193 protein-coding genes, 1 tRNA gene, 1 pseudogene and 1 riboswitch (2 of these 196 cut by a window edge) are annotated in these 230686 nt (G+C 72.8%); of the genes and pseudogenes, 108 read left to right on the top strand and 87 right to left on the bottom strand.

The genetic code is table 11. The features are described 5' to 3' along the window. From ACIRPH_RS19635 to ACIRPH_RS19685, 11 genes are all read left to right on the top strand, one after another. On the top strand, positions 1-461 hold the 3' portion of the coding sequence (locus ACIRPH_RS19635; RefSeq protein ID WP_402916307.1) for a hypothetical protein. The gene continues 364 nt to the left of window position 1, outside the view; 461 of the gene's 825 nt are visible here — the last part of the coding sequence; its start codon lies beyond the left edge, outside the window; it ends in the stop codon at positions 459-461. Beyond that, complete coding sequence (locus ACIRPH_RS19640) at positions 458-1546, top strand: nucleotidyltransferase family protein (RefSeq protein ID WP_402916309.1); 1089 nt, start codon at positions 458-460, stop codon at positions 1544-1546. The genes ACIRPH_RS19635 and ACIRPH_RS19640 overlap by 4 nt, the downstream gene beginning before the upstream one ends. Positions 1547-1702: 156 nt before the next feature. Next, complete coding sequence (locus ACIRPH_RS19645) at positions 1703-2542, top strand: hypothetical protein (RefSeq protein ID WP_402916311.1); 840 nt, start codon at positions 1703-1705, stop codon at positions 2540-2542. Further along, positions 2509-2847 carry a PqqD family protein gene (locus ACIRPH_RS19650; RefSeq protein WP_402916313.1) on the top strand — a complete coding sequence of 113 codons (339 nt, stop codon included), beginning with the start codon at positions 2509-2511 and terminating at the stop codon, positions 2845-2847. The genes ACIRPH_RS19645 and ACIRPH_RS19650 overlap by 34 nt, the downstream gene beginning before the upstream one ends. 5 nt (positions 2848-2852) lie before the next feature. Then, positions 2853-4127, top strand: a complete 1275-nt coding sequence (clpX, locus tag ACIRPH_RS19655) for an ATP-dependent Clp protease ATP-binding subunit ClpX (RefSeq protein ID WP_402916315.1) — start codon at positions 2853-2855, stop codon at positions 4125-4127. Beyond that, the gene (locus tag ACIRPH_RS19660) at positions 4111-5970 is read left to right on the top strand and encodes a DUF4910 domain-containing protein (protein ID WP_402916316.1); all 1860 of its coding nucleotides are present in this window, start codon (positions 4111-4113) and stop codon (positions 5968-5970) included. The genes clpX and ACIRPH_RS19660 overlap by 17 nt, the downstream gene beginning before the upstream one ends. Further along, positions 5967-6527 (top strand): transposase, encoded by a 561-nt coding sequence (locus tag ACIRPH_RS19665; RefSeq protein WP_402916318.1) that lies wholly within the window; start codon positions 5967-5969, stop codon positions 6525-6527. Before ACIRPH_RS19660 ends, ACIRPH_RS19665 begins: the two co-directional genes overlap by 4 nt. Further along, complete coding sequence (locus ACIRPH_RS19670; RefSeq protein ID WP_402916320.1) at positions 6524-7522, top strand: nucleoside-diphosphate kinase; 999 nt, start codon at positions 6524-6526, stop codon at positions 7520-7522. The genes ACIRPH_RS19665 and ACIRPH_RS19670 overlap by 4 nt, the downstream gene beginning before the upstream one ends. Before the next feature lie 392 nt (positions 7523-7914). Beyond that, positions 7915-8556: a hypothetical protein gene (locus tag ACIRPH_RS19675; protein ID WP_402916322.1), complete on the top strand. Its 642-nt coding sequence runs from the start codon at positions 7915-7917 to the stop codon at positions 8554-8556. A gap of 246 nt (positions 8557-8802) precedes the next feature. Further along, positions 8803-10086 carry a phosphopyruvate hydratase gene (gene eno, locus ACIRPH_RS19680; RefSeq protein WP_402916324.1) on the top strand — a complete coding sequence of 428 codons (1284 nt, stop codon included), beginning with the start codon at positions 8803-8805 and terminating at the stop codon, positions 10084-10086. Between the two features lie 71 nt (positions 10087-10157). Next, positions 10158-11264 carry an aminotransferase class I/II-fold pyridoxal phosphate-dependent enzyme gene (locus ACIRPH_RS19685; protein WP_402916326.1) on the top strand — a complete coding sequence of 369 codons (1107 nt, stop codon included), beginning with the start codon at positions 10158-10160 and terminating at the stop codon, positions 11262-11264. Here ACIRPH_RS19685 and ACIRPH_RS19690 read toward each other — a convergent pair. From ACIRPH_RS19690 to ACIRPH_RS19730, 9 genes are all read right to left on the bottom strand, one after another. Further along, positions 11197-12699 carry an amidase gene (locus ACIRPH_RS19690; protein WP_402916328.1) on the bottom strand — a complete coding sequence of 501 codons (1503 nt, stop codon included), beginning with the start codon at positions 12697-12699 and terminating at the stop codon, positions 11197-11199. The two genes, ACIRPH_RS19685 and ACIRPH_RS19690, sit on opposite strands and share 68 nt — an antisense overlap. Beyond that, positions 12686-12901, bottom strand: a complete 216-nt coding sequence (locus ACIRPH_RS19695) for a hypothetical protein (protein ID WP_402916330.1) — start codon at positions 12899-12901, stop codon at positions 12686-12688. Before ACIRPH_RS19695 ends, ACIRPH_RS19690 begins: the two co-directional genes overlap by 14 nt. Further along, the gene (locus ACIRPH_RS19700; protein ID WP_402916332.1) at positions 12898-14244 is read right to left on the bottom strand and encodes an LLM class flavin-dependent oxidoreductase; all 1347 of its coding nucleotides are present in this window, start codon (positions 14242-14244) and stop codon (positions 12898-12900) included. Before ACIRPH_RS19700 ends, ACIRPH_RS19695 begins: the two co-directional genes overlap by 4 nt. A gap of 15 nt (positions 14245-14259) precedes the next feature. Beyond that, the gene (locus ACIRPH_RS19705) at positions 14260-15291 is read right to left on the bottom strand and encodes an alkaline phosphatase family protein (protein WP_402916334.1); all 1032 of its coding nucleotides are present in this window, start codon (positions 15289-15291) and stop codon (positions 14260-14262) included. 44 nt (positions 15292-15335) lie between these two features. Then, on the bottom strand, positions 15336-17330 hold the full coding sequence (locus ACIRPH_RS19710; protein ID WP_402916336.1) for an FAD/NAD(P)-binding protein: 1995 nt from the start codon (positions 17328-17330) through the stop codon (positions 15336-15338). 68 nt (positions 17331-17398) lie between these two features. Then, on the bottom strand, positions 17399-18622 hold the full coding sequence (locus ACIRPH_RS19715; protein ID WP_402916338.1) for a hypothetical protein: 1224 nt from the start codon (positions 18620-18622) through the stop codon (positions 17399-17401). Between the two features lie 87 nt (positions 18623-18709). Then, a complete protein-coding gene (locus ACIRPH_RS19720) occupies positions 18710-18922 on the bottom strand; it encodes a hypothetical protein (protein ID WP_402916340.1) in 213 nt (70 codons plus the stop codon). Positions 18923-19750: 828 nt separating this feature from the next. Next, entirely contained in the window at positions 19751-20659 is a 909-nt protein-coding gene (gene thpD / locus ACIRPH_RS19725) for an ectoine hydroxylase (protein WP_402916342.1), read from the bottom strand. 471 nt (positions 20660-21130) lie between these two features. Further along, on the bottom strand, positions 21131-21658 hold the full coding sequence (locus ACIRPH_RS19730) for a SigE family RNA polymerase sigma factor (protein WP_402916344.1): 528 nt from the start codon (positions 21656-21658) through the stop codon (positions 21131-21133). Between the two features lie 564 nt (positions 21659-22222). Here ACIRPH_RS19730 and ACIRPH_RS19735 point away from each other — a divergent pair. Beyond that, positions 22223-23194, top strand: a complete 972-nt coding sequence (locus tag ACIRPH_RS19735) for a hypothetical protein (RefSeq protein WP_402916346.1) — start codon at positions 22223-22225, stop codon at positions 23192-23194. 2 nt (positions 23195-23196) lie between these two features. Then, positions 23197-24189: a MauE/DoxX family redox-associated membrane protein gene (locus ACIRPH_RS19740; RefSeq protein ID WP_402916890.1), complete on the top strand. Its 993-nt coding sequence runs from the start codon at positions 23197-23199 to the stop codon at positions 24187-24189. Positions 24190-24322: 133 nt separating this feature from the next. On the opposite strand, the gene ACIRPH_RS19745 is transcribed toward ACIRPH_RS19740, so the two are convergent. Then, complete coding sequence (locus ACIRPH_RS19745) at positions 24323-24988, bottom strand: hypothetical protein (protein WP_402916348.1); 666 nt, start codon at positions 24986-24988, stop codon at positions 24323-24325. Positions 24989-25198: 210 nt separating this feature from the next. On the opposite strand from ACIRPH_RS19745, the gene hisC reads away from it, so the two are divergent. Beyond that, a complete protein-coding gene (gene hisC / locus ACIRPH_RS19750; protein ID WP_402916350.1) occupies positions 25199-26281 on the top strand; it encodes a histidinol-phosphate transaminase in 1083 nt (360 codons plus the stop codon). Positions 26282-26547: 266 nt separating this feature from the next. On the opposite strand, the gene ACIRPH_RS19755 is transcribed toward hisC, so the two are convergent. The 10 genes from ACIRPH_RS19755 to fbaA all read right to left on the bottom strand — a co-directional run bounded on the left by ACIRPH_RS19755 (position 26548) and on the right by fbaA (position 38198). Next, a complete protein-coding gene (locus ACIRPH_RS19755; protein ID WP_402916352.1) occupies positions 26548-27177 on the bottom strand; it encodes a hypothetical protein in 630 nt (209 codons plus the stop codon). Next, positions 27174-28583 carry an AAA family ATPase gene (locus tag ACIRPH_RS19760; RefSeq protein ID WP_402916354.1) on the bottom strand — a complete coding sequence of 470 codons (1410 nt, stop codon included), beginning with the start codon at positions 28581-28583 and terminating at the stop codon, positions 27174-27176. The genes ACIRPH_RS19755 and ACIRPH_RS19760 overlap by 4 nt, the downstream gene beginning before the upstream one ends. A 112-nt stretch (positions 28584-28695) precedes the next feature. Beyond that, on the bottom strand, positions 28696-28848 hold the full coding sequence (locus tag ACIRPH_RS19765; protein WP_402916356.1) for a hypothetical protein: 153 nt from the start codon (positions 28846-28848) through the stop codon (positions 28696-28698). A 683-nt stretch (positions 28849-29531) separates the two neighbouring features. After that, on the bottom strand, positions 29532-30797 hold the full coding sequence (locus tag ACIRPH_RS19770) for a transcriptional regulator (protein ID WP_378553683.1): 1266 nt from the start codon (positions 30795-30797) through the stop codon (positions 29532-29534). Between the two features lie 251 nt (positions 30798-31048). Further along, positions 31049-32344 carry a UDP-N-acetylglucosamine 1-carboxyvinyltransferase gene (gene murA, locus ACIRPH_RS19775; protein ID WP_402916892.1) on the bottom strand — a complete coding sequence of 432 codons (1296 nt, stop codon included), beginning with the start codon at positions 32342-32344 and terminating at the stop codon, positions 31049-31051. A 356-nt stretch (positions 32345-32700) separates the two neighbouring features. Further along, positions 32701-33624, bottom strand: coding sequence for a phosphoribosylaminoimidazolesuccinocarboxamide synthase (locus ACIRPH_RS19780; RefSeq protein WP_402916358.1), 924 nt, complete (start codon positions 33622-33624; stop codon positions 32701-32703). 20 nt (positions 33625-33644) lie between these two features. Beyond that, on the bottom strand, positions 33645-34895 hold the full coding sequence (purD, locus tag ACIRPH_RS19785) for a phosphoribosylamine--glycine ligase (RefSeq protein WP_402916359.1): 1251 nt from the start codon (positions 34893-34895) through the stop codon (positions 33645-33647). Positions 34896-34934: 39 nt separating this feature from the next. Next, positions 34935-36218: an adenylosuccinate synthase gene (locus tag ACIRPH_RS19790; RefSeq protein ID WP_402916361.1), complete on the bottom strand. Its 1284-nt coding sequence runs from the start codon at positions 36216-36218 to the stop codon at positions 34935-34937. A gap of 242 nt (positions 36219-36460) precedes the next feature. Then, a complete protein-coding gene (locus ACIRPH_RS19795) occupies positions 36461-36877 on the bottom strand; it encodes a DUF3151 domain-containing protein (protein ID WP_402916363.1) in 417 nt (138 codons plus the stop codon). Between the two features lie 298 nt (positions 36878-37175). Next, positions 37176-38198: a class II fructose-bisphosphate aldolase gene (gene fbaA / locus ACIRPH_RS19800; RefSeq protein ID WP_378553568.1), complete on the bottom strand. Its 1023-nt coding sequence runs from the start codon at positions 38196-38198 to the stop codon at positions 37176-37178. Between the two features lie 409 nt (positions 38199-38607). Here fbaA and ACIRPH_RS19805 point away from each other — a divergent pair, with 409 nt between their 5' ends. Beyond that, complete coding sequence (locus tag ACIRPH_RS19805; protein WP_402916366.1) at positions 38608-38991, top strand: RodZ domain-containing protein; 384 nt, start codon at positions 38608-38610, stop codon at positions 38989-38991. 110 nt (positions 38992-39101) lie between these two features. On the opposite strand, the gene pyrE is transcribed toward ACIRPH_RS19805, so the two are convergent. Beyond that, positions 39102-39635, bottom strand: coding sequence for an orotate phosphoribosyltransferase (gene pyrE / locus ACIRPH_RS19810; protein ID WP_267947161.1), 534 nt, complete (start codon positions 39633-39635; stop codon positions 39102-39104). A 66-nt stretch (positions 39636-39701) separates the two neighbouring features. On the opposite strand from pyrE, the gene cutA reads away from it, so the two are divergent. Both cutA and ACIRPH_RS19820 read left to right on the top strand, forming a co-directional pair. Further along, positions 39702-40037, top strand: coding sequence for a divalent-cation tolerance protein CutA (gene cutA, locus ACIRPH_RS19815; protein ID WP_402916369.1), 336 nt, complete (start codon positions 39702-39704; stop codon positions 40035-40037). After that, positions 40034-40627: a hypothetical protein gene (locus ACIRPH_RS19820; RefSeq protein WP_402916894.1), complete on the top strand. Its 594-nt coding sequence runs from the start codon at positions 40034-40036 to the stop codon at positions 40625-40627. The genes cutA and ACIRPH_RS19820 overlap by 4 nt, the downstream gene beginning before the upstream one ends. 208 nt (positions 40628-40835) lie before the next feature. On the opposite strand, the gene ACIRPH_RS19825 is transcribed toward ACIRPH_RS19820, so the two are convergent. The 3 genes from ACIRPH_RS19825 to ACIRPH_RS19835 form a co-directional block, all read right to left on the bottom strand. Continuing rightward, entirely contained in the window at positions 40836-41387 is a 552-nt protein-coding gene (locus ACIRPH_RS19825) for a hypothetical protein (RefSeq protein WP_402916371.1), read from the bottom strand. A gap of 167 nt (positions 41388-41554) precedes the next feature. After that, a complete protein-coding gene (eccCa, locus tag ACIRPH_RS19830) occupies positions 41555-45553 on the bottom strand; it encodes a type VII secretion protein EccCa (RefSeq protein WP_402916373.1) in 3999 nt (1332 codons plus the stop codon). Between the two features lie 510 nt (positions 45554-46063). Further along, positions 46064-47500, bottom strand: coding sequence for a DUF6177 family protein (locus tag ACIRPH_RS19835; protein ID WP_402916375.1), 1437 nt, complete (start codon positions 47498-47500; stop codon positions 46064-46066). Positions 47501-48339: 839 nt separating this feature from the next. Here ACIRPH_RS19835 and ACIRPH_RS19840 point away from each other — a divergent pair. From ACIRPH_RS19840 to ACIRPH_RS19865, 6 genes are all read left to right on the top strand, one after another. Beyond that, positions 48340-48669: a hypothetical protein gene (locus ACIRPH_RS19840; protein WP_267947156.1), complete on the top strand. Its 330-nt coding sequence runs from the start codon at positions 48340-48342 to the stop codon at positions 48667-48669. A gap of 19 nt (positions 48670-48688) precedes the next feature. Next, a complete protein-coding gene (locus tag ACIRPH_RS19845; RefSeq protein WP_402916377.1) occupies positions 48689-48985 on the top strand; it encodes a pore-forming ESAT-6 family protein in 297 nt (98 codons plus the stop codon). A 49-nt stretch (positions 48986-49034) separates the two neighbouring features. Next, positions 49035-50012: a TNT domain-containing protein gene (locus tag ACIRPH_RS19850; protein ID WP_402916379.1), complete on the top strand. Its 978-nt coding sequence runs from the start codon at positions 49035-49037 to the stop codon at positions 50010-50012. Between the two features lie 88 nt (positions 50013-50100). Then, positions 50101-51426, top strand: a complete 1326-nt coding sequence (gene eccD / locus ACIRPH_RS19855) for a type VII secretion integral membrane protein EccD (RefSeq protein ID WP_402916381.1) — start codon at positions 50101-50103, stop codon at positions 51424-51426. Between the two features lie 10 nt (positions 51427-51436). Beyond that, positions 51437-52375 carry an ATPase gene (locus tag ACIRPH_RS19860; RefSeq protein WP_402916383.1) on the top strand — a complete coding sequence of 313 codons (939 nt, stop codon included), beginning with the start codon at positions 51437-51439 and terminating at the stop codon, positions 52373-52375. A gap of 1215 nt (positions 52376-53590) precedes the next feature. Then, a complete protein-coding gene (locus tag ACIRPH_RS19865) occupies positions 53591-54952 on the top strand; it encodes a hypothetical protein (protein WP_402916384.1) in 1362 nt (453 codons plus the stop codon). A gap of 280 nt (positions 54953-55232) precedes the next feature. Here ACIRPH_RS19865 and ACIRPH_RS19870 read toward each other — a convergent pair whose 3' ends face one another. Continuing rightward, positions 55233-55976, bottom strand: coding sequence for a hypothetical protein (locus ACIRPH_RS19870; protein WP_402916386.1), 744 nt, complete (start codon positions 55974-55976; stop codon positions 55233-55235). A gap of 273 nt (positions 55977-56249) precedes the next feature. On the opposite strand from ACIRPH_RS19870, the gene ACIRPH_RS19875 reads away from it, so the two are divergent. The 5 genes from ACIRPH_RS19875 (at position 56250) to ACIRPH_RS19895 (ending at position 66160) form a co-directional block, all read left to right on the top strand. Beyond that, positions 56250-59108 (top strand): sigma-70 family RNA polymerase sigma factor, encoded by a 2859-nt coding sequence (locus ACIRPH_RS19875; protein ID WP_402916388.1) that lies wholly within the window; start codon positions 56250-56252, stop codon positions 59106-59108. A 198-nt stretch (positions 59109-59306) separates the two neighbouring features. Continuing rightward, positions 59307-60983, top strand: coding sequence for an NYN domain-containing protein (locus ACIRPH_RS19880; protein ID WP_402916389.1), 1677 nt, complete (start codon positions 59307-59309; stop codon positions 60981-60983). A gap of 27 nt (positions 60984-61010) precedes the next feature. Then, positions 61011-61583: a hypothetical protein gene (locus tag ACIRPH_RS19885; protein WP_402916391.1), complete on the top strand. Its 573-nt coding sequence runs from the start codon at positions 61011-61013 to the stop codon at positions 61581-61583. A gap of 473 nt (positions 61584-62056) precedes the next feature. Beyond that, a riboswitch (cobalamin riboswitch) is annotated at positions 62057-62248 on the top strand. 156 nt (positions 62249-62404) lie between these two features. Further along, on the top strand, positions 62405-64942 hold the full coding sequence (locus ACIRPH_RS19890) for a ribonucleoside-diphosphate reductase subunit alpha (RefSeq protein WP_402916393.1): 2538 nt from the start codon (positions 62405-62407) through the stop codon (positions 64940-64942). A gap of 135 nt (positions 64943-65077) precedes the next feature. Then, positions 65078-66160 (top strand): ribonucleotide-diphosphate reductase subunit beta, encoded by a 1083-nt coding sequence (locus ACIRPH_RS19895; protein ID WP_402916395.1) that lies wholly within the window; start codon positions 65078-65080, stop codon positions 66158-66160. Positions 66161-66322: 162 nt separating this feature from the next. Here the strand turns inward: ACIRPH_RS19895 and ACIRPH_RS19900 are convergent, their stop codons facing one another. Beyond that, entirely contained in the window at positions 66323-66643 is a 321-nt protein-coding gene (locus tag ACIRPH_RS19900) for a CU044_2847 family protein (RefSeq protein ID WP_402916895.1), read from the bottom strand. Positions 66644-66786: 143 nt separating this feature from the next. On the opposite strand from ACIRPH_RS19900, the gene ACIRPH_RS19905 reads away from it, so the two are divergent. Next, positions 66787-67002: a DUF397 domain-containing protein gene (locus tag ACIRPH_RS19905; protein ID WP_402916397.1), complete on the top strand. Its 216-nt coding sequence runs from the start codon at positions 66787-66789 to the stop codon at positions 67000-67002. Positions 67003-67056: 54 nt separating this feature from the next. Here ACIRPH_RS19905 and fxsT (ACIRPH_RS19910) read toward each other — a convergent pair whose 3' ends face one another. Together fxsT (ACIRPH_RS19910) and ACIRPH_RS19915 are read right to left on the bottom strand one after the other, a co-directional pair. Continuing rightward, positions 67057-70935, bottom strand: coding sequence for an FxSxx-COOH system tetratricopeptide repeat protein (fxsT, locus tag ACIRPH_RS19910; RefSeq protein WP_402916399.1), 3879 nt, complete (start codon positions 70933-70935; stop codon positions 67057-67059). A gap of 286 nt (positions 70936-71221) precedes the next feature. After that, positions 71222-73162 carry a serine protease gene (locus ACIRPH_RS19915; protein ID WP_402916401.1) on the bottom strand — a complete coding sequence of 647 codons (1941 nt, stop codon included), beginning with the start codon at positions 73160-73162 and terminating at the stop codon, positions 71222-71224. Positions 73163-73409: 247 nt separating this feature from the next. On the opposite strand from ACIRPH_RS19915, the gene ACIRPH_RS19920 reads away from it, so the two are divergent. The 8 genes from ACIRPH_RS19920 (at position 73410) to ACIRPH_RS19955 (ending at position 83213) form a co-directional block, all read left to right on the top strand. Then, positions 73410-74138, top strand: coding sequence for a FadR/GntR family transcriptional regulator (locus ACIRPH_RS19920; RefSeq protein ID WP_402916403.1), 729 nt, complete (start codon positions 73410-73412; stop codon positions 74136-74138). Positions 74139-74435: 297 nt separating this feature from the next. Beyond that, a complete protein-coding gene (putP, locus tag ACIRPH_RS19925) occupies positions 74436-76004 on the top strand; it encodes a sodium/proline symporter PutP (RefSeq protein WP_402916897.1) in 1569 nt (522 codons plus the stop codon). A 125-nt stretch (positions 76005-76129) separates the two neighbouring features. After that, positions 76130-76714, top strand: coding sequence for a putative glycolipid-binding domain-containing protein (locus ACIRPH_RS19930; RefSeq protein WP_402916405.1), 585 nt, complete (start codon positions 76130-76132; stop codon positions 76712-76714). 168 nt (positions 76715-76882) lie between these two features. Further along, positions 76883-77710 (top strand): ammonia-dependent NAD(+) synthetase, encoded by an 828-nt coding sequence (gene nadE, locus ACIRPH_RS19935; RefSeq protein ID WP_402916407.1) that lies wholly within the window; start codon positions 76883-76885, stop codon positions 77708-77710. 514 nt (positions 77711-78224) lie between these two features. After that, positions 78225-79565 (top strand): acyltransferase, encoded by a 1341-nt coding sequence (locus tag ACIRPH_RS19940; protein WP_402916409.1) that lies wholly within the window; start codon positions 78225-78227, stop codon positions 79563-79565. Between the two features lie 173 nt (positions 79566-79738). After that, on the top strand, positions 79739-80587 hold the full coding sequence (locus tag ACIRPH_RS19945) for an alpha/beta fold hydrolase (RefSeq protein ID WP_402916411.1): 849 nt from the start codon (positions 79739-79741) through the stop codon (positions 80585-80587). Between the two features lie 296 nt (positions 80588-80883). After that, entirely contained in the window at positions 80884-82209 is a 1326-nt protein-coding gene (locus tag ACIRPH_RS19950; protein WP_402916413.1) for an AGE family epimerase/isomerase, read from the top strand. Continuing rightward, positions 82206-83213, top strand: coding sequence for a carbohydrate kinase (locus tag ACIRPH_RS19955; protein ID WP_402916415.1), 1008 nt, complete (start codon positions 82206-82208; stop codon positions 83211-83213). Before ACIRPH_RS19950 ends, ACIRPH_RS19955 begins: the two co-directional genes overlap by 4 nt. A gap of 49 nt (positions 83214-83262) precedes the next feature. Here the strand turns inward: ACIRPH_RS19955 and ACIRPH_RS19960 are convergent, their stop codons facing one another. Next, complete coding sequence (locus ACIRPH_RS19960; RefSeq protein ID WP_402916417.1) at positions 83263-84426, bottom strand: glutamate--cysteine ligase; 1164 nt, start codon at positions 84424-84426, stop codon at positions 83263-83265. 418 nt (positions 84427-84844) lie between these two features. Between ACIRPH_RS19960 and ACIRPH_RS19965 the strand changes: the two genes are divergently transcribed. The 6 genes from ACIRPH_RS19965 to ACIRPH_RS19990 all read left to right on the top strand — a co-directional run bounded on the left by ACIRPH_RS19965 (position 84845) and on the right by ACIRPH_RS19990 (position 92598). Next, complete coding sequence (locus ACIRPH_RS19965; RefSeq protein WP_402916419.1) at positions 84845-87664, top strand: AAA family ATPase; 2820 nt, start codon at positions 84845-84847, stop codon at positions 87662-87664. Positions 87665-87757: 93 nt separating this feature from the next. Then, positions 87758-88570 (top strand): ABC transporter ATP-binding protein, encoded by an 813-nt coding sequence (locus ACIRPH_RS19970; protein WP_402916421.1) that lies wholly within the window; start codon positions 87758-87760, stop codon positions 88568-88570. After that, positions 88567-89286 carry an ABC transporter ATP-binding protein gene (locus ACIRPH_RS19975; protein WP_402916422.1) on the top strand — a complete coding sequence of 240 codons (720 nt, stop codon included), beginning with the start codon at positions 88567-88569 and terminating at the stop codon, positions 89284-89286. Before ACIRPH_RS19970 ends, ACIRPH_RS19975 begins: the two co-directional genes overlap by 4 nt. Before the next feature lie 11 nt (positions 89287-89297). After that, the gene (locus ACIRPH_RS19980; protein ID WP_402916424.1) at positions 89298-90149 is read left to right on the top strand and encodes a branched-chain amino acid ABC transporter permease; all 852 of its coding nucleotides are present in this window, start codon (positions 89298-89300) and stop codon (positions 90147-90149) included. Positions 90150-90151: 2 nt separating this feature from the next. After that, positions 90152-91246, top strand: coding sequence for a branched-chain amino acid ABC transporter permease (locus ACIRPH_RS19985; protein ID WP_402916426.1), 1095 nt, complete (start codon positions 90152-90154; stop codon positions 91244-91246). Between the two features lie 32 nt (positions 91247-91278). Beyond that, complete coding sequence (locus tag ACIRPH_RS19990) at positions 91279-92598, top strand: ABC transporter substrate-binding protein (protein WP_402916428.1); 1320 nt, start codon at positions 91279-91281, stop codon at positions 92596-92598. A 440-nt stretch (positions 92599-93038) separates the two neighbouring features. On the opposite strand, the gene ACIRPH_RS19995 is transcribed toward ACIRPH_RS19990, so the two are convergent. After that, a complete protein-coding gene (locus ACIRPH_RS19995; protein WP_402916899.1) occupies positions 93039-93965 on the bottom strand; it encodes an alpha/beta hydrolase family protein in 927 nt (308 codons plus the stop codon). Between the two features lie 394 nt (positions 93966-94359). Here ACIRPH_RS19995 and ACIRPH_RS20000 point away from each other — a divergent pair, with 394 nt between their 5' ends. Continuing rightward, a complete protein-coding gene (locus ACIRPH_RS20000; protein WP_402916901.1) occupies positions 94360-94803 on the top strand; it encodes a ChaB family protein in 444 nt (147 codons plus the stop codon). A 188-nt stretch (positions 94804-94991) separates the two neighbouring features. On the opposite strand, the gene ACIRPH_RS20005 is transcribed toward ACIRPH_RS20000, so the two are convergent. Next, positions 94992-95846, bottom strand: a complete 855-nt coding sequence (locus tag ACIRPH_RS20005) for an SDR family oxidoreductase (protein ID WP_402916430.1) — start codon at positions 95844-95846, stop codon at positions 94992-94994. Between the two features lie 228 nt (positions 95847-96074). Here ACIRPH_RS20005 and ACIRPH_RS20010 point away from each other — a divergent pair, with 228 nt between their 5' ends. Further along, complete coding sequence (locus tag ACIRPH_RS20010) at positions 96075-98162, top strand: catalase (RefSeq protein WP_402916432.1); 2088 nt, start codon at positions 96075-96077, stop codon at positions 98160-98162. A 22-nt stretch (positions 98163-98184) separates the two neighbouring features. Beyond that, positions 98185-99165, top strand: coding sequence for a TIGR03557 family F420-dependent LLM class oxidoreductase (locus ACIRPH_RS20015; protein WP_402916434.1), 981 nt, complete (start codon positions 98185-98187; stop codon positions 99163-99165). A gap of 142 nt (positions 99166-99307) precedes the next feature. Here the strand turns inward: ACIRPH_RS20015 and ACIRPH_RS20020 are convergent, their stop codons facing one another. Next, positions 99308-100726, bottom strand: coding sequence for a cytochrome P450 (locus ACIRPH_RS20020; RefSeq protein WP_402916436.1), 1419 nt, complete (start codon positions 100724-100726; stop codon positions 99308-99310). Positions 100727-101280: 554 nt separating this feature from the next. On the opposite strand from ACIRPH_RS20020, the gene ACIRPH_RS20025 reads away from it, so the two are divergent. From ACIRPH_RS20025 to ACIRPH_RS20075, 11 genes are all read left to right on the top strand, one after another. Continuing rightward, positions 101281-102546 (top strand): SWIM zinc finger family protein, encoded by a 1266-nt coding sequence (locus tag ACIRPH_RS20025; protein ID WP_402916903.1) that lies wholly within the window; start codon positions 101281-101283, stop codon positions 102544-102546. Further along, positions 102543-104060 carry a DUF5691 domain-containing protein gene (locus tag ACIRPH_RS20030; RefSeq protein ID WP_402916438.1) on the top strand — a complete coding sequence of 506 codons (1518 nt, stop codon included), beginning with the start codon at positions 102543-102545 and terminating at the stop codon, positions 104058-104060. The genes ACIRPH_RS20025 and ACIRPH_RS20030 overlap by 4 nt, the downstream gene beginning before the upstream one ends. Next, positions 104061-105170, top strand: a complete 1110-nt coding sequence (locus ACIRPH_RS20035) for an AAA family ATPase (RefSeq protein WP_402916440.1) — start codon at positions 104061-104063, stop codon at positions 105168-105170. Beyond that, positions 105170-107551 carry a DUF5682 family protein gene (locus tag ACIRPH_RS20040; RefSeq protein ID WP_402916442.1) on the top strand — a complete coding sequence of 794 codons (2382 nt, stop codon included), beginning with the start codon at positions 105170-105172 and terminating at the stop codon, positions 107549-107551. The genes ACIRPH_RS20035 and ACIRPH_RS20040 overlap by 1 nt, the downstream gene beginning before the upstream one ends. Beyond that, positions 107548-108711, top strand: a complete 1164-nt coding sequence (locus tag ACIRPH_RS20045; RefSeq protein ID WP_267947118.1) for a VWA domain-containing protein — start codon at positions 107548-107550, stop codon at positions 108709-108711. The genes ACIRPH_RS20040 and ACIRPH_RS20045 overlap by 4 nt, the downstream gene beginning before the upstream one ends. A 168-nt stretch (positions 108712-108879) precedes the next feature. Continuing rightward, positions 108880-109080, top strand: a complete 201-nt coding sequence (locus tag ACIRPH_RS20050) for a hypothetical protein (RefSeq protein ID WP_402916445.1) — start codon at positions 108880-108882, stop codon at positions 109078-109080. Continuing rightward, positions 109064-109609 carry a DUF6879 family protein gene (locus ACIRPH_RS20055; RefSeq protein ID WP_402916447.1) on the top strand — a complete coding sequence of 182 codons (546 nt, stop codon included), beginning with the start codon at positions 109064-109066 and terminating at the stop codon, positions 109607-109609. Before ACIRPH_RS20050 ends, ACIRPH_RS20055 begins: the two co-directional genes overlap by 17 nt. Then, positions 109609-110448 (top strand): helix-turn-helix domain-containing protein, encoded by an 840-nt coding sequence (locus ACIRPH_RS20060; protein ID WP_402916449.1) that lies wholly within the window; start codon positions 109609-109611, stop codon positions 110446-110448. Before ACIRPH_RS20055 ends, ACIRPH_RS20060 begins: the two co-directional genes overlap by 1 nt. 138 nt (positions 110449-110586) lie before the next feature. Continuing rightward, positions 110587-111729, top strand: a complete 1143-nt coding sequence (locus ACIRPH_RS20065) for a methyltransferase domain-containing protein (RefSeq protein WP_402916451.1) — start codon at positions 110587-110589, stop codon at positions 111727-111729. A gap of 14 nt (positions 111730-111743) precedes the next feature. Then, on the top strand, positions 111744-111872 hold the full coding sequence (locus tag ACIRPH_RS20070; protein WP_402916453.1) for a hypothetical protein: 129 nt from the start codon (positions 111744-111746) through the stop codon (positions 111870-111872). Positions 111873-112310: 438 nt separating this feature from the next. Continuing rightward, a complete protein-coding gene (locus ACIRPH_RS20075; protein ID WP_402916454.1) occupies positions 112311-113699 on the top strand; it encodes an MFS transporter in 1389 nt (462 codons plus the stop codon). 70 nt (positions 113700-113769) lie between these two features. Here the strand turns inward: ACIRPH_RS20075 and ACIRPH_RS20080 are convergent, their stop codons facing one another. Together ACIRPH_RS20080 and ACIRPH_RS20085 are read right to left on the bottom strand one after the other, a co-directional pair. Beyond that, positions 113770-114132, bottom strand: coding sequence for a DUF3140 domain-containing protein (locus tag ACIRPH_RS20080; protein WP_402916456.1), 363 nt, complete (start codon positions 114130-114132; stop codon positions 113770-113772). Between the two features lie 98 nt (positions 114133-114230). Further along, positions 114231-115247, bottom strand: a complete 1017-nt coding sequence (locus tag ACIRPH_RS20085; protein ID WP_402916905.1) for an SDR family oxidoreductase — start codon at positions 115245-115247, stop codon at positions 114231-114233. Positions 115248-115403: 156 nt separating this feature from the next. Between ACIRPH_RS20085 and ACIRPH_RS20090 the strand changes: the two genes are divergently transcribed. Together ACIRPH_RS20090 and ACIRPH_RS20095 are read left to right on the top strand one after the other, a co-directional pair. Continuing rightward, entirely contained in the window at positions 115404-117278 is a 1875-nt protein-coding gene (locus ACIRPH_RS20090) for a glycoside hydrolase family 15 protein (protein ID WP_402916458.1), read from the top strand. Beyond that, entirely contained in the window at positions 117271-117804 is a 534-nt protein-coding gene (locus tag ACIRPH_RS20095) for a DUF1360 domain-containing protein (protein ID WP_402916460.1), read from the top strand. Before ACIRPH_RS20090 ends, ACIRPH_RS20095 begins: the two co-directional genes overlap by 8 nt. Before the next feature lie 40 nt (positions 117805-117844). Here ACIRPH_RS20095 and ACIRPH_RS20100 read toward each other — a convergent pair whose 3' ends face one another. Next, positions 117845-118324 (bottom strand): hypothetical protein, encoded by a 480-nt coding sequence (locus ACIRPH_RS20100; protein ID WP_402916907.1) that lies wholly within the window; start codon positions 118322-118324, stop codon positions 117845-117847. Positions 118325-118627: 303 nt separating this feature from the next. On the opposite strand from ACIRPH_RS20100, the gene ACIRPH_RS20105 reads away from it, so the two are divergent. The 4 genes from ACIRPH_RS20105 (at position 118628) to ACIRPH_RS20120 (ending at position 122533) form a co-directional block, all read left to right on the top strand. Next, a complete protein-coding gene (locus ACIRPH_RS20105; RefSeq protein WP_402916462.1) occupies positions 118628-119224 on the top strand; it encodes an O-methyltransferase in 597 nt (198 codons plus the stop codon). A gap of 89 nt (positions 119225-119313) precedes the next feature. Beyond that, positions 119314-120057: a spermidine synthase gene (locus ACIRPH_RS20110; protein ID WP_402916464.1), complete on the top strand. Its 744-nt coding sequence runs from the start codon at positions 119314-119316 to the stop codon at positions 120055-120057. A gap of 166 nt (positions 120058-120223) precedes the next feature. Then, complete coding sequence (locus ACIRPH_RS20115) at positions 120224-121378, top strand: aromatic acid exporter family protein (RefSeq protein ID WP_402916466.1); 1155 nt, start codon at positions 120224-120226, stop codon at positions 121376-121378. Between the two features lie 42 nt (positions 121379-121420). Then, positions 121421-122533 (top strand): PQQ-dependent sugar dehydrogenase, encoded by a 1113-nt coding sequence (locus ACIRPH_RS20120; RefSeq protein WP_402916468.1) that lies wholly within the window; start codon positions 121421-121423, stop codon positions 122531-122533. Positions 122534-122688: 155 nt separating this feature from the next. Here ACIRPH_RS20120 and ACIRPH_RS20125 read toward each other — a convergent pair whose 3' ends face one another. The 10 genes from ACIRPH_RS20125 to ACIRPH_RS20170 all read right to left on the bottom strand — a co-directional run bounded on the left by ACIRPH_RS20125 (position 122689) and on the right by ACIRPH_RS20170 (position 134689). Next, a complete protein-coding gene (locus ACIRPH_RS20125; RefSeq protein ID WP_402916470.1) occupies positions 122689-124947 on the bottom strand; it encodes a glycoside hydrolase family 9 protein in 2259 nt (752 codons plus the stop codon). Positions 124948-125118: 171 nt separating this feature from the next. Beyond that, a complete protein-coding gene (locus tag ACIRPH_RS20130) occupies positions 125119-126096 on the bottom strand; it encodes a hypothetical protein (RefSeq protein ID WP_402916471.1) in 978 nt (325 codons plus the stop codon). A 143-nt stretch (positions 126097-126239) separates the two neighbouring features. Further along, positions 126240-126992, bottom strand: coding sequence for a hypothetical protein (locus ACIRPH_RS20135; RefSeq protein WP_402916473.1), 753 nt, complete (start codon positions 126990-126992; stop codon positions 126240-126242). A gap of 251 nt (positions 126993-127243) precedes the next feature. Then, the gene (locus tag ACIRPH_RS20140) at positions 127244-127984 is read right to left on the bottom strand and encodes an SDR family NAD(P)-dependent oxidoreductase (protein WP_402916474.1); all 741 of its coding nucleotides are present in this window, start codon (positions 127982-127984) and stop codon (positions 127244-127246) included. Between the two features lie 226 nt (positions 127985-128210). Continuing rightward, entirely contained in the window at positions 128211-129920 is a 1710-nt protein-coding gene (locus ACIRPH_RS20145; RefSeq protein ID WP_402916476.1) for a dihydroxyacetone kinase family protein, read from the bottom strand. 98 nt (positions 129921-130018) lie between these two features. After that, positions 130019-130888, bottom strand: coding sequence for a dihydrodipicolinate synthase family protein (locus tag ACIRPH_RS20150; RefSeq protein WP_402916478.1), 870 nt, complete (start codon positions 130886-130888; stop codon positions 130019-130021). A 47-nt stretch (positions 130889-130935) separates the two neighbouring features. Then, positions 130936-132450, bottom strand: coding sequence for a tripartite tricarboxylate transporter permease (locus ACIRPH_RS20155; protein ID WP_402916479.1), 1515 nt, complete (start codon positions 132448-132450; stop codon positions 130936-130938). Further along, positions 132447-132950 (bottom strand): tripartite tricarboxylate transporter TctB family protein, encoded by a 504-nt coding sequence (locus ACIRPH_RS20160; RefSeq protein ID WP_402916481.1) that lies wholly within the window; start codon positions 132948-132950, stop codon positions 132447-132449. The genes ACIRPH_RS20155 and ACIRPH_RS20160 overlap by 4 nt, the downstream gene beginning before the upstream one ends. A gap of 5 nt (positions 132951-132955) precedes the next feature. Continuing rightward, the gene (locus ACIRPH_RS20165) at positions 132956-133927 is read right to left on the bottom strand and encodes a tripartite tricarboxylate transporter substrate binding protein (RefSeq protein ID WP_402916483.1); all 972 of its coding nucleotides are present in this window, start codon (positions 133925-133927) and stop codon (positions 132956-132958) included. Positions 133928-134020: 93 nt separating this feature from the next. Further along, entirely contained in the window at positions 134021-134689 is a 669-nt protein-coding gene (locus tag ACIRPH_RS20170) for a GntR family transcriptional regulator (RefSeq protein WP_402916485.1), read from the bottom strand. Positions 134690-135103: 414 nt separating this feature from the next. Between ACIRPH_RS20170 and ACIRPH_RS20175 the strand changes: the two genes are divergently transcribed. After that, on the top strand, positions 135104-135739 hold the full coding sequence (locus ACIRPH_RS20175; RefSeq protein ID WP_402916487.1) for a DNA-3-methyladenine glycosylase I: 636 nt from the start codon (positions 135104-135106) through the stop codon (positions 135737-135739). 22 nt (positions 135740-135761) lie between these two features. Here the strand turns inward: ACIRPH_RS20175 and ACIRPH_RS20180 are convergent, their stop codons facing one another. From ACIRPH_RS20180 to ACIRPH_RS20205, 6 genes are all read right to left on the bottom strand, one after another. After that, on the bottom strand, positions 135762-136337 hold the full coding sequence (locus tag ACIRPH_RS20180) for a TetR/AcrR family transcriptional regulator (protein ID WP_402916489.1): 576 nt from the start codon (positions 136335-136337) through the stop codon (positions 135762-135764). A 101-nt stretch (positions 136338-136438) separates the two neighbouring features. Beyond that, complete coding sequence (locus tag ACIRPH_RS20185) at positions 136439-137065, bottom strand: hypothetical protein (protein ID WP_402916491.1); 627 nt, start codon at positions 137063-137065, stop codon at positions 136439-136441. Beyond that, the gene (locus ACIRPH_RS20190) at positions 137062-137718 is read right to left on the bottom strand and encodes a hypothetical protein (RefSeq protein WP_402916493.1); all 657 of its coding nucleotides are present in this window, start codon (positions 137716-137718) and stop codon (positions 137062-137064) included. Before ACIRPH_RS20190 ends, ACIRPH_RS20185 begins: the two co-directional genes overlap by 4 nt. 427 nt (positions 137719-138145) lie before the next feature. Then, the gene (lanL, locus tag ACIRPH_RS20195) at positions 138146-140737 is read right to left on the bottom strand and encodes a class IV lanthionine synthetase LanL (RefSeq protein ID WP_402916495.1); all 2592 of its coding nucleotides are present in this window, start codon (positions 140735-140737) and stop codon (positions 138146-138148) included. A gap of 67 nt (positions 140738-140804) precedes the next feature. After that, entirely contained in the window at positions 140805-140969 is a 165-nt protein-coding gene (locus tag ACIRPH_RS20200) for a hypothetical protein (protein WP_402916497.1), read from the bottom strand. A 67-nt stretch (positions 140970-141036) separates the two neighbouring features. Then, on the bottom strand, positions 141037-141198 hold the full coding sequence (locus tag ACIRPH_RS20205) for a cinnamycin family lantibiotic (protein ID WP_267947077.1): 162 nt from the start codon (positions 141196-141198) through the stop codon (positions 141037-141039). A 159-nt stretch (positions 141199-141357) separates the two neighbouring features. Here ACIRPH_RS20205 and ACIRPH_RS20210 point away from each other — a divergent pair, with 159 nt between their 5' ends. After that, a complete protein-coding gene (locus tag ACIRPH_RS20210; protein ID WP_402916500.1) occupies positions 141358-142380 on the top strand; it encodes an ATP-binding cassette domain-containing protein in 1023 nt (340 codons plus the stop codon). After that, positions 142377-143222, top strand: coding sequence for an ABC transporter permease (locus tag ACIRPH_RS20215; protein ID WP_402916502.1), 846 nt, complete (start codon positions 142377-142379; stop codon positions 143220-143222). Before ACIRPH_RS20210 ends, ACIRPH_RS20215 begins: the two co-directional genes overlap by 4 nt. Positions 143223-143318: 96 nt before the next feature. On the opposite strand, the gene ACIRPH_RS20220 is transcribed toward ACIRPH_RS20215, so the two are convergent. Continuing rightward, positions 143319-144140 carry an SAM-dependent methyltransferase gene (locus ACIRPH_RS20220; RefSeq protein WP_402916503.1) on the bottom strand — a complete coding sequence of 274 codons (822 nt, stop codon included), beginning with the start codon at positions 144138-144140 and terminating at the stop codon, positions 143319-143321. Between the two features lie 397 nt (positions 144141-144537). Between ACIRPH_RS20220 and ACIRPH_RS20225 the strand changes: the two genes are divergently transcribed. Next, complete coding sequence (locus tag ACIRPH_RS20225; RefSeq protein WP_402916504.1) at positions 144538-145137, top strand: class I SAM-dependent methyltransferase; 600 nt, start codon at positions 144538-144540, stop codon at positions 145135-145137. Between the two features lie 34 nt (positions 145138-145171). On the opposite strand, the gene ACIRPH_RS20230 is transcribed toward ACIRPH_RS20225, so the two are convergent. The 3 genes from ACIRPH_RS20230 to ACIRPH_RS20240 all read right to left on the bottom strand — a co-directional run bounded on the left by ACIRPH_RS20230 (position 145172) and on the right by ACIRPH_RS20240 (position 146879). Beyond that, positions 145172-145948, bottom strand: coding sequence for a methyltransferase (locus ACIRPH_RS20230; protein WP_402916505.1), 777 nt, complete (start codon positions 145946-145948; stop codon positions 145172-145174). 405 nt (positions 145949-146353) lie between these two features. Next, entirely contained in the window at positions 146354-146578 is a 225-nt protein-coding gene (locus ACIRPH_RS20235; protein WP_402916507.1) for a hypothetical protein, read from the bottom strand. 70 nt (positions 146579-146648) lie between these two features. Continuing rightward, positions 146649-146879: a hypothetical protein gene (locus ACIRPH_RS20240; RefSeq protein ID WP_402916509.1), complete on the bottom strand. Its 231-nt coding sequence runs from the start codon at positions 146877-146879 to the stop codon at positions 146649-146651. A 494-nt stretch (positions 146880-147373) separates the two neighbouring features. On the opposite strand from ACIRPH_RS20240, the gene ACIRPH_RS20245 reads away from it, so the two are divergent. The 5 genes and pseudogenes from ACIRPH_RS20245 to ACIRPH_RS20265 all read left to right on the top strand — a co-directional run bounded on the left by ACIRPH_RS20245 (position 147374) and on the right by ACIRPH_RS20265 (position 150975). Further along, complete coding sequence (locus ACIRPH_RS20245) at positions 147374-147919, top strand: NUDIX hydrolase (protein WP_402916510.1); 546 nt, start codon at positions 147374-147376, stop codon at positions 147917-147919. Between the two features lie 174 nt (positions 147920-148093). After that, a pseudogene (locus ACIRPH_RS20250) lies at positions 148094-148327 on the top strand (adenylate cyclase); the annotation flags it as partial. Between the two features lie 173 nt (positions 148328-148500). After that, entirely contained in the window at positions 148501-148668 is a 168-nt protein-coding gene (locus ACIRPH_RS20255) for a hypothetical protein (RefSeq protein WP_402916512.1), read from the top strand. A 737-nt stretch (positions 148669-149405) separates the two neighbouring features. Then, positions 149406-150320, top strand: coding sequence for a hypothetical protein (locus ACIRPH_RS20260; RefSeq protein WP_402916514.1), 915 nt, complete (start codon positions 149406-149408; stop codon positions 150318-150320). 31 nt (positions 150321-150351) lie between these two features. Further along, positions 150352-150975, top strand: coding sequence for a hypothetical protein (locus ACIRPH_RS20265; protein ID WP_402916516.1), 624 nt, complete (start codon positions 150352-150354; stop codon positions 150973-150975). Between the two features lie 21 nt (positions 150976-150996). On the opposite strand, the gene ACIRPH_RS20270 is transcribed toward ACIRPH_RS20265, so the two are convergent. Continuing rightward, positions 150997-151734 (bottom strand): XRE family transcriptional regulator, encoded by a 738-nt coding sequence (locus tag ACIRPH_RS20270; protein WP_402916518.1) that lies wholly within the window; start codon positions 151732-151734, stop codon positions 150997-150999. Positions 151735-152707: 973 nt separating this feature from the next. Here ACIRPH_RS20270 and ACIRPH_RS20275 point away from each other — a divergent pair. The 3 genes from ACIRPH_RS20275 to ACIRPH_RS20285 all read left to right on the top strand — a co-directional run bounded on the left by ACIRPH_RS20275 (position 152708) and on the right by ACIRPH_RS20285 (position 154204). Beyond that, positions 152708-152905, top strand: coding sequence for a BldC family transcriptional regulator (locus tag ACIRPH_RS20275; RefSeq protein ID WP_402916909.1), 198 nt, complete (start codon positions 152708-152710; stop codon positions 152903-152905). Positions 152906-153156: 251 nt separating this feature from the next. Continuing rightward, the gene (locus ACIRPH_RS20280) at positions 153157-153642 is read left to right on the top strand and encodes a GntR family transcriptional regulator (protein WP_402916520.1); all 486 of its coding nucleotides are present in this window, start codon (positions 153157-153159) and stop codon (positions 153640-153642) included. 79 nt (positions 153643-153721) lie between these two features. Next, complete coding sequence (locus tag ACIRPH_RS20285) at positions 153722-154204, top strand: HD domain-containing protein (RefSeq protein ID WP_402916911.1); 483 nt, start codon at positions 153722-153724, stop codon at positions 154202-154204. Between the two features lie 4 nt (positions 154205-154208). Here ACIRPH_RS20285 and ACIRPH_RS20290 read toward each other — a convergent pair whose 3' ends face one another. Genes ACIRPH_RS20290 through ACIRPH_RS20300 form a run of 3 tightly spaced genes read right to left on the bottom strand, consistent with a single transcriptional unit; the run spans position 154209 to position 155896 of the window. Further along, positions 154209-154682 carry an NUDIX hydrolase gene (locus ACIRPH_RS20290; protein WP_402916522.1) on the bottom strand — a complete coding sequence of 158 codons (474 nt, stop codon included), beginning with the start codon at positions 154680-154682 and terminating at the stop codon, positions 154209-154211. After that, complete coding sequence (locus ACIRPH_RS20295; protein WP_402916524.1) at positions 154666-155166, bottom strand: Clp protease N-terminal domain-containing protein; 501 nt, start codon at positions 155164-155166, stop codon at positions 154666-154668. The genes ACIRPH_RS20290 and ACIRPH_RS20295 overlap by 17 nt, the downstream gene beginning before the upstream one ends. Next, positions 155159-155896, bottom strand: coding sequence for a DUF5919 domain-containing protein (locus ACIRPH_RS20300; protein ID WP_402916526.1), 738 nt, complete (start codon positions 155894-155896; stop codon positions 155159-155161). Before ACIRPH_RS20300 ends, ACIRPH_RS20295 begins: the two co-directional genes overlap by 8 nt. Before the next feature lie 285 nt (positions 155897-156181). Between ACIRPH_RS20300 and ACIRPH_RS20305 the strand changes: the two genes are divergently transcribed. From ACIRPH_RS20305 to ACIRPH_RS20330, 6 genes are all read left to right on the top strand, one after another. Further along, complete coding sequence (locus ACIRPH_RS20305) at positions 156182-156586, top strand: plasmid replication, integration and excision activator (RefSeq protein WP_402916528.1); 405 nt, start codon at positions 156182-156184, stop codon at positions 156584-156586. Between the two features lie 106 nt (positions 156587-156692). Then, positions 156693-156944 carry a hypothetical protein gene (locus tag ACIRPH_RS20310; RefSeq protein ID WP_402916530.1) on the top strand — a complete coding sequence of 84 codons (252 nt, stop codon included), beginning with the start codon at positions 156693-156695 and terminating at the stop codon, positions 156942-156944. Then, on the top strand, positions 156944-158371 hold the full coding sequence (locus ACIRPH_RS20315; RefSeq protein WP_402916532.1) for a cell division protein FtsK: 1428 nt from the start codon (positions 156944-156946) through the stop codon (positions 158369-158371). The genes ACIRPH_RS20310 and ACIRPH_RS20315 overlap by 1 nt, the downstream gene beginning before the upstream one ends. 256 nt (positions 158372-158627) lie before the next feature. Then, positions 158628-160313, top strand: a complete 1686-nt coding sequence (locus ACIRPH_RS20320) for a replication initiator (RefSeq protein WP_402916534.1) — start codon at positions 158628-158630, stop codon at positions 160311-160313. Beyond that, positions 160313-160537 carry a helix-turn-helix domain-containing protein gene (locus ACIRPH_RS20325; RefSeq protein WP_402916536.1) on the top strand — a complete coding sequence of 75 codons (225 nt, stop codon included), beginning with the start codon at positions 160313-160315 and terminating at the stop codon, positions 160535-160537. The genes ACIRPH_RS20320 and ACIRPH_RS20325 overlap by 1 nt, the downstream gene beginning before the upstream one ends. Beyond that, positions 160537-161685 (top strand): site-specific integrase, encoded by a 1149-nt coding sequence (locus tag ACIRPH_RS20330; protein ID WP_352982323.1) that lies wholly within the window; start codon positions 160537-160539, stop codon positions 161683-161685. Before ACIRPH_RS20325 ends, ACIRPH_RS20330 begins: the two co-directional genes overlap by 1 nt. Positions 161686-161781: 96 nt before the next feature. Here the strand turns inward: ACIRPH_RS20330 and ACIRPH_RS20335 are convergent. Next, a tRNA-Gly gene (locus ACIRPH_RS20335) sits at positions 161782-161855 on the bottom strand. Positions 161856-161990: 135 nt separating this feature from the next. On the opposite strand from ACIRPH_RS20335, the gene dcd reads away from it, so the two are divergent. The 4 genes from dcd to ACIRPH_RS20355 all read left to right on the top strand — a co-directional run bounded on the left by dcd (position 161991) and on the right by ACIRPH_RS20355 (position 166225). Then, the gene (dcd, locus tag ACIRPH_RS20340; RefSeq protein WP_402916538.1) at positions 161991-162581 is read left to right on the top strand and encodes a dCTP deaminase; all 591 of its coding nucleotides are present in this window, start codon (positions 161991-161993) and stop codon (positions 162579-162581) included. Between the two features lie 430 nt (positions 162582-163011). Beyond that, positions 163012-164010 (top strand): glycine betaine/L-proline ABC transporter ATP-binding protein, encoded by a 999-nt coding sequence (locus ACIRPH_RS20345; RefSeq protein ID WP_402916913.1) that lies wholly within the window; start codon positions 163012-163014, stop codon positions 164008-164010. Beyond that, positions 164007-165242, top strand: a complete 1236-nt coding sequence (locus ACIRPH_RS20350) for an ABC transporter permease (RefSeq protein ID WP_402916539.1) — start codon at positions 164007-164009, stop codon at positions 165240-165242. The genes ACIRPH_RS20345 and ACIRPH_RS20350 overlap by 4 nt, the downstream gene beginning before the upstream one ends. A 50-nt stretch (positions 165243-165292) precedes the next feature. Then, positions 165293-166225, top strand: coding sequence for a glycine betaine ABC transporter substrate-binding protein (locus tag ACIRPH_RS20355; protein ID WP_402916541.1), 933 nt, complete (start codon positions 165293-165295; stop codon positions 166223-166225). A 100-nt stretch (positions 166226-166325) separates the two neighbouring features. Here ACIRPH_RS20355 and ACIRPH_RS20360 read toward each other — a convergent pair whose 3' ends face one another. Both ACIRPH_RS20360 and ACIRPH_RS20365 read right to left on the bottom strand, forming a co-directional pair. Continuing rightward, on the bottom strand, positions 166326-166940 hold the full coding sequence (locus ACIRPH_RS20360; protein ID WP_402916543.1) for a rhomboid family intramembrane serine protease: 615 nt from the start codon (positions 166938-166940) through the stop codon (positions 166326-166328). Positions 166941-167043: 103 nt separating this feature from the next. Then, the gene (locus ACIRPH_RS20365; protein WP_402916545.1) at positions 167044-167499 is read right to left on the bottom strand and encodes a hypothetical protein; all 456 of its coding nucleotides are present in this window, start codon (positions 167497-167499) and stop codon (positions 167044-167046) included. A 683-nt stretch (positions 167500-168182) separates the two neighbouring features. Here ACIRPH_RS20365 and ACIRPH_RS20370 point away from each other — a divergent pair. The 5 genes from ACIRPH_RS20370 (at position 168183) to dacB (ending at position 176049) form a co-directional block, all read left to right on the top strand. Next, entirely contained in the window at positions 168183-169874 is a 1692-nt protein-coding gene (locus tag ACIRPH_RS20370; RefSeq protein WP_402916547.1) for an ABC transporter family substrate-binding protein, read from the top strand. 178 nt (positions 169875-170052) lie between these two features. After that, entirely contained in the window at positions 170053-171063 is a 1011-nt protein-coding gene (locus ACIRPH_RS20375) for an ABC transporter permease (protein WP_402916549.1), read from the top strand. A 91-nt stretch (positions 171064-171154) separates the two neighbouring features. Next, positions 171155-171994, top strand: a complete 840-nt coding sequence (locus ACIRPH_RS20380; RefSeq protein ID WP_402916915.1) for an ABC transporter permease — start codon at positions 171155-171157, stop codon at positions 171992-171994. Then, complete coding sequence (locus tag ACIRPH_RS20385) at positions 171991-174219, top strand: dipeptide ABC transporter ATP-binding protein (RefSeq protein WP_402916551.1); 2229 nt, start codon at positions 171991-171993, stop codon at positions 174217-174219. The genes ACIRPH_RS20380 and ACIRPH_RS20385 overlap by 4 nt, the downstream gene beginning before the upstream one ends. A 213-nt stretch (positions 174220-174432) precedes the next feature. After that, positions 174433-176049 carry a D-alanyl-D-alanine carboxypeptidase/D-alanyl-D-alanine-endopeptidase gene (gene dacB / locus ACIRPH_RS20390; protein WP_402916553.1) on the top strand — a complete coding sequence of 539 codons (1617 nt, stop codon included), beginning with the start codon at positions 174433-174435 and terminating at the stop codon, positions 176047-176049. A gap of 233 nt (positions 176050-176282) precedes the next feature. Here dacB and ACIRPH_RS20395 read toward each other — a convergent pair whose 3' ends face one another. Then, positions 176283-176834, bottom strand: a complete 552-nt coding sequence (locus ACIRPH_RS20395; RefSeq protein WP_402916555.1) for a TIGR03086 family metal-binding protein — start codon at positions 176832-176834, stop codon at positions 176283-176285. 197 nt (positions 176835-177031) lie between these two features. On the opposite strand from ACIRPH_RS20395, the gene ACIRPH_RS20400 reads away from it, so the two are divergent. Continuing rightward, positions 177032-177835, top strand: coding sequence for a DUF6597 domain-containing transcriptional factor (locus tag ACIRPH_RS20400; RefSeq protein ID WP_402916557.1), 804 nt, complete (start codon positions 177032-177034; stop codon positions 177833-177835). Here the strand turns inward: ACIRPH_RS20400 and ACIRPH_RS20405 are convergent. Both ACIRPH_RS20405 and ACIRPH_RS20410 read right to left on the bottom strand, forming a co-directional pair. Then, complete coding sequence (locus ACIRPH_RS20405; protein ID WP_402916917.1) at positions 177804-178328, bottom strand: TetR/AcrR family transcriptional regulator; 525 nt, start codon at positions 178326-178328, stop codon at positions 177804-177806. The two genes, ACIRPH_RS20400 and ACIRPH_RS20405, sit on opposite strands and share 32 nt — an antisense overlap. A gap of 65 nt (positions 178329-178393) precedes the next feature. Beyond that, positions 178394-178717, bottom strand: coding sequence for a DMT family transporter (locus tag ACIRPH_RS20410; protein WP_402916919.1), 324 nt, complete (start codon positions 178715-178717; stop codon positions 178394-178396). A gap of 309 nt (positions 178718-179026) precedes the next feature. Here ACIRPH_RS20410 and ACIRPH_RS20415 point away from each other — a divergent pair, with 309 nt between their 5' ends. Further along, positions 179027-180328, top strand: coding sequence for an Ig-like domain-containing protein (locus ACIRPH_RS20415; RefSeq protein WP_402916559.1), 1302 nt, complete (start codon positions 179027-179029; stop codon positions 180326-180328). Between the two features lie 81 nt (positions 180329-180409). On the opposite strand, the gene ACIRPH_RS20420 is transcribed toward ACIRPH_RS20415, so the two are convergent. The 3 genes from ACIRPH_RS20420 to ACIRPH_RS20430 all read right to left on the bottom strand — a co-directional run bounded on the left by ACIRPH_RS20420 (position 180410) and on the right by ACIRPH_RS20430 (position 183291). Continuing rightward, positions 180410-181060 (bottom strand): TetR/AcrR family transcriptional regulator, encoded by a 651-nt coding sequence (locus tag ACIRPH_RS20420; protein ID WP_402916561.1) that lies wholly within the window; start codon positions 181058-181060, stop codon positions 180410-180412. Positions 181061-181425: 365 nt separating this feature from the next. Next, positions 181426-182814 carry a hypothetical protein gene (locus ACIRPH_RS20425; protein ID WP_402916563.1) on the bottom strand — a complete coding sequence of 463 codons (1389 nt, stop codon included), beginning with the start codon at positions 182812-182814 and terminating at the stop codon, positions 181426-181428. 234 nt (positions 182815-183048) lie between these two features. Then, a complete protein-coding gene (locus ACIRPH_RS20430) occupies positions 183049-183291 on the bottom strand; it encodes a hypothetical protein (RefSeq protein WP_402916565.1) in 243 nt (80 codons plus the stop codon). A 489-nt stretch (positions 183292-183780) separates the two neighbouring features. On the opposite strand from ACIRPH_RS20430, the gene ACIRPH_RS20435 reads away from it, so the two are divergent. Continuing rightward, positions 183781-185928, top strand: coding sequence for a substrate-binding domain-containing protein (locus ACIRPH_RS20435; RefSeq protein WP_402916567.1), 2148 nt, complete (start codon positions 183781-183783; stop codon positions 185926-185928). A 22-nt stretch (positions 185929-185950) separates the two neighbouring features. On the opposite strand, the gene ACIRPH_RS20440 is transcribed toward ACIRPH_RS20435, so the two are convergent. The 3 genes from ACIRPH_RS20440 to ACIRPH_RS20450 form a co-directional block, all read right to left on the bottom strand. Beyond that, positions 185951-186700, bottom strand: a complete 750-nt coding sequence (locus ACIRPH_RS20440) for an SDR family NAD(P)-dependent oxidoreductase (protein ID WP_402916568.1) — start codon at positions 186698-186700, stop codon at positions 185951-185953. A gap of 131 nt (positions 186701-186831) precedes the next feature. Then, a complete protein-coding gene (locus ACIRPH_RS20445; RefSeq protein ID WP_402916570.1) occupies positions 186832-187398 on the bottom strand; it encodes an NADAR family protein in 567 nt (188 codons plus the stop codon). 192 nt (positions 187399-187590) lie between these two features. Continuing rightward, complete coding sequence (locus ACIRPH_RS20450; protein WP_402916572.1) at positions 187591-188379, bottom strand: dioxygenase; 789 nt, start codon at positions 188377-188379, stop codon at positions 187591-187593. An 80-nt stretch (positions 188380-188459) separates the two neighbouring features. Here ACIRPH_RS20450 and ACIRPH_RS20455 point away from each other — a divergent pair, with 80 nt between their 5' ends. The 6 genes from ACIRPH_RS20455 to fxsT (ACIRPH_RS20480) all read left to right on the top strand — a co-directional run bounded on the left by ACIRPH_RS20455 (position 188460) and on the right by fxsT (ACIRPH_RS20480) (position 197997). After that, complete coding sequence (locus ACIRPH_RS20455; protein ID WP_402916574.1) at positions 188460-188966, top strand: MarR family winged helix-turn-helix transcriptional regulator; 507 nt, start codon at positions 188460-188462, stop codon at positions 188964-188966. 185 nt (positions 188967-189151) lie between these two features. Beyond that, positions 189152-189595 (top strand): DoxX family protein, encoded by a 444-nt coding sequence (locus tag ACIRPH_RS20460; protein ID WP_267947049.1) that lies wholly within the window; start codon positions 189152-189154, stop codon positions 189593-189595. A 247-nt stretch (positions 189596-189842) separates the two neighbouring features. Then, positions 189843-190745, top strand: a complete 903-nt coding sequence (locus ACIRPH_RS20465; RefSeq protein ID WP_402916576.1) for a trypsin-like serine peptidase — start codon at positions 189843-189845, stop codon at positions 190743-190745. Further along, positions 190742-192301: a hypothetical protein gene (locus ACIRPH_RS20470; RefSeq protein ID WP_402916578.1), complete on the top strand. Its 1560-nt coding sequence runs from the start codon at positions 190742-190744 to the stop codon at positions 192299-192301. Before ACIRPH_RS20465 ends, ACIRPH_RS20470 begins: the two co-directional genes overlap by 4 nt. 21 nt (positions 192302-192322) lie before the next feature. Further along, positions 192323-193525, top strand: coding sequence for an AAA family ATPase (locus tag ACIRPH_RS20475; protein WP_402916580.1), 1203 nt, complete (start codon positions 192323-192325; stop codon positions 193523-193525). A gap of 35 nt (positions 193526-193560) precedes the next feature. Continuing rightward, on the top strand, positions 193561-197997 hold the full coding sequence (fxsT, locus tag ACIRPH_RS20480) for an FxSxx-COOH system tetratricopeptide repeat protein (RefSeq protein WP_402916582.1): 4437 nt from the start codon (positions 193561-193563) through the stop codon (positions 197995-197997). A gap of 37 nt (positions 197998-198034) precedes the next feature. Here fxsT (ACIRPH_RS20480) and ACIRPH_RS20485 read toward each other — a convergent pair whose 3' ends face one another. Continuing rightward, complete coding sequence (locus ACIRPH_RS20485; RefSeq protein WP_402916584.1) at positions 198035-198232, bottom strand: DUF397 domain-containing protein; 198 nt, start codon at positions 198230-198232, stop codon at positions 198035-198037. Between the two features lie 678 nt (positions 198233-198910). Here ACIRPH_RS20485 and ACIRPH_RS20490 point away from each other — a divergent pair. The 3 genes from ACIRPH_RS20490 to ACIRPH_RS20500 are packed head-to-tail and all read left to right on the top strand — an operon-like array spanning position 198911 to position 204942. Further along, positions 198911-202819 (top strand): hypothetical protein, encoded by a 3909-nt coding sequence (locus ACIRPH_RS20490; protein WP_402916586.1) that lies wholly within the window; start codon positions 198911-198913, stop codon positions 202817-202819. A gap of 41 nt (positions 202820-202860) precedes the next feature. Further along, positions 202861-203538 carry a response regulator transcription factor gene (locus tag ACIRPH_RS20495; RefSeq protein ID WP_402916588.1) on the top strand — a complete coding sequence of 226 codons (678 nt, stop codon included), beginning with the start codon at positions 202861-202863 and terminating at the stop codon, positions 203536-203538. A 3-nt stretch (positions 203539-203541) separates the two neighbouring features. Continuing rightward, positions 203542-204942 (top strand): ATP-binding protein, encoded by a 1401-nt coding sequence (locus ACIRPH_RS20500; protein WP_402916590.1) that lies wholly within the window; start codon positions 203542-203544, stop codon positions 204940-204942. Between the two features lie 27 nt (positions 204943-204969). On the opposite strand, the gene ACIRPH_RS20505 is transcribed toward ACIRPH_RS20500, so the two are convergent. Beyond that, positions 204970-205923 carry a TAXI family TRAP transporter solute-binding subunit gene (locus ACIRPH_RS20505; RefSeq protein ID WP_402916592.1) on the bottom strand — a complete coding sequence of 318 codons (954 nt, stop codon included), beginning with the start codon at positions 205921-205923 and terminating at the stop codon, positions 204970-204972. Between the two features lie 253 nt (positions 205924-206176). Here ACIRPH_RS20505 and ACIRPH_RS20510 point away from each other — a divergent pair, with 253 nt between their 5' ends. The 3 genes from ACIRPH_RS20510 to atzF all read left to right on the top strand — a co-directional run bounded on the left by ACIRPH_RS20510 (position 206177) and on the right by atzF (position 212294). Beyond that, entirely contained in the window at positions 206177-206923 is a 747-nt protein-coding gene (locus ACIRPH_RS20510) for a GntR family transcriptional regulator (RefSeq protein ID WP_402916594.1), read from the top strand. 68 nt (positions 206924-206991) lie between these two features. Continuing rightward, positions 206992-210597, top strand: a complete 3606-nt coding sequence (uca, locus tag ACIRPH_RS20515; RefSeq protein ID WP_402916596.1) for an urea carboxylase — start codon at positions 206992-206994, stop codon at positions 210595-210597. Further along, a complete protein-coding gene (gene atzF / locus ACIRPH_RS20520) occupies positions 210597-212294 on the top strand; it encodes an allophanate hydrolase (RefSeq protein WP_402916598.1) in 1698 nt (565 codons plus the stop codon). The genes uca and atzF overlap by 1 nt, the downstream gene beginning before the upstream one ends. Before the next feature lie 326 nt (positions 212295-212620). Here the strand turns inward: atzF and ACIRPH_RS20525 are convergent, their stop codons facing one another. The 3 genes from ACIRPH_RS20525 to nhaA all read right to left on the bottom strand — a co-directional run bounded on the left by ACIRPH_RS20525 (position 212621) and on the right by nhaA (position 216099). After that, positions 212621-214057 carry a DEAD/DEAH box helicase gene (locus tag ACIRPH_RS20525; RefSeq protein WP_402916600.1) on the bottom strand — a complete coding sequence of 479 codons (1437 nt, stop codon included), beginning with the start codon at positions 214055-214057 and terminating at the stop codon, positions 212621-212623. Between the two features lie 253 nt (positions 214058-214310). After that, the gene (locus ACIRPH_RS20530) at positions 214311-214514 is read right to left on the bottom strand and encodes a cold-shock protein (RefSeq protein ID WP_267947035.1); all 204 of its coding nucleotides are present in this window, start codon (positions 214512-214514) and stop codon (positions 214311-214313) included. 313 nt (positions 214515-214827) lie between these two features. After that, positions 214828-216099, bottom strand: a complete 1272-nt coding sequence (gene nhaA / locus ACIRPH_RS20535; RefSeq protein WP_402916602.1) for a Na+/H+ antiporter NhaA — start codon at positions 216097-216099, stop codon at positions 214828-214830. 229 nt (positions 216100-216328) lie between these two features. On the opposite strand from nhaA, the gene ACIRPH_RS20540 reads away from it, so the two are divergent. After that, on the top strand, positions 216329-217207 hold the full coding sequence (locus tag ACIRPH_RS20540; RefSeq protein WP_402916604.1) for an alpha/beta fold hydrolase: 879 nt from the start codon (positions 216329-216331) through the stop codon (positions 217205-217207). Positions 217208-217287: 80 nt separating this feature from the next. Here the strand turns inward: ACIRPH_RS20540 and ACIRPH_RS20545 are convergent, their stop codons facing one another. Continuing rightward, positions 217288-218598 carry an MFS transporter gene (locus tag ACIRPH_RS20545; protein ID WP_402916606.1) on the bottom strand — a complete coding sequence of 437 codons (1311 nt, stop codon included), beginning with the start codon at positions 218596-218598 and terminating at the stop codon, positions 217288-217290. A 232-nt stretch (positions 218599-218830) separates the two neighbouring features. Beyond that, positions 218831-220324: a PucR family transcriptional regulator gene (locus tag ACIRPH_RS20550; protein ID WP_402916608.1), complete on the bottom strand. Its 1494-nt coding sequence runs from the start codon at positions 220322-220324 to the stop codon at positions 218831-218833. Positions 220325-220433: 109 nt separating this feature from the next. On the opposite strand from ACIRPH_RS20550, the gene ACIRPH_RS20555 reads away from it, so the two are divergent. Further along, positions 220434-220634: a hypothetical protein gene (locus ACIRPH_RS20555; protein ID WP_402916610.1), complete on the top strand. Its 201-nt coding sequence runs from the start codon at positions 220434-220436 to the stop codon at positions 220632-220634. A 72-nt stretch (positions 220635-220706) separates the two neighbouring features. Here the strand turns inward: ACIRPH_RS20555 and ACIRPH_RS20560 are convergent, their stop codons facing one another. After that, positions 220707-221606, bottom strand: a complete 900-nt coding sequence (locus ACIRPH_RS20560) for an aminoglycoside phosphotransferase family protein (protein WP_402916612.1) — start codon at positions 221604-221606, stop codon at positions 220707-220709. Positions 221607-221890: 284 nt separating this feature from the next. Between ACIRPH_RS20560 and ACIRPH_RS20565 the strand changes: the two genes are divergently transcribed. Next, positions 221891-222841, top strand: a complete 951-nt coding sequence (locus tag ACIRPH_RS20565; protein ID WP_402916921.1) for a fatty acid desaturase family protein — start codon at positions 221891-221893, stop codon at positions 222839-222841. Between the two features lie 4 nt (positions 222842-222845). Here the strand turns inward: ACIRPH_RS20565 and ACIRPH_RS20570 are convergent, their stop codons facing one another. The 8 genes from ACIRPH_RS20570 to ACIRPH_RS20605 form a co-directional block, all read right to left on the bottom strand. Next, entirely contained in the window at positions 222846-223106 is a 261-nt protein-coding gene (locus ACIRPH_RS20570) for a DUF2795 domain-containing protein (protein WP_402916614.1), read from the bottom strand. Between the two features lie 214 nt (positions 223107-223320). After that, positions 223321-224391, bottom strand: a complete 1071-nt coding sequence (locus ACIRPH_RS20575; protein ID WP_402916616.1) for an LLM class flavin-dependent oxidoreductase — start codon at positions 224389-224391, stop codon at positions 223321-223323. Positions 224392-224534: 143 nt separating this feature from the next. Continuing rightward, entirely contained in the window at positions 224535-225653 is a 1119-nt protein-coding gene (locus ACIRPH_RS20580) for an ABC transporter substrate-binding protein (RefSeq protein WP_402916618.1), read from the bottom strand. Positions 225654-225676: 23 nt separating this feature from the next. After that, positions 225677-226510 carry an ABC transporter permease gene (locus ACIRPH_RS20585; protein ID WP_402916620.1) on the bottom strand — a complete coding sequence of 278 codons (834 nt, stop codon included), beginning with the start codon at positions 226508-226510 and terminating at the stop codon, positions 225677-225679. Positions 226511-226536: 26 nt separating this feature from the next. Next, positions 226537-227340: an ABC transporter ATP-binding protein gene (locus tag ACIRPH_RS20590; RefSeq protein WP_402916622.1), complete on the bottom strand. Its 804-nt coding sequence runs from the start codon at positions 227338-227340 to the stop codon at positions 226537-226539. 602 nt (positions 227341-227942) lie between these two features. Then, a complete protein-coding gene (locus tag ACIRPH_RS20595) occupies positions 227943-228350 on the bottom strand; it encodes a hypothetical protein (RefSeq protein ID WP_402916624.1) in 408 nt (135 codons plus the stop codon). 533 nt (positions 228351-228883) lie between these two features. Next, entirely contained in the window at positions 228884-230266 is a 1383-nt protein-coding gene (locus tag ACIRPH_RS20600; protein ID WP_402916626.1) for an amidohydrolase family protein, read from the bottom strand. An 11-nt stretch (positions 230267-230277) separates the two neighbouring features. Beyond that, positions 230278-230686: the 3' portion of a GNAT family N-acetyltransferase gene (locus tag ACIRPH_RS20605; protein ID WP_402916628.1), read on the bottom strand. 170 nt of this gene lie beyond the right edge of the window; only the last 409 of its 579 coding nucleotides appear in the window; the start codon falls outside the window, past its right edge; it ends in the stop codon at positions 230278-230280.

The following is a 230686-nucleotide window of genomic DNA, read 5'->3' on the forward strand; positions in this document are numbered from 1 at the left end:
CCTTGGTGAGGGCATGGCTGGCAGACGCCCTCAGGACCGCCTGCGAACAACAAGGACGGCTGCTCGCGTCCGGGGCCGCCCTGGACACGGCCCAACAGATCCTCGACGCCCCGGACCGCGAGTCCCTCGTCTTCGTGCATGAGGGACGGGCGGTGGGCCACCTCACCCTGAGGACCGACTCCTACGAGGAAGTGCTGGGGCAGGAGCGGGTGGAGATGGTCGACGCGCTCACGGACGACGCCCCCGACCCCAGGCAGGCCCAGCGCCGGCTGGTGAAGGCCGCGGCGCGCCGTGCCCAGGAGCTCGGACGGCCCCTGGTCGCGAACGTGGTGCACACCGCCTCCTCGAACGACGCGGACTCCCACGGGCGGCGCATCATCGGCAAGCTTCGTGACCAGGGATGGTCCGTCATCTACGAGTTCTGGTCCCTCAAGCTCTCTGGCCCTCTGGAAGGCGCATGAAACCGACACCCGTCACCCCCAGCATCTCGACCGACCTGTTCCGGTCCCTTCTCGACGCCGAGTACCTCTCCCCGGCCATGCTCGTCTACGCCGCCAGGAAGGACCACCGCAGGCTCCCCACCCTCCTGCTCTCCGTGATGGAACAGGAAGGCGCGGAGTTGGGCACCGGAGCGCGCGACGAACTGCGCCGCGCCCATGAGCGGGACCGCGACTACCAGGACCTGTACCGAGCCATCGCCGAGGACGCCGAGTGCCGCGTGCTCAAGGGGCCACGGCTGGCCGAGCGCTACCCGGCGGGCCTGCGACGGGCGGTCGGCGACCTCGACCTCGTCGTCCCGGACGAGAAGGCACTGTGGTCCGGCCTGCGGCGTGCGCTGCGGGAGCGAGAGGTGAGCCGGATACTCCTCGCCCTCCACGGAGAGGAGGGGCGGGAGCTCACGGTCGAGATCCACTGGCCGTCCGAGGACGACCTGCTGGACGGGGACGCCTCGGCGGAATTCAACACCGCGCCCCTGCCGGGCAACTTCGGCACGGTCCGTCCTCGCACCTCCTTGCCCGACGACGACTGGGTCGCCAGCCTTCTGGGTCTGGCCGAGGAGCGCTTCCAGAGGTCCTTCGAGGTGCGGGACATCCTGGACGTCCACGTTCTCGCTGCTTCCGCCCCTCCCGTCGACACGGTGGTGGAGGCGATCCGCGGCTACGGACGTGAGCCCGAGGTCCTCGAACTGCTCACCAGGGCCAACGACAGCCTCGGCACCGGCACTCTGACCGATCTGGCCGAGGCGCTCGTCGAGCCCGCCGAGGCCGAGGAGGCCAGGCGGGCGTCCGCGGCACACGGGATCGCCACCGACCCTGACGAGACGGACGTCGACCGGCGCTTCAAGGCCGGGCTCCCGGTCCAGGGCTTCATGCTCCGCCGCGCCGATGACCGACGGACCCTGACCGAGGCGAGAAGGCACGCGTTCTCCCGGGGATGGCTCCTCCTGACCCCGGTCGGTGACTACCTTCTCTGCGGCGGCCCCGTCGTCGCGCAGGACGACTACGAGGCCGCGCTCCGGGAGTTGGAATGCCTGGGAGAGATCTGACCGCGTACGTGGTCGTGTCCCGGCGGCGCCCGTCGCGCACCACGGCGCTGCCGCCGCCCACGGGAGTGCGTGCCGGCGCCGTCCGCCTTCGTGGCCGCGGGGGCGCGGGAACGCCGGTCGGACCGACCGTACGCGGTCTCTGCGAGGAGGGCGCGGTTGAACCCTGACGGCACGATCGCCGTTCCCCGGAACGCGCGGAGCTCTCCGGTAGACGGGTGGAGCCCCGGGTCCCTGCTCCGCGAACTGCGAGGGAGAGCCCTGGTCCCCGAGGACAGCCTGGCCGTGTGCAACGTCGGATCGGTCGCCAGGGGGTGGTCCAACCACGGCAGCGACCTCGACTTCAACGTCGTCTCACGGAACGCGTGGAAGCACGGTGAAGGACACGGTTTCCCCGTGCCACTGGTGCCCGACCGGGTCCCGACCGCCTTCTTCCTGGGACACGGCCACAGATGGGAGATCAAGTACTGGACGGAGGGGCAGGTCTCCCAGATTCTGGCGAAGGTCGCCTGGAGCCGTTTTGAGGAAGGGGGAACGGCTCCCGACAAAGTGCTCTCGGAAGCGGAGGAGCTTTTCATCGAGAGGTGCGTGACAGGCATCCCCATGGAAGGCGATGAGTGGATCGAGGGTCGCAGGAGGGAAATCGATGGGTCTGCCTTCCGGGCCATAGTCGTGACGCGCTCCCTCACCCGTTCCGACGGGTACGTCGAGGATGCCCTCGGCCAACTCTCCGTGGACGACCTGCCCAGTGCCGTTCTCTCCGCCCGCAGCGCTTTCGGCCATGCGGTGGACGCCCTCCTGGAGAGCCACGGATGCTACGGGTCGAGCATCCCCAAATGGAGGGCGCGCAGGTATGGGGAAATCTCCACGGAGGTCCTCTCCTACGACGAGTACTGGGCTCTGGAGACCATGCGGGACTACGATCCCACCGCCCCTGGAAGGTGGGTTCGCGAGGTGATATCGGTATGCAGAAGGATCTCGTCCGCGATCGAGCTGTGAGCGGTGGGGCGCGTGCGGTTTTACCCACCGACGTGCCGGAACTGTCCCTCGACGTCCGCATGAGGAACTACCGGGGTTCTCACTTCATCTCGTGCAGGGGGCGGGTCTTCGAGCTCAACTCCTCGGGATGGTCGATTCTCATGGCGCTGGACGGCACGAAGAATGTATACGAGGTCGCGTGCGTGATGTCGAAGAGCTGCCGGGTTCCTGTGGGCGGGGCGCTCGAAGAAGTGATGGAGTTCATCGGCGTACTGGACTCCTTCGGCGTGGTGACCAACAGGAACTCCATAAGGAAGAAGTGCTAGGCAGGGTGAACGAATTTCCGAGCGGTGGTGTCAAGGCGGAAACGGGCTCCGGGTGCTCGTTCTGCGGTAAGTCCCAGGAGGAGGCGGACAAGATCGTCTCCGGCCCGGGGGTGCGGATATGTGATGGCTGCGTGGATCTGTGTGTGGAGGTGGTCGCCGAAGGGCGTGCGGAGCGCGCCGGCGGCTCCCCGGGATCCGGGTTCCCCAGGCCGCACGAGATCAGCGCTTTCATGGAGCAGTACATCGTCGGCCAGGAATGGGCGAAGAAGTCGCTCGCGGTCGCCCTCTACAACCACCACAAACGCATCGAGGCGCTCTCGGCCCGGCCGGCGCGGAACGGTGTGGAACTGTCCAAGTCGAACATCCTGATGCTCGGTCCCACAGGCTCCGGGAAGACACTCCTCGCGCAGACCCTGGCCCGCATCATCGACGTCCCCCTGGTGATCGCCGACGCCACGGGGTTGACCGAGGCCGGCTACATGGGGGAGAGCGTCGACAGCATCCTCCTGAACCTGATCCAGGCGGCGGACAACGACCTCGAACGCGCTGCGCGCGGCATCGTCTACATCGATGAGATCGACAAGATCGCCTGCCGGTCCTCCGGCGCCGGTCGTGACGTCTCGGGAGAAGGCGTCCAACAGGCTCTCCTCAAGGCTCTGGAGGGCTCCGTCTTCACGATCAGCCCCCAGACGGCGAACGGCACCGCGCCCACGGGCCGGGGCCGCTCCTCCCACCAGGCACTGCGCATAGACACGACGAACATCCTCTTCATCGTCGGCGGCGCCTTCGTGGGGCTGGACGAGGTCGTCCGGACCAGGAAGCGGAGCAACTCCATCGGCTTCCACCGCGGCCCCGAGGGAGATGAGGGAGATGCGGAGGAGGACGGCGCCCTCACGGAGGTGCTGCCCGACGACCTGATCGAGTTCGGCATGATCCCCGAGTTCATCAGCCGGCTCCCCATGATCACCTCGGTGCACCGGCTCCAGGAGTCCGACCTGTTGCGGGTCCTCACCGAGCCGAAGAACGCCCTGGTCAAGCAGTACAAGCTTCTGTTCGAGCTGGACGGCGTGGAGCTGCGGTTCGAGGAGGACGCGCTTCGCGCGATCGCGGCCGAGGCGATCGGCCGGGGCACGGGGGCACGGGGGCTCCGCTCGGTCCTGGACCGCCTTCTCCTCTCGGCGATGTACGAGGTGCCCGCCTTGGACCGGGTCCGCCGGGTCACCGTCACCGAGGGAGCGGTACTGCGCAAGGAAGGCCTGTTCATTGAGCACGACCGGTGACCTCGGGGTGCGCTCCGCGCTCGACGCCGTGCCCCTCGACGACGTCATGTCCCAGCTGAAGCTCATCGTGCGCCATGACCGCTACCAGGCGTCCGACGGCATCATGGCGGCGGCCCACCTGGTGGCGGAATGCGCGGAACAGGCGGGGCTGTCCGATGTCGGGGTCCGTACCCGCACCGCGGACGGCAGGCCCCAGTGGTGGTCGTTCGACGCGCCGGCGTCCTGGACCCCCCTGTCCGCGCGGATGGACGTCACCTCGGAGGGCGCGAGGATCCTGAGCGTCGACCACGGCGAGCACCCGTTCGCGGTCGGCACCCATTCCGCGTCCGTCGGGCCCGGGAACGGGACGATGCGGCTGGCCCGGTTCCCTCCTCGCGGCGCCGAGGGCTTTCCCCCGGGTGCGCTCGCCGTCGTCGACGCCTCGGACTTCCACGGAGGCGCCGTCCTCGCGGCTCTGACCGGGGCCGGGGCCCGAGGACTCGTGACCGACGCGCCGAGCAAGGGCGAGGAGGGGAGGGAGCACAGGGGCAGGATCGAGCTCCCCCCCGACAGCGGGCTCTTCGCCTTCAGCCTCACGCCCGACGCCTATCGGAAGGTCGCCGAAGCCGTGCCCCGCGGCGCCGAGGCCGCGGTCGCGATCGAGGTCGGCCGTACCGCCCCCATGCCCGTGGTGACGGCCTGCCTCCCCGGTACCACCGCCGAGGAGGTATGGGTCACCGCGCATCTGTGCCACCCCCGTCCGGGGGCCAACGACAACGCCTCGGGGGTCGCGGCCTCGCTGGGGGTCGCCTCCGCCCTCGCGAGGAGGAGGCGTGCCGATCCTTCGCCGGGGCCGCGGTCCACGATCCGGTTCGTCTGGGCGCCCGAGTTCGTGGGCACGGCGGCGATGCTGGACGTGTGCCTGAACGAGGCGAGCGGGGTGCGGCTGCCCGAATACGTGATCAACCTGGACATGGTGGGCGAGGACCAGGAACTCTGCCGGTCGCCCTTTGTCGTGGAGCGTCCGCCCGACCTGTACCCGTCCCTGCTGACACCGCTCACCGAGCACGTGGTCTCGGAGGTGTTCCGGGCGACCTCGTCCCATCCAGGGGTGTGGCGCCCGAGCCCCTTCCTCGGTTTCTCCGACCACGCGCTCTTCGCCGATCCCTCGGTCGCCCGACCGGCTGTCCAGTTCTGTCATCCGGAGGACCGGTTCAACCACTCTGCCGGGGACGACGTCGACAAGGTCTCACCCGTGGAGATGCTCCGCTCGACCGGGGCGGCCACGGCCCTGTGCGACCTGCTGGCACGGGAGCGGGCAGAACGCCCCTCCCTCGTCGGGATCGTCGAGGACTGGTGCGAGCGCGAGCTGGTCGACGCGCGGAGGACGGCGCGGCGGTACGGCGCCGCATGGGGACGAGCCCTGTCACGGTACGTGGACCGTCACAACGCAGCCGTGCGGGCCCTGGCCGGGGGCCGGGCGCCGACGCGGGAGGAACCGGACGCCGCAGGCGAGGCCTGGCACCGCTCCTGGGAGGGGCCCCTCAACCTCCGGGCCATGATCGCGGCCCTGCCCCCGTCCCGCCGACAGGCCGTACGGGAACTGGTCGCCCGGGACAAGAACACCCTCTCGGTGCTCTTCAACCTGGCGATCAGAGCGGACGGCACCCGCGACCGTGCCGGCATCATCGACGAAACCTCCTATGCGCTGCGCAGGCCCCTGCCGCGGGCTCCGGAGCTGTTCCAGGTGCTCGAGAGCTCGGGTTGGATCTCCGCGGACCCCGGGGGCGCCTCCGGGGGACACGGGCGGGGGCACCGGAGGCCGGCCGCCCCTCCGGGCGCGGGCGGCGGTGCCGTCTCATGAGCGACGCCGTGGCCGGGAACGGACCGGGCGGCCGTTTCGCCTGGTTGGCGCCGATGGTGCTGTGGCCCTTGGCCGAACCGCTGATCAGCGAACGGTTGTCGTCCCCGTCGCGGGCGGGCCGCCAACCGCGCAACGACGACGAGGCGGTCTTCGCCGCCGTGGTGTTCGTATTGAGCAGCGGAGTCCCTTGGCGCTCGTCGCCGAAACTCTTCGGAATCTCCTGGCAGACGGTCCATCGAAGGTTCAGTACCTGGCATGATGCCGGTCTGTGGGAACAATTGGCGTCCGCGGCAGGGGTCGGACGCATGGACCCCTCGGCGCGCCACTGGGCCGGGGTGCTCGCGGACGCGGCCGGTGCGCGGTCGCGCGCCTCCATGCGCTCCGCTGCGGACGCGGAGCCGTCGACCGTGCCCCGCCTGGCCCCCCGCATCACGGAACACGTTCCGACCGGGCTGCCCGAAAGCCTCTTCAGCCTCGGGAATTATCCTTCGAGTGCGTGGAATTCTCCGTCACGCCCGGATTCGAGGGAACCCCACAGGAAGCGCGCGGAAGGTTGAACGACATCACCTGTATCTCGGACCTCACGAAGATCGAGAAGAAAGCCGATCTCTATCGGCGGGAGACCTACTTCCGTGAAAGCGTCGCCGACGCCCGGGAGGTGTTCGGGGAGGAGTTCCCGGATGTCGTACGGAACTCGGCCCTGCTCATGATGAAGCCGGACGGGCTCGCGGCGGAGAAACTCTCCGCGGTCCACGCGTTCCTCGAGGAAAACGGATTCGACGTCGTCGGGGTCGAACCGGTGAGGCTGGAACGCCTGGTCTGGCGAGAACTCTGGCGCTATCAGCTGACGTCCGCCACCCTCGACCGGCTGGCCGTGAACGAGCACCTGTTCACGTGTGGTGAGGCCCTGGTCCTCCTGCTCAGGAGCGATCCCGGGCACCCGGAGCCCGCGACGGTGCGGCTCAGCGGGTTGAAGGGGTCGGCGACCCTCGCGGCGCAGCGCCCGGGGACCCTGCGGAGCCGGCTGGGACAGCCCAACCGCGTCCTCAGCTTCCTCCACGTGGCCGACGAACCCGCGGACCTGCTGCGGGAGTTGGGCGTCCTCCTCGGCCGGGAGGACCGTCTGCGCGCCATGCGCTCGCTGCGCCGAGGCGCACTGGACGAGCCCGGCGGCCGACTCCTGGAGGAGGCGCTCCGCGGAGCGCCCCGGGGAAGGGTGGAGCTGGTGGTCGCCGACGCTCTCGCGAGGGTGGAGGAAGCCGTAGAGGCGTGTGGTGCGCGAACGGAGTCCGCTGAGGATTTCGAGCAGCTGAGGCGAAGCGTGCGCATCATGCGCGAGGGCGGGCGCATCGACTTCCGGCGGCTGTCCGACGTCCTGCGGCGCCACGAGGTCAAGGTGGACCCGTGGGACCTCGCCGTCGTCGCCACGAGCTTCATCGACTACGACGACCCGGGGGAGCCGAAGGTCATCGAGAACCCGCCGCCCGGAGCGTGGGCGGGGCGCCGGGCGGGCGGGCCGTCGGGAGAAGGGGACCTCCACCGCCACAGGTGAACCGGGGCCCCGCGGTCCCGGACGCATGAAGAACGATATGCTCGGAGGTTTTCGCTTTGCCGGATCATGTGCTGGACACATCGCAGTGGGAGAGGGTCACCCGTTCTCCTCGAAAGAGGGAGCTGTTCGAGGAGGATCTCTACTTTCGTGAGTGCTGGGCGGACGCTTCCGACGCCCTCGGTGATTCATCTCTGGCTTTCCTCGAGCGCACCGCATTGCTGAGTTTCAAGGTCGACGGTGTCGTCGGAAGGCGTATATCGATGACGCTCGACTTTCTTGAGGAAAACGGGTTCCGCGTTTCCGGTGTCGCGCCGATCCGTCAGAACCGCCATTCCATCAGGGAACTCTGGCGGTACAATTGGCATGTCTACACCACGGACCGCCTCGCCTTGATGACCATGATGCACACCGCCGACGAGAGCATGCTGCTCCTGTTGCGCGACACGGCGTACGACGGTGTGGTGCCCGCCGCCGTGCGCATCGCCGACCTCAAGGGCTCGGCGAACCCCGCAGCACGCCTGCCCGGACAGCTCCGCACACGGCTGGAGCCCCCCAACCCGGTGATCAACTTCGTGCACGTGGCGGACGAACCCGCCGACGTCGTCCGCGAGTTGGGGATCCTTCTGGACCGGCCGCAGAGGCGTCGGCTGCTCTCCTCCCTGGCGGAGCGCCCGTGGGACGACCGCCGGGACGAGGCGAACGCGGAGGCCGCCCGTCTGGAGCGGACGGTGGAGGCGCACGGCTTCGTCCTCGCCGAGTCGCTGTCGCGTATCGCGGCTCTTCCGGGGGTCACCCCGGAAGACGCGGGAGCGCTGCGCCGCGCGGCGAGCGGAGGCGAGCGGCTGTCCTGGGAGCGGCTGATCGGGATCGTCCCGCCCCCCGCGCCCGGGGAACCCGGGTTCTGGGATTTCGTGCTGATCGGCAGTGCAGTTCTGGTGCCTGAACGCGCGGGATTTCCTGATCTCCTACCGGCCAGTAGCGCCGAGGAGTGGTCGAAATCCTCAGGGGAGGCGATGGAGGCTTTCCAGGGGTAGGGGCATGTCCATGATAGGGAATCCCTCCCGAAAGCCATGGGGGCCCATGGCATGTCCGGTTTCCCTTCTGTACCCTTGTGCCCGGTCGGGGCCTGGCGGGCGCCGCGTTTGAAAAGTTCGAGTAATCTCCGCGGATTCTCATCCGCTTCGCCCGGAACGGATGCGGCCCGGGTGGGGCGTTGCGCTATGTGCATGATGCGATGGGCGTCCCAGGTTTTTACATTCATTTGCACTATGAGGAGCGACATGACAGCTATCGCCCAGGTGACGGGCCGGGAAGTTCTTGACAGCCGCGGGAACCCCACCGTCGAGGTGGACGTCGTCTTGGAGGACGGTTCCCTGGGGCGGGCGGCTGTGCCCTCCGGGGCCTCGACGGGGGCCAACGAGGCGGTGGAGCTCCGTGACGGGGACGCCTCCCGGTTCCACGGCAAGGGCGTGAGCAAGGCGGTCGCCTCGGTCGAGGGGACCATCGCGGACGCTGTTCGCGGCCTCGACGCCGAGGACCAGGCCCGCGTGGACGCCGCCATGATCGAACTCGACGGCACGCCCAACAAGGGAGTTCTCGGGGCCAACGCGATCCTCGGCGTCTCCCTCGCCGTCGCCAAGGCCGCGGCCGCCGCGCACAGGCTGCCCTTGTACCGGCACGTGGGCGGTACGGGGGCCCGCCTGCTGCCCGTCCCGATGATGAACATCATCAACGGCGGCGCGCACGCGGACAACTCGATCGACTTCCAGGAGTTCATGATCACCCCCGTGGGGGCCGAGAACTTCTTCGACGCCGTGCGCATGGGGTCGGAGGTCTTCCACACCCTGCGCAAGTCCCTCGCCGCGGCCGGGCACAACACCAACGTCGGTGACGAAGGCGGATTCGCCCCGAACCTGACGTCCGCCGACGAGGCCCTGCAGTTCGTCGTCCAGGCGATCGAGGACACCGGGTACACGCCGGGCCGGGACGTGGCCCTGACCCTCGACCCGGCGACCTCGGAGTTCTTCCGCGACGGTGTCTACGACTACGCGGGCGAAGGCAAGAAGCGCTCCGTCGAGGAGCACGTGGCCTATCTCGAGCACCTCGTGTCCACCTACCCGATCGTGTCCATCGAGGACGCGATGGCCGAGGACGACATCGAAGGCTGGAAGCTGGTCACGAAGACCCTCGGCGACCGCTGCCAACTCACCGGTGACGACGTGTTCTGCACCAACGTGCAGCGCCTCAAGGACGGGATCGACGGGGGCTACGCCAATTCGATCCTGGTCAAGGTGAACCAGATCGGGACGCTGACGGAGACCCTGACGACGGTGGAGACCGCGCACAAGGCCGGCTACTCCGTGGTGATGTCCCACCGTTCGGGCGAGACCGAGGACACCACGATCGCGGACCTGGCGGTCGCCACCGGTTGCGGCCAGATCAAGACCGGCTCCCTCTCACGGTCCGACCGCACCGCGAAGTACAACCAGCTCATCAGGATCGAGCAGGAACTGGGCGACCAGGCGATCTACCCCGGACGGGACGTGCTGGGGCGCTACCTCTAGCCCCCTCGGCCACGGGCGCCCGCCGGACCGGCGGGCGCCCGCGGCCACCGGAGACGACGAGAGGACGGCCCATGCCGCTTGCGATCCACTCCTACGACGCCCTGCCCCTGCTCGAGGACGGACCGGACGTCCTCAACCTGGCCTGGACCCAGGACGAGCGCTCTTTGCTGACCGCCGACGTCCACGCGCTCATCTCACGGGCCCTGGAGCGGGAACACAGGGAAGGGCTGCCCCATATCGGCAGCTACATGGTGAAGGATCCTTACGGCGAGGGGGAGCTGGGGGACGCCGTCGCCGCCCACTTCGGGGTCGACCGCGCCGGTATCTCCGTCTCCTGCGGTTCGGGCGTGGGCCCGTTGCTGCACAACCTGACGGTTCTGGCGGCGGGTGCGACCGTGCGCTTCTCCTCCGACGTCTATCCGGACGTCCCGGTGTGGGTCGAGCGCTTCCGGGGGCACAGGAGCGGCTCGGAGGCGCCCGACGGCACGCCAGAAGCGGTCCGGGAGCTCCGGGTGATCGAGAGGGACCGTCCCGCGCTGGTCGTGCTGGAGCGTCCGGCGCTGACACCGTCGCGCCTCTCCGACCTCGGCGAGCTCGCCGCCCTGTGCGAGGTGGGCGCCCGCTACGGGGCCCTCGTCGTCGTCGACGAATCGAACGCGAACTACGAGTCCCCCGACTACAGCGCCGTGGGCCTGGTGCCCGCGGCACGGAACCTGATCGTCGTGAGGGGCCTGTCCAAGGCCTACGGACTGGGCGGCCTGAGACTGGGTTTCTGTGTCTGCCACCCGGAACTGGCGCCCACGGTGCGCCATGTGGTGCCTCCTCTCCAGGCGTCCTCGCTGTCCCTCGGGCTGGCACGGGAGATCCTCGGCCTCGGGGACATCGGCGGGCGCCTGCGCGCCGGTGTGAGCGGCTCCCGGGACCGGACGGTCGGGCTCCTGGGACGCTTCGGCGTGGACGGGGCCGAACCCGCGAACGGCCATCTGCCCTACGTCCTCGTCCGCGAGGACGCGAGGACGTGGTTCGCCCGCCTGCGGCGCCGCGGTGTCCAGGGGAAGATCCATCCGTTCTGGTCGGCGGGAGAGGGCGGGTTCGGTCACCTCCTGCGCCTCAGCGTCCCCCTGTCCCGGGAACGCCGGGACCGCTTCCGCTCCCTGCTGGAGGCACAGTCGCCGTAGCGCCGGCTCCCGGTGCGAACCCCGGCGGCCATCCCATGTCGGGAAGGCACCGCTCCAGCTCCCGGGCGGCTCCGAGCAGCACGGGCTCCCCGAAGTGCCGTCCGGCGAGCTGTACCCCCAGGGGCAGGCCGTTCGCGGCCGGCCCCAACGGCACCGAGACGGCCGGGTGACCGGTGACGTTGAAGGGGATGGTCTGCATGGCCGTGAGCGGGGCCGGGGGAGGCCAGTCCTCGGGGAAGTCCCCGAGCGCGGGCGCGGTGGTCAGACCGCCCGCCGTGACCAGGACGTCGTGGTGCGCGAAGACCTTGCGGTGCAGGTCGTGCGCGAGCTCCGCGCGGAGGCGGTAGGCCTGGAGCAGGTCGGCCGCCGTCAGCCCGACCCCGGGCATGATGCGCTGGTAGGTGTAGCGGCCGTAGGCACCGCCCCGCTCCCGAAGGTCGTCCTCGTGGATCGCGAAGGCTTCGGCGGTCATGATCACCCTGCCGCAGGCATTGAGCAGATCGTAGTCGGGCAGTTCGACCTCGGTGACCTCGGCACCACGCGACGCCAACACCCGGAGCGCTCGCTCCACCGCGGTCACGACCTCCGGGTCGGTCTCCGCGCGCTCCCCGTACCAAGCGGTGGAGAAGGCGACCTTCAGGCCCTCGACACCGAGATCCAGCCCGGACGTGTGGTCCGCCACGGGGTTCCGCACACTGCTGGGGTCCCTCGGATCGAACCCCGCCAGGACGTTCATCGCCAGGGCCGCGTCCTCCACGGACCGGGCGATCGGGCCGCAGTGGTCGAGCGAGTACGACAGCGGATAGGCCCCCCTGCGGGAAACCAGTCCGTAGGTCGGCTTCAGCCCCACGACGCCGCAGTGGTACGCCGGTCCCCGGATGGAGCCACTGGTGTCACTGCCCACGGCCATCCGCACGAAGCCGGCGGCCACGGCGGCGCCCGCCCCTGTGGAGGAAGCCCCGGTGAAGTGCTCGGTGTTCCACGGGTTGCGTGAGGGAGGGAAGGGAAGCTCGTAGGAGGGGCCGCCCAGGGCGAACTCGTGCGTGTTCAATTTCCCGAGGCACACCGCGCCTCCCGCACGCAGCCGGGCCTGGACCTCGCTGTCCTCCTTCGGCATACGGCCGACCGTCAGCTGCGACTGGCAGGTCGTCGGCATCCCCTCCGCGTCGAAGATGTCCTTGAGGGCGTAGGGGATGCCGTGCAGCGGCCCCAGATCCCGGCCGGCGGCCAGGGCCCCGTCGGCCGCGGCGGCGTCGCGCAGCGCCGACTCGCCGTCGACGTGGAGGAACGAACACACCTCGTGGTCGAGCGAGCCGATCCGGTCGAGGGCGGCTCCCACCAGCCGCACGGAGGTGAGGGTGCCGGCCCTCAACCGGGCACCGCACTCGGCGATGTCCAGTGCGAAGAGCTCCCGTGCGTCCTCAGGATCGGTCATCCGTGTTCTCCGATGCCACTCGATAGGCGAACGCGGGCTCGTTGTCCGCAGGACGGGGCGTGTGCAACAGCGCGCACATCCTGCGCAGATCGCGATATCCGGCGAGGACGCCCGGCCGCAGGGAGTCGCGGATCGGCATGCCCGCTCTCGCGGCCATCGCGTCGAGCTCGGCCGCGTCCCGGTCCCGGTCCGAGGGGCTCACGAGGACACCGCGCTCTCGCCGGCGGGGGACCTGAGAAGGCCGAGGTGTTCGCGCAGGGTCCGTCCGCGGTAGGAGCGGCGGAAGACCCCGCGCCGCTGGAGGGACGGGACCACTGTGTCCACGAAGTCTCGCAGACTGCCCGGCAACTGGGCCGGGATGACGATGAAACCGTCCGCGGCGCCTTCCCGGAACCACCGCTCCAGCTCCTCCGCGCACTCCTCCGCGCTGCCGACCGGTTGCCAGTGGCCGCGTGATCCGGCGACTCTGCGCGCGAGCTCCAGAACGCTCAGGCCCTCCGACTCCGCCATCTCCACGAGGAGGGCCTGGCGGCTCCTGCCCGCATTGGACGGGGGCAGCTCGGGCAAGGGGCCGTTCGGGTCGCAGCCGGCCAGGTCCACGCCGCCGAGCTCGCTGCCCAACAGGGAGAGGGCGACGTCGGGGTGGATGAGCTCCTGGAGCCGGTCCGACTTGGCCCGGGCCGCGGCCGCGTCGCTCCCCACGAAGGGCATGACACCGACCAGGACCCTGACGGAGTCGGGGTCGCGCCCGTGGTGCTCGGCCCGGTCCCGGATGTCGGCGCGGAAGGCCTGCGCCCCCTCGAAGTCGAACTGCGCGGTGAAGACGACATCGGCATGGCGGGCGGCGAGGTCACGGCCGGCCTCCGAACTGCCGGACTGGATGGTCACGGGGAGGCCCTGCGGCGGACGCGGGATGTTGAGGGGCCCCCGCACCGCGAAGTGATCACCCCGGTGATCGAGGGTGTGCAGCTTGGCGGGGTCGAAGAACTGTCCCCGTTCCTTGTCCAGGACCAGCCCGTCCTCCTCCCAGGTCTGCCAGAGACCGGTGACCACCTCGGCGAACTCGCGGGCGCGTTCGTAGCGCGCGCCGTGGTCGGGTTGGGACTCCCGACCGAAGTTCAGGGCCTCCTCCGGGTTCTGCGAGGTGACGAGGTTCCATCCGGCACGGCCCGAGCTGATGTGGTCGAGCGAGGCGATCTTGCGCGCCACGTGGTACGGCTCGTTGTAGGAGGAGGAGACCGTGGCGGTCAGACCGATGTTCTCGGTGACCGCGGCCAGCGCGCCCAGGAGCGTGAGGGGCTCGAACTGGGCGACGTACCTGATGGCGGTCCGGCTGAGCGCGGTCCGGTCCTTGCCCCGCATCGCCGCGCTGTCGGGAAGGAAGAGGAAGTCGAAGAGCCCGCGTTCGGCCGTCCGCGCGAGCTCGACGTAGTGCCGGATGTTCACCCCGGCGTCCGAGGGGACCTCCGGGTGGCGCCACGCCCCGACGTGGTAGCCGGTGGGGTAGAAGAACGCACCCAAGCACATGTGGTCTCGGTCTGTCATGGTGCCTTCCCGTCGTCATCGCCAGAGGGAGAGCGGTGTTCTCCGCTCGTCCGGGTGGAGGGATCCGTGGTCGTGGGTGTAGTCGTGCGAGGTCAGGAACGGTTCGCCCCCGGCGATCAGACAGATGTCGCCGACGCGGGAGCGGGCGAGGGAGCCGGGGGCGAAATACGTGTCCGAGCCGGTCACGTCGATCGAGGACGGCAGGCCGCGTTCCAGGTGTGTCAGCAGCGGATCCCTCCGCGCGGGATCCACGTAGAGCCAGCGAACGCGGCCGGCTCCGCCCATGGAGGCCCCATGGGCGTGCAGCGCCCTGGTGAGGAAGCGCTCCAGGACGGGGTCGTGACGCGTGGGGACCAGCCCGTGGTCCGAGTGGGCGAGGACGACGGCCCCGCGTTCGACCAGTTCCACGGCGAGGTCCTGCAGCCCGGCGAGGACCTGCGACACGTGCGCGTCGTAGCCGTGGCGGTGAACGTGCTGGTCCAACTCGACGAAGCACCACACCAGGCTCGGGCGTGAGGGTTCCAGCGCCGTCAGCACCGACTCCCGGAGGAGGGCTCCCACCCGTTCCGGGGGCGGGGCCTGGTAGGAGGGGCCGCCCGCCGTGTAGATCCGGTGTCCCGGGCACGGCTCCGCGTCGCGTGTCAGCGCGTCCCGCCAGGGACCCGGATAGGCGGAGAGGTCACCGAGGACGGCCTTCGGGAGGTAGCCCAGGGAGCGGGCGTCCGTGAAGACCGTGTCGCTCGCGGGGGTCAGGTCCGGTCCGTCGTGTTCGAGGAACGTCGTGAGGCCCGTCCCGGAGCCGGGGCGGCGGAAGAGGAAGCCCGGGACACCGTGGTCGTCCACCTCCCGTCCGGTCAGGGCGCTGAGCCAGCCGGCGGAGGACGTGGTGGGGAAGACCGACTCCATGACGTCGTTCCGTGCCAGGTTCCAGTGGTCGGCGGCCACACGGTGGGCCAGGCCGTCGATCCCGAACACGACGACGGAGCGCGGCGGCCCCTGTGCCGCGCCCCACTCCATGAGTCCTCGGACCTCGGCCCGGAACGACACCGCGCTCAGGGAAGGGCGCGGGGCGGGCGGGGACGCGTCGGCCCTCATCGGAGGGAGGGGGCCGCGGTCATCCGTGCCGTGAGGCACTTCTGGACCACCTCCTCGGCCCAGCGGGCGGATCTGAGCAGGATCTCGTTGGCCGTGCCCGGCCGGGCCGCGGACTCCTGGAAGGTGCGCTGGCCCTCGGCGGGGGTGCCGAGGAAGGTGAGCCGGCCGTCACGGCCTCCGTCGGGCCGGAACGGATGGAAGGCCCCGTCGAGGTCCAGTCCACCGGGACGGTAGTCCCGGCCCGGACGGTCACCCGGTAGGACCCACTGGCGGACCAGGCCGTGACGGAGCAGATTCCGGTAGAGCGGGGAGCGGTCGCGCCGTGGATCGAAACGGTGGACCCTCGCCTCGACCACGGAGGTGACGTTCCGCGTGCGTCCCGTCATGCCGCCGCGTACACGGAGCCCCTCCCCGCCGGGAGCCGGCTCCAGAACCGGGTCCGGACCGATGGAGAAGTCGAGGAGCCCATGCTCCACGAGGGCCAGCAGCTTGCGCATGGGTTCGATCCCCGCGCCGTTGGACCAGCGGTGGTAGTGGCGCATGTGGACGCGGTCGAACTCGCTCCTGGAGTCCGCCCCCAACCCGTCGCCGTCCGCCACGTACGAGAGGACCGACCTCAGGTCCCGCCACACCCCGTCACAGGCGGCCTTGACAGGATCCCGCAGGTTGCCCCGGAGGGAACGGGAGAGGTCGCGGCGGAGGAAGTCCGCGACGCGTGCGTGCCAGTCGTCGTCGGGAGAGGCACTGTCCCTGGGCAGCGGGTCCAGCAGGGCGCGCCAGTCGAACCGGGGGGTGGCCGTACCGCGGGGGTGCGGCTTGTGGAGCAGGTCCGCCACCGGGGCGAGAAGGCGTTCGGTCCCCTGCTCCCCACGGGGTCCGCGGCCTTCCAGATGGTCCTCGTAGACGCTCTTGGCCATCGCCTCGAACTGCGGGGCGGCCAGGCTTCCGTGGACGGTGCGGTGGAAGACGTAGGCCATCTCCAGGACGACGAGCGGGAGCACGTCGAGGCGGAAGTCGAGCGCACGGCCCCCGCGGGCGGCGCGCATGCGGTCCACGGCGCCGGTGGTGAGGAAGATCCCCGAGTGTTCGGCGGAGGGCACGCCGACCTTCTCGTTGAGCGGGCGCCCCGAGACGGGGACCCCCGATGGGCTGGTGCCGACGATGAGCCGGGGTTCGCGACCTGCGGGGAGATAGCGCAGACCGTGCCCGGCCGCGCCGGGATCCGGGGCGAAGACGCCGCCCCGGCCCTCGGTGAGGTGGAGGACCACGTCCAACGCGGTCAGACCCGATCCGCGAAGCGCCACGACGCTTCCGGGAGGGACCGCCTCCTCGGTGACCTGGTGGGCCAGGGGGTAGGGGACCGGTACGTAGCGTGCTCCGTGTCGGTCGGCCAGCGCCGAGGCACGGCTCATCAGCGGGCACAGGCGCGGATCGTTCCAGGCGTGCCCCGTGGCGAACAGGACGTGGTCCGCCCGGAACGAACGGGGGTCGGAACCACCCGTGGTGAGGACGAGCCCCCGGCCCTCCTCCCGGACGTCCTCGATCTCCGCGGGGTGGAGGTCGACCACGGCGCCGGGCACCGAGCGGATGATCTCCGTGTAGCGGGCGAACATGTCGCGCAGGGCCAGGCCGTGCACGTACCGCTTCGGGACGTCGGTGGGAAGGAGGTCGAAGTCGGGGTCGCCGGTCCGGACGAACCTGCGTGCGCTCCACTCGTGCAGTGTCGGGCGCAGCTCCTCCGGGAGACAGGCGGACAGCTCGTCACAGGGCGCGGGGGCGAAGGCGATCTGGGCCGCGACCCGGTTCATGTAACTGGTACGGGCCTGGCGGTCGTCGTGCACCTCTCCCGCGCCGAAGCTCCCACTGCGCTCGAACACCGATATCCGCAGGCCCTCGGGGAGACGGGTCCCGGGCAGGATCGCCGCGAGGTGTGCCAGTGCGTACAGGCACGTGGGTCCGGCTCCCACGATCGCTATGTGCCGTGCCCTCATGTCAACCTTCCTCGGAGCCCGGGTACCCCCGACGCCTCGTGTCCCGCTCCGGTCGTGGGCCGGTCCGCTCAGGAGGCGGAGGAGGCGAGCATCTTCTGGAACTTGCGGAGGAGCGGGAACGGCACGCTGCGCTCGACATGGAAGCCCAGCTGCTCGTTGAAGGTGTACTCGACCGGATCGGCCAGACTGGCCTTGGACATGCCCCTCGCGAACTGCTCGATGAAGCCCGGGAACTGGGATTGCATGCTGTAGACAACGCTGTAGTAGAGGTTGCGGCCCAGCGAGAAACACGGGTAACGAGCGTCGTAGTTCTCCAGGGAGAACTTGGGGAAGCAACCGTCGATGATGCGCTTGGGGCACAGCCAGAGGGGGTAGACGAGCTTGATGTCGCCGATGGCGCGGAGGGGAAAACCAGCCGGCTTCATGCCGGAGGACACCCGGAAGAGGTTCTCGCACACGATGTCCTCGAGGTTCACCCCGGTGCAGATATAAGGGGTGCCGATTTCTCTGGCGACCTTGGACAGGGCGAGGCGGATCAGAAGGGTGCCCATGAACTCGAAGTCGTCGCCCTCGAACTCGCGCTCGAACTGGTCGATGAGGTCCGTGGAACCGCTCTCGATACCGAGGACGGATTTGACTTCATCAGCCTCCACGACCTTCAAGGGCAGTCCGTATTTCTCGCAGAGCTCCATCGCGCGGGGGACCCCCGCGTCCCAGTCGGGAATCCCCTTGAGGATGACGGGGTGCACGCGGAGTCCGTGTCCGGAGAGCTGGCTGAGCCCGTAGAGCAGGGCGTTGCTGTCACCGCCACCGCTGACCCCCACCACCAGGTCGCTGCCCGGTTCGACATGGGCGAGGATCGTGTCCGACACCCGCTCGGCGATGACCGTCTTGCACTCCTGGGAGCTCAGCTTCTTGAGGAAGGACTCGGTTCTTCCGTTCTCGTTGTCCAGGCGCTGGTAGAAGTACTCCGTGCTTCCCGCGTCCTCGGGGCTGCTGTTGATCGAGACGAAGTCGTTCAGCGAGAAGATGAACGGGTTCACATTGCGATTGAAGTAGAGCAGGATCTCGGAGGCATCGTCGAAGTCGCCGAGCTTCCTGTCCAGGGACGACGTGAGTTCGAGGTCGCCGCCGGATGCGCGCTGCACGTAGACGGAGATCGCGGACCACGGGACATTGTTCTTGTTCAGGACGTCGATGAGCCGGTCGTCCCGATCCCCCGACAGCGCCTGCCGCCCGTGGGCGTTGACGACGTAGACCCGGGGCACGTCATTCTCTCGCGTGGTCTGCAATGTGATCCCTCCGTGGACGTACTTCCGACAACCGGGGGCGGGCGACCCGGGCTCGTGCTCTCCGGAGCCGCCCGCTGAAGGCGTTACCTACTGGGCGCCGGTCTCGCAGCTGGCGCCGCAGATGGCCTCGAGGCCGTACTTCGAGGCCGGCACGGTCGCCTGGGAGGTGCGGATGGCCTCCAGGCTCGCGAGGTCGAGCGCGGCGTGGCGGGAGGCCGCACCGGTCGGAATGAGCTCGACGACCTCGTTCTTGAGGTTGAAGTTGCCGCTCGGGGTCGTGGCGAAAACGGTTTTCTGCATGTTTTCATCCTTTCTTTTGAGCAGGGCTTCGGGAAATATTCATTCCCGACTCAAGGAATCTAAAGGAAGCTTTCCGGGCAGGTCAAGGAGGTTGGTCGAATTGATCGTGAGACGCTTTGTCTCCTAGCGTTTTCATTGATTTCCGCAGTTCGGGCGCGTCTGCGCCTGTCTCAACCGGGGTCTTGTCGGGTTCTTTTTCCGGCCGCGGCCCGGGCGGATGTCTCAGGCTTCTCCCGCTGCCGCTTCCCGAGGCGCCCGGACGGCCCCTGAACTGGCGGGACGAGGTGTTCGACGGTGCGGTGCGCCGTGGTGTGTGTCGCGGGAAGTCGGTCGTGCTTCCGGCCCCGGAACCGGTCGGCGCGGCCTGAGCCGAACCCGTCCGCCGGGTGGGGTGGCGCACCGTTCGCGGTCCGTGGCGCGTCGACGGCCGGCCCGGGGGCCTGGCCGGCCGGTGTGCCGGGGGTGTTCGACCATGGCCGGGGGGAGCGGCGCTCGGCCGGTCGCGGGGGCTGCCCGCTCGCGCGCGGGCGAAGGACCGGGGCGGGCCCCGGGCCCACCGCGTGGCCCGCCCCGCCGCTCGCGGGCGCCGGCGCGGCGGCGTCCCGCTCCCGTGTGAACGGCCCCTGGGGGAGAGCCGGTGCGCCGCGGGAGACCGGTGCGCGCGACCACCGGGCCCTGGAGCCGGCCGGCGCACGGGTCGTCGTGACGGATCGGTGGCACCCCCGGGTACCCACCGACCGGTGCAGTGTGAGGGCATACGAACCCGGCCCGCCCTCCGGCGGGCCGGGCGGTCGCGCGCACGGCCGACCGCGGGCGCGACGTCCGCGGTCAGGCCCTCAGCGGCGTGAAGTCGCGTGAGGCGACGAACCCGGGCCGGCGCTCCCGCGCGGCGAACGGCTCGACCAGAGCGTTCTCCACACTGTTGAACACCACGAAGATGTTCGAGCGCGGGTACGGGGTGATGTTGTTCCCTGATCCGTGCATGCTGTTGCAGTCGAACCACAGCGCCGAGCCGCTCGGGCCGGTGAACTGTTCGATCCCGTGGCGCCGGGCCAGCTCGGCGATGTCCTCCTCCTGCGGGACGCCGACCTTCTGGGCCTTCAGCGAGGACCTGTAGTTGTCGTCGGGCGTACGGCCCAGGCACGGGACGAACGTCCGGTGGGCGCCCGGCATGAGCATCAGCCCGCCGTTGAACGGGTGGTTGTCGGTCAACCCGATGGACATGCTGACGGCCGCCATGTCGGCCATGCCGTCCTCGGCGTGCCAGGTCTCGAAGTCCGAGTGCCAGTAGAAGCCGGTGCCCCGGAAGCCGGGCATGAAGTTGACCCGGCTCTGGTGCACGTAGACCTCCGAGCCGAGGATCTGGCGCGCCCTGTCGAGGATCCGGGGTTCCCGGATCAGGCGGGCGATGCGATCGCTCAACAGGTGGGCGTCGAACACCGATCGGACCTCCTCGGAGGTCGGCTCGATGATCGTGCGCTCGTCGGAGCGGATCGCCGGGTCGTCGGTCATCGCCTTGAGCTCGTCCAGGCAGGCGCCGACCTCCTGGTCGGACAGCAGGTCCCGCTGGATGTGGAATCCGTTGCGGGAGTGTTCGGCGAGCTCTTCGGCGGAGGCCGGTCCCTCCTGTGCGCCGGATCGGACGGTCGGTTCGTCGCTGGTGATCCACTTCCGGTCGGAACCGGACTCGACGCGTGTCGGATATCGATCTTGGATGTGGACGTCTACCAGGGTCATGGGACGCCTCTCCTTTCTCGGTGCCCGTCGTTTTCCTCGTCGGCGGACGGTCGCGGTCCGGGTGCCCCGCGGCCGGGCCGCGGCCCCGAGGCCCGGCGGAACAGGATCCCGCCGCGGTCGTCCCGGGGTGCCGTCGGCGCGGCGTCGCGGGGCCGCGCGTGTGCTCTCCGCCGGTCCGCGGTTCCACCCGCCGGACCAGGCCATGCCCGCCGGGAACGCCGATAATCATGCCGGAGGGTGTCGGTGCTTTCTCCCAGGGTGACCGAAAGGTCGGATCACGGTGTCATGCCGTCCCTGCCGTATCGGCCCTGTTCGCGGGCGCTGTCCGGCACGGCCTGCGAATTCTCTTCCCGGCGCGTCCCCCCCCGGGTCGGTGCCCGGGGGCCGGCGCGCCCCGTCGGACCTGTGCCGCCCGGCCTCGGGGGAGGGACGGCGGGGAGGCGCGCCCGTCGTGCGTCCGGCGCCGGCGGGTCAGTTGACGGCGCGCTCGATGACGAGGTCGGCGTCGCGTCGCAGCTTGTCCACGGCCCGGGACAGGGTGCTCTTCACGGTGCCGAGCGTGACGCCCATCCGGGCGGCGATCTGCGCCTCGGTGAGGTCGTCGTAGTAGCGGAGGACGACCGTGGCGCGCTGGCGCTCGGGGAGGCGTTCGATGGCCCGCCCGACCACGTCGGCGAGGTCGCTGCGCCAGGTGGGGTCGTCCACGCGCTGCTCGGGGATGTCGTCGGTGGGGTAGACGTCCAGCCGTTTGCGCCGCCACTCGGAGATCTGCGTGTTGACCATCGCCCGGCGCACGTACCCGTCGCGGGCCCTCGGGTCGGCGATCCGCTCCCAGGAGAGGAAGGTCTTCACGAGGGCGGCCTGGAGCAGGTCCTCGGCGTCGGCGAGGTTGTTCGTGAGGGAGCGGGCCATCCGCAGCAGGGCGGGACCGCGCTCGGCCACGTAGCGGCTGAACTCGTCGTACCTGGGGGTCCGGGTAGTTCCTGTCACGCCGACCACCGACTCTCACAGCTGCTGCGTGCTGCTTTGTCATGCTTTCTTCCCCTCACTGTCACACAGCGAACGCAAATCTCCGGGCACCTGTGCTCCACGTGCCGACCAACGGCACGCCATGGAGGGCCGGACCCCGCAGGACGGCGGTCCCGGGCCGCCCACCGGACGCGCCGGACGCGCCGGGGACTCCGCCGCGCGGCCCCGCCCGACGTCGTCCCGGCCGGTGCGCGGGGAGGGGCTCCCTGTGGCGGGCGCCGCGGGTCCGGCGGACGGCGGGGGCGGCGCGCAGACTCTTGGTCATTTTTGTGGATCTATCGGTGTGTATCGGGTCTATCTGCGACTTTGCCGCCACAAGCTGTACTCAAGCGGCTGCATGCGGTCATCATGGTGGATGGTCCGCACGGGGTCCCGCCCCGGTCGCACCGGCTTCAGGAAGGTCGCCGCGAGCAATGGCCGGGACATGAGGACCACCCGAACGGGTGCGTGTCGGCGTGGGGCCGGTGGCCGGTGGTTCCGACCGGGACAATGGGCAGAGAGTGACGAGTCGGGTGACAAGGGGGCGCAGACGACATGTCAGTGATGACGGACAGCGGAAGGGACCGCAGAAGGTTCACCGCGGCGGTGCTCGGCCCCGAGACCGCGCTCGAACCCACACCGGTGGGCGACCGCGTCGTGCGCGGCGTGGTCGTCGGCGCCACCCCGCACATGCTCTGCCTGGCCACGCCCCGGGGCGAGGAGAGGTTCCTGTACGACCGCGCCACCACGCTGTGGCGCGGGGGCGAGGCCCGGCCCGACGACCTGAGGGACGGCGACGACGCCGTGGTGCTCTGCTCGCGGGACGGCCGCCTCGTCGCCGAACGCGTGTGGGCCCAGGCCGCCCGGGCGACCGGCGTCATCGTCGACCGCGAGGGCGAGACCCTGGAGATCGACCCCGGACACGGCCGTCCCCGCACGACCGTGGTCCTCCCCTACCGCACCTCGGGCCGTATCGCCGTCCGCCACCCGCGCCTGGAACCCGGCTACGTCTTCGACGCCGTCGGGGTCTGGCGAGAGGGGGCCGTGTGGGCCGCCCGACCCGCCACGACGCAGCCGCCCTACCCGCTCAGCGCCACACCGCCGAGACCGCCCACACCCCGTCACTCCACCACTCTCAGCGGCATCGCCGCCTGGTACGACCCCGCCTGGGGGCGCTCGTCCCACCTGGACCCGCGCGCCCGCGTCGACGGCGTCGCCTATCCGGCCCTCGACCCCGTCGGCCACGACGCGGAGTGCGACCGGCGCACCTCCTGCGTGCCGCTTCCGCTGCTGTCCGCCGGCGCGACGCTGAACCTGCGCAACGACTGCACGAGGGACACGGCGGTGCTCCCCGTCGTGGACTGCGCCGCCGCCGACAGCTGGCTGTGCGACCTGTGCCCCGCCTGCGGGGGGCAGGGCGCGGGGCGGATCGCCTCCCTCACCATGACCGCGTTCGTCGCGCTCGGGGGGCTCTTGGAGGACGGCTGCTTCAACGCGACCATGACGGTCCACAACGGGGAGGGATGACCATGCTGCCGGAGATCGTGGAGGCGGTCCGCGAGGTCCAGCTGCCGCTGCTGGCGGTGCTGCTCCTGCTCGGCGCCGCGAGCAAGACCACCAGGCAGGCCGCCGGTTCGGGACTGGCCGTCCTGGTGCCCGAGCGCCTGCGCCGTCCGGCCACCGTCGGGACCGGCCTCCTGGAGGTCGCGCTCGCCGTCGGACTGGTGGCCCTCGCCGGGCTCCCGGGCGACGCCGTGCGCCTGCTCACCGCCGTCGTGTTCGCCGCGTCGGTGGTGGTGCTGGCCCTGGCGCGCAGACGCGACCCGGAGGCGGGCTGCGGCTGCTTCGGCGGGCTGAGCCGCGCCCCCATCGGTTGGCGCACGCTCACCCGGGCCGGGCTCCTGTCCGCCGCCGCCCTGGCCACGCTGGGCCTGGAGCCCGGCGGGTGGCAGGTGGCCCTCGCCCCCACGGCGCTGCACGGCTGGGTCCTGGGCGCGGAACTGCTGCTCCTCGCCGCTCTCAGCCCCGAGCTGCGCGAGGTGGCGGCCCGGACCCTCCACCGGGAGCCGTGCGAGCTGCGCGAGGTCTCGATGCGCCGCACCGCGCGCAGGCTGCGCCGCAGCGACGTGTGGCGCACCAACGAGGGCGTGATGATCAAGACCGAGCCCGACGACGTGTGGAGGCACGGCTGCTGGCGGTTCCTGCGCTACGACGGGATGCGCCACGGGCGGCGTGTGGACGTCGTGTACGCGGTCAGGATCGGCGGGCGCCGACGCGCCGGCGTGCGTGCGGTGCTCGTCGACCGGGGGAGCGGAGCGGTGGTCGCCTCCTTCGGGGCCGTGACCGGCCTCGAACTGCTCGGGCCGCCCCGCAGGCTTCCCCGGCCGCGTCAGGCGGCCAGGCGGGACGCCGAGCGGCACGACGCGGCCCGGGCCGCGGAGACGCTCCGGGCGGCGCGTGAGCACCCGGCCAGGATGATGCCCGACCACTCGCGCGACGCCGACACCGGCCAGCCGGTGTGACGGGGTCCCGCACGGGGCCGGCCTCCGCCGGGCCGGTTCCGTGCGGGACCCCGCGGGGGACCGGCCGTCCGGGCGCCGGGGCAGGGCCGGACGGCGGGGCCCGGGGCGGACCGCCGCGGTGCGGCCGGGGCGCTCAGCCCAACATCCGGTCCTGGCGTTCCACGGCGGCCTCGCTGAACTCGACGAGCATCTCCTCGTAGTCCTCCAGCGCGCCCTGGCCGAGGATCGACGTGGTGCCCACCAGGCCGCCGTTGCGGTACATGATGCTGAACATGCGGCTGTCCTCCTCCGCCGAGCTCACCTCGATGGAGTAGGCGCGGGACTCGTCGCCGATCTCCGGGACCTGCCCCAGGTCGCTCACCCCGTAGTCGGACGTGGTCCCGTCCTCGTAGGTGGCGGTGTACTCGGCGCAGCTCTCCGGCGGCCTCGTGGCGAGCGCCTCGGCGGCGGTGCCCTCGTCCAACTGGACCAGCATGTGCGACACCGAGCCCTCGGACCACTCGTAGGCGGCCACGGAGGCGGGCGCCCCCTGCACCCCGTCCATGTCCCCCCAGCGGTTCGCGGCGTCCAGGCACTCGGGCTTGTCCAGCTCGGTGGTGGCCCGGACCTCGGCGCTGTACCGCACTGTGACAAGCTCGGAGTAGGTGCCGCTCTCACTGCCCTCGGGCACGAGGGTGGCGTCGCGGACGTGCAGCGGGTGCGCGTCGTACAGGGCGGCGGCGGCCTCGGCGTTGGGATCGCCTCCCCCCTCGGCCCCGCCGCCGCACGCACCGAGCATGACCACCACGGGTAGGACCATGGGAAGGGCCAATGGCCGGACGTGTGACCGCCCTCCCCGCGGACGGGGGTACTGACCAGCCGGAATCCGAGCTGAGCCGGCGGGGCAGGGACGCAAACGCATGGTGCTATCTCCTCGTTTGTGCGATATTTCCGCTGGGTGCGGTGATCGGCCCGGGCGCGAGATCGCTGAGCGTGTCGCGGGGTTAGCACAAAGTATTGAGGAAGGACAATGGTGTCGGAGTCGAAATCGCCATATCTGCGGTCGGTGCTGGAGAGCATTCCCCCGTACAAGCCGGGCAGGAAGGTCGTCGGCCCCGAGGGCCGGTCCGTCAAGCTCTCCTCCAACGAGAGCCCCTACGGCCCGCTCCCCTCGGTGCGTGAGGCCGTCGCGCGGGCGGCCGCCGAGCTGAACCGCTACCCGGACCCGGGAGCCGAGGAGCTCACCTCCCTTCTCGCGCGGCGCCTGGACGTCCCCACCGAGCACCTCGCCCTCGGCGCGGGCTCCGTCGGCATGCTCCAGCAGCTCCTGGAGGCGGTCGGCGAACCCGGGGCCGAGGTCGTCTACGCCTGGCGGTCCTTCGAGGCCTATCCGCTGCTCGCCGGGCTCGCCGGGGTGACCCCGGTGCAGGTTCCGCTGAAGGACGAGGCGCACGACCTCGACGCCATGGCGGACGCGGTCACCCCGGCCACCCGCATGGTGATCGTCTGCAACCCCAACAACCCGACCGGCACCGCGGTCCGCGCGGACGAGCTGACCGCCTTCCTGGACCGGATCCCGGACGGTGTGCTGATGATCCTGGACGAGGCGTACCTGGAGTACGTGCGCGACCCCCGCGTGCCCAACGGCGTCGACCTCTACCGGGACCGGCCCAACGTCGCCGTGCTGCGCACGTTCTCCAAGGCCTACGGCCTGGCCGCGGTGCGCCTGGGCTACCTCGTCGGCCACCCGCCGGTGGTCGACGCGGTCCGCAAGACCCTCGTGCCGTTCGCCGTGAACCACCTCGCCCAGGCCGCGGGGATCGCCTCCCTCGCCGCTGAGGACGAGCTCATGGAGCGGGTCGCGGCCACCGTCGCGGAGCGCGACCGCGTCCGCGACGCGCTCGTCGCCTCCGGGTGGACCGTGCCGCCGACCGAGGCCAACTTCGTGTGGCTGCGGCTGGGCGCGGACACGCTCGACTTCGCCGCCGCGTGCGCGGAGGCGGGCGTCTCGGTGCGCCCGTTCGCGGGCGAGGGCGCCCGCGTGAGCCTCGGCACCCCCGAGGAGAACGACGCGTTCCTGGCCGTGGCCGCCTCCTACGCCGAGCGCCGCTAGGGAACCCGCGGGACGCCCGTCCGGCCGGGGCGGCCGTCCGCCCCGAGCGAGCGGGCGCCCGTTCGCGACCTCCCAGGACGCCGGCGCACGGTCCCGGCGCCAGGGGCCGCCTCGTCGTCCGTGCGCGGGGTCCGACAGCGGGGCGCATGATCACCGCCGGATTGTCCACAGCCTGTGGACGGGGATGGCGGGGGAGGGCCGGAGAGGGCTGGCGTCGACGCGGGGGACCCGCGGCCCCCCCGTGGCCGCCGTGCGGCGCCCCCGTGTCAGCAGCCCAGCTGAGCCAGGCCTGCCTCCACATCCCCGACGAACGCCTGCCAGGAGGGGAGACCGGCCACAGGACCGTGGGAGTCGAGGCGCTGGAGGAGCTGTCGGCGGTTCTCGGAGAAGCGCCTGTTGAACCGATCGAGCTTTCGCCCCGTGAGCTCGGACGCCTTGGACAGGACCTGCTTCAGCTCGGCCTTGGGGTCCGGTATCGCCTCGATGCGCTTCAGGGGCGGCAGCCCGAGGGCGCACCGACCGTTCGGGTTTCCGGCCACCCTGCGGATCGCGGTCTCGTCCACCAGGAGCCACGCCTCCGTCATGCGTACCGGGACGATGGGCACGTGGACCACCTGTGGCATGTGCGCACGCACAGCGTTCCCGATCTCGGCCAGGCGGGCGTCACGGCCCATGGAGTCCGCGTCGCGGTGGACGGCGACGAGCTCGTACTCGCCACCGAGGTTCGTGATCGCGGCGAGCTTGTCGGTCAGCGCGTGGCCCACGTGTTCCAACCGGCCCAGCTCCGGATTGGTGACGGTGACCTCCACCCCACGGTCTGCGGCGATGGCCCCGATGTGGTCCGCGATGCCGTCGTCGCTCGACCCCTCTCCGAGAAAGAGAATGCGGAGGGTCATATTCCGTCCAGAGTCAGCTGGGCCCCGGGGGGAGCGGTCAGATAGGGGAGGATGTCCGGTCGCGTGACGGAGACGCTGCCGGGAGACCTGTCGCGCCAGGTTCCGGTCATAGGGCGCAGCCTGAGGGCGTGAGTGGCCTGCCCGTCGGAGCGTTTGCGCCGGACACTGTCGGCGAAGAGCAGGTCGGCGGGGTCGACGACCTGAACGACACCGGGTGAGTGGGTGTTGACGAGCACCTGTCGGAAAGGGTTGTCCTCACCCGGTTCCTGGAAGGGGTCCACCGCGAGGTCGCGGACGAGCTCGACCATGGCGGGCAGGTTGCCGGGATGGATACCGTTCTCCGGTTCCTCCATGCACAGGAGCCCCTGGACCGAGGGGTCCTCCAGGAGGACGCACAGGGCCAGGAAGCGCAGAGTCCCTTCGGAGAGACTGCGGGCGGGGATCCTCAGGCCGTTGGCCTCCTGCAACTCGACGGCGAGCAGTTGGCGCACTTCGTCCTCGACCACGCGCAGCTCGTCGACGGAGACACCGACGAGGTCCGCCAGTCTCCCGGAGACCCGCGCGAAGACGCGGTCAGGATCGGAGCCCGGCTCCTGCTGGGCGATGCGGAAGAGGGTCCCGGGCAGGTGGAGTCCGTTGGCGTCCATCACCTGGGGGTCGGTGTACCGGTCCGCTGTGCGCAGGGCCGTGGGCTCCAGTGCCAGGCGCTTCCAGGACTGCATCTCCCTGCGCGCCGCGAGGATGGTGGGGTCGTCACTGCTCGTCACCGTGCTCACCACGGTCGCCGGTGCTCTGGAAGCGGCCGCGGGTTTGGGCTGGCCGCGGCTTCCCCCGTCCTGGTGGATGCTGATGATCGGCTGGCCGTCCTGGAACGTGGTGGAGATGAAGGCTGCGCCGCTCCGGTTGTTCTTCAGCACCGAGTCACGGAACGCCTTCTTGCTGTGCGGGAAGCGCAGTCGACGAGGCGCCTCGCCGAGGTTGATGTGGTTCAGCCGTTCCCCCAGCAGAGCCAACCTGCCGACCTTGTCCGCACCGGAGGGGGGAAGGAAGCCCAGTTCCAGTTCGTAGCGCAGGTAGGTACTGGTCGCCTTGGCCTCGCGGCCGAAGTCGTCCTCCACGAACTCCGGTACGAGCATCTCCGCCGCGAAGCGCATGCGTTTGTCGTGCGAGCCGAAGCCGTTCCAGAACAGCTCCCGAGGATCACCCGATCGCTCCCGGTCGGTGCCCCTCACCTCGGACGCGGCCTCGATGAGCGAGCGACTCGACAGCAGGCTCAGGAACTGGATCGCGTCGAAGACGTTCGACTTGCCGGTACCGTTCTCTCCGGCGATACAGGTGAACGGGCCGAAGTCCACTTCGAGGCCCAACAGGTTCTTGAACCCGTCGACCTCCAGACGAGTGAGCACTCCATCTCCCGTCGAACGGTTTCACACCCCCACCGCTCGGTGGGCGGGCGCGCCCCGACCGGGGCTGAAGCAAGCTCTATCGAATACGTGACGTGTGAGCAAGCCGGGGCGCTCACGGGTTGCGCCCGGGCCACCAGGCGGTGGCGGCGACGACGCGTGCGGCGACCTCCTCGACGGTGCGGCCGTCGGTGGGGACGGGGGCCGCCTCGTCGTCCGTGCGCGGGGGGCCGACAGCGGGGCGCGTGATCGCCGCCGGATTGTCCACAGCCTGTGGACGGGGATGGCGGGGGAGGGCCGGAGAGGGCTAGCGTTGATGCGGGGGACCCGCGGCCCCCCGTGGCCGCCGTGCGGCGCCCCCCTGTTCCACACTCCCACCGGGCCGTTCTGCGGGCAACGCCCCTCCACGGCCTGTGGAGAAACCGGTCGGCCCGCCTCCGGTGGATCCCGCACACGGTCCGCCACGCCTCCGGAAAACCTGGTCGACCCGCCGGCCGTCACCGCGAACCTGGCCGCCCGGTCGCCCCAGACGCCTTCACGGGCCCCGATCGGCTCGCCCCGGGGCCGGTTCCCCACGGGCCCCGCGGGCACCCCCCAGGGCGGCCCCGGGCCGCTCCACAGCCCCTCACGGCTGGGCCCGGGCCTCACCCGGGAGCCTCCGGGCCCTCGCCCGGTAGCCCTCCGGGGCCTCGACGGGTAGCCCTCCGGGGCCTCGACGGGTAGCCCTCCGGGGCCTCGACGGGTAGCCCTCCGGGGCCTCGACGGGTCGCCCCGCGGCACCGGGGCCCCGGCCGCCCTCCGGGGCCGCGGGCGTTCGCCCGTCCCCGGCCCTCGACGGACCGCCCGTCCCGACCGCCCGCCCCTGCGCCCCGGGTGCGCACACGGGCGGGGGCGGTCCCCCTTGGGGAACCGTCCCCGCCCGCGAACGTGCGGCGTCTGTGCGCCCGCCGCCTACTTGCCCGCCGCGTCCTTGTCCAGCTTCTCCACGATCAGCCTGTAGAGCTGGCGCGGGCGGCCGGGCTGGAGGGTGCGGTTGGGGGGCAGCGGCCATGCCAGCCCCTCCTCGACGAGGGTGCGCAGCAGCCGGCGCGCGGTCCGGGAGGTGACGCCGAGCATGCGCCCGGCGTTCTCGGCGTCGACGACCAGCGGGCCGTCCTCCTCGGCGATCTTCTCCGAGAGCCGGATCAATGTCTCACGGCCCTTGGTGCGCAGCGGTTCGGAGGACTGCCGTGCGGGCGCGCGCTGGGCGGGGACCAGGGAGCGACCCTCGCGGTCCACCGCGAAGCTCTGACGGGACGCCTGGGCGCGGTTCAGGGCGGCCCGGGCGTGCGCCTCGGCGTCCTGGGTGGTGCGTCCCATGCCGATCCCGACCTCGATCGCGATCCCCAGCTCCGCCTTGATGCGCTCCACGAACGGCGGCTGCCGGAACCCCTCGGTCGCGGTCACGAGCGATCCCCGCGTGGCGGTCACCATGAACGAATGGTCGTCCAGGCGGTGGGCCGTGGCGTTGATCCGGTGGGCCTCCTGGAGGAGGAGCCGGTGCAGCGACAGCCGCAGCTCCTCGCGCCAGTACCGGGGGGTCGACCGCCGGGACGAGTCCCGCAGCGTGGGCACGTCCACCACCACGACGCCCAGCTGGGCCTCCTCCAGCCGGTGGTGCGCCCCCAGCAGACCCGCGGTCTGGAGGGCGCTGCGCACGCCGGCGTTGGTGGGCCGCAGCCGGATCACCGGGACGCCGATGGCCTCCAGCCGCTCGGCGACACCGCGCACGCAGGTGATCGCCATGCGGGTGGCCTTGCGCCGCCACAGCCCCTCGTGGAAGGACGTGAGCTGCGCGGTGTTCGTGAGCTCCTCGTGCACGTGGATGCCGTCCACGGGCAGGTCGACCTCGGAGTAGGCCTCGACCACGTCGGCGCGGCTGAGCACGTCGAGGCTGGCTCTGGTCGGGTCGTACCGGTCGTCCAGGGTCGCCCGGAGCAGGGCCTCGTGCAGGCTGGCGCCGCCGAGCGGCACGAAGGTGGCGGGCATCGTGAGAACCCCGGCCTTGCGCGCGAACTCGTACGGGACAGGGCTGGCGAACAGGTAGGCGTCGATCGCCGAACCCAGCCTGACGACCTTGTCCGTCGCCTCTTGCTCATCTCGGTACGCGGCTGCGATGAGTCTGGCGTTGAGGGGCCCGGTGGACCCCGGGCCCATGAGCATGACCCGTTCGACCACCTCATGGGGCCCTATGACGCCGATCGTCAAATCGCCAGTACGCTGGGCACTCACCTCGGGTTGCTCCCCGCTACCATTCCACGCTCTTCACTATGTGCGCCCACTGGTTTCCCGACCCGATCTCTGTCACGGCATGATTGCCGAGATCGTACCCATTGTGCGGGGCCAAAGAAGATCGTTTTCGATATCAACGCCGAAAGCCCGGGTGGGAGGCAAGCCCCCACCCCGGCTTGAACTGCGCTTTCGGCTCCCTACGAGACGACGACGCGCTCCACGTCCGCGCCGAGAGCAGCAAGCCTCGCCGCGAACTGGGCGTGACCGCGGTCAACCAGGTATCCGGGCGCCACGATTGTCTCACCTTCCGCGACCAGTCCGGCGAGGACCAGGGCAGCACCGGTGCGCAGGTCGTGCGCGATGACCTCGGCCCCGCGCAGGTTGGTCGGCCCGTGCACGATGGCGCGGGTGCCCTCGACCTCGATCTTCGCGCCCATCTTGTTGAGCTCGTCGGCCAGGGCGAACCGGCCGTCGTAGATGGCCTCGTGGATGTAGCTCTCGCCCTCGGCCAGAGTGGCCAGGGCCATCAGCGGCGACTGCAGGTCGGTCGCGAAGCCCGGGAACGGCGAGGTGACGGCGTTGATCGGGCGCAGCGGCACGGAGGGGTCCCTCTGCACGTGCAGGACCGCGCCCTCCTGGGAGAAGCCCACGCCCATCTGCTCGAGCTTCCAGCGGGCCACGCCCAGGTGGTCCAGGTGGGCGCCCACCAGGCTGACCTCGCCGCCGGTGGCGGCGACGGTCATCGCGAACACGCCGGCGTCGATGCGGTCCGACATGATGGTGTGCTCGACCGCGGTGAGCTCCTCGACACCCTCGACGGTGATGAGCCCGGTGCCGCCGCCGCTGATCCTGGCGCCCATGGCGCTCAGGAAGTTGATGACGTCGATGACCTCGGGCTCGAGGGCCGCGTGCTCGATCACCGTGGTGCCCGGCGCCAGGACGGCGGCCATGAGCAGGTTCTCGGTACCGGTGTGGGACGGCGTGTCCAGGTAGAGGCGGCCACCGCGGAGGTTGCTGGCCTCCACGTTGATGTGGTTGCGCTCGGGGTCCTCGGTGACCTCCGCGCCCAGGCGCGCGAAGCCCCGGTAGTGGAAGTCGAGGTTGCGGCTGCCCAGGTTGCAACCGCCGACGCCCTCGATGCGGGCGCGGCCGGTGCGGTGCATCAGCGCGGGAACGAAGAGCACGGAGCCGCGGAAGCGGGCCGCGATCTCGGCGGGCAGGACGGCGCGCTCGGGGTCGTTGAGACGGGACGCGTCGATGACGACGGTGCGCTCGGCCTCGTGGAACTCGACCTTGGCGCCCACGTGTTCGGCGAGCTCAAGCGCGCGGTAGACGTCCTCGATGACGGGCACGTTCCGCAGCACGGTACGGCCCTTGGCCGCGAGCAGAGCGGCCCCGATCATCGGCAGGACGGCGTTCTTCGCGCCTTGGATGAACGCCGTTCCACTGAGGGGGCGTCCGCCGCGGACGCGGTAACGAACCTCCTGGCCCATGCTCATGTGCTCCTTTGTGAGGCAGATGTGAAAAAAGGTCACCCTCGTCGGGTATCGCCTATGTGCGTTTTAGACGCGGGTTTCCCCTGGAACGTTGCGACCATCTTGCGCGTGACCTGCGCGGCCGGTGAAGCCGGTGCTCGCGACGACTCTATAGCACCCACCCGCGTGTACCGGCACAGAACGTGGTATACCCACCGGACGTGGATGGGGACCGGTCAAACAGCCAAAGAGGTATTCGGCCCAAGGGAAAGACCAGGGATGCCGCGCGCGTGGCAGGACGCCGGCGGGACGCCGCGCACAACGTGACCACCATACGTGGTCCCCGGCGTGAAACGACTGCCGCGTGCGCCGAATCACTGCCCGTTCCCGGCCCGGAGACCGGGCTTCCGGCCGGTCAGGCGCTCATGGATCTCCGTGTAGCGGTCCAGCGTGCGTTCCACCACGTGCTCCGGAAGCGCGGGCGGCGGGGTCTCCGAGGTCCGGTCCCACCCCGACTCGGGCGAGGCCAGCCAGTCCCGCAGGACCTGCTTGTCGAAGGAGGTCTGCGGGCGGCCGGGCGCCCACGCGTCCGCCGGCCAGTACCGGGAGGAGTCGGGGGTGAACACCTCGTCGGCCAGCACCAGGGCGCCGTCGGCGTCCCGTCCGAACTCGAACTTGGTGTCGGCGAGGATGACGCCGCGCTCCCGCGCCAGCTCCCGGCCGCGCCGGTACACGCGCAGGGTGAGGTCGCGCAGCTCGGCGGCGAGTGCGGCTCCGTGCCGGTCGGCCACGACCTCGAACGACACGTTCTCGTCGTGGTCGCCGACCTCGGCCTTGGTGGCCGGGGTGAAGACCGGCTCGGGGAGCTCGGAGCCGTCGACGAGGCCGTCGGGGAGGGGGACGCCGCACACCGTGCCGTCGACCCGGTACTCGGCGAGGCCGGAACCGGTCAGGTAGCCGCGCGCCACGCACTCCACCGGCACCATGTCCAACCGGCGGCACACGAGTGTCCTCCCGTCCCAGTCGGCGGGCGCTCCCGCCGGCGGGACGTCGGACAGGACGTGGTTGGGGACCAGGTCCCCCAGCTGGTCGAACCACCACAGGGACAGCTGGGTGAGCAGGCGCCCCTTGCCGGGGATCTCGGTGGGCAGCACCCAGTCGTACGCCGACACGCGGTCGCTGGCCACCATCACCAGGCTGCCGTCCGCCGCCGCGTACAGGTCGCGCACCTTGCCGGTGTGCAGGTGGGTGAGCCCCTCGACCCGGACGGGCTCGGGGGTGACGACGAAGCCGCTCATGTGGGTTCTCCGGATTCTCGCTACAGCTCGGCGGCGGCGCGCTCGGCGATGTCGGTGCGGTGGAACGAGCCGCGGAGCTCGATCCGCGACACGGCCTCGTACGCCCGCTCGCGCGCCTGGCGGAGGTCGGCACCGGTGCCGACCACGTTGAGGACCCGGCCCCCGCTCGCCTTGACGCCGTCGGCGCCCTCCCACGCGGTGCCGGCGTGCAGCACGTACGCGCCCTCCAGCGCGTCGGCCGCGTCCAGGCCGCCGATCAGGTCGCCCTTGGCCGGGTCGCCCGGGTAGTTCTCCGCGGCGACCACGACGGTGACCGCCGCGCCGGGCTTCCACTGGAGGGAGCCGATGCCGCCCAGCCCGGCCGTGTCGGTGGCCTGGAGGACCGCGCCGATCGGGGTGGCGAGCCGGTCCAGGACCACCTGCGTCTCCGGGTCGCCGAACCGCGCGTTGAACTCGACCACGCGCGGGCCGCGCGAGGTGAGCGCCAGACCCACGTAGAGGAGGCCCTGGTAGCGCGTGCCGCGCCGGTTCATCTCCGCGAGGGTCGGCCGCACGACCGACTCCATCACCTCGTCCACGAGGCCCTGCGGCGCCCACGGCAGCGGGGCGTAGGCGCCCATGCCGCCGGTGTTGGGGCCCTGGTCGCCGTCGTAGGCGCGCTTGAAGTCCTGTGCGGGCAGCAGCGGCAGCGCGTGCACGCCGTCGCTCAGCACGAAGAGGGACACCTCGGGGCCGTCGAGGAACTCCTCGACGAGCACGCGGCCGCACTCCCGGGCGTGCCGCTCGGCGAGGGCGCGGTCGTCCGTCACCACGACGCCCTTGCCCGCGGCGAGGCCGTCGTCCTTGACCACGTACGGGGCGCCGAACTCGTCGAGGGCGTCGGAGACCTGGCTCGCGGACCGGCACACGCGCGCCTTGGCGGTGGGCACCCCCGCCGCCTCCATGACCTCCTTGGCGAACGCCTTGGAGCCCTCCAGCCTGGCGGCGGCCCGGTCGGGTCCGAACACGGGGATGCCCCGCTCGCGCAGGGCGTCGGCCACGCCGGCGACCAGCGGGGCCTCCGGGCCGATGACGACCAGCTCGGCACGGATGCGCGCGGCCAGCTCCGTCACGGCGAGACCGTCGGTCACGTTGATGACGTGGTTCTCGGCCAGTTCGGAGATCCCCGGGTTGCCGGGCGCACTGTGGATGCCGGTGACACCCGGGTCCAGGGAGAGGGCGCGGACGAGGGCGTGCTCGCGGCCTCCGCCGCCGAGAACGAGGGCTTTCACTGCAGGGGGCCTCTTCGTGTTGAAGGCGGACGGGCGGGGTCAGACCAGGGAGCGCAGCTGGAGGGTCTCCTCGCGGCCGGGACCGACACCGATGGCGGAGACGGGTGCTCCGGCCATCTCCTCCAGGGTACGCACGTAGGCCTGTGCGTTCTTGGGGAGTTCGTCGAACTCGCGGACCCCGGTGATGTCCTCGGACCAGCCGTCGAGGTACTCGTAGACCGGCTCGGCGTGGTGGAAGTCGGTCTGGGTCATCGGGATCTCGTCGTGGCGGACCCCGTCGACCTCGTAGGCGACGCACACGGGGATGCGCTCCAGGCCGGTGAGCACGTCGAGCTTGGTGAGGAAGAAGTCGGTGATGCCGTTGATGCGGGTGGCGTAGCGCGCGATGGGGGCGTCGAACCAGCCGCAGCGGCGGTTGCGCCCGGTGGTCACGCCGTACTCGCCGCCCTGGGTCCGCAGCCACTCGCCCTGCTCGTCGAGCAGCTCCGTGGGGAAGGGGCCGGAGCCGACGCGGGTCGTGTAGGCCTTGAGGATGCCCACGACCTTGGTGATGCGGGTGGGGCCGATGCCCGAACCGGCCGCCGCGCCGCCCGAGGTGGGGGAGGAGGAGGTCACGAAGGGGTAGGTGCCGTGGTCGATGTCCAGCAGCGTGCCCTGGGAGCCCTCCAGGTAGACGGTCTTGCCCTCGTCGAGCGCCTTGTTGAGGATCAGCGAGGTGTCGGCGACGTACGGGCGCAGCCGCTCGGCGTAGCCGAGGTACTCCTCGATGATCGGCTCGGCCTCCAGGCCGCGCCGGTTGTACACCTTGGTGAGCAGCTGGTTCTTGTCGTGCAGGGCCAGCTCGATCTTCTTGCGCAGGATCGAGGGATCGAACATGTCCTGGACGCGCACGCCCTGTCGGGAGACCTTGTCGGCGTAGGTCGGGCCGATGCCGCGACCGGTGGTGCCGATCTTGCCCTTGCCGAGGAAGCGCTCGCTGACCTTGTCGAGGGCCCGGTGGTAGGGCATGATCAGGTGCGCGTTGGCGGAGATGAGCAGGCGGGACGTGTCCACGCCGCGCTCGTCGAGGCCGCGGAGCTCCTCCAGGAGGACGCCCGGGTCGATGACGACGCCGTTGGCGATGACCGGCACCACGTTGGGGGAGAGGATCCCGGACGGGAGCAGGTGGAGGGCGTACTTCTCGTCGCCGATGACCACCGTGTGGCCGGCGTTGTTGCCGCCCTGGTACCGCACCACGTAGTCCACGCGGTCGCCGACGAGGTCGGTCGCCTTGCCCTTGCCCTCGTCGCCCCACTGGGCACCCACGAGCGTGATCGCCGGCATCTGGATCTCTACCTTTTCGCTCGACACCTGAGCGGGGTTCCCACCCCGAACATGGATGAACCCCTGGCGCAAGGCAGCGACAGGGGCCGTTGCGTATTGAGCGTACACGACCTGCGCATCCGGGTTAAGTGGGGCGCTGGGGCGCCTGTGCCACACCGGGCCGCGCCCCTCGGCCTCCCGCCCGGGCCCGCGCGCGAAGATCCGCGGTACGCCCCGCGCGGGGCCCGGGGGCGGCCGGGGCGTCAGCCGTTGAGGGCCTTGTCGGCCTCGGCGCTGGAGTCGCGCAGGAAGGCGGCGCAGCGCTCCGCCTCCTCGGCGTCACCGATCTGCTCGGAGGCCTTGCCCAGGGCGTGCAGGGCGCGCAGGAAGCCCCGGTTGGGCTCGTGCTCCCACGGGACGGGGCCGTGGCCCTTCCAACCCGAGCGGCGCAGCTGGTCCAGCCCCCGGTGGTAGCCGGTGCGGGCGTACGCGTAGGCGGCCACGGGCCGCCCGTCGGCCAGGGCCAGCTCGGCCAGGCGGGCCCACGCGGCCGAGTACTCGGGGAAGCGTCCGGCGACCGGGGTGGGGTCGTCGGCCCGGGCCAGGGCCTCCCGGGCCTCGGGGTTGTCGGCCAGACGGGTCTCGGGCGGCTCGTTGAGCAGGTTCTGGTGCAGGTTCATGACCCCATCCTGCCACCGGGGCCGCACCCCTCACGGTGTCTCCCGCGACATCGCGCATCCGCCCCCTGTCCCCGGGCGCCGGCACGCCTCGCGCTCGGACAGGGCGCGCTGCCCGGCCTCCTGCCCCGGGCGCCGGCACGCCCCGGCCTCCGGGCCGTCCACGGGACGGGCTCCCCGGCAAGCCGCGGGGGCCCGGGGCGGACGCCGTGCCGCCGGGTCCGGGGAGGGGAGCGGGGCCCGGCGGACGTGCTGCCGCCGGGCCCCGCGCGCGCCCGCCTGGGCGGCGGGCGCCGGGTCCCTACTTCATCTTGTTGCCGGCGGACTTCAGCTGCCGTGCGGCCTCGGCGACGCGGTCGGCCATGCCGGCCTCGCCCGCCTTGCCGTAGGAGCGCGGGTCGTAGGCCTTCTTGTTGCCGATCTCGCCGTCGATCTTCAGCACGCCGTCGTAGTTCTTGAGGATGTGGTCGACCACCGGGCGCGTGTACGCGTACTGGGTGTCGGTGTCGATGTTCATCTTGACGACGCCGTAGCCGATGGCCTCGTGGATCTCCTCGATGGTGGAGCCCGAGCCGCCGTGGAAGACGAAGTCGAAGGCCTTGTCCTTGCCGTGCTTCTCGGCGACGGCCTCCTGGGCCTTCTTGAGCACCTCCGGGCGCAGCTTGACGAAGCCGGGCTTGTAGGAGCCGTGCACGTTGCCGAAGGTCAGGGCGGTCAGGTAGTAGCCCTTCTCCCCCAGGCCCAGCACCTCGGCGGTGCGCAGGGCGTCGGCCGGCGTGGTGTAGAGCTTCTCGTTGATCTCGCCGACGATGCCGTCCTCCTCGCCGCCGACGACGCCGACCTCGATCTCCAGGATCGTGCGGGCCGCCTCGGACGCGGCCAGCAGCTCCTCGGCGATCCGGAGGTTCTCCTCCAGCTCGACGGCCGACCCGTCCCACATGTGGGACTGGAACAGCGGCTCCTGGCCCTTGGCGACGCGCTCCTTGGAGATCTCCAGGAGCGGGCGGACGAAGCCGTCGAGCTTGTTCTCGGGGCAGTGGTCGGTGTGCAGGGCGACGTTCACCGGGTACTTGTCGGCCACGACGCGGGCGAACTCGGCGAAGGCGACCGAACCGGTGACCATGTCCTTGATCGAGGCGCCGGAGAGGAACTCCGCTCCGCCCGTGGAAATCTGGACGATGCCGTCGCTCTCCGCCTCGGCGAAGCCGCGCAGGGCGGCGTGCAGCGTCTGGCTGGAGGTCACGTTGATCGCCGGGTAGGCGAAGCCCTGGGACTTCGCGCGGCTCAGCATCTCGGTGTAGACCTCGGGACTGGCGATGGGCATGGCTTGACTCTCCCTGGATTCGGCCTGGAGCGAGCGGCCGCCGGTATCGCGCCGACGGCACCCCACGTGCGTTCCCGGTGGAGGCCGGAGAGCGGGGGAAGGCCCATGGGGCGGGCCGCGCTCGCCGGACGTGTCCACCAGGTGTCCCCCAAGTATCCCGAATCCACGGAGCCCTTGAAAAGGTCTAGACCAAATTGTCCGGAGTTCCCGGTGTCGTCGCAGCTGACGGCGTAGGCGTTCCCGGTTCTCCGGCCCCGGTGTGAAAAGTTGTGCATTTCGCGGGCGAACGTGAACGCATCATGGGAACCCCTGGACAGAAGGCCGATCACTGTCGCTTTTTGTCGTGATACGCGCTACATTCAACGCCGTGGGAAGGCATAGGAATGACCCTCGCGGCGTTGGCCAGGTGATGGCCATCGTCGGGGCTGTCCTGCTCCTGGTCACGCTCCTGGCCCTCGGCGGATTCTTCTTGTACCGCTCCCTCCCGGGCAACGGCGCCAGCGTGAGCGCCAACGCCTCGGGAACGGCGGCGGAGTCGGAGGACCCGGAGAACATGGGTGTGCTGCACATCCGTGTGACCGGCGAGTCCAGCGACGTCTTCGTCCGCATCCCCGGCGGCGACGTCCTCCTCGACCAGGAGGTCACCCAGGGCCAGTCGGTCAACTACGCGAGTGCCGAGGGCGGCCTGGAGGTCACCATCGGCGACCCCTCCGCCGTCGAGGTCTTCGTCCACGGGAACCGGCGCGACATCGCCGACCGCGGCCCCGGCCACAGCTTCACGATCGACGGTTAGACGGCTGCGCGCCTCCCCGGCGCGGGAGGGCGGGCCCGGACGGGCCCCGCCCCCGCGGAGGCGGTTCCGGCCGCGGCCGGAACCGCGCACCCGGCCCGCGGGCCGGACCCCTACACGTCCAGGTCGGACACGCCGTACACCGCCCGGTAGTCCAGGCCCTCCTCCGTGATCCGCCCGCGGGCGCCCCGGTCCAGGATCAGCGCGACCGCGACCACCTCGGCGCCCTCCTCGCGCAGGGCCTCCACCGCGGTCATCACCGAGCCGCCCGTGGTCGAGGTGTCCTCCAGGGCGAGCACGCGCCGCCCCCGCACGTCGGGGCCCTCGATCCTCTTCTGCAGACCGTGCGCCTTGCCCGCCTTGCGGACCACGAAGGCGTCCAGCCTGCGGCCGCGCGCGTGCGCGGCGTGCACCATCGCCGCGGCGACCGGGTCCGCGCCCAGCGTCAGGCCGCCCACCGCGTCGAACTCCAGGTCCGCGACGTTGTCCAGCATGACCGAGCCGACCAGCGGCGCGGCCTCCCCGTCCAGGGTGATCCGCCGCAGGTCGACGTAGTAGTCCGCCTCCAGGCCCGAGGACAGGGTCACCTTCCCGCGCACGACCGCCTTATCGTTGATCAGACGCAGGAGTTCATCACGTTCGCTCATGATCAGTGAGCCTAGAACACCCGGTCGGGCGGTCCGGACCGCGGCGGCCGGGGCGGAGGGACGACCATGCCACAGCACGAGACCGTCCGGGTCGAGACGACGGTCGACACGAGGGACGGCGCCGAACGGCTGGCACGGTCGGTGGTCGACCACCGGCTCGCCGCGTGCGCGCAGGTGGGCGGGCCCGTCACCAGCTTCTACCGCTGGGAGGGGGAGGTCCGGAGCGACGAGGAGTGGACCGTGGTCGCCAAGACCTCGGCGGACCGGCTCGACGACCTCACCGCCCACATCGTCGGAGTCCACCCCTACGACGTCCCCGAGGTGGTCGCCGTGCCGGTGGCGGGAGGCAACCCCTCCTACCTGGCGTGGGTGCGCGACGAGACCGCGGGCCGCACCGCGTGATCGCCGTCCTCCTCCCCCCGACCCTCGGCGCCGCCACCCGGCTGCCCGACCTCCACCGGCGGCTGCCCGAGGTCGGGGCGGGCGCCGTCCGCCCCGAGGTGGGCGGGGACGAACTGCCGCCGCACGCGGCGCGCTACGTCGCGCGGGCCAGCCTGGAGATCAACCGGCTGGTCGCGGCGGACGCGCCGACCGCCCTCGTCGCCGAGGGGGACGCCGGGCCCCTGCTGGGCGCGGTGGGCGCGGCGCAGCGGGCCGCCCACCGGCCGGTGTTCGGCTACGTGCTGGTGGACGCGTTCCTGCCCCAGCCGGGCAGCGCCGACCGGGAGGGCCTCGTGCGCTCGCAGAGCCCCGAGGGCGCGGCCCCGCCCGGCGCTCCCCGGCCCGGCGAGCCGGCCGCCTACCGGACCGAGCGGCTGCCGGTGGCGGCCGACTGGCCGGACGCCCCGTGCGCCTACCTGCTCACCGACCCGGCCTTCGCGCACGTGGCGCGGCTCGCGGGCATGCGCGGCTGGACCGTGCGCGAGACGGACCCCGACGGGGCCGCCGAGGCACTGGCGCGACTCCTCGTCGGGCTGCGCGGCATGTCCTGAGGCCGTGCCCGCCGGGCCGGGGAGCCTCCGGCGGGCGGGGCCTCCCCCGCGTGCCGGCGTACGGGCCCCCGCCGCCGTGCGGGGAGGCGCGGCCCCGGGCCCGCCGCCCCGCCGAAGGGGGCTCGGACCCGGTCCGGGACCGGAGCCGGGGGAGGCCGGGCGGCACGGTCGGAGCCCGGGACGGACACGCCCTCCCGCCGGAACGCGGTCAGGCGTCGACGGCCGCGGCCGCCCGCAGGTCGGCGGCGAGCGAGGCCAGGATCCCGGTGAGCATGCCCGCGCCGGTGACCGCACCGCTCACGAGGGGCACCCACCCCGGGTACCCGGCGAAGACCATCGCCAGCCCGGCGAGGCCGAGGACCGACATGTAAACGGCGGTGAACACGAGGGACCGGGCCCGCCAGCGCCGGGCCAGCGGGAAGAAGTGCAGCCCGACCACGAGGGCGATCCAGGCCACGTTGGCCTGCATCGGCGCGTCCAGGGCCCTCAGCGCCAGGATCCCGCCGAACAGCGCGACGGCCTCGACGGCCAGGACGGCGCCGAAGAACGCGTCGAACCGCATCCGCGGCCCGTCGGGGCCCGGGTCGGCGGCCGGCCGGCGGCCGATCGCGACGATCAGGGCGAGGACGGCGACCGCCGCGGCCACGGCGACGACCCGGAGGGCGAGCGCCACCGTGGGAGGCAGCGGCGGACCGGTGTTCGCGAGGACGAACGCCAGCCCGAAGCCGGTACCGATGAGGGTGCTCGTGAATCGTGTCATTGCGAGAACCTACAACGGTGAACGGCGGCCGCTCCTCCGATTTCGCCCCTGGGGCAGCGAAACGGGTGCTACCACCCCCGAGGGGGTGGAACCGCCGCGCGGGAGCGCGGCGGCCGGGCCGGGAGGCGTGCTCCCGACCCGGCCGCGGGAGCCCTCCGCCGAAGGCGTCAGGCCCGGTCCGGGATCGGGGCCTCCCGCACCGCCGTCTGGATCAGCCGCCCCGTGTCGCCGCGGGTCACCCACTTGCCGCGGCCGGGGGGCTGGGGCGCCGCGTACACCCGGGGCAGCAGCTGGCCCTCGCTCCGGTCGCCCGACATCACCAGGGCGCTCGTCCCGATCTCGCGCATCGCCTGCACCAGCGGGTCGTACATGCCGCGTCCGGCGCCCGCCACCCGGCGCGCCACCACGAAGTGCAGGCCGATGTCGCGGCCGTTCGGCACGAACGGCACGAACGGGGCCAGCGGCTTCTGGCCCGCCGTGGTGAGCACGTCGTAGTCGTCCGCGAGCACCACGATGCGCGGCCCCTTGAACGACCCCGGCTCGAGGGAGTCGACGTCCCCGTCCTCGGGCAGACGGCCCTCCACCTCCTTGGCCACGCCGCCCGCCAGGCCGGCGCACACGCGCGGACTGCTCGCGTAGCCGCCCATGTACTCCTCGGGGACCACGTTGCGCAGGGTGCGGCGCGGGTCCATGACCGCGAACACGACCTCGTCCGACGAGTACCTCTCCACCAGGCTCTCGGCGATGAGCCGCAGGAGGTTGGTCTTGCCGCACTCGCCGTCGCCCAGGACGAGCAGGTTCTGGTCGCGGTCGAACAGGTCCAGCAGGACCGGCTCCAGGGCGCGCTCGTCCACGCCGATCGGGACCAGGCGGGGTTCCGACTCGACCGTCGGCAGCGTGCGGGCCGACAGCCGGTGCGGCAGGATGCGCACCTTGGGCGCCCGCTTGCCGCGCCAGGCCTGGTCGACGGCCCGGACGGTCTTCTCCACGACCTCGCCCAGGTTGTCGCCGTCCGCCACCCCGTCGATGCGGGGCAGCGCCACCTGGCCGAAGAGCTCGGCGTCCGTGAGGACGCGGCCGGGGGTCTTCGCGCTGATCGTCTCCGAGAGCTTGCGGTCGATCGTGGAGTCCGACGAGTCGTTCAGGTGCAGCTCCACCTTCTGCCCGAAGTTGGACTGGGCGGCGATCCGGACGTCGTTCCAGCGCAGCATGCCCGCGACCACGTGGACGCCGAACCCGCCGCCGCGCTGCAGCAGGTCGGTGACCTTCGGGTCGATGTCCTCGAAGTCCTTGCGCAGCGCCCCGAAGCCGTCGATGCAGAACACCACGTCGGCGCTGGCCAGTTCCGGCACCTCGCCCCGGGAGTGCATGCGGCGCAGCTGGGCGACGGAGTCGATCCCCCGGTCGCGGAACACCGCCTGCCGGTGCTCCAGCATCCCCTGGATCTCCTCGACGGTACGGCGGACGCGCTCGCTGTCGGTGCGCACCGCCACCCCGCCCACGTGCGGGAGCGACGCCAGCGACTGGAGGCCGCCGCCCATCAGGTCCAGGCAGTACACGGCCACCTGCTCCGGCGTGTGGGTGAGCGCGAGCGACAGCACGAGGGTGCGCAGCAGGGTCGTCTTGCCGCTCTGCGGCCCCCCGATGACGGCCGCGTGGCCGCCGGACGCCGTCAGGTCGAGCTCCCACACGCCCTGCCACTGCTTGGCGGCGTCGTCCAGGACGCCGACCGGGACGTGCATCGGCTCGTGGGCGCCGGGCAGCCGCAACCCCCGCTCGCCCTCCACCGGGGCGCCCGCCACCATGTCCAGCGTGGTCGCGGACGGCAGCGGGGGCAGCCAGATCTCCCGGGTCCGCTCCCCGTGGCGGCCGAACTGTCCGACCATCACGTCCAGCAGGGTCGGCCCGACCGTCCTGGACGGCATCGGGGTGTCCTCGCCGGAGGTCCGGGCCGCCGCCGGGTCCTGCCCGCCGTCGCTGTTGTACGCCGTGTAGGGGCGCACCGACGGGGTCCCCTCCGAGACCTCCTCCTCGGCGACCGGCCCCCGGTAGGCGCCGGACACGTATCCGGCCTTGAACCGCTGGTAGACGCTGGTGTCGACCTTCAGGTAGCCGAACCCCGGCAGCGAGGGCAGGTGGAACGCGTCCGGGGTGTTGAGGACGGTGCGGCTCTCCTCCTCGGAGAAGGTCCGCAGCCCCAGGCGGTAGGACAGGTAGGTGTCCAGGCCGCGCAGCTTGCCGCCCTCGATGCGCTGGCTGGACAGCAGCAGGTGCACGCCGATGCTCCGGCCGATCCGGCCGATGGACAGGAACAGCTCGATGAAGTCCGGGCGCGCGGTCAGCAGCTCGCCGAACTCGTCGATGATCACCAGCAGGTGCGGCAGCGGCGGCAGGCTCGGGTCGTGCTCCCGCTTGTACGTGTAGTCGCCGATGTTGGACACGTTCCCGGCGTCGCGGAGCATCTGCTGGCGGCGCTGCACCTCGCCGGACAGGCTCGCGTACACGCGCTCGATGAGCGCCGCGTCGTCCTCCAGGTTGGTGATCACCCCGGCGACGTGCGGCATGTCCTCGAACGGGGCGAACGTGGCGCCGCCCTTGTAGTCGACCAGGACCATGCTCACCCGCTCGGGCGGGTGGGAGGCGGCCAGCGCCAGCACGAGGGTGCGGAGCATCTCGCTCTTGCCGGAGCCGGTGGCGCCCACGCACAGCCCGTGCGGGCCCATGCCCAGCTGCGCGGACTCCTTGAGGTCGAGGATCACGGGCTGCCCCATGTCGTCCACGCCGATCGGGACGCGGAGGAACGCCCGCTCGCTGCGCGGCGCCCACAGGCGCTGCACGTCGACGGCGCCGGGGTCCTGCACGCCCATCATCGCGGGGAAGTCGACGCTGCCGCCCTCCTGGGCGGTCTCCTCGATCGACTCCGGGGACAGGCGGAGCGGCGCCAGCATGCGGGCCAGGCCCGTCATGGTCGCGGCGGAGACGTCGTCGACGGTGCCGCTGGTGACCACCGGGTCCGTGCCGCGCAGCTCCTCGATCCGGACCTGGTCGCCGTCGACGGTGATCCGCAGGTTCACGTCGCCGGGCTCGTCGACCTGGCGCGACACCAGGTGCAGGACGGTGACGCCGAGGTCGGCGGGGTCCACGGCCTCGTCCGGCCGCACGAGCTCGGCGGCCACCTCGCCGTGGGTGTCGTGGACGACCAGCAGGCGCCGCATCATCCGGTACGCCTCGCGCTTGCCCATGCCCCTGCGGACCTCCGACGCGAAGTCGGTGCGCGAGCGCAGCTCGTCGGCGATGAGGCCGCCGAGCTCGGCGGGGGTCGGGGCGATGAGGCGGACGGCGGCGCCCCCCTCGCGCCGCCGCGGGTCCAGGACCTGGGGCAGCCACGGCAGCCAGGACCAGTCGTCGGCGTTCTCGGGCGGATAGGACACGGCGAGGCCGGCGTCCTCGGGGGCGTGGAACGCCCCGAACTGGGCGGCGAGCGCTCTGACGAGCCGCATCACGTCCTCGCGCTCCCCGATGACACTGACGTTCCCGGCCATGTCCAGGGGCAGGGTGAGCGGCATCTCGGGGACGGACTCGAACCGGCGGATGGCCGCCTGCGCCTCGGAGAGCATGAACGGGTCGGTGGGGGTGAGGGCGGTCCCCTGCTCGGCGAGGCGGAGGGGGCGGCCCTCCGTCAGCCCGCTGCCCACGCGCACCCGGAGGAAGTCGCGGTGCCTGCGGCGGCGCTCCCACAGCCGGGTGGGATCGCGGACGACGTCGTACAGGGCCTCGGGGGGCGGGTCGAGCAGGCGGGCGTGCGCGCGGGTGCGCTGCTCCCATCCGCCGAGCTCCTCCCGCAGCTCCTCCAGGTACTGGAGGTACAGCTCGCGCTGGTTGCGGCGCTGGCGGGCGACCTGGCCGCGCCGGGAGAACAGCATGGCCAGGGCGGCGAGGAGGGCGACGACCAGGACGACGCCGCCCAGCGCCATGAACGCCGGGTTGCGCATGACCATCATGATCGTCAGCGACGCCATCATGCCGACCATGGGCAGGATGGTCATGAGCGGGTTGCCCTGGGCCTTGCCGTCGGGGAGGGTCGGCGGGGCCTCCACCTCGTGCGGGTCCTGGGCCGGAGTGGGATGGACGGTCCGTGTCGGCCGGTGCACGACGCGAAGGCTCATCGGCTTTCCTCTCGGCGCAGGGGTGGGAGGACGAGGGAGCGGGGGAGGGGCGTCCGATCCCGGGAGAACCCTACCGAAGCCGGGTCCCGGGGGGCCTCGCGGTGCGCACGGGCACGAGTCGCCCCGCGGACCGGGCCCAGGGGGTCCCGGGCGGCGCCGCGGACACGCCGCGGCGCGGGGTCGGGTAGAAGCGTCCGGAAGTCGTGCCCGCGGTCCAAGGGTCCCTCCGCACCGGGTCGTGTCTCTCCCGCGTCGTCCCGGGCCCGTGTCCACCGTGCTCCGTCCCGTCGCGCCTGCGCGCCCGCGGCCGGGCCCGATGTCGCGCACCGCGTCCCGGGAGGGGCCCGGACGGCCGCTCGCCGTCCCGGGGTCCCTCCGGCAGGACGCGTCCCGGTGGACCGGGCGCCACTGGGTGGGACACCGGGAGCGCCCGCATGGTTCGCGACCCGCGGTCCCCGGGCGCGAACGGCGGCACCGTGCCCGTCACGCGCGCGGCACGTGCCGGCCGGGTCAGGAGGAGGGCGCGTCGGACGGGCGGAGGTGGTCCATGAGGGCGCGGAAGCGGTCCCACGAGTCGGGCTCGGTGCCGTCCCCGATCCGGTACCAGACGGCGGGCGTCATCGGCGGGCCGAAGGGCACGCCCCTGACGGGGGCGGAGAGGGCCCGGTCCGTGCCCATCGAGGAGACGCCGTCGACGCCGACGGCCAGTCCCACCGGGACCGGCAGGCCGGACCAGCGGGGGGCGTAGGTGAGGTCCGCCCGCCCGAGGAGCCTCTGCACGGTCAGGCTGCGCAGCGCCTCGTTCGCGGACAGCTCCTTGACCATGGCGTTCAGTGCGGAGAAGTCCGGCTCCTCCCCGCCGGGCCGGCCCACCGCGAGGGTGACGCTCTCCCGGACCCCGTCGGGGACCGTGCTCACACGCAGGGTCCCGGTGAACGGGAGGGCGCCCTCCTCGCGCACGCTCTCCGGGCGGCCCGTGAAGGTCAGCCAGGTGGCGCCGGGGGCGCGCCGGCGGCACAGGTCGGTGACGCGGTCCCGGTCCCAGGCGTGCGCGAGGGGCTCGTTGGTGCCCCAGAGGGCGGGGGAGGACGAGGCGAGGTGGCCGGCGACCAGTTCGACGGCTCCGCCCAGCCGGAGGCTCACGGTGGCGGGGTGGACCATCTGGAAGTCGACCAGCAGCTGCGTGCCCGGGGCGCCGTCGGCCTCGGACCAGCGGAAGTCCGCATGGGGCCGGGGCGCGGCGCCGGGGTCGGCGGGGCCGTCCACGACGAACGCCGACACAGGGTCCCACACGAGGGGGACCCCGGAGAAGCCGTCGTGGTGGCCCCCGTCGCCGTTGCGCACCACCCAGCGCGCGGTGCGGTCGGTGAGCAGGGAGCGCAGCGAGTGGGTGATGCGGCTGTGCGCGGGGGTGACGACCTGGAGGTGGCGGCCCTCGCGGCCGTGCCGGGCGGTCGCGTCGACGAGCCATCCGCTCATGGGGACCAGGGGGCGGTCCTGCACGACCACGAACGCCTTCTCCGTCAGGACGGTGACGGCGGGGTGTTCGGTGGAACCGGTCAGGACGTCCTCGCGCACCGGCATCCGGGACTCCGGGACCCACACCGTGCCGCCGTGCCGCTCGACCAGGTGTTCGGCGAACCGGCGCACCAGCGTCGCGGTGTCGACGTCCGCGAGCTCGGCGCCGCGCGCCTCCACCCAGTAGGGCTGGGCGGGCAGCTCGTCGCTGATCCCGTCGGTGAGGAGCCGGTCCGCCTCGGCGGACAGGGCCAGCCGCTGGGCGGCCTGCATGGCGGCGACGAGCCTGCCGGAGTCGTCGCGCAGCTCGATGACGGCGCCCTCGGAGACGGAGCGCACGCGCAGGTCCGGTCCGGCCGCGACCAGGGCGTCGATGAGGCTGCGCCGGGCGGGGGCCTCGGCCAGCAGGGCGACCACGTCGTGACTCAAGAGGGCTCCTTCGGGAGTGTCACCTGGCGCGGAAAACCCTACCGAACCGGGTGGGAGGGGCCGGTCGAGGCCGTTCCGGGGCCGGTGCGGCGCGGAGGGCGGGCCCCGGGACGGCCGCCCGGCCGCCGGGCGGGGTCCGGTGCGCACCCGCGGACAGGGCACCGGACCACGGGCGACGGCTCCGACGGCGGCGGTCCCGCCGGACGGGGCCCGGCCCCGGGGAGGGGGCGTCCGCGTCCCGGGGAAGGGGAGCGGGGGAGCCGTGGCACGGGGGCGCTGGCCGGTTGTGGCCACGCGCCGCCGGTGCGGCCCGGTGCGGCCCGGAGCGGCGCCCCGGGCGGGCTCCCCGGGCGCCCGGCCCCGGGCTCCCCGTCCCTTCGCCGCGACCGGGGGCGGCCGTGACCCGGCCGCCCCCGGTCGCGGCGGCGACCCGCACCGTTCCGCGGGGCGGGAGGGGCCGTCCCGGGGCGGGACCCGCGGCGGACACATCCGCTCCGACCTGCGGGCCCGGCCGTTCCACGCGTGGACCGGGACGCGCGGCCCGGGGCGCGTCCCCGGTGCGGCCGGGACGCCCGCCGCCTGCCCGGACCCCTCCGGCGCGACCGCTTCCGCGCCCCCGGACCGGGCGGCCCCGGGCCGGGTCCCCCGTCCACAGGTCGCGGAGCACGCCTATTTCTTCGTCAGGGGTCGCTTGTACTATTCAGATTCTCCCCATAGGGGTGATCGAGTCCATCGTCCGGTTCCGGGACTCTCCCTCCGAACCACGGGCACTCCGCGTGCATCCTCCCCTTCGGGAGGCGACCGCCTCGCGAGGTCCCCCGAGGAAAGCAGGTGAACAGTTGTCACGCTGGGAAGTCGGCGAAAGCACTCTGAACACGCTGGCCCAGAACACCGGCGGTGCCGGTGACGAGCTGAGCAGCCTCATCCAGCAGCTCATCCAGGCCGCGGAACCGCTCGCAGGCAAGTTCGACGGAGCGGGCAAGGCGGCCTTCGACTCCTTCAAGCTGCAGGCCGACAGCATCACCGCCGACCTGCGCGCCGGCCTCGGCTCCATCCAGGAGGGGCAGGGCGGCATGAACACGGCCTTCACCACCGGCGCCGACACCATGGCCGACGACGCCAACCAGAACATGGGCGCGGCCAACTTCGACGCAGCCAAGTTCCGCTGAGCGCCCCCGAGGAGTCCGCATGAGCAACAACGCCTACGACATCGGAGCCTCCCAGGAGGCCCAGGCCAACATCACCACCATCACCAACCGGCTCGAGACGCTGATCGGCGAGCGCGACACCGACGTCAGCGCGGCCATGGCCGAGTTCGAGGCCACCGGGGTCTCCGAGGAGTACAGCGCCAAGGAACTCAAGTGGCACAACGCCGGCAACGAGGTCCGTGAGATCATCCGGCTGGTGCGCACCACGCTGGAGACCAACGACGGCACCGCACAGGAGACCCTGAGCCGCGCCAACGCCGCGGTGCAGAACATCTGACCGGTCCCGGGGCGGGGCGGGGTCACACGAGAGGTAACGGGGGGCACGGTTGGCACGCGACTACGACAGTCAGCTGCTGGAGTCCGTCGCCGTGCGCCGACAGCGCCTCCGGGAGGCGGTCCTCTTCGGGGGGCAGCGCACCCGGCGCCGCCTGGACGAGAACTTCGGCAAGGTGGCGATCAGTGCCTGCCTCGCCGCCGTCATCTGCGGCGGCACCGTCGGCTGGTCGTTCGTCAGCACCCAGCTCAGCACCCAGAGGGTCGAGCAGGAGCAGGAGGCGTCCGGTCCGGCGAACAACGCCGTCCCGCCCGTCCCCGGTGACTGGGTCGGCGCCCAGGTCACCCTCGACCGGGCCCGGGAGGAGCTGGACGCCGCCGGGGTCCCCCGGAGCCTGTACGTGCTTCCCGGGGACCCCCGCCCCGAGCCCGAGACCGTCGACAGCTACTACGTGATCACCCAGGACGCGGAGGGCTACCTGGCCGCGGCCGTCATCGACTTCGACCAGGGCCGTCCCGGCATGGAGTTCACGACCGAGGACCAGGCCGCGCGCTGGCTCTACCAGGAGCTGGCCACCACCGAGCCCGATCCCGCCGTCCTCACCCGGGCCGAGGAGGCCGAGACGGCGGAGGCCACGGCGGAGCTGGTCACCGGGGTCCGCGAGAGCCTGGAGGAGCGCAGCGGCGGCTCCTACCTGCACGGCCTGGAGGTCGGCGACGTGGTCGACTCCTTCGGCCAGGAGAGCGGGCGGTACCTGTTCCCCGACGGGACGCCGTTCGAGGAGCGCGGCCTGCCGGGGTACGCCCGCACCGGCGCGGACGGCGGGGAGCTGTACCACCGCTACCGGGTCATCCACCCCTTCCAGGTGAGCGCCACCGCCGCGCCGGCGCACGAGGGCCTGCCCGGCGGCGGGATCCGCTTCACGCTCGACACGGCCGGTTTCTCCGAGGTCCCCCCCGCGCCCACGGTCCGCTGGCTGATCGGCAACGGCTACCTCGAACGCATCGCCGTGGACGCCGTACCCGCCTGACCCCGGAAGGCGCGGGGCCCTCCCCGGGCCCGGGCCCGACAACGGTGGTGGACCGCCACCCCAGACGCGAGAGCAGGATTGGAAGGCAATGACCGCTTGGAGCCGGGTGACGCTCGTCGGTGAGGAGCGCAGGGTCGACGCCGTCCTACCCGCCGGCGAACCGGTGGGTGCGCTCATGCCGGAAGTCCTCGACCTCCTCGGCGACCAGGTGGAGAACCCCGCGAAGCTGCGCCACCTCGTCACCGCCTCCGGGATCGTCCTGGACGGCGACACCACCCTCGCCGACCGGCAGGTCGCGGACGGGGCGGTGCTGCGGCTCGTCCGGGCGGAGGAACCGGTGCCCGCGCCCGTGGTGCACGAGGTCCCCGAGGCGGTGTCCATGGCACTGGACGGCCACCAGGGGCGCTGGAGCCCCGAGGCGGCCCGGTGGACCGCGACGCTGGCGCTGGTCGTCCTCTCCCTCGGGGCGGGATGGGTGCTGCAGGGATACTTCTCCGGGGCCGGCGGCATCATCGGCCTGGCCGTGGTCGCCGCCCTCCTCGTCGCGGTCGGCGCGGCGGTCGGCCCCACGTGGCGCGAACCCCTGGGCACGGCGCTGGCGATCAGCGGCGCGGCGGTCGGCGGCCTGGCCCTGTGGCTGGCCTGCAACGCGTTCGGCTGGCCCGAGTGGGCCCGCTGGGGCGGCGCCGCCGCCCTGCTGGCGGGCCTGGTCCTGCTGCTCGGACTCACCTCGTCCCTGGGCCGCGGCGGGCTGACCGGCGGCGGGGTCGGGCTCGCCCTGGCCGCGGTGTGGTCGGCGGGGGCCGCGCTCGGGCTTCCCGCCCACCAGGTCGCCGCGATCATGACCGTGGCCTGTGTGGTCCTGCTGAGCCTGCTCCTGCGGCTGGCGCTGACGTTCTCCGGGCTCGCCGTGCTGGACGACCGGCGCAGCTCCGGTGACGCGGTGGCGCGCGGCGACGTCCTCACCTCGGTCGCCGGGGCCCACCGGAGCCTGGTGATCGCCACCGTCTCGGTCGCGGCGGCCACGGCGACGGCCGGCATCGGCCTGGCCACCCGCTTCGACTGGTGGACGGCCGGACTGTCGGTGGTCCTGGCGCTGGTGGTGGCCAGCCGTGCCCGGCTGTTCCCCCTGGTGGCCCAGAAGTCGGCGCTCATCGGCGCGAGCCTGGTGGTACTGGTGAGCTTCCTGTTCGCGTGGGCCGACGCCGTGCCGTGGGGCGTGTGGCCCGCGCTGGGCATCGCGGTCGCGGTCGCGGCGATTCCGGCCGTGGTCCTGTCCGTCGAGCAGCCCGAGCACGTTCGCGCCAGACTCCGCGGGGTCACGAGCAGGTTCGAGGCGATCGCCGTCGTCGTCCTGGTGCCGCTGGCGATCGGCGCGTTCGGCACCTACCAGCGACTCCTCACGACCTTCTGAGCGGGGGACGATGAACGCTTCACAGACCCACCTCGCGGCGATCCCCGGCGCGCCCCCCGCCCCGGCGGTCGGCGCGGGGCGCGCTGCCCCGTCCCGGCCCGTGCCCGCCGACGGCCTGGCGCGCAGGATCGGACGCACGGTCCTGCGCCCGTTCCGGCCCGTGGACGAGGTCGCGGACGCCATCGAGCTGGGCCGGAGGCTGCAGCGCCCCACCTCGACGGGGCGCCGCATCCTCGTCGACGACCTCGGGACGGGCGCGGACGCGGCGGTGGTCACCTCCCTCGTCGCCCGCGCACTGGCCCACTTCCGCCACGACCGGGTGCTGGCGGTGGACGCCACCGGACGGTCGCCGTCCATGGCCGACCGCCTGGGAGCGGACGAGCCGGGACACCTGGACGGGGTCGACCCCGCCACCTTCGAGTCGGTGTGCGCCAGCCTCGGCGGGGTCGACGAGAACCTGTGGACGGTGGGCGCCGCGCCGGACCGGGCGGACGCCTACTCCTCGGGGCTCCTGCCGATCTCCCGGTTCTTCGGGGTGACGCTCGTGGCGGGCCGCGCCGACGGCGCCTTCGCGGCGGCCGTGGGCGCGGGCGCCCACGCCCGGGTGCGGGTGGTCCGGGCCACGCGCGAGTCCGCGCTGAGGGTCGGACGCGAACTCGACTCGCTGGCCGCGACCAGGCCGGACGAGGTGGGGCGCACCGTGGTGGTCGTCTTCGACGAGCGCAGGCGCGAGGACCCGGCGTTCGACGTGGCGCGCACGACCGGGATCATCGCCGAGAGCGGCGCCGCCGTCGTGGTCGTGCCGCACGACCGGCACCTCGCGCAGGGGGCGGCCGTGCTCCCGCGGCTGATCGGCGAGACCACCCACCGAACGGTCCAGCTCGTCGCCGCCGAGGCCCTGGGCCGCGCCGTCGACGGGGCCGCGCCCGCACGCACGGAAGGGGAGTAGGCCGTGAACCAGCACCACGGGTCCGATCCCGGACGGGACACCCCTCCCCGGGGGAACCCGGGCCGGGACGACCGGCGTCCGGCGCCCCACGGAGGAGCGGGCGGCCCCCAGGACGCCCCGCCGCACCACCCCGACCAGGACGCCCCGCCGCACGGCGCCCCCTCCCGGGGGGACGCGCCTGCGGGCGCCGCCGCGCCGCCCCCGCAGGGAGGTCCCGGACAGCAGCGCGGCGGCGGTGCACAGCCGCCCCGGCCCGCTCCGTGGTTCCCCGAGGAGCCCGTACAGGACCCGCCGCACGGAGGCGCGTACCCGCCGCCGGGTCCGTTCCCCCCGACCCCCTACGCGGTGGAGGCGCCGCGTCCCCACGAGCCCACCGGACCCCACCGGACGCCGTGGGCGGGCTCCTCCGGACCGCAGGACCCTCCGGCCCCGCCGCAGCAGCCGCGGGCCTTCGCCCAGGACTCGATGGCCGAGGCGTTCCTGTCGGGCGCCCCGATACCCGCCCCACCGGCGCAGCCCCCGCACGCGCCCCCGCCGGAGCCCGGGCCCGGCGCGGTTCCGGGGCCCGCTTCCGGTCCGCAGCGCCCCTGGGAGGGCCCGCCCCCGGGGGCGCAGCAGCCGCCGTCCGGGCCCCAGCGGCCGGTGGAGCGTCCTCGGTCCGGGCCTCAGCGGCCGTATTCGCCGCAGGTCCCCTCAGGTCCGCAGCCCTCGGCGTGGGAGCGCCCGCCGTCGGGTGCCCAGCGTCCGCCGTCGGGGCCCCAGCGGCCGGTGGAGCGTCCGCAGTCGGGGCCCCAGCGTCCGTATCCCGGCACGGAGGCGCAGTCGGGTTCGCAACCCTCGGCCTGGGAGCGTCCGCCGTCGGGTCCCCAGCAGCCGTATCCCGGGGTGGGGATGCCGTCGGGTTCGCAGCCGCCGGTGGAGCGTCCGCAGCGTCCGTATTCTTCGCAGGCCCCCTCGGGTCCGCAGCCCTCGGCGTGGGAGCGCCCGCGGCCGGGTGCCCAGCGTCCGCCGTCGGGTCCGCAGCAGCCGTATCCCGGGGCGGGCGTCCCTTCGGGTCCGCAGCGCCCCTGGGAGGGGGCGCAGCAGCCGCCGTCCGGGCCCCGGCAACCGGTGGAACGTCCGCCGTCGGGGCCTCAGCAGCCGTATCCCGGCACGGGGGCGCCGTCGGGTCCGCAGCGGCCGGTGGAACGTCCGCCGTCGGGGCCCCGGCCGCCGATGTGGCCGCAGCCCCACCGGGGTCCGGCCCCGAGCGGTCCCGCGCACCACGCGTCGGCTCCCGCGCAGGCCCCGCCTGCGCAGACCCCTCCGACGCAGGCCCCGCCCGCCCAGACCCCGGAGCCGCCCCGGCACACACCGCCCGGGGACCGTCGGGAGGTTCCCCCGGCCCGCGCCTGGTTCGGCACGCGGGAAGCCGCGGAGGCGCCGGGCCCCCGGTCCGCCGCCGACGGCTCCCGCGCACCCCGCGAGGTCGGGCCGCCGCGCCCCGCCGACCCGCCGAACGTCGTCGGCGAGGAGCCGGAGGGGACCGACCCCGACGCGGAGGAGACGGACGTCTTCCTCATCCTCGGAGCCGACCGCCGCGCCCGCAAGGAGAAGGAGGAGGTCCCCTCCGACGCCCCCTCCGGTCCCGGCACGGTCTCCCCCGGCCCCGGTCCGCGAGCGCTGACCGAGCCGTCCTCCGACGTGCCCCCGGCCCCAGCGGGCCCGGGGGCCGAGGAGACGTCCCCCCTGTACCGGGGCGCCTCCCTGCTGGGCGAGGAGGCACCCCTCTCCGGTCCGGCGCGGACCGACGGCCCCGGAGAGGCCGCCGCTCCCGCCTCCGCCGCTCCCGGGGGGCGCTCGGCCCCGGAGCCGGGCGCCGCGGGTGGGGCCGGGACGGCCGCCGACCCCGTGGGGGAACCGGAACGGACCGGGCGCGGAACCGCCGCGGAGGGCGCCGGTGACGGGTCCGCCGGGGCGGTCCCCGACCGCGCGCCGGACGCGGACCCCGCGTCCCTCCCGGCCCCGGCCGTTCCCGAGCCCTTCGAGCCGGCTCCGCCGCCCCCCGTGACCGAGGTCCGCCCGGGGGCCGCCGGCCCCCTGGAGGTGACCGGCTTCCTGGACATCCCGGCCGCCCCCTACACGGAGGGCTGGCGGTCCGAACCGCTCGAACGCCCTGATCCCTCCGAACGCTTCGAGGGGCTGGCGGGGTTCGAGCAGGAGCACGAGCCCGCGACGCCCGAGCGGTCCGCGTGGCCCACGGCCGCCGAGGCCCCCGCAGGGGAGGGGACGCCGGGGGCCCGTCCCGGGGACGTCCTCCCAGAGGAGGCCGGTCCGGGCCCGGGGGCCGGGACCGGGCAGCCCGCGGCGGCCGGGCCCACGGGGATCGAGTCCTGGATCGAGGCGGCGGGCACGGCGGGCGCGGTGGGGCCCACGGTGACCGAGGTGGCCGCGATGGCGGCCGTGGCCGCGAGCGACGGGCACGTCCCCGTCCCCGGGGGGTTCGAGCAGCGGATCGCCGCCGTGAGGCCCGTTCCCGAGTCCGCCTGGAAGCGCGCGGTCTTCGGTGTGACGGGGGGACGCCTCAACCTCGGGTGAGCGCGGTGCGGGGCGGGCACGGCGCCGGAGGACCACGACGAAGGGGCGCGTCCGCCTCCCCTTGCGGACGCGCCCCCGGGGGGCGCCGGAACACGGCGCTCCCCCTTCCGCCGAGCGGCCCGGCAGGCTCTCCCGTGGGCCGGAGAACCCGGGGCCGTCGCCCGGCGGGCGGCCGGCCGGTCGCGTTCGTCCCCTCGGCGAATCCGCGTCCCGGCCGGCCACCGTCCGGCGCCGGGCCCTCCGCTCGGGGGCCGCGCGGCGCCTGGACGGCGTCACCCGGTCATCCGGGCCTCCCCAGCCCCTCGACCAGCGCCAGTGCCTCCCGGTGCGTGGGCGGCAGCGCCACCGACCACACGCCGGCGCCGTGCTCCCAGCCGATGCCCCGGCGCAGCTCGTCCAACCGCGGGTCCAGGTCGTCGGCGTCGGCCGCGACGACCCCGATCCGGCCCCTGCCGATCAGGCACACGGACTCGCCCCGGGTGAAGAACCGGGACAGCTCGTACCCGAGGACGATCATCCGGGCGGCACGTCGCCACGGGTCGATCCCGGGGTCCAGCGACACGACCGCCAGCCGGTGGCCCGAGGCGGGGACGGGGCCGCCGTCCGCGCTCCGGTACAGCTCGCCGAGCCTGGTCCGCAGGTACTCCTGGGTGGCCAGACCGGTCAGCGGGTCCTGGCAGGTCTCCCGCCCCCGTCCCGCGTCGGCCCACCCCTCGGCCATGGCGCGCACCAGTCCGAGCGGTGGGCTCCGCCACCCCGCCAGCGACGTGAACGCCGCGAGGTCGTCCAGGCTCTGGCCGATCCCCACCCCGGAGCGCGCGCGGGCCTCGCCCAGCCGGGCGCACGGCCCCGCCAGGTCCGTCCCGGTGGCGAAGGCCTCGCACACGGCGTCGACGGCGGGGGTCCACCAGTCGTCCGGCGGCTCCCAGCCCGCCTCCCGGCTCCGGCGCCCCCACGGGGCGCGCAGGCGCCGGGTGCCGACGCCGCGGTCCCACGTCCCGGTTCCCGTTTCGGCATCACCCATGGTGTGTCGCTCCTGATCCTCGGTCCGCCCGGGTGGGCGGCGGGGGCCCGTGCCCCCGCACCGGGTCCCCGCCGCTCGCCCTCACCCTGATTACCGGGATCGGTGGCGGCCATGACGCGGATGCGGGATATTTTTTTCGAGTACGTGTTCTTCCGACGCCGAACCAGCGTTCTTCCTGGCTTGTGGCGGGATCAGATGAGAGGACGTTCGGTGTCCGACGCCGACAGAAATGACACAGAGACACTCGTCGGTGACGCTGAGATCATCAGGCGGGTGCGTGGTGGCGACACCGCCGCCTACGCGACTCTGTACGAGCGGCACGCGGCGTCGGCGCGGGGACTGGCCAGGCAGCTGTTGCGCGGGGAGGCCGAGGCGGAGGACGCCGTCGCCGAGGCGTTCACCCGGGTGCTCAGCGTCATCCGGAGGGGCAAGGGCCCCGAGGACTCCTTCCGCCCCTACCTGCTCACCGCGGTGCGCAACGCCGCGTACGACCGGGGGCGGGGGGAGAAGCGCCAGGTCGTCACGGACGACATGGAGAGCCTCGTCCCGGGCCAGCCCTTCGTGGACCCGGCGCTGGAGGGGCTGGAGAGATCACTGATCGCCCGTGCCTTCCTCTCCCTGCCGGAGCGGTGGCAGGCCGTCCTCTGGCACACCGAGATCGAGGGCACCAAGCCGGCCGAGGCCGCGCCCCTGCTCGGCATGAACCCGAACGGGGTCGCCGCCCTCGCCTACCGGGCCCGGGAGGGGCTCCGGCAGGCCTACCTCCAGATGCACCTGGCCGGCGGCGCGGCCGCGGAGGCGTGCCGCCCGACCCTGGGGCTCCTCGGCGGTTACGTGCGGGGCGGCCTGTCCAAACGGGACACCGCCAAGGTCGACACGCACATGGACGGCTGCGCGGACTGCCGTGAGGTGTACGCGGAGCTGATGGACGTCAACGTCGGCCTGCGCGGGGTCGTCCTCCCGCTGGTGGTCGGCTCCGGTGCGGCGGGCTACCTCGCCCTCACCCCGGGCGGCGCGGCCACGGGAGCCTGGTGGGGCCGGATGTCGCGCCGCCAGCAGCAGGCGGCGGCCGGCGGGACCGCCGCCGCGGGCATGGCGGTCGCGGTCGCGCTCGCCCTGACCGGCGCGGAGGCTCCGCCGGGCCCCGAGGCCCCGCCCCCGGTGGCGGCCCCGCAGGAGGAACCTGTTCCCGTGCCCGCGCCGGGGGACCCGGCCGCCCCGGACACGCCGCCGGGCCCGCCCCCCGCCGCACCGCCTGCAGACGCCCCGCCCCCCGCCGCACCGGAGGAGACGCCGGCGCCGGACCGCCCCGTGCCCCCGGCGGCGCCGGACCGACCCGCGCCCCCGGCGGCGCCGGCCGTGCCCCCGGCGGACGTTCCCGAGGAGGAGGTGGTCGAGGACGCCCCCGAACCGCTGTTCGCCGCGGGCATCGACCCCGTCGGCGCGCTCCTCCCGGGCAGCGAGGGGATCGTGGTCCTGGACGTCCGCAACCTCGGCGCGTCCACGGTCGAGGACGTCGTCGCGGTGATCACGCTGCCGCCGGGGGTCGAGATGATCTCCTCCGGAGGGGCGGGCAGCTCCGTCCCCATGGCGGACGGGAACGGCGACTGGAGCTGCTCCTCGGGCAGCGGCGGCGGCCGCTGCGCGCACCCGCGGATGGCGTCCGGGCAGAACAGCACGCAGTTCCTGGACGTGCGTGTGGACGCCGGGGCCGACGTCGGCGTGCCCGCCTCCGTGACGGTCTCCTCCGGCGGCGTGGCCGCCAGCGCGACCGGGGAGCGCGGGGTCTCCTCCGAGGGGGTGGCCGCGCGCTACGCGACGGCCGGGCGGGTGCGGACCGAGAGCGTCGGCAACGCGCTGATGACCTGCGTGGAGCCGGAGCGGGACCACGGGGGGCACTGGCCGTGGCCCTGGCCCTGGCGGCCCGGGAACCCCGGCGTTCCCGGGGAGGACCCCGGGGCGGGGGTGACCCCGGACGCCGACGGGCGCACCGGTCCGGAGGCCGACGCGGACCTGGCCCGCGCACCGCGGGGGCCGCTGTTCGCGGAGCCCGGCACGGAGCAGTCCCCGGAAGGGGCGTCCCCGGAGGAAGGGGGGACCCGGGGGGAGGAGGGGATCTCCGAGGACGGTGCGGACGACGCGGACGACGCGGACGACGCGGACGGAGAGGACGGCGGTACCCCTGACGGAGCCGGCGCCCGGCCGGACGGGGCGTCGCCCACGGACCCGGCACGGGACCCGGCCCAGGAGGACGCGGACGGCGGTCACGGCCACGGCCCGGGACCGGACCCTTCCCCCGGGGCCGGGCCGGAGGAGGGGACGCCGGGCGGCCCCTGTGCCGACGCACGGCTGCGGGAGGGGGAGAACCGCGACAACGACAACTGGGTGATGGCTCCCCTGGAGGACGATCCGGACGCCGCCACCTCGGCGAGCGCCGCGACCTGGGAGCTCCCCGAGGGCGGCGCGGTCCGCTGGGCGGGGCTGTACTTCTCGGCGGCGGGCGCCCCCGACGCCCCCACGGCGCGCGTCAGGGGGCCGGGCATGACGTCCTACCGGACCGTGGCCGCCACCGAGACGAAGGTCGCGGACCTGCCCGGATACCCCGCCTACCAGGCGTTCGCCGAGGTCACCGACCTCGTGAGGGCCCAGGGCGGCGGCGAGTGGTGGGTGGGCGACGTGCCGGCCCGGGAGGGCCGGGGCGTCTACGCCGGGTGGAGCCTGGTGGTGGTCCTGGAGGATCCGGGCATCGGCTCCTACAACCAGGCGATGGTGCTCGACGACACCGGGGCGGTCTTCCGGAGCCGCACGGGGATGTCGTTCCCGGTGTCGGGCCTGCTCCCCGCCGCGGTGCCCTCCCGCGTGGACGTGGTGGCCTGGGAGGGCGACGCCGACCTGCGGGGGGACCGGGTGACGGTGGACGGCCGCGCGGTCGCCCCGAGCGGCGGGCACGGGGAGGAGGACAACGCGTTCGCGAGTTCCGCGCGCGGCGCCGTGGGGGACCCCTTCACCTTCGGTACCGACGTCGTACGATTCGACCCAGTACTCGGCAGGGAAACGGATATCCGAATCCTCACCGAGCAGGACGCGGTACTGGTCGGCGTCGTGGCGCTGACCGCCCCGATGCGTACCTGAGGGCCGGTATTCGCGACCGGTTTCCCGGCAGGCCCGGGCGGCCGGAAAAGCCCGCCCCCCAACGGGTTCCCGCCTGTGCGTAGTGGGTCCATAACTTTGCGTATTCAAGGAGGGCACGCAAAACCAGACAGACTTGGCTAGGCTGTGCCCCGGTCATGGATATGGCCCCAGAGTCAAAAGGGAAGGGGGCGGTGTCACGTGGACCGCTGCGCGTTGTTCGTTGACGCGGGATACCTTCTCGCGGACGGCGCGATGGCCGTGCACGGAACCCGCAACCGGGACTCCGTCTCCTGGGACTACTCCGGACTCGTCCAGTTCCTCAACGAGGTCGCGCGGGACCGCACCGGTCTTCCGCTGCTGCGTTGCTACTGGTACGAGGCCGTCGCCGACGACCGGCGCTCCCAGGAACAGGACGGCATCGCCGACATCCCCGGCATCAAGTTCCGTGCCGCGAGGATACGGCCAGGTCGCCGCGAGGGCGTGGAGAGCTATGTCCAGCGCGACATCACCACGCTGGCGCGCACCGGCGTCCTGTGCGACGCCGTCCTGGTCAGCGGTGACGAGGACATGGCGTCCGTCGTCGCCGACGTCCAGGACATGGGCGTGCGCGTCACCGTCGTGCATGTGTCCGTCGAGGGCAACTGGACCATCTCCCGGGCCCTGCGCCGGGAGTGCGACGACCTCATCGAGATCGGGGCGGGCCACCTGCGCCCGCACGTCAACCTCCTCTCCAGCAGCGGCTCCTCCCAGGAGACCGCGGCCAAGACCACGACGCCGTTCGCCAACGGCCGGTCCCGTTCCGCGCCCGAGACGCCGCGGCAGCCCGTCGCGGCCCAGCCCGGCGGCGCCCGGGTCGACCCCGTGGGGTCCTCCAGCGGCGGCCTGGAGGCGATGTTCGCGGGCACCGGGGGCCAGCCCGTCCCCCAGGGCAGCGCCATGGACCAGCTGCGCGCCATGCGGAGGTCCCTCGCGCAGCAGCGCGGCGGCGACCACCTCGTCGGCCCGGGGGGCGACGGCGGCCAGCAGCCGGGCGGCATCGACGCCAACGGATTCCCGTCCGGCGGGCAGACCCCGCCCGGCACGGGCGGCGGCGGCTCCTACCCCGGCCACGCGGTGACCGGGGGCCACCCCTCCCACAACGGGCAGCAGGGCTACCCCGTCACCGACGGGCACCCGTCGATGCGCGGCGCGGAGCCGAGCGGCTACGGCATGCCCGGGAGGCCGGCCTCCGGGGCGGGGTCGATGACCGGAGCGCAGCCCTCCTTCAACGGCACGGGACCCCAGCAGTCCTTCGCCGCGGGGACGGGGCCGCAGCGCTCGTTCGCACCGGACGGCCAATCCGGCCACGCGCCACCTCCGAGAAACGCCCCACCCCAGGACCCACGGCAGGACCCACGACAGGATCCGCGCTACGGGGGCGGGGACGGCTCCGGATTCGGGGGAGCGGCCGACGCAAACCCTACCTATGGGACCAGTACGGAAACTGACACCGCTCACCGCGGTGGGGCAGCCTCCCCCTACGGGGGGCCGCCACCTACTGGTCCCGAACCCGCCAGCCGGTTCAGCGCCGGCGGCTACCAGGAATCCCGTCCCAGTCCTGGATATCCCCAGCAGACACGTCCCGCCGCGCATACCGTTGACGAAGCGGTGCATGTCGCGCACAAGGAAGGGAACGACTTCGCGGAGTCGATCGCTCGCGAGGCGCCCGCCCTGTGGGTGGAGGCCGTACTCGCCCGCAGGCCCAGGATGCCCTCCGACCTGGAGGCGCGCCTGCTCCAGGGCTCCTCGCTGCCGATCGACCACCTGTTGCGTGACGAGGTCCGTGACGGACTGCGCCAGGGGTTCTGGCAGGCCCTGGAGCGGGCCAGGTCCTGACAGGGCGCGCGGGAGTGCGAGTAGGGGATGGGGGCGATGCGGTTGACCCGCGTGACGACGGCGGAACTCGACCGTTGGGAATTCCACGCTGTCCGGTCCGGTGAGCACGGACGGGTCGCAGCCCAACTCCTGGACCTGGCCAACCGGGTCGACTCGGGGAGCGAGGTCTCGCGCGCGGAGCTGTTCGTGCGCGCGGGGGAGCAGTGGGAGATCGCCCAGGAGTTCGAGCGCGCCTGCTCGGCCTACCAGCGGGCGATCGACGACGGCGGGGCCACGGTGATCGACGCCCGTGCGCTCAGCGCCGGGGCACTCCTGCAACTGGACGAGGTCGACCAGGCCTACGCCCACCTCAAACGCCTGGAGGGCGAGGACCCGCCCGGTCTCCAGACCTTCATCCACGTCGCGGAGGCACTGTACGCGCACGACGACCTGGAGGGCGCCGAGCGGTGGGCGACGGCCGGCGCGCACCGGTTCCTCGACCGGGCCTCCTCGCCCTACGTCCGCGACCTCCTGGTGGAGCTCCTGCGCATCCGGTTCCGCATCCGCACCGACCTGGGGCTGTCCGAGGACCGGCTGGACCGCAGACTCGACGAGGAGTGACCACGGCCGCAGGACGCCGGCGCCCCGCGCGGCCTTCCGGGCCGGGACGCTCCCGCCGGACCCCGGCGGAGTGAGCTTTCCGACGTGCGGGCGTGCCGCCGACACGCCCGGGACGGCGGGGGCGCCGATCTCCGCCCGACCGCTCCGGGCCCGGCCCGGAACGGAACGGGTACGGCCGTGTGGTCAGCGGCGCCGGTTCGCCGGGCGCCGTCCGAACCGCCCCGGAAGCGGTGTTCCGGGCGTTCGTCCGCCCCTTCGGAGGCGGTCCCGGTCCCGGGGAGCCCCGGCGACGATCTAGGCTGTGTCCGGTCGCCTCCCAGCTGCCCCGACGAGGAGCGACATCCCCCTGAACCGGGTGTCCGAGGCCCCCTCATACCACGGCCCACGCGTGTGTTCGACGATCGTCGAAGAATCCGAGAAATCGATGACACGCCATCATCTTGCGGTGTTCCAACGCAGGGCCCCCTAGATGTAGTATCTGTCCCGCTGGTGGTTCACCCCTCGGGGTGAGGCAAGAGGGAACCCGGTGCGAAGCCGGGGCTGCCCCGCAGCGGTAAGTGGGAACGAAGCCGTCACAGGCACTGGGGACCCCCGAAGGCCCCGGGAAGCGACGGTGCGTAGGCCGCCCACGAGCCCGAAGACCTGCCACCGGTGCGCACGTGAGCGTGCGCCGACGACGGGGCTTCGAGGGTGAGCCGCCGCGACCCACCGGTCGGACGACCGCACGCACCCGGTGCGTCGGTCCCCCGGTGCGTGCCGCGCACCTTGCCCATCGTGTCCCCTCCCCGCCGGGACTCTTCTACCGAGGTTGGAGCCGCTGTATGACCCTTGACGTCGAGGCCGTGCCCGTATCCGTTCGGCCCGAGCCGACCAACGAGGGCGCGCCCCCCGCCGCCGTCGACCGGATCGAGCACGTCGTGACCGAGGCCTGTGCGAGGCTCACCGGTGTTTCGGCGGAGAAGGTCCTCACCGAGGCCCGCCGCGGCTTCTACCCCGGCATCCCCGACTCCGAGGTCGAGCTCGCCCTGGTCATGGCCGCCCGCAGCTTCGTGGAGGTCGACCCGGACTACTCGTTCGTGGCCGCCCGCCTGCTGCTGGACAAGCTGCGCCGTGAGGCCCTCACCTTCATCAGCGGCGCCCCCGACGCCGCCGGGCAGTCCGAGATGGGCGAGCGCTACGCCGCCTACCTGGCCGCCTACGTCGGCCGCGGCATCGACCTGGGGCAGCTCGACCCGGCACTCGCCGGTTTCGACCTGGAGCGCCTGGGCGCCGCCCTGCGGCCCGAGCGCGACGAGCAGTTCACCTTCCTCGGCATCCAGACCCTCTACGACCGCTACTTCCTGCACAGCGACGAGGTCCGCTACGAGCTGCCGCAGGCGTTCTTCATGCGCGTCGCCATGGGGCTGGCCCTCAAGGAGGACGACCGCGAGGCCCGCGCCATCGAGTTCTACGAGCTGCTGTCCTCGTTCGACTTCATGGCCTCCACGCCCACCCTGTTCAACGCCGGCACGGTGCGCGCGCAGCTGTCCTCCTGCTTCCTCACCACCGTCGGCGACGACCTCCAGGCCATCTTCCACGGCATCAGCAACAACGCGATGCTGTCCAAGTACTCGGGCGGGCTCGGCAACGACTGGACCCCGGTGCGCGGCCTCGGCTCGCACATCCGCGGCACCAACGGCAAGAGCCAGGGCGTCGTCCCGTTCCTGAAGATCGCCAACGACACCGCCGTCGCGGTCAACCAGGGCGGCAAGCGCAAGGGCGCCGTGTGCGCCTACCTGGAGACCTGGCACATCGACATCGAGGAGTTCCTCGACCTCCGCAAGAACACCGGCGACGACCGCCGCCGCACCCACGACATGAACACCGCGAACTGGGTTCCGGACCTGTTCATGCAGCGTGTGGAGCAGGGCGGCAGCTGGACCCTGTTCTCGCCGGACGAGGTCCCCGACCTGCACGACAAGTACGGCACCGACTTCGCCGAGGCCTACGAGAAGTACGAGGCCGCCGCCGAGGAGGGCCGGATCAAGGTCGCCAAGAAGATCCCCGCGGTCGACCTCTGGCGGCGCATGCTGACCATGCTGTTCGAGACCGGGCACCCCTGGATCACCTTCAAGGACCCGTCCAACCTGCGCTCGCCGCAGCAGCACGTCGGCGTCGTGCACTCCTCCAACCTGTGCACCGAGATCACGCTGAACACCAGCGCCGACGAGGTCGCCGTCTGCAACCTGGGCTCGGTCAACCTGGCCCAGCACGTGGGCCCCGACGGCCTGGACGCCGAGCGCCTGCGCCGCACCGTCCGCACCGCCGTGCGCATGCTCGACAACGTCATCGACGTGAACTTCTACACGATCCCCGAGGCGCGCCGCGCGAACATGCGCCACCGTCCGGTGGGCCTCGGCCTGATGGGCTTCCAGGACGCCCTGTTCAAGCTGCGCACCCCGTTCGCCTCCGAGGGCGCGGTGACGTTCGCCGACGAGAGCATGGAGCTGATCAGCTACTACGCCATCGAGGCGTCCATGGAGCTGGCCTCCGAGCGCGGCTCCTACGAGTCCTTCGAGGGCTCGCTGTGGAGCCGGGGCGTCCTGCCGATCGACTCGCTGCGGCTCCTCGCCGACTCCCGCGGCGGCGACCTGGACATGGACCGGGGCGAGACCCTCGACTGGGACTCGCTGCGCGAGCGCGTGCGGTCCACCGGGATGCGCAACTCCAACGTCATGGCGATCGCGCCCACCGCGACCATCGCCAACATCACCGGCGTCGGCCAGTCGATCGAGCCGCTCTACCGGAACCTGTACGTCAAGTCGAACATGTCCGGCGACTTCACCGTCGTCAACCCGTACCTGATCCGGGACCTCAAGGCGCGCGGCCTGTGGGACGACGACATGGTCTCGGCGCTGAAGATGCACGACGGCAGCCTCGGCGCCATCGACCGCGTCCCGGACGACCTCAAGGCCCTGTACGCGACCGCGTTCGAGATCGACCCCGAGTGGCTGGTGGACGCGGGATCGCGCCGCCAGAAGTGGATCGACCAGGCCCAGTCCCTGAACCTGTACATGGCGGCCCCGAGCGGCAGGAAGCTCGACACCCTCTACCGCCGCGCGTGGCGCTCCGGTCTCAAGACCACCTACTACCTGCGCTCGCAGAGCGCCACGCACGTGGAGAAGAGCACGCTCAAGGGCACCGACGGCCGCCTCAACTCGGTCGCCGCGACCCCGGGCGCCCCGGCGCCCGCCCCCGCCCCCGTCCCCGAGCCGGTCGCGGCTCCCGCGGCCGTGAACACCGAGGTCGAGGACGAGTTCGAGATCGTCGACGGCCAGGCCTGCTCCATCGACGACCCCGAGTGCGAGGCCTGCCAGTAGGGCGTGAGGCCCGGGGCCGCCCGCAGGCGGCCCCGGGCCGGTCCGGCCACCCCGCCGGGCCGTGCCCGCGGCGGCGCCGCGCCCCGCTCCCGACAACGACTTTCCGGCCCGACCGGAGAACGGAAGAACCCCAGCATGACCGCAGTCTCCGAGAACAACGCCAGCGCCACCAGCGGCCTGGGTGAGATCGAACGCGACGCCGCGCGCGTCAACGTCGACGACAAGGCGATGATCAACGCCCGCGCCGACGTCAACCAGCTGCTCCCGCTCAAGTACACGTGGGCGTGGGAGAAGTACCTCGCGGGCTGCAACAACCACTGGATGCCCACCGAGGTCGCCATGCAGGCCGACATCGCGCTATGGAAGTCCAAGGACGGGCTGACCGAGGACGAGCGCCTGATGCTCAAGCGCAACCTCGGCTTCTTCGCGACCGCCGAGTCGCTGGTGGCCAACAACATCGTCCTGGCCGTGTACCGCCAGCTCACCAACCCGGAGTGCCGCCAGTACCTGCTGCGCCAGGCCTTCGAGGAGGCGGTGCACACCCACACCTTCCAGTACATCTGCGAGAGCCTGGGCCTGGACGAGGGCGAGCTCTTCAACATGTACCGGGAGGTCCCGTCGATCACGGCGAAGGACGCCTGGGCGCTCAAGTACACCCAGAACCTGGAGAACCCGGAGTTCCGCACCGGCACGCCGGAGGCCGACCAGGCGTTCCTGCGCGACCTGGTGGCGTTCTACGTGATCTTCGAGGGCATGTGGTTCTACACCGGCTTCGCGCAGATCCTGTCGCTGGGCCGCCGCAACAAGATGATCGGCATCGCGGAGCAGTACCAGTACATCCTGCGCGACGAGTCGATCCACCTGAACTTCGGCATCGACGTGATCAACCAGATCAAGATCGAGAACCCGCACCTGTGGAGCGAGGAGTTCCAGGGCGAGGTCCGGCAGATGCTGGCGGAGGCGTGCGAGCTGGAGGTGGCGTACGGCCGCGAGACCATGCCGCGCGGCGTGCTCGGCCTCAACTCGGAGCTGTGCGAGAAGTACATGCACTTCATCACCGACCGCCGCGCCGAGCAGATCGGCCTGGCCCCCATCTTCGGCGAGACGGAGAACCCGTTCCCGTGGATGAGCGAGATGATGGACCTCCAGAAGGAGAAGAACTTCTTCGAGACCCGCGTCATCGAGTACCAGACCGGCGGCGGCCTGGACTGGGACTGAGGGCGCCCCGGCCCGCGTGAGGCGGGCCGGGCGGGGCTCTCCTCCCGGGGGGCGGACACGGCCTCCCCGGGGGCGGCCCGGATCGAGGCGCGCGATCCGGGCCGCTTCCGTGTGCGGGGGTGTCCCGCCCCGGTCCCCGTCGGAGGCGCCGGGGCACGGCCCTCAGCCCTTGGCGGTCCAGGTCATCCGGACGTTGAAGGTGGCCTCGCCGGTCCCCTTGACCACCACGACGTCCGCCTCGGCGCTCACGGTCACACCGAATTCGACCTCCGTCTCCGAGGGCGCCAGCGAGGAGGAGGAGAGCTCCTCCAGTTGCGCCGACACGGCCTCGGCGACCTTCCTGATGCGGAGCAGCACGGAGTCGAGCCTCTTGTCCCCGGTGGCCTTTCCCGGGGCCCGTGAGACGGGGGCGGCCCCCTCTTTGCGGACGGGGGCGGACTCGATGCTGATCACGGTGCCGTCGTCGGTGACGAAGTCGATCACTTTGTTCACATTGGCCTCACGCATTCTCCGAAGGGGCTTGCCATTCCTCTTGATGTCTACAGAAAGTAAAATAGGGGGAGATGTCCGGCAACGATGATATTCCGCTGCCGTCCGCGCGGAGGAAACGGTGGGACGTACCAGTTATGACCGGGCGAAACGGCGCAAGCGCCACCTGGCGGGACGGACGCGACGGCACCGGATGGCGCAAGTCGTCGAGGTCTGCGTCCGGCAGCGACTGCTGCGAGGCCTCCCTCGCGGAGCCGGGCCGCGTGTGCCTGCGCGACTCCCACCACCCCGGCGGGGACGTCCTGCGGTTCCGGTCCCGCGAGTGGCTGTCACTGGTCTCGTCCGTGCGCTGATCGGCCCCCTGCGTCCCCCCGCGGCCCCGGACGTGTGCCGGGACCGCCCCTCCCTCAGTCCCGGACGGGGAAGATGTCGGTGTCCAGCCGGGTGAAGGACGCCATCGTGGACACGAAGCGGTGCTCGGGCCCGAACCGCGAGGTGTAGTGCTCGCGCAGGGCCTCCCACTCCTCCCCGACGTCCTCGCCCAGCGCCCGCCGGCTGATCAGCAGGTTGCGCCGGGCCGTGGTCAGGAAGACGTGGTGCTCCCCGAGGGTCTCCCGGCACAGCTCCACGCTCGCGGCGTCCTGGGCGCGGGCCTCCTTGAGCCTCCCCAGGGCGAACAGGTCGTTGCCCAGGTTGACCTCGACGGCGGTGAGGGTGACGTCCGCGTCGGGGAAGCGCTCGCGGATCGCCGCCATGGCGGCGCGGTCCAGCTCGTACGCCCGCTCGTACTCGCCCAGCACGCGGAACACGATCGCCGCGTTGGCCCTGGAAGCCCAGGGGAAGAGGTGGCGGGAGGGGAACCTGTCGTCCATGTGGGCCAGGAGGTCCTCGACCAGCCGGCGGGCCTCCTCCAGGCGGTTGGCGAAGGCCAGGTTCACCATGTGGATGCTGTTGAGGTGCAGCGTGGGCGGGGCGTGCGGCCCGTAGCGCGCGACGTTGACCTCGCGCGCCTGCTCGGTCAGCTCCAGCGCCAGGGCGTGGTCGCCGAGCCGGCGGTGGATGACGGAGAGGAAGACCGGGATCTCCGAGGTGTGGGTGCTGGCGTTGGCCTCGGTGACCTCGAAGCGCCTCCGGCAGTCCACCAGGGTCTCCCGGGCCTCCTCCAGGTACCCGAGGGCCATGAGGCCGAGGCCGATCGACAGCCGCGTCCGCAGCGTCGGGATGCCGTCCGGCCCGAACACGTACTTGCGCTGTTCCAGGGTGCGCCGGTCCAGCTCCAGGGCCTGCCGGAAGCGGCCGAGGCGGCGCAGGCAGCCGCCGATGTCGTGGGCGATGACCAGGGTGTTCTCGTCGTCCTCGGCGAAGAGCATGGTCCTCGTCCGGTGGATGTCCTCGAACATGGACAGGGCCCTGGCGTAGTGCCCGAGGTTGCTGAGCGCGATGGCCCGCGCCCGGTGGGCCTCCAGGGCCTCCTCGCTCTCCGGGCCCTCCAGCTGGGCCTGCTCCGCGTACATCCGCTCCGCCTCGGCGAGGGCGATCTCGTTGTCGCCGCGGATCCGGAGGATCCTGGTGCGCAGCAGCTGGATCTGGAACCTCTGCGCGGTGTCGTCGTACCAGGCCTCGATGGCCCGGTCCGCCAGGGCGAGCGCGGCGTCGCCGTTCCCGGTCTCCACCAGGTAGACGATCACGTTGCCCACCAGGCCGCGGACCTGCGGGTCGTGGCTGCGCCACGCCTCGGAGGCGTCCACGTGGGTGTACAGCAGCTGGTACTCGGGCCAGTTCTGCGGGAGCTCGGGGCCGAGGGGGTCGCTCTGCGCCAGCAGCCGGTGGGCCAGGTCGCGGTAGCGCACCCGCTCCTCGTCGCCGAGGGTGCTCTGCACGACGGTCTGGAAGGTGACGTGCAGCTGGAACGTGTGGTTGGTCCGGTCGAACTCGGCGAGGCTGTGCCTGCTCACGTAGCGCAGGACCCTCGTCAGGACCATCTCGTTGCCGAGGATCTGCGACAGGTCCGGGTTGGGGCTCAGGCCGCGGGCGCGGTGGAACAGGGTGCGCGAGAGGGAGCGCGGGGCGAAGAACGAGCAGAGCTGGACGAACTCCCGGACCATCCGCTTGAGGGCGCGGTCGGGCCCCGTGCCGCGCCGGAGGTCGTCGAGCTGCATGTTCCAGGCCGCCGCCAGGGGCAGGGGGTACAGGTCCTCCGGCTCCACGTGGGTGACGAGTTCGTCGAACTTGTCCTGGAGCAGGTGGAGGAACTCCTCCACGCTCATCAGGGAGTCGCGCAGGTAGGCGCCGACCTGCGCGAGCGCGAGGGGGAGGTGCTCCAGCCGCTCGGCGATGCGCAGGGCCGTCGCGTCGTCGTCCAGGCCGTGGGGGCAGACCTTGCGGAGCAGGGCGACGCTCTCCCGCGCGCTCAGGCTGGGGACGATCGAGCCCTCGCTGCGCCCGCTGGGGATCCAGCTCTGGTCGCGGGAGGTGATGATGACGTCCCCGGGGCCGTTGGAGGGGAGCACCTCCCCCAGCTGGTCGAGCTCGGAGACGTCGTCGAAGACGAGGAGCCAGCGCCCCACCCCGGGGTCGCCCTCCAGGACCTCCCGTACCTGCTGGGCGACCTGCTCCAGGTTCCCGGTGTCGTCGCCGATGCCCAGGTACCGGGCCAGGCGCAGGTAGGACTGCTGGACGTCCGAGGCGCTGTTGGCGGCGAACCACCAGATCAGGTCGTACTCGTCCCGGTGCCGGTGCACGTACTCGGTGGCGATCTGGGTCTTGCCGATGCCGCCGCCGCCCGCCAGCAGGTAGACCCCGCCGACGGAGTCCTCCAACAGGTCGTGGACGTGTTCGAGGATCTTCTCCCGCCCGGTGAAGTTCAGGTTGTGCGGCGGGACGCCGCGGAGCTTGGCGAGCGGCTTCTGCCGCGAACGCCGCAGCCTCGAACTGCCCAGGGCCAGGGGCTCCGAGCCGGCGGACTCCGTCGCGGGGGTGTGGGGGTCGGTCACGGTCGGGCTCGGTTCCTCTCGGGGGGCGGTGGTCTGCGGGCGGTGCGCGTCCTCGTGCCGTGGGGCGGGTCCGCCGGGGGAGCGCGCCCCGTCCGGGGGCGCGCGGTGGGCGGCCGGGACTCCCGTCGGAGCGGCCTCGCGGGCGGGTCCCTCCCCCAGGGCGGCGCGGAGCTGGTCCGCGAACCTCCGGTACTCGCCCGGCATCTCGGAGAGCGCGGGCAGCACGGCGCGGGCCAGGTCCTCCTCGCCGTCGAGCGGGGGGTCCTGGGGGGCGCCGGTCTCGATCCGGGACAGCCACTGGTAGAGCCTGGCCGCGTCCTTGAACTCGATCCCGAGGGAGTAGAACACCGACCGCATCACGCTGAGGTCGCCGAACCCGCCCAGGAGGTCCCTGCGGACCCCCGGAAGGAACTCCAGGGCCGCGGCGGCGGGGTCGTCCAGGTCCCCCAGGGGGACGGTCGGGTCCATCAGCTCGCTGCCGAACACCTCGGCGATCTCGGTGACGGCCGCGCGCGGGTCGCGGGGCGCGTGCGGGATGTTGCTCTGGATCAGCTCGGCCACCCTGAGGTTGACCGGGGCCTGGGCCAGCCGCACCGCGAGGTCGCGTGCTCCGCGCGAGGCGTGGGAGAGGAAGCGCGACACGGGATCGGGGTCCCAGGGGGCGGAGCCCGGGGGCCGGGCGCCGTCGGCGGGGAGCACGGCCGCGTCCGCCTCCCAGGCGTCGGCCCCGCCGCTCACGACCTCGCTCCACGCGGCGAGGGCGTCCGGGCCGAACTCCAGGACGGGGAGCACGGCGGCGTTCGCGGGGGGACCGCCGTCCCCGGCGCCGGCCGCCGTCCCCGTGAACTCCCAGGAGGAGGGCGGGACGGGGGACGGGCCGGTCATGCGCATCGGCCCGGGCGCGAGCGGCCCCCCGGACCAGACGGAGCGGTCCAGGAGGTGGAGGAGGACGGTCGGCATGCGGGAGGCGAGCGAGGCGGCCCAGGAGCGCAGTCTCGGGCCGCGCCACCCGCGGTCCTGGGTGTCGGTGACGACGACGGCGACCGCGGCGTCCGGGGGGAGGTGGGATTCCAGGGGCCACGGCGGCTCGTGTTCGTCCCTGGTGTGCGTGGGGTTGCCCGGGTGGAAGCGGACGACCGCGCACCCGGCCCGCCCGGCGCCCTCGACCAGCGCGTCCACGCCGTCGCGGTGCAGCTCCATGAGGGGGGACGAGTCGACGAGAACGACCGGGCGGGACGAGCCACCTGTCAGAGTGCTGAGTGCGTTCTGGTACCTGTGGGACAAATCGTCCATTATGTCGTCTTTTTCCCCTTGTGGGGAACTTCAAAGGAGGGGTCGGCGGGCCCCTCTTCTGAACTCCTCCTGGAAATGTCCTTCCTCCGATTCTGCCACGCCGTCGTCGGGGGCGGTGCCGTGCGGCGCGTCCCGATCGTCCGGGAAAGCGGAACGAACCCTCGATGTGCGTGTTCGGGAGGGTTCACGGATCGGCGCGGCTTCCTCTTCCAGATGATTTCGGCCGAACGGCAGTGGCATAAGGGTTGGAGTGGAATGCACGGCACGGCAGCTCTCCCCGGGACGGTCATTCCGGCATGTCGCGGGAGGCCGCCGCCCGGGGGGCGGGCACCGCTCCCGTCCCGCCCCCTCCCGTCCGGGGGACCGTGGAGCCCCCGTCGAGGACGGCCCGCGCGAGCACGTCCCCGTAGTCGTCCTGGAACAGGGAGACGTCGCGGAAGTCGGGGGAGTCCTGCGACTTGTCGCGGAGGAGCCGGGGGAGGGCGGTGATCCGCACCCGGGACCGGGGCTCGCGTTCGAGCAGCTCGTTCACGAAGTCGAACACGGCCTTCTTGGGGCCCTTGACGATGGTGGGGACCCCCATGTTCACCGCGGAGTCGTAGACGTGTTCGGCGTCGTCGGTCTCGGAGTCCACGGCGCAGACGGTGAGGTGCGACCTCGACAGGGCGTCCGCGACCTCGCTCACCTTCTTCTCCCACGTGAGGAGGACGTTGCGGTCCCCGACCAGGGCCTCCTCCCGCTGCTTCTCCGAGCGCAGGAGCCACCGGCCGGGCGGGGTCCCCAGATAGCTCGGGTCCACGTGCCGCTCGCGTATGTGGTAGACGATCTCGTACCTCGACGCCAGCCGGGAGGGGAACTGCACCTCGCTGGTGCCGGTGGCCTGTCCCAGGCGCAGGTACAGCAGGTTCCTCGGGAGGAAGACGCGCAGCCGCAGGGACTCCTCGTTCGGGGTGACCAGCCTGCGCATGACCACGTCGCTCATGAGGTCGCCGATCTCGTCGCAGATCTCCGGCTCGCTGACCAGCCTCGTGTCCTGGTGCAGCGGCCGGCCGTCCGCCTCGCCCCGCCGTGCGAAGCCGTGCGAGAGCTTGAAGCCGCCGGTCACCGGCTCCAGGTCGAAGAACACCATCGTGTCGGGCTCGTCGGGGGCGGGCTCGGGGACGGGTCGCTCCGCGGGGGAGGGCTCCTCGGGCTCGCGCAGGCGCTCGCCCCGGTCGGCGGCCAGGGCCTCCGACCACTCCCGGCCCAGGACGGAGGCCTCGTCCCGGATCCACTGCCAGACCATCGGCGGGACCGGCCTGTGAGGGGAGACCTCCCGGTAGACGTGGTGGACCCAGGCCACCCGTAACGGCGGTCTCCCCGCCCCCGGCACCAGGTCCCACAGCGCGGTGAGGACCCGCCAGGCGGTGGTGGCGGCCCCCTGCTGCCTGACCCGGCGCATCTCCCGGGGTTCCAGCAGCCTCTCCGGCGGGACCGCCGCCAGGGGGATCGAGTCCAGCAGGTCGTGCAGGCGGTCGTAGGTCCGCCTCCCGCACAGCGACTCGTCCGCGAGGCGCTGGGCCGAGACGGTCTCGCCCCCGGCCCGCTCCCCCGCGATCTCCTCCACGGGCAGGATGAAGGCGATCCCCGAGGGCTCGTCGGGGTCTCCCCACTCGTAGTGGTGGTTCATCTGCACGAGCCCCACCAGCTCACCGGTCTCCGTCCGGACGGCGCACCCGCTGAACCCGCCGGTGATCCGGGACGCCCGCGAGGGAGACGTCTCCACCTGGTGCGTGACGCCGTTGGGCCCGCCCCTGCCGTGGTAGGTCACCGAGGCCTGGAGCGACCGCATGCCCGCCGGGTAGCCCGTCGTGTACAGGGCCTGCCCCGGCTCCAGGTCCCCGCAGCCGCTGAGCACCGGGAAGTCGGTGTCCGGCAGCCCCGGGCCGGTCAGGCGCAGCAGGGCCAGGTCGCGGCTCTGCGGCCCCGCCGCCCACAGGTCGGTCGCGACCTCCGCCTCCCACACCCGCCCGTCGAACGAGCGCAGGCGCACCGTGGCGCCCGCTCCCGGGTGGTCCGCCGGGTCCCCGTCGCGGCCGAGCGCCGTGTTGACGACGTGCGCGCACGTCACCAGCAGGCCGGGGGACAGCAGGACTGCGCCGCCCACGGCCACGTCCTCGTAGAGCACCCGCATCTGCCAGGCCGGTTCGTTCGGCTGGAGGCCGCGGGAGGAAAGGGGGGTGTCCACTGTCGGGGGGACCTCTCTCGAATTCCGTTGTGCCCGGAACAGTTCCCCCGAGGGGCGACTGTGAACCAGGGGGCGGAGGCCCGGGGCCGGCCCCCGCCGGCGGGCCGGACACGCGGACGCCCGCCCGCGGGGACGCGTCCCGCGAGCAGGGGCGCGGGCCGGACCCGGCACGGCTGCCGGGGGGCGGCGGGCGCCGCCTCGGCGGCCGCGGACCCTGAAGGGCCGGGGGCCAGCCTAAGCTGACCGTGTGGACCCTCCCACCGATCCCGCGGCCGAGGCGGTCTTCCGCCCGGTGCCGTCGGGCAGAGCCCTGGAGGCCACCGTCGACCGGCTGCTGTGCGCGATCCGGCTCGGCGTGGTCCCCGCCGGGGCCCGCTTCCCCGCCGAGCGCGACCTCGCGGCCAGGCTGGGCGTCGGCCGCGTCACCCTGCGCGAGGCCCTGCGCCTGCTCCAGGACCAGGGGTACGTCGAGGCGCGCCGGGGGCGCAGCGGCGGGACGTTCGTCCGCGGCGTCCCGCCCCGGCCCACCCCCGGCCAGGCCCTCCGCGGCCTCGCGGCCGCGGGCGCCGGGCTGGACGACCTGCTCGCCTTCCGCCGGGGCCTGGAGACCGGGGTCGTGGTCCGGCTCGCCGAGACCGGCCTGACCGCAGAGCAGGAGCGCCTGCTGTCGGTCGACCTCGCGGCCGCGGAGCGGGCCGACCGGGCCGCCTACCGCCGCCTCGACACCGTCCTGCACGTCACCCTGGCCCGCCTGACCGGTTCCGAGGAGCTCACCGCCGTCCTGACGGACGTGCGGATGCGGGTCAACGGGCTCATGGACACGGCCCCGCCCACCGAGGAGGGGATCGCGCTCAGCAACGCCCAGCACGGGGAGATCGTGCGCGCCGTCCGCGCCCGCGACCCGGAGGCGGCCCGGCGCGCACTGGGCGCGCACCTCGCCGCCGTGGAGTCGGGGCTCCGCGCCCGGTTCGGCTGAACCCGCCGGGACGGCCCCGGACCCCGGCGCGCCCGCGAGCGGCCCGGCGGCCCGGCGGCCCCGCGATCGCCCGCACCCCTCCTGTCCGATCGGACAAACGGAGGGCGCACCGCATGGCCGCTCGGACAAACAGCGCCCCCCGAGGACTCGATGCGGTCTCGAAGAGGTGTGGTTCACCGCACAGTCGTTGTGACCCGTGCAACGGGGGGTAGTGATCGCGAGCAATGTCCGTAAACAGCGCGTAAAGGCATCAGTCGCGCGCTCAAGGGAAGGGAGGAGCCGGTCTTGAGCGAATCGATGCTCTGGTCGATCGGAACCTTCGCGGTCTACCTCGCCGGCATGGTCGCCATCGGCCTCTGGGCCTACAAGCGGACCGTCTCGCAGTCCGACTTCGTGCTCGGGGGCCGCCAGCTCAACAGCTGGGTGGCCGCCCTGAGCGCCAACGCCAGCGACTTCAGCGGATGGCTGCTGCTCGGCCTGCCGGGCGCCATCTACGTCTCCGGCCTGGGGGAGGCGTGGATCGCCGTGGGCCTGGCATGCGGTTTCGCGGGGAGCTGGGTCCTCCTCGCCCCCCGGCTGCGGGTGTACACGGAGCGGGTCACCGACGCCCGCGCGGGCGGCGACTCCGACTCGCTGACACTGTCCTCGTTCCTGGAGAACCGGTTCAACGACCCCACCCGCCTCCTGCGCGGGGTCTCGGCGATCCTCATCATCGTCTTCTACTTCTTCTACGTCGCCTCCGGCCTGGTCGCGATGGCGGCCCTGTTCGACCAGGTCTTCGGTCTCTCACCGGCCCCCGGCATCGCCATCGGCGTCGGCATCGTGGTGCTCTACACCGTCCTCGGCGGCTTCCTCGCGGTCTCCTACACCGACGTCGTGCAGGCCGCGATGATGTGGCTGGCGCTGCTGGTCGTCCCCGTCATGGCGATCACCGCGCTCGGCGGCTTCGGCGGCCTGGCCGAAGGCGTGTCCGCCAGGAGCGACGGCCTCCTGTCCGCCGTCGGCGGGGTCTCCCTCGACGCCGACCTCGGCCGGTGGGCCACCACGGAGACCCTCGGCTGGGTCGTCATCCTCTCCGGGCTGGCCTGGGGCCTGGGCTACTTCGGACAGCCCCACATCCTCTCCCGCTACATGGGCATCCGGTCGGTGGGGGACATCCCGAAGGCCGCCGTCATCAGCGTCACCTGGGCGGTCAGCGCCATGGCCATGGCCGTGGCGATCGGCTTCATCGGCATCGCCTACTTCGACACCCCCCTCGGCAACCCCGAGCAGGTCTTCCCGCTCCTCATCGAGTCGCTGAGCCACCCGCTGGTCGCCGGGCTCCTGCTCGCCGCCATCCTCGCCGCCGTCATGAGCACGGCCGACTCACAGCTGCTGGTCGCGGCGTCCGCGCTCACCGAGGACGGCTACAAGGCCTTCGTGGACAGGGACGCCGACCCGAGGGCGCTGCTGTGGATCAGCCGCGTCACCGTCGTGGTCGTCGCCCTGGCCGCCGCGGCGATCGCGCTGTGGGGCGACCAGTCGGTGATGGACCTGGTCGGCTACGCGTGGGCCGGCTTCGGCGCCGGCTTCGGTCCGATCCTCGTGCTCTCCGTGTTCTGGAAGAGGATGACCTGGGCCGGGGCGCTCGCGGGGATGATCGCGGGCGGCGCCACCGCGATCCTCTGGGACGTCGTCGACGCCGCCTACCTCGGCATCGGCCTGTACGCGATGGTTCCCGCCGTCGCCCTCAGCCTCGTCGCGACCTTCGTGTTCAACGGACTGGCGAAGGTCAGCGAGCAGATGGAGGAGGACTTCGACCGGGTCGGGGCCGAACTCCGTGCGGCCGGGCCCGGCCCCGCGACCGAGGAGGCCGCCGGCGTCTGACCCCGCACGCGCCGGGGCCGCGCCCCGGTGCGTCGGCCCCGCTCCGGGGGCACGGGCCCGCACCGCACCCGGTGCGGGCCCGCCCTGCCTGGCGCACCGGCCCCGGAGAGCGGTAGAACGGTGACATGTCGTCACCGACGGAACATCCAGCCGCATGGGCGCGGACCGACGTCCCCGAGGGGCTCGGTCTGGGCACACTCCTTCCCGAGCCCGACGGCTACCGCCTGGAGGCGGGGGAGGCCGTGGTCGAGGACGAGGAGCGGTTCTTCACCCGCTTCACCGTCCGCACCGATCTCGCCTGGGCGACCAGGGAGGTGCGCGCCGAGGTCGTGAGCGGCCGGGGCGCGGCCGAGGTCGTCCTCACCGCCCAGGGCGGCCACTGGTCCGACGCCAAGGGGAACCCCCTCCCCGGCCTGGTCGGCTGCCTGGACGTGGACGTCGCCGCCACCCCGCTGACCAACACCCTCCCGATCCGCCGGCTGGGCCTGCGGCCCGGCGAGTACCGGGACATCCAGGTCGTCTGGATCGACATCCCCTCCCTGCGGGTGCGCCGGGTCCGGCAGCGCTACACGCGCCACCCGGCCGAGGGGGGACTGGAGCGCTACACCTACCGGGACCCCCTGCACGGCGAGTACCGCCTCTCGGTGGACGGGCACGGCGTGGTGGTCGACTACGAGCGCTTCGCCCGGCGGCTGCGCGCGGACGACTGAGCCCGCGCCGCTCCCGCGGGCCCTCCCCGACCCGCCCCGGCCCTCCGCCGCGACCGCGGCGGGCCCGGACCCGGTTCCTTCCGCGACCGGCGAGGCCCCGGCCGCGCGGCCCGCCGTCCCGCGCGCGATAATCGGCGGGAACACGCACGAGACCCACGGGGGAGAGCTGTGACCCACACCGAGCTGAGCCGGGCCCGCCGCGAGATCATCCTCGACCTGGACGTGCCCGAGGACTTCGACGTGCGCGCCGAGATCGAACGGCGCGTGACCTTCCTCTCCGAACTGCTGGCCACCACCGGCGCCACCGCCCTCGTCCTGGGCATCAGCGGCGGCGTCGACTCGCTGACGGCCGGTCTTCTGTGCCGCCGGGCCGTGGACCGCGCGCGGGAGGCCGGGCACACCGCCGAGTACGTCGCCATGCGCCTCCCCTACGGCGCGCAGAAGGACGAGGAGGACGCCGCGCGCGCCGTCGACCTCACCGCGCCGGACCGCTGCCTCACCGTGGACGTCAAGCCCGCCAGCGACGCCATGGCGGCCTCCCTCGCCGAGTCCGGTCTCGCCTACACCGAGGCCTCCGAGGACTTCGTCCTGGGGAACGTCAAGGCCAGGCAGAGAATGATCGCCCAGTACGCCGTCGCCGGCGGCCTGCGCGGACTGGTGATCGGCACCGACCACGCGGCCGAGGCCGTCACGGGGTTCTTCACCAAGTACGGCGACGGCGGCGTGGACGTCGTCCCGCTGACCGGGCTGACCAAGCGCCGGGTGCGCGCGGTCGCCGCGGAGCTCGGCGCCCCGGACGACCTGGTCTCGAAGGTCCCCACCGCCGACCTGGAGACCCTGTCGCCGCAGAAGCCGGACGAGGAGGCGCTCGGTCTGACCTACGACCAGATCGACGACTTCCTGGAGGGGCTGCCGGTGCCCGGGCACGTGGAGACCACGCTGGTCGACCGGTACCGCGCCACCGCGCACAAGCGCGCGCTGCCCACCGCTCCGTAGGCGTACCGACCGCGGGGGCCGTTGACGGCCGCCCCGCCCGACACACGACGAGAGGGCCTCCGGTACCGGTGGGGACGGTGACGTCCGCCACCGGTCCGGGAGGCCCCCGACGTCCCGCGCCGCCCACGCCGGCGCCGCCCTCGCGCCCGCCCGACGCCCCGCGCCGGCCCGCCGTGTCCTCGCCCGGCTCCGGCCCCCGCCACGGGCCTCCGGACGCGGTCCTTCCCGCCCGGGCCCCACTACCCTGCCGGGCGCCCCCGTGCGGTGGTGCAGGCACCACCTTTTCGGGGAGTGCGAACCGCCGGTTCAAAAGGGGCGTCAGATCCATCGCGACCACCCGCCTCTTCCGCCTAAGGTCGTAGAAACGCGCGTCACCGATCTGCCGACACCGACGCGGGCCCGTCGTAGGGCGCGTTGGAGAACGCGTTGCCACCCCCCCCTGATCCCGGTCGGCTCCGACCACTGGGAACACGCTGTGCCCAGGGGTCCGTGCACGGGAAGACCTAGGAGCGACATGACCGTGACCGTCGAGAACGAGGGCGGGGGCGTGCTGGCCGCGCCCCCGCCCGGCACCGTCCACGCGGCCTCACCCGCCGCCGAACAGCGGGTCCCCCGGCCCGGAGCGGGGCGGGACAGGTTTCTCGACGTCATCAGGCTCCTCGTCATGGCCCTCGTGGTCATGCAGCACTGGTGGCTCCCGGTCCTGGCCCAGGACCAGGGCGTCCTGGAGGCGGGAAGCGTCCTGGAGACCGAGGGCGGCTTCGCCCTCACGTGGGTCGTCCAGGTCATGCCGCTGATCTTCTTCGTCGGCGGGGCCGCGAACCTCATCAGCTGGCGCTCGGCCTCGGACAAGGGGGTCACGGCCTCCACCTGGTACGCGCGCAGACTGCGCCGCCTCGCCTGGCCCGTGGTGCCGCTCGCGGTCGTGTGGATCACCGCCTCCCACCTCCTGGTGCTGAGCGGCGCCCCCGCGGAGTCGGTCCTGGTCGGCTCGGGCGCGGCGGGCATGGTCCTGTGGTTCCTGGCGGTGTACGTGCTGGTCGTGGTGGCCACCCCGGTGCTGTTCGGCGCGCAGGAGAGGTTCGGCTGGTGGGTGCCCGCGGCGCTGCTCGCCGGCGCGGTCGCCGTCGACGCCGTCCGGTACGGGACCGGTGCGGACTGGGTCGGGTACCTGAACATCGCGTTCGTGTGGCTGGGCATCCACCAGCTCGGCTTCCGCTACGCGACGGGGGCGATCCGCCTCCGCTACGCGGCGATGATGGCCGTGGGCGGCGGCGTCGCCGCGCTGGCCCTGGTGCTGGCCGGGCCGTACTCGGTGAACATGACGGGCGTGTTCGCCGCCGAGACCTCGAACGTGTCCCCGCCGACCCTGGTGCTCGGTTCCCTGGGCGTCCTCCAGATCGGCGTCGCGGTGCTGCTGCGGGAGAGGATCGGCGCGTGGTCGGACCGCCCCGGGCCCGCGCGGATGCTGGACCGGGTCTGCCCGCAGCTGATGACGGTCTACCTGTGGCACATGATCCCGGTCAGCGTGGTCGCGGGGGTCCTGGTGTTCGGCCTGGGGATCGACACCCCGGCGCCGCTGACGGGCACGTGGCTGCTGTGGGGCGTGCTGGGCCTGGCGGTCCTGCTGCCGATGATCGCGCCGCTGGCGCACTGGGCGGTGCGGTTCGAGAACCCGCCGAAGGCGCTGAGCGGCTCCCCCGGCATGCTGCGGGTCCTGGTCGCGGCCGCGCTGATCGGCGGCGGGATGCTGATACTGACGGTCTCGGGCCTGGGCGTGGGACTGGCGCCCCTGCTCGGGCTGCTGGCGGTCCTGTCGGGCCTGATGCTGACGCGGGCGCCCGTGCGGGTCTGACGCCCCGCTCCGGCGCGGCCCCGGTCCCCGCACGGGGACCGGGGCCGCCGCCGTCCCCGGCCGGACCGCGGTCCGCCCCCCCGCCCGCGCCGGGGCGGACGTCCGGAGCGCCCTCCGGCGGCCCGCCCCGGGCCCGGTGGTGGCGACGCGCCGGAGCGGGTAGACCGGACAGCATGGACCCGACACGCATCGCCTTCGAACGGCGCGGGCGCGGTCGCCCGCTGGTGCTGCTCCACGGCCTGGGCGACCGCCGCCAGAGCTGGAAGGTCGTCATGACCCGGCTCGCCCGGGACTACCAGGTCATCTGTGTGGACCTGCCCGGCTTCGGCTCGACCCCGGCGCCGGGGTCCGACGAGCCCTACGACGTCCTGAGCATGACCGAGGACGTCCGCGCCCTCTGCGAGCTGCACGGTTGGGAGCGCCCGCACCTGGCCGGGAACTCCCTCGGGGGATCGATCGCCCTGGAACTGGGGACCCGCGGGCTGGCGGGGTCGGTGACGGTGTTCTCCCCGGCCGGGTTCTCCGACAGCCTCGCCCGGTGGGGGATGCGCGCGGTCGGCGCCGCCGCCAACCTGGCGACCCGGATCCCGACGCCGGTCAAGGAGCGCCTCGCCAACACCGCGCCCGCCCGGGCCGCCGCGCGGATCGCCCTGCGGGGCGACCCCTCCTCGCCCGGGGCCAAGGCCACCCGCTTCAGCGTGCAGGGGCTCGAACCGGGCGCCCCCTACGTGCGGATGGTCCCGCGCATCGCCGAGTACCACTTCGCGGCGCGGCCCATCGACTGCCCCGTGACCATCGCCTGGGGGGACCGCGACCGGACCCTGCTGCCCTCCAGCGCGGTGCACGCCCACGAACGGGTGCCGAACGCGCGCATGGTCTCCCTGATCGGCAGCGGGCACATCCCCATGGCCGACGACCCCGTCACGGTCGCCGAGCACATCCGCTGGACCTGCCGCGCCGCCGACCTGGGGGGACGGCGGGCCGCCCGCGGGCGGGCCCTTCCGCCGCCCCCCGGCCGGTGAGCGGATCCCCCGGCGGGGGCGGGTCCGGGGGCCGAGGCCGCCGACCGCGCGGACGGCCCCCGGCGATGCCGCCCGGGCCCCCGCCCGCCGGGCCGGAGCGCCCGGGCCCTCGAACCGTCCGGCCCGTCGCGGGCCCACCCGGGCCGGGTCCCGCCGCGCCCCGGCGCTCCGTGCGGGTCCGCGCCGTGACCGTCCCGGCGGCCCGTGTCCGGGGGCCGGTTCGCCGGGCCCTGGGCTACCGCCGCGTCGACCTCGCGGGATAGCGTGGTCCGGCGTACCGACGAGGAGGCAGTGGATTGACAGCATCGACACACCGCGCCCCGGGGCATCCCGAGTGGCTGCGGGAGGAGGAGCGGAGGCTGTGCGCCTTCGCCGCGGGCTCCGCGGTGCCCGACGGCTTCGGCTGGTTGGACGCACGCGGCGGGGTGGAGCGGGACCGGCCGGTCGCCACCTGGATCACCGCGCGGATGACGCACGTGTTCTCCCTGGCCCACCTCCGAGGTGACGCGGACGCCGGCCGGCTCGCCGACCACGGGGTGGCCGCGCTCGCGGACGGGCCGCTGCGCGACGGGGAGCTGGGCGGGTGGTTCGACCGGGTTCCGGAGGGGCGCCCGGAGGCGGGGGGCGCTGCCGGGGACGAGTCCCGGGAGCGCTCCCACGCAGAGGGGCGGGGGCCGGGGGCCGACCTCCCGCGCAAGTCCGCCTACGAGCACGCGTTCGTGGTCCTGGCGGCCTCCACCGCCACCGCCGCGGGCCGCCCCGGCGCCCGCGACCTCCTCGACGAGGCGCTGCGGGTCATGGACGCCCGCTTCTGGGAGGAGTCGGCGGGGGCCGTCCGGGAGAGCTGGGACGCCGGGTGGGGGGCCACCGAGGAGTACCGGGGCGCCAACAGCAACATGCACTGCGTCGAGGCGTTCCTCGCCGCCGCCGACGCCACCGGCGACACCCTCTGGACGCGTCGCGCGCTCGCCGTCGCGGAACGGCTGGTCCACGGTGTGGCCGCCGCCCACGACTGGCGCCTGCCCGAGCACTTCACCCCCGCCTGGGAGCCCGTCCCGGACTACAACCGGGACCGGCCGGACCACCCCTTCCGCCCCTTCGGAAGCACCACCGGCCACCTGCTCGAATGGGCGCGGCTGCTGGTCCACCTGGAGATCGCGCTCACCCGGGCGGGCGAGGACGTCCCCGACTGGCTGACCCCCGACGCCCGGAGCCTGTTCTCCCACGCCGTCCGGCGCGGGTGGGGGGTCGACGGCGAGGACGGTTTCGTCTACACCCTCGACTGGCAGGACGGCCCGGTCGTGCGCGAGCGCATGCACTGGGTGGTGGCCGAGGCGACGATGGCCGCCTGGGCGCTGGCCCGGCACACGGGCGACGGCGAGTACACCCTCCTCTACGACCGCTGGTGGGACTACGCCGCCAGGTTCCACCTGGACGGCGAGCACGGCAGCTGGCACCACGAACTCGATCCGGCCAACCGGCCGGCGGGAAGCGTCTGGGCGGGCAAGCCCGACGTCTACCACGCCTACCAGGCGACCCTTCTGCCCCAGATCGGGTTGTCGACCTCCCTCGCGGCCGCGCTCCCCGCGACGTCCGCCCCGGCCCCCGGAGAACACGAGTGACCGAGCGAAGCACGGACGGCACGAGGGCGGCGGGCGGGCCCGCCCGCCTCGTCGTGATCGGTGAGAACGTCATGGACCTGCTGCCCACCGGCCACGGCGCCGGCGTGCTGCGGGCCTCCCCGGGAGGGGGGCCCGCCAACACGGCCGTCGCGGCGGCCCGGCTCGGCACCCCGACCCGCCTGCTCGCCCGGATCGGCTCGGACGGCTTCGGCGCGATGATCCGTGAGCGGCTGCTCGGGGAGGGGCTGGACCCCGCCGGCCTCCTGGCGGCGGAGGAGCCCTCGGCCCTGGCCCTCGCCTCGCTCGGTCCGGACGGCTCGGCCCGCTACGACTTCCGCATGGACGACGCCGCCGACTGGCACTGGCGTGCGGGCGAACTCCCGGAGGAGCTGGAGCCGCAGGTGCGCGCCCTGCACGCCGCGTCGATCGCCCTGTTCCGCGAGCCGGGGGCCTCCCGGATCGAGTCGCTGCTGCGCCGCGAGCACGGGAGGGGGCGGGTGACGCTCACCCTGGACCCCAACATCCGGCAGGACGTCATCGGCGACCCGGCGACCGCGCGGGCACTGGCCCTGCGGCACTGCGCGCAGGCGCACGTGGTCAAGGCCAGCGACGAGGACCTGGCGTTCCTGTACCCGGACCTGTCGCCGTCGCGGGCGGCCCTCGCCCTCGCCGCCCTCGGCCCGTCGCTGGTCGTGGTGACCCTCGGCGGCGAGGGGGCCCTCGCGGTCTCCCACGGCGTGGAGGCGGCGGTCGAGGCGCCGAAGGTCGAAGTGGTGGACACGGTCGGCGCGGGCGACTCGTTCATGGGAGCGCTGCTGACCTGGCTGGACCGCCGCGAGCTGCTGGGCGACGGCCCCCGGGCCCGTCTCGCGGGCACGACCCGGGAGGACCTGGAGGAGATGCTGCGGTTCGCGGCGTCCGCCGCCGCGGTCACGGTGACCCGTGAGGGCGCGGACCCGCCGGTCCTCGCGGACCTGGCCGACCCCTCGGGGGGCGCCGTCTGAACAGCGGGGCCGCCGGTCGACCGGCGGCCCCGCGCGGTCCGCGCCGGGGTCAGAGGCCCTCGCGCGTCCCGCGGACGACGTGGTCGACCACGTCGGTGAGGTACCCCCGCCGGGCGTACGCGGCGCGCTGGCGGGCCGCCCCCGTCCCGGCCTCCCGGGCCCGGTCGAGCAGTGCCGACACCACGTCGGCGTCGTCGTTGGCGGTCAGGCCGGGGAGCGCCGCGTTCCACAGCCGTTCGAGGGCGTAGGCCCCCGGCAGGCACTCGCCGGTGAGGGGGTCGGGGACGCTGCCCTCCAGACCGTCCCGGGCGGCGCGCCACATGGCGGCGCGCAGGGCCTGGTCGGTGATCTCCGGAGCGGGCCTGCCGTGGTGGACGTCGGCGAGCGCGCGGGTGGCCAGGCCGCGGGTGAGGACGGCGAACAGCAGCGCCTCCTCGGCGGTCGCGGCCACGTCACCCACCCGGATCTCCAGGGTGGGCAGGTGGTCGGACAGGCGGACGTCCCAGTAGACCATGTGCCTGTCCAGGATCGCTCCGGCGGCGGACAGCGCCCGCACCGCCCGCTCGTGCTCGGCCAGTGAGCGCAGCATGGGGGGCGGCCCGGCGGAGGGCAGCCGGTTCCAGGTGATGGAACGCCAGCTCGCGTAGCCGGTGTCGGCCCCCGCGTGGAAGGGCGAGTTCGCGGACAGCGCCACCAGGAAGGGGAGCCAGCGCCGCAGGTGGTCGCTCACCGCCACGGCGGTCTCGCGGTCGGGGATGCCCACGTGCACGTGGCAACCGCACACGATGTGGGAGGTGCGCAGTCCTCCCGCGTGCGCGGCGATGTCGGCGTAGCGGGGGCCGTCGCTCACGAGGGCGGCCGAGGTGTCGCCGATGACGGCGGTGCCCGTGGCCGCCACGGCGAGCCCGGCCTCGTCGGCGGAGCGCGCCAGTTCGCCGCGGGCCGCGCGGAGGAACCGCAGGGCGTCGTCGGCGGTCTCGCACACGGGGCTGTTGGCCTCGACCTGGACGCGGCTGAACTCCCCGGACAGGCGTTCGTCCGGCATGCGGGTGCGGGACAGGAGCTCGGGCGCCCGGGACAGGATCCGGCGTGTGCGCGGATCGACGACGAAGAACTCCTCCTCGACACCGAACGTGGGGCTTCTCGCGGTGGTGCGGGTGTGGGTGGATGCCGGTAACCACTGGCCGTGTGCCGTCGTGGAGCGGTTCTCCATGGGCGTCGGTCCCTCCTGCCGTCCGGGGGTGTCCCGGACTGGATATCCCGTGCAGGGCGGCCGCGACAGTGTCCCGAAGAAGACAAAGAGCTATCCGTTGTTTCGTTTGTCCTCTTTGTCGGAATCGCGGGTGTGACGTTGCGCGCGCGTTACGGCTTTATAACCGCCCCCGGAGTCGGTGAATCCCCGGCGGGGCCCCGGACCGCCGCGCGGAGTGAGAGACGTCACTCCTGCGGGGGTGTGGAAACGCAGGTGGGTGCTGGGACACCGCCGGACACACCCGTCCCCCGGGTCCTCGCGAAGGGCGTCCCGAGCCCGCGGGAGCCGCCGCGTGCGACTCCGTGCGGGCATCGGTGAAACGACCAGTGTGGGCCTCCGCACCTGCCGTGACGGGGTGCCGCTGTGCGAATGTGAGCACGTGGAAGGCAGCGAACCCGAACCCCCCACCCGCCTCCGTGGCCGTGACACGGAGACGCGGGCCCTCGCCGACGCCCTGGGCCGCGCCAGGTCCGGACGGGGCGCGGCCCTGCTCGTCTCCGGCGGTCCCGGGAGGGGGAAGACCGCCCTCCTCGACCACGCACGCGGCGCCGCCGGTGGTTTCACCGTGCTCCACGCGGGGGGCATCTCCGACGAGGCGGACCTCCCCTTCTCCGGGCTCCAGCGCCTGCTCCGCCCCCTCGGCGCAGAGGTCGACGGGCTCCCCGAGCCCTGGCGCCCGCTCCTCAGGGACGCCCTCACCCGCGGCGCGGTGGCCGACGCCGACCGGCTCGCCCTCTACACCGCGCTGCCCGAACTCCTGTCCCGCACGGCCGCCGGGCGCGGCCGGCCGCTGCTGGTCTGCGTGGACGACGCCGACCGGCTGGACGCCCCCTCGCTGGACGCGCTGTCCTTCGCGGCCCGCCGGCTCGGCGGCACCCCGGTCGCCGCCCTGTTCACCGCGCGCGAGGGACACGGCAAGCCCGCCGGGGCGCGCCTGCCCGAGACCATGGGCGAACCCACCCCCGACGCGCTCGTGCCCGGCATCGCCGAACTCCTCCTCGCCCCCCTGGAGGAGCGGGCGGTGCACGACATCCTCACCGACAGCGCCCCCGTCACCCTCGCCTCCGCCGTCCGCGCCGCCCTCGTCCGGGCCGCCCACGGCAACCCGGCCGCCGTCCTCGGCTACCTGCGCGGACTGGCCCCGGCGCAGCTCCTCGGCGAGGAGCCGCTGCCCGACCCGCCCCGCCTGCCCGGCCGCCTGCGCGGCGACTTCCTCGCCCCCTACCGCGAGCTGCCCGAGCGGGCCCGCCGCCTCCTCCTGCTCGCCTCGCTCAGCGCCGCGCCCCGCGTCCACCTGCTGCTCGCCGCGTTCGGCGGGGCCGACGCGGACATCACCGACCTCGAACCCGCGGAGGAGCGGGGCCTGGTCCGCGTCGAGGGCGACGCCGTCGTCTTCACGGACCCCCTGACCCGCGAGGCGATCGCCCAGGACACCCCCGCCGGGCGGCTGCGCGAGGCCCACCGGGCGCTGGCCGGGGCGGTGGACCCGGAGCGGTCGCCCGTGGAGTTCTCCCTGCACGCCGCCGCGGGTACGAGCGCCCCCGACGCGGACCTGTTCGAGGCGGTGTCCGCCGCCGCCCGCCGGGCCAAGCGGCTGGAGGGCCGCCTCGCCGCCTCCCACGCGTTCGAGCGCGCCGCCTGGCTGTCACCGGACTCCGACGAGCGCGCCTGCCGCCTGACCACCGCCTCCTACGAGGCCTACATGGCGGGCCGCACCGAGCGCGCCACCCGCCTGCTGTCGCAGGCGCGTCCGCTCGCGGTCTCCGACCGGCGCCGCGTCACCGTCGACTTCATCGACGCCCAGATCGCCATGCGCGGCGAGAACGCCCTCGACGTGGCCGAGCGGCTGTACACCGTCGGGCGCGAGCTCATCCCGCACGACCGCTTCCTGGCCCTGCGTGCGCTGGTCCGCTCCGCCGACTCCGCCTCCCTGGCCGGCGACGCCGGACGCCACGCCCGTGCCGCCGAGCTGGCGGTCTCCCTGGTCCGCACCGACGACCCGGCGCCGATGCGCCTGCTGTCGGCCTTCCTGGAGGGGTGCGTGATCTCCTTCCGGGGCGACTACCCGGGGTCCACGCCCCTGCTGCGCGAGGCCACCGGGCTCGCGGAGATCGCCAAGCCCTCCGAGCTGATCTGGGCGGGCATCACCGGACTGCGGCTGGCCGACGCGCCCTTCGTCCGGGCGGCGACCTCCCGGGCGGCGGAGGTCGGCCGGGCGCGCGGGGAACAGGCCACCCTCCCCGCCGCGCTGGGGTTCCTGGTCTTCTCCGAGTTCTGGAGCGGCCGGTTCCCGTCCGCGGCCGGTACCGCGCTCACCGGCCTCCGGGTGTCCCGCGAGAGCGGGCAGACCATCTGGGCCACCCAGCACCTGGCCTCGCTGGCCATGATCGCGGCCATCCAGGGCGACGTGGACACCTGCCGGATCCGCGCCCGCGCGGTCGCGTCCCAGGCGGGCGAGAACAGCCTCGGGCTGGCGGCGGCCCTGGCGGCGTGGGCGCTCGCCGTACTGGAGCTGTCCCGGGGCAACGCGGCGGAGGCGTTCTTCCGGCTGCGCTCCCTGGTGCACTCGGCCCCCGGCCACGGCCACCCCACCATGCGGCTGCTGACCGCCCCGCACTTCGTGGAGGCCGCGGTCAGGACGGGCGAGACGGAGTGGGCCCGCACCTCCCTGGCCGGGTACCGCCGCTGGGCCGAGTCGGTGGGGAGCCCGAGCGCGCTGGCCCTGGCCGCGCGCGGCTCCGGGCTCCTGTCCACGGGCGACGAGGCGGCCGACCACTTCGAGAACGCCCTGGCCCTGCACCGGGCCTGCGGGGACGACGACGTCGAGCACGCCCGCACCCAGCTGCTGTTCGGCGCCTTCCTCCGCAGGGCGCGCCTGCCCGGCCGGGCCCGCGAGCACCTGAACAACGCGGTGGAGACCTTCGAGCGCTTCGGCGCGAGGCTGTGGGTACGGCAGACCCGTGCCGAGCTGCGCGCGATCGGCACCGCCGAGCGCGGCCCCGACCCCGGGCCGCACGCGGCCGGCGAGCTGACCGCGCAACAGCAGCAGATCGCCCGCCTGGTCGCCGAGGGGGCCACCAACCGCGAGGTGGCCGCGCACATGTTCATCAGCCCGCGCACGGTCGAGCACCACCTGCGCGGCATCTTCCGCAAGCTCAACATCAGGTCCCGCGTGGACCTGGCCCGCCTGTTCAACTGACCTCCGGTCCGACGGTCCCAGGGCCGCCGGACGCCCCCGTCATACCAACTGGTCGGTACGGGTTTTCGGTCGGCAAACGCGAGAAAGGCAGCCATGACAACGACCGCAGCGGACCATCTCCTGAGAGCGGACGGTGTGACCGTGCGCTTCGGCGGCCTCACCGCGCTCGACGACGTCGGGCTCCAGGTCGCGCCGGGGTCCGTCGTCGGCCTCATCGGCCCCAACGGCGCGGGCAAGACCACCCTGTTCAACGTCCTCTCCGGCGTGCTGCGGCCCACCGCGGGCACCATCACCTGGAAGGGGGCCCCGCCGCCCGGCCGCCGGCCCCACCACCTCGCCCGCGCCGGAATCGCCCGCACCTTCCAGGGCCTCAACCTCTTCCCGATGATGACGGTCCTGGACAACGTCGTCGCCGGAGCCGACCGCCTCGCCTCCGGAGGGGCGTTCTCCCTGATCACCGGCCTCGGGCGGCACCACCGCGACGAGAGGGAGCTGCGCGACCGCGCCCTCGCCGCCCTGGAGGCGTTCGGGGTCTCCGAGCACGCGCACCGGCTCCCCGGCACCCTCCCCTACGGCCTGCAGAAGCAGGTCGCCCTCGCCCGCGCCTGCGTCGGCGAACCCGAACTCCTCCTCCTGGACGAACCCGCCAGCGGGCTGTCCGGCACGCAGATCGACGCCCTCGCCGAGCAGATCCGCGGCTTCAGCCGGGACATGGCCGTGGTCCTGGTCGAACACCACATGGACCTGGTCATGCGCGTCTGCGACCGCATCGTCGTCCTCGACTTCGGCCGGGTCATCTCCACGGGGACGCCGGAGGAGGTCCAGGCCGACCCCCTCGTCACCCGGGCCTACCTCGGCGCCTCCGACGGCGCCGGCCCCGGCCACACGAACGGAGCCCCCCGATGACCGCCTCCCCCCTTCTCACCGTCGAAGGGCTCAGCGCCTCCTACGGCGCCGTCCGGGCCCTCGACGGCGTCTCCCTCGCCGTCCCCGCCGGCGGGATCTGCGCCGTGCTCGGCGCCAACGGCGCGGGCAAGACCACGCTGCTGCGGACCGTCACCGGCCTCCACCCCTCCTCGTCCGGCCGGGTCCTCCTCGACGGGGACGACATCACCCGGCTCCCCACGGAGAAGGCCATCACCCTCGGCCTCGCCCACGTCCCCGAGGGGGGCGGCGTCATCGCCGAGCTCACCGTGGAGGAGAACCTGCGCCTGGGCGGGCTGTGGCGGTCCGACCGCCGGGACAGGAGCACGTTCACCGAGGTCATGGAGCTCTTCCCGCCCCTGGCCGAACGGCGCGGCAAGACCGCGAGCACCCTCTCCGGCGGCGAGCGCCAGATGCTCGCCATCGGCCGCGCCCTCATGGGCAGGCCGCGGATCCTGCTCCTGGACGAGCCCTCGCTCGGACTGGCCCCCCTGGTCACGCGGCAGATCTTCGGCCTCCTGCGCGACCTCCGGGACCGCACCGGGCTCACCGTCGTCCTCGTCGAGCAGAACGCCGCCGGGGCGCTGGCGGTCACCGACACCGGGTTCGTGCTCAACCAGGGTCGGGTCGTCGCCGAGGGCCCCTCCTCCGAACTGCTCTCCGACGACCGCACGCGCCACGCCTACCTGGGCTTCTGAGGAGCACCCCCATGACCCACTTCATCAACCTGACCCTCAACGGGTTGGCGACCGGGGCGGCCTACGCGGCACTGGCGCTGTCCCTCGTGATCATCTACCAGGCCACGCGCCTGGTGAACTTCGCCCAGCCCGCGCTCGCCCTGGTCGCGGTCTACACCGCCTACACCGTCACCGGGATCACCGGCTCCTACTGGCTCGGGTTCGCGGCCGCGCTGACGGCCGGACTGGTCGCCGGTGCGGCGGTCGAGCGGTTCGTCATCAGGCCCATCGCCCGCGTCTCCCAGCTCAACGCCATCATCGTCACCCTCGGCCTCCTCCTGGTGGTCCAGGGCCTGGTGGGCATGGTCTGGGGCAACGAGCAGCACGGGTTCCGGTACGCGTTCAGCTACGTGGGCCGCTTCGCCCCGTCCAGCGTGTTCGCCCTCGCGTCCGTCGGCGCCGTCGCCCTCCTGCTGTTCGCCCTCTACCGGTTCACCCCGCTCGGCCTGCGCATGCGGGCCGCCGCCTTCCACCCCGAGGCCGCCCGGCTCAGCGGCGTGCGGGTCGGGCTGATGCTCACCGCCGGGTGGGCCGTCGCCTCCTGCATCGGGGCCCTCGCGGGCATGCTCGCCGGACCCCCGTTCATCTCCCCGAACGTGTTCGACGTCGTGTTCGTCTACGGCATCACCGCCGCCGTGATCGGCGGCCTGGACAACCCGTTCGGCGCCGTCGTCGGCGGGCTGCTCATCGGCCTCGGCATGTCCTACGTGTCCGGGTACGCCGGCCCCGAGCTGGCCACCCTCACGGCCCTCGCCATCGTCGTCGCCGTCCTGAGCGTGCGCCCCGACGGCATCCTGTCCCGTCCGACCGCGCGGAAGGTGTAGCCATGTCCTCGCCCATCGGAAAGAGCGCGGAACGCGCCACCGGCCCCGGCTCCCACGCCGCGGGAAGCCCCGACACGTCCCGCGGCCGGAGCCGGCGGACACTGCCCTCGCCGCTGCGCCACCTCCTGTTCGCGGCGCTCGGCCTCGCCGCGGTGACGGGCCTGCTGTTCGTCACCGGGGACCTCACCGCGCTGCGCCTGGCCGCCGTCGGCTACACCATGCTCGCCGTCGCGGGCCTGCAGCTGCTCGTCGGGGGCAGCGGCCAGGTGTCGCTCGGCCACGGGGCGTTCATGATGATCGGCGCCTACACGATGACGCTGCTCGTCCTCCACCAGCCGATGCTGCCCATCGCCGCGAACCTGCTGATCATCGTCGCCGTGTCGGCGGTCGCGGGCATCGCGGTCGGCGCGGCCACCGCCCGCCTCCACGGCCCCTACCTCGCCGGGGCCACCCTGATCCTGGCGGTCGGACTGCCCGGGCTGACCCACCGCTACCACGAGTTCCTCGGCGGCAGCAACGGGCTCAACATCCGCACCGCCGGGGCGCCGCCGTTCCTCCAGGGGGTCTTCACCGACAGCGAGTGGAAGGCGCTCGTGGTGTGGACCACCGTCGTCATCGGCCTCGCCGTGCTCGCCACCATCTCCTCCGGCCGCCTGGGCCGCCGCATGCGCGCCCTGCGCGACGACGAGACGGCCGCCGCCATGGCGGGCGTCCCCGTCGGGAAGACCAAGGTGGTCGCGTTCGTCATCGCCTCCGCCGCGGGGGGCCTCGGCGGCGGGCTGCAGGCCTACGTGCTCGGCACCGCCACCCCCAGCAGCTTCACCCTCGTGCTGTCCCTGACCCTGCTCGCCGCCCTGGTGTTCGGCGGCATCGGCAGCCTGTGGGGCGCGCTCTGGGCGGCGGTCACCGTCGTCTACCTCCAGATCTGGGCCACCGACCTGGCCCGCTCCCTCGAACTCGGCAGGAACGTCGAGAACAACCTCCCGGTCGTGTTCTTCGGGGTCGTCCTCATCCTCGTCCTGCGCTTCTGGCCCCTGGGGCTCCACGGCGCGCTCACGCGCCTGGGCTCCCGGCTGCGGCCCTCCACGACCCGCTGATCCCTCCACCCCCCCACCGAAGGAGAACCACCATGCGAAGAGGAACACCGGGCGTGCTCGCCGCCGCCCTCGCGCTGACGGTCATGGCGACCGCCTGCACGGGCGCGGGCGAGGTCGCCGACGGCGGCGAGGCCGACCTGGACGTGTCGACCGGCGTCACCGACGACAGCATCGTCCTCGGCTCCCACCAGCCCCTGACCGGACCCGCCGCCCCCGGATACCTGGCGGTCTCCCAGGGGGCGAGGGCCGTGTTCGACTACGTCAACGCCCAGGGCGGCATCCACGGCCGCCAGATCGACTACCGGGTCGAGGACGACGCCTACGACCCGGCGCAGACCATCGACGTCACCCGCCAGCTGGTCCTGGAGGACGAGATCTTCGCGATGGTGGGCGGGCTGGGCACGCCCACGCACGGCGGGGTCATCGACTACCTCAACGACGAGGGCGTGCCCGACATCTTCCCGTCCTCCGGAGCCCTGGCCTGGAACAACACCGAGGAACACCCGCTCACGTACGGCTGGCAGACCGACTACACGAAGGAGGCGAAGATCCAGGGCCAGTACATCAGCGAGAACTTCTCCGGCCAGAGCGTCGGCTACCTGTACCAGAACGACGACATCGGCGAGGACTCCCAGGCGGGCCTGGACCAGTACCTCGTCGACGAGGTCGTCGCCCGCGAGCACTACGAGTCCGAGGTGTCCGACCTCAGCGCCCAGATCGCCGAGTTCGAGCGCACCGGGGCCGAGGTGGTCGTCTGCTCCTGCATCCCGGCGTTCGTCGCCCTCGCCATGCTGGAGGCGGCGAGCATCGGCTACGAGCCGCAGTGGGTCGTCTCCAGCATCGGCGGCGACACCGCGACCCTCCAGGGCCTGCTCGCCGAGTTCACCCAGGACACGGACGCCGAGGACGTCCCGGCCGACGCGTTCCTGGACGGCGCCCTCGTCACCAGCTACATGCCGCGCGTCGAGGACCAGGAGGACGAGTGGGCCCAGTTCTTCCTGGAGGTCTACGGGGAGTACGGCGAGGGGGAGACCGTCACCAACACCCACGTGTTCGGCATGACCCAGGCCGTCATGGTGGCCCAGGTCCTCAGGTCGGCCGGCCAGGACCTCACCCGCCAGTCGCTCGTCGACGCGATGGAGGCCCAGGAGTGGCAGGGGCCGGGCCTCCTGCCCTTCTCCTCCAGCGGCGGCGACCACGGCGGACACCAGGGCGTGTACGTGGTCCAGTACCAGGCGGGGGGCACCATCGAGATGGTCCAGGGCCCCCGCGTGACCGACCGTGAGGGCGGCGCCATCGAGGAGACCGACTTCGAGCGGCTGCCCCCGGAGGAGCTGGACTTCCACGACTGACCGGGGTCGGACCGGTAGGACGGGGCGGCGGCCCGGAGGGAAGTCCCTCCGGGCCGCTGTGCTTTCGCGCTCCTCGCGGGCTCGGAGCGGTGCTCCGGTCGCGGGGTACCGGAACCTTCGTCCTCTCCTGCGCCTGGCTCGTGCCTCGCGGGCGGCTTGGTTCGTCCTGCTGGTTCCGGTGCGCCCGTCGCCGTGCTTTCGCGCTCCTCGCGGGCTCGGAGCGGTGCTCCGGTCGCGGGGTACCGGAACCTTCGTCCTCTCCTGCGCCTGGCTCGTGCCTCGCGGGCGGCTTGGTTCGTCCTGCTGGTTCCGGTGCGCCCGTCGCCGTGCGGGGGCGCTCCCCGCGGACCGGTAGGACGGGGCGGCGGCCCGGAGGGAAGTCCCTCCGGGCCGCCGCCTGCGTGCTCTCCGCCGTCCGGGCCACGGGGGCCCGGCCCGGGTCAGGACCCGTGCGGGCAGGAGTCCCGGTAGTCGGAGAAGTCCGTGCCGAACCCGGTGTCGGGCGCCGGGCACAGGAACTGCTCGTACCGCTCGTCCTCGTCCACGAACCGCTTCAGCCAGGAGATGCTGTACTTCGCGATCGCGGTGTTGGACAGGTTGGGCGCGAAGTGGGAGGCGCCCCGCAGCTCCAGGTAGGCCCGGTCCAGGTCGCCGGGCAGGCTCTCGTAGAACGGGATGGAGTGGGTCCGCACCGACGCGATGCTGTCGTTCTCGGCCCCGATGACCAGCGTCGGGACCTCCATGTCGGACCAGCGCTTCTGGGTGTGCCAGGGCGTCAGCGGGATCGCCGCACGCAGTTCGGGCCGGTCGTCGGCGACCGCGAGCGTGCCGCCGCCGCCCATGGAGTGGCCCATCACCGCCAGGCGGTCGCCGTCCACGCGGTCGGCCACGTCGCTGTCCTCGACCAGGTAGTCCAGGGCCGCGTCCAGCTGGCGTCCCCGGCTGTCGGGCTGGTCGTAGCGGGTCGTGGTGTCGATCGTGAACACCACGAACCCCTGGGAGGCGATCCGGTGCCCGTACCAGGACATCGAGGACTGCCCGGCGGTGTAGCCCGGGGCGATGACCACGCCGCCGAACGTGCCCTCGCTGGTGTCGGTCGGGTAGTAGATCGTGCCGCCGCCGAAACCGCTCACCAGGGAGGACACGGTGTCGGTGTCGGTGTCGAAGTGGCCCCGGACGGCGGTGACGCTCTGCTCGGTGGGGTCCGGGCCGCGCTCGTACTCACTGGCGGCCTGGGCGGGGGAGGCGAGACCGCCGGAGAGGCCCGCGACCAGTGCGAGGGCCATCGCCGACCGGGCGGCGAACCGGGCCGTCCGGGAGCGCGGACGGCCGGAGTCCTCACGGAGCTCGGGGGAGGGGGGATTCATTGTCAGCACGTCGTTTTCCTTTTCTCGTACAGCGGGAATCCGCGGGTCCCGGGGTGGACGCGGACCGGAGAACCATCAGGAAAGGAGATGTGCCCGGACGGGGGTCCGGCCAGCTCACACCGTGCCCTTTGCGAATCCCGATAAGGGGGCCGGGAAATCGAATGGGACCTGGTTCCGGGAAAATGTTTCTCCGTTAATTCACTATGAAGTCGATGGTGTGAACGTGCATCCGTTGGATCACCAGTGCCGGAGTCGTGGCAGGTCGGGACGGGGCGGTGCCCGGTTCCGGGACGGGCACGGGCTCCGCCGGGGGCGGTTCCCGGTGTTTTGCACGGTCGGCTCCCGGGCAGGGCGGTGGGCACCGAGAACCAACGAGGATCGGGGAGTGAGGACAGTGCCTGGTGCGAAGGAACTCCCGGCGACCCTGAAGCGGTCGCCGAAGAAGGCCCAGGACACCTGGATCAAGGCGCACGACTCGGCGGTGGAGGAGTACGGCGAGGGGGAGCGCGCCCACAGGGTGGCGATCGCGGCGCTCAAGCACAAGTTCGAGAAGCAGGGCGACCACTGGGTGCCCAAGCAGCGCTCGGGGCCCTCCGACGCCCAGGCCGCCAACCCGAGGGCCGGGCGCAACAGGGGCGGCAAGGACCTGCCCACCGCCGGCGGCGTGGACGCCAACGCCACGAAGGACCACCTCTACGGCCGGGCCAGGGAGCTGGGCATCCAGGGCCGCTCGTCCATGACCAAGCCCCAGCTCGTCGAGGCGCTCCGCAAGGAGAGCAACCGGCGGACCTCGGGCTCCGGGAAGAGCGGGTCCTCGAGGTCCCGCCGCTCCTCCTGACCCACCGCACCACCCGCACCGCGGGCGGGCGGCCGTGCGCGCCGCGCGCCGGGGGCTCGCCGCCAAGGCGCGGGAGTTCCTGCCGGGCCGCGACTGAACGGGGGCCGCGGCGCGGCCGGGACGGGCCCGGCGCCGGGGGGGGGGGGGGGCCCGCGCGGCCCCCGCCCCCGCGTCCGTTGCGCCCGGGCTCAGCCGGCCTGGATCTCCCCTCCCGTGGGAGCCAGGGTCTCGCCCGAGTAGTACGACGACAGGCGGTCGCTGGCGAAGAACACGTACGACGGGGCGATCTCGTCGGGTTCGGCGGCCCGTCCCATCGGCGCCTGCTCGCCGAACCCCTCGGCGCCCTTCTCCCCGAGCGTGGCCGGGATGAGCGGCGTCCAGACGGGGCCGGGCGCGACGCAGTTCACCCGGATGCCGCGGTCGCGGAGCACCTGCGAGAGCGAGAGCGACAGGTTCATCACCGCGGACTTGCTCGCCGCGTAGTCGATGAGCGAGTCGTTGCCGCGCAGGCCGTTGATCGACCCGGTGATGATGATCGAACCGCCGTCGGGGATGTGCTCCAGCGCCTCGCGGACGGTCCAGAACACCCCCATCACGTTGACGTCGAACGTGCGGCGCAGCTGCTCCGTGGTCAGGTCGGTGAACTGCTCGACCGGGGACTGGGTGGCGGCGTGCTCCACGAGGACGTCGATCCCGCCGAGTTCTTCGACCGCGCGACCGACCAGATGGGAGCAGAACGACTCGTCGGCCAGGTCGCCGCGGATCCCCACGGCCTTGCGGCCCTGCTCCTGGACCAGGCCCACGGTGTGCTGGGCGTCGGCGTCCTCGCTGAGGTAGCCGAAGACGACGTCGGCCCCCTCCTTGGCGAACGCCACGGCCACGGCACGGCCGATCCCGGAGTCGCCTCCCGTGATCAGGGCGCGCTTGCCCTCCAGCAGACCGCGCCCCTCGTAGTCCCTCATCTCGTCCCTGGGCTGCGGATCCATCGGCTCGGTACGCCCCGGGTACGGCTGGCTCTGCGCGGGAGGTCGGGTCTCGGACATGGGCTTCTCCTCTCTCTGGCGCCTCGCGTGGGGCTCCCCCTACCCGACTCCGCGCCCCTCCAACGCGGAACCCGCCCCCGGCCCGGGCCTTCGCGGACACGGCCGGACGGAACGGTGAACTCCCCTCCAAAAGCGGGACAACCATGTTTGGAGGTGGAGCGGCTCGGTCACCGTGAGTGGAGAAACCCCTCATGCCAGCACCTGAGGTCTCACCAACGGAGGGCTTCCATGGACGACGCACGCACCGAGAAGGACCGTCAGCTCGACTCGGCGAGGACCGATTCCGAGCAACCGCTGACCACGGAGACCGGCGTGCGCGTGGGTGACACGGACAACTCGCTCAGGGCCGGCGCACGCGGCCCCACGCTCCTGGAGGACTTCCACGCCCGCGAGAAGATCACCCACTTCGACCACGAGCGCATCCCCGAACGCGTCGTCCACGCGCGCGGGGCGGGGGCCTACGGCCGCTTCCAGCCCTACGAGGGGCTCTCGGACCTCACCGCGGCCCACTTCCTGAGCGGCCCGGACGTGACCACGCCGGTCTTCGTGCGCTTCTCCACGGTCGCCGGGTCGCGCGGCTCCGCCGACACGGTGCGGGACGTGCGCGGGTTCGCCGTGAAGTTCTACACCGAACAGGGCAACTACGACCTCGTCGGCAACAACATGCCGGTCTTCTTCATCCAGGACGGCATCAAGTTCCCCGACTTCGTCCACGCGGTCAAGCCCGAACCCCACAACGAGATCCCGCAGGCGCAGTCGGCGCACGACACCCTGTGGGACTTCGTCGGCCTCCAGCCCGAGACGACCCACATGATGATGTGGCTGATGTCGGACCGGGCGATCCCGCGCAGCTACCGGACCATGCAGGGGTTCGGCGTGCACACCTTCCGGTTCGTCAGCGCCGAGGGGAAGGGCACCTTCGTCAAGTTCCACTGGAAGCCGCTGCTCGGCACGCACTCCCTCGTCTGGGACGAGGCGCAGCGCATCCAGGGCAAGGACCCCGACTTCAATCGGCGCGACCTGTGGGAGGCCATCGAGCGCGGCCAGTACCCCGAGTGGGAGCTGGGCGTGCAGCTCGTGGCGGAGGAGGACGAGCACGCCTTCGACTTCGACCTGCTGGACGCCACCAAGATCATCCCGGAGGAGGAGGTGCCGGTCCGGCCCATCGGGAAGATGGTCCTGGACCGCAACCCGGACAACTTCTTCGCCGAGACCGAGCAGGTCGCCTTCCACACGGCCAACGTGGTGCCGGGGATCGACTTCACCAACGACCCGCTGCTCCAGGCCCGCAACTTCTCCTACCTCGACACCCAGCTGCTGCGCCTGGGCGGCTCCAACTTCCAGCAGATCCCCGTCAACCGGCCGGTGGCGCCGGTGAGCAACAACCAGCGCGACGGCTTCGCGCAGCACAGGGTGCACAGGGGGCAGACCTCCTACTACCCGAACTCGCTGGGGGGAGGCTGCCCCGCGCTGGCCGACGAGGGCGTCTACCGCCACTACGCGGAGAAGGTCGAGGGCGGGAAGATCCGGGTGCGGAGCGAGAGCTTCGCCGACCACTACTCCCAGGCGACGCTGTTCTACAACAGCCTCGCCGACTGGGAGCGCGAGCACCTGGTCGCGGGGTTCCGTTTCGAGCTGGGCAAGTGCGAGGAGCTCGCGGTGCGCCAGCGGGTGGTCGCCAACCTCAACCACGTCGACCACGAGCTGTCGGCCCGCGTGGCCGAGGGGATCGGGGTGGAGCCGCCCGAGACGGAGGGGACGCCCAACCACGGACGCTCCTCCCCGGCCGTCAGCATGGCCAACACCGCCTTCGGCTCGCTGACGGGCCGCCAGATCGCGGTGCTCGTCGCCGACGGCGTGGACGCCGCCGCCGTCCACGCCTTCCGGGACGGCCTGGTCTCCGAGGGCGCCGTGGTGGAGCTCCTCGCCGCGACGGACGGCGCCGTGCGCGCCGGCGCCGGGGACCCCGTCACCGTGGACCGCGCCTACACGACCGTGTCCTCCGTCCTGTACGACGCCGTCGTGGTGCCGGGAGGGCCCTCCTCCGCCGAGACCCTGGCGCAGGACGGCGTGGCCGTCCACTTCGTCCTGGAGGCGTACAAGCACCACAAGGCGGTGGCGGCGGTGGGCGAGGGCACGCGGCTCCTCGCGTCCCTGCCGGTCCCGGACGGGACCTTCGCACCCGCCGGGGGCACGCGCACCGAGCTGGGGGTCGTCGTGTCGGAGGGGGCGGGCGACGACTGCGTCGCGGAGTTCGCGCGGCTGGTCGGGGGACACCGGATCTGGGACCGGCCGACCGCGACGGTGCCGGCCTGACGACGGGAGGGACGACAAGACCATGAAGGTGGGCTTCAAGCTGTTCGCCGAGGGCTTCGGCCCCCGCGAGATCGTGGAGCAGGCGGTCCGCGCGGAACGGGCCGGTTTCGACTTCGTCGAGGTCAGCGACCACTTCCACCCGTGGCTGTACAGCCACGGCCACTCGGGTTTCGTGTGGTCGATGCTGGCCGCCATCGCCGAGCGGACCGAGACCATCGGCCTGGCCACCGGGGTCACCTGTCCGATCCTGCGGGTGCACCCGGCGATCGTCGCGCAGGCCGCCGCCACCACCGCCCTCCTGTCCGAGGGGCGGTTCAGCCTCGGGCTGGGCTCGGGGGAGCGCCTCAACGAGCACGTCGTCGGCCGGGGCTGGCCCAACGCCAACACGCGCCACCGGATGCTGCGCGAGGCGATCGACATCATCCGCCTGCTCTGGTCCGGCGGCTACCACTCCTACGAGGGGAAGCACCTGGTCCTGGAGGACGCCCGCGTGTTCGACCTCCCCGACGAGCCGCCGCCGATCATCGTGGCGGCCGGGGGCGAGCAGGCCGCCCTGCTCGCCTCGGAACTCGGCGACGGGCTGTTCTGCACCGAGCCCGACAAGGCGCTCACCGGGGCGTACGGCGAGAGCGGCGGCGTCGGCCCGCGCTACGGCGAGGTGCCCCTGGCCTGGGCCGCCGACGACGACGAGGCGCTGGACTCGGCGCGCGAGGTCTTCCGCTTCGGCCTGCTGGGGTGGAAGGTGCAGGCCGAGCTGCCCAACCCGGTGAACTTCGAGGCGGCCACCGCCCTGATCGACCGGGAGGCGATGCGCGACGCGTTCGGCTACGGACCGGACCCGGAGCGCCACCTGGAGGCCGTGCGGCAGTTCACCGAGGCCGGTTTCGACCACCTGTGCCTGGTCAACGCTGGGCCGGACACGGAGGGGTTCTTCACCTTCTTCGAGGAGGAGCTGGCCGGGCCGATCCGGGACATGGGCGGTCGGTCCGGCCCGGTGGCGTGAGCCGGGCCACGGGGATCCGGCGGCCCCGGGGCGCAGACCTCCCCCCGGGGCCGCCGCCGTCCCGCGTCGGCCCGCTCCGGGGGGCGGCCCCCGTCCCCGGAGCGGGCCCGGCCGCGCACGGGGGACCCGGCGCGCGCCGCGCCTACCCGCGCAGGCCCCGCCACCAGTGGAGGAGCCGGTCGAGAAGGTCCCCCTCCTGCCCGTCCTCCTCCTCGGAGGACGAACGCCGGCCGTCCCGGTGCTGGGACCCGGACTCGTCCCCGGCGGCCGGGTCCGGGGCGGAGGGCTCGCCCGGGACGAAGACGACGGGCAGCTCGCGCAGTCCGCGCAGGAACGGCGAGGGCGTCCAGCGCAACTCCTCCGGGTCGACCGCCAGGCGCATGCCCGTCAGCCTCTCGTGCAGGATGGTGACGGCCGTCGCCGCGATCATCTTGGCCATCTCGCGCGCCGGACAGGCGTGCGCCCCCGCGCCGAACATCAGGTGTGCGCGGCTGCCGCTCGCCACCCCCGTGCCGTCGTCCTCGCCCCGCCGCACCGCCGGGTCGCGGTGGGCGGCGTCGAACCCGATCAGCAGGGCGTCGCCCGCCCGGACCTCGGCGTTGCCGATGCGCATGTCCTGGAGGGCGAAGCGGGCGGGGAGGATCTGGAAGGGCGTGTCCGTCCACATGACGTGGTCCAGCAGTTCCTGGACCGGCAGCCGGGCGTCGGCGTACGCCCCGCGGATGCGGTCCTCCGTGAGCAGTGTGCGCAGCGTGTTGCCGATGAGGTGCGTCGTGGGCTGGTGGCTGGCGTTGTTGATGAGGGCCGCCTGGTGGGCGACCTCGTGCCCGCTCAGGCCCGAGGGGTGCTCCAGGATCCACGACACCAGGTCCGGTCCGGGGTGCTCGCGCTTGCGGTCGACCAGCCCGGAGAAGTACTGGTGGACACGGCCGATGGCGTCCTCGCCCCGCTTGGCGTCCTCGTCGAAGATGAGGGCGGTGAGGTCGCCGAGCATGTGCCCGTAGCTGTCGGAGAGCCCGTACAGCCGGTTGATCACCAGTACGGGCAGCGGGTTGGCGTACTGGGCGACGAGATCGGCTCTGCCCTCGGCCACGAAGGCGTCGATCAGTTCCTCGCAGAGCTGGCGGACCATGCGCGAGGTGGCGGCCATGTCCACCCTGGCCAGGGCTTCCACGACGGCTCCGCGGAGCCGTGTGTGCTCGGCCCCGTCGGCGTAGAGGACGTTGGGGCGCCAGGACAGGGCGGGCCGGGCCGAGGCGAGGTCGACGCGGCCCTCGGCCACCTCGCGCCACCGGCGGGTGTCCCGGGAGAACATGTGCGGGTTCTGGAGGACGGTGAGGTTCTCGTGGTAGCCGAGGAGCAGCCAGGCCCGTACCCCGGTCTCCAGTTCGACGGGCGCGACGGGGCCGTGCCGTTCGCGCAGCGCGGCCCAGAGCGCGTCGCGCCCGGTGTCGGGCGTGGTCCCGTACAGGCGGGTGATATCGGCCGGGCACCCCCGGGGGGGCATGGAGCCGGGGGCTCCGGGCGGGGCGGTTTCGTCGCCGGGTCGGGTGGTCGTCATCGGGGTCGCGGTACCCGGGGGTCACGGGAGCCGCTTCCCTCCCTTCGAGGAGACGTCGTGTTTCTGTGGTGTCGGGGGAGGGGGAGCGGGGACGGTCTCGGCCGCAGGCGGGAAGGGCGGGCCGTGGCCGGGTTCCGGGACCGCATTCCCCGGAGGCGTGGCGACCGGGGGCTGCAATCCTGGTCGTGGCATTCTAGGAGGGTAATAGATCTGTTTTCAACACCCTCGGAAAAATGCGCGGATCAGGACTTTCGGCACCAGGATAAAACGGCCAGAGAGAACAAATGTATTTTATATCCCGTTAATGCGTTTTCGGTGGCACACGGGGGGTTCGCGGCCGTGGTCGGGCCGGTCCGCGGCCCCACCCTGCCACGGGGCCCGGACAGTTCCGGGCGTCCGCCCGGCGCCCCCGGGAAAGGTCGCGCGAGGGGCTGCCGGAACACCCCGATTTGTCACTGTCGTTCCGTAGTGTTCTCCATGTGAGCGATCGATGGAGTACCGACGACGTATGGGCTCTGGCTCCGGACCCCTCCTCCCGGAAGGCCGCGATCAAGGTGGCCAAGGGCGGGTCCTGGCCGGAGCGCGGAGTGGTCGCCGCCCCCTCCGGCGGCGCCTCCGCCGTGTGGGGCGAGTGCAAGGGCAGCGGTTCCAAGCCCTACCTCGCCGCCGTCCACCTGGACGGTGACGGCGGCCCCGCCTTCAAGTGCAGCTGTCCCAGCCGCAAGATCCCCTGCAAGCACGTCCTGGCCCTGCTCGCGCTGTGGGCCCAGGACGACGTGGCGGTCCGGGCCGAGAGACCCGAATGGGTGGGCTCCTGGCTCAACGGCCGCGCGGCCCGCCGGGCCCGCGCCGAGAACGGGGCCCCCGCGGCGCCCGCCGACCCCGCCAAGGCGGCGCAGACCCTCCAGAAACGGGAGGAGGCCGTCGGCGCCGGACTGGAGGAACTCCGGACCTGGCTGTACGACCAGGTCGACGCGGGCCTGGCCGAGGTGCCCAAGCGGGGCTACGACCACTGGGACCGCATGGCCAGGCGCCTCACGGACGCCAAGGCGCGCGGCGCCTCCACCCTCGTCTCCCAGCTGCCCTCCGTCGCCAGGGGGGACCACTGGCCCGAGCGCGTGCTCGAACAGCTCGGCCTGCTCCACCTGCTGGTCGTCGGCCACCGGGCCGGGGACGCCCTCGGGGAGCGCACCCGGGGGGCGGTCCGCGCCCGGATCGGGATCACCACCCGCGCCGAGGACGTCCTCGCGGGCGGCGAGCGCGTCCGCGACACGTGGCGGGTCCTCGGATGGCGCGACGTCGCCACCCCCGAGAACGACATGCGCGCCCGCCGGGTGTGGCTGCGGGGAGCCGAGACCGGGCGCACCGCCCTCTCCCTGACCTTCGGCCGCGCAGGGGAGGCGCCCGCCACCGCCTTCCGGGTCGGCACCGAGGTCGCCGCCGAGTTCGCGTTCTACCCCGACGGCCACCGCATCGTCCCCCCGGGCGACGGGGACGCCGGCCCGGCGCCGGAGCCCGGGGGCGGCACCGTCGCCGAGGCCCTCGACGCCTTCGCCGCGGTCCTGGCCGAGGACCCCTGGCAGGACGCCTGGCCGGTCGTGCTCGACCGGGTCGCCCCCGCCCTCCCGACCGCGGGCGGCGACCGGTGGCACCTCGCCGACCCGACCGGCGCCGCCCTCCCCCTGGCCTCCCCCGAACCCTGGCGCCTCCTCGCGGTCACCGGCGGCCATCCGGCCACCGTGGCCGCCGAGTGGTCGCCCTCCCACGGGCTCACACCCCTCACCGTGTGGGACCGGAACGGAAAGGCGGTCTCCCTGTGACCGGCACGACCGACCCCCTCGACCCCCTGGCCCCCGTCGACTCCTGGGACCGCCTGGTCTCGGCGGCCCTCGTGGGCACCTCCCGCCGGGCCGTGCCCGACACCCCCGACCTGCCCGCCACCCCCGCCGCCGAGGGCGCCGAGACCCTCCTGGACAGGGCCGCCCTGGCCGCCGTCCGCCGCGCCGCCGGGCACACCCCCGTCGAGGCGGCCCCCGTCGCGCCCGACGACACCGACGACCGCCCCGAGGCGGGCCAGGCCGCCACCCGCCGGCTGGAGGGGATCCTCGCCGGACGCCTCCCCCTCCTGCCCGAGTGGCTCGGACTCGCAGCAGCCCGCGGGACGCGGGCCGCCCACTCCAGCGTCCCCGCCCTCCTCGACCAGGGGGCGCGCGACAGTCGGCTGCGCCCCGCGCTCGCGGCGGCCGTCGGCGGACGCGGCCACTGGCTGGCCCGGTTCAACCCCGGTTGGGAGTACATGCTGGGCGAGTCCCTCCCGGGCGACCGGTTCGACCGTGACGAGTGGGAGCAGGGGAGCCCCGCCCGGAGGCGGCGCGCCCTCACCGCCCTGCGGGCCACCGACCCCGGCGCGGCCCGCGAACTCCTCCGGGGCGTCTGGCCCGACCTGGCCAAGGCCGAACTCCGCCGCCGGCTCCTGGAGGCACTTGCGACCGGGCTGGGCCCCGCCGACGAGGAGTTCCTCGAACACGCCCTGGACGACCGGGGCGCCAACGTGCGCGGCCTCGCCCTGTCACTCCTCACCCGGCTGCCCGACAGCGCCCACGCGCACCGCCTGCGCGGCCACGTCCGCGAGTACGCGTCGGCGGACGGGGGGCTGCGGGTGGAGACCGTCCGCACCCGGCGCGACGACATCCACCGCGACCTCGCGCTCGCGGCGCCCCGGAAACAGCCCGAGAGCAAGAACGAGCGGTCCGAACGCCTGTGGGCGCTCGTCACCCACGCCCCGCTGGACGTGTGGCCCGACCTGCTCGGCACCGGCCCCGCCGGTGTCCTGGACGCCGCCGCCGACTCCGGCGACGCCGACCTGCGCGACGCCTTCGTCAACGCGGTCGTCGTCCAGGAGGACACCGCGTGGGCGCGGACCGTCCTGGACGCGGTGGGCCCCCGCGTCGCCCGCCGCCCCGACGCCCACGCCCGCAGAGCGTTCCAGCTGGAGAAGCTCCTGGACCTGCTGCCGGTCGAGGAGCGCTGCGCGCACGTGCAGGGCGTCCTCGGCGCCGGGGCGGGGCTGGAACGCTGGGGCGAGGTGCTGCGCGCCACCCGCGGCCCCTGGACCGCGGCCCTGTCCGAGCACACCGTCCGGCGCCTGCACCAGCCCGGGCGCGGACGCGACTCCTTCGGCTACCGGGAGGTCTGCGAGGCCGCGGCCGAGCACATGCCCCCCGAACACCTCGCCGACCTGCGCGCCGAACCCCCGTTCGACGACACCGCGGACGCCTACCTCCGGCTTCGGGACACCCTCCGATTCCGACTCGACATGCACAAGGAGCTCTAGTTGACCACCTCCGCCATCAGCACCGACGCGGCCCAGGCCATCCGCCCGCACGCCGAGCAGACCTACGCCGCCGAACTGGAGGCGCTGGCCAAGGCCGACGACCGCCGTCGCCCCCCGGGCTGGAGCCTGTCCCCGTGGGCTGTCACCCAGTACCTGCTGGGCGCCACCCTCGACGACGGCACCGAGATCACCCCCAAGTACATCGGCGCCCGCCGGGTCGTCGAGGTCGCCGTCGCCACCCTGGCCACCGACCGCGCGCTGCTCCTCCTCGGCGTCCCCGGAACCGCCAAGACGTGGCTCTCCGAGCACCTGGCCGCCGCCGTCTCCGGCGACTCCACCCTCCTGGTCCAGGGCACCGCCGGGACCTCCGAGGAGGCCGTCCGCTACGGCTGGAACTACGCGCGGCTCCTCGCGGAGGGGCCCTCCGAGGCCGCCCTCGTGCCCAGTCCCGTGATGACCGCGATGGCGCGCGGCTCCATCGGGCGCATCGAGGAGCTCACCCGCATGCCCTCCGACGTCCAGGACGGCCTCATCACCGTGCTGTCCGAGAAGGCCCTGCCGGTCGCCGAACTCGGCATCGAGGTGCAGGCCCGGCGCGGGTTCAACATCATCGCCACCGCCAACGACCGCGACCGCGGCGTCAACGACCTGTCGAGCGCGCTGCGCCGCCGGTTCAACACGGTGGTGCTGCCCGTCCCGGACAGCGCGGAGGACGAGATCCGCATCGTGACCCAGCGCGTGGAGCAGCTGGGACGCTCGCTGGAGCTGCCCGAGGTCCCCACCAGCCTCACCGAGATCCAGCGGGTCGTCACGGTCTTCCGCGAACTGCGCTCCGGGGTCACCGAGGACAACGGCACCAAGGTCAAGTCGCCCAGCGGCACCCTGAGCACGGCCGAGGCCATCTCGGTGATCACCAACGGCATCGCCCTGGCCGCGCACTTCGGCGACGGGCGGCTGCGCGCCGCCGACGTCGCCGCGGGCATCCAGGGCGCCGTCGTCCAGGACCGCGTGTCCGACGGTGTGGTGTGGCGCGAGTACCTGGAGACCGTCGCGCGCGGCCGCGACGGCTGGGGCGAGTTCTACCGCGCGTGCCGTGAGGTGGGCGCCTGATGGGCCGACCCCGACTGGACACGAGCGGGCTGCACGTCCTCGGCGTGCGGCACCACGGCCCGGGTTCGGCCCGGGCCGTCCGGGCGGCCCTGGAGGAGATCAAGCCGGACGCCGTGCTGATCGAGGGGCCTCCGGAGGCGGACGCGCTCACCGCCCTCGTCGGTGAGCTGGAGCCGCCGGTGGCGCTGCTGGCCTACGTGGCCGACGCACCCGCGGGCGGCAGGAAGGCCCCGGCCGGGGGCGACGGGGAGGGGAAGGACGCGGTCGGGGGCCGCCGGTCGGGGGAAGGATGGGCGTTCTGGCCGTTCGCGAGCTTCTCCCCCGAGTGGGAGGCCCTGCGCTACGCGGTGGCCAACGACGTCCCGGTGCGCTTCTGCGACCTGCCCGCCGCGCACACCCTCGCCGAGCGGATGGCGGAGGAGCACGGCGCCGGGGAGGACCCGGGGGCCGACGCCGGTGAGCCGGGTGGGGCCGCCGACGGCGCCGGGGTCGAGGAGGCCGTCGGCGAGCCCGAGCGGGTCCGCCTGGACCCGCTCGGCGTCCTCGCCGAGGCGGCGGGCTACGACGACGCCGAACGCTGGTGGGACGACGTCGTCGAGCAGCGCGGCGACGGGGAGCCCTCCCCGTTCCCCGCGATCGCCGACGCCATGGCCGCCGTCCGCGCGGAGTCGGGCCCCGAGGAACCCCGCAATGCCCGCCGTGAGGCGTACATGCGCCAGACCCTGCGCGCCACCCTCAAACAGGGCCACGAGCGCGTCGCCGTGGTCTGCGGCGCCTGGCACGCCCCCGCCCTGCGCGACCTGGCCGACCACTCGGTCAAGGACGACGCCGCCCTGCTCAAGGGCCTGCCCAAGGCCAAGGTCACCGCGACCTGGGTGCCGTGGACCCACGGCCGCCTGGCCTCGGACAGCGGCTACGGCGCGGGCGTGTCCGCCCCCGGCTGGTACCACCACCTGTTCACCGTCGAGGACCGGCCGGTGCACCGCTGGCTCACCGACGCCGCCCGCATGCTGCGCGACGAGGGTCAGGGCGTGTCGTCCTCGCACGTCATCGAGGGCGTGCGGCTCGCGGAGAGCCTCGCCGTGCTGCGGGGCCGACCCCTCGCCGGGCTCGACGAGGTGTCCGAGGCGCTCACCGCCGTCCTGTGCGAGGGCGAGCCCACCCGGGCCGCCCTCGTCCACCGGCGGATGGCGATCGGCGAGCGGATGGGCGCGGTGCCCCCGTCCACGCCCATGGTCCCGCTCCAGCGGGACCTGGTCGCCGCCCAGAAGCGGCTGCGGCTCAAACCGGAGCCCTTCGACCGCGACCTCGACCTCGACCTGCGCAAGGACAACGAGCGCCGGCGCGGCGTGCTGCTGCACCGGCTGCGGATGCTCGGCGTGGGGTGGGGCGTTCCGCGCACGCCCGACGGCGGGCACAAGGGGACCTTCCGGGAGTCGTGGCGGCTGCGCTGGGAACCGGAGATGGACGTGGCGCTGATCGAGGCCAGCCGGTGGGGGACCACCGTGGCCTCGGCCGCCGCCGCCAGGGCGGTCGACCTCGCCGGGGAGGCGACGCTGCCGGAGCTGACCTCGCTCACCGAGCAGTGCCTGTTCGCGGAGCTGGGCGAGGCCCTGCCCCGGGTCCTGGCCCTGCTCACCGACCGGGCGGCCACCGACAGCGACGTCACCCACCTGATGGGCGCGCTGCCCCCGCTCGCCCGGTCGGCCCGCTACGGCGACGTGCGCGGGACCGAGAGCGCGCACCTGCGCGCCGTCGCCGAGCAGATCCTGCGCCGCGTCTGCGTCGGGCTGGCCCCCGCCGTGCACGGCCTGGACGACGACGCGGCGGAGCGGTTCGTCGGGCGGATCGACGAGACGCACACGGCGGCGACCCTGCTGGGCGGGGAGGGCGCCGCCGCGTGGACGGCGACCCTCGTCGCCCTCGCGCGGCGGGACACCCTGCCCGGCCGGATCGCCGGCCGCGTCAACCGGATGCTGTCGGACGCCGGGCTTGTGGACGACGACGAGCTGCGCCGCCGCCTCGGGCTGGCCATGTCCCCGGGCGAGGAGCCCGCGACGGCCGCCGCGTGGCTGGAGGGGTTCCTCCGGGGCAGCGGCCTGATCCTGGTGCACGACGACCACCTGCTGGGGCTGATCGACACCTGGCTGCTCGGCCTGCCCGAGGAGCGCTTCACCGTCGTGCTGCCGCTGCTGAGGCGCACCTTCGGGTCCTTCCAGGGTCCGGAGCGGCGGGAGATCGGGGCGGCCGCCGCCCGGCTCGGCAGGGCGGCCCCGGCCGCCGGCCCGGCGGCGGTCCGCCCGGACGTGGACGTCGAACGTGCCGCCCCCGCCCTGGCCGCGGCCCTGGCCATCCTCACCACCGGAAGGAGCCACACGTGAGCGTCACGGATGAGCGGGAGCGCCGCTGGCGGCTGGTCCTCGGCCGCGAGGCGCAGTGCGCGGGCGGCCTGAGCGCCGCGGACCAGGGCATGGACGGCGCGCTGGAGGCGCTGTACAACCGGGGCGACGCGGACCGGGGGGCCGGGGACGGCCGGCGCAGCGCCGGCCTCGGCGGGTCGGCGCCCCGGGTCGCCCGGTGGCTCGGCGACATCCGGGAGTACTTCCCGACCTCCGTCGTCCAGGTGATGCAGAAGGACGCCATGGACCGGCTGGGCCTGCACCAGCTGCTCCTGGAGCCCGAGATGATGGAGGCCGTCGAACCCGACGTGCACCTGGTGGGCACCCTGCTGTCCCTCAACCGGGTCATGCCCGACGAGGCGCGCGAGTCCGCGCGCGCCGTGGTGCGCCGGGTGGTGGACGACCTGGAGCGCCGGGTCGCGCAGAAGACCCGCTCCGTGGTGCAGGGGGCGATCGACCGGTCGGCGCGCACCCACCGGCCGCGCCGGGTGGCGGACATCGACTGGAACGCCACGATCCGCCGCAACCTCGCCAACTACCTCCCCGAGCACAACACGATCGTGCCGGAGACCCTGGTGGGGTACGGGCGCCGCAGCCGGGGCGTGCAGAAGGACGTCGTCCTGGCGATCGACCAGAGCGGGTCGATGGCCTCCTCGGTGGTGTACGCGAGCGTGTTCGGCGCCGTCCTGGCCTCCATGAGCACCCTGCGCACCTCCCTGGTCGTGTTCGACACCGCCGTGGTCGACCTGACCGAACAGCTCACCGACCCGGTGGAGGTGCTCTTCGGCACGCAGCTCGGCGGCGGCACGCACATCAACAAGGCGATCGCGTACTGCCAGGGGCTCATCACCAAGCCCGCGGACTCGATCTTCGTGCTGATCAGCGACCTGTACGAGGGCGGTGTCCGAGCAGAGATGCTGAAGAGGGTGGCCGCCATGCAGGCCGCCGGGGTCCAGGTGGTGGTCCTCCTGGCCCTGTCGGACGAGGGCGCGCCGTTCTACGATCGCGAGAACGCGTCGGCGCTCGCGGAGATGGGAGTCCCCGCGTTCGCCTGCACGCCGGACGTGTTCCCGGAGCTGATGGCGGCCGCGATCCAGGGACAACCCCTCACGTCCTGGGTAGAGAAGCACCAGGACGCCTGATCCGGGCGGGCGGGGCCGTGGCGGTCCCCGCCCGCCTGTCACCTGTCCGGGGTGGGAGCGGTGATCCGGTCGTCACAGGCAGTCGCGCTAGAGTGGAGTATTCCTTTACATCGCCTGTTTTCGGGAATACTCTCTCCGCGTCGGCTCCCTTCGAGCGAGGAGACCCCCTTGAAACTCAGGAAGATCACCGACGGGTGCGAGAACAGGAACTGTCCGGCTGTCTATGAAACCGATCGCGGAACCCTCGTCGTCCAGGGCTACGTACTCTCCGACCCCGAAGCCCTGAAGCAGATCGGCCTTCCTGAGGGCGAGTCCGCGGTCGAGGTGCCCACCGAGTTGTTGAGGGGGATTCGTGCCGTCTCTGACTGACGCGGGCTTCGACGAGCTGTTCGACGGGACGACCAAGAGCGTCTTCAGGTTGGAGACCCTGCCGGTCTACAACCCGGTGTCCGAAGCCTCGACGCTGGAGTCCTATCTTGCGGGGGACCCCTGCCCGAGGGTGGGCGTCACCACTCCCTACATGCAGGAGGTCAAGGATCAGACGAGCCGTGGCATCCGGCGCTACCGGGTCCATGTCGTCCACGGCCCCCTGACGGACTACCTCCGCTACGAGATGGAGTGGGGGTACACCTTCACCTCCCGGGCCGGCGAGGAGATCCTCATCCTCGACACCGCCGAACACGGTCGTCCCGAAGGGCTGCTCGACGAGGACTTCTGGTTGTTCGACGAGACCCATGTGGTCCGCATGGACTACCGGGACGACGGCGAATTCCTCGGCAAGGAACTCCTGGTGGAGCCCGATCTGGAGCACTACCGCGCCCAACGCGACCTGGCTGTCGGCCAGGCCGTACCCTTCAGGGAGTATTGGAGTGCGCATCCGCAGTACCACAGGGACTGATGACCACACCTGAATCCTTTGAACGCATCCGTGCGGAGTTGGCGGAGGACCTCCGCCGACTCCGCACGGATGCCGGCATGCCCGGTGTGACGGCGGCGGCGCGCCTCGGCTGGAGCCAGTCCAAGATCTCCAAGATCGAGACGGGCAGAGCCACCCCCTCCTCGGACGACGTGCGGCAGCTGGTCGGGCTGTATCGACCGGGCCGGGAGGAGCGTCTCGCCCTCGAAACGCGGGTCGCGGAGCTGAACGACCGCTACCGCTCGTTGCGCATGCTGCGAAAGCGCGGACTGGAGCACGAGCAGCGGGGCATCAAACGCGTCGAGTCCTCGACGACCCTCCTCCGGGTCTTCGAGCCGAGCACCGTTCCGGGACTGCTCCAGACGGCCGAGTACGCCCGGGCCGTATTCAGCCGCCCCCTCTCCTGTGCCGGAGTCGACGTCGCCCGGGCCGTGGCTGCCAGGCTCGACCGGCAGTCGGCACTGTTCCAGCCCGAGAGGAGCTTCCACTTCGTCATCACGGAGGCTGCGCTTCGTTGGCGCATGGGCGGGACCGCGACCATGACCGCCCAGATGGACCGCCTCGCCAACCTCTCCACCCTGTCGAACGTGCGCCTCGGCCTGCTTCCGTGGAAGGTCGAGGTTCCCGAGTTCCCGAACAACGGCTTCGACATCCGAGACGAGCGCGAGGTCGCGGTGGAGAACTTCACGACGCACCGCGTGCTCACGGACGCCAGGGACATCGATTTTCATCTGCGCATGTTCGCGTACTTCGCGGACGCTGCGATCTACGGCGACGAGGCGCGCGCCTTCCTCGCGGAACTGACGCGCGAGCACACCTGACCCCTCTCCTTCCCGGGACCTCCTTCGGGTCCCTTGCTTCGCGGCCACAGAACTATTCCTTGTTGTGTCTAGTTTCTTGGAATAGTCTCTTGCTTGGTTCCTCCGACTGCGATGAGCGGAGGGGGCACCATCGTGAGCATGACGACTCTGACCGAGAAGGAAGCCCGCATGACCGACCAACCCGGTCCTGGGGACCTGGCGGTGCTCGTACCCGCGGCCTGGAAAGAGGTGTTCCGGAGCGTGCCCCGGGAGTTCTTCATCCCGGACGCCGTCCAGGCGGGTCCCATGGGCGACGAACCGTCGTACTGGGTGGACCGCACAGAGGACCCCGACCGGTGGCGGGCCGCCGTCTACGCGGACACGACCCTGCTCACCCAGATCGCGGACGGGACCGTGGAACTGTCCGAGGACACGGTGCGCACCGGTGAGCCGAGCAGTTCGAGCACCGCGCCCAGCCTGGTCGGGGAGTTCCTCGCTCTGCTCGATCCCTATCCGGGCGACCGGGTGCTGGAGGTCGGCACCGGGACCGGATGGACCGCCGCGCTCCTCTCCGAACGCTTGGGGGCGGACAGCGTCACTTCGGTCGAGGTGGACGAGCAGGTCTCCGAGGTCGCGGCCGACCACCTCGAAGCCGCCGGGTACCGGCCGAACCTGGTGGTGGGGGACGGGCTCGCCGGGTTCCCCGAGGGGGCTCCCTACGACCGCGTGCACGTGACGTGCGCCGTGCGCGAGGTGCCGTTCGCCTGGGTGGAGCAGACCCGTCCCGGGGGAGTGGTCGTCGCGCCGTGGTCACCCGTGCAGGTCCGGGGCCACAAGCTCAGGCTCAGGGCCACGGGAGACCGGGCGATCGGCCGGCTCCACGGTGGAACGGCGTTCATGACGGCGCGCTCCCAGCGTCCCGGACACCCCTCCCCTCAGGGGGAGTCGCGTGAGACGGAGGCGCGACTGGACCCGATGGCGGTGACGAGTGCGGGTCCGGGGCTGGAAATGGTGGTGGTCGCACTGCTGCCCGGGGTCGTGGTCGACGGGATCGGCGAGGGGGACGACCGGGTGGGGCTGCACGACCCGGTGACGGGTGCGTACGCCCTGGCGATCCGTTCCGAGAACGGAGGAGCGGCCGAGGTCACCCAGTACGGGCCCCGTGACCTGTGGTCGGAGATGGAGACGGCCTACCTGGCCTGGGTGGGTCTCGGTGAGCCGGAACTGGAGCGGTTCGGGCTCACCGTGGGTGTCGAAGGCCGGCAGGTGTGGTTGGACCAGCCGCGCAACCTGGTGCGGTGAGGAAGGAGACGCACGTGGGTGACCACGGCAAAGAGGTGAACTGCTCCACCTGCCACGGGAGGAAGACCATCACGCAGTCCCGGGACGGGAAGGTCGACCGGATCCCGTGCCCGCTCTGCAACGGGACCGGCAAGCAGCCGTAGGGGGCCGGACCGATGGGGCCTCGGCCATGTGCTGGACGAGTTGCGGAGAGAGGTGGTCACGATCGTCGTTCGACCGGCGGGGGAGGAGCGCCGCCCTCCCCAAGCACCGGAAGAGCTTTCGGACGACCTCGCCGAGGCGGGGGACCGAGAGTTCGCCGAACGCCTCGGGACACGGCTCCGCCTCCACTGAGTCGGCTCCTCGCCACCGTCCACGTGACCGGAGGAGGGACAGGGCGGTCCCTCCCGGCGTGCTGGAGAGACGTGAAAACCAGTGGCGGCGCGCGGCAGGGCTCGGCTAGTGTCCGGCCCGTGCCCGAATCGGTTGACGTGGCCGCCTAGCGGCGGCCGACCCCAGAGTCCTCCGCCGCATCAGCGACCACGCCGGTGCGGCCCTCCGTGCTGCCCCGGCTCCGTTCCTGAACGCCCGGAGCCTCCGACTTGTCCACACCACCCGCACGCCGCGGAGCAGTCCTCCTCGCCGTGCTCCTCTCCACCCTCACGTTCCCCCTGGCCATCACCGGCGCCTCGGTGGCGCTGCCCGCCGTCGGCGCCGAGCTCGGCGGCGGCCCGACCGCGCTCCAGTGGGTCGTCAACTCCTACAACGCGTGCTTCGCCGCGTTCCTCGTGTGCGCCGGGGCCGTGGCCGACGCGGTCGGCCGTCGGCGCGTCTACGCCGCGGGGGTCCTCCTCTTCTGCGCGGCCGGCCTGCTGTGCCTGTTCGCGCGGGACGTCGCCGTGCTGAACCTGCTCCGTGCGGTCGGCGGCGTCGGCGCCGCGGCGGCGGTCGCCGGGGGCGGGGCGATGCTCGCAGCGACCTTCGAGGGGCCCGTGCGTGCGCGGGCCTTCGGCCTCCTCGGCACGGTGCTGGGCGCGGGCACCGCCTTCGGTCCCGCCGTCGCCGGGCTGCTGGTCGACACCCTGGGCTGGCGGGCCGCGTTCGCCGCCCCGGCGGTGGTCGCCGGTCTCGCCCTGGCGCTGGTCCCGCTGATGCCCGCCGCGCGCGGCACCGGGAGGCCGGTCGACCGGCCGGGCGCGGTCCTGTTCACCTCGGCGCTGGCGGTCCTGGTCGCCGCCCTGGTCGAGGGCCCCGCACGGGGCCTGCCGGCGGTGCTGGCGGGGCTCGCGGTGTCCGCCCTGCTGCTGGCCGCCTTCGTCCTGGTCGAACGGCGCAGCCCCGAGCCCCTGGTCGACGTGGCGCTGCTCGGCAACCGCAGGTTCGTCGCGTACGCCCTGGCGGCGGCCGCGTTCATGGCGGTGCTCGTCCCCCTGCTCGTCTACCTGCCCTCGTACCTGATCGCGGTGGTGGGTCTGGGCGCGGCGCAGGCCGGACTGTGGCTGCTGATGCTCACGGGGCCGACGCTGTTCCTGCCCGCGCTGGGGGCGGAGCTGGCCTCCCGGCTGCCCCACACCGCGGTCGTGGCGGGCGCCCTGGTCCTGTGCGGGGCGGGCTCCGCGGGCCTGCTGGTGCTCGGTCCGGACGCCACGCCGTGGACGCTCCTGCTCCCGTTCCTGCTGATCGGGGTCGGTGTGGGTCTCACCAACGGCACCGTCGACGGCATGGCGATGGGGGTCGTGGACGCCGAGCGGACCGGGGTCGCCTCCGGCGTGTTCAACGCGACCCGCATCACCGTGGAGACGGTCGCCCTCGCCTGCGCGGGAGCCGTCCTCGCGGCGCTCACCGGGGGCCGGCTGGAGGGCGAGGGGTTCACGGACGCGTTCCACGTCGTGGCCCTCGCCCTGGCCGGGGTCGCCGCCCTGGCGGCGGCGGGGGTCCTCGTCCTGGGCGGGCGCGGGGAGAAGGAACCGGAGAAATCCCCCCTCTCCTGAGAGGCAGAGGCGCGGAGCCGCCGGACGGGCTCCCCGTCGGGCGGCCCCGCGCCGGCGGGCTCGGCCCCGGCTACGCGAGGTCCTCCTCGTCGGGCCGCGCGGAGTCGGGGCTGAGCGGGTCGTGCCCCACCGACATCAGGCGGCGCCGCCACCCGGGATCCTCGCGGTGCGGGTCGGCCAGTTCGCGCCGGACGAGATCCGACACCTCGCGCATCAGCTCGACGTCGGCCCCCGTCACGTCGGAACGGCGTTTGGACAGCAGGTTCACGACCGCCTCGCCCCGCCGGGACACCGTGCGGCCGGGCTCCGGCCGGAAGCCCTCCTCGCCGGAGGCGTTGGTGAGCAGCCACGCGCGCAGCTCCTCACCGGTCATGTTCACCGCCGAGTGGAAGTCCTCCCACGCGTCGTCCACGGCCGGATCGTGCTCGCTCATCTTCGTCCTCCTCGCTCTCGGACATGTCCTGTCGGGTCCGTCCACCGGCTCCGGCCCGCCCCGCTCCGGAGCCCCGGCCGCCGCACCGGTCGGGCCCCTCACCGCCGGAGCCGGCGGGACGCGTAGACCGCGGCCCCCGCCGCCAGCACGGCCGCGCCGGCCAGGGCCGCGGGCCGCCGCCTGCGGTTCAGCTCGTCGAGGGGGCTGACGGCGTACGCCTCGTCGTCGAACTCCCCGTGCGCGCCGAAGTCCCGCACGTCGTCCACGGGCTCGAACAGGTTGTCCCGTTCGGGCGCGGGCTCGTCCCGGACCTGGCTTCCCCTGCCGGAGAGGCCCAGCTGGAGGTCGAGCGCCCGCGGGGCGAGGCGCTGCGCCAGCACGGTGCCCACGGTCGACGCGCCCACCCAGTACCGGCGGCGCCGGGGGTGCTCGGCGGCCCACACGATCGCGCGCGCCGCCACCTCCGGCTGGTAGACCGGCGGCACGGGCCTGGTCCGCGCCCCCATCCGCGAGCGGACCCACGAGAACTGCGGGGTGTTGACCGCCGGCAGGTGGACCTCCGTCACCCTGATCCGCGACCGGGCGTCCACCAGTTCGGCGCGCACGGAGTCGGTGAACCCGCGCACCGCGTGCTTGGCCCCGCAGTACGCGGCCTGGAAGGGGATGCCCCGGTAGGCCAGGGCCGACCCGACCTGCACGACCACGCCCCGGTTCCGGGGCGCCATCAGCTCCAGCGCGGTCCGCGTGCCGTGGACGTAGCCGTGGTAGCAGACGTCGGTGACCCGGCGGTACTCCTCGGGCTCCACCTCCCCGAAGGGGGCGATGACCGAGGCGAAGGCCGCGTTCACCCACACGTCCACCGGGCCGAGCGCGGCCTCGATCCGGCCCGCCGCCTCGCGCACCGCCGCGGCGTCCGCGACGTCCGTGCGGACGGACAGCGCGGGGACCCCGGCCTCGCGCGCCTCCCGCTCGGCGGCGGCCAGCCCCTCCGCGCCGCGCGCGAGGAGGGCCACCGCGTAGCCGCGGCGGGCGAACTCCCGCGCGGTCGCCCGGCCGACGCCCGCGCTGGCGCCGCTGACGACGGCCACCCGGCGCCCCCCGTTCCCGGTCTCCATACCGACCTCCGTCACGCACTCGGGTCCTTCCCCCTGCGCTACCCGGGGCAGTGGTTCCTTATGTGCGCACCAGGGCGCTGAAGTGTCGTTTCGTCCCGTCCGTCCCAGGGCAGTCGGAGAGGAAGCGCTCACGGGAGGACCACGGGGGAGGGGCCGATGGGGCAGGGGACGACGGGCATCGGGGACCACGGCTTCCTCTCGGACTGCCACACCGCGGCGCTCACCACACCGGAAGGCACGGTCACGTGGCTGTGCGCGCCGAGGTTCGACGGGCCCGCGTTCCTGTCCGGGATCCTCGACCCGGACCGCGGCGGGGAGTGGACCCTGGAGGTCCAGGGGGCGCGTCCGGCGGACCGCGCCTACGTGGACGAGACGCTCGTCCTGGAGACCCTGTGGCGGGGCGACGGGGTGGAGGTCGCGGTCCGCGACCTGCTCGCGGTCCGGACCCCCGAGGGGGAGGAGGGCCTGTACCGCGAGGGCGTCCTCGTGAGGCTCGTCGAGTGCCGGTCGGGCACCACCTCCGTGCGCTCCCGGCTGCGCGCCCGTCCCGACTTCGGACGATCGGAGCCGCGGTGGGAGAGCGCCGGCGGGGGCCTGAGGGAGGCGTCGGGCCCGCTGCTGTCGGGCGCCCCCGGCCCCGGCCTCACCGAGGAGGGGGACCCCGAGTTCCTGGTGGAGCTCTCCGAGGGGGACACCGCGGTCCTCGCGCTGGACTACCTCCGCGGCGAGCGCCGCGTCGACCTGGGCGAGGGGCGCTCCCTGCTTCGGGGGACGGTGGACGCGTGGCGGGCGTGGTCGGCGCGGACCGACTACGACGGCGCGGGGGCCGCCCACGTGCGCCGCAGCGCGCTCACCCTGCGCGGGCTGCTCCACGAGGAGAGCGGAGCCCTGATCGCCGCGCCCACCACCTCCCTGCCCGAGTGGCCGGGAGGGACCAGGAACTGGGACTACCGCTACGTGTGGCACCGCGACGCGGCCCTCGTGGTGCTGGCCTTCCTCCGCCTCGGGCACGAGGCCGAGGCGGGGAACTACCTGAGCTTCCTGCTGCGCGTGTGCGGTCGCCCGAAGGGCTGGCTCCCGCCCGTGGAGACGGTCGACGAGGACCCGCCCCCCGAGGAGGAGGTCCTGGACCACCTGTCCGGGTACGGCGGAGCGCGGCCGGTCCGGACCGGCAACGCGGCGTACTCGCAGCACCAGCTGGACGTGTACGGGCACATCCTCGACGCGGCCCTCTCCTACGAGGACGCCACCGGGGGCCTGCCGCCGGACGAGCTGGCCCGGCTCGCCACCGTGGTCGAGTCGGCGCGCGAGCTGTGGCGGGAGCCGGACGAGGGCATGTGGGAGGTCCGGTCGGACCCCCGGCACTGGACCAGCTCCAAGGTCTACGCCTGGGTGTGCCTCGACCGGGCGGTCCAGCTCGCGGAGTTGACCGGCGGGGAGGACGAGGTGCCGCTGGACGCATGGCGCGAGGAGGCCCGCGCGATCCACCGGGACGTCCTCGACCACGGCTACGACCCGTCCACCGGCTCCTTCGTCCAGTCCTACGGCGCGGCCAACGTGGACGGCTCGCTGCTGCGGATCCCGCTCCTGGGCTTCCTCGACGGCACCGACCCGCGTGTGCTCCGCACCCTGGAGCGCGTGGAGGCCGAACTGGGCGAGGGCGGCGGCCTGATCCGCAGGTACGACCCCGGGGAGACCGGCGACGGGATCGGCGCCCCGGAGGGCGCCTTCCTCCTCTGCTCGTTCGACATGGTGTCCGCGCTCGTCCTCGCCGGGCGGACCGACGAGGCGAGGGAGAGGTTCGAGCGGCTGTGCGGGAGCGGGGGCGAACTGGGGCTCCTGGCCGAGGAGATGACCGCCGACGGCACCCAGCTGGGCAACTTCCCCCAGGCCTTCACGCACCTCGCGCTGATCGAGGCCGCCGTCAACGTCGACGGGGCGGCCGACAGGGAGGCGTTGCACGACTGGGCCCGCAACAGGTCCGGCAACGGAGGCGGAACGAGACGAAGGAGGAACGGGGACGATGACTGACGACACCTCCGGCGCGGAGAGCGTCAAGGAGACGGTCCGGCAGGAGGCGGAGGCCTACCGCGGGGGCAGCGACCAGCCGCTCGTCGGCTACGCCGCGGTGGCGTCCGGCTACGCGGCCCTGGTGGCGGCGGGGGCGCTCGTCGCGAGCCGCTCCCGCCGGAGCGGGGCCGCCGCCTCGGTGGGGCCCTGGGACCTGGCGCTGATGGGGCTCACCACCCACAAGCTGTCGCGGCTGCTGGCCAAGGACCCGGTGACCAGCCCGCTGCGGTCGTTCTTCACGCGCTTCCGCGGGGCCTCCGCGCCGGCCGAGCTCGACGAGGAGGTGCGCGGCGAGGGCGGGCGCAAGGCGGTCGGCGAGCTGGTCACCTGCCCCTTCTGCCTGGCCCAGTGGGTGGCCACCGGCTACGCCTTCGGGCTGGTGTTCGCCCCCTCCCTCACGCGGAGCGCGGGGGCGGTGTTCAGCGCCGTGGCGGTGTCCGACTGGCTGCAACTCGCCTATGTGCGCCTGCAGAAGGCGCAGGGGTAGGGGCCCGGCCGCCTCTCCCGACCGGGCCCGGCGCGCCTGGTCAGGCGCCGCGGCGGCGGTCCTCCGGCCCGGTCCCCCCGGCGCCGGAGCCGTCCCCGTCCGTCCCCCCGTCCCCGTCCGGGCCGTCGGAGCCGGCGATGCCCGCCTCGGGGGGAGCGCCGACGACGAACCCGAAGACGACGTGGTCGATCAGCAGCGCCCACCGCTCGCGCGGCCTGGACCTGCGCGCGTGGGCCAGGCCCAGCACCGGAGCGACGGCCACCTCGAACAGGCCCCACACAGCGACGCCGTACACCGGCCCGGTCAGCCGCGAACGGCGCAGCCGGGCGGGCAGGAGGGCGAACGCGGCCCCCGCCGTCGCGCCGTACCCCCAGTGGGCCAGTTCCACGGCGGCCGACCTGCGGTGCTCGGGCACGCTCTCCAGCAGGAGGGGCACGCCCTCCTTGAGGACGGCGTCGGGCGGCGTCCTCTCGATGGCCCCCACACCGACCGCCACCTGCCGCATCCCGCTCATCGCCATCGCTCCCACGACCCCCCGCAGAGACCCCCGGATCCAGGGGCGGCGGGGAGGAGCACCGGATTCTTCGACCATCGCTGCCTCCCAGTTCCTCGGTGCCTTCCGGTTCCCACCCCCTAGCCGTTCCACGGGCCGTCCACACGTCGGGACGCGAATCCGTCGCGCCGTCCGGGTCGGCGGGGCCGCCCGGAGCGGTGCGCCGGGGCCGACGCGCGCCGTGCGTCCCGTCCGGGGTGCTGGACCGGCCCCACCGGCCGCCGTAGCCTCGACCCGACGGGCAAGGCGAGCAGCGAGGAGCCCCGCCACATGGCGACCACAGCGCCGGACCGGCGTCCCGCGTCCCTGGCCGCGATCGAGGCCGACACCGAGGCCATCGGCTTCACCATGTCCTGCGAGGAGGGTGTGGGCCGCCTCCTCCGGGCCCTGGCGGCGTCCAAGCCCGGAGGGCGGGTGCTCGAACTGGGCACCGGCACCGGGGCGGGCACCGCGTGGCTGCTCGCCGGGATGGACCGGGAGTCCGTCCTGGAGACCGTCGACAACGACCCCGAGTGCCTCGGCGTGGCCCGCCGCCACCACACCGTGGACCCGCGCGTGACGGTCTACGAGGCCGACGGCGGCGAGTGGCTGACCGGCCGGGCGGACGACACCGGCCCCGGCTACGACCTGGTGTTCGCGGACACGTGGCCGGGCAAGTTCACCCACCTGGACGAGGCGCTGTCGCTCGTGGACCGGGGCGGCTTCTACGTCGTCGGCGACCTCGCCCGGCACGCGGAGGGCACGGGCTCCGAGGGCCACCGGCTGGAGGTCGAGGGGCTGATCGGCGATCTGGAGTCGCGTTCGGGCTGGGAGCGGATCCCGCTGCTCGGCTGGTCCTGCGGGGTGCTCGTGATGGTCCGCCGCTGAGGCGTGTCCGGCGCGGAACCGGCCCCCGGGCGGGCGGCGCCCCCTACGGTGGGCGGGACACCCGCCCTCTCCGGTCTGGAGCACCGACCTTGAGCCCACGTTTCCGGGAACTCGACCACCGGCCCACCCCGATGGGGGTGATCAGCCTGCGCCGCCGCTGGGACCCCCTCGTGGGCGACGACGTCTACGAGATCAAGCTCGACGACGACTTCCTGATGTCCAGCGCCTTCACCGCCGCGGAGGTGGAGGTGGCCCGCCTCGCCCTGGCCGAACTGCGCGCGGGCCCCGGCGCGGAGCCGCCGGACGGGTACGACGTGGTCGTGGGCGGGCTCGGGCTCGGCCACACCGCCCTCACCGTGCTCGACGACCCCGGTGTGCGCTCGCTCCTGGTGGTGGAGGCGCTGGGCGAGGTGGTCGACTGGCACCGGGAGGGGCTCGTCCCGGCGGGGGCCGTGCTCTCCGCCGACCCCCGCTGCCGGCTGGTGCGCGGCGACTTCTTCTCACGGGCCCTGGGAGCGGAGGGGCTGGACCCGGAGTCCCCGGGCCGCCGCTTCCACGCGGTCGTGGTCGACATCGACCACTCGCCCCGGCACCTGCTCCACCCGTCCCACGCACCCTTCTACGAGCCGGAGGGGGTGCGCCGCCTCGCCGGGCGCCTGCACCCCGGCGGGGTGTTCGCGCTCTGGTCCGACGACCCGCCGGACGCCGACTACGAGGACGTCCTGAGGCTGGCCTTCGGCGGCGTGCGCAGCGAGGTGGTGACCTTCGCCAGCCCCTACCGGGAGGCGCCCGCGTCGAACACCGTCTACCTGGGGACCGCCCCCGGGGCCTGAGCCGGGGGCGGGTCGCGGGGCGCGCGACGTGTCAGAAGCGCCGGAGGGGGAAGCGACGGAGAGAGCGGGGGACGGCCCACGGCGGGACGGTTCCGCGGGGGGCGGCGGGGCCGCGAGCACGGGACCGGGCCCTCCCCGGCGGTGGACGAGGACAGGAGGGGACGGGGTGGCGCAGCGGCGTCGGTCGGGAATCGGAGAGCGTTGGCGCCGGTGGGCGCGCAGGGTCGTCGAGCGGCGGGGGCACGAGCGGGAGACCGCCGTCCTCATCCTCAAGTGCGCCGTGGCCGCGACCCTCGCCCTGGGGGTGGGCACCCTGCTGATGGACACGCAGCAGATCGGGTTCGCGCCGTTCTCCGCCCTCCTGGTCGTGCGCCCCAGCGTCTACGGATCGGTGCTCCAGTCCGGCCGCTACGTGGCCGCGGTCGTGGCGGGCGCGCTGATCGCGGGCGTGGGCGGCCTCACCGTCGGACCCGAGCTGTGGATCTTCGCGCTCCTCGTCCTGTTCGCCCTCGTCCTGGGCCAGGCCGCCGTCTTCGGCTCGCAGGGCTCCCAGATCCCCGTCGTCGCGGCGTTCGCCCTGGCCGGGGGCACGGCTGCCAGTCCGGGCGACCTCGGCTCGCTCCTGGCCATGGTCATGGTGGGCGCGGGCGCGGCCGTGGTGACGAACACGGTCCTCGCCCCCGCCATCCGCTTCCGCGACGCCGAGAACGCGGTTCTCGACTTCGCCGACGGGCTGTGCCAGCTGTCGCACGAGATGGCCGAGGGGCTCGGGCGGGGGAACGACGGCCTGGCCGACCTCGACCACTGGGCGCGCGTCGCGGACGGGTTCGACGACACCGCGCGCAACGCGCGGGCCGCGGTCGCCAAGCAGGAGGAGCGGGCGCGCCTCAACCCGCGCAGGGCCCTGGGCGGTCGCGGGCCCCAGGGCGACCCGGACGCGTACCGGGCCTGGATCTCCGCCCTGGGCCGGTCCTCGCGCCACCTCCAGTCGGTCGTGCGCACCCTGAGGTATGCGACCGACCCCGGCGGGAGGTTCCCCGCGCCGGAGGACGCCTTCCTGCGCGAGTTCGCGCGACTCCTGGCCGGCGCGGCCGACGCGTTCCGGACGGTCCGCGACGCCGAGGAGCCGGAGCGCTCCTCCGTCTCCGCCGACCTGCGCGCCTGCCTGGAGGAGGGGGAGCGCGGGGTGGAGCGGACGCGGGAGCGGATCAGCGCGGACCGGGACCGCCGACCCGTGTACAGCGCACTGCTCACCGACGTGGACCGCCTGTTCGAGGAGCTCCAGGAGGGGCACGAGAACAGTGCGCGCGACCGCGGGTGAGGAATCGGGCGTACACGGGCGGTCACGGGGAAGGGAGCGGGCATGGTGCACACATCGACCGCGAGACCCGCGCTGCGTACCCTCTCCGCCCTCGGAGCCCTCCTCCTGCTCTCCGCCTGCGGCGCCCCCGAGGGCGTGACCACCGGGGCCGGGGAGACCGACCCCGGGACGACCGCGTCCGAGCCCGGAGATCCCGAGGACGTCGCCACCGGACTGGAGGTGCCGTGGGGGATCGCGTTCCTCCCGGACGGCTCGGCCCTGGTCGCCCAGCGCGACTCCGCCGACGTCGTCCGCGTGGCGGACGACGGCGCCGTCACCGGCGCCGGGACCGTCCCCGGGGTGTCCCCGTCCGGGGAGGGCGGTCTGCTGGGACTGGCCGTCGACCCCGGATTCCCCGAGGAGCCCTACGTGTACGCGTACTACACGACGGACTCCGACAACCGGATCAGCCGGATGGAGTACGACCCTGACGGGGGCGGCCTGGGCGAGCCGGAGACGGTCCTCGACGGGATCCCCTCGGCGTCCACCCACAACGGCGGCCGGATCGGGTTCGGCCCCGACGGCCTCCTCTACGCGGGGACCGGCGATGCCGGGGACCCGGGCGACTCCCAGGACACCGGCTCCCTCGGCGGCAAGGTCCTGCGCCTCACCCCGGACGGGGAGCCCGCCCCGGACAACCCGTTCGGCAACTACACGTACAGCTACGGGCACCGCAACGTGCAGGGCCTGGCGTGGGACGGCGACGGGAGGCTCTACGCCACCGAGTTCGGCCAGAACCGGCTGGACGAGGTCAACCTGATCGAGCCCGGCGACAACTACGGGTGGCCCGAGGTGGAGGGGCCCGGCGGCGGGGACGAGTACGTCGACCCGCTGGTCGCGTGGACCACCGCGGAGGCGTCCCCGAGCGGCGCGGCCTTCGCGGGCGGCTCCCTGTGGGTGGCGGGCCTGCGCGGCGAACGGCTCTGGGAGGTGCCGCTCACCGGTGACGGCGGAGCGGGCGAGCCGGTCGCCCACCTGGAGGGGGAGTACGGCCGCCTGCGCACGGTGGTGGCCGTCCCCGGCGGGGACGGGCTGTGGCTGGGCACCAGCAACCTGGACGGCCGGGGCGAACCGCGCGACGGCGACGACCGGATCCTGAGGCTGCCACTGGAGTAGGCGGGCCGCGGCCCCGCGGCCGGGCCCCCGGTCCTTCCCCGGGCGTCCCGGAGGAGGATGTCGGACGGGGCCCCACGCTCTCCTGAGGGGCCCCGTCCTCCCGGAGGGGTCTGCGGCCGGTCCGGGACCCGGTCACCGGGTCCCGGACCGGGCGGCTACCGGAGCTGCTCGACGGCGAACGCGGACACCCACGCCAGCGTCGAGTTCCAGTTGACGGTCAGCTCGTTGGTGGCGTACGAGCCGATGTCGTCGATGTAGCAGAACTGGGGCGCGCACCCGGCCAGGTCGGCCGCGGTCACCGGGTCCCAGGTGGCCGTGTCCGAATTGGGCCCTCCGGCGAGGGAGCCGGGGGGCGGGCTGGGCAGCGACGGGTCGAGCTGGTGGGCGTACCAGCGGCTGTGCTGGTTGACCGAGTCGTTGGAGCCGTGCCCGGTGACGTAGGACTGGTTGAGGGCGTTGCGGCCCAGCACGTAGTCCATCCCCTCCAGCGCCGCGTCCCGGAAGGCCGCGTCCCCGCTGACGTCGTAGGCGGTCGACAGCACCACCAGGTTGTTCAGCACGAGGTTGTTGGAGCCCCAGGCGAAGACCCCGTCCTCGGGCGCGTAGGCCAGGCCGTACGGGTGGGACCCGACGTTGTCCAGGTACTGCCCGGCGCCCTCGACCAGGGCGTCCCGCGCCCCGTCGGACAGGTCGTTGGGCAGCGAGGCCAGCTGGAGGACCCCCAGCGGAGCCGTGTAGCGCCAGTCGAACCCGCCGGGTCCGAACACCCCGGGGTCGGCGTGCAGGTCGGACGAGGTGACGGCGTCCTCGTACGCGGCGTCGCCCGTGGCCAGGTACAGCTCCGCGGCCGCCCAGTAGAACTCGTCGGAGACGTCGGTGTCGTCGTAGGGGCCTCCACCCTCGCCGGTCGAGGGGGCGTACTCCTCGGGGTGGGCCCCGGCGGCGGCCCAGGCGGTCTCCGCCGCCTCCAGGCAGGAGGCGGCGAACCCCGCGTCGTAGGGCTCGAACACCCGGGAGCACTGGGCCGCGGTCGCCGCGAGGTTGAGGGTGGCGGCCGTCGACGGCGGGTGCAGGTGGCGGGGCTGGGGGTCGTCGGCGGGCAGCATCGGGATCGCCGTCCACGCCGCGTCGTGGACCTTGTGGTGGGCCATGCCGGCCAGGGGTTCTCCCCCGGGCACCTGCATGGCCATCAGGAACTCCATCTCCCAGCGGGCCTCGTCCAGGACGTCGGGGACGCCGTTGTCCCGCTCGGGCAGGCGCAGGGTGGAGTCGCCCGCGCGGTCGGGGTTGCCGGTCGGCGCGTGCAGGGCGCGCTCGTGGACGCTCATCAGCTGGTGGACGGAGATGCCGCCGTTGACCACGTACTTGCCGTGGTCGCCCGCGTCGTACCAGCCGCCGGACACGTCCAGTGTGTAGTCGCAGGGGGCGGTGGGATGGCAGGAGACCTCGGTGTCCCCCTGGTTGGGCGCGACGCCGATGTGCCCGGCCTCGCGTCCGTAGCCTGGGGCGATCGCGTCCGAGATCCCGATGCCGCTGCGCTGGGGGTAGTAGAAGGACAGGGCGTCCGCGGCCAGGTCCTCGTAGAGGTCGGCGGAGACGGCGAAGGGATGGCTCGTCTCCCCGTCGGCGGTCAGCGTGTACCCCTCACCGGGCTCGGTGAAGCCGCCGAAGTCGACGGTGTGGACGCTCTGGCCGGACGAGGCGTCGGGGCCGCGGGGGACGGTGTCGCCCTCGGCGACGACCGCGCCGTCCGCGTCGGCCAGCGTCCAGGGGAGGGGGTCGGCGGCGTCCGTGACGACGGTGGCGTTCTTGGGGCCCTCGGGCAGGTAGCCGAGCTGGTTGACGCGCACGCGCGGGCCGGTGTCGGGCACGTACACGGGGGGTTCGGCGCCGTCGAGCAGGGACACGTCGTCCAGGCAGAGCGTCCAGGGCTCGTCCGCGCCGCCGACCTGGAACGCCACCTGGGCGTCGTCGCGGTCCTCGTCCGCCGTGAAGACGAACGAGTGGGCGGCGGGCTCCTCGGTGAGGAACGCGCGTTCGTCGAGTATGGTGCGCCAGGGGTCGACGGGTTCCTGGACGAGCGCGCGGACGGGCCGGGACCCGGCCCCGGAGGCGGTGAAGGAGAAGGTGTAGGACTCTCCCGCGCGCAGGGGGACGCCGTCCTGGCCGATGATCACGTCCCACGGATTGGCGGTTCCGCCGGGGATGTCGGCGCACAGCCGCCCGTCCTCCGTGACCTCGGGCGCGATGGAGGGGCTGCTCCACCACCCGGTGGCGCCGTCGTCGAAGCCTCCGTTGACGATGTGTTCGGTGGGTTCCTCATCGGCCTGAACGGGGGAGGCCGCGAGGAGGGTCGCCGAGAGCGCCAGGGCGGCGCCGAGGGCCGGTGCAGCGTTTCTTCGTACCGGTCTCACTTGTGGGGGTCCTTCCGCCGGGGGTGAGCGGTCGACATGTCTGGGAGCGCTCCCAAATTCATTGTTGTGTCGTAGGTCACCGCTGTCAATGGGGGTAAACGGCCCCGGACGGCGCGGGTTCCCCGCCACCCCGGAGGGCGCTCTCCGGGGTGGCGGGGAACCCGCCCGGGCTCAGTCCCCGGCCCCGGACCGCTCCGTCCCCACCCGCTCCGCGCCCGCGGCGGAGCCCCCGGCCGGCCCGTCTCCGCGGCCCAGCGCCCACACGGCCAGGGCCGCGCCCAGCAGCACCAGGACCAGCGCCGCCGCGGCCAGCGCGACGGCCGGCCCCGTCCGGGACCGCTTCCGCTCGGGAGGCGGAGGGGGCCCGCCGGAACCGGTCAGCGCGCGGGCCAGGCCCGCCGCGTCCGGGCGGTCCTCCGCCAGCGGCGCCAGCGCGGCCGCGACCGGGCCGGCCAGGTCCCGGGGCACCCCGAACAGGTCCGGGCGGCCGTTCTCGTGCCGGTGCGCCACGGCGTCCGGGTCGCCGGCGCCGAACGGAGCCCTGCCGGTCGCGGCGAAGGCCACCACCGACCCCCAGGAGAACATGTCGATCGCGGAGGACAGGCGGCCGGTGAAGCACTCCGGGTCCACCCAGCCCGCCGAGTCGGCCGCGGCCACGTGCGCCTCGAAACCGGTCAGCACCGGGCCGTCCGGGCCCAGGACCACGCCGGCCGGGGTCAGGTTCGGGTAGACGGCCCCGGCGGCGTGGACGTCGGCCAGCGCCGCCGCGACGCCGGCGGCGAGTTCGCGGACCTGGCCGCCGGGCATCGGCCCGTGCGTGGCGACCATGTCGCGCACGGTCGGCCCGGGGACGTACGCGGTCGCGAACCACGGGCGCGGGGCGGAGCCGTCGGCGGCGAGCAGCGGGGCCACACGGGGCGAGCGCACCCGCTGGACCAGGCCGACGTGGTGGGCGAACCGGGACCGGAAGCCGGGGACGGCCACGTGCTCCTCGCGGACCACGGTGAGCGCGGCCCAGCCGCCGCGCCCGTCCGGGGCGGCGTAGGTGACACCGGAGCCCCCGGTGTTCATCCGGCCGTGCAGGGGATACGGGCCGACCTGGGCGGGGTCGCCGGCCACGAGCGGGGTCGTCGGGGGGGTCTCGTTCACGGTTCCTCCGGCGGGTCCGGCCCACGGGCCGTCCGGGTCCGCCTGTCGTCCGGATGCGTTCGGGGACAGTATGGCGCGAACGGGACGAAGGCCGTGACCGGGCCGCCCCGGGACCCCCTCCGGTCCCGGGGCGGCCCTGGGCGTCACTCCCCGGAGGGGAGCAGGCCCCGCGCGACGACGGTCTCGGTCAGGGCGCGGCGGATCTCCTCGGCGTCACCGGTGTGGCCCCGGTGCCCAGTGGCGGCGAGCAGCTGGTCGCGGATCGCCGCGACCACGGCGTCCCCGCGCAGCACCTCGGCCAGCGGGGCCGCCTCGACGGCCTCCTTCCACTGGCGCAGCGCGTCCAGCCGGCCGTGGTCGACGGACTCGCGGGTGAGGTGGAACAGGGCGTCGATGTTGCGGTGGTAGGCGTCCGCGTCCAGGAGGTCGACGTCGAGGACCTCGACCGGGTTGTTGCCGCCCTCGCCGTCGGGGCGCAGGTGGTAGACCCGCCAGCGGCGGCCGTTGGTGAGGATCACCCACTCGGCGCCCTCGTCCGCCGCCAGGCGCCGCGACATCTGGATGTTGCGCTGGTCGAGCTCCTGGCCGATCCGCCGCACCTCGACGGGGGCGAACAGCTTGCCCTCCAGCATGATCGCGTAGTCGATCGAGTCGCCGCTCGTGCGGTACTCGGTGGTCATGTCCTGGTACTTGCTGAAATTCAGGCCGACGCTGAAGAAGTCGGCGACGAGCATGCGGGTGTCGCCGTCGTTGGCGTCGCGCTCCAGCAGGTCGGCCAGGGGGCCGGAGAGGCGGTCCACCGCCGCGGCGACCCGACCGCGGACCGGGGTCTCCCAGCTCACGGTGGTGGTGAACTCGCCGGTCCTGGTCATGACCTGGGTGTCGTCAGCGTCCATGAACGTCCGTTTCCGTCTGTGGTGAAAGCCCTGTCGCACGGCTTTCTCCGGGACCGGGGGAGCACGCGGACGAGGGGGAGAATCCGGCCCCGATGGTACAGCTCACGGGGCCGTCCGCGGGCCCCGGGTTCGCCTTGCCACAGGCGGAACCGGGCGCCCGGCACGCCGCCCGCAGACCTCCTCGCACCGTGTCCCGCCGTCGGCGCGCCCGTCCGGCCGCGCGCCGCCGGGCACGGCCGCCGCCGGGCGGCTCACAGGCCCCCGGAGACCCGCAGAACCGTGCCCGTCGCGTAGGCGGCCTCGGGGGACAGCAGCCACGAGATCGCGGCGGCGATCTCGAAGTCCTGCCCGGGCCGCCCCAGGGGGATGCGCGTGGCGGCGGCCTTGGCCGGGCGGTCGGGGTCGCCCATCGCCGCGTGCATGCCGGTCTCGATCACGCCGGGCGCCACGGCGTTGACGCGGACCCCGTCGGGGCCCAGCTCCTTCGACAGGCCCACGGTGAGGGCGTCCACCGCGGCCTTGGTCGCGGCGTAGTGCACGTACTCGCCGGGGCTGCCGAGCGTGGCGGCCGCGGAGGACACGTTGACGATGGACCCCGAACCGTGCTCGGCCATGTCCCGGGCTGCCCGGCGGCAGCACAGCAGGTAGCCGAGCAGGTTGACGTCGACCACCCTGCGCAGGACGTCGGCCGGGGCGTCCGCGAGCCTGCCCAGCGGGCCGGTGACGCCGGCGTTGTTGACCAGGCCGGTGACCCGCCCCAGCGGGGCGGCCGAGTCGAAGAGCCGCTCGACGTCCTCCTCCGAGGAGGTGTCCGCGCGCACGGTGACGCAGCGCGCGCCGGCCTCCCGCACCGCGGCCGCGGTCCGGGCGGCCGCCCCCTCGTCGCTCGCGTAGCCCAGCACCAGGTCGTGGCCCTCGGAGGCCAGCCTGACGCAGGTGGCGGCGCCGATGCCCCGGCTGCCGCCGGTGACGACTGTGAGCGGACGGGACACGGTGACCCCCTGTGAGCTGTTTCGACGGACCTCCAGTGTCCACCACGGCGCCCGTGCCGCCCTCATCGCCCCCGGTCACGGGGGCGGCCGGGCCCTTCCGGCTCCCTCGGGGCCCGGCCCGGCCCGGCGCCGCGGCGCGTACGCACCGCGGCGCCGGCGGCCGTCCTCTCCCCGTCCGCCGGGGCGCCCGTGGCGCGACCCCCACAGAGGCGCCACGGGGCCGCACTCAGGAGAGGACGTCGCGGAGCTCCTCCAGGAACCGCAGGAGGGCGACCGAGCCCGGGTCGCGCTCGCCCGCCCCGCGCTCGCCCACCCAGGCTGCGCGGCCCTTCGCCGACGTCAGCCCGCTGGTCTCCTCGACGGCGTGCCCGGCCGCGGAGGCGGCGGCGCGCACGGCGGCGACCGGGTCGTCGGCCCCTTCCAGGGCCGCCTCCACCAGGAGGAGCCCGTCCACGAACGTCTTGTCGCCGGGCTCGGCGCCGCCCCGCTCCCGCACCCGGCGGGACACGGCGGCGGTGAGGCGCGCGGCGTCGCGGACCGAGACGGACGCGAGCTCCTCCGACTCGGCGGCGGCGGCGAGCACGCCCGCGCCGGTCAGCGCGGCGAACGTGGAGGGGTTGGCCGACGCGAACGCCGTCGCCGCCGCGCGCAGCACGTCGGCGTGGTGGGCGTCCTCCGGCAGCGCGAGCAGCGCCTCGCGCACGGCCTCCGCCCCCGAGGAGACCGTGATGCCCAGGTCGCCGTCGCCGAGGCGCGAGTCCAGCAGCCGCAGCTCCTCCGCGTGCGCGGGCATGCGCTCCATGGCCGCGACCAGAGCGCCGCGCAGCGCGCCGGCGGCGCCGGTGCGGCGGACGGCGGGGGCCGGGCCCCGGGCGGCCGCGGAACCGGGCGCCCCGGCCCCGGCCGCGCGGGGCTCCGGCGCCTCCGTGTTCCCCTGGCCGAAGAACGGGGACGCGGCGGGGGCGTCGATCAGCTCGGCCAGCTCGTCGTCGAGCAGGAGCACGGAGACCGAGGCCCCCGCCATCTCCAGGCTCGTCGCGAACTCGCCCACGTAGCGCCGGTGGATGACCACGCCGCGCTCGCCCAGCACCTGGTGGACCCGGCGGTACACCAGGTACAGCTCCTCCAGGGGAGTGGCGCCCAGGCCGTTCACCAGGACCGCGACACGGTCGCCGGGCGCGGGCTCCAGTTCGCCGAGGATCTCGGCGAGGAAGCGGTCGGTGATCTCGTCGGCCGTCTCCAGCTGCCCCCGGTGGCTGCCCGGCTCGCCGTGGATGCCGATGCCGACCTCCATCTCCCCCTCGGCGAGCGTGAACGTGGGTTCGCCCGCGGCGGGGAGGATGGTGGGGGACAGGCCGACCCCCATCGTGCGCGTGGCGTCCACCGTGCGCCGGGCCACCGACCGCACCGCCTCCAGGTCGTCGCCGCGCTCGGCGGAGGCCCCCGCCGTCTTGTAGGCGAAGAACAGGCCGGCCACACCCCGCCGGGTGGCCTCCCTGCCGCGGGGCGCGGAGAGGATGTCGTCGGTGCCGAGCACGGTCGCCGTCGCGATGCCCTCGGCCGCGACGACGTCGGCGGCCAGGTCGAAGTTGTAGACGTCCCCGCCGTAGTTGCCGTACAGGTACAGCACGCCCGCGCCCCCGTGGGAGGCGCGCGTCGCCGCGGCGATCTGCTCGGCGGAGGGGGAGGAGAACACGTTCCCCACGGCCACGCCCGTGGCCAGCCCCCGGCCCACGTAGCCGAGGAACAGCGGCAGGTGCCCGGACCCGCCCCCGGTCACGATGCCGACGCGGCCCTCGACCGGCGCGTCGGCGCGCACCAGCGCCCTGCGGTCGCCGGACGCCGCCCGCAGGCGGTCGGGGTGCGCCATGAGCAGTGACTCGGTGACCTCGTCGACGAAGTCCTCGGGTCGGTTGATGATCTTCTTCAGCGCCATCCGCGCTCACTCGCCTCTCGGTCCGCCGCCCCCTGGGGCGGGTCGTGTGTACGCCACGGGGGCGTCGGGCGGCCGGGTCCGGGACCCGGGCCGCGGGGTCAGGCCAGGGCCTCCGCGGTCTCCCTGAGGACCTTCAGGTCCGCCTCGGAGACGGCGTCGCCGCAGACCCTCGCGGGGCCGGCGGGGAGCCCCTGGACCTCCAGCCCGGCCTTGAGGTGCGGGATGCTGCCGCTGCGGACGGCGGCCACCGCGCGGGCCACCAGGGGCTGGGCCGCGCGCACGCCTTCGGTGTCCCCGCTGTTCAGGGCGTCGCGCAGCGCCACGAACGGCCGGGGGAAGACGGAGGAGACGCCGGAGACCACGCCGAGGCCGCCCGCGCGGACGAACTCCTCGAAGGCGATGTCGTTGCCGGACAGGACGTCGAACCCAGCGGGAGCCGCGGCCAGGTACGCCGACACCGAGGCGTCGCTCTCACCGCTGATCTTCACCCCGCGGACGCCGGCGTCGGCGAGGCGGCGCAGCACCGAGGGCGCGGCCGGGGTGGTGGAGCGCACCTGGAACAGGTAGGCGTGCACCTCCGCGCCGCCGGCCGCCGCCACCAGGCGCTCGTAGTAGCGCACCAGCGCGTCCTCGGGGGCGGGCAGGAAGTAGGGCGTCACGGCGGCGAGCCGGGTGGCCCCCGCGCCGACGGCGGCGCGGACCAGCGACTCGGCCTGTCGGGGCGCGGCCGCGCCCACGTGGGCGTAGACCCGCTCCGGGCCGAAGACGTCCAGGGCCAGCCCGATCACCCCGGTCCGCTCGTCGTCGTCGAGGGCGGTGAACTCCCCGGTGGTCCCTGCGACGAACACCCCGTCGACGCCCCGGTCGCGGACCGCCGTGAACAGCGCGGTGGCGGCGTCGGGGTCGAGGGCCTCGTCCCGGGTGAACGGGGTCGGGAGGGCGGTGATCACCTTCGCGTGGACGGACATGCGTGGTTCTCCTCGGGTGGGGAAGGGACGGCTGCCGGCGGACCGGGTCAGGGCGCCGGGGTGGTGGTGTTCTCGGAGGCGGCGCGGGCGCGGCGCGCGCCCCACGCCGTGCGCAGAGGCGGCACGACGAGGGCGAGCGCGCTCACCGCCAGGAGTCCGAGTGCGATGGGGCTGGTCAGGATGTTCTCCGGGCCGCCGATCTCCAGGGCGCGGCGGAGGTTGCCCTCGGCCAGGCCGCCCAGGATCAGGCCGAGGACGACGGGTCCCGGCGGGATCCCGAAGCGCTTCAGGAACAGCCCGACGAGGCCGAACACGAGCATCACGGCGACGTCGAGGACGCTGTTGTTCACGGCGTAGGTGCCGACCATGCAGAACACGAGGATGACCGCCCACAGGAAGTGCTGCGGGAGCTCCAGGAGCTTGGCGACGCCGCGCATGCGCAGCACGCTGATCACGAGGGCGACCACCGTCGCGATGAGCATGATCCCGGCGATGCTGTAGACCAGGTCGGGCTGGTTCGCGAACAGCGACGGGCCCGGCTGGATGCCCCAGACGACCATCGAGCCGATCATCACGGCCATCACGGAGTCGCCGGGCAGCCCCAGCGCCAGGGTGGTGGTCACGGACCCGCCGAGGGTGGCGTTGGACGAGGTGTCCGCGGCGGTGATGCCCTCCAGCGACCCCTTGCCGAACTCCTCGGGCCGCTTGGACGCCCTGCGGGCCTGGTCCCAGCCGAGGATGCCGGCGATGTCCCCGCCGGTGGCGGGCACGATGCCGACCACGCCGCCGACGCCGCTGCCGATCGCCATCGGCTTGAGCATGGTGCGCCAGTCCGAGCGCCTGGGGAACCAGCGGCCGAACTCCTTGATCGGCTCCGCCCCGCGGCCCCGGCGGTGTACGAGGATCTGGTTCATGACCTCCGCGATGCCGAAGAGGCCGATGATCGCGGCGATGAAGGGGATGCCGTCGGACAGCTCGGGGAGGCCGAACGTGAACCGCGGCGTGCCCGTGATGGGGTCCCGGCCGACGGCCCCGAGGAGCAGGCCCAGGCCGCCCGCCATGAGGCCCTTGACGATCCGGCCGCCGGACACCCCGATCATCATCGTCAGGCCGAACACGACCAGCGCGAACATCTCGGCGGGGCCGAAGTTCAGGGCCAGCCGGGACAGCGGGATCGCGGCGACCATGAGCAGGACGACGCCGACGAGCGTCCCCCACGCGGAGGCGAAGGCGGACGAGGTCAGGGCCAGGCCCGCCCTGCCCTGGCGGGCCATGGCGTAGCCGTCGAAGGTCGTGGCGATCGACGCGGGCGTCCCCGGGGTGTTGACGAGGATCGCCGGGACCCGGTCGCCGAAGTTCGCCGCCACGTAGATCGTGAGCAGGACCGCGAGGCCGGGAAGCGGTTCGAGGGAGAGCGTGAAACCGCTGGCCAGGGCGACCGCCATGGTGGCCGTCACGCCGGGGAAGGCGCCGACGAGCATGCCCAGGAGGGCGCCCGCGGCGATGCACAGCAGGACCATGGGGTCCAGGAGGGCGCTGAAGCCCTCGACGATCGGACTCATAGTGGCACTCTCAGGAGGACGCCGAACAGAAGGTAGAGGATCGCCGTCACGGCGATCGGGAAGAGGATCAGCGCCTTCCACCCGCGGCCTCCGCCGAGCCAGGTGAGGGCCGCGAACAGGACAGCCGTCGAGACCCGGAAGTCGACGAAGTACCAGAGGACGCCGTACCCCGCGATCGACGCGAGCATCGCGGCGAGCCGCCACGCGCCCTGCCGGGTCGCGGCCTCGGGCCCGTCCTCCTCCGCGGTCGCGGAGCGGCGCAGCAGCGCCCCCGCGGCCAGCCACGCGCTCAGCACCAGCAGGAGGACGGCCAGCGTCTCCGGCCACCACCTCGGGCTGAACTGGGTGAGCCGGGCCCCTTCGGGGATCTGCGCGGCCAGGGCGAAGGCGCCCGCGGCGAGCGCGGCGCCGACGGCGGCGGGGACCAGGTCCCTCGGTCTGCGTCCCGGACGCGGTCCGCCGGGGGCGGGCGCGTCCGGGGTCGTGGTCGTGTCGGCCACGGTGCTCAGTCCTGGCCCTCGAGCAGTGCGCCGAAGCGGGTGTGCTCCTGGTCGACGAACTGGGCGAACTCCTCCGAGGGAACGTTGACCGGGATGTTCCCCGAGTCGGCGATGATCGTCCTGAACTCGTCGGAGTCGGCCGCCTCGGAGAACGCCTCCTCCAGCTTCGTGCGCACCTCGTCGGGGAGGCCGGCCGGGGCGCCGATACCGCCCCAGCCGCCGATCACGACGTCCACGCCCTGCTCGGCCGCCGTCTCCACGCCGGGGAGCGAGTCGGAGGGCTGGGAGTCGAAGAGGGCGAGGACCCGGAGCCGGCCGTCCGCGTGGGCGGGGGCGGTCTCGGAGATGCCCGCGACCACGGCGTCCACCTGGCCGCCGACGGCGGCGGTGACGGCGGGGGCGCCGCCGTCGAAGGGCACCGGCTGGAACTCGGTCTCCGTGGCCCGCCCCAGCTCGGTGGTGGCGGCCTCCCAGATGGAGCCCGCGCCGGAGTTGGACACCGAGAGGGACCCGGGCTCGGAGCGGGCGGCCTCGACCAGGTCGTCGAGGGTCTCGTAGGGGCTGTCCTCGGGGACGGCGATGGTGGCGGGGACCGACACCATCTGGCCGACGAGGTCGTAGGCGCCCGGGTCGACGTCGTAGCCCTGGTAGCCGAGCATGACGGTCTCGACCGGCAGGTAGCCGATGCTGTAGCCGTCGGCCGCCCGCCCGGCGAGGTTCTCCAGTCCCACGGAGCCGGCGCCGCCGCTGCGGTTCTCCACGATGATGCTCTGCCCCAGGGAGTCCTCCATGCCGGCGGCCAGGGTGCGGGCCGCGAGGTCGGACGCGCCTCCGGCGTCGTAGGGGACGACGAGGGTGATGTCCTGGCTGGGGTAGTCCGCGGCGTCCTCGCTGACGCCGCCCCGGTCGGCGCAGCCGGCCGTGAGGGCGGTGACCGCGAGTGCGGCCGCGGTCAGGCGGAAGGTGGTGGAACGCATGGTGTTCTCCGGTGTTTCGGTGGAATCGGCTCCGTGGGTCGGTCGCGGGACATGAGCCGAGGGACGACGGGACGCGGTGCGCGTCCCGTCGGGTCAGTGGGTCGCGGGCTGGGTGTAGGGGGCCCTGAGCCTGAGCCTGGCGTTGTCCAGGTGGCCGCGGAGCTCTTCCAGGACGGCCTCGGGCTCGCCGGACTCGACCAGTCCGGCGAGGACCTCGTGGGCGCGGACGGAGGGGCCGAGGTCCTCGTAGCGCTCGTTGGAGGCCAGGAGGAGCACCTCGATGGTGGGCCGGTACTGCGCCCACACGTCGGCGAGGCGGCGGTGGCCGGCGACGTCGTAGAAGACCGAGTGGAAGCGCACGTCGGCGGCGGTGAAGGCGTCGGGGTCGCGCTCCTCGCGGGCCCTGCGCATCTGCTCCAGGGGGGCGCGGAGGCCGTCGGCGAGCCCGGCCCGGTCGCGGTTCAGGCCGATCTCCAGGGCGAGCTGTTCGAGGGATCCGCGCAGGGAGAAGAGCTCGTCGATGTCGTCCCCGCCCAGGCCCACGACGGTGGCGCTGCGGCGGTTGGTGTCGATGAGCCCCTCGGAGGCGAGGATCTTGAGGGCGTCGCGGATCGGTCCGCGGCTCAGGTCGAACTGCTCGGCCAGGTGCCCCTCGACCAGCGAGGTCCCGGGCGCGTAGCGCCCGGTGACGATCAGGCGCCGGAGTTCTCCGGCGACCTTCTCGCCGAGTGCCCGCTGCTTGATGGGCAGGATCTCCGACATGTCTTCCCTTCGGTTAACTGTTAACTGTTAACCAGATTGGATCACCGTGTGACGTGTGTCAATCCCCGTTGTTGCTGGTGTCTCCGTGGTAGTTGTCCGTTTTTTTCGGGATCCCTTGCCCCGCAGGAGATCCGGGGCGCACGGCCGCGAAAAGAACTCGACCCGGCCGGACCTCCCGCCATGGCGCTGTGTCATCGATCGATCGCCGGGGGTGCGCGAAAGGTGTCCGGGAGGTGGCGGCGGGGTGTCCTCGGCGTGTCGTCGGGGGCCGGGGCCGTCCTTCGTGTGCGTCGTTCCCGTGGATTCACGCGGCGCGGGCCGCGTACCGTCGAGGGCGCAAGGGGGCCGCGCCGTGGGGAGCGGACGGGATGCGGCGGGCCGGTCGGCGCCGACGCCGGGGAGAGGACGTCCGAGATGGCGGAGAGACGGGGGAAGGCGCGGTTCGCCGCCACGGAGAGCGGCGCGCTGGTGTGCGAGGACGGGTTGGTCCGGCCGCCCTGGGCGGCGGCTGACCCGCTGCTGCGCGACTACTACGACACCGAGTGGGGGATGCCCGTCCGCGACGAGCGCGGCGTCTTCGAGCGGATCAGCCTGGAGGCGTTCCAGGCGGGACTCTCGTGGGCCACCATCCTGCGCAAGAGGCCGGCCTTCCGCGCCGCCTTCGACGGCTTCGACCCCGACGCCGTGGCCGGGTACGGCGAGGAGGACGTGGAGAGGCTGATGGGAGACGCCTCCATCGTGCGCAACGAGAGGAAGATCCGCGCCACGGTCCGCAACGCGCGGGCCACGGTCGCCCTGCGCGACGCGGGAGGGCTGGTCGACCTGGTGTGGTCCTTCCGGCCCGAGCGGACACCGGCCCCCGCGCGGGTCGAGGACGTCCCCACCGAGTCGCCGGAGTCGGCCGCCCTCTCCGGCGCCCTGCGCCGCGCGGGGTTCTCCTTCACCGGTCCGACGACCATGTTCGCCCTCATGGAGGCGATCGGCATGGTCGACACCCACCTGGTGGACAGCCACCGCAGGGGGACCTCGGGGGTCTGGACGCGTTCCTGAGCCGGGCCGCCGCGGGCGGGGGTCACTCCCCGCCGAAGAGCCGGGAGGCCGTGCCCCGGGCCCGGTCGAGCGGCCCGCGGTCGCGCGTGGCGCGGGAGAGCAGGAGCGCCCCCTCCACGAGGGAGAGCGCGGACCAGGCGTCGGCGTCCGCCTCCTCGGCCGCGCGCCCCTCGGCCACCAGGCGTCGCGCGAGCGTGGCCTGCCAGGAGGAGTACACCCTCCTGCACACGGTGTGCACCAGGTCGTTGGTGGCCGAGACGTCCAGGGCGGTGGCGGCCAGGGGGCAGCCCCTGGTGAACGCCGACCCCTCCATCCTGGCGGTGAAGAGGTCGACCACGCCCCGGACGAGGGCGGCCGCGTCGGGGGCCTCCTCGGAGAGCTCCCGGATGCGGGTCCCGATCTCGGCCCCGGCGGACTCCAGGGCCGCCGCGACCAGTTCGTCCTTCCCACCCGGGAAGTGGAAGTAGAGGGAGCCGCGGGGGGCGCCGCTGGCGGCCAGGACCTGCTCCAGGCCCGTTCCGGCGTAGCCGTGGGCCTCGAGCAGCTCGCGCGCGCGGTCGACGAGCCGTGTCCGTGTGACCGTTCCCCTGGTGCCCATGACAGTGACGGTAGACCCGCCTCCGGGGCGAGTACAGCGGAACGGTCGGGACACGCGGGCCGTGCGGCCCGGCGCCGCACGGCCCGCGTGTCGTGTCCGCGTCACCTGCCCGCGTCGACCAGGTGCTCGACGAAGGAGCGGTAGTCGCGCAGGGCCAGGCGCAGGGACTCGGTGTCCGAGCCGTCGCCCTCGCTCCACGCGGAGCGGAGCGCGGCCCGGCGCGCCTCGATCCCGGAGATCACGGCCTCGGCGACCTCGGCCGCCAGCGCGTCCGCCTCACGCACGGTCCCCCGCGGATCGTCGACGAACCCGCCCTGCGTCTCCTGCCAGCGCTCCCGCACGTCGCCCGGGTCCATGCCCCGCGGTCCGGGCCGCTTCGCCCGGCCCTCCGCCCCGCGCGGGCCGGAGGGCGCGGCCCCGGAGGGATCCGGGGCCGGTGCGGCCGGGGGAGAGGGGGCGGAGGCGGGGTCGGACACCTCGGCGTCGACCGTCACCGCACGTGCGGCGCCGGGCGCCGCCGCGTCCGGAGCCGCGGCCCGCACCGGGTCCGTGCGGCCCCCGCCGCGCCGCCGCTGCTCCGGCACCTCCTCGGCCGGGGGCCGCCGGACCCCGGCGCTCCCGGGCGCCGGCCGGCCGACGGCGGCCTTGCGCTCCTGCGCCCGCGGGGTCCGGCGGACGCCGCGCTGTTCCAGGTCCGCCGGTGCGGCGGTCTCGTCGTGCTCTCTCATCGGTCCACCTCCGTATCGGTCCCGCTCCGCGCCGGACCGGTCACGGTCCTGCCCGGAGCCGCGGTCGGGGTCGTGCCGGGGGACTCGGGCAGCCCGCCCAGCAGGGCCTCCACGAGGCCCCGGTAGGCCACGAGCTCCTCGCGCAGGCCCTCGGTGCCGACCCGGTCCGCCCCTGCCGGGCGTACGGCGCCGCGCACGCGGTGGAACTCGGCCACGGCGGCCGGGTGGTCCACCGACAGGTCTCCCGCGCGCTGCTCGAAGCCCCGGTCCTCGGCCGGGGCGCGGTCGGCGTAGCCGACGTCGGACATGATCCCCTCGACCAGTCCGCGTGCACTGCGCACGGCGCTGACCGGGTCGTCCACGAACTCCTGCTGCACCGCGGCCCACGTGCCGGCGTGCGCCTCGCGCTCGCGGTCGGTGAGCCTGCGGAGCCTCATGCCCTTGCGGCGGTCGAGCCGCTCGGACAGCTCCCGTTCCGCGGCGGCCCTGCCGCCGTGGGCCTCCACCGCGCGGTAGTACTCCGCGCCGAAGCGCTTCTTGAGCCGTGCGGTGCGCTGGGCGGGGAGGATGGAGGAGCGCGCGGCGAGCGCGACTCCCACGGCGATGACGGCGACCGCCGCGATGACGATGATGACAACGGTTCCGGTTTCCACTGGGGGCACCTCCTGTCGTCCGGTCGTCCTGCCCTGCCCCGATGACCACGCCCAAAACGCGGTCACGGGAAGGTAACGGAACCGTCGCAGGTGAGAGCGCCGACAGCGCCCGGGGCGGTCGGTCGCCGCGGGCCCGTTCCGTAGGAGGAAGGTGGTCCCGCCCCTCCCGGGCACCGTGCGCCACACGAGTGAGCCGTTGCCACAAGGGCCCCGTGTGCGCCGTGGCCGTCGGCCGCGCGCCGCCCGGGGCGGGGGACCGCTCCGCGGGGGAGCGCTCCGCGCGGGGGCGGGGATCGCGCCGCACCGCCGCCCGCGCCGGCCCCCGCGAAGGCGCGGGGCCCGGCTCGATGCGGGCCCGGTGGGCCACGGTGGCCCCCCGCCCCCCGCGAAGGCGCGGGGCCCGGGCACGGCGCGGGCCGGACGGCGGTCAGTTGCGGACGGCCAGGAGTTCGTCCCCGAGCCAGTCCCGGGGGCCGCCCCGGTCGAGGCGGCGCAGGAAGGACAGCACCCCCGAGACCCCCGTCGCCCAGCCGCCGCCCGGCTCCCGGGTGTGGTCGAGGAAGACCGGTGCCTCCGGGGTCCCGGCGGAGCGCACCAGCACCAGCCCGGCGACGTCCATGGCCGCGTCCCGGTGCGCCGCCCCGCCCGTGAGCCCGGCGGTGTCGAGAAGGAACTCACCGACCCCCGCCAGCCCGCAGCACTGGCAGGCGACCTGCATCTTCGGGGCGAGGGCGCGGCAGTGCGACGCGGTCGTCTCCGCCAGCCCGGTGTAGCGGGGCTCGCCCCGCACCGCGCCGGCCCGGAGCAGCACCCCGCCGATCCCGGTGAGCCCCTGGCAGAAGGAGGCGGCCATGGGCCGGGCCTCGGGCGAGGAGGCGGCCGAGACCAGCCCCGGGACGAACCCGGCCAACACCTCCAGGCAGGCCGCGGCCTCCGCCCCCGCGGCCGCGTCGCCGGTGGCGGTCTCCAGGCACAGGAGGAAGTGGGCGACGCCCGCGACGCCGTGCGCGAACCCCAGCCGCGTCGTCACCTCCTCGTGGTCGCGGGGGTCGGGCGGGCAGGCGCGCAGCCCTTCCGCGGGGGCCGAGGCCACGAGCCGCTCGGCGCAGCCCTGCGCCAGGTCGAGGCGGGACCCGTCCCCGCAGAGCCGCCACAGCTGGAGCTGGGCCAGGCCGATCCCCGCCAGCCCGGACGAGTAGTCGGTTTCGGGGACCGCCTCCGGGGAGGTCCGCGCCAGCGGGCGCACCGCGTCGGCCAGGGTCGGCTCGTCCAGTTCGCGGGCCGCCGCGGCCAGGAAGAGGGCGGTGCCCGCCTCGCCGTCCTGGAGGCCGGGCAGCGAACGGCGCAGCGTGAGGAAGCCCGTGGTCCAGTGCGCCAGGGCGCGGGCCAGGCCGAGGGACTCGTCGTCCCCCTGGCGCAGCAGCTCCGTGCCCACGCCCGCCGCGCCCCGGTACAGGTTGGTGGGGCTGGGCCGCCCTCCCGGCGAGCCGCCGCGTCCGGCCAGCAGGTCGCGGGCCACACCGCGGGTCTGCTCCAGGGCGCTCGCGACCAGTGCGGGAAGGGAGCGCGGGGTGACGGTGTAGCGCGGTTCGGCCCGGAGCGGCGGGTGGCCCCCGCCCCTGCGGAGCAGGTCGGCCGCCGCCCTGCGCTCGGCGGGGTCGGGGGACATCAGCCCCGGCACCGCGCGGGCGCAGGGCGGGACGCCCTCGCCCAGCGAGGCCAGGAGGGTGCGGGCGCGCCCGTCGTCGGGCACCGCCCGGGTGGAGCGGGCGGCCGGCTCGGTGCCGGTCGCGGCGTACAGCAGGGTGGCCCCCAGCGAGTAGAGGTCGTCCTCCTCGCACGCCGGCTCGCCGCGTTCCTGGGCGGGGGAGGAGTACCCCGGGGTCCAGCCGTGCACCTGGTCGCCGTCGAGGCTGCTGATCTCGAAGTCCACCAGGGAGGGCGCGCCGTCGTCGGCCAGCACGATGTTCTTGGGGGCGAGGTCGCGGACGAGGACGCCGCGCCCGTGGACCGCGTCCAGCAGCCCGAGCAGGTCGCGGCCCAGGCGCTCCAGGTCGCGTTCCGGGGTGGTGTACGTGCCGTTCTCGGCCACGTCGGTGCGCAGGTCCCGGGGGCCGACGTCCGTGGTGACGAGGAACTCGTCGGCGCCGTGCCGGAAGTGGTCCACCACGCGGGGGACCCCCGCGACGTCCTCCAGGCGGCGCAGCACGGCGGCCTCGCCGCGCAGCCGGTGGCGCGCGTCGCGGGACCCGTCGAGGTCCTCGCCCGTGTACGCGCGGCGCTCCTTGACGACCACCCCCGTGCCCGTCCCCCGGTCGGTGCCCCGGTAGACGCCGCCCACCGCGGTGTGGGCGATGGCGCCGGGCACCAGGAAGCGGCCGCCGAGCAGGACGGGCTCCCGGTCGGCCCCGCCGGGGGAGGGCGGCTGCCCCGTGAACGGGTCGGGAAGCCAGTCCGGCGGCTGGTAGCGCCCGTCCGCGGCGCCGGGGCGCTCACGTCCCTCGGCGTCGTGGAGGACCAGCTGGAAGTCGCCGTTGCCGTCGATGCCGTAGACGCCGGCGAACGGCGCGTAGCGGTAGTAGACCGGTGCGTCCGGCCGCAGCCTGCGGTCGCTGGGGATGCCGGGCCCCTCCACCCCGACGAGTTCGGCGGCGAGCTTCTCGGCCAGGCCGGCGAAGTCGTCCGGGCGGGTGTAGACGGTGACGCCCTTGCCGACGGCTCCCGGGCGGTTGTGGTGGGAGTTGAGCTCGCGCATGGCCTCCGTGGTGCGCGCGAACTTGAACCTGCACGGCGTGCGCAGCAGCAGGGGGAGCACGCGCTCGACGGTGGACAGGAGGGTGACCGGGCGGGCGGACACGTGGATCTTCCACCCCTGGGGCGGAAGGTCGAGCCCCGGAAGCGCCACGTCGGTCCAGGGGCCGTAGTCGGAGACCACCCGGCCCGCCGCGACGGCCCGCTCCCGTATGCCGACCGTGCACGTGCGTGTGCCGGTGTGCTCCCGCACCCTGGTCTCCCTCATGGTCGTCGGTGTCGAAGACGGGGCGGCCGGCTGAGCGGCCGACCGCCCCGCGGCCGGAGCGCCGGGGTCACACGGTGATCCCGGCTTCCGGCGGGGTGAAGGGGTCCCGGTTCCGGGACCGCCGACCTGCGCCGCCGTCCACCCCGGTCGGCAGCGCTCCCTCGTGGCACAGGTGGAGGAGGGCGATCGTCTCCGGACGGCCCGCGTCGGAGGGTCCGGCGCTCGTGTTCACGGCACCTCGGCGGGGTTCGTCACGGTCGTCTCGGGCGTCGGCGGTACCCGGGCGGGTCCGGACCGGACTAGAGCGAGTATCCGTCGCAGCGGATGGTGAAGCCGGAGACGCAGGTGTTGCGGCACTCCAGGTTGAGTCGCTCCGAGATGAGCTCGGTCTCGGCCCCGAGGGAGATCAGGGCGGTGGTGTCGAGCGATCCGGCGTCGCGGGGCAGTTCCTGTGCGGACATGAGTCCTCCAGATCTAGCAACTTTTTGTTAATGGCCGACTACCTTGGGTAGTCTTGCCAGGAGTAGTGATCCCCCTCCCCCCTCCGGAAAAACGCCGGGGAGGCGGGATGACCCGGCCTGGCCCCCAAGCCGGATGGTTTTGCCCCCATGAGGAGCGAAATGGAACCAGGAACACAGGCCCGAGTTCCGCTCGAAGTGACGTCCTCAAAGGACGCGGGGGATCGGACCGAATCCTCGCCTCCCGCGGCCATCAGAACAGAGGCGCTGGTCAAGACCTACCCGGGGGTGGAAGCGGTCCGGGGACTCGACCTCCTCGTGCACCCCGGGGAGATCTTCGGGTTCCTGGGACCCAACGGGGCGGGCAAGTCCACCACCATCTCGATGCTCTGCGCGCTCACCCGGCCCACCAGCGGCGGGCTGTGGGTGGCCGGGCACGACGTCCGCGTCTCGCCCGACGCCGTCCGCAGGTCCATCGGCGTGGTCTTCCAGGGCTCCACCCTGGACGACAAGCTGACGTCGGAGGAGAACCTGGCCATCCACGCCGCCCTCTACGGGGTCCCCCGCCGCCACGTGCGCGAGCGCGTCGCGGCCATGCTGACCCTGGCCGACCTGCTCGACCGGCGGCGCAGCCTGGTCCGCACGCTCTCCGGCGGGATGAAGCGCCGCCTGGAGATCGCCCGCGGCCTGCTGCACCGCCCCCACGTGCTCTTCCTGGACGAGCCCACGGTCGGCCTCGACCCGCACAGCCGGGCCGAGGTCTGGCGCCACGTCCACCGGATGCGGAGCGAGACGGGGGCCACCGTCCTGCTCACCACCCACCAGCTGTCCGAGGCCGACAACTGCGACCGGCTCGCCATCATGGACCGCGGACGGGTCGTGGCCCTCGGCACCCCCGCCGAGCTCCGCTCGCGGATCGGCCGCGACCGCATCGTGCTGGTCGCCTCCGACCCCGAGCAGTGCTCGCGGCGGCTGGCCGACTCCCTGGGGCTGAGCCCCGCCGTGGAGGACGGCGCCCTGGTCGTGCGCGTCGAGGACGGGGCGGCCGTGCTCCCGGCGGTCATGGCGGCCCTCGGCGGCTCCGTCACGTCGGTGTCCCTGGTCCGGCCCACCCTGGACGACGTGTTCCTGCACTACACGGGCCGCAGCATCGGTTCGGAGCCCGCCGAGGGGGGAGACGCGTGAGCCCCGCCCCGGCGGCCCCCCCGCCGACCGCGCGCCTGGCCTCCGAGGGGCGCGCCGTGGCCGCGGTGTGGAAGCGCGAGATGATCACGTTCCAGCGCGAGCGGATGCACCTCGTCATCAGCCTGCTGCAACCCCTGCTGATCCTCGTCGCCCTGGGCGTGGGGCTGGGGACGGTGGTCCCCGAGGACGGCTCCGGCGTCGGCTACGTGACGTTCCTCTTCCCCGGCGTCCTCGTGATGGCCATCCAGCCGCCGGCGTTCGCCACCGGCGCCTCCATCCTGTGGGACCGGGAGTTCGGCTTCCTGCGGGAGATGCTGGTGGCGCCCGTGCGCCGGGAGTCGCTGCTGCTCGGCAAGGTCCTGGCGGGCACCGCCATCGCCACGTGCCACGGCGGGATCCTGCTCCTCTTCGCCGGACTCGCGGGCGTGCCCTACGACCCGCTCCTCTTCGCCGGGTTCGTCGCGGTGCTGGCGCTGGCGTCGTTCGCCATGACCTGCCTCGGGGCGCTGCTGGCGGTCTGCGTGCCCAGCCCCAAGAGCTTCCAGGCCGCCACGGGCCTGCTCCTGGGACCCCTGGTGTTCCTGTCGGGGGCGTTCTTCCCGCTCAACGGGCTGCCGTCCTGGCTCGTCGGGCTCACCGCCCTCAACCCCCTGACCTACGCGGTCGACGCGGCCAGGCGCGTGCTCGCCGCCCACCTGCCGGCCGGGGCCGCCGACGGGATGTTCCGCGGCCTGGAACTGTGGGGCGTGCGGCCGCCGGTCTCCGGGGAGCTGATGGCGCTGACCGCCTTCGGCGCGGTGTTCCTGCTCGTCGGGGCGCGCCGCTTCGCCCGCCCCGACTAGCGCGCCGCCCGGGTCGGGGCGGCGCCCCCGCCCCGACCCGGGGAGCACCGCACCGGCCCGGCCGGGAGGGCGTCCCCGGGTACCGCCGTCCCGGCGTCAGGGCTTGCGCGCCACCCCGCCGTACTGGTCCATGCCGCGGCGGGTGCCGACCTCGATGGGGCCGGGACGCCACAGGGGGCACGGGACCACGCCGGGCTCCAACAGCTCCAGGCCCTCGAAGCGGGCGGCGATCACCTCCGGGCTGCGCAGGATGTAGGGGACGTCGCCCTGCTTGTTCCCCACCTCGATGGCCTGGTTGTAGGCCTCGCTGGTGTTGGAGCCGTCGTAGCTCGCCAGGTAGCTCCCCGGCGGCAGGGCGTCCATGAGACGGCGCACGATCGGCGTGATCTCGTCCTCGGGCACGTGGCCCAGGATGCCCATGAGCATGAGCGCGACGGGCTTGTCGAAGTCGAGGGTCTGCGCGGCCTGCTCGAGGATCCTGTCGGGATCGCGCAGGTCGGCGTCGATGTAGTCGGTGGCCCCCTCCGGCGTGCCGACGAGGAGCGCCCGCGCGTGCGCGAGCACGAGGGGGTCGTTGTCCACGTAGACCACGCGGGACTCCGGGGCGACGGCCTGGGCGACCTCGTGGGTGTTGTTTGCGGTCGGCATCCCCGTGCCGATGTCGAGGAACTGGCGGATCCCCGCCTCCCCCGCCAGGTGGGTGACCACGCGGATCAGGAAGTCCCGGCTCGTGCGGGCCAGGTCCCTGATCTCCGGGAAGAACTCGGCCACCGCGTCGCCCGCCTCGCGGTCGACGGGGTAGTTGTCCTTGCCGCCCATCCAGTAGTTCCAGATGCGGGCCGAGTGGGTCCGCGTGGTGTCGATCTGCGGCGGCCGGCCGGAGCTCTCGGGGGTGGACGGGGACGAGTTGTCGGTCATAGGGGTCTCTACCTCGCTGCAAGGGGGTTCACGCCGCAGAGCGGGGGATCCGGCGCTGGCGCGCCCGGAACCCCTGTCTCGTCAGGGATCTACTCGCGCCCACCATAGACGACGCGGCGCAACCGGCGGGCGCCCGGAGGCGCAGGGGAAGGCGGAGCCGGGCCCGCGGGGCGCGGTCGTTGTCCGGCCCCGGAGACCGGCCGCCGACTCTCCTGCCCGGACCGGGCGCGGCGGCCCCGGCAGGGGAACGGCGGCCTCGCCCGCGCCGCCGCCGGAACGGTCGGATCCGCCGCTCCCGGCGGCGGGACCCGGACCCCGGAAGGCGCGGATCCGCTGCGCCGGAGGCGATTCCAGGGGGCGGTCCGACCGCTCCGGAGGACCGGCCTACGTTGGGGCCATGACGAAATACGCGTGGATGTATCGTCTCGGCCTCACGCCCTGGGAGCGCTACGGCGCCGCGGGCGGGGCCCAGCTCGGCCCCCTGCTCGACCGGGAGGCGCGGGAGTGCCCGACCGGTCCCGGGCGGGCGCTGGACATCGGCTGCGGACGCGGGCAGTTCACCCCCGAGCTCGCCCGGCGCGGGTGGGAGGCGGTGGGCGTCGACATCGTTCCGGCGGCGATCGCGGCGGCCCGGCGCAAGGGCCCCGCGGACGTCTCCTACGCCGTGGGCGACGCGACCGCCCTGGAGGCGGTCGGCCTGGGCGCGTTCGACCTCTTCCTCGACGTCGGCTGCTTCCAGGGACTCGACGCGGACCAGCGGGCCGCGGAGGGACGGGGCGTGACGGCGCTCGCCGCACCGGGGGCCGTCCTGCTGTTGCTCGCATTCGGACCGTCGCGGTACAGCCGGCTCGTCGAGGGCGTCTCGCGGGCGGACGTCGAGGCGGCGTTCCCGGGGTGGGAGCTCCTCGCCGCCGAGGACGCGGACACCGCCGGCCTGGGATGGCCGATGGACCGTACCTCGCCTCAGTGGTACCGGTTCCGCCGCACGGCCGGGTGACGCGCCCCCCGGGGGGCCGGTAGCCGGAGCCCGGTCAGACGGCCCCCGCCGCGCGGGTGGTGTCGTGCAGCTCGAACATCTGGTGCTCGATGTGGTGGTCGGGTTCGGCCCGTTCGGCGGCCAGGAGCTCGGGCCGCCAGCCGTGGGCGGCCGCGAGGTCCTCCATCGTGTCGCGGTAGCCGATGTCCCCGAACCCCAGGAACAGCCTGCCCCGGGGGGCGAGGACGGTGCGCGCGCCGGCGAGGTAGGCGCGGCAGCAGTGGTGGCCGGCGTCGAACACCGCGCGGGTCAGGTCGCAGGGGTGTTCGTAGTCCTCGGGCACGGCGACGTAGGGGATGGCCCAGAAGACGAGGTCGTACCCGGTGTCGGAGACGGCGTCGAACACGTCGCCGACCACGACCCGGACCCGGGAGGAGACACCGTGCCGCCGGGCGTTGCGGGCGGTGTTCGCGGCGGCGGCGGGACCGATGTCGACCGCGGTCACCTCGGCGCACCCGGAGAGCGCGGCCTGCACGGCGGTCACCCCGGCGCCGCAGCCGATCTCCAGGAAGCGGCCCCCCTGCGGGAAGGGGAGGTGGCGGGTGTAGAACCCGGTGCTGGAGGTGAGCGCGGGCGAGAACACCCCGGGCAGCAGGTCCCAGGAACGGCCGAGGGCGTCGAAGTTCCTCCGGCCCTCCGAGAGCGCCCGCTCGACCAGGAGCGTGCTCCCGGCGACGACGGCGGACGGGTCCGGGGTCCGGCCCGCGGCGCCCCCGCGCCCGGGGGGAGGTGCGGTGCCGCCGGTGTTCGACTGCTCGACGCGCTCGTGCATGGTGCCGCCTCGTCTCCTGGTCGGGGAACGCCTGCCGCAGGGGCCGCCGCCCGCCGGACGTCCCCCGGGCCGGCGGGGGAGGGGCGTGGACGGATGCGTGGGCGCGACGGTCCGCGAAGCGCCCCACGGAGAGGCGCCGTGTCACGGCACCGGATCGTGTGAGCACTCTCCGAAATCAAGGACAGAGTAGACGTCGATGCCGGAGTCGACCGGGGACGGCGCCTCCCGAACCTCAGGAAGCGCCTCTGAACTGGGGCGATGGCCCCGGGGCGGGATCGTGGGAAGCGTGGGTGCGCGACGCGACCTGGTGGCCGGGTTCGTGGTCCTGCCCGTGGGCGCCGGTGCGGCTACGCGTCGCCCACGTCCGCGACGAGGACCTCACCGCCATGGCCGATTCCTGCTCGGTCAGGCCCCGCGAGGCGGATGACGTGCGAAGTGGTCGCGGCGTTCCTGCCTGTACGTTCTGACGGCCCTGGTCAGAAGCGCCGACCAGAACACGGTCACGGCCGGCGCCATACCGCTGACACGCCCTTCGGTCAGCCATTCCAGCACCACCCATTGCGCTCCGACCCCGGTGAGGAGGGCGGTGAAGACGACCGGCCGACGGGCCGGAGGCGTAGGAGTGCTCATCCGGTCGAGGCCTCCCGCCCCGGATCCTTGGGGGTGCGTGGTCGACGAGCGTCGTCGCCGTGCACAGGGGTTATTCCCCGGCGCTCGAGGAGGGGCGGCTCCGGACGCGTTCGCGCCGGTCGAGGATCCATCTGACGAGGAAGGGGCTCACCAGACCGCTGGCGCCGCTCCCGACGAGGGCCGCGAGCCACGCGGGCCAACTCGTCAGGAGTACGAGCGGCAACGAGATCGCCGACATCAGCGTGAACATGACGGCGACCAGGGGGAGGAAGAACCTCTCCGGGTTCGGTGCGGCGCTCATATCGTCTCGGACTCCTTCGCGAGGCGGGCCGGTGCCGACGCCCACCGGTAAGTCCATCCGGGCCGAGCGGCCCGCGCAACCCCTGGCGTGCGGGGAGACCGAACAGGTCGCCGCCGACCACGGGGTGTGCGTCCGCCCGGTGTCCCTTCGACGCACGGACACCGCCACCGGTGCCATCGAGGTGGTCGGCGTTTCGTGCGGGATCCCGGGACCACGACGCCCGGGCCGCCGGTGAGGGGAAGGACGGTCGGACGCCCTTGCGCAGGCCCCGACAGGGTTTTCCGGCCTCCCCGTTCATCGTCCCGGCCCTGGACTCCCCGGGCGGGGAGGAGGCCCTCAACTTGTGGGCGCCAAGGGCACGTAGCGGGCACGCGGTGCCTACAGACCCTCGGAAACGCGAGAGGCCAGGTCACCGGGGATCCGGAGTGAGAACGATGCCTTGTGACCGGGGTAGCCCTGAGGAGGCGTGGAGGCCTTCGCGGTAGTTTCGGGTCATGAGCGGTGGCGAGGACGGTGAGGGCCGGTGGGTGGTGCACGGTGAGCGCACCCTGTACGACAACCCGTGGGTGCGGCTGGGCAAGGCCGACATCACCACACCCTCTGGGAACAGGTTCGAGCACCACACCGTGACCCTGCCCTCGGCCGCGGTGATCGCGATCCTGGACCGCACCGAAGAGCACGTGCTGATGAGCTACCGGCACCGGTTCGTGCCCGACGTATGGGGCTGGGAGCTGCCCGGCGGACTCCTGGACCCCGAGGAGACACCGGAACGGACCGCCGTTCGCGAGGCTCTGGAGGAGACCGGGCACCGGGTCGGCTCGGTGGAGCACGTGGCCACGTTCGAGCCGATGATCGGCACGGTACGCAGCCCCCACCACGTCTTCGTCGGGCGCGACGCCGAACTCGTCGCGGACCCGACCGAGTTCGACGAGGGCGTCTACGAGTGGGTCCCCCTGGCCAAGACCCGCGCCCTGATCGCTGAGGGGCGCGTGCAGAGTTCAGGCACCCTCATCGCCTTACTCCACCTGCTCGCCTCCTGACAGAGCCCGAGGTTCCAGTAGCCGGGCCAGACGGGCGCGTTGGCGGACCGAACCGGAACGCTTCGACAGCTCGACGGCGCGTCGTGCCTGTCTCCGGGCCTGGGTGAGGTCGCCGTGGGCGGTGTAGGCCATGGCCAGGTCGGTGCGCAGACCGGCCTCGGCGCGTCCCAGCCCGAGAACCGTCGCCACAGCTTCATCCTGGACGGCGCCCAACTGGAGATCGACACCTGGCCCCGCATCCCCGCCTACCTGGAGATCGAGGCCGGCAGCCGTTCCGAGGTGGTGCGCGTCGCGGCCCTGCTCGGCTACGCCGAGGCGGACCTGACCGGGGAGAACACCACCAAGGTCTACGCCCGCCACGGCATCGACCTGTCCACCATCACCGACCTGCGTTTCGAGACGGAATGAGCCTGCGGCTGTGGTCCGTCCTCGTTCCGCACGGCGCGGGCGAATCACAGCCTTACGCAAGGCGTTGGGGGCCTTGCGGTTTCGTATCGGGGGTTTCGTGCGCGGGTCAGGAAGACAAGGCAGGGGCCCACCCGGCCGAGGCAGGGGCCTCCGTCCGGGAGCTGATGCGGCGGATGGGGCACTCCAGCACGCGGGCCGCGATGATCTACCTCCACGCGCGGGACGAACGCGAACGCGAGATCGCGGACCGGCTGGGGGAGAGGGCCGCCGAGGAGCTGCGGGCCAAGCGGCGGGACCGGGACGGCGACGACCCTCCGGCGGTCACCGCAGCAGCGCCCTGACGGGCGTGTGGCACGTGTGTGGCACGGACGCCGGGTCCCGACCCGGGAAAGCGGAACGGCCAGGTGTTCGGTTCTCACCGAGCGACCTGGCCGTTCTCGTACTGGAGCGGATGACGGGAATCGAACCCGCGCTATCAGCTTGGGAATTCGAGGTCGTGGAAACCAGCTGATCTGCGGACCGGTGACCTGCTGATTCAGGAGCGTTTGCCGCCTGAGTGACCCTAAGTCCCCGTCTGGTTCCCTCCGAACGGGCATGCAGCGGGCACGGCTGTTCTGCCACGGATGGGCTGACAGGTGCGCCCACTGGGCTGTCACGCTTCCGTCTACGCGCGCCACTTCCCCAGTGACCCCAGCGATGCTTAACCACGGTTTCGGTCCCGTGCGGGTTCTGGCGCGCTCGGTCTGCACTTCCGCACGTCCGATGTCGCGCCAGGTTCCGTGCGGGCTCGGGGGGTCCAGGGGGCGCGAGCCCCTTGGTACCACCAGTCCTTGACCGATTGCTCACCATCGGTGACCAGTGCTGATGCAGTGGTTCTGATTCGCGATCGGTCGATTTCCGGGAAAGCGCAACCGTTCGTCGCAGGAACGCGTCAAGCTTCTAACAGAACGGCCAGCGGCTGCGCTCGGGACCGGGCGTCAGCCCGCAGCCCGAGCGACGGCCGAAGGCCGCTGCGACGGCGCCCGCGCCGGCGCCTTGATCCGATACAGCCCAACTCGGCAGTGAAGAGGTGCCCGAAATGACTGAAAGAACGGTTAGGTTCTATGAAATCATGAACCATGAAAGGGAGAGGCTTCCGGAAGATATAAATTTCGAGGAGTTGATGGACTTAATCGAAAACCTTCCGGAAAGCGAAGCTTATGTAAGTACGCGAACTATGGAACTTCTTGGGTCGTCGCACGTTCCTCAAGAAGCTTTCCAGCTTTTCTCGGGTGTGCCGGTGGTCGCGCTCGACCGAATTACTCGAAATCCGAAGATTCGGATTGAGCGAAAAAGAAACTACCGTCCTCTCTTGTTGGACGATGAAGAAAATCTTGCTGAACCGACCTTCTTCTCTATTTTTCCGAGGAACGTCATGGGGGTGATGAGAAATAGCGGCTCCGCCCCTAGTGTCGCTTCGATTAGAGAGTATTTGAATAAGATTCTGTATGAGGGTGCGGGTTTCGAGCTCGCCCCCTTGGTTGATAGCAACTATCTTCGAGTTTTGAGTAGTATTGACACTCTAACCAGGGTGGAAATTGAAGTTGGTCCCGAAGTAGTGTCTGAGGTGTTCCCTGAAAATTCTACGATCAGGGGACAGCTAAGGGCTCTAAACTCGAATTTGGGATCCGTTGGTTTTTATATGCTCCTAAAAATGAAGCCGAAAGAATCCGTAGAACAATCAGAATCTATGCATGAGGAGATTAGGCGCCTTGTTGAATTTGGATCATTTAGTTATGTGGAGCGCGCAAAAATAGCATATAAGGATATAGAGAACCACAGGATGCAGAGCTTTGACTTTTTGAATGAGTCAGTAGCTATATCTGTTGATGTAGACGCTGACTCGGAAACTGGGCAACCCACGGAGCAGTCCGTGTCACAAGCGATGTATAGAGCCTACGACGCTGCTCTAGATGACATTAGGTCTGCATTGCGGACGGTTGGGGAACCCTAGACTGTCGTAGGCCGGGAGTAGGGTGGTTCACATGAGTCACTTATGGAGGCACCGGTGGCAGGCTCTTCTTAATAAATTGCAACTGGTTTGGGATAAGTTTTTTGATTGGTGGTGGCTCGATCTAGTTTTTTCAGTGATGTTCTGCGCTTCGGTGGTATATCTCATTCCTGATGGCAGTAAGATGGACAGTTTGGGTAGACTCGATCTTGCTGTTAGGCAGAATCTCTACACTGATATGCTCCAGCTCGCCACTATATTTGCTGGATTTAGCGCAGTCTCCTTCTCTATCTTCCTTGCTTCTGGTAGTACTTATGTGGCTAGAATTAGAGAGAGTGCGACCGGGGCTAAGATTATTCAACTGTGGGTTGCTGCGCTTTCACTGCCTTGGGTGAGTGCCTTTGTAATCATAGCTGCCAAGATTTACGATTCCGGTGGCGTTTATTCGGATAACCCTGCGCGCTGGTTTGCGGTTTCCTCGATTTTTCTCATTGCACTCCAAATGATTCGCCTCGTCTGGGTTCTGCATAAGATTACCCATCTGGAAACTATTAAGGCTTCCCCTGCAAGAAAGACGGCAAGCAGAATGCCAAGGATTAGAAGGATCGAGAGAAACCAAGATGGATCTATTAAACCTGAATCGCAGTCGCGGGATTGAACCAAAAACAGGCGATAGGTTTCAAGGCTGCTCAGGGGTCGGAATAGCTTCTTGCCACGCCAGGGAGAAGCTTCTTCGGTAGGTGAAATCCATTCCTTGGTTTGTCCTGTTTATTTCAAATATGGGTGATTTTGCGGCAGGAATTCCGTAGGCGTGATGATTCACCATTAATTTCTTCTCGGTGAGATAGAGAGAGTTGTGGAGGATGGTGGAGTGGGTGCGAATCTCCACCCCGTCGATACTGAGCAGCGTGCGGAAGAGCAGCAGGGCGTTGTTCGCCCTGGCAGCCATTGTTTCTCCGATGCCCTCCTCCTCACCTCGTCGTCTCACCGTCTGGGACTCTGAATCTCCGAGCAAGATGCGGACACTGACGCCCTTCTTTGCCCGTGCTTCCAAGAGCCCCAGTATCCCCGCGTCGTCGGCGAGGAATAGACCGCTGTAGACCAGGATGCCGATCTCTTGTTCTGCTGAGTTGAAAAGGTCCCACCACACTTCGCGAGGTACTTGCCATCGGTGTGCGTAGACACGTTGGACGTGATCGGACGCGGGTGTGCGTGCTTCGTCCTCCTGGCTGTTCTGCGTCCAAAGGTCATCTGCGTCAGCCTGGAGGAGATCAGCCAGTGCCCAGCGGTGTCGGGGGTAGGGCCGTTGGCCGGAGAGCCAGCGGCGGACGGTCTTAGGATCCACGCCGAGGTGTGCGGCCACGTCGGTCTCGGTGAGTTGGGCTGCGGCCAGTGCCTTACGCAGTGCAGCGTTCACGGGAGTGCCCTCCGGAGTGCGGGAACCCGACGATAACAGAAGACGTCCCTAGACGTCCCTAAAGTCGTCCGATACGTGGTACACATGTCCGCTCACTCAGAGCATCGTTTCCGCATGTACGAGGGCTCCGGCGCATCCCGCGATGTCGCCGTGAGCCTCACACGATCTGAGCGGGGAGGAACATGCGGAACCTGATCCCACACCTTTGGACACGCGGACCGACAGGGCATCGGATCGACAGGCTCGCGAAGAGGCCCGTGACGGAAGCTGCGGCGCCATGAGCGCGAGCTACCTGAACCCCTCGACCCTGCTGGCCGTCCGCTTCCTGACCACAGAGACGTTGCGCCACCGTCGCCCTCATCGGGCCTCCAGGGTGCGGGCCTACAGCAACCCGCCCTCACCACTCCCATCGGTTCCGACCGGGGGTGTGTTGAGCGCGGTCCTGGAGGGTCTGCGTGGCGTGGGGGTGGCCTGGTGATGCCGCCCCTGTGTTCAGAGAGCCGCCTGGACGAATCCGGATGCCGCCGCACCTGTCTCCTGGAACGAGGACACGAAGGTGACCACCAGGACCTCAAGGGCGAGCACTGGGAGCCCCCGGGGTTGACTTTGGCGCGGTTGAAACAGACCTGGGGCCGTACCCACCAGATCGCGTGGACGGGGTCGTTCTGGGTCGCCACCGCCCACTCACGCACCTCGCTTTGGCGCACCGAGGTTGAACCCACGCCGGCCCTGCTGGAGGAACGGCTACACACCCGGGGAAGAGCTCAACCCGCAGTTCCGACTCCTCGGAGGTCGTTGTGAGCAGCCCCGATGACGCCCCTCTGACCGCTGAGGAGGAGGCGGCTGTGGAGCAGCAAGGCTGCTATCTGAGCTGGCAGAACGAACAGAACATACGTCGTACCCGCTCGGCCCAGACCAGAGACACCAAGCTTTCCAAGGATGGTGAGAGCACGTGAGCGAGCCGCCGCCACTGATGTCCACAGCTGACGAGTTGCTTACCCCGGGAGAAGTTGCCCGGATGTTCCGGGTGGACCCCAAAACGGTCCGTAAATGGGGTCGGCTGGGGAGGTTGACCTCGGTACTCACTCCAGGCGGACATCATCGCTACCGCGAGAACGAGGTCCGCGCCCTGCTCGACCACGGCAGGACCACCGTCAACAATCCCAGCTGATCCCTGAACTACTTCCCGCGCGGTCGAAGCCTTCGCATCTGCGTGCCTTCGGCCGCGCGGTCCGGTCGCCTGCAAGTGTCGTACGACTCGTGGGCTTGGTCGGCACCAAGTGGGTGCTAGCTGGCTGCTAGTACTTCTAGAAGCTTGCATGCATGCAAGAAAGCTTGCTTGCATGCATGCAGGCAGATCAGAAAGCTCCCTGTGAACCATGTACGTGGTCACTCGCCCGAGTCCATGCTGGAGGAACACGCTTGAGTCCGCGCACCCCGTGGGGGACGTACCACCAGATCGCGGATGCCCTGCGCTCCCGCATCACCAGCGGGGACCTGGCCCCGGGTGACGGGCTCCCCTCCGAGGCCGCTCTTGGTAGGGAGTTCGGCGTCGCCCGCACCACCGTGCGCCGGGCCCTGGCCGAACTGGAGTCGGAACGGCTGATCAGGGCCGTCCCGGGGACCGGCCGCGTCGTGTGCACCACAGAGGAACGGGAGAGTGCTTCTGGGAACGGGCCCACTCTCTCCCAGTACCGGCGCATCGCCGCCGAACTGCGGGAAAAGATTGCCGGCGGTGACCTCGTCCCCGGGGACGCCCTGCCCAGTGAGGCCGCCCTCGTCCGCCAGTACGACGTCTCCCGGGGGACAGCCCGTCAAGCCCTCTCCGAGTTGGAGGGGACCGGGCTCGTCATCGCCGTCCACGGCAAGGGCCGGTTCGTCCAAGGGCCCGAAACGCCCACAAGCTAGCCTGGTACATGTGGGACATGTTCACTGGGCGCGGGATCTCGCGCGAGAACTGCTCGAAGGGCCGCTTCCCCGTCGCTGGCTGCACTCCCAAGGGGTAGCCGAACAGGCGCGCTCCCTGCGTCCGGTGCTCGGTGATGACGCCGACCTGGTCGAGGCCTCCGCCTGGCTGCACGACATCGGGTACTCCCCGGAACTGGCGACGACGGGCTTCCATCCCCTCGACGGCGCCCGGTACCTGCGCCGCATCCAGGAGACAGACGAATCCCTGGTCTCCCTGGTCGCCTATCACTCCTGCGCCGTGGTGGAAGCCGAGGAACGCGGACTGCTGGCTCTCCTCAAGGACGAGTTCGCCGCTCCACCGGATGACCTGTTGGACGCCCTCACCTACTCGGACATGACCACCGGCCCGGACGGCACACACCTGCCTGTAGAGCGCCGACTGTCAGAGATCCTGGAGCGCTACGCCCCCGAGGACCTGGTCCACCGGTCCATCACCCGCTCCTCACCGCTGCTGACGACGTCGGTGCGATCCGTGGAACGGCGCCTGGCCGAAGTCGGCTGATCGCTCACCCGATGTGGGTCGGGCCTCCGGCGAGGAAGTGCTCGACGCGCAGCCGCATGGACCGGTCCATCCGGTAACCGGCCAGTTCGTGCTTGGGCACCCAGACGACTTCCTTGGACTCATCGCTCGGTGTGGGCTCACCGGAGAGCGGGCGCGCCGCGAACACCAGGGAGAACTCCTGCCGCGCTTCGCCGTCGCTGGTGTAGTAGATGATGTGCTTGGGGTCGCTGTAGATGCCGATGATGCCGGTGATCTTGCAGTGGATCCCGGTCTCCTCCAGCGTCTCCCTCACCGCGGCCTCGGGCACGGACTCGCCCAGGTCCAACGCGCCTCCGGGCACCGCCCAGTTGTCGTTGTCGGTGCGGCGGATCATCAGCACCTCGTCGCGCTCGTTGACCACGAACACGTTCACCGACGGGACGAGGCTGTTCGCCGCCGGGGCCTCGGGGTCGTCGTAGTAGTCAATCCGCTTGCCCATGTGCCTGCTCCTGGATCTGCTTCGATAGATGGGCCCATACTCCGTGCACCCGCTCACGGACCAGCTCCGGGGAAACGCCGAGACCGCGCAACACGGGAAGCGCCGTGCCGTGGTCCTCGTGGAGCAGACCGAGCAACAGGTGCTCCGTGTCGATGAAGTCGTGCTGCACCTGCAACGACTCGTACAGCGTCTGTTCCAGGGCCTTCCTGGCGTCCGGGGAGAAGGGCAGGTAGGTCCGGAAACGCCATCGTCCACGACCGCCGGTCCTGACCACCTCGGCCCGGACGGTTCCGTGGTCCAGGCCCAGGCTTCCCAGGACGCCGGCCGCGATCCCCGTCCCCTGCTTCAGCAGTCCGAGCAAAAGGTGCTCGGTGCCGATGTGGTTGCGCCTGAGTTCCATGGCCTCTTCGCGCGCCAGGACGGTGACGTCCTTCGCCTGTTCGGTGAACAGCTCGAACATGGTCAGGGCTCCTGGGTCACTCAAGAGGGGATGCTTGGGCCCATACCTTCTCGTAGCTCTCCAGGTAGGTGCCGAACAGGGTCCCGCCGGGGATCTTGCGCAGGTGGAAGACCGGGGCCTCGGACGCCATCGCGCCGTACACGTGCGTGTTGACGATCAGCTGGTCGTCCGCACGGTAGAGCGAGTTGTACAGGGTCGTCCCGTGGAGGCGGAACTCGGTGCCCTCGACGGCGCGCAGCGACCGGTACAGCAGGATCACGTTCCGGATCTTCGCGGCCAGGAGCTCGTCAATGCCCTCGTCCTGACCGCGCTGGGTGACCGCTTCGCTCTCGGGGTCCCCCAGCAGGAAGCGCACCCGCACGCCGGCCCTGGCCTTGTCCGCCAGCAGCTTGATCATGCTGGGGTCGTCCGCCAGGAAGAACCCGCTGAAGACCAGGATCGAGATCTTCTGCTGGGCGTTCTCGAAGACGCGCTTCCACAGGTCCTGCGGGACGCTCCACCGGTGCGGGTAGATCTCCACGATCTCGCTCTGTGAAGCGGCCTTGCTCTGGTCCGGGCTGAGCGCCTCCGGCCAGATGTAGGTCTCCTCCACGCCGAGGAAAGCCGCGACCGCGTAGCGGTGACGACGGTAGGGGGTGCGCCCCTGCGTGATCCAGCGCTCCACGCTCTTGGCGTCCACGCCGACCTCGTCGGCCACATGGGCCGGGGTGACCCCCCGCTGGAGCAGCGCGGCTCGCAACCTCTCGTTCGGCATGTACCTCAGGTTCGCAGGATGTCTGGGGACGCGCTCACATTATCGAGACGTCCTGAACACGTCCAGCCATGTAGTGATCTCGTCCCGGCCCTGCGGGCCACAGTGGGACCGTACCGAGAACCCGTCCAGGGGGCGGAGACGACAACAGCAGACCACGGCGTCCGGTGAACCCTGGTCGCCAGATTCGATACATGCTATACATGTATCGATTCCTGGTTGGGAGAGTCGGATCTGACTCCGACCAAGGGCCCTGACCTGCGTGAACGATGAGAAAGGACTGGCCAGATGGCTATTCAGGGTGCGTTGCCGGTGGCGTTCGGGGCGGTGTTCCCGCACGGTGCGTTCGCGTTGGGGGTGGAGGCGATCACGGACTTCGAGACCAAGCGTCCGCAGACGGACAAGGACTCGGGGTTGCCGCTGTGGGCGGTGGACGTGATCGACGCCGATCCCGAGGCGCGGGGGAAGGCCAAGTCGGTGAAGGTCAAGGTCGCCGCCGAGGTGTGCCCGACCCTGCCGGACGAGGTTCCGGGGCTGCCGTTCCGCCCGATCGAGTTCGAGTCCATGGCGGTCATGCCCTATGTGGACGACTCCGGTCGCCGCCCCCGGGTGGCGTACTCCCTGCGCGCCCGTGGCGTGAAAGCTCCCGGTGCTGGTGGGCGTCGTGCTGCTCCGGCCAAGGAAGCCGCCTGACCCGCCACGAGAGATGAGACGGGGCGGCCTGGTGCGCCAACACCGAGCCGCCCCTGTGAACCCCCACGCGAACCCTGCGAAAGCTTCGTGAAGAGGTGTCTTCAGTATGTCCGATTACCCCCGTGACCTGTCCGGCCTGAGCGGCCCGGAACTGGTCCGGCTGCTCCTGGACGCGACCAACCCCCCGCCCACCACCGACACCGAACGGGCGGAGTTCTTCGACTTCAAGGCGCGCGTGTTCGCGACCCTCGCGCACCGGGAGGAGAACCCGACCGCCGAGGCGATCGCCGCCCGTGCCCGTTCCGACCGTGACCGGCTCCTGGCCCGGATCGAGGACCAGAACCGGGGTGGTCGGTGATGCCTCAGTCCAAGGTGGGCTCCGCCCAGTCCTCCCCGACCCTGCCCACCCCCGCCCACGGGGTGCGGTGGACGACCCCGATCGTGGAAACCCCCGGGATCGTGGTGCTGGGCTCGTGGATCTGGCGGCTGGTGCGGTTCCTGGTGACGCTGCCGTTCCGGTTCCCCGTCACGGTCGCCTGGCTGGCCGTCTCTGCGGGGGCCTGGTGGTGGTTCGACTGGCCCGGACTCGCCACCCTGTGGGGCCTGGCCGCTGCTGCCTCCCTAGCGTGGTGGCGCGTCTGGCCCGACACCTACCGGACCTGGGTCACCCTGCGCCTGCTCGCCTGGTGGCGGCACGTGTTCGTCTACCGGCGCCACTGGCAACCCGTCTTGGTCATCTCCGGCCTGGCCGAGTCCTACCAGGAACGCCGCTACCTCCCCAGGATTCGCCGCGTCACCTGCTCCGAATGGGCCGACTACGTCCGTGTCACCCTGGTCGCCGGCACCTCACCGGCCGACTTCGAGACCCGCGTGGCTGAACTCGCGCACGGCTTCCAAGCCCCGTCCTGCCGGGTGGTGGTAGACGGACCCCGCAGGATCACGCTGGAGTTCCCCCGCCGCGACACGTTGGCCGAACCCCTCGACGCCCTGGACATTCCGAACACGGCGGACCTGACCGCGCTGCCCATCGGCCACCGGGAAGACGGCTCACCCTGGCTGCTGCGCTTGCACGGCACACACGTCCTCGCAGCCGGAGTCACTGGCTCTGGAAAGGGTTCGGTGATCTGGTCGGCCATCCGCGCGATGCTCCCCGCGATCGCCGACCGAACCGCGCAGGTGTGGGCGCTGGACCCCAAGCGCATGGAGCTGTCCTACGGACGGGAGCTGTTCGCCCACTACGCCGACGACGGCGAATCCGCGGTGGCTCTGCTCGAACTGGCCGTGGCCGACATGCAGAACCGCGCACGCCGCTACGCGGGAAAGCAGCGCTCCCACGTGCCCAGCAGGAAGGACCCCTTCGTCCTGGTGGTGATCGACGAAGTCGCGTTCCTGACCGCCTACCACCCCGACCGGGACGTGCGCCGCCGCGCCGAGAACGCCATCGCCACCCTGACCTCACAAGGACGCTCGGTCGGCTTCTCCGTCCTGGCCGCACTCCAGGACCCGCGCAAGGAGGTGATGAACCTGCGAAACCTGTTCCCGGACAAGGTCGCGCTTCGTCTGGACGAGGCTTCGCAGGTGGACATGATCCTGGGGGAGGGTGCTCGGGACCGGGGCGGCAACGCCCACCTGATCGACCCCACGCTGCCCGGGGTGGCCTACGTGCGTATGGAGACCTCCCCCGCCCCGGTACGGGTCCGCGCCGCCTACGTCACGGACGAGGACATCACCGCCATGGTGAACGCCTACGGGGCGGATTCTTCCTCGGTGGGAGAGGTGGCCTGATGGGTGCGCTTCACCAAGCGCCGTTGCCGGTACTCCATCACGAGGAATGGCAGCCCTATGGCGCACAAGATGCCGCTCGCCCACGAAGCCGGACCTACCCCCACCAAGCCTTCATCCCCACCCCAGTTCGCGATGACGTCGCCTGCAAGCCACAGCAGCCCGAACACGCAAAGAATTGCTGCCCAGTGGAAAGGGATCTCCTTGGGGGGTCTCGCCATCGGGGGCGCTCCTGCTCTGTGGTTGTGGGGGTGGGCTGATGCCGACGCCTACCGGTAAGTCCACCCGGGCCGAACGGCTCGCGCAACCCCTGGCCCGTGAGGTGGCCGAACAGGTCGCCTCCGACCACGGCGTGTGCATCCGCACTGTCTCTCTCCGACGCACGAACATCGCCACCGGTGCCACGGAGGTGATCGACGTCCCGTGCGGGTCCACCCTGGAATCGCGGTGCCCGGCCTGTGCGAAGCGGAAGCGGTCGCTGCGGCGCACTCAGTGCGAAGAGGGCTGGCACCTGGCCACCGAACCCGTCGTGAAGCCCGACCCTCCGACCGAACAGCAGCGGACCTGGGTGGAGCAGCGTGCGATGGTCACCGCCGAGAGAGATCGACTCGCCTCCTCGGGGGCGGCTTCGGCTGAGGACCTGGCGGCCCTGGACGCGGCCATTGCGGGCTTGGACGAGGACATCACGGCTTCCGGGCTACGAGGGTCGGTCACCCGCTCCGCCGACTCCCCGGCCTCCTCGGGCCCGCGCCGGGTGCGCTCCACCAAGCGCCGCCAAGACGTCCCGGATCTGCCCAAGCGGCCCATGACGAGGAAGACGGTCGGGCGGGCGTTCACCGATCCTGACTCCGGGAAGGTCTTCCGCCCCTCACTGTTCCTCACCCTGACGTTGGACTCCTACGGGCGGGTGCGCTCGGACGGCACCCCGGTCGATCCCTCGACCTACGACTACCGTCGGGCCGCCAGGGACACCCTGCACTTCTCCAAGCTCGTGGACCGGTTCGTGCAGAACCTGCGCCGGGTCGCCGGATTCGACGTCCAGTACTTCGCCGCCGTCGAACCCCAACGACGCCTCGCCCCGCACCTGCACATGGCCACACGCGGAACCCTGCCCCGGGCTGAACTGCGCCAGATCGCCGCCGCGACCTACCACCAGGTGTGGTGGCCGCCCGCCGACACCGTCCGCTTCGAGGGCGACCACATCCCCCTCTGGGACACCGATGCCGGGTCCTACCTCGACCCCGCCACGGGGGAAGTCCTCCCGACCTGGGACGAGGCGCTGGACGCCCTCGACGCTGATCCGGACGCCGAACCCTTCCACGTGGTCCGCTTCGGCAAGCAGGTGGACGCCAAGGGGGTCGTGGCCGGAACCGAGGACGCCGCCCGGTGCGTGCGCTACCTGGCCAAGTACCTGACCAAGGACATCGCGGACTGCCACGCGGCCGAGACCGTCCGGCAGGAACAGCACGTGGACCGGCTCATGGAAACCCTCCGGTTCGAGCCGTGCTCGCCCCGGTGCGCCAACTGGCTGCGCTACGGCATCCAACCCGACCAGGCCAAGGCGGGGATGCGTCCCGGGTTCTGCCGCTCCAAGGCCCACCGGCGCGAACACCTCGGCTACGCCGGACGCCGCGTCCTGGTCTCGCGCAAGTGGTCCGGCAAGACCCTCGCCGACCACAAAGCCGACCGGCTCACCTGGGTCCTGGACGCCCTCGGGGTGAACCCCACCGCCGACGAGGACCAGGGCGACGAGAACAACCCGCGTCCTCCGGCACTGACGTTCGCTTCCGACTCCTTCGAGTGGGAACTCGCCCGCCCTACCGACCCCGACGTGCCACCACGGGAACGGCGACTACTCCGGGCGGTCGGTGAAGCACTACGACGCCGGGCCCAGCTCGACGCCGCGCTAACCCTCACCCCCTCGGCAACGGAAAGGGCTGCCTGATGGACAGCAAGAACAACCCCCCGACCGGCCGTCTGCTCACCGTCGATCAGGTGGCCGAACTCCTCAATACCTCCGTGCGCTACCCCCGACGCCTGATCGAGGAACGGCGCATCACCTTCGTCCGCATCGGTCGGCACGTTCGCATCCCGGAAAGCTCCCTGGACGAGTTCATTACCGCTGGAGTCGTGGAACCGCTCCGGCCTCACACGAGGAGGGCCGCGTAATGGCTGCGAAGAAGCGGCGGTTCGGCCGTATCCGCAAGCTCACCTCCGGTCGGTACCAGGTCCGCTACCCGGGACCGGACGGCATCGACCATCCCGCTCCGCACACCTTCGCCACGAAGAAGGAGGCGGACCGCTGGTTGGCCCTGAGGGAGGCGGAGATCAACCGTGACGGCTGGTGGGACCCGAACGCGGGTGATGACCTCTTCTCCGCGTACGCGGCGGAGTGGGTGGACAACCGTGAACTGACCCCTAAGAGCCGCCGGACCTACGAGGACCTGCTCCGGCTCCACCTCGACCCCACGTTCGGCAACATGGCGCTGAAGGACATCCAGGAGGCCGACATTCGCAAGTGGCGGGCGGTCAAGCGACGGAAGGCCCGGGGGAGGGGGCAGGTTCCCAAGGCTTACCGGCTGATGCGGGCGGTCCTGAACACTGCCGTCAAGGACCGGCTGATCCGTGAGAACCCCTGCCAGATCGACGGCGCGGGCCAGGAGCACAGCGAGGAACGTCCGGTGCTGTCGGTGGCCGAGGTCTTCAAGCTGGCTGAGGAGATCAACCCGCGGTACCGGGCGCTGGTGCTGTTGGCGACGTTCGGCAGTCTGCGGTGGGGGGAGCTGGCCGGCCTGCGCCGCCGACACCTCGACCTGGACAAGCGGACCGTGACCGTGCGGGAGACGGTCTACGACATAGGGGCCCTGGAGAAGGGAACGCCCAAGTCCAGGGCGGGCGCTCGTACGGTGCGCCTTCCGTCGTTGATCATCGCGGACCTCCGCCGCCACCTGGACGAGTACTCGGCTCCGGGGCCGAACGGGTTCGTCTTCGTCGGGGTTCGCGGCAACCAGCTCCGCCGGAGCAACTTCACGAAGTACTGGGCGGATGCCTGCGTCGCCGTGGGTCTGGAGAACGTCCACCTCCACGACCTCCGGCACACCGGTAACACCTACGCGGCCGAGGCGGGGGCGTCCCTGCGGGAGCTGATGAACCGGATGGGGCACTCCAGCCCTCGGGCCGCGATGGTCTACCTCCACGCGCGCGACGAACGCGCTCAGGAGTTGGCGGACCGGCTGGGGGAGAGGGCCGCCGAGGAACTGCGCCGGTCCCGTGCGAGGGAAGGTGATGGTCCGCCTGTGGCGGGTGCTCAGAACTGAGCATCGGGCACGTAGCGGGCACGCGGCCCGTACGGACCCCTGGAAACGCGAGAGGCCAGGTCACCGGAAATCCGGTCTGACCTGGCCTCTGCTGTGTGGAGCGGATGACGGGAATCGAACCCGCGCTATCAGCTTGGGAAGCTGAAGTTCTGCCATTGAACTACATCCGCGTGTGACCGCCGGAAGTCCGGTTGTCGACGCACGTCATCTTAGCCCAACTCGGCCCCCCATGGGCAACTCGGCGCGGGAGCCGGGGGCCGGCCGTCCCGCCTACGGTGCGTTGTCGCAGGCGGTAGGTTCGGACCGTGCTGCTCTCCGATCGCGATATCAAGTCCGAAATCGATGCCGGGCGGGTCCGGATCGACCCCTACGACCCGAGCCTCGTCCAGCCCTCCAGCATCGACGTGCGGCTGGACCGCTTCTTCAGGGTCTTCGAGAACCACAAGTACCCCCACATCGACCCCTCGGTCGAACAGCCCGACCTCACCCGCCTGGTCGAGACCGACGGGGAGGAGGCGTTCATCCTCCACCCGGGCGAGTTCGTGCTGGCGTCCACCTACGAGGTGGTCAGCCTGCCGGTGGACATCGCGAGCCGGCTGGAGGGCAAGAGCTCCCTGGGCCGCCTCGGCCTCCTCACGCACTCCACCGCGGGCTTCATCGACCCGGGCTTCTCGGGGCACGTCACCCTCGAACTGTCGAACGTGGCGACCCTGCCGATCAAGCTGTACCCGGGCATGAAGATCGGCCAGCTGTGCATGTTCCGCCTGTCCTCCCCGGCGGAGCGCCCCTACGGCTCCGCGGGCTACGGCTCCCGGTATCAGGGGCAGCGCGGTCCGACGCCGTCCAGGTCGCACCAGAACTTCGTCCGCACGCCCATCAGCCCCGACGCCTCCTGACCGGCGGAGGCTCTGGAATCGGCCGGACGCTTACGTTACGGTTATGAATCGACACATACCGTCGCGCGACGCATCTGTCTCGCATATGTGACAAGGGTCACTGCAAAAAGCAGAGTGGCATAGATCACATATGGACGTCTTGCGGTGCCGATATCCGGTGTCATAGGTCGGCGGACGGTTTTTATGTCGGTTAAACATGTTATTTGCCGGTTACCAACCGTCTGAACTGTGCGTACGTATCTCTGTAGGGTTTGCACCCGACGTGAACCAGGTAGCGGTACCGCCCCGACCGGGGGGCGCATGGGGGCCCTGCGCAAGCCAGCTACCTGCGGGAACCGCGGGTCGGCAGTGGGGCTGAGCATGCCCTGGTGTGCCTCGCGGCCAGGACAGCCCCATAGAGGAGACCGTGCCAGCAGTACGCGCAGACCACTTGTACAAGGTGTTCGGGAAACAGTCCGGAGCCGCCGTCGAGCGGCTCCAGGACGGCAGTCACCGGGACACCATCGCCGACCTCGACGTGACGGCCGCCGTCATCGACGTGTCCTTCGAGGTCGAACCGGGCGAGATCTTCGTCGTCATGGGCCTGTCCGGATCAGGGAAGTCGACCCTGATCCGGATGCTCAACGGCCTCCTGGAACCCACCGCGGGGACGGTCGAGGTCGACGGCGTGGACATCACCGCCCTGAGCAGGAAGGAACTCCTGACCCTCCGGGGCGAGAAGATCAGCATGGTCTTCCAGCACTTCGCGCTCCTGCCCCACCGCACGGTTCTCGAGAACGCCGCCTACGGCCTGGAGCTCCGCGGGATCCCGCGTGCCGAGCGCGGCCGCAAGGCGCGTGAGACCCTCGAACTGGTGGGCCTGGGCGGTTGGGAGGACAAGCTCCCCGAGCAGCTCTCCGGAGGCATGCAGCAGCGCGTGGGCCTGGCCAGGGCACTGGCCGCGGACACCGACATCATCCTCATGGACGAGGCGTTCAGCGCCCTCGACCCGCTCATCCGGCGGGACATGCAGACCCAGCTCCTGGAACTCCAGGAGAGCCTGGGCAAGACCATCGTCTTCATCACGCACGACCTCAACGAGGCGATGCGCCTCGGCGACAGGATCTGCGTGCTCCGCGACGGCCGCGTCGCCCAGATCGGCACCGCGCAGGAGATCCTCAGCGAACCCGCCAACGACTACGTCGAGCGGTTCATCGAGGACGTCGACCGGACCCGCGTGCTCACCGCGTCCTCCGTCCTGGACTCCGACGGCCCCGCGGCCGACGCGTCCGCGCCGCAGGTCGCCGCGAGCACGCCGGTGGCCGACCTGTACGCCGACATGACCACCGCCGAACGCCTCCGCGTGGTGGCCGAGGACGGCAGCGTCCTCGGCACGGTGACGCGCAGCTCCGTGCTCGCCGCCCTCGCGGCGGGGAAGGAGACCCCGTGACACCCGTGGAGTTCCCACCGAGCCTGCCGATCGGCGAGGGCTTCGAGGCGTTCAACAGCTGGCTCAAGTCCAACTTCGGCCTCTTCTTCGACGCGCTCGGCGCGTTCATCCGCTGGGCGGTCGACGCCCTGTCCGGGTTCTTCGTCGAACCGGGTGCGGGCCAGCTCGCGTTCATCGCCGCGGTCGTCATCGCGGCCCCGCTGCTGAGGACCCGGCGGCTGCCGCTGGTCGTGATCGTCGGCGCCGTCTCGCTGCTCTACGTCCTCCAGGGGCAGTTCGGCTTCGGCGACACCGTCGTGAACCTCCTCGGACGCCCGTTCTTCGGGTGGGCGATGGCGCTGTTCGACCAGCAGTACGTGGACGCCTACCTGTGCATCTCGCTGCTGTTCCTGATCGCCGTCACCGTGCTGGGCCTGACGGGCCGGTCGACGAGGGTCCGGACCGGCGTCGTCGCGGGCGGCTGGCTCGTCCTGCTCGTGCTGGGCTGGCTCGTGCTGCCGGCGCTGGTCACGAACCCGGCGTCGCTGCTGATGATCCTGCTGCTCAGCCTGCTCGCGCTCTCGGTCGCCGGATGGCGGATGGGCCTGTTCGCCCTCGTCGCCCTCACCCTGATCGCGTCCGTCGGCCAGTGGACGAACGCCATGGACACCCTGGGCCTCGTGCTCGTGGCCAGCGCCATCGCCGTCGTCATCGCGATCCCCATCGGCGTCCTCGCGGCCTACAACGACACGGTCAGCAAGATCGCCAAGCCGGTCCTGGACCTGATGCAGACGCTGCCCGCGTTCGTGTACCTGATCCCCGCGATCTTCTTCTTCTCGATCGGCGCCGTCCCGGGCGTGGTCGCGACCATCGTGTTCGCGATGCCCCCCGGCGTCCGCCTGACCGAGCTGGGCATCCGCCAGGTCGACCGCGAGCTGGTGGAGGCGGGCGAGGCGTTCGGGGCGCCGAGCCACAAGATCCTCACCGGCATCCAGCTGCCGCTGGCCCTCCCGAACATCATGGCGGGCGTCAACCAGGTCATCATGCTCGGCCTGTCGATGGTCGTCATCGCGGGCATGGTCGGCGCCGGCGGCCTGGGGAGCCAGGTGTACCAGGGCATCACGCGCAACGACGGCGCGCTCGGCTTCGAGGCCGGCATCGCCGTGGTCATCCTGGCCATCTTCCTCGACCGCCTCACCGCGGCCGTCACCCGCAGGGGACCCCGGGCCCGCGCCTCCGCCCAGGCGTCCTGAGCCGCCGACCCGACCCCGCACACGGAATTACCTAGGGAAGGAATCCCACGATGTACAGCCCCAAGCGCATGACCGCGCTGTCCGCCGCCGGCATGAGCGCCGCCCTCCTCCTGACCGCCTGCGGTGGCGGCGGGGAGGACCTGACCGGCCCCGCGGAGGGCGAGGGCGGGGACACCAAGGAGATCAACATCGCGCTGATCGCCTGGGAGGAGGCCATCGCCACCACCGCCATGTGGGAGGTGATCCTGCAGGAGCTGGACTACGACGTCACCGTCACCGACGTCGACGTCGCCCCCATGTACCAGGGCGCCGCCAACGGCGACGTGGACCTGTTCCTCGACACCTGGCTGCCGATCACCCACTCGGACTACTGGGAGGACTACGGCGACCAGCTGGAGGACCTCGGCGTCTGGTACGACAACGCCGTCCTGACGCTCACCGTCCCCACCTACATGGAGGACGTGAACAGCATCGCCGACCTGGCCGACCACGCCGACGAGCTGGGCGGCGAGATCATCGGCATCGACCCGGGCGCCGGCCTGACCCGGGTCACCAAGGAGGAGGCGATGCCGGGCTACGGCCTGGACGAGGACTTCGAGCTCGTCGAGTCCTCCACCGCGGCCATGCTCGCCGAGCTGGACTCGGCCATCGCCGAGGAGGAGCCCATCGTCGTCACCCTGTGGCGTCCGCACCCCGCCTACGCGCAGCACGACCTGAAGGACCTCGAGGACCCCGAGGGCCTCATGGGCGACGCCGAGCAGATCCACGCGGTCGGCCGTGACGGCTTCACCGAGGAGTACCCGGAGCTCAGCGAGTGGATCGGGAACTGGGAGATGTCCGACGACGAGCTGGCCTCCCTGGAGGTGCTGACCGTCGGCGAGGACGTCGAGAACCCGCAGGAGGGCGCGCGCACCTGGCTGTCGGAGAACCCGGAGTTCCTGGAGCGCACCCTGGGCGAGGCCGCCGAGGGCCTGGAGTTCTAGCACGCCGGGCCGGCGGCGCGCGGTCCCGCGCGCCGCGCCCGCGGCGGGAAGCGTGAACGGGCCGTCCCCGAGGGGGCGGCCCGTTCGTGTCGTCGGGGGGTCAGGGGGCGTAGTAGCCGCCCTGGGCGCCGCCGTAGCCCTGGTTGAGCTGGCGGGCCCTCTCCCTCCTGGGGAGCAGGTACGCCGCGAGCAGGCCGCCGAGGAAGCCGAAGAGGTGGGCCTGCCAGGAGACGCCGGGGTACTGGGGGAGGACGCCCCAGATCATCGTCCCGTAGAAGAGCACCACGCAGATCATGATGACGATGTCGACCGTCTTGCGCTCGACGATGCCGCGCAGGACCGTGTAGCCGAAGTAGCCGAACACCAGGCCGCTGGCGCCGACGGTGAGGGAGAAGGGCGAGCTGAACAGCCAGACCCCGACCCCGCTGACGACGATGACGATCAGCGTGGTGAGCAGGAACCGGCCCAGGCCGCTGAACGCCACGAGGGAGCCCAGCACCAGGAACGGCAGCGAGTTGCCGATGAGGTGTTCGAGGTTGCCGTGCATGAAGGGCGCGGTCAGCACGGTCCAGGGCTGGTCGAAGTTCCAGGCGCGCAGGCCGAACCCGTGGTCGAGTGCCCCCCGGAGGACGAAGCTGTCGAGGATCTCGAGAACCCACATGGCCGCGAGCATCCCCGCTACGGTCAGGATGGCGGTGATTCTGGACTGCTTCACGACACCGAGGGTAGATGACACCGGCTTGCAGCGGTATGTCTGTGGGGCGCGTGGTGGGTAATTGTCTGATGTGTCCAGAGTCGTCCCAGGGGGGACCGGGCGGTCAGGACGTCAGGGAGCGCTTGCGCGGCGGGATGCCGGCCACCGCCATGAACGACTCGACCTTGGCGGGGCTGGTCATCCCGGTGAGCGGCAGGTACGTGCGCGCGGCGCGGCGGCTCCGGAGCGAGGGGAAGCGCTTGGGGCGTCCGGTGGAGTCGCACAGGCCCAGGGAGCGGATGCGCCCCGGCAGGACGTAGTAGGAGCCGATGTCGTGGAAGGGGACGCGCACGATGTAGCGTCCGCGCCGGTAGCGGAACTCGCCGTCGGAGATCTCCAGGACGGGGGCCTTGATCATGTGGCCGTGCGCGGCCAGGCCGGCGCCCCCGAGGGCGAGGAGCAGTCCGAGGGTGATGTGGGCCCAGTGCACGGGGTCGGCCGCGACCACCACGACGCCGAGTACCACCAGTGCGTAACCTGCCCACAGCTCCACGTGTTTACGGCCTACGGGGCAGACCATGCGGACTGTTTCGGACACGGCAGATGCCTCTCTCGCTGGGTGCTGCGGTGGGATGACGGCGGTCGCCGTTCCCGACCCTATCGGCTCCGCGGGCATGGGAACGGTGGTTTCGGACAGCTCTGGCGAGGGGTTAGGTCTCGGGTATGCGTGCTTTGGTGTCGACAGCTCCTTTTGACGCTTTTATCTGATTAACATCAGGTCATCCCACGAATCATGTGAAGATGCCGGGGTGTCCATGGAAGCGGCGTTTGCGGCGAAGGAAAAGTGAGTCTTTCGTCCTTGATGGGGATTTTAGCGCCCTGTGTCCGTTTTCCTCTCGGTAATCATGCACGAGCAAGTTGTAGTTAAACGTCGTTTACTTTATCGTCAACATTGTTGACTGGTGTCAATGTCCAGCAATTCATTTCTGGCTTGTCCGAATCTGGTGTCTGGGTACTGTCGTGCGATGACGCCTCTGACCTGCGTGAACTGGTCGTATTACCGCCGTATTGAGGGTTTGTGTCGACGCCCGAGGTCGATGGGCGCGAACCGGTTGCGGATGGGTCACGAATCTGCCAGTAGGGCTATACAGACATTTCGCTCAATGGTCTTCTGATCGACTAATCGCCTAGGCTCGGCTGGCTGTGTGCGAACCACACAAACCCGCGCGGTCCGGCTCGTATTAGTGATCAAGGGTGTGACTGATGGAGAATCGTAGGAAATTGCTGGCCGCCGCCGCTGTCGGCGTCTCGGCTGCCCTGGTGCTGGGCGCCTGCTCGCCCCCCGAGGACAGCGGCGGCGGCGGTGATGGAAGCTCCGTCACCTGGATCGTCAACCAGCCCGGCGGCGGCTGGAACCACAACGCCCCCGAGGGCGGTTCGGTCTACGTCATCCAGATGGTCCACGGCGTCCTGCCCGTGACGGGGTTCTACAACCCCGAGGGCCAGTGGGAGTGGAACTCCGACCTCATCGTCAACACCCCCGAGCTGCTCAGCGAAGACCCCATGGTCTGGGAGTACGAGATCAACCCGGACGCCAACTGGAGCGACGGCGAGCCCATCGACGCCGACGACTTCATCTGGGCCTGGAAGATGAACAGCGGCAAGGAGGAGCTCTGCGCCGAGATCTGCAACTCCCGCGGATCCGACGTGGACGTGCTGATCGAGAGCGTCGAGGGCTCCGAGGACGGCAAGACCGTCACGGTGACCATCGAGGAGGGGACGCAGTTCCCCGAGTGGTACGCCTTCGGCATGGACGGCCTGTACCCGTCGCACCTCGCCGAGGCCGAGGGCTTCGACCTCGACACGCCCGAGGGCATGCTGGAGTCCTCCCACTGGTTCAACGAGAACCCCGTGACCGTCTCCGGCGGTCCGTACATCTTCGAGGGCACCCCCGAGCTCGACGGGCGGATCGTCAAGACCGTCAACGAGGAGTACTACGGCCCGACCCCGGAGATCCAGGAGATCATCCTGCAGGTCAACACCGAGGAGGGCAGCTGGGTCCCGGCGCTGACCAACGGCGAGGTCCAGGGCGGTTCCCCGGCCTCCTGGTCCGACGACGTCATCACGCAGCTCGAGGACGCCCCCGACGTCGAGTTCGGCATCGAGTCCGGCGGAAGCTGGGAGCACCTCGACGTCAACCTGGACAACGAGGCGCTGTCCGACCGGGCGCTGCGCCAGGGCATCTTCACCGCCATCGACGTCCAGAACATCGCGACCCGCACCTACGGCGAGAAGTTCCCCGAGGTCGAGCCCCGCACGAACCACATCTTCTCCTCCTCGAGCGAGTACCACGAGGACGTCATCACCCCCACCGGCCAGGGCACCGGTGACACCGAGGCCGCCCTGGAGCTCCTGGAGGAGGCCGGCTACGAGCTCAACGGCGACACCCTCGAACTCGACGGCGAGGCGGTCCCGGCCCTGCGCCTGCGCTACACCGCCGGCCACGTCGCCCGGGAGATCATCGCCGAGCTGATCCAGGCCGACCTGGCCGAGATCGGCGTCACCGCCGAGATCGAGACCACCGACGACCTGGGCGGCACCCTCGCCGAGCAGGACTTCGACCTGATGATCTACGGCTGGAGCACCACCCCGGCCTTCGCCAGCTCGTCCTACCTCTACTGGCACAGCGAGAGCCTGAGCAACCACGGCAAGCTGGACAACCCCGAGGTCGACGAGCTCGCGGAGAGGGCGCAGAACGTCGCCACCTCCGCCGAGGCCGCCGAGTTCGCCAACGAGGCCGCCGCGCTCGTGGCCGAGGAGGCCTACGTCCTGCCGTTCGTGGACACCCCGGCGTTCTACTTCTACGACACCAACTACCTCGGCAACGTCACGGACAACAACACCCAGTCGCGCCGAGCCCAGTGGAACCAGCACGAGTGGACCGCGGTCAACTAGCGCACCTCCCGGCCCGCATCGCTCCGTGCTGAACAGCGGGGAGACGCGCCCGGACCGGTGACCGCCGGCGGGACGAGAGTCCCGGCGGCGGCCCGGCCCGGGCGGGCCCCGCCCGCCGTCCCCCGCGGCGGGCGGGGCCGCCTCCCCGTTCCGGGAGCGCTCACCGAAGGACCTTCCCATGCTCGTATACACCGCGCGTCGCCTCGCCGTGGCGATCCCAGTGCTCCTGGCGGCGTCGGTTCTCGTGTTCCTCATGGTCGACCTCAGCGGCGACCCGCTGGCGGACATGCGCCTCGCGCAGCCGCCGCCCAGCGAGGAGGCCATCGCCGCCGCCGAAGCCCGCTACTACCTGGACCGGTCGACCCCGGAACGGTACTGGCTCTGGATGACGGGGATCGGCGGCAACGGAGACATCGGCCTGCTCCAGGGCGAGTTCGGACCCTCGGTCCGGGGCGGCGCCTTCGACATCGGCGAACAGCTCGCCTCCGGCATCGCCGTCACCCTGCGCCTCGTCTCCGCCGCCCTCGTCTTCGCCCTCGGACTGGCGGTCCTCTCCGGTGTCGTCAGCGCCATGCGCCAGTACTCCAAGCTGGACTACACCCTCACCTTCATCGGGTTCCTCGCCCTCGCCATGCCGACGTTCTGGCTGGGCGCGCTGATCCGGGAGGGCGGACTGGTCTTCAACCAGTCCACGGGCACCTCGTTCTTCTTCACCATCGGGGCGAACTCGGCCCGGGTGGGCAACATGACCAACTGGGAGTACTTCCTCGACTCCGCCGGTCACCTCGTGCTCCCCACCATCACCCTGATGCTGACCAGCTACGCGGCGTGGAGCCGCTACCAGCGCACGTCGATGCTGGAGGTGCTCAACAGCGACTACGTGCGCCTCGCCAGGTCCAAGGGCGTGCGCAACAGCGTGGTCGTCCGGCGGCACGCGCTGCGCACGGCCCTGATCCCCCTGGTCACCGTCGCCACCATCGGCTTCGTCGGCATCATCGAGGGCGTGGTGATCACCGAGACCATCTTCCAGTGGCGCGGTCTCGGGTACTTCTTCATCGAGGCGGTCAGGGCACAGGACGCGTTCGCGCTCATGTCCTGGCTGATGCTCAGCGGCACCCTCGTCGTCGTCGCCAACCTCATCGCCGACATCCTGTACGGCGTTCTCGACCCGAGGATCCGCTATGAGTGACACCGACAGCCGTACGGCGAGCGGGAAGGGCCCCGCCGGGCTCCCCGCCGGAGGCGACGTCAACCGGGGGGAGGAGCTGAGCCAGGTCCGGATGGTCTGGCGCCGGTTCCGCCGGCACCGGGCGGCGATGGTCAGCCTGGTCTTCCTGGGCCTCATCACGGCGTTCGCCTTCGTCGGCCCCTTCGTGTGGCCGTGGGACCACACCGTCAGCCGGGACATCCTCGGCAACCAGCCGCCGAGCCTGCAGCACCCCTTCGGCACCACCAACCAGGGCAACGACGTGTTCGCGCAGACGATGCGCGGCACCCAGCAGTCCCTCAAGGTCGCCCTCACCGTCGCGGTCCTGTCGACCGTGATCGGCTCGGTCTGGGGCGCGGTCGCGGGCTACTACCGCGGCAGGGTCGACGCGATCATGATGCGCGTCGTCGACGTGTTCCTCATCGTGCCGCTCATCGTCGCCGTGGCGGCGATCAACGGCAACGTCCGGGGCGGGACCACCTGGTACGCGGTGGCGCTCATCATGTGCCTGTTCTCCTGGGCCACCATCGCCCGCGTGGTCCGCGGCGTGGTGCTCTCCCTGCGCGAACAGGAGTTCATCGAGGCGGCCAGGGCGGTGGGGGCCAGGGCCTCGCGGATCATCTTCCGCCACCTGCTGCCCAACGCGGCCGGGCCGATCATCGTGGCCGCGACCCTGCTGGTGGCGGTGGCGGTCCTCACCGAGGCCGCGCTCTCCTTCATCGGGTTCGGCATCCAGCCGCCGGACATCTCCCTCGGGAAGATGGTGGAGGGATCCAGGACCGCGGCCTTCACCCGGCCCTGGCTGTTCTATCCGCCCGGCCTCCTGATCGTCATGATCTGCCTGACGATCAACTTCATCGGTGACGGACTCCGGGACGCACTCGACCCACGACAGACGATGGTGCGGCGATGACCACGACCGAACACATGAGCGACAGCCCCGCCCCGAGCGCGGAGCACGATGTCGTCCTGGACGTCCGGGACCTCAGCGTCACCTTCTCGTCCGAGGACGGCCCCCTGGACGCCGTGCGCGGCGTCACCTACCAGGTCCGCCGCGGCGAGGCGCTGGGCATCGTCGGGGAGTCCGGCTCGGGCAAGTCGGTGACCTCGATGGCGATCATGGGCCTGCTGCCCAGGACCGCCAGGGTGACGGGATCGGCCAGGGTCCTCGACCAGGAGGTCATCGGGCTCGGCGACGCCGCGATCAGCAGGATCCGCGGCGAGAAGATCGCGATGATCTTCCAGGACCCCCTCACCTCGCTGAACCCGGTGTACACGATCGGCTACCAGATCGCCGAGGCCGTGCTCACCCACCGGGACGTGACCAAGAAGCAGGCGCGGGAGCGAGCCGTCGAACTCCTCGACAAGGTCGGCATCCCCAACCCCGAGCGCCGGGTCGACCAGTACCCGCACGAGCTGTCCGGCGGCATGCGCCAGCGGGTGGTGATCGCCATCGCGATGGCCAACGACCCCGACGTCATCATCGCCGACGAGCCCACGACCGCGCTGGACGTGACGGTCCAGGCCCAGGTGCTGGAGGCGCTGGAGGCGGCCCGCCGGGAGACCGGCGCCGCCCTCGTGCTCATCACCCACGACCTCGGCGTGGTCGCGGGACACGTGGACCGGGTGGCCGTCATGTACGCGGGCCGCCTGGTGGAGACGGGCACGGTCGAGGACGTCTTCTACCGTCCGCGCATGCCCTACGCCCTGGGCCTGCTCGGGTCGGTGCCCCGGCTGGACGGGGGGCGGCACGAACGGCTCACCCCCATCCTGGGGACGCCCCCCTCCCTGCTCAACCTCCCGCGCGGGTGCGCGTTCGCGCCGCGCTGCCCGATGGCCCAGGACATCTGCCGGGAGGAGGTGCCCGAGCTCGCGGAGCCGGCGGACATCGGGGCCCCCGGAGCGGGGGAGGAGGACGACCCCCTGCGCCGGCACCGGTCGGCCTGCCACTTCAGCGACCAGCTGGCCGGGGTCCGCCCGGAAGACCTCTTCCGGCCCACCTCCGTGGACGCGGAGGCGCCCGCCGAGGTCCTCGCGGCCGAGCTGGGGGAGCCCCGGCCGGAGGCGGGCGCCGCCGGGAAGGCCCCGGAGGCGGACCCCGGGGCGGGGGACGGCGCTCCCGCCGGGGGGGCCGAGGTCCTGCTGACCGCCACCGACCTCGTCAAGAACTTCCCGATCCGCTCCAAGGGCGTCCTCCGGCGCAAGGTCGGGGAGGTCCAGGCGGTCTCCGGGATCTCCCTGGAGCTGCGCGAGCACGAGACCCTCGCGCTCGTCGGCGAGTCGGGCTGCGGCAAGTCCACGACGGCGCGCCTCCTGCTCCAGCTGATCCGCCGGACGTCGGGAGACGTCCGGTACATGGGGCAGCCGCTGCACGAGCTGTCGGACTCCCAGATGCGGCCGCTGCGCCGCGACCTCCAGCTGGTCTTCCAGGACCCGTTCGCCTCCCTCGACCCGCGCATGACGGTCTCGGACACGGTCGCGGAGCCGCTGCAGATCCACGGCCGGGCCAAGGGCGCGAGGACCCGGGTCAAGGAGCTCCTGGAGCTGGTGGGCCTCAACCCCGAGCACGGCTCGCGCTACCCGCACGAGTTCTCGGGGGGCCAGCGCCAGCGCATCGGCATCGCCCGCGCCCTGGCGCTCAACCCCAAGGTGCTCATCCTGGACGAGCCGGTGTCGGCCCTGGACGTGTCGATCCAGGCGGGCGTGATCAACCTGCTGGAGGACCTCCAGGACGAGCTGGGGCTGTCGTACCTGTTCGTCTCGCACGACCTGTCGGTGGTCAGGCACATCGCCGACCGGGTCGCCGTGATGTACCTCGGCAAGATCGTGGAGACGGGCACGACCGACCAGCTGTTCAGCGCTCCCGCGCACCCGTACACGCAGGCGCTGATCTCCGCCATCCCGCTGCCGGACCCGGTCAAGGAGAGGACCCGGGAGCGGATCGTCGTCACCGGCGACGTGCCCAGCCCGGCCGACCCCCCGTCCGGCTGCCGGTTCCGCACCCGGTGCCCGAAGTTCGCCGGCGAGCTGTCGGAGACCGAGCGGGTCAGGTGTGTGGAGGAGCCCCCGGACCTGCTGGACCGGGGGACCGGGCACCGGGACGCCTGCCACTACTCCCAGGTGGTCGAGCTGATCTGAGCCGTCGCGGAGCGTCGGGCCGGAGGCGGGGCGGGAGCCCCGGCGCCGGCCCGACGGCGTTCCCCGCGGGCCCGCCGGGGCCCCTCGCGCCCCCGGGCCGGCGGCGGGTTCCGGACGAAACCGCTCCGCCGCGCGGGGACTCGCGGCGAAACCCTGGATCGGCGGCGGTTCCTGGGCTAGGGTGCGTTGCTTCCGCCCCCTTCGAGGAGACCCATGAAGCAATCCTCCCCCGAACCCCCGCGCCCCCGCCGCACCGGAGGGCGCGGCGGCGCCCGGAGGGCCGCCGCCCTCGTCACGATCCCCCTGCTGCCGATGACGCTCCTGGGAGCGTCCCCCGCGCTCGCCGACGCCTCCGGGGCCCGCCTGACCGAACTGCGCGAGGACATCGACGCCATCCTGGAGGACCCCTCCCTGGAGGGCGCCGTGTCGGGCGTGGTCGTCGTGGACACCGCGACCGGCGAGGAGCTGTACTCGCGCGACGGCGGCGAGCAGCTGCTGCCCGCCTCCAACATGAAGCTGTTCACCGCGGCCGCCGCCCTGGAGGTCCTGGGCGCCGACCACTCCTTCGGGACCGAGGTCGCGGCCGAGTCCGCTCCCGGGCGCCGGGGAGAGGTGCAGGACCTCTACCTGGTGGGCCGGGGCGATCCCACGCTCTCCGCCGAGGACCTGGACGCCATGGCCGCCGAGGTCGCGGCCTCCGGGGTCCGCACGGTCAAGGGCGACCTGTACGCCGACGACACGTGGTTCGACTCCGAACGGCTCGTGGACGACTGGTGGCCCGAGGACGAGCCGTACGCCTACTCGGCGCAGATCTCGGCCCTGACGGTCGCCCACGGGGAGCGCTTCGACACCGGCGTCACGGAGGTCTCGGTGACCCCCGCGGCGGAGGGCGAGCCCGCCGACGTGGACCTCGGCGCCGCGGAGGGCTACGCCGAGCTCGACAACCGGGCCCTCACCGGCGCCGCCGGCAGCGCCAACACCCTCGTCATCGACCGCCCGGCGGGCGCCAACACCGTCGTGGTCACCGGCTCGCTCCCCGCGGACGCCGCACCCGTGACCGCGCTGCGGACCGTCGACGAGCCCGCCGCGCTCGCGGGCCACCTCTTCGAGGCGGCGCTGGAGGACAACGGCGTCACGGTGAAGGGCGACGTCGGCCTGGGCGGCGTCCCCGCCGACTGGCGGGACGCCGAGGTGCTCGCCGACCACACGTCGGCCGAGCTCTCCGAGATCCTCGTGCCCTTCATGAAGTTCAGCAACAACGGGCACGCCGAGATGCTGGTCAAGAGCATCGGCCAGGAGACCGCCGGAGCGGGCACCTGGGACGCCGGCCTCGCGGGCGTGGAGGACGCGCTGTCCGGCCTGGGCGTGGACACCGCCGGCCTGGTCCTCAACGACGGCTCCGGCCTGTCGCGGGGCAACCTGGTCACCGCGGACACCGTCGTCGACCTGCTCGGACAGGCGGGCTCCGCCCCCTGGGAGGAGACCTGGTCCGCCTCGCTGCCGGTCGCGGGCGAGAGCGACCCGTTCGTCGGCGGCACCCTCGCCAACCGGATGCGCGGCACCGCCGCCGAGGGCGTGGTCGAGGCCAAGACCGGAACGATGAGCGGGGTCAGCGCCCTCTCCGGGTACGTGCCCGGACCCGAGGGCGGGCTGGCGTTCAGCATCGTGAACAACGGCCACTCCGGCCCCGCGCCCCTCGCGGTCCAGGACGCCGTCGCGGTGCGCCTGGCCGAGTACGCGGGCCACCGGGCGCCGGCGGGCGCAGCCCCGCTGCGCGCCCCGGTCCAGGGCAGCGGTGAGCTCGAATGCTCCTGGGAGCAGGCCTGCTGACCGGCGGGGGCGCCGACCGTCCGGAGGCGGCCCGAGGGGGCCCTCCGGCGGAGTGACCCGGTACGGAGCCGGCCCGGCGGCGGGCCGGACCGCGGAAGAGGGACCGGCGGGCCGCACGCGGCCCGCCGAGGACGAGGGCCACGGGTTCACCCCCGTGGCCCTCGGCCGTTCCCGGGCTCCCGTCCGTTCCCGGGCTCCCGTCCGTTCCCGGGCTCCCGTCCGTTCCCGGGCGCCTACCAGGCCCGGCGCCCGAGGAAGGCGAGGAACCGCGTCTGGGCGTCCGCGCCCTCCGGCGGGGTGAGCTCGGGACCGCAGACGCCGTTGCCGCGCATGCTGTCGCCGAACGCGGCGGTGTTCCCGTGCGCCCACCGCACGTCCTCCGGGTCCAGCCGGTCGTCCAGCCCCGCCGCGCGGGCCAGGTCCCAGCGGTGCACGACCAGGTCGAAGGAGAGGAACTGGTCGACGGAGCGCGCGAACGTCGTCCGTCCGAAGTACCCGTCGTACCCGGCGTCCGCGCGCTCCGGGTCGGCCAGGTCGGCCTGGACCACCGCGCGGGCCGCGTCCCAGGCCGCGGCCGGGTCCGCGTCCACCGACGGGATGTCTCCCAGGTCCCGGCCGACCAGGCGGAGGAACATGCCCTGGGTGTCCACGACGTGGCGGACCACGTCCCGGGCGGTCCACCCCTCGCAGGGGGACGGGGCCGACCACCGGTCGTCGGGTACCGCGGCCACCGTCGCGGCGAAGGCGTCGGAGAGGCGGGCGTAGCGCTCGGAGATGTCGCTCATGACAGGTGTCCCCCTGGATCGGTCGAGTTCCGGCCCCATCCTCGTCCCGCGGACCCGCCGGGGTCTTGAAGAAACGCGACAGGGGCCGCACGTCCGGGCCCCTCCGGGGGAACGGGGCGGAGCCGGGGCCGGACCGCCCCCGGAGCGCGGACCGGGCGCCCCGGGAACCGTCCGACCGGGGACCTACCCTGGTGGGCGTGAGACCAGAGCCCGTCGAGCGGGACGCGCGGGGCATCATCGACCCGGGGACGGGGCTGACCCGGTTCCGCCTCGACCGGTACGCGCCCTCCGCGCCGGTCGCCCGCTTCGTGGACCGCTACTGGGTGGCCTCGTGGAACCTGGCCGGGCGCGAGCCGTACACCCAGAGGGTCCTCGCCCACCCCGTGGTCAACGTGGTGTTCACCGCGGGGGGCGCAGCGGTGCACGGCCCCGCCACGGAGGTCGCGCGGCGCCGCCTGGAGGGGGAGGGGTGGGCGCTCGGGGTCATGTTCCGCCCGGCCGGGTTCCGTCCCCTCCTCGGCCGCCCGATGAGCGGGATCGTCGACGCCTCCCTGCCCGTGTCGGAGGTGTTCGCCGGGGACGTGTTCCCCGGGTCCCCGCTCCCCCTCATGGCCGAGCTGGACCGGATCCTGGCCGGGAGGCTGCCCGCGGACCGGCACCCGGCGGAGGACACCCGCGACGTCGTCGAGCGGGTGGCCGCGGACCCGTCGGTGGTCGGCGTCTCCGCCCTGGCCGAGCGCGAGGGGCTCGGTGTGCGGCTGCTCCAGCGCAGGTTCGCCGACCACGTCGGGCTCGGGCCCAAGGCGGTGATCCGCAGGTACCGGCTCTACGAGGCGGCGGAGCGGGCCAGGCGGGGGGCCGCTCCCGACTGGGGCGTGCTGGCCGCCGAACTGGGGTTCAGCGACCAGCCGCACCTGACCAGGGAGTTCACCTCGGTCATCGGGGTCCCGCCCGCCCGCTACGCGGCTCTCACGAGGAGCGGAGGGAGAGGAGCCGGGTGAGGACCCGGTGGATGGCGTCCGCGGTCAGCTCCGGGTCGGTGCAGGAGCGCACGAACAGGCCGTCCACCGTCGCGGAGGCGGCCGCGCGGTCGTCCGGATCGGGGAGGTACGGTGCGAGGAAGCCGTCCACCGCGCGGTTCCAGCGGTCGATCTGCGGACGCAGGGCGGGACGCCGGGACGCGAGCAGGAACAGCTCGTACTCCGCGACGACCGAGGGCCGGCCGTCCCCCGCCCCCGCGCAGGAGATCAGCTCGGCGAACCCCCGCAGCGCCGCGTCCGCCTCGTGGGGGAGGGCCCCCAGGGCCTCCACGTAGGTGTCGTTGACCCTGGTGAGGGCGTCCACGAGCAGGTCGTCGACGGCCGCGTAGTAGTAGGTGACGGTGCTGGGCGGCACCCCCGCCTCCGCGGCGACGCGGCGCTGGCTGACGGCGCCCACGCCCTCGCGCTCCACGATCCGCATCGTGGCGTCGAGGAGCAGGCGGCGGCGCTGCATCCCCTTGAGCCTGCGGCCGTCGGTGGTCCCCTCGTCGGTCGTGCCGCCCACGGCTTCCCTTCCCGTCAATGCCCGCCGCCCATCTCCAGTGCCATCACCCCGCCGATGACCAGGGCGATCCCGCCCACCTGGACCCAGGTGAGGGACTCCCCGAGGAAGAGCGCCCCGATCACCGCCACCAGCGCGATGCCCGCGGCCGCCCACACACCGTAGGCCACCCCCAGGGTCATGCCCCGGGCGAGGGCCTGGCTGAGCATGGTGAAGGCCGCGACGTAGCCGACCACGACGAGGACGGAGGGGACCAGGCGGCTGAACCCCTCGGAGAGCTTGAGCGAGGTGGTGGCGGTCACCTCTGCGGCGATGGCGCCGACCAACCAGAACCACGGCATGACTTCCTCCAGGGGAAAGTTGTTCAAGTGATCAGGTTTCGGCTGAAGAGAAACCTGAGCGTTCGACCAAGATGTTATCTCCGGGGGCCTCCCGGTGTACAGGACGGTTCGGAGATGGCCGTAATCTCATACATGGAGGGCTTCTGGTACGTACCCCCTGGGTGTATGGTCGGCCGTTCCGGTGTCTCGCCCCGCGCCGGTGGTAACCGCTCTATACCGATGTGCGGGTTTTCAGAACCTTTTCCCCGCTGGTGCGTCTTAGTGGCAGTAGGGCACACGGCGTTCGAGGTACGACATGGAGGTCCAGACGTGACGGGCAAGACCCCTGCGGCGGTGACGCGTCGGTTCGGCATCGGACTGGCGGCGCTCGCGCTCGTCGCCACGGCCTGTACGTCCGGCGAGGCGGAGACGCAGGGCAACAGTCCCGACGCCGAGGGCGCGGACGCGGCCGAACTGGTGATCACGCCGGAGGACGGCGCCCAGGAGGTCGCGCCCAACTCCCCCGTCACGGTGACCGCCGAGAACGGCGTCATCACCGACGTCGCGGTGGAGCAGGTCGTCATGGGCGAGGCGGCCGCCGAGGGCGAGGGCGAGGAGGACCCCGACCTCTACGCCATGACCGGCACCCTCAACGAGGAGGGGACCGAGTGGGTCAGCGACTGGAACCTGCGCCCCGGCTCGGAGATCGTGGTCACGGCCACCGCCGAGAACGACGCCGGTGAGACGACCGAGCTGGTCCAGGAGTTCACCACCCTGGACGCGGTGGCCGGACAGCGCCTGGAACTGGAGTCCAACTTCCCCAGCTCCGGCGACACCGTCGGGGTCGGCATGCCGATCGTCATCAACTTCGACCTGCCGGTGACCAACAAGGCCCAGGTCGAGAACTCCATGGAGGTCGTCTCCGAGCAGGAGGTCGCGGGCGCCTGGAACTGGGTCAACGACAAGACCGCGCAGTTCCGCCCCGAGGAGTACTGGGACCCCTACCAGCAGGTCAGTGTCGACCTCCGCCTCGCGGGCGTCGAGGCGTCCGAGGGCGTCTACGGGGTGCGCAACCACCGGATCGACTTCGAGATCGGCCGCGAGCTGATCGCCACCATGCACGTGCCCGACCACGAGATGGTCATCACCGTGGACGGCGAGCAGGAGCGCGTCATCGAGGTGAGCAACGGCAAGGAGAGCCGGCACTTCGACACCACGAGCAGCGGCACCCACGTGCTGATGGAGCGCTACGAGAGCCTGACGATGGACTCCGCGACCGTGGGCATCCCGGCGGACTCCCCGGGCTCCTACAAGGTCGACGTGCAGTACGCGGTCCGCACCTCGCACAGCGGCGAGTTCGTGCACGAGGCCTCCTACAACGGCAACATCGGCTCGGCCAACACCTCCAACGGCTGCACCAACCTGCGCATGGACGACGCGCTGTGGTTCTTCGAGAACACCCTCATGGGCGACGTCCTCGACACCACGGGCACCGACCGTGTGAAGGAGTGGGACAACGGCTGGGGCGTCTGGCAGAAGTCCTGGGACGAGTGGCTGGAGAGCAGCGCCACCGGCGAGGCCCAGATCACCGACGGCTCCGGCACCCCGGGCTCCGTGCACGGCGAGCAGTAGCCGCCGCGCGTCCGAGGGGGCGTCGGGAACCACCTGGTTCCCGACGCCCCCTCGCCGCGTTCCGGGCCTTCCCGGGGCCGGTCAGCCCTCCCGGGACAGCCGGGCGACGAGGGCGTCTATCACCAGCGCGGTCACGGAGGCCATGTCCACGGCCTCCGGGTCCAGGAGCCACTGCACCTGGAGGCCGTCCATGACGGCGATGACCGCGGCCGCGGCGGCTTCGGCCGGGGTGCGCCCGTCGGGGCCGGGGACGGAGGCGGCCTCCCGGTGCCCGGGCCCGAGCCTGTCCAGGACGGCGTCCGCGATCTCATCGCGCAGCACCGTGTAGCGGTCCCGGAACCACCCCTGGGCGGGGTGCCCGTCGGTGGCGCTCTCCGCCGAGAGGACGGCGTACAGCTGCGTGGTCCCCGGGCGGGCCGCGTTGCGCTCCGCGGTGGTCACCAGGTGGTCGAGCATCCGGCTGCCCCCGGGCGCCGGTTCGGTGTCGTCCCGCAGCTCCAGGACGGCGGTGAGCAGGTCGGTCTTGGAGCCGAAGTGGTGCAGGACCCCGGCCGGGGTGATGTCGAGCATCGCGGCGATGTCGGCGAGCGAGGTGTTGTTGAACCCCCGGGCCGCGAAGACGTCGGCGGCGGTGCGCAGGATCTGCTCCCGCCGGTTCACCCTTTTGCGCGGTGTCGGGGCCTCGGGACCGCCGGGGGGCCGGGTGTCCGGTGCGGGGGTCGTCTCGCTCATTCCTGCTCTCCACTTCGTTGTACCCGGCGGGTACCCCGGGCCCGTGGCCGGGGGCGGGCCCGTCGCCCACGGTATCGAGATCTCGGCCCCTCCCCTTGCTTAATAAACATTAAGTAAGTGAAGTCTCCGCTCAAGAGACGTACATCACAGGGTAGGGCGGCCCCCTCCGCGGCGCGGCGCGGCGTGCCCCATGGGAGGGCACTGCGGGGGCCGGTGGCCCCCGACCTGCGCACACGCGTCGGACGTCTCGCCACCGGGTCCGGCTGCACGGGAGGGTCGGGTGCAGGGGCTCCCACTCACACCGGCAACGGTCTCGGGCAACCCCTCGGTGCGAAGCCCGTTCGGACCGAAGCGGGTCCGGGCCCTCAGACCCCCGCGCCGCAGTCGGTCGAGGAGCCGGAGGGGTCGCAGGCCAGCATGACCAGGCGCAGGGTCTCCGGCCCGCTGACCTCGACGGTGACGGCCCCGGCGCGGTGCGCGGGCCGGACCGCGGTCGCCCTCTCGGGCCCGGGGGCCTCGCCGGCCCGGTCCACGGCGCCGGCCGCGCACGGTTCGGTGCAGCCGAGGACCCGCGCACCCCCGTCCCGGAGCACCTCCACGCGTGAGCCGGCCGGCGGCGCGGAGGCGGGTGCGGCGGCGGCCTCCGCGTCGTCGGGGCACGGGCTGCCGGTGTCGCACACGCGCAGGTAGAGCGTGGAGGGGCCGTGGTCGGGGTCCGTGCGCCAGTAGGCGGCCACGACCCGGCCGCCGACCCGGGCGTGCGACCCGTCCGCGTCGACGTGCGCCCCGGGGCCCGGCTCGGCGGGACCGACGGTGCACCCGGGACCGCAGTCGGCCTCGCGCAGCCCCCCGGGCCCGACCTCGAACAGGTGGGCGGTGCCGTCCTCGTCCTCGATCTGTACCGTCGTCCGGTTCTCCGCCGACGCCGTGAGGGCGGCGGAGGGCGCCGACCCGGGGGGCGCCGGCTCCGGACGGAGCAGCCCGGGGGCGGCGAGCGGGAGGAGCGCCAGTACGCAGACGAGGGCGGGAACCGCGGCCGGGATCCCGTGGGCGTCGCCGGGGCGGGGACGGGGGAGCGCGGCGCGGATCCGTGCGGCCGCCCGGGCGGTGCTCCGGGCACGGGCGGTCCGCCAGGTCTCGGCCAGGGCCCGCCCCGGGGACAGGTCGGCCAGGACGCGGAGGGGGAGCGCCGCCAGCAGGAGGACCGCCACGGCGGTCCCGGCCGCCGTCGCGGCGGCGGCCGGCGCGGACCACGCGCCTTCCGACGCCAGCCGGCGCAGGCCCCAGAGCGGCCCGGCCCAGGACGCGGCCAGCGGAAGGAGGAGGGCCAGGGTCCCCGGGACGCGGCGCAGGGCGCGGGACCAGGCCGCGCGCGCACCGACGTCCTGCCCGAGCACGGCGCCGCCGCCGACGAGCAGCCCCGCGTGCACGGACACCGGGAGGCCGACCGCGAGGGAGGCCAGGGTGAGGCCGGCGAGGACCACGAGCCCCGTGGACGGCTCCGCGGGCGGGGGGAGCGGCGGTGCGGCCCCCGGGGACGGCGGCAGGAGTCCGTGGACCGAGAGGGCCACCGAGGTGGCGGCGAGGAGGAGCACGGCCGGGAGGACGGGGAGCAGGACGGTCGTCAGCAGCGAGCCGCCGGGCGACGGGCGCCGCTCGCCGGGGCGGGCGGGCGGGGAAACGCCCGGGGCCCGGCGGGGGAGTGCGGAACCCGCGGTCCGACGGATTCCGCCGGAGCCGGTCTGACCGTCCATCGCCGTCCGCCTCTCTGTGCCCCAACCGAGACTACACAGGCCTTCCGGGGCGTACCGGGCACTCCGGGGGTCCGGGGCGGGGACGGGCCGCGCAGTGCCGCGCCGCACCGGGTGGGACGGCCGGCGCCGCCCCGGCCCGGAGGAGGCCCCGGAACCCTGCGGCGCGCCGCCCCGGCGGCGGCCCGGTCGGGGGAGCCGCCGGGGCGACCGGGACGGAAGCGCCCCGGTGCGGTCCTACCAGGACCGGACGCCGCCGACGGGCGCGGGCAGGCGCTCGTTCAGCCACGTCCACGTGCCGTCGTTCTCGGTGAAGCGGCGCTGGACGCGCTCCACGTCGGTGAGGGCGTTCGCGAACACCTCGGTCCACGCGCCCGCGGTGCGCTCCTCCAGGTAGAGGCTGCGCGCGTCGGTGCGCATGCGCACCGCCTGGAGGGTGTGGGAGGAGCCGTTGCTCAACTGGATGCGGTAGTAGGCCATGCGAAGTCCCTGGGGTCTTGTTCGTCCTGGGAGGAAGAACGGTGCGTCCCCGGAACGTGCGTGCCGCCTGGAGCGGCAGGGGGATCGGTTTCCCGGTGCGTGCGGCGGGACGCGAGTGGTCGTCGACCGCGAGGGCGTGCCTGAAGGGTGCGGCGAGAGCGCCGAGACCCGGAGCTCTCCGGGGAACGGGTACGGGTGCCGGTGCACCGTGCCTTCCGTGTCCTCGGACTCTACTCCTCCGGGTGGAGGCGGGAGCCGAAAACGGGGCTACGGACGGTGAAATCCGGGTGATCCGCGGGTGAGCGGCGGAGGTGATTCGGAAACCACTGTGTATATCGGTCGATACCGCTGTGATTCGTGTGATTGGTGTGACCGGGAGGAAACAGGAGCGGGCAGAGGCGAACGGTTCACGCTCCGCGGTCGTCCAACGGACCGGACCCCTTCTCCCCAGGGCGCGCCCCGTGCCACGCTTCCGACCCGAGGACCACCATGGCCCACCCGCCCCCGCCGCCGAACCTCACGCCCCTCCGGAGCTCCGACCCCCGCGTGATCCCGCCGTTCGCCGTGCACGGCAGACTCGGCGCGGGAGGCATGGGCGTGGTCTACGGCGCGGTGGGCCCGGACGGGCGGTGGGCGGCGGTCAAGGTCGTACGCCCCGAGTACGCCGGAGAACCCGAGTTCCGCTCCAGGTTCGCCAGCGAGGTCGCCCTGATGCACCGGGTGCGGGCCCGCTGCATCGCCCCCGTGCTCGCCCACGACACCCGCGCGGAACTGCCCTGGTACGCGACCCCTTACCTCCCCGGGCCCACCCTGGGCGCGCGGGTGCGGCAGGGCGGGGCGCTCGCGCCGCACCAGGCGAGGGTGGTCGCGGCGGGGATGGCCGAGGCGATCGCCGCCATCCACGCGGCCGGGGTCGTGCACCGGGACCTCAAGCCCGCCAACGTCATCCTCGCCCCCGACGGTCCCAAGGTGCTGGACTTCGGCATCGCCAGGGCGGCCGACGCCACCGCGCTCACGCGGACCGGCGGGCTCGTGGGCTCGCCCGCCTGGATGAGTCCGGAGCGCTACCGGGGCACCAGCGGACCCGAGGCCGACGTGTTCGCGTGGGGCGCGATGGTCGCCTACACGGCCACCGGCCGGCCGCCCTTCGGGGACGGCGGCGCCGAGACCCTGATGTACCGCATCCTGAGCGAGGACCCGGACCTGGAGGGGCTCCCCCCGGAGCTGGAGGAGCCGGTCGTCCGCGCGCTCGACAAGGACCCCGCGTCCAGGCCGTCGGCCGGGGAACTGCTGCACCGTGTCGCGGCGGCGGACCCGGAGGCCGCGGCGGGGGCGGACGACACCACGATCGTGGACGGGCTGATCCGCGCCCACTGGGCCGGTGGCGCGGCCCGGGGAGTCCCGGCGCCCCGGACCGCGCCGACCGCCTCCGTCCCGCCTTCCCCCGCCGTCGGCCCCGGGGGAGGGCCGGCGGGCGGCGGTCGAGGGCCCGCGGGAGCGGGAACCGCCCCGCCGCCCCGGAGGCGGTTCCGCCGGGCCCCCGTGGTGATCGCCGCCGGGGCGCTCGCGGTGGCGGCCGTGGGCGGTATCGGCCTGGTCAACGCCCTGGAGGGCGACGATCCGGACCCGAGCGTCCCCGACCCGGCCCCGGCGGTGGAGCCCGCGGAACCGGGCACCCTGGCGGGCACGGTGAACGGCGCCGGCTCCACGTTCCTCTCCTCGGCGGTCGAGGCGTGGTCGGCCTCCTACACGGGTGAGCGGCAGCCCGACGCGCGGATCTCCTACGAGCCGACCGGGTCCGGGGCGGGCGCCGACGCGTTCGTGCGCGGCGAGGTGGACTTCGGGGCCTCCGAGAACGCGCTCACCGAGAGCCAGGTCGCGGAGGCGGCGGAGGCCAGGGGCTGCCCCGTCGTGCAGTTCCCGGTGCTGGCGGGGGGCGTCGCCCTGGTGCACAACGGCGAGGGCCTCGACGGCCTCGCGCTGCACCGGACGGAACTGGCGGACATCTACTCGGGCGCCGTGACCGACTACTCCGACCTCGACGGGGCCGCGGAGCTCGGGCTCCCGGACCTGGAGATCGTCCCCGTCCGCCACGAGAGCGAGGCCTCCACGGCGCACGTCTTCAGCCGCTACCTGGCCGCCGACGGGGGGTCCTGGGGACCGGACAACGTCGGGGACGACACCCGGTGGGGCCCCGGAGTGGTCGCCGCGTCCGGGGACGAGGGCGTGCACGCCGAGGTGGCGGCCACCCCGGGCGCGCTCGGGTTCGTCAACGCGTCCTACGCCGAGGAGCACGGCCTGGACGCGATGCCGCTGCGCAGCGACCGGGGCGTCGAGGTCGACCTCACCCCGGAGACGACCAGGGCCGCCACCGAGCAGATCGACCTGGACGGGAGTGACTTCTCCCTCGACGCGGTCCAGGGAGACGGCGCCTACCCGATCATGCGGGTGAACCACGTGTTCGCCCACGAGTGCGGGCACGGGGACGGGACCGGCTCCGTCCTGCGCGACTTCTGGGCCTACGCCCTCGGGGACGAGGGCGCGCGGATCGCCGAGGGGACGGGGTACACGCCGCTGGCGGACTCCGTCGGCGCGCGGGTGGTCTCCGAGCGCGTCTCCCGGATCACCGACGGGTGACCTAGTCCCGGCCGGGGCCGGGTCAGGCGTTGATGCCCCCGTCCACGCCGATCACCGTGCCGGTGACGAACCGCCCGCCCGGCCCGGCCAGGTGGGCGACCGTCTCGGCCACCTCCTCGGGAAGGCCGAAGCGGCCAAGAGGCACGAGGGAGCGGATGCCGTCGGCGTTCGGGCCGTCGGCGGGGTTTGCGTCGGTGTCGACGGGGCCGGGGTTGACCTGGACCACGCTGATGCCGCGCGCCCCGAGGTCGCGGGCCAGGCCCCGGGTCATCCCGGTCAGGGCGGACTTGCTGATGGCGTAGAGGGTCAGCCCCCCGAAGGGGATCCTCTCCGCCACGTTGCTGCCCACGGTGATGATACGCCCGTCCCCGCCCATGTGGCGCAGCGCGGCCCGGGCGGCGAGGAAGGGCGCGCGGACGTTCACGGCCAGGACGCGGTTGATCTGCTCGACGGTGGCGGCGTCGTAGGGGCCGGAGGGGAAGAGCGCCGCGTTGTTGACCAGCACGTCGAGTCCTCCGAAGGCTTCCGCGGCGTGCTCCACCGCCCAGGTGACGGCGTCGGGGTCGGCGCTGTCGGCGCGCAAGGCGAGGGCGCGCCGACCGGTCCTCCCGATCGCCTCGACCACCTCGTCGGCGGCCTTCGCGTCCCGCTCGTAGGTGAGGACGACGTCGTGCCCGGTCTCGGCCAGGCGCAGCGCGATCGCAGCGCCGATGCCCCTGCTGCCGCCGGTGACGAGCGCGACCCTGGCCGGTGATTTCGAGTTCTCGTTCATGAGTTCGATAATGCCGTTTCGGCCTGCGCGGGGCTGGCGGTAATCGGACGCGGAACCCGGCCTCTCCCGGGGCCCTCGGCGAGGCGTTCCGGTCGGGGTGCGCGGCCCTGGCGCCCCGCCTGACGCGGTTCTCAGGCGGCGGCGAGGCGGGCGCGCGCCTCCATGAGCGCGAAACCCAGCAGGTTGAGCCCCCGCCAGTGCTCGGGCCGCTCGGCGTGGTCGTGCCGGGCGCCGAGCCCGATGCCCCACACGCGGTCGCGCGGGCTGGCCTCCACCAGCACGCGGGAGCCCGTGCCGAGCAGGTAGGCCCCCAGGTCCGGGTTCTGGCCGAACTTGGCGACACTGCCCTCGACCACGAGGCCGAACCGGGCCGCCTCCCACGCCTCCTGGTCGAAGCCGCGGACCTCGCGGCCGATCGCCTTGGCGTCGCGCGGGTGCCCCGCGGCGACGATCCGCGCCTCCGCCTCGGCGTCGCCGAACAGGCGTGCCTTGCCGGCCATCATGTAGTGCTCGGCGGTCCGGTAGAGGACCCCGTCCACGGTGAGGTCGGCGGGCCACCACTGGGAGAGGCAGCTCGCGGAGACGCCCCCGCCGGCCGGCGGCCGGTGTCCCCAGAAGCAGAGGTAGCGGGCCCGCCCCGTGGCGTCGAGGAGCTCCCGCACGGACCGGGCGTCCCCGGGGTCGTGTGCGTCGGTCATGGGGGGAGTCTGCCAGGGGCCGCCGACGTTCGGCCGGCCGTTTTCCGGTCGGCGCCGGGAGCGGCCCGCGGCCCCGCCGCCTCCGCCGTGGTCTCGTGCCGGCGGACGGTTCGGGCGCCGGAACCGTCCGCCGTGACGGGACCGTCCGTGCCCGTTCCCCTCACGCCGCACCGGAGCGGGCACGGTCGGCCCCTAGTCGAACTGGAAGGACCGCTTGGCCAGGCCGTGCCAGAAGCCGTCCACGGTGGACCGGGAGCTCCGGTGCCCGTCCAGGCCCGCGCCCAGGGCCACGAACAGCGGCGCGAAGTGGTCGCTGCGCGGGTGGGCGATCGCGGCGGCCGGGGCCTTGTGCCCGAAGTCGAGCAGGGAGTCGACGTCGTGGTCGGCCACCGCCCGGTTCACCCAGTCGTCGAACTCCACCGACCAGGAGGGCGCGTCGCCGTGCGCCCGCCGGGACATCTCGCGCAGGTTGTGCGTCGTGAACCCGCTGCCGACGATGAGGACTCCCTCGTCGCGCAGCGGGGCCAGGCGGCGCCCCAGGGCGAGGAGCCGGGCGGGGTCGAGGGTCGGCATGGACACCTGGAGGACCGGGACGTCCGCCTCGGGGTACATCTCCCGGAGGGGCACGTAGGCGCCGTGGTCGAGTCCGCGCCCCGGGTCCTGGTGGAGGGCCCCGACCGGACCAGTGACGAGGTCGCGCACCCTCGCGGCGAGGTCCGGCGCTCCCGGGGCGGGATAGGTGACGTCGTAGTAGCGTTGCGGGAAGCCCCAAAAGTCGTAGGTCAGAGGGACTCCGTCCGCCGTCGCGCCGACGGTGAGCGGAGCGTCCTCCCAGTGCGCCGAGACCACGAGGATCGCCTTCGGCCGGGTGAGGCCACCGGACCAGTCGGCCAGTTCCCGGGTCCACCGGGCGTCGTCGGCCAGCGGCGGCGCCCCATGGCTGAGGTACAGGGTCGGCATGCGTGTGGGTCGCGGTGCCATGGGGTCCTCCTGTGACTGGGAGATCGGATTTTGGCCAGAACACAATTGAACTCTCAAGTATTCCGGGGGGCACGGGCCTGATGGCCGACACGAGGTGGCTCGACGAGGGCGAGCAGCGGACCTGGCGGACCTTCCTGGCCGCCGTCCACCTGTTGGAGGGCTCCCTGGACAGGCAGCTCAGAAGGGATTCGGGGCTCCCCCACGCGTACTACCAGGCCCTGGCGATGCTGTCCGAGGCCCCGGAGGGCGCGCTGACGATGACCGAGCTGGCCAGGCTGCTGAGGTCGTCGCCGAGCCGGCTCTCGCACGCCGCCGCCCGTCTGGAGGAGGACGGCCTGATCCACCGGTTCAAGCGGCTGGGGGACAGGCGGACCACGATCGCCGAGCTGACGCCTCGCGGGCTCAAGGTGCTGCGTGAGGCGGCGCCGGGGCACGTGCACGAGGTGCGCCGGGTCCTGTTCGACTCCCTGACGAGGGAGCAGGTGGACCAGCTCCGCGAGATCTCCGAGGTGATGCTCGGCGAGCTGGACCCCGAGGGACGGGAGCCGCGGTGCCCGCGATCCGGAGGGGCCGGGGGCCGGGACTGAACCGGGTTCTGTGACCTCCCCTGACCGGGGGTTACGGCACGGGAGGGAAAAACACGGGAAGACACTCTATGTGTTCGGGCGGATGCGTACTATCATCTGGCTTCCCAGAAAAAGGTTGCGGTCTCAAGTGTTGGACTCGGACCGCGATCTCCTCTGGGATACCCGCTCACAGAACGGAATCACCCGTGAACGAGAAAACAGTCGTCTCCAGAATCAGCGACACCACCACCCTCCTGGCGAGAGCGGTCGTCGGTGTCGTCTTCATCGCCCACGGCTGGCCGAAGGCCGCCGACCTCGAGGGCACCGCCCAGGGGTTCGCCTCCCTGGGAATTCCCTTTCCCCAGTTCTCCGCCCTTCTGGGCGCGGGAATCGAGATGGGCGCCGGGCTGGCGCTCGCCGTCGGGTTCGCCCTGCCCCTCGCCGGACTCCTCCTGGCCTTCATGATGGGAAGCGCCTACTACTTCGCCCACCTCGGCGACGCGTTCATCGGCGGCTACGAGTACCTGGTGGTCCTCGCCGTCACCGCCGTCGCCCTCGGGTTCGCGGGCGGTCGCTACTCCCTGGACCGCGTCATGCCGTGGGGCCGCGCCCCGCGCCGACGGACATCGGAATCACTGCCGGCCTCCTGACCGGGGTGCCCGGTCGCCCGCTGCCGGAGGCGGGCGGCCCGGCCGCCAGAAAATACTTTTAACTTACTTAACACCTTTCACAAAACAGACATTATTTCGCACAATATCGAATTTCTGTCCTATCCTCGTGGTGTTTCGGGTTCGATCGGTAGAATAAAAAAACCAAACAGAATCCACGTTGACAGCGGGGTCGCGTCACCGGGGCCGTCCTCCGTGACCCGACCCCCCTGGGCCGAACGGGAGCACCGTGTCCCTCCTGTCCAACCGACCCGACACCCCTGACTGGCAGCTCCGCGTCACCGACCGGGACGGCACCGCCCTCCACGGAGCGGCGGTACTGGTCGCGCCGGAGTACGCCCTCACCTGCGCCCACGTCGTCGTCGAGGCCGTCGGGCCCTCGGCGGGCCCCGGCAGCGAGGTGCGCCTGGACGCGCCGCGCGGACTCCCCGGATGGGAGTCCGTCGGCACCGTCCTCCCGGACGGGTGGTGGTGGGAGGGGGAGGCGCCCTGGGACGCGGCCGTGCTCCGCCTCGACCGCACCGCCCCGGGGCCTCCCGCCGCGACCGCCCGCCACCGCGTCGGCGACCGGGTACGCGTCCTGGGCTTCCCCAACGCCGAGACCGGACGTTGGGTGACCGGACGGATCACCGGCGCCAGCGGCAGCCGTTTCGACTACGCGCAGATCGACGTCGACTCCGCCACGGGCTTCACCGTCCTGCCGGGCTTCAGCGGCAGCGGTGTCCGGCAGGGGACGGGCGACGGACTCCTGGGCATCGTCTGCGAGGCGGCCGCCAACGGCCGGGCCGGCTGGATGATCCCCGTCGACCGGGTCCCCCGGGTCTGGGGGGCGGGACCGGACACCGCGACCGCCGTCGCGCGCACCGCCCGCGCCATGACCGACCTGCGCACCCTGCTCTCCCCCGACCTGAGGTTCGACCTCTACACGGCCCTCGACCCGCGGCTGCGCCGCAGACTCCGCGCGGACCAGGACCTGACGGTCTTCGCCTCCCAGCTGGTCTCCCTCGCCCACGAGGAGTACCGCCTCCTCGGCCCCGTGCTCGACCTCCTCGACGAGAGGGAGGAGGGGAGCGCCGGCATGCTCCGCGTCCGCGAGGCCGCGGCGCCGCTCCTGACGGGACGGGACGCGTGAGCCGTGCGGCCGGGATAGAGGACCAGCCGCTGGAGGGCCCCGTCCCTCCCCGGGTGGACGAGGCCGACTACGCCCGGCTGGCCAAGGCCCTGTGCTCGGTCACCTGCGTCACGTCCCCCGAGTACCACGAACTGCTGCTGGGCAAGCTCCCCCGGGTCCGCTCCGGGGTCAACCGCAACGCCGTGCCCGTGGTCTTCACCGACGCCCTGGTCGGCCGCTGCCGCGAGAGCCGGCTGCTCGGCGTCCTCATGCGGTGGATCGGCTACTGGTCCGACGACAGCCGGAGCTGGCGGGCGGCCGCCCTGATCGCCGAGCCCCTGGTGAGGGAGGAGGAGTGGGCCCAGGTCAGCCAGGCCATCCCCGAGGCCACCCGGCAGCAGGTCGACGCCGTCCGGGAGGAGCTGGTCCTGTACGACGCCGCGGACTTCCGGGAGGACGCCGACCGCGTCCGGGGGGCGCGGCCCATCGACCGCACGCCGTCCGACCGGGCGTGGCACACGTTCGTGGCCCTGGCCGAGATCCCCGGCCGGGAGGGGGAGTCCGCGCTGGTCGAGTTCTGCGCGATCCTGGGCGCCCGGGGAGCGCTGCGCTGCGCGGCGCTGCTGGAGGGCTGGGGCGGGGGGAGCGCCCCCGAGGCCCCCGGTGCGCCGCCGGGGCCGGACGCCGGACAGGACGTGCCGGCCCGCCTCGTCGTCCACGTCGAGAGGGGCGAGGAGCGGGACCGCCACGACCTGCGGTACTGGACGGTGCTCAGGGAGCACGGCGGCGAACGGCCCGACTTCTGCGACTCGGGCACCCGCAAGGGCGTCACCCCGGACAGGATCGCCGACAGCGTCGGCGTCCTGCTCGGCCTCGTGGAGGTGGACCACCGCAGGGAGCACCACCGGGGGAGGATGCGGGTGGAGCTGGTCGCGGAGCTGGACCTGCTGCGGGAGCTGGAGGCCGACCGGTGGCAGGGGGCGGGGGGCGCGGCGGGGGCGCCGCCCCTCGGGGCCCGAGCGGAGGTGGTCTACCGGGCGGCGGAGCTGGAGGACCCCTCGCGGCGCGACTACGACGCGGGGAGGAGGGCCCTGGGCCGGCGGTGGGCGGCCCTGCTGGGGTGCGGTTCGGGGGTGCACCTGGACACGGCCCACGAGGCGCAGACCAAGGAGCGGCTGAGCGGCCGGACCTACCGGGAACCATTGGAGGATCGGCTCCCGGACGATAGAATAGCCATTCTCTCGGTCCCCTCCCATTTGGACGACTGCCACCAGTCGGTCCGGTCCGCGATCAGGTTCGGAGTTCCGGTTGTGGTGTGGCGTTCCGCCGACAACGGCCGGGAAATCGGTCCGTGGCTGAATCTGGGAAAGACGGGACGAGAGGTGACGGTGTCATCAGAGAAACTCCAGTCGATCCCCCAGGTGCTCCACAACTCCCGTTCAGGGGGCGTTTCGCCGGACGATAGCGGGTACATCGAAGAAAGCTTCGAGGTCGCCGTCTTCTACCACGATTCCCTGCCGGTCCTCCCGGACCCCCCTCCGCTGACCGCCAGCAGTATCCGCACCACCCCCCGTTGACCGAGGCTCGAAGGGCTCGCCATGACCGCACACGCCGGACCCGGGCCGACCGACTCCGTACCGGAGTGGTGGGTCTTCCACGGCACTGGTCAGCCGCGCGCGCATCTGGACCTCGCGACGCGGTTACCCCCGCCTCCGCAGTGGCGTACCTACGGCGGGGCGTTGAACTCCGGTTCGACGTCCCCCTTCTACGAACCGTCGGCCCCCCCGGGCGAACCCGGTGAGCCGGCGGAGCCGGGAGAGGACCCCGCCGCGGCCGCGGAGAGCGCGCGGCACCTCGGCCCGCAGCACCCGCGCCCCGGCACGGTCCCGCTCGGCCCCCACCGCAAGCACCTCCTGGACAAGGTCAACGCGGCGATCCACCTGCGCAGGCCGCTCCTGGTCACGGGGCCGCCCGGGGTGGGCAAGTCCAGCCTGGCCCACCAGATCGCCCGCGAGCTCAACCTGGGCAGGACGCTGCGCTGGGCGGTGACCAGCAGGAGCACCGTCGGGGACGGCCTGTACTCCTACGACCCGCTCACCCAGATCCACGACCTCAACCTGGAGAACGCCCACCGTCGGGCCACCGGGCAGGCCCCGGACCGGCGCTACGCGGGCGACGGCGACGCCCACCTGCGCAGCAGCGCGGAGTCGATCAGCCGCTACCTGGCCCTGGGCCCCCTGGGCACCGCGTTCCTGCCGACGAGGGCGCCCCGCGTCCTGCTGATCGACGACTTCGACCTGGGCGACTTCGACCTCCCCGGAGACCTGCTCGACCTGTTCGAGAACGGCGGCTACCGCATCCCCGAGCTGGCCAGGCTGGCGGGGGTGGCGCCGACGATCGAGGTGGCCACCGACGACCCCGGACGCACCGTGCCGGTCTCGCACGGAGAGGTGCTCTGCTCCGCCTTCCCCATCACCGTGCTCACCTGCAACAGCGGGCGCGACCTCTCCCCCGCCTTCATGCGGCGGTGCATCCCGGTCAGGATGGGCCTCCCGGACGAGCAGGAGCTGCTGGCCGCCGTGGCGGGGCACTTCGGGGGAGACCTGCCCTCCGGGGCGCGCCGGCTGGTGACGGAGTTCCTGGAGAGGAGCGGCAGCGGGCACGAGCTCGCCATCGACCAGCTGCTCAACGCCGTGCACCTGGTGGGTGCGCTCGGCCCCGACCAGGCCGGACCCGGGGGGGAGCAGGTGCGGGAGCTCTCAGAGCTCCTCTGGCACCGGCTCACGGAAAGCCCGGGATGAGTTCGGGGCGTGGACCGGGGAGCGACCGACCCCGGGTGACAGGTGACGCGGAAGGGTCCACGCGCCGGGGGCCGGGGCTCACCGCGACCGACCTGGCGGACGCGATCCACCTGGCGGCCCTGTGGGACGCGAGCGAGCGCCGGGCCCCGCGCGCGCACCGGCTCGGGGAGGGCGGGGACGGGTTCGCGGCCGACACGGGCCACGACTTCGGGCCGGCGCCGTCCCCGTGGCCTCCCGACACGGTCCCGGAGCGGGCCGGGGACCCCGGACGGCCCCGGGAACCCGCGCCCGCGACCGGCACGGACCGCCCGGCCTCCCCGGACGGGCCCGTGCCGACACCGGACGCCCCTCCGGGGCGGGAGCAGGCCCCCTCCGAGGAGGGGGCCGAGTCGCCCGGGTTCGTCCAGCCCGTCCTGGAACGTCGGCAGGAGTTCGTCGCGGCCCTGTCCCCGTTCAACCTCAAGGCGCCCCGGGGCGAGCCCGACCGGGTCGACCCGGAGGGCACCGCCCGCGCGTACGCCCGTGCCCTCCTGGACAGCCTGCACTGGACGGACGGCGAGCGCGAGAGCGCCGGCGTCCCCGTCGTGCCCGTGCTCCGGGCGCGCGAGGAGAGGGCGGTGGACCTGACCCTTCTCCTCGACGAGGGCGTCACCATGCTCTTCCAGCGCGGCCCGGCGGGTGAGTTCGCCGGGCTCCTCCGGGACAGCGGGGTCTTCCGGACGGTGCGCGCGCTGCACTTCGACTCCGAGCGGGCCGGGCCGCCGGAGCTGAGGGACGCGGACGGCCGGGGCCGCGGGCTCGGCCGCCGGGCGGTCGGCGCGCACGTCACCCTGATCCTCACCGACGGGCTCGGCGGGGCCTGGCGGGACCGGGGCTTCCAGGAGTGGGTGGCGGGTGCGGCCGGGGAGGGCGCACTGGCGATCCTGCACCTCCTGAGCCCCCGGCTGTGGAGGCGCGGCGCCATCGCCACCGCCCCCGCGGAGCTGGGCACGTCCTGGCCCGCCGCCGCCGGGGCGCCGAACACCCGGTACGTGCGCGAGCGGACGCTCGCCGACCTGGTGGCGGACGAGGACGAGCCCGCGGCCGGGACGCTGGTCCCGGTGCTCCCGCTGAAGCCGTCCGCGCTCCACGACTGGGCGTCGTTCGTGATGGCCCGCGGCCGCGCGCGGCTGTGGACGCACACCGCCGAGTTCCCCGGACGTCCGGGGCCGGTGCTGGCGCCCGACGCCGGGACCGACGGGGAGTTCGACCCCGACCGGGAGGTGGGCCGGTTCCAGCGGGCGGCGACCCCCGAGGCGTTCGACCTCGCCGTGGCCCTGGCCGCCGTCCCGCTGGACCCGAGCCTCGTGGAGGCCGTGTGCGAGGACGTGATGGGCCGGGCGTCGCCGTCCGAGCTGACCGAGGTCTTCTTCAGCGGGCTCGTCCGGATGGGGGACGCGGCCGAGCGCGGGGCGGTCCGGTGGGACTTCCGCGACGGTGTCCGCAAGGCCCTCCTCGCCCGGGGAGGGCGGGTGTCCGACATCCGCCGGATGCTGGGCCTGGCGGCGGAGCGCCTGCTGAGGGTGGACCCCTGGTTCGGCGACCTCGCGAGGATGCTCCGCGGCGAGCACGTGGTCTCCCCGACCAACACGGGGACGTCGCGCTCGTGGGTGCGTTCCATGCTCCCCGCGGTGGAGAGCGCGGCCCTCGTACGACGTTATTCGGCGCCGATCAGGGAGTACGCCGAAGCGGCCGGTCGAAACGGATCCCGGGATCATTTCGGGCCGGAAGCCTGGGCCCCGTCCTCGTCTGGTTTAGGATTGAAGAAGGTTCCCGGATCTGCGCAAACGAGTAAGAGCGATAACCGGAAGACACGGAATACCGCACCCTTTTCTGATCGGTCGGGTGAAAAGCCGCTTATGTCTACAAACCCGTCAATTGGGGATAGAATGAACGATTCTGGCGACATTCACAGCGGCCGCGCGGGCAGATCGTCCACCAGCGGTCGGCCGCTGAGTGCTGTCTGGGTGCAGGTTCCCCGCAAGAACAGCGCCTTCACGGGGCGCGAGGAGCTGCTCTCCGCGCTGAGGGCACAGCTCCTCACGGGACAGCGCCAGGTCATCACCGCGCTGAACGGGATGTCCGGGGTGGGCAAGACCGAACTCGCGAAGGAGTACCTGCACAGGTACGCCTCCGAATACGATCTCATCGTCTGGATCCCCTCCGCCCACGGCAACCAGCTGCGCGAGAGCTTCTCCGTGCTGGCGTCCCGCCTGCGGCTGGACAGCGTCGGCGCCGGCAGCGGGCACGTCGTGGAGGACGTGCTCGCGGCGCTCCACCAGGGCGGGCTCTTCCAGCGCTGGCTTCTCGTCTACGACAACGCGCAGGCCCGGGCCGAACTGGAACAGTATCTTCCTGTCGGGGGCGAGGGGCACGTGATCATCACTTCTCGGGACAACAGCTGGACCGTGGCGGGGGGTGACGCCTTCCTCTCCGTCCGGGAGTTCGAGCGCAAGGAGAGCATCGAACTCCTCAAACGGCGCGGTCCGGCCACTCTCACCGACGACGAGGCGGACGCCCTGGCGCGCGAGCTGGGAGACCTGCCCCTGGCGCTCAACCAGGCGGCGGTGTGGCTGCACGAGAGCGGCATGGCCACCGAGGAGTACCTGCGCCAGTTCGCGGACAAGAGCGAGGAGATGCTCGCGCTGCTGCGCCCGGACGGGACCTACCCGGTGGCGGTCGCCGCCGCGTGGAACGTGTCCCTGGACCGGCTGGCCATGACCAACCCGGCCGCGCTCCAGCTGCTCCAGCTCTGCTCGTTCATGGCGACGGCGCCCATCCCCCGCACCCTCTTCAACCACGCGCGGGGCATCGAGGGCCCGGCGGAGCTGAGGACGGCGCTGGAGGACCCGGCCAAACTCGGCATGGCCATCCGGGACATCGGGCGCAACAGCCTCGCCCACATCGACCACCAGCGCAACACGATCTCCCTGCACCGGCTCGTGCAGCGGGCGGTCCAGGCGCCCATGGACGACGCGGAGCGGGAGGAGATGCGCCACTGCGCCCACCAGCTGCTGGGCCGCAGCGACCTCCAGGACGTCACGAACGACTCCAGCCGCTTCACCGACCTGCTGCCGCACGTGTGGGCGTCCGAGGCCTGGGACTGCGCGGACCCGTGGGTCCGCGCAGTCGTGGTCCAGATGTGCCGGATCGCCCTGCTGCGCCAGGAGTTCGAGGACGCCCGCCGCCTGGGCGACACCGCGTGGGCGTGGTGGAAGCGGCACCTGGGGGAGGAGCACCCGTCCACCCTCGGGATGGCGGTCCAGGTCGCCGTGGCGATGCGGGGCCAGGGCCACCTGGCGGAGGCCCTCGAACTGGGGGAGACCACCCTGGCCACACTGCGCGAGCAGCAGAACCCGGAGGACCCGGAGACCCTGGAGGCGGAGATCGAGCACATCCGCAGCCTGCGGTTCGTCGGCAGGTTCCGGGACTCGCTCGCCGCCGCCGCCGACGCCTACCACCGCCGTGTGCGCCTCTTCGGGGAGGACGATCCGCACACCCTGCTCACCGCCCACTTCCGCGCCTTCAACCTGCTCCTCAGCGGCGACCCGGCTGCTTCGGCCGAGCAGTACCGGGACACCCTGACCCGGCTGGAGATCGTCTTCGGCCCCGACCACGGACGCACCCTGGGCACCAACAACGGGTACGCGGAGGCCCTGATGGAGCGGGGTCTGTACCGGGAGGCGGAGGCGATCCAGACCAACCAGGTCGAGCGGGTCACCAGCCTGCTCGGCGAGGACGACCCCGGGGTCCTGAGCAACGTGCGGACGCTGGCCGTCATGCGGCGGCGGATCGGCAGGCACAGGGAGGCGTTCGCCCTCTCGGAGCAGGCCTGGCAGCGCTTCCGGATCAAGCAGGGCGCGGACAGCAACGACACCATGTACGCGGCGCTCGTGCACTCGATGTCCCTGAGCGCGGTCGACCAGCACGACGAGGCGCTGGAGCTGGCGCAGACCACCGGTGAGCGCTACGTCAAGCTGCTGGGCGACCAGCACCCGTACGTCGGGGCCGCGAACATCAACCAGGCGATCATCCTGCGCCGCCTCGGCAGGGTCGCCGAGGCGCGCGTGCTGGACGAGGGCGCCCTGGCACTGTTCCGGGAGCGGATCGGCGGGCACCACCCCAGTGCCCTCTCCTGCCTGGTCAACCTGGCCAACGACCACTTCCTCACCGGGGACGTGGCGGGGGCCCGGGAGCTGGACGAGGAGGCCCTGGCCGCGTGCACCAGGGAACTGGGGGCGAGGCACCCGCTGACCCTCCTGGCCCGGCGCAACCTGCTCGTGGACCGCAGGGCCCAGGGCGAGGACGTCGACCCGGAGTTCATCGAGGTGGAGGACATGTACCGGGAGGCCATGGGCGCGGACCACCCCGCGACGCTGAGCATCCGCAAGAGCGTGCGCGGGGACGCGGACATCTACCTCGCCCAGATGTGACCGCGGTGGTCCGGGGGCGGCCCCGGACCACGCCCGCTCAGGCGCGGTCCGCGAGTCGGAGCAGCGCGACCCACTGGTGCGCGGGCAGGGCGAGCTCCGCGTGGTCGCGGTGCGTGGAGTCGCGGATCCCGACCGCGGCGGGCGAGCTCAGGACCGCCTCGACGCACGAGTTGGTACCGCCGCCGCTGTAAGTCGACGTGCGCCATCGTCCGGGCCCCCGTCCCAAACCCCTCACGAGAGCTCCCGTCCGGGCTGTCTTTCCTGGTTGTTTCTACGCACGCGGCGGCCTCGATTCTTCCGGTTCCACCATTGGTCGCTCCTGTTTCCCGTGCGGCCCTGTAAGTCCGGTCGGGTCCGACTTCGGCTCTCCCATATATTCTGCTGACTTTCGAACCCACTTGTACATGCCCACTGGGGTACTGATCATGTTGTCCGGATGCAGTCATCCTCGGACTGTTCATAAACTGATGCTTGCGGCATGTTTCCCGTTCGCCCGGGGGAACGCCGCCGGGGGATCTGTGGAGAGGACCGGGGAAGTGCGCTGCTCAGTCCGGGTGCGTCTTTCCCCGGAGTCCCCTGTGTCCCGGCGTCATCGGCGATGGCGCGTGCCGGACGGTAAAGCGTTTTCGGTGGGCACGGCCCGAAACGCACCAGCTCCCAGCAGCCCCAAAGTGACCTTGGGAGTGAAAGAGCCGGGGCCGCGGTGCGGGGATGGCGAAGCCCTTGACCGCTGGAAAGCGGAGGGACGTACCGGGACCTATAGGGAGAACTTCGCGAAGGCGGACCGAAGGGAGGTTTCCGCAGGTAATCCATTGTGGTTGCGGCCGTACCGCGGACGGTTCCCGACTTCTCCGGAGAAGCGACGGCCTTTGCGCTCTCCTAGGCTGTCCCGAGAGCGAGGGAGGGGAACGTCGTGAATCAGGGCGAAACGCACAATTCCATCGGGAGCGTCCACGGCGGTGTGGCGGTGAACGCCGGCCGCGTCGGGAGCGTCACCGTCCACCACCACGCCGCCGGGCCCGGCCCCGCGCGCCCGCCCGCGGACCCCTGGCCGGAGAGGGCGGGCCGGTCCTCCGTCTGGGACCGCGTCCGGGAGGGGAGCGACCCCGGGCCCTTCCGGGAGGCGGCCGTCGACGCCGCCTCCCGCCTGGTACCGCTCCGCGACGCGGCGGAGGAGCGTCTGGCGGACGACCCGTGGCTGGACCCCGGCGTCCCGCTCCGCTTCCTCCGACGCGTGGAGGAGCTGCTGGGGGAGCCGGGGCCCGGACACGACCTGGACCTGTACCCGGCGGAGGCCGCGCTCCTCGTCCTCGCACCGTTCGTGTTCCGGGTCCATGAACTGAACCGGGCGGCCGGGCTGGCGGAGGTCGGGCCGGGCTCCCTGGAACGGGTGGCCGGCGCGGACGCGGCGCGCACGTCCTTCGAGGAGTTCGCGGAGGGGTACGGGACGCTCGTCAAACGGGCCCGCCGGCACCCGGACCACGGGGCGGGCATCGGGTGGTGGCTGTTCCACCGGTGGTCGCTGCGCGCCGAGAACGTGCCGGGGGAGGCCGCGCTGCGCGAACTCCTGGACCTGGTGCGCGAGCCCGGGGAGGACCTCGCCGGGGCGCTGGACCCCGCCCGGCTCGGTCAGGTGTTCCACGGTCTGCGGCGCGGGCCGGGGGTGTGCAACCCCGAGTACCTGGGGCTGTTGAGGGCCGACGACCGGGTTCGCGGCCGGGGGAGCCAGCGCGTGCGCGAACAGCGGCTGGTGCTGGTGCTCGCCCTGGCGTTCGGCACGGCCCTGGAGGCGGCCTCGCTGCCGGAGGTGGTGGCCGAGCACCTCGGAGTGCCGCACGCCGTCGACCTGGGGAGGCTGCTGGAGACCGTGGAGGGGGCCCACTGGGGCGGCCCGGAGGACCTGCCCGTGCTGGAGGCGGAGTGCCACCACGAGGCGGTCATCGAGGCCCTGCGGGAGTACGTGGGAAGGGTGGACGAACTCCTGCACGAGATCCACCGCTCCGTGCGCAAGAGCGTCAACCAGCCGGTGCCGGAGCTGCCGGTGCGCCTGTCCGCCGACGGGGTGCGCCCGGCGGAGGGCGTGTTCGACGGGTGGTCGCGGTTCCGGATCGACGAGCGCCGGGCCCGCGAGCTGCTGACGGGGGTGCAGCTGTACAAGAACCGCGACCTGGCGGTCCGCGAGCTGTACCAGAACGCCCTGGACGCCTGCCGGTACCGCCGGGCGCGCACCGAGTACCTGGACCGCACCTCGGCCGGATCGTACGCCTACGAGGGGCGGATCGACTTCACCCAGGGGGTGGACGGGGACGGCCGCCGGTACGTGGACTGCTCGGACGACGGCGTGGGGATGGGCGAGGCCGAGCTGCGCGGGGTCTTCTCCCACGCGGGGGCGCGTTTCGCGGAGCAGCCCGACTACCTGATGGAGCGGGAGAAGTGGGAGGCCCTGGACCCTCCGGTGCGGCTGTACCCGAACAGCCGTTTCGGCATCGGTGTACTCAGCTACTTCATGCTGGCCGACGACATCCGGGTGACCACCTGCCGTATGGGTGCGGACGGCGGCCCCGGCCCGGTGCTGGAGGCCTCGATCCACGGCCCCGGCCACCTGTTCCGCATCAGGCGGGTCGCCGAGCGCGGCACGGCGCCGGGGACGACGGTGCGCCTCTACCTCAGCGCGGAGGCGGTCAGGGACGGGGACTGGTCCTGCGTCGAGGTCCTCCGCCGCCTTCTCGGGATAGCCGAGTTCCACACCACCGCCGAGGACGGTCGGCGCGGACACGAATGGCAGGCGGGCGAGTTCGTCGCGCCCGGTGTGGAAGAAGGGGCCGACGACGGGATCAGGGCCGAGGGCGAACTCGCCCCCTGGGACGCGGCGCCCGAGGGCGCGGGTGTGATCTGGTGCAACGACGGCGGAGCCCTGCTGGTGGACGGGCTCTTCGTCCGGCCCGCCGTCCGGCGCGGGTACTTCTCCCCTTCGGGGTGCGGTTTCTTCGGTGTGGTCGTGAACCTCTCCGGCCCCCTGGCACCGGAACAGCTCTCCGCGGACCGGGGCGAGGTGCTCAGCGACATCTCCGGTGTGGTGGGCGCGCTCCTGGAGGAGGCGTCCCGGGACCTCTTCGCCTCGAACGCCTCCCTCCCCGACTACTCCTGGCTGTGCTCCGTGGCAGGGGCGAACCCCGCTCTGGCGGACCTGCTCGTGGCGTCGGCCGTCGAGCGCGGCGCCGGTATCCCACTCAAGGAAGGGACGCTGAGCCCCGCGGACGTCGGGGTCCTCCCGGCCGACCGCGGGCTCGCCCTCATCGATACGGATCGCAAGCACCGGAAAACGGATGAGGGGGCGGATAGCAAGTGGATGCACGTCTCCGGGAGCGTCCCGGCCCACATCCTCCTGTGGCGCCTCCTGGCCCACCGGGACGAGCGCGTGTCCGGAGAACTCCTCGACCTCGCCCCCGAGCTGTCCGAGGTGGGTCCCCTGCTCCTGCCCTGCCCGTCCGACCAGCTTCTCCTCGTGCGAACCGATGCGGACCGCCGCATGGCATGGTCCGAGCCGAAGGCCGACGCCCTGTTCACCGTGGCCAGGACGTTGGAGATCGGACCCTCGGAGGTGGTGGCGCGCATGGAGGCCCTGGGCCTGCTGGGAGAGGAAGCGGCACTCCTGCGGGCCGTGGCCGACGACCGGGGCCTGGGGCGTGTCCTGTGCGTATCCATCCTGGAGGGCCGACTGCGGAGCGTCAGCCCGGTCGCTCTGGCCTGGATGGCGCGCAGGTCGGGGGTGAGTGTGGCGGAGGTGGTCCGTGCCTTCCGGACCGGCGGGCACGGGCTGGACGAGAGCCTGGTGCGCATCGCCGACGGCCCCCTGGCCCGTGCGCTGCTGGACGCCTATGCGGTCACGTCTTCCTCTTCTCCCCCCTGGGTGTCGGGGCCCGTCCCTCCCGGGGCGGTGGTCAGCGTCGCCCTGAGCCTGTCCGTGCCGGTGGAGGAGGTGGAACGTCGGATCTCCGACCTGGGGATGAGGGTCGTTGCCGGGGCGGCTCCCCGCCGCGCCGACCCGTGGCTCCTGACCCTGCTGAGCGTGAAGGGCGACGGGGCGGGGCCGTGGATCGCGTGCGGGCAGACCGTCCCTCCCGGGAACATCCTCTGCGAGGCCCTGGAGACCGGGGTGGAGCCGTTGGAGATCATCGAGAAAGTAGCCAGAGCCGGCCTCCCGGTTCCCGGGAGGTTCCCGGACGACGCGGGGGAGGACGACATGGACCTCCTCTTCGACGAGGAGGGGAGGGCGCTGATCCCGTCCGCGGGACTGAGGTACTACGACCTCTACGACATCCAGGAGGTATCTCCTCTGGGGATGGCCGAGACGGTCGACCGCCTGCGCGCCTTCGGCTTCGACATCGGCCTCCGTTTTCCGGCGGACATCTCCCCCCTGGAGGAGACCCTCTCCACCGGCCTTTCCCTGCTGAGCTGGGGGGACATCGGTGTGAACGACCCGCTTCCGCTCGTCCGTGTGCTGGCCGCGGCCCAGGAGGAGGTGGAGAGTCTCGAGCGCGTCCTCGCCGCCCTGACCCGTCTGGGCATGAGGACCTCCTACACGGAGCTGCCGAAGGGGCTGCGGTTCTCCGACGTGGCGCGTCTGGTCTCAGGCAACTTCGAGGAGACCCCCCTCGAGGTGTCGTTCGCGGAACTCGTCGAGGCGGGGAGGCGGATGCGCGCGCCCGTCACCCGGGTGGCCGAGTGGTACCGGCAGCTGGGCATCACCGTCCCGGACATCGCCGAAACGATACGCGAGGCACTTCCGCTCATCCCGCTGTGGGAGGCACGGGAGCCCTGACCGTGCGCCGTCGTCGGCGGGGGTCCGCAACACTGCCTACCATGCTGGACATGCGCATTCTCGTGGTGGAGGACGACGACCGGGTCGCCCGGGGCCTGGTGACGGCCCTGCGGTCCGCGTCCTTCGACGTCCAGCGGGTCGCCACCGCGGAGCGCGCGCTCACCGCCCCGCCCGCCGACGTCGTCCTGCTCGACCTCGGCCTCCCCGACGCCGACGGCATCGACCTGCTGCGCAAGCTCCGCGAGCGGCCCCAGACCGCCGTCATCGCCGTCACCGCGCGGGGCGAGGAACGCGACCGGGTGCGCGGGCTGCGCGCCGGCGCCGACGACTACGTGGTCAAGCCCTTCGGCGTGGCCGAGCTCCTCGCCCGGATCGACGCCGTCCTCCGGCGCACCCGACCGGCGCGGGCCGAGGCCGCCGAGGCGGAACCCCCGCTCACGGTCGGCGCGCTCACGGTCGACCCCGACTCTCGCGAGGCCACCGCCGGAGGGCGCACGCTCCGGCTGACCCGCAAGGAGTTCGACCTGCTCTCCCTGCTGGCCTCCCGCTCCCCCTCGGTCGTCGCCCGCGACCAGATCCTCGACCAGGTGTGGGGCGACGCCTGGGAGACCTCCTCCAGGACCCTCGACACCCACATCGCCTCCCTGCGCGCCAAGGTCGGCCGCGCCGTGCGCATCCGCACCGTGCGCGGCGTCGGCTACCTCCTCGACGGGGCCTGACCGTTGCTGCGGCGCCTGCTGGCCATCCTGCTCCCGGTCGCGTTCGTGATCGTCGCCGCGGTGTTCGTCCCCCTGGGCACGGTCATCGCCCAGCAGCGGACCCAGGAGGTGTACGTCGACCGGCTGGGCGACGCGGGGCGGTTCGCCGCCCTGGCCCGCACCGCCCTGGAGACCGACCGGCTCGACCCCCTCGCCCAGGAGATGGCCCACTACGAGGAGCTGTACGCCATCCCGGCCCTCGTGGTCGCGCCCGACGGGCAGATCGTCGTCGGCTCCGGGGACCGGCACCGCATGCGCGACCTCCTCGACGGGATCCCCGACCCGGGGACCATCGACGCCGCGATGGCCGGCGAGCGCCCCGCGCCTCCGACCACCGTGTGGCCGTGGAACCCGGACCCGCTGGTGGTCGCCGAACCCATCGGCCGCGACAGCGAGGTCGCGGGCGCCGTGGTGGTGGTCGCCCCGACCCGGGAGCTCGGCGCCGACATCCTCCAGGTCTGGGGTCTGCTCGGCCTGCTCAGCATCGTGCCGCTGACGGTGCTGGCGACCGCGTCGCTGCCGCTGTCCCGCTGGGTGCTGCGGCCCATCCGCAGGCTGGACGCCGCCACGACCGCGGTCGCCTCGGGCGACCTCGACGTGCGCGTGGACGCCGAGCGCGGCCCCCCGGAGCTGCGCCGCCTCACGGAGTCGTTCAACACGATGGTGGACGTCGTGCGCAGGGCCCTGGAGCGCCAGCGCGCGTTCGTCTCCGAGGCCTCCCACCAGCTGCGCAACCCCCTGGCCAGCCTGCGGCTGGCCGTGGAGAACCTCGCGCCGCACCTGGAGACCCCCGCGGCCAGGGAGGCCCACGAGGTCGCCGTCGACGAGGCGGCCGTCATGCACAGGATGCTCAACTCCCTGCTGGCCGCGACCCGCCTGGAGAGCGTCACCGGGACGGAGGAGGTGGAGGTCGCCGAGGTCCTGGAGAGCCGGGTGGAGCGCTGGAGGGCGCTGGGCGAGGCCCGGGGCGTCTCCGTCACCACCCGCGTCCCCGCCGGGGTCCGGGTGTACGCCCCGGCCGGCGGCCTGGGCAGCATCCTCGACGAACTGGTCAGCAACGCCCTGCGCCTGTCGGGCGGCACCCGCGTGGTGGTGGAGGCCGACCGGGGGGACCCGGTGCGCATCAGCGTCCTGGACGACGGCGACGGCCTGCCGGAGGAGCAGTACACGGCGGCCCTGGACCGGTTCTGGCGCTCGCCGCGGCACCAGAACACCGAGGGCACCGGCCTGGGCCTGGCGATCGCCGCCGACCTGGTGCGGGAGGCCGGGGGGCGGCTCACCCTGGGGACGGGCCTGCCGGACGGGGAGCGCCGCGGGTTCGGCGTGGTGATCGGGCTGCCGCCGGTGCGCGGCTCCGGGGGCTGACCGGCGCGGCGGAGGTCCGGGGCCGCCTCAGGCGGGCTTGTTGTCCCGGTACCAGCGCTCGGAACCGGGGTGCAGGGGGACGACACCGGTGGAGATGCCCGTGCGCACGTTGATCTGCGCGGCCTCCGGGCGCTGGGCCGCCAGCCGTGCCTGGCCGCGGTAGACGGTGTCGGTGACCCGGTGGGCCAGGGCGTCGTCCAGGTCGGACCGGCACAGGAGCAGGTTGGGGATGGACATGGTCGGGCAGGCCGGGACGCCGGAGTAGGTGGTCGCGGGCAGCGTCGCCGGGAAGTAGGCCTCCGGGTAGGCGTCGGCCATCACGTCGGCCGTGTCCGCCAGGTCGATCAGCCGTACCGCGTGCTTCTCGGCGAGTTCGGCGACGGCCGGGGTCGGCAGCCCGGTCAGCGAGAACATGGCGTCGATCTCCCCCGACGCCAGGGCGTCGGCGGAGGCGGCCTGGTCGAGCCGGACGGTCTCCACGGACAGGCCGGTCTCCTCCAGGATCTCCGCGACCGTGAACTCGGTGCCGGAGTTGACCGAGCCCACGGACACGCGCAGGCCGTCCAGGTCGGAGAGCTCGCGCACGGGCGAGCCGTCGAGGACCACCAGGTGGACGAAGCTGTCGTAGAGGCGTCCGACGGCGTTGAGCCGGGCGCCCTCGCCGGTGTCGGCCTCGTACGAGAGCACCGCGTCGAGGCTGGCGAAACCGAGGTCGGCCGCGCCCTCGTCCAGGAGGTAGAGGTTGTCGAGGGAGGCGCCGGTCTGCACGGTCCTCACCTCCAGCTCCGTCAGGGCCTCCTGGAGCAGGACGGCGAGCTTCGCGCCGATCTCCCGGAAGACCGCGCCGGGCGGCCCCGTGGCGACGACCAGCTCGGAGAGCCCGTACTCGGGACCGCGGGAGCAGCCGCCCACGGCCGCGGCGACGGCGGCCCCCGCCGCTCCGAGCAGCACGGTGCGCCGGTTCGGTCCCATCGGATACATGGATGCAGCTTAGGCAGGCCGGGCGGCGTCCGGGAACGGGGCGCGGGCGGGTGACCCGGGTGTACCTGCGGGAACGCCGCCCGGCCCGCAGGACCGGGGCGGCCCCCGCACCCGCTCCGGGCGCCGTGCGCGCCGTCCCGCCCCGGCCCTGACCCCCGCGCGCGTCGGCGCGAAACACGCGGAAACACGGGGAAACCCAGGCTTCACGGGGAGGCAGGGCCGCCGAAACACGCCCTTCCTAGCGTCGGGCCCCATGGACACACCGATGTATACAGAGGCGCCGCCCGCGGACGGCGGGCGGCCGGCGGGGGAACCGGCCGCCGCCACCTCGCGCCGGGACCGGGTCTACGCCCTGTTGCGCGAGGAGGTCCTGAGCGGGCGGATCGCGCCCCGCGTCCGGCTGGGCGAGGTCCGGCTCGCCGAGCTCTTCGGCGTCTCGCGCACCCCCGTGCGCGAGGCGCTGGCCCGCCTGCACTCCGACGGCCTGGTGGAGCGGCGAGAGAACGGCTTCTACGCCACCGTCCCCAACCTCGCCGAGCTCCGCGACCTCTACGAGCTCCGGGTCACCCTCGAACTCCGCGGCATCTCCCGCGCGATGGAGGACCCCTCCGTCCGGCACGACCCCGGCGTCCTCCGCGCCGAGCTGGAGCGGTGGGAGAGGCTCCGCGACCGCGTCCCCGAGCCCGACCCCTCCTTCGTCCTCCTGGACGAGGAGTTCCACGCCGCCGTCTCCCGCGCCTCCGGCAACCGCGCCCTCACCGACTCCCTCGTCTCCGTCAACCAGCGCATCCGCCGGGTCCGCATGTACGACTTCCTCACCGCCGACCGGATCGCCTCCACCGTCGCCGAGCACATCCGGATCACCGAACTCCTCCTCGCGGGCGAACTCGACTCCGCCTACCGCGCCATGCACGAGCACGTCGGCGCCTCCATGGAGGTCGTCCTGGAGCGCGCCCGCCGCGCGCTGACACAGATGGCGCTCCACTCCGACGCCCTCTGACCGGGTGTCCGCGCGCCCGGGCGCGCCCGCCCACCGCCGCACAGACCACCGGACCAAGGAGAGCCAGCGTGTTCGACTCCGTGCTCGTCGCCAACCGGGGCGAGATCGCCTGCCGTATCATCCGCTCCGCCCGCGAACTCGGCCTGCGCACCGTCGCGGTGTACTCCGACGCCGACGCGGGCGCCCCGCACACCCGGCTCGCCGACGAGGCCGTGCGGCTCGGACCGGCCCCGGCCGCCGAGAGCTACCTCGACGCCGGACGCGTCCTGGCGGCGGCCGCGGCGACCGGGGCCGGGGCCGTCCACCCCGGCTACGGCTTCCTGTCCGAGAGCGCCGCGTTCGCCCACGCCGTCGAGGCCGCCGGGCTGGTGTTCGTCGGCCCCGAGCCCCGCCACCTGGAGCAGTTCGGGGACAAGCACACCGCCCGCAAGGCCGCGGCCGCCGCCGGCCTGCCCATGGTCGCGGGCAGCGAGACCCTGCCCGACGTGGAGCAGGCCGCCGCGGCGGCGGAGCGCATCGGCTACCCGGTCATCCTCAAGTCCACCTCGGGCGGCGGCGGGATCGGCCTGCGCCCCTGCGCCGACGAGGAGGCCCTGCGCGCCGCCTTCGACGAGGTCGGCCGGACGGCCGCCGCCCACTTCGGCGGCGGCGGCGTGTTCGTGGAGCGGTTCGTGTCCCGCGCCCGGCACGTCGAGGTCCAGGTGTTCGGCGACGGCCGCGGCAAGGTCGTCACCCTGGGGGACCGCGACTGCTCCCTCCAGCGCCGCAACCAGAAGGTCGTGGAGGAGGCCCCCGCCCCGGACCTTCCCGACGCCCTGCGCGCCGAGCTCCACCGCACCGCCCGCGAGCTGTGCGCGGGCCTGTCCTACCGCAGCGCCGGGACGGTGGAGTTCGTCTACGACACGGAGCGGTGCGAGGCCTCCTTCCTGGAGGTCAACACCCGGCTCCAGGTCGAGCACCCCGTGACCGAGGAGATCACCGGCGTCGACCTGGTCGCGTGGATGCTGCGCCTGGCCCGGGGCGAGGACGTCCTCGCGGACGTGCCCCCGGAGGGGCCGCCGCGCACCGGGCACGCCGTCGAGGCCCGCGTCTACGCGGAGGACCCCGCCCACGGCTTCCGGCCCAGCTCCGGGCTCGTCACACGCTTCGAGACCCCTCCCGGGGTGCGGGTGGACGGCTGGATCGAGCCGGGCCAGCGCGTCACCAGCGACTACGACCCCATGCTCGCCAAGGTCGTCGTGCGCGGCGACGACCGCGCCGACGCCCTCGCCCGGCTCGGCCGCGCCCTCGCGGAGGTGCGCGTCGACGGGCTCCAGACCAACCTGGGCCTGCTGCGCGCCCTGGCCGGGCACGCCGGCGTCCGCGCGGTCGCGCACACCACGGCCACCTGCGCGGAGGTCGGCGACCCGGAGCCCCGGATCGAGGTGGAGCGGGCCGGAACCCTCACCACCGTCCAGGACTTCCCCGGCCGCACGGGCTACTGGCAGGTCGGCGTCCCGCCCTCGGGGGCCATGGACGACCTGTCGCTGCGGCTGGGCAACCGCGCCCTGGGCAACCCGGAGGGGGCGCCCGGCCTGGAGTGCACCGTCGAGGGCCCGACCCTGCGGTTCTCCGCCCCGGCCACCGTCTGCGTCACCGGGGCGCCCGCCGACGTCACCGTGGACGGGGAGCCGGTCGCCCGGTGGGAGCCGGTGGCGGTCCCCGCCGGCGGCGTGCTCGCGGTGGGCCCCGCCCGCGGCCCCGGCATGCGCACGTACGTGCTGTTCAGAGGGGGGCTGGACGTGCCCGAGTACCTGGGCAGCGCGTCCACGTTCACGGCCGGGGAGTACGGCGGCCACAGCGGCCGCGCCCTGCTGCCGGGCGACGTCCTGCGCCCCGCGCCCGTCCCGGAGGGGGCGCCGGAGGCCCGACCGGTCCCGGAGGCCGACCGCCCCGTCCTCGGAGCCCGGCGGGGCGGGAACGCGCACTGGGACGTGGAGGTGTCCGAGGGGCCGCACGCCGCCCCCGAGTTCCTGACCCGCGAGGGCCTGGACGCCTTCTACGCCACCGACTGGAAGGTGCACCCCCAGTCCGCCCGCAACGGCGTCCGGCTCTCCGGCCCCAAACAGGCCTGGGCCCGACCGGACGGCGGCCAGGCGGGCCTGCACCCCTCCAACGTCCACGACACCGCCTACTCCGTCGGCGCCGTCAACCTCTCCGGCGACACCCCCGTGCTCCTCGGCCCCGACGGGCCCAGCCTGGGCGGGTTCGTCTGCCCGGTCACCGTGGTCTCCGGCTCCCGCTGGAAGGTCGGACAGCTCAGACCCGGCGACACCGTCCGGTTCCACCCGGTCACCGAGGCCGCGGCCGAGCGGCTGCACTTCGAGCCCGCCGCCGCCCCGCTCCTGCGCGTCACCGGGTCCGACGGCGACGACGGCGTCCTCGCCCGCGTCCCGGAGGGCGACGGCCGGCCCGGGGTCACCTACCGGCGCGGCGGCCACGACAACGTCCTGGTCGAGTACGGCCCCATGGAACTCGACCTGGGCCTGCGCCTGCGCGTCCACGCCCTCATGGCCGCCCTCGACCTGGCCGCGCCCGCCGGGATCGTGGACGTCACGCCCGGGGTGCGCTCCCTGCACCTGCACACCGACCCGGCGGTGCTCCCGCTGCGCACCCTCCTCGGCCTCCTCCGGGAGATCGAGGACGGGCTGCCGCCGACTTCCCGGCTGAGGGTGCCCAGCCGGACCCTGCGCCTGCCCCTGTCCTTCGACGACCCGTCCGTTCACGAGGCCGTCGCCCGCTACCGCACAGGGGTGCGCGACGACGCCCCCTGGAACCCCGACAACATCGAGTTCATCCGGCGCGTCAACGGCCTCGACTCGGTCGAGCAGGTCCGCGACATCGTCTTCGACGCCTCCTACCTGGTCCTGGGGTTGGGCGACGTGTACCTGGGCGCGCCCGCCGCCACCCCGCTCGACCCCAGGCACCGGCTCGTCACCACCAAGTACAGCCCCGCGCGCACGTGGACCCCCGAGGCCGGGGTCGGCATCGGCGGCGCCTACCTGTGCGTGTACGGCATGGAGAGCCCGGGCGGCTACCAGCTCATCGGCCGCACCGTCCCCATCTGGTCGGGTCTGCGACAGTACGGGCCGTTCGAGCCGGGGACGCCCTGGCTCCTGCGCTTCTTCGACCGGATCAGCTGGTACCCGGTCGGCCACGAGGAACTCCTCGACGTCCGCGCCGACCTGCTCGCCGGGCGCCACGAGCTCGACATCGGCGAGGGCGAGTTCGTCCTCGCCGACCACGAGCGGTTCCTCGAGGAGAACGCCGGGTCCATCCGGGCGTTCGAGCGCCGCCAGGCGGCGGCGTTCGAGGCCGAGCGCCTGGCCTGGGAGGCGGCGGGGGAGTTCGAGGACCGGCCCGAACCCGAGCCCCTCGCCCCCGCCGCGCCCGAGCTGCCGCCCGGCGCGGTCCTGGTCGAGGCGCCCCTGGCCGCCTCCGTCTGGAAGGTCGACGCGGCCCCGGGCGACATGGTGGAGGAGGGCCAGCCCGTGGTCCGCCTCGAGGCCATGAAGCTGGAGGTCGTGGTCCGCGCGCCCCGCGCGGGAAGGATCTCGGACATCCTCGTCACACCGGGACAGCACCTCGACCCGGGGAGCGCCCTGGCCGTCATCGCACAAGGAGAGCCCGCCTGATGCCCCACCCCACCGACCGCGTCCGCTCCGCCTACCGGCGGATCGCCGGGGCCGACCGGCCCGAGGTATGGATCACCCTGCGCCCCGAACGGGAGACGGCCGCGGAGGCCGAGGCGCTGGAGGGGCGCCTCGCGTCGGGTGAGGACCTGCCGCTGGCGGGGACGCTCCTCGCGGTCAAGGACAACATCGACGTGGCCGGCCTGCCCACCACCGCGGGCCACCCCGGCTACGCCTACACGCCGGAGGCCAGCGCGCCGGCCGTGCGCAGGCTCGTGGACGCCGGCGCGATCGTGCTCGGCAAGACCAACCTCGACCAGTTCGCCACCGGGCTGGTCGGCACGCGCAGCCCCTACGGCGCGGTCCGCAACGCCTTCGACCCCGAACGGGTCTCCGGCGGTTCCAGCTCCGGGTCCGCCGTGGCCGTGGCCCTCGGGATCGCCGACATCGCCCTGGGCACCGACACGGCCGGTTCGGGGCGCGTGCCCGCCGCCCTGCACGGCCTCGTCGGCCTCAAGCCCACGCTCGGCCTCGTGCCGTCGACGGGGGTCGTCCCGGCCGCCCGGCCCTACGACTGCGTCACCGTGTTCTCCCGCGGACTGGCCCCGGCGCGCGCGGCCCTGGCCGTGATGGCCGGGCCCGACCCCGGGGACCCCTTCAGCCGGGACCGGCCCGCCGACGTGCGGCTCGCCCCGCGCGGGGCCGGACGGGTGGCGGTGCCGGAGGGCGGGGGGCTCGCCCCGCTCGGAGGGGCGGAGCGCGCCGCCTTCCGCGCCGCCGCCGACGTCCTGCGCGCGGCCGGGGCGGAGGTCGTGGAGGTGGACGTGTCCCCGCTGCTGGAGGCGGCCCGCCTGCTGTACGAGGGGGCGCTCGTCGCGGAGCGCCACGCCGCCGTCGGCGGGTTCCTGGCCGGGCACCCCGAGGGCGCCGACCCCACCGTCGCCGGGATCATCCTGGCCGCGGGGGAGATCCCCGCCCACGCCCTGGCCGCCGACCAGCATCGGCTGGCCGCCTACAGGGCGACCGCCCGTGCGCTCCTGGCCGGCTTCGACGCCCTGCTCCTGCCGACCACGGTCGGCCACCCCACGCTCGCGGAGGTCGCCGCGGACCCGGTCGGCGCGAACTCGCGCCTGGGCACCTACACGAACTTCGTGAACCTGCTCGACATGGCGGCGGTGGCGGTCCCGGCAGGAACCGCCGACGGGCGCCCGTTCGGGGTCAGCGTCGTCACCCGGGCGTTCGAGGACCAGGTGGCACTGGACCTGGCGGCCGACATCGCCGGGGAGGAGCGGGGGGAGGCCCTGCCGGGCCCCGGAGCGGAGCTGGCGGTGTTCGGCGCCCACCTGCGCGGGCAGCCGCTCCACCATCAGCTCACGGACGCGGGCGCGCGGTTCGTCGCGGAGGACGCGACCAGCGCCGACTACAGGATGGTCGCCCTGCCCACCTCGCCCCCCAAGCCCGGTCTGCTCCGCGTGGCGGAGGGAGGGGCGTCGGTGCGCTGCGAAGTCTGGCGGATCTCCCCGGCGGGCCTCGGAACCTTTCTGGCCGGGCTCCCCGCGCCCATGTCCCTGGGCCCCGTCACGCTGGCCGACGGGCGCACGGTGGTCGGCTTCGGGTGCGACCCGGCGGCGGCCGAGGGGGCGGAGGACATCAGCCACCACGGGGGCTGGCTCGCCTACCTGGAGGCCCTGGAGGGCTGAACGCCCCGGCCGCGCGGGGGCGGTCGCGAGCCTTGGCCCGGCCGACGCCGGGGAGACCGGGGACGGCGGGAGGTCGCCGGGAGCGGCGCCCGCCGGCCTCCCGCGCCCGGCCGGCCGCCGTGCGAGGGCGCACCCCGGCTGCCCGGGCAGCACCCGGGACCCTGCCGTCCTCGTGGTTCGGGGCCCCGGGGAACCCGGCCTCCGACCCCTCGGAAACCACGATCCCCGCCTCCCCCTGGAGTCCAGGGGGAGGCGGGGATCGGCGTGCGGGAGGGGGCCGCTCCTCGTTCGGCAGGTCCGGTGCCCCGAGGCGCCGGGGCGCCGGATCAGCGGCGCGGGCGCCGCCTGCCCCGCGACGGGGGCCTGTTGGACCGGGAGGCCTCCTGGCGGGGCTCCGCCGGGAGCGTCACCGGCACGCCCGAGGGCGTGCGGGCACCGGTCACCCGGGCCAGCTCCGGGTCCTGCGAGCTGACCTGAGCGGTCTTCGCCTCGATCTGCGCCCGGCTCATCAGCCGCGCCATCTCGCGGCGCTGGCTGGGCAGGACGAGCGTGACCACGTTGCCGGACTCGCCCGCTCGGGCGGTACGGCCGCCGCGGTGCAGGTAGTCCTTGTGGTCGGTCGGCGGGTCGATGTTGACGACCAGGTCCAGGCCGTCGATGTGGATGCCCCGGGCCGCCACGTTGGTCGCGATCAGCGCGGTCACCGTGCCCTCCTTGAACTGCTTGAGGGTCCGGGTGCGCTGCGGCTGCGACCGGCCGCCGTGCAGGGCCGCCGCCCGCACGCCGTTGGCGAGGAGGTGCTTGGCCATCTTGTCCACGGCGTGCTTGGTGTCGAGGAACATGATCACCTGGCCGTCGCGGGCGGCGATGTGCGTCGCGGTGGCCTGCTTGTCGGTGTTGGACACGTGCAGGACGTGGTGCTCCATGGTGGTGACCGCGCCCGCGGTCGGGTCCACCGAGTGCACGACGGGGTCGTTCAGGAAGCGGCGGACCAGCGTGTCGACGTTGCGGTCCAGCGTCGCGGAGAACAGCATCCGCTGTCCGCCGGACGGCACCTGCTGGAGGATCGCGGTGACCTGGGGCATGAACCCCATGTCGGTCATCTGGTCGGCCTCGTCCAGGACGGCGACGTCCACCTGGTCCAGGGCGCAGTCGCCCCGCTCGACCAGGTCGCGCAGGCGGCCGGGGGTGGCCACGACCAGTTCCACGCCCTGGCGCAGGGCCCGGGCCTGGCGGGAGATCGGCATCCCGCCCACGACGGTGGTCAGGTTCAGCTTGAGCGAGCGCGCGTAGGGCGCCAGCGAGTCGGCCACCTGCTGGGCCAGCTCCCGGGTGGGGGCCAGGACCAGGGCCAGCGGGCGGTGGGGCTGCGCGGTCCGCCCGTCCAGGCGGGCGAGCAGGGCGAGCCCGAAGGCCAGCGTCTTGCCGGAGCCGGTCTGGCTGCGGCCCAGGACGTCGCGCCCGACCAGGGAGTTGGGCAGGGTCGCGGCCTGGATGGCCGACGGGGTCGTCAGGCCCTGGCGGGCCAGGGTCGACTTCAGCGGCGCGGGCATGTCCAGTTCCTGGAACGTGGACACGGGGTCGAGCGCCGGGGTGGTGGAGACGGGGAGGGCGAACTCACCGGCCGGGCGGCCGGAGGGGGCCCTGCCGCCGCCCGGGGGGCGGCCGGAGGACCGGCGGGGCCGGGAGCGCCCGAAGGAGCCGCCGTTGCCGCCGCCCGTGGAGGAGCGCCGTTGTCCGTTCACGCGGGACGGATGGTTCATACGAGCCTTTCGTCGACGGCGCGTGCCGGTCGAGGAAGCCTCTGGGGGCTTCGACGTGGAGCATCGGTGGTGCGCCGGAGGATTCTGCGATTTCCACGGCCCACGCGGAGAACACGCGGTGGGGTGGAGTGGTGCGGACCGGTGCCTGTCGGGAGTCGACGGCCAGAAAACCGGTCCAGAAAAACATGAAAAAGGGACAGAGGCCCTGCACCCGGAGGGCGGGCCTCTGTCACGACCGAAGCGCGGGGCTCAGTCAGAGCAGGGTGATGTTCTCAGCCTGGAGACCCTTGGGGCCCTGGGTGGCGTCGAACTGCACGGCCTGACCTTCCTGGAGCTCGCGGAAGCCGGTGGCCTGGATGTTGCTGTAGTGGGCGAAGACGTCGGGGCCGCCGCCGTCCTGCTCGATGAAGCCGAAGCCCTTGTCACCGTTGAACCACTTGACGGTACCGGTAGCCATGTTTTCTCCTTCGTTCTGGGCAAGGAAAACCGCGATCTGACGGTTTCCCCGTCACCGTGATGACCACCCGAATAACGAACCCTGAAGAAGACCCAGCCTGAAGGCCGAACAACGCAAAATCCAACGGGAATCACAACTGCAACTTCCCTGAACCTAGCACACCCGGGTTTCGGTGTCGCGGGAATTGTCGTGTGTGTCAAGGCACGGTGGATCCTGGCATCGACCGACCCGCCGGGGGCGTTGGACGGTGTCCGCGTGCTGCGACCGGACGGGGCGCCGGTCCCGGGGGCGCCCCCGGGACCGGCGCCCGGGCTCACTCCTCGGCCGTCCGTGTGGGGGACATGCCGCTCATGAGCCGCCTGTAGTGCCGCGACCGGGCGCCCAGGACGATCGAGGCCAGCACGGTCGCGATCAGGGAGGCGAGGAGCACGCCCGTCTTCGCGTGCGCCAGGTGCTCCGGGGAGTCCGCGAACGACAGCTCGGTGATCAGCAGGGACACCGTGAACCCGATGCCCGCCAGCGTGGACATGCCGACGATGTCGATCCACTTCAGGCTCGGGTTGAGCTCGGCCCGGGTGAGCTTCGTGGTCAGCCAGGAGCCGCCCGCGATACCGACGACCTTGCCCACGACGAGGCCGGCGATGATGCCCATCGCGGCGGTGTCGGTGAGGACCTCCCCGACGCCGTCGAACACCACGCCCGCGGAGAAGAACGCGAAGATCGGCAGGGCCAGCCCGGCGGACCAGGGGCGCAGCACGTGCTCCACGCCGTGGCTGGGGTCGTGCGACTCCCCGGGCAGCTTCGTGGTCCGCATCAGCAGGCCCATCGCCACGCCGGCGATCGTGGCGTGGACACCGCTCTCGTGCACCAGGCCCCAGACGAGGAGGGCCAGGGGGACGTAGACGATCCAGTTGGGCAGCGCGGAGGCGTTGAGCTTCGCGGCCAGTCCCCTGCCGCGCTGGAGGTACCAGAACAGCACCAGGCCCGCGGCGGCGGCGAGCAGCGCGAGGAAGTTGATGCCGGAGGTGTAGAACACCGCGATGACGACGACCGCGCCGAGGTCGTCCACGATCGCCAGGGTCAGCAGGAACGTGCGCAGGGCCGGCGGGAGGCCGCGGCCGACGACCGCGAGGATCGCGACCGCGAAGGCGATGTCGGTCGCCATCGGGATGCCCCACCCCTGGACGGTGTCCGGGGACGTGGCGTTGATCGCCGCGTAGATCGCGGCCGGCACGACCATGCCGCAGACCGCGGCGACGATCGGCAGCATCGCCCTGCGCGGGTTGCGCAGCTCGCCGTGCACGAACTCCTGCTTGAGCTCGTTGCCGACGACGAAGAAGAACACCGCCAGCAGGCCGTCGGCCGCCCAGGTCTCCAGGGACAGGTCGAGGTGCAGCGACGCGGGGCCGAAGGTGATCTCGCGCAGATGCTCGTAGACCCCGCCGATCGGCGAGTTGATCCAGACGAGCGCGAGGACCGCCGCGCCGATCAGGAGGAACCCGCCGACGGTGTCGCTGCGCAGGGTGTCCGCGAAGCGGGAGAGCGGCCCTCCGGCCGGGATGGACTGGTTCGGGTCGAGGCTCATGGGCAGCTTTCCGGGACATGGGTCGGGGACTGCCGACCAGTCTTCCCGGCACACCTAGGCGCCGTCGCGCCGCGCCCATGCTCGCCGAAAACGGGACGAATGTCCACTCCAGAGGCTTGTGTCCGTTCTCGGAGGGCGCGCCGGGACGCGTCGAGTACAGTGCTTCGCAGGTGTGCCGGGAAGACTGGTCGGCGGTTGCTGTCGCCTATCCGGAAACAACAGGTGTCCGATGTCCGAGTCCAGCCCTCACGGCGCCCACATCTACCGCTCCCCCTCCGGCGCCCGCGCGGTCCGCGCCTGGTGCGAGCAGCGGATCTCGGGTTGGCCCTCCCTCCAGGCGCTGCCCGAGCTCACCACCGCCCTGGGCCCGACGCGGGCCTTCCGGGCCCCGGGGGGCGACGCGACGCCCGTGCTCGTCCTCAGCGGGACCAACTTCAACTCGGCGACGTCCGTGGACACCGCGAGGATCATCGCCCGCGACCGCCCGGTCATCCTCGTCGACCTGCCCGGCCAGCCGGGCCTCAGCGTCGGGGTCCGGCCGAGGTCGGACCGCGCGGCGGCCTACGGCGCGTGGTTCGACGAGGTGCTGCCCCTGCTGACCGAGCGGCCGGTCACCGTGCTCACGCACTCGCTCGGCTCCGCCGTGGCCCTGGCGGCGAAGCCCTCCCCGCTGGTCCACGCCGTGGTGATGGTCGGGCCGGCGGGCCTGACGGCTGCGGCGAAGACGTCCGAGCTGATGCGCGCCACCCTGCCGTGGATGATCGGTCCGCGGGACGACAAGAGCACCCGCCTGCTCAACTTCATGAGCGGTCCGTCCTACGCCGTGTCGGGGACGCACCCCTTCGCCCCGTGGATGACGCTGGTCGGCCGCCACTGCCGCACCAGCCTGGCCCCGGGGCCGCTGCCGCTGGAGTGCCTGCGCCCCTGGGAGAACACCCCGGTCGTGGTGGCCACCGGGTCCGACGACGCCTTCTACTCCCCGGCGCGCTTGCACGGACCGGCCCGGCGCTTCCTGAACGCCGACGTGGTCGTCATGGAGGGCGCGGGCCACCTCGCCATGAACGAGCAGCCCGAGCGGATCGCGGAGCTGCTGCGGTCGGTGGACTGACGGGGCGGACGGACGCCCCGTCCTGGCACGGCGGAGGGGCGGCTCCGCGCCGCGCGCGGAACCGCCCCTCCGGGCAGGGGTCAGGCCGACTCGCCGGCGCGCTCCAGCTCGGCCTTGGAGGCGCGGTGGGCCAGGGACACGGCGACGATGGAGATCAGGGCCGTGAACACCAGGTAGACGGCGATCGGCACCCACGAGTCGTCGAACCGGGACAGGAGCCAGGTCGCGATCAGCGGGGCCGTGCCGCCCGCGAGGGCGGCGCCGATCTGGTAGCCCAGGGTGACGCCCGTGTACCGGACCCGGGTGGAGAAGATCTCCGAGCTCAGGGTGCCGATGGTCGCGGTCACCGGCGCCCAGAACACGCCCAGGCCGATCACGGTGGCCAGGACCAGCATGGCCACGCTGCCGGTGCCCAGCATGAGGAAGTACGGGACGGCGAACAGCGCCAGGAGGACCGCGCCGACCAGGTAGACCCTCTGGCGGCCGAAGGCGTCCGAGAGGCGGCCCGACAGCGGGATGCACACCGTCGCGACGATCGCGCCGACGGTCACGGCGTTGAGGGCTGACGTGTTGTCGAAGGACAGGGTGCCGGTGGCGTAGCTGACGACGAACGTGCCGAAGATGTAGAACGGCGCGGTCTCCACGACCTTGGCGCCGACGGCGACCAGCACGGCGCGCCAGTGGAAGCGGAAGGTCTCCACGACGGGCAGCTTGGCGACGTTCCCCTCCTCCTTGGCCTTCTTGAAGGACGGGGTCTCGTCGATGCCGGAGCGGATCCACAGGCCCAGGAGCACGAGCAGGACGCTGCCGATGAACGGCACCCGCCACCCCCACGCCTCGAACTGGGCGTCGGGCAGCAGGGACATGAGGGTGAGGGCGAGGCTGGCCAGCAGCATGCCCAGGGTGATGCCCATCTGCGGGACGCTTCCGAAGAAGCCGCGGCGCTCCTTGGGCGCGTACTCGTAGGCGAGCAGCAGGGCGCCGCCCCACTCGCCGCCGATGCCCATGCCCTGGACGACCCTCAGCACGATGAGGAGGACCGGGGCGAGGACGCCGATGCTGTCGTAGGTGGGCAGCAGGCCGATGCACATCGTCGCGCCGCCCATGAGGGAGAGCGTGATGATCAGGGTCTTCTTGCGGCCGATCCGGTCGCCGATGTGCGAGAAGACCACGCCGCCCAGCGGACGGATGAAGAACGTCAGCGAGAAGGTCAGGTACGACAGCATCAGCGAGACGAGCGGGTCGTCCGACGGGAAGAACAGCTTGTCGAAGATCAGGGCCGCTGCGGTCCCGTAGAGGAAGAAGTCGAACCATTCGATCGTGCTGCCGGTGAGGCTCGCGACGAGGACCTTGGCCCTCGGTGGCCGTGCCTGCGTGGTGTCCGCGCTCATGTCCAGAGCTCCTGCCGGGGTCGGGGATTTCGCGGGCCGACGAGGAGAGGCTCCGCGAGTATGGGCGGGAGCCTAGGTCCGGGTGGCGTGCGCCACCGTTGTCAGAACGGACGACATGGGCGCGTCGGCGGTGTCGGTTCCGACAATCCGGCCCCCGGGGGGAGCCGGTGGGCGGCTCCCGTGACCGGGCGGAGACCGCGCGGGAGCCGTACCGCGATGCGCCGCGCCGCGATCAGGCCCTGAGCGTGATCGCCGCGAGGAGCCGCTGGTCGGCGTCGTCCAGGTCGAGCCCGGTCAGGGAGCAGATCCGCCGGACCCGGTGCCGGAGCGTGTTGGGGTGGACGTGCAGCCTCCCGGCCGCCGCCGTCACGTCGCCGAAGGCGTCCAGGTACGCGGACAGCGAGCGGCGCTGCTCCCCGTCCAGCGCGTCGAGCCGGTCGTCGCGCAGCCGGGGCATGTCGGCGAGGGTGTCGAACAGGTCGCGCAGCACCACGGAGGAGCGCACCTCCTCGAACGCGGTCACGCGCCGCTCGGGACGGTCCGCGACCACGTCGAGGGTCCGGCTGGCGACCTTCTTCAGGGAGGGCACCGCGCGCATCCTCGGGGCGGTCCCCGCCACGGCGGCCTGCACCGGCGTGCCCAGGTTGTCCCGCAGGACCGACACCAGCTCGCCCGCCCACGCGGCCGGGCTCCGGCCGGTGGTCGCGGGGAGCAGGACGTACAGCAGCCCGCAGGCGGGGACGACCAGCGCGTCCCTGCGGTAGGAGGCCGCGTACACGGAGGTGATCTCCGCGGCCTGGTCCAGCCGCCAGGGGAGGTCGGCCTCCGGGCCGCGCAGCGCGAGGGCGACCACCGCGACCGGGGTGGAGGGGTCGGCCCCCAGGTGGCGGGCGAGCGCGTCGGTGTCGAAGGCGCCGGTCAGCAGGCCCACGGACAGCTCCTCGGTGTCCCGCCCCGTGCTGCGCGCCCCGCTGTTGGCGCGCATGACGTGCACCGCGGCCAGCCGTGCCGCGCCGTGCAGCACCTGGACGCTGGCGGGTGCGAGCGGGCGGTCGCCGACCTGGACCCAGATGGTGCCGAGCGCGCGCTCCCCGGCCCGTATGCCCACGACGAGGCGCCGGGCGGCGCCGAGGTCGGGGCGCTCGGCGACCTCGACGACCTCCCCCGCCCGGATGCGCTCGTTGACGCCCCACTCGCGCATGTGCGCCAGGAACGACTCGGGGCAGCCCCGGCCGAGGATGGTCTGCCTGCGCAGCTCGTCCGCGCCCTCGTCGGACGCGGAGTAGGCGAGGACCTGCCCGCCGGCGTCCTCGATGCTGACGAGGCCCCCGGTCAGCGTCGCGACCGTCCGCGCGAGCGAGAACAGGTCGCCGTGGCGGGTCTCGGCCTCATCGGCCTCCAGGACGGACCGGGCCAGGGCGGCGAACTCCTCGGGGCCGACGGAGGGCTCCACGGAGAGGACGGGCAGGCCGAGGCCCCGGAGGCCGGCGGCGTCGTCCCCGAGGGCGGCCACGGCGCTCGCGCCCCGGAGTCCGGCCCGCGCGGCGAGGGCGGACCCGCCGGCGGGGACGACGAGCAGGGACGCGGCGGGCACGGGGACGCCCTCGCCCGCCACGACGACCGTCCGCACGAGCGCGCCGAGCCCCCGGGGCGCGGCGACGAGCCCGTGGACGGCTCCGTCGAGTGCCTCCATCAGCTCTTTGACGGTCAGGCCGGTCTTGCTCACGTTCCACTCCGGGGGTCGATTCGCACTGGTCGGAACCATTGTGCGCCTTCGCGCGGCATGTCCGACGACGGGTGGTCGGGGACGGGCGGGGCCCAGGACCCGGCCGGCGGTGCGCGCGCACCGCGGCCAGGAGCGGGCCCAACGCCGGGAACTGCCCCGCAGCGTCGTGAGGAGCGTGTTCCGCGAGCTCACCGAGCCGGAGACCGATCCGCTGGGATTCGGCAGCACCGCCCTGGCCGGATCCCCCGAGGTCCGTCGCCTCCGTGTGGGCGACCACCGGTGGTCTGCACGGTGGAGAGGGGCGAGCTGATCGTCTGGGTGGTCCACGTGGGGAACCGCTCCGGCGTCCACGACTGAGCCGGACCGCCGTCCCGACGGGCGGTCAGGGGTGGTCGGGACCCAGGACCTGGTCGACGGTGTGCGCGCCCACCGCGGCCAGGAGCGGGTCCTCGTTCGTGGCCGCGGCCAGGAGCGACCCGAAGGAGACCGCCCAGGCGCGGGCGCGGTCCCAGGTGGCGGGGTCCACGGGGGAGAGGCGCTCGCGCTCGGCGCGGAACTCTGCGCGCCCGGGGGCGTCGAACATCATCCACGCCACGGCCAGGTCGGTGGCGGGGTCGCCCGAGGTCAGGTCGCCGAAGTCCAGGACCGCGGCCAGGCCCGGCGCGCCGTCGGCGGGAGCCAGGACGTTGGCGGGGTGCAGGTCGCCGTGGATCCACACGGGCGGGCCCTCCCGGGCCGGGGTCGCGGAGAGGCGCTCCCACAGGCGCAGGAGCTCGTCCGCGCGGGGGACCGCTCCCCCTGTCAGCCGTTCGCGGACCCGGGCGTCGCGGGAGGCCAGGGGGACGCCGCGGACCGGGTTGGGCGGCGCGTTCCCGGGGGCCGGGACATGCATCCGGGCCGTGAAGGCGGCCAGCGGTCCGGCGAGGCGCCCACGTTCGGCGGAGGGCAGGGAGGCGGCGACGCGGCCCTCGAACCACGGGACGACCGACCACGGCCACGGGTACCCGCGGCCGGGCCGCCCCAGCCGGACGGGTGCGGGGACGGGGCAGCCGACGCGCGCGGCGACCGTGCCGAGCCAGCGCTGCTCGTTGGCGGCCGGGACCGCCGCGCTCGCGCGCCGCGGGAGCCGCACGGCCAGGTCGTCCCCCAGGCGGAGGACCACGTTGTCCCAGCCGTGGGAGCAGGGCGTCAGGGGCAGGCCGGCCAGGTCCGGGTGCTGCTCCCGGAGCAGGTCCGCCACGAGCCCGGCGGTGACGTCGACCTCGGCGGGGGGAGTGCGCATGGACCCATCATCCACCGGACCCCGGGGGCGGACGCCTCGCGGGCGCGGCGCGGAGGATGGTAAGCGCTCACGCCCCGGGGCGCAGGGGTGCACGCACCCCGAAAAGTCAGCATGGCCGCGCCATGGCCCGCATCGCCCGCTCGCGCCTACCGTTGGCTGGACCACGAGAGCGATCCGTTCACCCCCAGGGAGAGAGCATGCTCGACGCCGAGGCGACGACCCTAGGCCGACGTCGGGGCAGCGACTTCGCCCAGTTGTCCCGCCGTGTCCACGAAGCCGGGCTGATGGAGCGGACGCCGGTGTACTTCGCCGTCCGGCTCTCCCTGATCGGGCTGTCCTTCGCCGGCGTGTGGGCGGCCTTCTTCCTCCTCGGCGACTCCTGGTGGCAGATGCTCACCGCCGTCGCCATGGCCGCCGTCTTCGGGCAGGTCGGGCTGGTCTCCCACGAGCTGGCCCACCTCCAGATCTTCCGCGGGCGCCGCGTCAGCGAGGCGTTCGGCAGGGTCGTGGGCAACCTCGGCATCGGGCTCGGCTACGGGTGGTGGCAGGACAAGCACACCCGGCACCACGCCAACCCCAACCACGAGGAGCTCGACCCCGACGTCCAGCCGGACATCTTCGTGTGGTCCGAGGACCAGGCCCGCGCCGCCAGGGGTGTGCCCGCCTTCCTCGGCCGCCGACAGGCGTTCCTGTTCTACCCGCTCCTGCTCCTGGAGGGCCTCAACCTGCACGTGGGCAGCGTGCGCGCCCTGTTCCGGCCGAGCACCAAGCAGCGGGTCCTGGAGGGCGCGCTCCTCGCGGGGCACTTCGCGCTCTACCTCGGCGCGGTGTTCACGGTCCTCCAGCCCCTCCAGGCCCTCGCGTTCATCGCGGTCCAGCAGGGGCTGTTCGGGGTCTACCTCGGCTGCATCTTCGCCCCCAACCACAAGGGCATGCCCACGCTGAAGAAGGGCGAGAAGCTCGACTTCCTCCGCAAACAGGTGCTGACCTCGCGGAACGTGCGGGGTGGCTGGTTCACCGACCTCGCCCTCGGCGGCCTCAACTACCAGATCGAGCACCACCTGTTCCCGAACATGCCCAGCCCGAACCTGCGCCGGGTCCAGCCGCTGGTGCGCGACTACTGCGCTGAGATCGGCATCCCGTACCACGAGACCGGTTTCGTGCGCTCGCACGTCGAGGCGCTCACCCACATGCACAGGGCCGGGGCCCCGCTGCGCGCCGCCGCGCGGGCCTGACCGCTCAGGGGCGCTGTCCCCGCTCCCCGCGCTCACGCGCCCGGGCCGACTCGGTCCGGGCGTGCTCGCTCTCGGGCAGGGGGACCGCCCGCAGGACCTCCCCGGCCTCGTAGAAGTCGGCGGGCGGCATCGCGCGCAGGGCGCTCAGGATCTCCTCGTCGCCGCCCTCGTCCAGGGCGCGGGCGACGATCCGGTCCTTGTCCGCCGGGAACTCCATCCGGTCCAGGATCTGCCGCAGCCCGCTGATACCGCGTTTGACGCCCATGTCGGTCCCCCCGGAGAGCGAGAGGGCCCGCCCGCGCCGCGCCCCGGAAGGGGGCGGGGCGCGGGCGGACCCGCTGGTGCACGTACTGGTGACTACCCGGTGGCGGAGCGCCCCAACCCCGGACCCGTCCGCCTCGACGGGCCGGGCCGGGGACGGCGCCCCTCCCGGGGCCCTGCGGGGCCCGCGGACCGGGGCGGCGCCCGCGGGGCGCCGCTCAGCCCTGGCGGAGCCGGGGCATGACCTGCTCCCCGAACGCGGCCAGGTCGGCGTGGTAGTCGGGGAAGATGAGCATGAGGCCGTCCAGTTCGGCGTACTCGACCATCTCGCGGATCCGGCCGGTCACCGTCTCCGGCGACCCGGTCACGAACGGGGTCTGGAACGCCTCGTCCTCCGGGCGCTCGGAGGTCAGCGACAGGGCCCTGTCCAGGGGCAGGCCCCAGGAGAGCTTCATGTTGACGATCGCGTCCACGTCCGCGCCCCGGCCGTACCTCAGCCGGCGCTCCTCGGCCGCGGCGTCGGTCTCGTCCATGATGACGGTGAGCATCGAGTAGGTCCGGATGCTCCGGCCCCGCTTGTCGGCCCGCGCCTTCACGTCGAGGCTGGCCTCGCGCAGGCCGGGCAGGTCCTGCGCGGTCAGGAACGAGCCGTCGCAGTGCCGGGCCTGGAAGTCGAGCCCGGTGTCGGAGCGCCCGGCGCTGATGAGCGTGGGCACGGGGTCGGGGTGCGGCCTGGAGCGGCAGTCGTCGAGCTGGAAGAACTCGCCGTCGTGGGTGACGGAGTCCTCCGTCCACAGGCGTCTGAGGACGGTGGCCCACTCCTCCGTGTACCGGTACCGGTCGGCGTGGCCGAGGTCGTCCCGCCACAGGCCCATCTGCGCGAACTCGTCGGCGTAGGACCCCACGACGATGTTCATCCCGGCCCGCCCCCCGCTCACCTGCTGGAGGGTGGTGTACATCTTCGCGGCCAGGGCCGGGTGGAACAGGTTCGTGTGGACGGTCGCCCACACCTTGACGCGCTCGGTCGCCTCGGCGAGCCCCGACATCATCGTCATGGACTCCAGGGTGCGCCCCCAGTGGTCGGTGGCCCCGTCGTACCCGCGCCACTTGCCCATGGACATGACGAAGTCGAGCCCGTGGGCCTCGGCCAGGAGCGCGGCCTTCTTGTTGTACTCGTACGTGGCCTGCGGATGCGGTGCCGTCTCCGACACGATCCAGCCCCCGTTGCCGATCGGCAGGAAGATCCCGTACTCGGTGTCGGCGGTCGGGGCGCCGCCTGGTGCTGCCATCCTGTGGGCTCCTAGTTCTCTGGCGGCGCGTCGTCGCGCCGCCGCTCGGGGTTCTGCGTGTGCCGTCCGCGGGGCCTGCGCCGCCCGCCAGGGGCGGGCGGCGCAGGCGGCTCGCCGCGAGCGGCGGGTCCTGCCCGTGCCCGTTACTCGGCGGGCCAGGAGACCTCGGTGGCGACGTGCACGGCCTCCAGGTAGCGCGGGTCGAACAGGGGCTCCAGGTCGGGCAGCTCGTCCAGCTGGCCGTTGTCCACCAGGGTCTCCCCCTCGGCCTCGGTCAGGTTGAGGTCGATGTACCCGGGAGGGGCGTCGTCGGGCGTGGACGAGGTGACCAGCTCGTGCTCGGCGTTCCACACCCGCAGGTTGTGGTCGACGTCGTACCCGGACTCGGCCAGGTCGGCGGCGTACCCGACGCACTCCTCGCCGTTCTCCTGGCAGTACGAGAACGCCTGGGCGATCGCGCGCAGGTAGTCCTCGACCACGGTCGGGTTCTCCTGGGCCCACTCGGGGTGCGTGGCCATCACACCGAACGAACCGACGACCCCGTAGTCCTCGGGGAGCCACTCGTTGTACTCCTCGTCCATGTCGGCGAGGAGGAACGGCTCGTTGGACCGGAACCCGGTGAGGGCCTGCACCTGGTCGCGGGGCAGGACGCTGGGGTCGTAGCCGACCTCCACGATCTCGATGGCGTCCATGTCGACGCCGTCGGCGACGAGCATGGCCTCCAGCGGGGCGGGCAGCATGCCCTTGTGGCCGAGGGTGGTGCCCTCCAGGTCGCCGAGCTCCTCGATGCCGGTCCCCGTCAGCAGGGTGGCGATGGGGACGTGCCCGTACGTGGAGATGCCGATGACGTCGTGGCCGGCGTCGTTGGCCTGGAGGACCTCGGCCTCGTTGCCCAGCGACGTGAAGTGCGCCGTACCGGCCGAGACCAGCTGGGAGTTGCCGATCGTGTCGCCGGTGCCGGGCTGGATCTCGACGTCGAGGCACACGGCGTCGAAGAAGCCGAGGGCGTCGGCGGCGACGGCCTCCAGGATGCTCACGGAGGCCTGGTACTGGTAGCCGGTGATGTAGGTGACGGGTCCGGCGGCGCGGTTGGTCTCGCACCGCTCCTCGTCGATCACGGTGGCCACGTCCGCCGGCTCCTCGGTCGCCTCCTCACCCGCGCAGGCGGTGGTGAGGAGGAGGGCCGAGGCGAGGGCCGCGGCGGCCGCGGGGCGTGCGCGCCGGATCCGGGGCCGGGGGAGGGAGGCGGGGGGGAGTGCCACGAGGGCTCCTTCGGGTGTGTGCGTCACTGCTGCGACTCGTGCCAGAACAGCAGTCGTCGTTCGAGGACGGTGATGAGTGCGAGCATCAGCACGCCCATGGCGGCCAGACAGGCGATGGCCGCGTAGACGTACTCCAGGCGGGCGGTCGCGGCCGAGGTGCGGATCATCGTGCCGAGTCCGCTGGAGGACCCGGCGGCGACGAACTCCGCGACCACGGCGCCCACGATGGAAAGGGGGAACACCACCCGCAGTGCTGCGAGGGCGTAGGGGAGGCTGCTGGGGACGCGCAGCCGGAGCAGCACCTCCAGGCGGGAGGCGTGCAGGGTCGAGAACACGTGCAGGACGGGCACGGGCACCGACCGCAGCCCGGTCGTCATGTTGATGAGCACCGGGAAGAAGGTGATGATCGCGGTGACGATCACCTTGGGCGCCATGCCGAACCCGAACGCGACCACCAGGGCGGGGGCGAGCGCGACGACGGGTGTCACGTTCAGCACGACGGCCAGCGGCATGATCGCGCGCCGCACCACCGGCACCTCGGACATGACGAGGGACAGGACGAACGCCGTGCCCGCTCCGAAGGACACGCCGAGGAGCGCGATCTGGAGCGTGGACCACGCGTTGCCGAGGAACAGGCCGGGGTCCTCCACCAGGACCGTGCCCACCTCCGGGAGCGGGGGGAGCAGGTAGGGCTGGTCCTCGGCGACCGCCGTCCAGGCGAGGCCGCAGAGCAGCACGGCCACGGTGGCGGGCATCCACAGCCCGATGCCGAACAGGCGGCGGCGTACCCGCGGGGCCGTCCCTCTCGGGCCCTCCTCGCGGTCGGGACGGGGACGGGCGGGGGTCTCGGTGGCCATGGCCGTTCCTCCTCTCGGTGCGGTGCTCACAGGGGGATGAGGTCGTCGGGGGCGGCTCCGGCCTCCCAGGCGGTCTGGAGGGAGGCGCGCACCCTGTCCTCCAGGACGTGCAGGCGGGGCCCGGCCACGGCGTCCCGGTCGCGGGGGCGCGGCAGGTCGACCTCCAGCACCTCGTGCACGCGTCCGGGCCGGGCGGACATCACCACGACCGTGTCGGAGAGGGTGACCGCCTCGCGGACCGAGTGGGTGACGAACAGGACCGTCGTGGACATGCGCTCCCACAGTCCGAGGAGCTGGAGCTGGAGCGCCTCACGGGTGAACTCGTCCAGCGCGGAGAAGGGCTCGTCCATCAGCAGCAGGTCGGGGCGGATGCCGAAGGCGCGGGCGATGGCGACGCGCTGCCTCATGCCGCCGGAGAGCTCGTGGGGGTACTTGCGTGCGGCGTCCTCCAGGCCCACCATCCGGAGCAGCAGGTCGGGGTCCTCGCTGCCCCGGCCGGCCCGGCGGTTGACGCGGGAGGGCAGGGACACGTTGCGCCGCACGTTCTGCCAGGGGAGCAGGGCCGGGGACTGGGGGACGAGGCCGACGGCCTTGGCGGCGGCCATGCGCTGGGGGGTCGACCCGAACACGGAGACGGTTCCGGTGTCGTGCCGCTCCAGCCCGGCCACCACGCGAAGCAGGGTGGACTTTCCGCATCCGCTGGGGCCGATGAGGCTGACGAAGCGGCCCCGGGGGATCTCCAGGTCGACGTCGTGGAGCGCCGGCCGGAGCGGGTCCGCGCCCTCGTAGGCCTTGGTGAGCCCGCGTACCTCGATCCTGTCGCCGCTCACGCCGCGTCCCCGTGCCGCGGCGTCCGCTCTCCGAGGGGGAGGCGGGGGAGGCGTCCGGTCCCCGCGGGGAGCCGGAGGCGCGGAACCGCTGCGGGCGCTCGCGAGGCGGCGCCGTGCGCGGACGGGTCGGTGGGCGGCGGTGTCATTCCTGCTCCTCGGTATGCGTGATCGGATGATCGCACACGGTGGCGCTCGGGTGAATGGGTGTTTCCCGGGTAACGGGAGGAGCGTCGGTCGGGAGTGCGCGAAAAGGGCCGTCGAGGAGCGGGAACGGCTGTGCGGAACGTGGGGAAAGCGGGGAAAGGGGGGACCGGGCGCCCGGTGGGAATCGGGGACGCGTGGGCCGGGGGCGCTTCGTCGGCGCGGGAAAGGGTCGCGCGCGCATGTGGCGCGCGGCGGCGCGCGGGCGCGCACGCGAGGCGCGCATGCGCGACGGGCGGGACATCCATGAACACCCTCCGGGGATGACTGCCTCCGGGCACGGCGAACCGGGGACCGGAGACGTTCGTTGGAGAGCGGGTGGGAGCATGGAATGCGGCGGCCCGCGGGGTTTGACGCGTGGAACGTTAGGGTTAATCGATTAACACGTTATGAAGTGTTCATCACGTACTGATATCGAGTGTGCGGATCCTGTGATGCTCGTCGACCAGGGCGACGGTGATCCTGTAGGAGGCGAACGCCGCGGGGAGCCAGGCCCCCCGCCCGAACAGCCGGGCGAGCGGTTCGCCGAGGACCAGGAGGACGTGCGCGTCCGGGAAGTGGTGGTCGCGCAGCCACACGAGCTTGAAGGCGTCGGCGATGACCTTGTTGCGCTGGGTCGACTTGACCGGGCCCTGGAGCGGGGTGAACTGCACCAGGAGGCTGGGGTGGCCCCCGTCGGCGCAGTCGACGCCGATCCTCGTGCCGTCGGGCAGCGTGAACTCGCGGGGGGTGAGTTCGATGCCCAGGTGCGCCGACAGGGCCTCGGCCAGGCCGGGGTCGCCCTGGCGGACCGGTCGGGTCGTGACCACCGTCGACGGACTTCTCGCTGAATACGCCATGGTAGGAAGACTTTAGTGCACAGAAGCCCCATAGTCATCGCGGCGGCGTCGTTCCGGGCGGGTAATCCACGTGCTTCGCAGGGTCCTACCTGGGACTTTATGGAAGGGATTCGTGTCGCGTCTCACAGGCGTATTATCTCCGCCGGGGAAGGCTCCGCTGGGGGCTCGGGGCGAGGTTTCCCGTAGGTTCGCAGGTCGGACGGCACGAACCGAAATCGGCGGCTTCCGCTGTGCTCGGATGTCATGGAAAAGGGCTCTGCTATTGCCGTTTCCCATGGTCTTCGGAAAAGGCCAGTTCAGGGCGTGTCCCGGCCTGCGGGAGGAAAAGTGGGATCACCGGTTGACCTCGAATCGAGACCGGGGAATCCCGCTCCGGGCGCCGCGGGGCCCCCTCCGGCCGGGAGCGGGGCCCGCGGGGCGGTGCCCCGCGGGGGCGGGGCGCGGCGGCCGGAGGCCCCGGTCGCGCCGGGTCCCCGGTGCGCCCGGGAACCCGGCCCGCGGGGTCAGGCGGCCTGGACCGCCGCCGCTCGCTCGGCGGTGTCGAGCAGCGCCTGCCGCTCCCCGGGTCCGACGAACCTGCCCGCGACCACGACGGCGTGGATCCGCGTGGTGTTGCGGATGTCGGCCAGGGGGTCGGCGTCCAGCACCACGAGGTCGGCCGCCCTGCCCGCCTGGACGGTGCCCGACCACTGTTCGCGGCCCAGGAAGCGGGCCGCCTCCAGGGTCGCGATCCGCAGGACCCGTGCGGGGCTCAGACCGGACCTCACCAGCAGTTCCAGCTCGTCGTGCAGGCCGAACCCCGGGAGGACGCCCGGGGTGAGCGGGTCGGTGCCCGCGAGCAGGCGCACCCCGGCCGCGTCCATCGCGACGACGGTCTCCCGGCGGCGCTCGAACAGCTCGCGGCGCAGGGCCCCCTCGGCGGCGCCGCGCCCGCGCGTGTAGACCTGTTCCAGGACGTACTTCCACATCTCGCGCATGTACGGCGGCAGGTACCGCAGGCGGGGGTCGTCCAGCCCGGCCCGCTCCGGCAGGTCCACCTTCTCGTGCATCACCAGCGTGGGGCACAGGGCCACGTCGTTGGCGGCCAGCCGTCCGAACACCGAGGCCGCCGCCGCGGAGTCGTAGGAGTTGACGGACTCCCACTCGACCTCGTTGATCTGCCGGAACCAGCTGGAGTAGTAGGTGTCGGGCTCGAGGGAGATCCGCGCCATCGACGCCTCCATCTGCGCCGCGTCCCGGGAGAGCGCGGGCCACAGGCCGTGGACGTGCTCGAAGGAGCGCTGGCCCAGTTCGACCTGTTCCACGAAGGGCACTAGGTCCGAGCGGTGGCCGACGACGGGGATGTCCTCGCGCCGGGCCTCCTCCATCAGGGCGAGGTAGGACTCGCGGTCCAGCCGGGAGTAGACCTTCACGAAGTCCGCCCCGGCGTTGCGGGTCTCGCCGACGGCGCGGCGGGCGTCCTGGACGCCCTTGACGACGGTGGGCGCCGCGGGGCCCGGGATGTCCTCCCACAGGGAGGGGGAGCCGTCCACCAGGTTGCCGCCGACGACCCAGCGGGGGCCCGACAGCGTTCCGGCCCCGATGCGCCGCCGCCAGTCGTGGACCCGGGGACCGCCCCACATCTCGCGCACGGTGGTGACGCCGTTCGCGAGGTAGAGCGCGGGGACGATCCGCTCGTCCTCGATGTCGCTGTGGACGTGCATGTCCGCCAGGCCCGGGATGAGGTACTTCCCGGTGAGGTCGACCACCGACGCGGTCTCCGGCACGGGGACCTCCGCGGTGCGCCCGACCGCGGTGATGACGCCGTCCTCGACGAGGACGGTGCGGTCCGGGGCGGCCGGGGCGCCGGTGGAGTCGATCACGGTCACATGGGTGTACGCCTGCACTGGTCTTCTCCTCATGGGTTGGGCTCGCGCCACATCGGGTGGACGGTGGGTCCCTCGGGCAGGGTGACCGGGGCGCCCAGCGGGGCGAACCCGTGCCGGGCGTAGAGGGCCGCGCTCCGCTCGGTGCCGGCCTCCAGGTAGGCGGGGAGGGCGGCGCCGTCGAGGCGGTGGCCCAACAGGGCGGAGCCCAGACCCCGGCCCCGGGCGTGGGGCAGCACGCCGATCGCCGAGAGGTACAGGTGGGGGCCGTCCGGATGCCGGTCCTCCAGGGTCCGCGCGAGCAGGGCGATCCGCGGCGCGTGGGGCGCGTACGCCGGGGGGAGCGCCCGGAGGTCCTCCTCGCGCGGGGGCCGTGCGGGGCCCGCGCGGTGGGACCAGAGGGCGAGGGCGCTCCCGGTCCCGTCGACCAGTACCCGGTCG

It is taken from the genome of Nocardiopsis sp. NPDC101807 (assembly GCF_044766605.1).
GTDB classification, from domain to species: Bacteria; Actinomycetota; Actinomycetes; order Streptosporangiales; family Streptosporangiaceae; genus Nocardiopsis; species Nocardiopsis tropica.

Bases quoted from the DNA above. Each gene is read 5' to 3' on its own strand.
- ACIRPH_RS20175 (WP_402916487.1), top strand. From the start codon at position 135,104: ATGGCGGAGAGACGGGGGAAGGCGCGGTTCGCCGCCACGGAGAGCGGC.
- ACIRPH_RS20180 (WP_402916489.1), bottom strand. From the start codon at position 136,337: ATGGGCACCAGGGGAACGGTCACACGGACACGGCTCGTCGACCGCGCG.
- ACIRPH_RS20005 (WP_402916430.1), bottom strand. From the start codon at position 95,846: ATGTCCGAGACCCGACCTCCCGCGCAGAGCCAGCCGTACCCGGGGCGT.
- ACIRPH_RS20090 (WP_402916458.1), top strand. From the start codon at position 115,404: ATGGGGCAGGGGACGACGGGCATCGGGGACCACGGCTTCCTCTCGGAC.
- pyrE (WP_267947161.1), bottom strand. From the start codon at position 39,635: ATGAGCGAACGTGATGAACTCCTGCGTCTGATCAACGATAAGGCGGTC.
- ACIRPH_RS20540 (WP_402916604.1), top strand. From the start codon at position 216,329: ATGTCCGAGTCCAGCCCTCACGGCGCCCACATCTACCGCTCCCCCTCC.
- ACIRPH_RS20275 (WP_402916909.1), top strand. From the start codon at position 152,708: ATGTCCACAGCTGACGAGTTGCTTACCCCGGGAGAAGTTGCCCGGATG.
- ACIRPH_RS19985 (WP_402916426.1), top strand. From the start codon at position 90,152: ATGTCCTCGCCCATCGGAAAGAGCGCGGAACGCGCCACCGGCCCCGGC.
- ACIRPH_RS20205 (WP_267947077.1), bottom strand. From the start codon at position 141,198: ATGTCCGCACAGGAACTGCCCCGCGACGCCGGATCGCTCGACACCACC.
- ACIRPH_RS20385 (WP_402916551.1), top strand. From the start codon at position 171,991: ATGACCACGACCGAACACATGAGCGACAGCCCCGCCCCGAGCGCGGAG.
- eccD (WP_402916381.1), top strand. From the start codon at position 50,101: ATGACCGCTTGGAGCCGGGTGACGCTCGTCGGTGAGGAGCGCAGGGTC.
- ACIRPH_RS20265 (WP_402916516.1), top strand. From the start codon at position 150,352: ATGAGTCACTTATGGAGGCACCGGTGGCAGGCTCTTCTTAATAAATTG.
- ACIRPH_RS20260 (WP_402916514.1), top strand. From the start codon at position 149,406: ATGACTGAAAGAACGGTTAGGTTCTATGAAATCATGAACCATGAAAGG.
- ACIRPH_RS19960 (WP_402916417.1), bottom strand. From the start codon at position 84,426: ATGGAGAACCGCTCCACGACGGCACACGGCCAGTGGTTACCGGCATCC.
- ACIRPH_RS20450 (WP_402916572.1), bottom strand. From the start codon at position 188,379: ATGGCACCGCGACCCACACGCATGCCGACCCTGTACCTCAGCCATGGG.
- hisC (WP_402916350.1), top strand. From the start codon at position 25,199: ATGGTGTCGGAGTCGAAATCGCCATATCTGCGGTCGGTGCTGGAGAGC.
- ACIRPH_RS20225 (WP_402916504.1), top strand. From the start codon at position 144,538: ATGACGAAATACGCGTGGATGTATCGTCTCGGCCTCACGCCCTGGGAG.
- fxsT (WP_402916399.1), bottom strand. From the start codon at position 70,935: ATGGACGATTTGTCCCACAGGTACCAGAACGCACTCAGCACTCTGACA.
- ACIRPH_RS20570 (WP_402916614.1), bottom strand. From the start codon at position 223,106: ATGGGCGTCAAACGCGGTATCAGCGGGCTGCGGCAGATCCTGGACCGG.
- ACIRPH_RS20440 (WP_402916568.1), bottom strand. From the start codon at position 186,700: ATGAACGAGAACTCGAAATCACCGGCCAGGGTCGCGCTCGTCACCGGC.
- eccCa (WP_402916373.1), bottom strand. From the start codon at position 45,553: ATGAGCCTTCGCGTCGTGCACCGGCCGACACGGACCGTCCATCCCACT.
- ACIRPH_RS19845 (WP_402916377.1), top strand. From the start codon at position 48,689: ATGAGCAACAACGCCTACGACATCGGAGCCTCCCAGGAGGCCCAGGCC.
- ACIRPH_RS19870 (WP_402916386.1), bottom strand. From the start codon at position 55,976: ATGGGTGATGCCGAAACGGGAACCGGGACGTGGGACCGCGGCGTCGGC.
- ACIRPH_RS20405 (WP_402916917.1), bottom strand. From the start codon at position 178,328: ATGCAGCGCCGCCGCCTGCTCCTCGACGCCACGATGCGGATCGTGGAG.
- ACIRPH_RS19755 (WP_402916352.1), bottom strand. From the start codon at position 27,177: ATGACCCTCCGCATTCTCTTTCTCGGAGAGGGGTCGAGCGACGACGGC.
- ACIRPH_RS19825 (WP_402916371.1), bottom strand. From the start codon at position 41,387: ATGACACGATTCACGAGCACCCTCATCGGTACCGGCTTCGGGCTGGCG.
- ACIRPH_RS20320 (WP_402916534.1), top strand. From the start codon at position 158,628: ATGCCGACGCCTACCGGTAAGTCCACCCGGGCCGAACGGCTCGCGCAA.
- ACIRPH_RS19975 (WP_402916422.1), top strand. From the start codon at position 88,567: ATGACCGCCTCCCCCCTTCTCACCGTCGAAGGGCTCAGCGCCTCCTAC.
- fbaA (WP_378553568.1), bottom strand. From the start codon at position 38,198: ATGCCCATCGCCAGTCCCGAGGTCTACACCGAGATGCTGAGCCGCGCG.
- ACIRPH_RS20585 (WP_402916620.1), bottom strand. From the start codon at position 226,510: ATGGCCACCGAGACCCCCGCCCGTCCCCGTCCCGACCGCGAGGAGGGC.
- ACIRPH_RS20245 (WP_402916510.1), top strand. From the start codon at position 147,374: ATGAGCGGTGGCGAGGACGGTGAGGGCCGGTGGGTGGTGCACGGTGAG.
- ACIRPH_RS20060 (WP_402916449.1), top strand. From the start codon at position 109,609: ATGACCACACCTGAATCCTTTGAACGCATCCGTGCGGAGTTGGCGGAG.
- ACIRPH_RS19745 (WP_402916348.1), bottom strand. From the start codon at position 24,988: ATGGTCCTACCCGTGGTGGTCATGCTCGGTGCGTGCGGCGGCGGGGCC.
- ACIRPH_RS20430 (WP_402916565.1), bottom strand. From the start codon at position 183,291: ATGGCCTACTACCGCATCCAGTTGAGCAACGGCTCCTCCCACACCCTC.
- ACIRPH_RS20445 (WP_402916570.1), bottom strand. From the start codon at position 187,398: ATGACCGACGCACACGACCCCGGGGACGCCCGGTCCGTGCGGGAGCTC.
- ACIRPH_RS20395 (WP_402916555.1), bottom strand. From the start codon at position 176,834: ATGAGCGACATCTCCGAGCGCTACGCCCGCCTCTCCGACGCCTTCGCC.
- ACIRPH_RS19930 (WP_402916405.1), top strand. From the start codon at position 76,130: ATGTCGTCACCGACGGAACATCCAGCCGCATGGGCGCGGACCGACGTC.
- ACIRPH_RS20100 (WP_402916907.1), bottom strand. From the start codon at position 118,324: ATGGCGATGAGCGGGATGCGGCAGGTGGCGGTCGGTGTGGGGGCCATC.
- ACIRPH_RS19740 (WP_402916890.1), top strand. From the start codon at position 23,197: ATGCTGCCGGAGATCGTGGAGGCGGTCCGCGAGGTCCAGCTGCCGCTG.
- ACIRPH_RS20375 (WP_402916549.1), top strand. From the start codon at position 170,053: ATGCTCGTATACACCGCGCGTCGCCTCGCCGTGGCGATCCCAGTGCTC.
- ACIRPH_RS19685 (WP_402916326.1), top strand. From the start codon at position 10,158: ATGCCGCTTGCGATCCACTCCTACGACGCCCTGCCCCTGCTCGAGGAC.
- ACIRPH_RS20105 (WP_402916462.1), top strand. From the start codon at position 118,628: ATGGCGACCACAGCGCCGGACCGGCGTCCCGCGTCCCTGGCCGCGATC.
- ACIRPH_RS20165 (WP_402916483.1), bottom strand. From the start codon at position 133,927: ATGCGTTCCACCACCTTCCGCCTGACCGCGGCCGCACTCGCGGTCACC.
- murA (WP_402916892.1), bottom strand. From the start codon at position 32,344: ATGGGCCAGGAGGTTCGTTACCGCGTCCGCGGCGGACGCCCCCTCAGT.
- ACIRPH_RS20145 (WP_402916476.1), bottom strand. From the start codon at position 129,920: ATGGCGCTGAAGAAGATCATCAACCGACCCGAGGACTTCGTCGACGAG.
- ACIRPH_RS20150 (WP_402916478.1), bottom strand. From the start codon at position 130,888: ATGTCCGTCCACGCGAAGGTGATCACCGCCCTCCCGACCCCGTTCACC.
- ACIRPH_RS20095 (WP_402916460.1), top strand. From the start codon at position 117,271: ATGACTGACGACACCTCCGGCGCGGAGAGCGTCAAGGAGACGGTCCGG.
- ACIRPH_RS19885 (WP_402916391.1), top strand. From the start codon at position 61,011: ATGGGGGCGATGCGGTTGACCCGCGTGACGACGGCGGAACTCGACCGT.
- ACIRPH_RS19970 (WP_402916421.1), top strand. From the start codon at position 87,758: ATGACAACGACCGCAGCGGACCATCTCCTGAGAGCGGACGGTGTGACC.
- ACIRPH_RS20065 (WP_402916451.1), top strand. From the start codon at position 110,587: ATGACGACTCTGACCGAGAAGGAAGCCCGCATGACCGACCAACCCGGT.
- ACIRPH_RS20560 (WP_402916612.1), bottom strand. From the start codon at position 221,606: ATGCGCACTCCCCCCGCCGAGGTCGACGTCACCGCCGGGCTCGTGGCG.
- ACIRPH_RS20505 (WP_402916592.1), bottom strand. From the start codon at position 205,923: ATGTATCCGATGGGACCGAACCGGCGCACCGTGCTGCTCGGAGCGGCG.
- ACIRPH_RS20020 (WP_402916436.1), bottom strand. From the start codon at position 100,726: ATGACGACCACCCGACCCGGCGACGAAACCGCCCCGCCCGGAGCCCCC.
- ACIRPH_RS20420 (WP_402916561.1), bottom strand. From the start codon at position 181,060: ATGAGCGAGACGACCCCCGCACCGGACACCCGGCCCCCCGGCGGTCCC.
- ACIRPH_RS19795 (WP_402916363.1), bottom strand. From the start codon at position 36,877: ATGAACCTGCACCAGAACCTGCTCAACGAGCCGCCCGAGACCCGTCTG.
- lanL (WP_402916495.1), bottom strand. From the start codon at position 140,737: ATGAGGGAGACCAGGGTGCGGGAGCACACCGGCACACGCACGTGCACG.
- ACIRPH_RS20210 (WP_402916500.1), top strand. From the start codon at position 141,358: ATGGAACCAGGAACACAGGCCCGAGTTCCGCTCGAAGTGACGTCCTCA.
- ACIRPH_RS20240 (WP_402916509.1), bottom strand. From the start codon at position 146,879: ATGAGCGCCGCACCGAACCCGGAGAGGTTCTTCCTCCCCCTGGTCGCC.
- ACIRPH_RS19895 (WP_402916395.1), top strand. From the start codon at position 65,078: ATGACCGCAGTCTCCGAGAACAACGCCAGCGCCACCAGCGGCCTGGGT.
- putP (WP_402916897.1), top strand. From the start codon at position 74,436: ATGCTCTGGTCGATCGGAACCTTCGCGGTCTACCTCGCCGGCATGGTC.
- ACIRPH_RS19710 (WP_402916336.1), bottom strand. From the start codon at position 17,330: ATGAGGGCACGGCACATAGCGATCGTGGGAGCCGGACCCACGTGCCTG.
- ACIRPH_RS20330 (WP_352982323.1), top strand. From the start codon at position 160,537: ATGGCTGCGAAGAAGCGGCGGTTCGGCCGTATCCGCAAGCTCACCTCC.
- ACIRPH_RS20425 (WP_402916563.1), bottom strand. From the start codon at position 182,814: ATGGACGGTCAGACCGGCTCCGGCGGAATCCGTCGGACCGCGGGTTCC.
- ACIRPH_RS20455 (WP_402916574.1), top strand. From the start codon at position 188,460: ATGGCCGACACGAGGTGGCTCGACGAGGGCGAGCAGCGGACCTGGCGG.
- ACIRPH_RS19940 (WP_402916409.1), top strand. From the start codon at position 78,225: ATGACCGTGACCGTCGAGAACGAGGGCGGGGGCGTGCTGGCCGCGCCC.
- ACIRPH_RS19735 (WP_402916346.1), top strand. From the start codon at position 22,223: ATGTCAGTGATGACGGACAGCGGAAGGGACCGCAGAAGGTTCACCGCG.
- ACIRPH_RS20305 (WP_402916528.1), top strand. From the start codon at position 156,182: ATGGCTATTCAGGGTGCGTTGCCGGTGGCGTTCGGGGCGGTGTTCCCG.
- ACIRPH_RS20325 (WP_402916536.1), top strand. From the start codon at position 160,313: ATGGACAGCAAGAACAACCCCCCGACCGGCCGTCTGCTCACCGTCGAT.
- ACIRPH_RS20155 (WP_402916479.1), bottom strand. From the start codon at position 132,450: ATGAGTCCGATCGTCGAGGGCTTCAGCGCCCTCCTGGACCCCATGGTC.
- ACIRPH_RS19945 (WP_402916411.1), top strand. From the start codon at position 79,739: ATGGACCCGACACGCATCGCCTTCGAACGGCGCGGGCGCGGTCGCCCG.
- ACIRPH_RS19980 (WP_402916424.1), top strand. From the start codon at position 89,298: ATGACCCACTTCATCAACCTGACCCTCAACGGGTTGGCGACCGGGGCG.
- ACIRPH_RS20510 (WP_402916594.1), top strand. From the start codon at position 206,177: ATGGACACACCGATGTATACAGAGGCGCCGCCCGCGGACGGCGGGCGG.
- ACIRPH_RS20410 (WP_402916919.1), bottom strand. From the start codon at position 178,717: ATGCCGTGGTTCTGGTTGGTCGGCGCCATCGCCGCAGAGGTGACCGCC.
- ACIRPH_RS20230 (WP_402916505.1), bottom strand. From the start codon at position 145,948: ATGCACGAGCGCGTCGAGCAGTCGAACACCGGCGGCACCGCACCTCCC.
- ACIRPH_RS20435 (WP_402916567.1), top strand. From the start codon at position 183,781: ATGGCCCACCCGCCCCCGCCGCCGAACCTCACGCCCCTCCGGAGCTCC.
- ACIRPH_RS19990 (WP_402916428.1), top strand. From the start codon at position 91,279: ATGCGAAGAGGAACACCGGGCGTGCTCGCCGCCGCCCTCGCGCTGACG.
- ACIRPH_RS19720 (WP_402916340.1), bottom strand. From the start codon at position 18,922: ATGCAGAAAACCGTTTTCGCCACGACCCCGAGCGGCAACTTCAACCTC.
- ACIRPH_RS19805 (WP_402916366.1), top strand. From the start codon at position 38,608: ATGGCCATCGTCGGGGCTGTCCTGCTCCTGGTCACGCTCCTGGCCCTC.
- ACIRPH_RS20080 (WP_402916456.1), bottom strand. From the start codon at position 114,132: ATGAGCGAGCACGATCCGGCCGTGGACGACGCGTGGGAGGACTTCCAC.
- ACIRPH_RS19700 (WP_402916332.1), bottom strand. From the start codon at position 14,244: ATGACAGACCGAGACCACATGTGCTTGGGTGCGTTCTTCTACCCCACC.
- ACIRPH_RS19865 (WP_402916384.1), top strand. From the start codon at position 53,591: ATGTGGCCGCAGCCCCACCGGGGTCCGGCCCCGAGCGGTCCCGCGCAC.
- atzF (WP_402916598.1), top strand. From the start codon at position 210,597: ATGCCCCACCCCACCGACCGCGTCCGCTCCGCCTACCGGCGGATCGCC.
- ACIRPH_RS20220 (WP_402916503.1), bottom strand. From the start codon at position 144,140: ATGACCGACAACTCGTCCCCGTCCACCCCCGAGAGCTCCGGCCGGCCG.
- ACIRPH_RS20170 (WP_402916485.1), bottom strand. From the start codon at position 134,689: ATGTCGGAGATCCTGCCCATCAAGCAGCGGGCACTCGGCGAGAAGGTC.
- ACIRPH_RS19640 (WP_402916309.1), top strand. From the start codon at position 458: ATGAAACCGACACCCGTCACCCCCAGCATCTCGACCGACCTGTTCCGG.
- ACIRPH_RS20310 (WP_402916530.1), top strand. From the start codon at position 156,693: ATGTCCGATTACCCCCGTGACCTGTCCGGCCTGAGCGGCCCGGAACTG.
- ACIRPH_RS20015 (WP_402916434.1), top strand. From the start codon at position 98,185: ATGAAGGTGGGCTTCAAGCTGTTCGCCGAGGGCTTCGGCCCCCGCGAG.
- ACIRPH_RS20495 (WP_402916588.1), top strand. From the start codon at position 202,861: ATGCTGGACATGCGCATTCTCGTGGTGGAGGACGACGACCGGGTCGCC.
- ACIRPH_RS19860 (WP_402916383.1), top strand. From the start codon at position 51,437: ATGAACGCTTCACAGACCCACCTCGCGGCGATCCCCGGCGCGCCCCCC.
- ACIRPH_RS20370 (WP_402916547.1), top strand. From the start codon at position 168,183: ATGGAGAATCGTAGGAAATTGCTGGCCGCCGCCGCTGTCGGCGTCTCG.
- ACIRPH_RS20315 (WP_402916532.1), top strand. From the start codon at position 156,944: ATGCCTCAGTCCAAGGTGGGCTCCGCCCAGTCCTCCCCGACCCTGCCC.
- ACIRPH_RS20355 (WP_402916541.1), top strand. From the start codon at position 165,293: ATGTACAGCCCCAAGCGCATGACCGCGCTGTCCGCCGCCGGCATGAGC.
- ACIRPH_RS19690 (WP_402916328.1), bottom strand. From the start codon at position 12,699: ATGACCGATCCTGAGGACGCACGGGAGCTCTTCGCACTGGACATCGCC.
- cutA (WP_402916369.1), top strand. From the start codon at position 39,702: ATGCCACAGCACGAGACCGTCCGGGTCGAGACGACGGTCGACACGAGG.
- eno (WP_402916324.1), top strand. From the start codon at position 8,803: ATGACAGCTATCGCCCAGGTGACGGGCCGGGAAGTTCTTGACAGCCGC.
- ACIRPH_RS20545 (WP_402916606.1), bottom strand. From the start codon at position 218,598: ATGAGCGCGGACACCACGCAGGCACGGCCACCGAGGGCCAAGGTCCTC.
- ACIRPH_RS20380 (WP_402916915.1), top strand. From the start codon at position 171,155: ATGGTCTGGCGCCGGTTCCGCCGGCACCGGGCGGCGATGGTCAGCCTG.
- ACIRPH_RS20255 (WP_402916512.1), top strand. From the start codon at position 148,501: ATGGGGCACTCCAGCACGCGGGCCGCGATGATCTACCTCCACGCGCGG.
- ACIRPH_RS20010 (WP_402916432.1), top strand. From the start codon at position 96,075: ATGGACGACGCACGCACCGAGAAGGACCGTCAGCTCGACTCGGCGAGG.
- ACIRPH_RS20135 (WP_402916473.1), bottom strand. From the start codon at position 126,992: ATGGACGCTGACGACACCCAGGTCATGACCAGGACCGGCGAGTTCACC.
- ACIRPH_RS20565 (WP_402916921.1), top strand. From the start codon at position 221,891: ATGGAGCGGACGCCGGTGTACTTCGCCGTCCGGCTCTCCCTGATCGGG.
- ACIRPH_RS20120 (WP_402916468.1), top strand. From the start codon at position 121,421: ATGGTGCACACATCGACCGCGAGACCCGCGCTGCGTACCCTCTCCGCC.
- ACIRPH_RS20575 (WP_402916616.1), bottom strand. From the start codon at position 224,391: ATGGCAGCACCAGGCGGCGCCCCGACCGCCGACACCGAGTACGGGATC.
- ACIRPH_RS20040 (WP_402916442.1), top strand. From the start codon at position 105,170: ATGGGCCGACCCCGACTGGACACGAGCGGGCTGCACGTCCTCGGCGTG.
- thpD (WP_402916342.1), bottom strand. From the start codon at position 20,659: ATGACCCTGGTAGACGTCCACATCCAAGATCGATATCCGACACGCGTC.
- ACIRPH_RS19650 (WP_402916313.1), top strand. From the start codon at position 2,509: ATGCAGAAGGATCTCGTCCGCGATCGAGCTGTGAGCGGTGGGGCGCGT.
- ACIRPH_RS19995 (WP_402916899.1), bottom strand. From the start codon at position 93,965: ATGAATCCCCCCTCCCCCGAGCTCCGTGAGGACTCCGGCCGTCCGCGC.
- dacB (WP_402916553.1), top strand. From the start codon at position 174,433: ATGAAGCAATCCTCCCCCGAACCCCCGCGCCCCCGCCGCACCGGAGGG.
- ACIRPH_RS20530 (WP_267947035.1), bottom strand. From the start codon at position 214,514: ATGGCTACCGGTACCGTCAAGTGGTTCAACGGTGACAAGGGCTTCGGC.
- nhaA (WP_402916602.1), bottom strand. From the start codon at position 216,099: ATGAGCCTCGACCCGAACCAGTCCATCCCGGCCGGAGGGCCGCTCTCC.
- ACIRPH_RS20300 (WP_402916526.1), bottom strand. From the start codon at position 155,896: ATGCCGAACGAGAGGTTGCGAGCCGCGCTGCTCCAGCGGGGGGTCACC.
- ACIRPH_RS20290 (WP_402916522.1), bottom strand. From the start codon at position 154,682: ATGGGCAAGCGGATTGACTACTACGACGACCCCGAGGCCCCGGCGGCG.
- ACIRPH_RS20085 (WP_402916905.1), bottom strand. From the start codon at position 115,247: ATGGAGACCGGGAACGGGGGGCGCCGGGTGGCCGTCGTCAGCGGCGCC.
- ACIRPH_RS19665 (WP_402916318.1), top strand. From the start codon at position 5,967: ATGAGCGACGCCGTGGCCGGGAACGGACCGGGCGGCCGTTTCGCCTGG.
- ACIRPH_RS20475 (WP_402916580.1), top strand. From the start codon at position 192,323: ATGACCGCACACGCCGGACCCGGGCCGACCGACTCCGTACCGGAGTGG.
- ACIRPH_RS20365 (WP_402916545.1), bottom strand. From the start codon at position 167,499: ATGGTCTGCCCCGTAGGCCGTAAACACGTGGAGCTGTGGGCAGGTTAC.
- ACIRPH_RS19905 (WP_402916397.1), top strand. From the start codon at position 66,787: ATGACCGGGCGAAACGGCGCAAGCGCCACCTGGCGGGACGGACGCGAC.
- ACIRPH_RS19790 (WP_402916361.1), bottom strand. From the start codon at position 36,218: ATGCCGGCGATCACGCTCGTGGGTGCCCAGTGGGGCGACGAGGGCAAG.
- ACIRPH_RS20235 (WP_402916507.1), bottom strand. From the start codon at position 146,578: ATGAGCACTCCTACGCCTCCGGCCCGTCGGCCGGTCGTCTTCACCGCC.
- ACIRPH_RS20525 (WP_402916600.1), bottom strand. From the start codon at position 214,057: ATGAACCATCCGTCCCGCGTGAACGGACAACGGCGCTCCTCCACGGGC.
- ACIRPH_RS19890 (WP_402916393.1), top strand. From the start codon at position 62,405: ATGACCCTTGACGTCGAGGCCGTGCCCGTATCCGTTCGGCCCGAGCCG.
- ACIRPH_RS19780 (WP_402916358.1), bottom strand. From the start codon at position 33,624: ATGAGCGGCTTCGTCGTCACCCCCGAGCCCGTCCGGGTCGAGGGGCTC.
- ACIRPH_RS20185 (WP_402916491.1), bottom strand. From the start codon at position 137,065: ATGAGAGAGCACGACGAGACCGCCGCACCGGCGGACCTGGAACAGCGC.
- ACIRPH_RS19675 (WP_402916322.1), top strand. From the start codon at position 7,915: ATGACCATGATGCACACCGCCGACGAGAGCATGCTGCTCCTGTTGCGC.